Annotated in this window: 207 protein-coding genes, 3 tRNA genes, 9 pseudogenes and 1 riboswitch (1 of these 220 running past the window's edge); of the genes and pseudogenes, 109 read left to right on the top strand and 110 right to left on the bottom strand. The window is 65.0% G+C overall.

Annotation, left to right across the window (positions count from 1 at the left end):
- On the top strand, positions 1-76 hold the end of the coding sequence (locus tag ABIA42_RS33315; protein WP_370117213.1) for a hypothetical protein. Its footprint begins 542 nt before the window's first position; 76 of the gene's 618 nt are visible here — the last part of the coding sequence; its start codon lies off the left edge, out of view; it ends in the stop codon at positions 74-76.
- Positions 77-395: 319 nt separating this feature from the next.
- On the opposite strand, the gene ABIA42_RS33310 is transcribed toward ABIA42_RS33315, so the two are convergent.
- Together ABIA42_RS33310 and ABIA42_RS33305 are read right to left on the bottom strand one after the other, a co-directional pair.
- Positions 396-1,232, bottom strand: a complete 837-nt coding sequence (locus ABIA42_RS33310; protein WP_370117216.1) for an abortive infection family protein — start codon at positions 1,230-1,232, stop codon at positions 396-398.
- Positions 1,233-1,475: 243 nt separating this feature from the next.
- A complete protein-coding gene (locus tag ABIA42_RS33305) occupies positions 1,476-3,176 on the bottom strand; it encodes a recombinase family protein (protein ID WP_370117218.1) in 1,701 nt (566 codons plus the stop codon).
- Positions 3,177-3,229: 53 nt separating this feature from the next.
- Here ABIA42_RS33305 and ABIA42_RS33300 point away from each other — a divergent pair.
- From ABIA42_RS33300 to ABIA42_RS33275, 6 genes and pseudogenes are all read left to right on the top strand, one after another.
- A pseudogene (locus ABIA42_RS33300) lies at positions 3,230-4,129 on the top strand (YifB family Mg chelatase-like AAA ATPase); the annotation flags it as partial.
- 109 nt (positions 4,130-4,238) lie between these two features.
- Entirely contained in the window at positions 4,239-4,706 is a 468-nt protein-coding gene (locus ABIA42_RS33295) for a hypothetical protein (RefSeq protein ID WP_028180737.1), read from the top strand.
- A gap of 125 nt (positions 4,707-4,831) precedes the next feature.
- Positions 4,832-7,099 carry an ATP-binding protein gene (locus ABIA42_RS33290; protein WP_370123794.1) on the top strand — a complete coding sequence of 756 codons (2,268 nt, stop codon included), beginning with the start codon at positions 4,832-4,834 and terminating at the stop codon, positions 7,097-7,099.
- A gap of 58 nt (positions 7,100-7,157) precedes the next feature.
- Positions 7,158-7,787: a histidine phosphatase family protein gene (locus ABIA42_RS33285; RefSeq protein ID WP_370117221.1), complete on the top strand. Its 630-nt coding sequence runs from the start codon at positions 7,158-7,160 to the stop codon at positions 7,785-7,787.
- Positions 7,788-7,987: 200 nt separating this feature from the next.
- Positions 7,988-8,521, top strand: coding sequence for an AI-2E family transporter (locus tag ABIA42_RS33280; RefSeq protein ID WP_370157190.1), 534 nt, complete (start codon positions 7,988-7,990; stop codon positions 8,519-8,521).
- Positions 8,421-9,047, top strand: a complete 627-nt coding sequence (locus tag ABIA42_RS33275; protein WP_370157200.1) for an AI-2E family transporter — start codon at positions 8,421-8,423, stop codon at positions 9,045-9,047. The genes ABIA42_RS33280 and ABIA42_RS33275 overlap by 101 nt, the downstream gene beginning before the upstream one ends.
- A gap of 28 nt (positions 9,048-9,075) precedes the next feature.
- On the opposite strand, the gene ABIA42_RS33270 is transcribed toward ABIA42_RS33275, so the two are convergent.
- From ABIA42_RS33270 to hisB, 8 genes are all read right to left on the bottom strand, one after another.
- Positions 9,076-9,372 (bottom strand): hypothetical protein, encoded by a 297-nt coding sequence (locus ABIA42_RS33270; RefSeq protein WP_271528816.1) that lies wholly within the window; start codon positions 9,370-9,372, stop codon positions 9,076-9,078.
- 105 nt (positions 9,373-9,477) lie between these two features.
- Positions 9,478-10,434 (bottom strand): type I pantothenate kinase, encoded by a 957-nt coding sequence (gene coaA / locus ABIA42_RS33265; protein ID WP_028180741.1) that lies wholly within the window; start codon positions 10,432-10,434, stop codon positions 9,478-9,480.
- Positions 10,435-10,539: 105 nt separating this feature from the next.
- Positions 10,540-10,866, bottom strand: coding sequence for a phosphoribosyl-ATP diphosphatase (locus tag ABIA42_RS33260; RefSeq protein ID WP_028180742.1), 327 nt, complete (start codon positions 10,864-10,866; stop codon positions 10,540-10,542).
- Between the two features lie 77 nt (positions 10,867-10,943).
- A complete protein-coding gene (gene hisF, locus ABIA42_RS33255) occupies positions 10,944-11,717 on the bottom strand; it encodes an imidazole glycerol phosphate synthase subunit HisF (protein WP_131870592.1) in 774 nt (257 codons plus the stop codon).
- A 10-nt stretch (positions 11,718-11,727) separates the two neighbouring features.
- A complete protein-coding gene (gene hisA / locus ABIA42_RS33250; RefSeq protein WP_370123796.1) occupies positions 11,728-12,462 on the bottom strand; it encodes a 1-(5-phosphoribosyl)-5-[(5-phosphoribosylamino)methylideneamino]imidazole-4-carboxamide isomerase in 735 nt (244 codons plus the stop codon).
- Positions 12,459-13,109 (bottom strand): imidazole glycerol phosphate synthase subunit HisH, encoded by a 651-nt coding sequence (gene hisH, locus ABIA42_RS33245; protein WP_271528818.1) that lies wholly within the window; start codon positions 13,107-13,109, stop codon positions 12,459-12,461. The genes hisA and hisH overlap by 4 nt, the downstream gene beginning before the upstream one ends.
- On the bottom strand, positions 13,106-13,636 hold the full coding sequence (locus ABIA42_RS33240; RefSeq protein WP_370117230.1) for a DUF2628 domain-containing protein: 531 nt from the start codon (positions 13,634-13,636) through the stop codon (positions 13,106-13,108). Before ABIA42_RS33240 ends, hisH begins: the two co-directional genes overlap by 4 nt.
- A 66-nt stretch (positions 13,637-13,702) precedes the next feature.
- Positions 13,703-14,296, bottom strand: a complete 594-nt coding sequence (gene hisB, locus ABIA42_RS33235; protein ID WP_271528821.1) for an imidazoleglycerol-phosphate dehydratase HisB — start codon at positions 14,294-14,296, stop codon at positions 13,703-13,705.
- Positions 14,297-14,494: 198 nt separating this feature from the next.
- Here hisB and hslV point away from each other — a divergent pair, with 198 nt between their 5' ends.
- The 4 genes from hslV to ABIA42_RS33215 all read left to right on the top strand — a co-directional run bounded on the left by hslV (position 14,495) and on the right by ABIA42_RS33215 (position 18,568).
- Entirely contained in the window at positions 14,495-15,055 is a 561-nt protein-coding gene (gene hslV / locus ABIA42_RS33230) for an ATP-dependent protease subunit HslV (RefSeq protein ID WP_061023647.1), read from the top strand.
- Positions 15,056-15,273: 218 nt separating this feature from the next.
- Positions 15,274-15,897 (top strand): DUF2585 domain-containing protein, encoded by a 624-nt coding sequence (locus tag ABIA42_RS33225; RefSeq protein ID WP_271528823.1) that lies wholly within the window; start codon positions 15,274-15,276, stop codon positions 15,895-15,897.
- A gap of 49 nt (positions 15,898-15,946) precedes the next feature.
- A complete protein-coding gene (hslU, locus tag ABIA42_RS33220; RefSeq protein ID WP_271528824.1) occupies positions 15,947-17,251 on the top strand; it encodes an ATP-dependent protease ATPase subunit HslU in 1,305 nt (434 codons plus the stop codon).
- A gap of 192 nt (positions 17,252-17,443) precedes the next feature.
- Positions 17,444-18,568 (top strand): hypothetical protein, encoded by a 1,125-nt coding sequence (locus ABIA42_RS33215; protein WP_370117235.1) that lies wholly within the window; start codon positions 17,444-17,446, stop codon positions 18,566-18,568.
- Positions 18,569-18,731: 163 nt separating this feature from the next.
- Here the strand turns inward: ABIA42_RS33215 and ABIA42_RS33210 are convergent, their stop codons facing one another.
- The 3 genes from ABIA42_RS33210 to ABIA42_RS33200 are packed head-to-tail and all read right to left on the bottom strand — an operon-like array spanning position 18,732 to position 21,536.
- Positions 18,732-19,322 (bottom strand): Smr/MutS family protein, encoded by a 591-nt coding sequence (locus ABIA42_RS33210; RefSeq protein WP_370117238.1) that lies wholly within the window; start codon positions 19,320-19,322, stop codon positions 18,732-18,734.
- Entirely contained in the window at positions 19,319-20,851 is a 1,533-nt protein-coding gene (locus ABIA42_RS33205) for a murein transglycosylase A (RefSeq protein WP_370117241.1), read from the bottom strand. Before ABIA42_RS33205 ends, ABIA42_RS33210 begins: the two co-directional genes overlap by 4 nt.
- On the bottom strand, positions 20,829-21,536 hold the full coding sequence (locus ABIA42_RS33200) for a Tim44/TimA family putative adaptor protein (protein WP_370117244.1): 708 nt from the start codon (positions 21,534-21,536) through the stop codon (positions 20,829-20,831). Before ABIA42_RS33200 ends, ABIA42_RS33205 begins: the two co-directional genes overlap by 23 nt.
- A 397-nt stretch (positions 21,537-21,933) precedes the next feature.
- On the opposite strand from ABIA42_RS33200, the gene secB reads away from it, so the two are divergent.
- Positions 21,934-22,419, top strand: coding sequence for a protein-export chaperone SecB (gene secB, locus ABIA42_RS33195; RefSeq protein WP_271528829.1), 486 nt, complete (start codon positions 21,934-21,936; stop codon positions 22,417-22,419).
- Here secB and dnaQ read toward each other — a convergent pair.
- From dnaQ to ABIA42_RS33175, 4 genes are read right to left on the bottom strand one after another with little or no spacing between them, the layout of a single operon-like run.
- Positions 22,410-23,132 carry a DNA polymerase III subunit epsilon gene (gene dnaQ, locus ABIA42_RS33190; RefSeq protein WP_271528830.1) on the bottom strand — a complete coding sequence of 241 codons (723 nt, stop codon included), beginning with the start codon at positions 23,130-23,132 and terminating at the stop codon, positions 22,410-22,412. The two genes, secB and dnaQ, sit on opposite strands and share 10 nt — an antisense overlap.
- Positions 23,133-23,159: 27 nt before the next feature.
- Positions 23,160-23,759, bottom strand: coding sequence for a dephospho-CoA kinase (gene coaE, locus ABIA42_RS33185; RefSeq protein WP_370123799.1), 600 nt, complete (start codon positions 23,757-23,759; stop codon positions 23,160-23,162).
- A gap of 23 nt (positions 23,760-23,782) precedes the next feature.
- Positions 23,783-24,391 (bottom strand): Maf family nucleotide pyrophosphatase, encoded by a 609-nt coding sequence (locus ABIA42_RS33180; RefSeq protein ID WP_370117247.1) that lies wholly within the window; start codon positions 24,389-24,391, stop codon positions 23,783-23,785.
- An 8-nt stretch (positions 24,392-24,399) separates the two neighbouring features.
- Entirely contained in the window at positions 24,400-25,239 is an 840-nt protein-coding gene (locus ABIA42_RS33175; RefSeq protein WP_271528833.1) for a pyruvate, water dikinase regulatory protein, read from the bottom strand.
- Positions 25,240-25,639: 400 nt separating this feature from the next.
- On the opposite strand from ABIA42_RS33175, the gene hemJ reads away from it, so the two are divergent.
- The 7 genes from hemJ (at position 25,640) to ABIA42_RS33140 (ending at position 34,467) form a co-directional block, all read left to right on the top strand.
- Complete coding sequence (gene hemJ / locus ABIA42_RS33170; RefSeq protein WP_370123802.1) at positions 25,640-26,185, top strand: protoporphyrinogen oxidase HemJ; 546 nt, start codon at positions 25,640-25,642, stop codon at positions 26,183-26,185.
- 249 nt (positions 26,186-26,434) lie between these two features.
- Complete coding sequence (gene rho / locus ABIA42_RS33165; RefSeq protein WP_271528835.1) at positions 26,435-27,700, top strand: transcription termination factor Rho; 1,266 nt, start codon at positions 26,435-26,437, stop codon at positions 27,698-27,700.
- Positions 27,701-28,014: 314 nt separating this feature from the next.
- Positions 28,015-29,373: a tRNA uridine-5-carboxymethylaminomethyl(34) synthesis GTPase MnmE gene (gene mnmE / locus ABIA42_RS33160; RefSeq protein ID WP_370117251.1), complete on the top strand. Its 1,359-nt coding sequence runs from the start codon at positions 28,015-28,017 to the stop codon at positions 29,371-29,373.
- A 512-nt stretch (positions 29,374-29,885) separates the two neighbouring features.
- Positions 29,886-31,766, top strand: a complete 1,881-nt coding sequence (mnmG, locus tag ABIA42_RS33155; RefSeq protein ID WP_370117253.1) for a tRNA uridine-5-carboxymethylaminomethyl(34) synthesis enzyme MnmG — start codon at positions 29,886-29,888, stop codon at positions 31,764-31,766.
- 141 nt (positions 31,767-31,907) lie between these two features.
- Positions 31,908-32,549 carry a 16S rRNA (guanine(527)-N(7))-methyltransferase RsmG gene (gene rsmG / locus ABIA42_RS33150; RefSeq protein WP_370123805.1) on the top strand — a complete coding sequence of 214 codons (642 nt, stop codon included), beginning with the start codon at positions 31,908-31,910 and terminating at the stop codon, positions 32,547-32,549.
- Positions 32,550-32,577: 28 nt separating this feature from the next.
- A complete protein-coding gene (locus tag ABIA42_RS33145) occupies positions 32,578-33,444 on the top strand; it encodes a ParA family protein (protein WP_028181374.1) in 867 nt (288 codons plus the stop codon).
- 138 nt (positions 33,445-33,582) lie between these two features.
- Positions 33,583-34,467 (top strand): ParB/RepB/Spo0J family partition protein, encoded by an 885-nt coding sequence (locus tag ABIA42_RS33140; protein ID WP_271528839.1) that lies wholly within the window; start codon positions 33,583-33,585, stop codon positions 34,465-34,467.
- Between the two features lie 267 nt (positions 34,468-34,734).
- On the opposite strand, the gene holA is transcribed toward ABIA42_RS33140, so the two are convergent.
- From holA to leuS, 3 genes are all read right to left on the bottom strand, one after another.
- Positions 34,735-35,763: a DNA polymerase III subunit delta gene (holA, locus tag ABIA42_RS33135; RefSeq protein WP_370117255.1), complete on the bottom strand. Its 1,029-nt coding sequence runs from the start codon at positions 35,761-35,763 to the stop codon at positions 34,735-34,737.
- Between the two features lie 130 nt (positions 35,764-35,893).
- Positions 35,894-36,445 carry an LPS assembly lipoprotein LptE gene (lptE, locus tag ABIA42_RS33130; RefSeq protein WP_271528841.1) on the bottom strand — a complete coding sequence of 184 codons (552 nt, stop codon included), beginning with the start codon at positions 36,443-36,445 and terminating at the stop codon, positions 35,894-35,896.
- Complete coding sequence (gene leuS / locus ABIA42_RS33125) at positions 36,432-39,068, bottom strand: leucine--tRNA ligase (protein WP_370117258.1); 2,637 nt, start codon at positions 39,066-39,068, stop codon at positions 36,432-36,434. The genes lptE and leuS overlap by 14 nt, the downstream gene beginning before the upstream one ends.
- 190 nt (positions 39,069-39,258) lie before the next feature.
- Between leuS and ABIA42_RS33120 the strand changes: the two genes are divergently transcribed.
- Complete coding sequence (locus ABIA42_RS33120; protein ID WP_370123808.1) at positions 39,259-40,308, top strand: diguanylate cyclase; 1,050 nt, start codon at positions 39,259-39,261, stop codon at positions 40,306-40,308.
- A 117-nt stretch (positions 40,309-40,425) separates the two neighbouring features.
- Here ABIA42_RS33120 and ABIA42_RS33115 read toward each other — a convergent pair whose 3' ends face one another.
- Positions 40,426-42,129: a diguanylate cyclase domain-containing protein gene (locus ABIA42_RS33115; RefSeq protein WP_370117262.1), complete on the bottom strand. Its 1,704-nt coding sequence runs from the start codon at positions 42,127-42,129 to the stop codon at positions 40,426-40,428.
- A 109-nt stretch (positions 42,130-42,238) separates the two neighbouring features.
- Here ABIA42_RS33115 and ABIA42_RS33110 point away from each other — a divergent pair, with 109 nt between their 5' ends.
- Positions 42,239-42,928 (top strand): YggS family pyridoxal phosphate-dependent enzyme, encoded by a 690-nt coding sequence (locus ABIA42_RS33110; RefSeq protein ID WP_370117265.1) that lies wholly within the window; start codon positions 42,239-42,241, stop codon positions 42,926-42,928.
- A gap of 237 nt (positions 42,929-43,165) precedes the next feature.
- Here ABIA42_RS33110 and ABIA42_RS33105 read toward each other — a convergent pair whose 3' ends face one another.
- Complete coding sequence (locus ABIA42_RS33105; protein ID WP_370117267.1) at positions 43,166-43,951, bottom strand: 2-keto-4-pentenoate hydratase; 786 nt, start codon at positions 43,949-43,951, stop codon at positions 43,166-43,168.
- Between the two features lie 6 nt (positions 43,952-43,957).
- The gene (locus tag ABIA42_RS33100) at positions 43,958-44,527 is read right to left on the bottom strand and encodes a L,D-transpeptidase (protein WP_370117270.1); all 570 of its coding nucleotides are present in this window, start codon (positions 44,525-44,527) and stop codon (positions 43,958-43,960) included.
- A 201-nt stretch (positions 44,528-44,728) separates the two neighbouring features.
- Here ABIA42_RS33100 and ABIA42_RS33095 point away from each other — a divergent pair, with 201 nt between their 5' ends.
- The gene (locus ABIA42_RS33095) at positions 44,729-45,415 is read left to right on the top strand and encodes a response regulator transcription factor (RefSeq protein WP_008142830.1); all 687 of its coding nucleotides are present in this window, start codon (positions 44,729-44,731) and stop codon (positions 45,413-45,415) included.
- 60 nt (positions 45,416-45,475) lie between these two features.
- A complete protein-coding gene (locus ABIA42_RS33090; RefSeq protein ID WP_370117273.1) occupies positions 45,476-45,919 on the top strand; it encodes a Crp/Fnr family transcriptional regulator in 444 nt (147 codons plus the stop codon).
- 133 nt (positions 45,920-46,052) lie between these two features.
- On the opposite strand, the gene ABIA42_RS33085 is transcribed toward ABIA42_RS33090, so the two are convergent.
- From ABIA42_RS33085 to ABIA42_RS33050, 8 genes and pseudogenes are all read right to left on the bottom strand, one after another.
- Entirely contained in the window at positions 46,053-46,868 is an 816-nt protein-coding gene (locus tag ABIA42_RS33085) for an exodeoxyribonuclease III (protein ID WP_370117275.1), read from the bottom strand.
- 132 nt (positions 46,869-47,000) lie between these two features.
- Positions 47,001-47,756 (bottom strand): outer membrane lipoprotein carrier protein LolA, encoded by a 756-nt coding sequence (locus ABIA42_RS33080; RefSeq protein WP_271528982.1) that lies wholly within the window; start codon positions 47,754-47,756, stop codon positions 47,001-47,003.
- Between the two features lie 152 nt (positions 47,757-47,908).
- Positions 47,909-50,386, bottom strand: coding sequence for a DNA translocase FtsK (locus tag ABIA42_RS33075; RefSeq protein WP_370117278.1), 2,478 nt, complete (start codon positions 50,384-50,386; stop codon positions 47,909-47,911).
- Between the two features lie 9 nt (positions 50,387-50,395).
- Positions 50,396-51,610, bottom strand: a complete 1,215-nt coding sequence (locus tag ABIA42_RS33070; RefSeq protein ID WP_370117281.1) for an aminotransferase class I/II-fold pyridoxal phosphate-dependent enzyme — start codon at positions 51,608-51,610, stop codon at positions 50,396-50,398.
- Positions 51,611-51,920: 310 nt separating this feature from the next.
- Positions 51,921-53,370 (bottom strand): annotated as a pseudogene (locus ABIA42_RS33065) (ammonium transporter).
- 37 nt (positions 53,371-53,407) lie between these two features.
- Entirely contained in the window at positions 53,408-53,746 is a 339-nt protein-coding gene (locus ABIA42_RS33060; protein ID WP_008142813.1) for a P-II family nitrogen regulator, read from the bottom strand.
- 310 nt (positions 53,747-54,056) lie between these two features.
- Positions 54,057-55,358 carry an ammonium transporter gene (locus tag ABIA42_RS33055; RefSeq protein ID WP_370117284.1) on the bottom strand — a complete coding sequence of 434 codons (1,302 nt, stop codon included), beginning with the start codon at positions 55,356-55,358 and terminating at the stop codon, positions 54,057-54,059.
- A 130-nt stretch (positions 55,359-55,488) separates the two neighbouring features.
- Positions 55,489-55,827 carry a P-II family nitrogen regulator gene (locus ABIA42_RS33050; protein ID WP_028176997.1) on the bottom strand — a complete coding sequence of 113 codons (339 nt, stop codon included), beginning with the start codon at positions 55,825-55,827 and terminating at the stop codon, positions 55,489-55,491.
- Between the two features lie 235 nt (positions 55,828-56,062).
- Here ABIA42_RS33050 and ABIA42_RS33045 point away from each other — a divergent pair, with 235 nt between their 5' ends.
- Complete coding sequence (locus tag ABIA42_RS33045; RefSeq protein ID WP_370117288.1) at positions 56,063-56,950, top strand: DUF4339 domain-containing protein; 888 nt, start codon at positions 56,063-56,065, stop codon at positions 56,948-56,950.
- A 140-nt stretch (positions 56,951-57,090) separates the two neighbouring features.
- On the opposite strand, the gene tesB is transcribed toward ABIA42_RS33045, so the two are convergent.
- Positions 57,091-57,954: an acyl-CoA thioesterase II gene (tesB, locus tag ABIA42_RS33040; RefSeq protein WP_271528851.1), complete on the bottom strand. Its 864-nt coding sequence runs from the start codon at positions 57,952-57,954 to the stop codon at positions 57,091-57,093.
- A gap of 206 nt (positions 57,955-58,160) precedes the next feature.
- On the opposite strand from tesB, the gene ABIA42_RS33035 reads away from it, so the two are divergent.
- Positions 58,161-59,381, top strand: a complete 1,221-nt coding sequence (locus ABIA42_RS33035) for a ubiquinone biosynthesis hydroxylase (protein WP_271528852.1) — start codon at positions 58,161-58,163, stop codon at positions 59,379-59,381.
- Positions 59,382-59,597: 216 nt separating this feature from the next.
- On the opposite strand, the gene ABIA42_RS33030 is transcribed toward ABIA42_RS33035, so the two are convergent.
- Together ABIA42_RS33030 and ABIA42_RS33025 are read right to left on the bottom strand one after the other, a co-directional pair.
- Positions 59,598-59,795: a Trm112 family protein gene (locus tag ABIA42_RS33030; RefSeq protein ID WP_370117290.1), complete on the bottom strand. Its 198-nt coding sequence runs from the start codon at positions 59,793-59,795 to the stop codon at positions 59,598-59,600.
- A gap of 59 nt (positions 59,796-59,854) precedes the next feature.
- Positions 59,855-60,385, bottom strand: a complete 531-nt coding sequence (locus tag ABIA42_RS33025; RefSeq protein ID WP_370117293.1) for a TetR/AcrR family transcriptional regulator — start codon at positions 60,383-60,385, stop codon at positions 59,855-59,857.
- A 97-nt stretch (positions 60,386-60,482) separates the two neighbouring features.
- Here ABIA42_RS33025 and ABIA42_RS33020 point away from each other — a divergent pair, with 97 nt between their 5' ends.
- From ABIA42_RS33020 to ABIA42_RS33010, 3 genes are all read left to right on the top strand, one after another.
- Complete coding sequence (locus ABIA42_RS33020) at positions 60,483-60,833, top strand: hypothetical protein (RefSeq protein WP_028177003.1); 351 nt, start codon at positions 60,483-60,485, stop codon at positions 60,831-60,833.
- A 164-nt stretch (positions 60,834-60,997) separates the two neighbouring features.
- The gene (locus ABIA42_RS33015) at positions 60,998-61,276 is read left to right on the top strand and encodes a PepSY domain-containing protein (RefSeq protein ID WP_271528855.1); all 279 of its coding nucleotides are present in this window, start codon (positions 60,998-61,000) and stop codon (positions 61,274-61,276) included.
- Between the two features lie 35 nt (positions 61,277-61,311).
- Positions 61,312-61,899 (top strand): cytochrome b/b6 domain-containing protein, encoded by a 588-nt coding sequence (locus tag ABIA42_RS33010; RefSeq protein ID WP_271528856.1) that lies wholly within the window; start codon positions 61,312-61,314, stop codon positions 61,897-61,899.
- Between the two features lie 126 nt (positions 61,900-62,025).
- Here the strand turns inward: ABIA42_RS33010 and ABIA42_RS33005 are convergent, their stop codons facing one another.
- Together ABIA42_RS33005 and trxA are read right to left on the bottom strand one after the other, a co-directional pair.
- Positions 62,026-62,703 carry an LON peptidase substrate-binding domain-containing protein gene (locus ABIA42_RS33005; protein ID WP_271528857.1) on the bottom strand — a complete coding sequence of 226 codons (678 nt, stop codon included), beginning with the start codon at positions 62,701-62,703 and terminating at the stop codon, positions 62,026-62,028.
- Between the two features lie 33 nt (positions 62,704-62,736).
- On the bottom strand, positions 62,737-63,660 hold the full coding sequence (trxA, locus tag ABIA42_RS33000; protein ID WP_028177007.1) for a thioredoxin: 924 nt from the start codon (positions 63,658-63,660) through the stop codon (positions 62,737-62,739).
- Between the two features lie 272 nt (positions 63,661-63,932).
- Here trxA and ABIA42_RS32995 point away from each other — a divergent pair.
- The 4 genes from ABIA42_RS32995 (at position 63,933) to ABIA42_RS32980 (ending at position 67,523) form a co-directional block, all read left to right on the top strand.
- Positions 63,933-64,007: transfer RNA gene (locus ABIA42_RS32995), tRNA-Gly, on the top strand.
- 79 nt (positions 64,008-64,086) lie between these two features.
- Positions 64,087-65,073 (top strand): NAD-dependent epimerase/dehydratase family protein, encoded by a 987-nt coding sequence (locus tag ABIA42_RS32990; RefSeq protein ID WP_370117298.1) that lies wholly within the window; start codon positions 64,087-64,089, stop codon positions 65,071-65,073.
- 384 nt (positions 65,074-65,457) lie between these two features.
- Positions 65,458-66,738 carry a sorbosone dehydrogenase family protein gene (locus ABIA42_RS32985; RefSeq protein ID WP_370117301.1) on the top strand — a complete coding sequence of 427 codons (1,281 nt, stop codon included), beginning with the start codon at positions 65,458-65,460 and terminating at the stop codon, positions 66,736-66,738.
- 191 nt (positions 66,739-66,929) lie between these two features.
- Positions 66,930-67,523 carry a cytochrome c gene (locus tag ABIA42_RS32980; protein WP_370143711.1) on the top strand — a complete coding sequence of 198 codons (594 nt, stop codon included), beginning with the start codon at positions 66,930-66,932 and terminating at the stop codon, positions 67,521-67,523.
- 192 nt (positions 67,524-67,715) lie between these two features.
- On the opposite strand, the gene panE is transcribed toward ABIA42_RS32980, so the two are convergent.
- From panE to ABIA42_RS32960, 4 genes are all read right to left on the bottom strand, one after another.
- Positions 67,716-68,639 carry a 2-dehydropantoate 2-reductase gene (panE, locus tag ABIA42_RS32975; protein ID WP_370117304.1) on the bottom strand — a complete coding sequence of 308 codons (924 nt, stop codon included), beginning with the start codon at positions 68,637-68,639 and terminating at the stop codon, positions 67,716-67,718.
- 120 nt (positions 68,640-68,759) lie between these two features.
- Positions 68,760-69,374 carry a 2-hydroxychromene-2-carboxylate isomerase gene (locus tag ABIA42_RS32970; RefSeq protein ID WP_370117307.1) on the bottom strand — a complete coding sequence of 205 codons (615 nt, stop codon included), beginning with the start codon at positions 69,372-69,374 and terminating at the stop codon, positions 68,760-68,762.
- 92 nt (positions 69,375-69,466) lie between these two features.
- Complete coding sequence (locus ABIA42_RS32965; protein ID WP_370117309.1) at positions 69,467-70,816, bottom strand: MATE family efflux transporter; 1,350 nt, start codon at positions 70,814-70,816, stop codon at positions 69,467-69,469.
- Positions 70,817-70,903: 87 nt separating this feature from the next.
- Complete coding sequence (locus ABIA42_RS32960) at positions 70,904-71,485, bottom strand: DUF2239 family protein (protein WP_370117312.1); 582 nt, start codon at positions 71,483-71,485, stop codon at positions 70,904-70,906.
- Between the two features lie 164 nt (positions 71,486-71,649).
- Here ABIA42_RS32960 and ABIA42_RS32955 point away from each other — a divergent pair, with 164 nt between their 5' ends.
- A complete protein-coding gene (locus ABIA42_RS32955) occupies positions 71,650-72,315 on the top strand; it encodes a glutathione S-transferase family protein (protein WP_271528865.1) in 666 nt (221 codons plus the stop codon).
- A gap of 92 nt (positions 72,316-72,407) precedes the next feature.
- Here the strand turns inward: ABIA42_RS32955 and ABIA42_RS32950 are convergent, their stop codons facing one another.
- On the bottom strand, positions 72,408-73,703 hold the full coding sequence (locus ABIA42_RS32950; RefSeq protein WP_271528866.1) for an MFS transporter: 1,296 nt from the start codon (positions 73,701-73,703) through the stop codon (positions 72,408-72,410).
- Between the two features lie 98 nt (positions 73,704-73,801).
- Complete coding sequence (ggt, locus tag ABIA42_RS32945) at positions 73,802-75,553, bottom strand: gamma-glutamyltransferase (protein WP_370117315.1); 1,752 nt, start codon at positions 75,551-75,553, stop codon at positions 73,802-73,804.
- Between the two features lie 101 nt (positions 75,554-75,654).
- On the opposite strand from ggt, the gene ABIA42_RS32940 reads away from it, so the two are divergent.
- Entirely contained in the window at positions 75,655-77,040 is a 1,386-nt protein-coding gene (locus tag ABIA42_RS32940) for an MFS transporter (protein WP_370117318.1), read from the top strand.
- A gap of 99 nt (positions 77,041-77,139) precedes the next feature.
- Here ABIA42_RS32940 and purH read toward each other — a convergent pair whose 3' ends face one another.
- From purH to ABIA42_RS32925, 3 genes are all read right to left on the bottom strand, one after another.
- A complete protein-coding gene (gene purH, locus ABIA42_RS32935; protein ID WP_370117321.1) occupies positions 77,140-78,732 on the bottom strand; it encodes a bifunctional phosphoribosylaminoimidazolecarboxamide formyltransferase/IMP cyclohydrolase in 1,593 nt (530 codons plus the stop codon).
- A 25-nt stretch (positions 78,733-78,757) separates the two neighbouring features.
- A riboswitch (ZMP/ZTP riboswitch) is annotated at positions 78,758-78,839 on the bottom strand.
- A gap of 57 nt (positions 78,840-78,896) precedes the next feature.
- Entirely contained in the window at positions 78,897-80,615 is a 1,719-nt protein-coding gene (locus ABIA42_RS32930; protein ID WP_370117324.1) for a heparinase II/III family protein, read from the bottom strand.
- 156 nt (positions 80,616-80,771) lie between these two features.
- Entirely contained in the window at positions 80,772-82,118 is a 1,347-nt protein-coding gene (locus ABIA42_RS32925) for an RsmB/NOP family class I SAM-dependent RNA methyltransferase (RefSeq protein WP_370117327.1), read from the bottom strand.
- 189 nt (positions 82,119-82,307) lie between these two features.
- Here ABIA42_RS32925 and ABIA42_RS32920 point away from each other — a divergent pair, with 189 nt between their 5' ends.
- Together ABIA42_RS32920 and ABIA42_RS32915 are read left to right on the top strand one after the other, a co-directional pair.
- Positions 82,308-82,508, top strand: a complete 201-nt coding sequence (locus ABIA42_RS32920; RefSeq protein WP_239628737.1) for a DUF1674 domain-containing protein — start codon at positions 82,308-82,310, stop codon at positions 82,506-82,508.
- Between the two features lie 70 nt (positions 82,509-82,578).
- Entirely contained in the window at positions 82,579-83,169 is a 591-nt protein-coding gene (locus ABIA42_RS32915) for a thermonuclease family protein (RefSeq protein WP_370117331.1), read from the top strand.
- A 51-nt stretch (positions 83,170-83,220) separates the two neighbouring features.
- On the opposite strand, the gene ABIA42_RS32910 is transcribed toward ABIA42_RS32915, so the two are convergent.
- Both ABIA42_RS32910 and acs read right to left on the bottom strand, forming a co-directional pair.
- A complete protein-coding gene (locus ABIA42_RS32910) occupies positions 83,221-83,736 on the bottom strand; it encodes a L,D-transpeptidase (protein WP_271528875.1) in 516 nt (171 codons plus the stop codon).
- A 435-nt stretch (positions 83,737-84,171) separates the two neighbouring features.
- Positions 84,172-86,118 carry an acetate--CoA ligase gene (gene acs / locus ABIA42_RS32905; RefSeq protein WP_370117334.1) on the bottom strand — a complete coding sequence of 649 codons (1,947 nt, stop codon included), beginning with the start codon at positions 86,116-86,118 and terminating at the stop codon, positions 84,172-84,174.
- Between the two features lie 399 nt (positions 86,119-86,517).
- Between acs and ABIA42_RS32900 the strand changes: the two genes are divergently transcribed.
- Entirely contained in the window at positions 86,518-87,684 is a 1,167-nt protein-coding gene (locus ABIA42_RS32900) for a DNA topoisomerase IB (protein WP_370117337.1), read from the top strand.
- A 61-nt stretch (positions 87,685-87,745) separates the two neighbouring features.
- On the opposite strand, the gene ABIA42_RS32895 is transcribed toward ABIA42_RS32900, so the two are convergent.
- The 3 genes from ABIA42_RS32895 to tsaD form a co-directional block, all read right to left on the bottom strand.
- Positions 87,746-88,159: an EVE domain-containing protein gene (locus tag ABIA42_RS32895; protein WP_370117339.1), complete on the bottom strand. Its 414-nt coding sequence runs from the start codon at positions 88,157-88,159 to the stop codon at positions 87,746-87,748.
- Between the two features lie 118 nt (positions 88,160-88,277).
- A complete protein-coding gene (locus ABIA42_RS32890) occupies positions 88,278-89,258 on the bottom strand; it encodes an NAD(P)H-dependent glycerol-3-phosphate dehydrogenase (protein WP_271528881.1) in 981 nt (326 codons plus the stop codon).
- A 2-nt stretch (positions 89,259-89,260) separates the two neighbouring features.
- Positions 89,261-90,334 carry a tRNA (adenosine(37)-N6)-threonylcarbamoyltransferase complex transferase subunit TsaD gene (tsaD, locus tag ABIA42_RS32885; RefSeq protein ID WP_370123811.1) on the bottom strand — a complete coding sequence of 358 codons (1,074 nt, stop codon included), beginning with the start codon at positions 90,332-90,334 and terminating at the stop codon, positions 89,261-89,263.
- A 151-nt stretch (positions 90,335-90,485) separates the two neighbouring features.
- Here tsaD and ABIA42_RS32880 point away from each other — a divergent pair, with 151 nt between their 5' ends.
- The 5 genes from ABIA42_RS32880 (at position 90,486) to ABIA42_RS32860 (ending at position 95,064) form a co-directional block, all read left to right on the top strand.
- Positions 90,486-91,232 (top strand): uroporphyrinogen-III synthase, encoded by a 747-nt coding sequence (locus tag ABIA42_RS32880; RefSeq protein ID WP_370117341.1) that lies wholly within the window; start codon positions 90,486-90,488, stop codon positions 91,230-91,232.
- 64 nt (positions 91,233-91,296) lie between these two features.
- Positions 91,297-92,565, top strand: coding sequence for a COG4223 family protein (locus ABIA42_RS32875; protein WP_271528883.1), 1,269 nt, complete (start codon positions 91,297-91,299; stop codon positions 92,563-92,565).
- A 36-nt stretch (positions 92,566-92,601) separates the two neighbouring features.
- Positions 92,602-94,341, top strand: coding sequence for a heme biosynthesis HemY N-terminal domain-containing protein (locus tag ABIA42_RS32870; protein ID WP_370117344.1), 1,740 nt, complete (start codon positions 92,602-92,604; stop codon positions 94,339-94,341).
- A gap of 99 nt (positions 94,342-94,440) precedes the next feature.
- A tRNA-Thr gene (locus tag ABIA42_RS32865) sits at positions 94,441-94,516 on the top strand.
- Between the two features lie 152 nt (positions 94,517-94,668).
- Entirely contained in the window at positions 94,669-95,064 is a 396-nt protein-coding gene (locus ABIA42_RS32860) for a hypothetical protein (RefSeq protein ID WP_370117347.1), read from the top strand.
- 140 nt (positions 95,065-95,204) lie between these two features.
- Here the strand turns inward: ABIA42_RS32860 and ABIA42_RS32855 are convergent, their stop codons facing one another.
- The gene (locus ABIA42_RS32855; RefSeq protein WP_370117349.1) at positions 95,205-96,257 is read right to left on the bottom strand and encodes a polysaccharide deacetylase family protein; all 1,053 of its coding nucleotides are present in this window, start codon (positions 96,255-96,257) and stop codon (positions 95,205-95,207) included.
- Between the two features lie 253 nt (positions 96,258-96,510).
- On the opposite strand from ABIA42_RS32855, the gene ABIA42_RS32850 reads away from it, so the two are divergent.
- Complete coding sequence (locus ABIA42_RS32850; protein WP_370117352.1) at positions 96,511-96,819, top strand: hypothetical protein; 309 nt, start codon at positions 96,511-96,513, stop codon at positions 96,817-96,819.
- Positions 96,820-96,990: 171 nt separating this feature from the next.
- Positions 96,991-97,203 (top strand): cysteine rich repeat-containing protein, encoded by a 213-nt coding sequence (locus tag ABIA42_RS32845; protein ID WP_239628767.1) that lies wholly within the window; start codon positions 96,991-96,993, stop codon positions 97,201-97,203.
- 110 nt (positions 97,204-97,313) lie between these two features.
- Here the strand turns inward: ABIA42_RS32845 and ABIA42_RS32840 are convergent, their stop codons facing one another.
- Positions 97,314-99,002 (bottom strand): MFS transporter, encoded by a 1,689-nt coding sequence (locus ABIA42_RS32840; protein WP_370117355.1) that lies wholly within the window; start codon positions 99,000-99,002, stop codon positions 97,314-97,316.
- Positions 99,003-99,138: 136 nt separating this feature from the next.
- On the opposite strand from ABIA42_RS32840, the gene ABIA42_RS32835 reads away from it, so the two are divergent.
- From ABIA42_RS32835 to ABIA42_RS32805, 7 genes are all read left to right on the top strand, one after another.
- Positions 99,139-100,512: a hydrolase gene (locus tag ABIA42_RS32835; RefSeq protein WP_370117358.1), complete on the top strand. Its 1,374-nt coding sequence runs from the start codon at positions 99,139-99,141 to the stop codon at positions 100,510-100,512.
- A 34-nt stretch (positions 100,513-100,546) separates the two neighbouring features.
- Complete coding sequence (locus ABIA42_RS32830) at positions 100,547-101,917, top strand: cytochrome P450 (RefSeq protein WP_370117360.1); 1,371 nt, start codon at positions 100,547-100,549, stop codon at positions 101,915-101,917.
- A gap of 50 nt (positions 101,918-101,967) precedes the next feature.
- On the top strand, positions 101,968-103,377 hold the full coding sequence (locus tag ABIA42_RS32825) for an adenylate/guanylate cyclase domain-containing protein (RefSeq protein WP_370117362.1): 1,410 nt from the start codon (positions 101,968-101,970) through the stop codon (positions 103,375-103,377).
- Positions 103,378-103,701: 324 nt separating this feature from the next.
- Complete coding sequence (locus ABIA42_RS32820) at positions 103,702-104,187, top strand: TerB family tellurite resistance protein (RefSeq protein WP_194390730.1); 486 nt, start codon at positions 103,702-103,704, stop codon at positions 104,185-104,187.
- Positions 104,188-104,409: 222 nt separating this feature from the next.
- Positions 104,410-105,189, top strand: a complete 780-nt coding sequence (locus ABIA42_RS32815) for an SDR family oxidoreductase (RefSeq protein WP_271528929.1) — start codon at positions 104,410-104,412, stop codon at positions 105,187-105,189.
- A 117-nt stretch (positions 105,190-105,306) separates the two neighbouring features.
- On the top strand, positions 105,307-106,101 hold the full coding sequence (locus ABIA42_RS32810; protein ID WP_271528931.1) for a glutamine amidotransferase: 795 nt from the start codon (positions 105,307-105,309) through the stop codon (positions 106,099-106,101).
- Between the two features lie 98 nt (positions 106,102-106,199).
- On the top strand, positions 106,200-107,012 hold the full coding sequence (locus ABIA42_RS32805) for an enoyl-CoA hydratase (protein ID WP_370117367.1): 813 nt from the start codon (positions 106,200-106,202) through the stop codon (positions 107,010-107,012).
- 111 nt (positions 107,013-107,123) lie between these two features.
- On the opposite strand, the gene ABIA42_RS32800 is transcribed toward ABIA42_RS32805, so the two are convergent.
- Positions 107,124-107,199, bottom strand: a tRNA-Ala gene (locus tag ABIA42_RS32800).
- Positions 107,200-107,404: 205 nt separating this feature from the next.
- On the opposite strand from ABIA42_RS32800, the gene ABIA42_RS32795 reads away from it, so the two are divergent.
- The 3 genes from ABIA42_RS32795 to folD are packed head-to-tail and all read left to right on the top strand — an operon-like array spanning position 107,405 to position 108,951.
- On the top strand, positions 107,405-107,695 hold the full coding sequence (locus tag ABIA42_RS32795) for a YggT family protein (RefSeq protein ID WP_028177047.1): 291 nt from the start codon (positions 107,405-107,407) through the stop codon (positions 107,693-107,695).
- Positions 107,696-107,711: 16 nt separating this feature from the next.
- Complete coding sequence (locus tag ABIA42_RS32790; protein WP_271528933.1) at positions 107,712-108,056, top strand: DUF167 domain-containing protein; 345 nt, start codon at positions 107,712-107,714, stop codon at positions 108,054-108,056.
- 10 nt (positions 108,057-108,066) lie between these two features.
- Complete coding sequence (gene folD, locus ABIA42_RS32785; protein ID WP_271528934.1) at positions 108,067-108,951, top strand: bifunctional methylenetetrahydrofolate dehydrogenase/methenyltetrahydrofolate cyclohydrolase FolD; 885 nt, start codon at positions 108,067-108,069, stop codon at positions 108,949-108,951.
- A gap of 132 nt (positions 108,952-109,083) precedes the next feature.
- Here folD and ppa read toward each other — a convergent pair whose 3' ends face one another.
- Together ppa and ABIA42_RS32775 are read right to left on the bottom strand one after the other, a co-directional pair.
- A complete protein-coding gene (ppa, locus tag ABIA42_RS32780; RefSeq protein ID WP_028177050.1) occupies positions 109,084-109,620 on the bottom strand; it encodes an inorganic diphosphatase in 537 nt (178 codons plus the stop codon).
- Between the two features lie 179 nt (positions 109,621-109,799).
- Complete coding sequence (locus ABIA42_RS32775; RefSeq protein WP_008136728.1) at positions 109,800-110,309, bottom strand: GNAT family N-acetyltransferase; 510 nt, start codon at positions 110,307-110,309, stop codon at positions 109,800-109,802.
- A 267-nt stretch (positions 110,310-110,576) separates the two neighbouring features.
- Between ABIA42_RS32775 and ABIA42_RS32770 the strand changes: the two genes are divergently transcribed.
- The 4 genes from ABIA42_RS32770 to ABIA42_RS32755 are packed head-to-tail and all read left to right on the top strand — an operon-like array spanning position 110,577 to position 113,675.
- Positions 110,577-111,476 (top strand): alpha/beta hydrolase family protein, encoded by a 900-nt coding sequence (locus ABIA42_RS32770; protein ID WP_370117373.1) that lies wholly within the window; start codon positions 110,577-110,579, stop codon positions 111,474-111,476.
- A complete protein-coding gene (locus ABIA42_RS32765; RefSeq protein ID WP_271528939.1) occupies positions 111,473-111,940 on the top strand; it encodes a DUF2269 domain-containing protein in 468 nt (155 codons plus the stop codon). The genes ABIA42_RS32770 and ABIA42_RS32765 overlap by 4 nt, the downstream gene beginning before the upstream one ends.
- 8 nt (positions 111,941-111,948) lie before the next feature.
- Positions 111,949-113,268, top strand: a complete 1,320-nt coding sequence (locus tag ABIA42_RS32760) for an SDR family oxidoreductase (RefSeq protein ID WP_370117376.1) — start codon at positions 111,949-111,951, stop codon at positions 113,266-113,268.
- Positions 113,268-113,675, top strand: a complete 408-nt coding sequence (locus tag ABIA42_RS32755; protein WP_239628787.1) for a thiol-disulfide oxidoreductase DCC family protein — start codon at positions 113,268-113,270, stop codon at positions 113,673-113,675. Before ABIA42_RS32760 ends, ABIA42_RS32755 begins: the two co-directional genes overlap by 1 nt.
- A gap of 22 nt (positions 113,676-113,697) precedes the next feature.
- Here ABIA42_RS32755 and ABIA42_RS32750 read toward each other — a convergent pair whose 3' ends face one another.
- The 6 genes and pseudogenes from ABIA42_RS32750 to ABIA42_RS32725 form a co-directional block, all read right to left on the bottom strand.
- Positions 113,698-114,945 (bottom strand): flavin monoamine oxidase family protein, encoded by a 1,248-nt coding sequence (locus tag ABIA42_RS32750; RefSeq protein WP_370117380.1) that lies wholly within the window; start codon positions 114,943-114,945, stop codon positions 113,698-113,700.
- Positions 114,946-115,147: 202 nt separating this feature from the next.
- Positions 115,148-116,975, bottom strand: a pseudogene (typA, locus tag ABIA42_RS32745) (translational GTPase TypA).
- 234 nt (positions 116,976-117,209) lie between these two features.
- Positions 117,210-117,500 carry a hypothetical protein gene (locus tag ABIA42_RS32740; protein WP_370117386.1) on the bottom strand — a complete coding sequence of 97 codons (291 nt, stop codon included), beginning with the start codon at positions 117,498-117,500 and terminating at the stop codon, positions 117,210-117,212.
- The gene (locus ABIA42_RS32735) at positions 117,497-118,927 is read right to left on the bottom strand and encodes a radical SAM protein (RefSeq protein WP_370117389.1); all 1,431 of its coding nucleotides are present in this window, start codon (positions 118,925-118,927) and stop codon (positions 117,497-117,499) included. Before ABIA42_RS32735 ends, ABIA42_RS32740 begins: the two co-directional genes overlap by 4 nt.
- Positions 118,908-119,624, bottom strand: a complete 717-nt coding sequence (locus tag ABIA42_RS32730; protein ID WP_370117392.1) for a prolipoprotein diacylglyceryl transferase — start codon at positions 119,622-119,624, stop codon at positions 118,908-118,910. The genes ABIA42_RS32735 and ABIA42_RS32730 overlap by 20 nt, the downstream gene beginning before the upstream one ends.
- 96 nt (positions 119,625-119,720) lie before the next feature.
- On the bottom strand, positions 119,721-120,485 hold the full coding sequence (locus ABIA42_RS32725) for a Crp/Fnr family transcriptional regulator (protein WP_028180009.1): 765 nt from the start codon (positions 120,483-120,485) through the stop codon (positions 119,721-119,723).
- A gap of 179 nt (positions 120,486-120,664) precedes the next feature.
- Here ABIA42_RS32725 and ABIA42_RS32720 point away from each other — a divergent pair, with 179 nt between their 5' ends.
- On the top strand, positions 120,665-121,048 hold the full coding sequence (locus ABIA42_RS32720) for a response regulator (protein ID WP_370117396.1): 384 nt from the start codon (positions 120,665-120,667) through the stop codon (positions 121,046-121,048).
- Positions 121,049-121,155: 107 nt separating this feature from the next.
- Here ABIA42_RS32720 and ABIA42_RS32715 read toward each other — a convergent pair whose 3' ends face one another.
- Both ABIA42_RS32715 and ABIA42_RS32710 read right to left on the bottom strand, forming a co-directional pair.
- Positions 121,156-122,697, bottom strand: a complete 1,542-nt coding sequence (locus ABIA42_RS32715; protein ID WP_370117399.1) for an alkaline phosphatase — start codon at positions 122,695-122,697, stop codon at positions 121,156-121,158.
- A gap of 186 nt (positions 122,698-122,883) precedes the next feature.
- Positions 122,884-124,329, bottom strand: a complete 1,446-nt coding sequence (locus ABIA42_RS32710; protein ID WP_370117402.1) for a TAXI family TRAP transporter solute-binding subunit — start codon at positions 124,327-124,329, stop codon at positions 122,884-122,886.
- 150 nt (positions 124,330-124,479) lie between these two features.
- Here ABIA42_RS32710 and ABIA42_RS32705 point away from each other — a divergent pair.
- Together ABIA42_RS32705 and ABIA42_RS32700 are read left to right on the top strand one after the other, a co-directional pair.
- Positions 124,480-124,773: pseudogene (locus tag ABIA42_RS32705) on the top strand (4a-hydroxytetrahydrobiopterin dehydratase); the annotation flags it as partial.
- Between the two features lie 100 nt (positions 124,774-124,873).
- Positions 124,874-125,263 carry a YkvA family protein gene (locus ABIA42_RS32700; protein WP_271528956.1) on the top strand — a complete coding sequence of 130 codons (390 nt, stop codon included), beginning with the start codon at positions 124,874-124,876 and terminating at the stop codon, positions 125,261-125,263.
- A 238-nt stretch (positions 125,264-125,501) separates the two neighbouring features.
- On the opposite strand, the gene ABIA42_RS32695 is transcribed toward ABIA42_RS32700, so the two are convergent.
- Positions 125,502-126,476 carry an NADPH:quinone oxidoreductase family protein gene (locus ABIA42_RS32695; protein ID WP_028180003.1) on the bottom strand — a complete coding sequence of 325 codons (975 nt, stop codon included), beginning with the start codon at positions 126,474-126,476 and terminating at the stop codon, positions 125,502-125,504.
- A gap of 196 nt (positions 126,477-126,672) precedes the next feature.
- Between ABIA42_RS32695 and ABIA42_RS32690 the strand changes: the two genes are divergently transcribed.
- The 9 genes and pseudogenes from ABIA42_RS32690 to ABIA42_RS32650 all read left to right on the top strand — a co-directional run bounded on the left by ABIA42_RS32690 (position 126,673) and on the right by ABIA42_RS32650 (position 135,451).
- Positions 126,673-127,512: an SDR family oxidoreductase gene (locus tag ABIA42_RS32690; RefSeq protein ID WP_271528958.1), complete on the top strand. Its 840-nt coding sequence runs from the start codon at positions 126,673-126,675 to the stop codon at positions 127,510-127,512.
- 117 nt (positions 127,513-127,629) lie between these two features.
- Complete coding sequence (locus ABIA42_RS32685; RefSeq protein ID WP_370117405.1) at positions 127,630-128,322, top strand: invasion associated locus B family protein; 693 nt, start codon at positions 127,630-127,632, stop codon at positions 128,320-128,322.
- 188 nt (positions 128,323-128,510) lie between these two features.
- A complete protein-coding gene (gene rlmN / locus ABIA42_RS32680) occupies positions 128,511-129,713 on the top strand; it encodes a 23S rRNA (adenine(2503)-C(2))-methyltransferase RlmN (protein ID WP_370117408.1) in 1,203 nt (400 codons plus the stop codon).
- Between the two features lie 97 nt (positions 129,714-129,810).
- A complete protein-coding gene (locus ABIA42_RS32675; RefSeq protein ID WP_370117411.1) occupies positions 129,811-130,284 on the top strand; it encodes a hypothetical protein in 474 nt (157 codons plus the stop codon).
- Positions 130,285-130,359: 75 nt separating this feature from the next.
- Positions 130,360-131,137 (top strand): annotated as a pseudogene (locus tag ABIA42_RS32670) (phosphatase PAP2 family protein).
- A 93-nt stretch (positions 131,138-131,230) separates the two neighbouring features.
- On the top strand, positions 131,231-132,568 hold the full coding sequence (gene argG, locus ABIA42_RS32665) for an argininosuccinate synthase (protein WP_370117417.1): 1,338 nt from the start codon (positions 131,231-131,233) through the stop codon (positions 132,566-132,568).
- A gap of 162 nt (positions 132,569-132,730) precedes the next feature.
- Complete coding sequence (locus ABIA42_RS32660) at positions 132,731-133,273, top strand: hypothetical protein (RefSeq protein WP_370117420.1); 543 nt, start codon at positions 132,731-132,733, stop codon at positions 133,271-133,273.
- A gap of 75 nt (positions 133,274-133,348) precedes the next feature.
- Positions 133,349-133,569, top strand: a pseudogene (locus ABIA42_RS32655) (argininosuccinate synthase); the annotation flags it as partial.
- 120 nt (positions 133,570-133,689) lie between these two features.
- A pseudogene (locus tag ABIA42_RS32650) lies at positions 133,690-135,451 on the top strand (alkaline phosphatase).
- A 98-nt stretch (positions 135,452-135,549) separates the two neighbouring features.
- Here the strand turns inward: ABIA42_RS32650 and ABIA42_RS32645 are convergent.
- Complete coding sequence (locus ABIA42_RS32645) at positions 135,550-136,170, bottom strand: TetR/AcrR family transcriptional regulator (RefSeq protein ID WP_370117426.1); 621 nt, start codon at positions 136,168-136,170, stop codon at positions 135,550-135,552.
- A gap of 230 nt (positions 136,171-136,400) precedes the next feature.
- On the opposite strand from ABIA42_RS32645, the gene ABIA42_RS32640 reads away from it, so the two are divergent.
- On the top strand, positions 136,401-137,357 hold the full coding sequence (locus ABIA42_RS32640; RefSeq protein ID WP_370117429.1) for a homocysteine S-methyltransferase family protein: 957 nt from the start codon (positions 136,401-136,403) through the stop codon (positions 137,355-137,357).
- Between the two features lie 60 nt (positions 137,358-137,417).
- Here the strand turns inward: ABIA42_RS32640 and ABIA42_RS32635 are convergent, their stop codons facing one another.
- From ABIA42_RS32635 to ABIA42_RS32610, 6 genes and pseudogenes are all read right to left on the bottom strand, one after another.
- Positions 137,418-139,559 (bottom strand): OmpA family protein, encoded by a 2,142-nt coding sequence (locus ABIA42_RS32635; RefSeq protein ID WP_370117432.1) that lies wholly within the window; start codon positions 139,557-139,559, stop codon positions 137,418-137,420.
- Between the two features lie 186 nt (positions 139,560-139,745).
- Positions 139,746-139,985: a hypothetical protein gene (locus ABIA42_RS32630; RefSeq protein ID WP_035671606.1), complete on the bottom strand. Its 240-nt coding sequence runs from the start codon at positions 139,983-139,985 to the stop codon at positions 139,746-139,748.
- A gap of 82 nt (positions 139,986-140,067) precedes the next feature.
- Positions 140,068-140,454, bottom strand: coding sequence for a VOC family protein (locus ABIA42_RS32625; RefSeq protein ID WP_271527897.1), 387 nt, complete (start codon positions 140,452-140,454; stop codon positions 140,068-140,070).
- Positions 140,455-140,481: 27 nt separating this feature from the next.
- Positions 140,482-140,694: pseudogene (locus ABIA42_RS32620) on the bottom strand (methyltransferase); the annotation flags it as partial.
- A complete protein-coding gene (locus ABIA42_RS32615; RefSeq protein ID WP_370117435.1) occupies positions 140,695-142,848 on the bottom strand; it encodes an ATP-binding protein in 2,154 nt (717 codons plus the stop codon). It abuts the pseudogene before it with no gap.
- A 175-nt stretch (positions 142,849-143,023) separates the two neighbouring features.
- Positions 143,024-144,637: a GMC family oxidoreductase gene (locus ABIA42_RS32610; protein ID WP_370117438.1), complete on the bottom strand. Its 1,614-nt coding sequence runs from the start codon at positions 144,635-144,637 to the stop codon at positions 143,024-143,026.
- Positions 144,638-144,865: 228 nt separating this feature from the next.
- Between ABIA42_RS32610 and ABIA42_RS32605 the strand changes: the two genes are divergently transcribed.
- Positions 144,866-146,254 carry a GAF domain-containing protein gene (locus ABIA42_RS32605; RefSeq protein WP_370143710.1) on the top strand — a complete coding sequence of 463 codons (1,389 nt, stop codon included), beginning with the start codon at positions 144,866-144,868 and terminating at the stop codon, positions 146,252-146,254.
- Here ABIA42_RS32605 and ABIA42_RS32600 read toward each other — a convergent pair whose 3' ends face one another.
- From ABIA42_RS32600 to sdhC, 4 genes are all read right to left on the bottom strand, one after another.
- Positions 146,255-147,037 (bottom strand): succinate dehydrogenase iron-sulfur subunit, encoded by a 783-nt coding sequence (locus ABIA42_RS32600; RefSeq protein WP_028179640.1) that lies wholly within the window; start codon positions 147,035-147,037, stop codon positions 146,255-146,257.
- A 103-nt stretch (positions 147,038-147,140) separates the two neighbouring features.
- Complete coding sequence (gene sdhA, locus ABIA42_RS32595; RefSeq protein WP_271527892.1) at positions 147,141-148,976, bottom strand: succinate dehydrogenase flavoprotein subunit; 1,836 nt, start codon at positions 148,974-148,976, stop codon at positions 147,141-147,143.
- Between the two features lie 3 nt (positions 148,977-148,979).
- A complete protein-coding gene (gene sdhD, locus ABIA42_RS32590) occupies positions 148,980-149,396 on the bottom strand; it encodes a succinate dehydrogenase, hydrophobic membrane anchor protein (RefSeq protein WP_271527891.1) in 417 nt (138 codons plus the stop codon).
- Entirely contained in the window at positions 149,393-149,791 is a 399-nt protein-coding gene (sdhC, locus tag ABIA42_RS32585) for a succinate dehydrogenase, cytochrome b556 subunit (RefSeq protein ID WP_271527890.1), read from the bottom strand. The genes sdhD and sdhC overlap by 4 nt, the downstream gene beginning before the upstream one ends.
- 516 nt (positions 149,792-150,307) lie before the next feature.
- On the opposite strand from sdhC, the gene ABIA42_RS32580 reads away from it, so the two are divergent.
- Entirely contained in the window at positions 150,308-151,168 is an 861-nt protein-coding gene (locus ABIA42_RS32580) for a sulfite exporter TauE/SafE family protein (RefSeq protein ID WP_370117448.1), read from the top strand.
- 254 nt (positions 151,169-151,422) lie between these two features.
- Here the strand turns inward: ABIA42_RS32580 and ABIA42_RS32575 are convergent, their stop codons facing one another.
- Entirely contained in the window at positions 151,423-152,952 is a 1,530-nt protein-coding gene (locus ABIA42_RS32575) for a malonyl-CoA synthase (RefSeq protein ID WP_370117451.1), read from the bottom strand.
- Positions 152,953-153,038: 86 nt separating this feature from the next.
- On the opposite strand from ABIA42_RS32575, the gene ABIA42_RS32570 reads away from it, so the two are divergent.
- The 4 genes from ABIA42_RS32570 to ABIA42_RS32555 all read left to right on the top strand — a co-directional run bounded on the left by ABIA42_RS32570 (position 153,039) and on the right by ABIA42_RS32555 (position 156,268).
- The gene (locus tag ABIA42_RS32570) at positions 153,039-153,800 is read left to right on the top strand and encodes an SDR family oxidoreductase (RefSeq protein ID WP_370117454.1); all 762 of its coding nucleotides are present in this window, start codon (positions 153,039-153,041) and stop codon (positions 153,798-153,800) included.
- 305 nt (positions 153,801-154,105) lie between these two features.
- Complete coding sequence (locus tag ABIA42_RS32565; protein WP_271527887.1) at positions 154,106-154,660, top strand: fasciclin domain-containing protein; 555 nt, start codon at positions 154,106-154,108, stop codon at positions 154,658-154,660.
- Positions 154,661-154,841: 181 nt separating this feature from the next.
- Positions 154,842-155,471, top strand: coding sequence for a cytochrome b/b6 domain-containing protein (locus ABIA42_RS32560; RefSeq protein WP_370117457.1), 630 nt, complete (start codon positions 154,842-154,844; stop codon positions 155,469-155,471).
- A 14-nt stretch (positions 155,472-155,485) separates the two neighbouring features.
- A complete protein-coding gene (locus tag ABIA42_RS32555; protein ID WP_370117460.1) occupies positions 155,486-156,268 on the top strand; it encodes a molybdopterin-binding protein in 783 nt (260 codons plus the stop codon).
- Between the two features lie 99 nt (positions 156,269-156,367).
- On the opposite strand, the gene ABIA42_RS32550 is transcribed toward ABIA42_RS32555, so the two are convergent.
- Positions 156,368-157,558: a YbfB/YjiJ family MFS transporter gene (locus tag ABIA42_RS32550; RefSeq protein ID WP_370117463.1), complete on the bottom strand. Its 1,191-nt coding sequence runs from the start codon at positions 157,556-157,558 to the stop codon at positions 156,368-156,370.
- 227 nt (positions 157,559-157,785) lie between these two features.
- On the opposite strand from ABIA42_RS32550, the gene leuB reads away from it, so the two are divergent.
- Both leuB and ABIA42_RS32540 read left to right on the top strand, forming a co-directional pair.
- Entirely contained in the window at positions 157,786-158,898 is a 1,113-nt protein-coding gene (leuB, locus tag ABIA42_RS32545; RefSeq protein WP_370117466.1) for a 3-isopropylmalate dehydrogenase, read from the top strand.
- Between the two features lie 115 nt (positions 158,899-159,013).
- On the top strand, positions 159,014-159,661 hold the full coding sequence (locus ABIA42_RS32540) for a DapH/DapD/GlmU-related protein (protein ID WP_370117469.1): 648 nt from the start codon (positions 159,014-159,016) through the stop codon (positions 159,659-159,661).
- Between the two features lie 175 nt (positions 159,662-159,836).
- Here ABIA42_RS32540 and ABIA42_RS32535 read toward each other — a convergent pair whose 3' ends face one another.
- Complete coding sequence (locus tag ABIA42_RS32535; protein WP_028181592.1) at positions 159,837-160,223, bottom strand: hypothetical protein; 387 nt, start codon at positions 160,221-160,223, stop codon at positions 159,837-159,839.
- 156 nt (positions 160,224-160,379) lie between these two features.
- On the bottom strand, positions 160,380-161,168 hold the full coding sequence (locus ABIA42_RS32530) for a hypothetical protein (RefSeq protein ID WP_370117472.1): 789 nt from the start codon (positions 161,166-161,168) through the stop codon (positions 160,380-160,382).
- A 116-nt stretch (positions 161,169-161,284) separates the two neighbouring features.
- On the opposite strand from ABIA42_RS32530, the gene ABIA42_RS32525 reads away from it, so the two are divergent.
- On the top strand, positions 161,285-162,319 hold the full coding sequence (locus ABIA42_RS32525; RefSeq protein WP_370117475.1) for an aspartate-semialdehyde dehydrogenase: 1,035 nt from the start codon (positions 161,285-161,287) through the stop codon (positions 162,317-162,319).
- A 118-nt stretch (positions 162,320-162,437) separates the two neighbouring features.
- On the opposite strand, the gene ABIA42_RS32520 is transcribed toward ABIA42_RS32525, so the two are convergent.
- Positions 162,438-163,082: a carbonic anhydrase gene (locus tag ABIA42_RS32520; protein ID WP_370117478.1), complete on the bottom strand. Its 645-nt coding sequence runs from the start codon at positions 163,080-163,082 to the stop codon at positions 162,438-162,440.
- A gap of 103 nt (positions 163,083-163,185) precedes the next feature.
- Here ABIA42_RS32520 and ABIA42_RS32515 point away from each other — a divergent pair, with 103 nt between their 5' ends.
- On the top strand, positions 163,186-164,067 hold the full coding sequence (locus tag ABIA42_RS32515) for a CoA ester lyase (protein WP_028181588.1): 882 nt from the start codon (positions 163,186-163,188) through the stop codon (positions 164,065-164,067).
- Positions 164,068-164,254: 187 nt separating this feature from the next.
- Positions 164,255-165,736, top strand: coding sequence for a tetratricopeptide repeat protein (locus ABIA42_RS32510; protein WP_370117481.1), 1,482 nt, complete (start codon positions 164,255-164,257; stop codon positions 165,734-165,736).
- Positions 165,737-165,754: 18 nt separating this feature from the next.
- On the opposite strand, the gene ABIA42_RS32505 is transcribed toward ABIA42_RS32510, so the two are convergent.
- From ABIA42_RS32505 to ABIA42_RS32490, 4 genes are all read right to left on the bottom strand, one after another.
- On the bottom strand, positions 165,755-166,174 hold the full coding sequence (locus tag ABIA42_RS32505; RefSeq protein WP_271527874.1) for a DUF6455 family protein: 420 nt from the start codon (positions 166,172-166,174) through the stop codon (positions 165,755-165,757).
- Positions 166,175-166,416: 242 nt separating this feature from the next.
- Positions 166,417-167,202, bottom strand: coding sequence for a hypothetical protein (locus ABIA42_RS32500; protein ID WP_271527873.1), 786 nt, complete (start codon positions 167,200-167,202; stop codon positions 166,417-166,419).
- Positions 167,203-167,285: 83 nt separating this feature from the next.
- Positions 167,286-167,891, bottom strand: coding sequence for a 3-isopropylmalate dehydratase small subunit (gene leuD / locus ABIA42_RS32495; protein ID WP_028181050.1), 606 nt, complete (start codon positions 167,889-167,891; stop codon positions 167,286-167,288).
- 245 nt (positions 167,892-168,136) lie between these two features.
- Positions 168,137-168,535, bottom strand: a complete 399-nt coding sequence (locus ABIA42_RS32490) for a metallopeptidase family protein (protein WP_271527872.1) — start codon at positions 168,533-168,535, stop codon at positions 168,137-168,139.
- A gap of 251 nt (positions 168,536-168,786) precedes the next feature.
- On the opposite strand from ABIA42_RS32490, the gene ABIA42_RS32485 reads away from it, so the two are divergent.
- Positions 168,787-169,068 carry a hypothetical protein gene (locus tag ABIA42_RS32485; protein ID WP_271527902.1) on the top strand — a complete coding sequence of 94 codons (282 nt, stop codon included), beginning with the start codon at positions 168,787-168,789 and terminating at the stop codon, positions 169,066-169,068.
- Between the two features lie 317 nt (positions 169,069-169,385).
- On the opposite strand, the gene ABIA42_RS32480 is transcribed toward ABIA42_RS32485, so the two are convergent.
- On the bottom strand, positions 169,386-169,682 hold the full coding sequence (locus tag ABIA42_RS32480) for a DUF1330 domain-containing protein (protein ID WP_271527870.1): 297 nt from the start codon (positions 169,680-169,682) through the stop codon (positions 169,386-169,388).
- Positions 169,683-169,859: 177 nt separating this feature from the next.
- Here ABIA42_RS32480 and ABIA42_RS32475 point away from each other — a divergent pair, with 177 nt between their 5' ends.
- Positions 169,860-170,420 carry a hypothetical protein gene (locus ABIA42_RS32475; RefSeq protein ID WP_370117488.1) on the top strand — a complete coding sequence of 187 codons (561 nt, stop codon included), beginning with the start codon at positions 169,860-169,862 and terminating at the stop codon, positions 170,418-170,420.
- 123 nt (positions 170,421-170,543) lie between these two features.
- On the opposite strand, the gene ABIA42_RS32470 is transcribed toward ABIA42_RS32475, so the two are convergent.
- The 7 genes and pseudogenes from ABIA42_RS32470 to ffh all read right to left on the bottom strand — a co-directional run bounded on the left by ABIA42_RS32470 (position 170,544) and on the right by ffh (position 176,539).
- The gene (locus ABIA42_RS32470; RefSeq protein ID WP_370117491.1) at positions 170,544-170,753 is read right to left on the bottom strand and encodes a hypothetical protein; all 210 of its coding nucleotides are present in this window, start codon (positions 170,751-170,753) and stop codon (positions 170,544-170,546) included.
- A gap of 91 nt (positions 170,754-170,844) precedes the next feature.
- Positions 170,845-172,252, bottom strand: a pseudogene (gene leuC, locus ABIA42_RS32465) (3-isopropylmalate dehydratase large subunit).
- A gap of 470 nt (positions 172,253-172,722) precedes the next feature.
- Positions 172,723-173,103, bottom strand: coding sequence for a 50S ribosomal protein L19 (gene rplS, locus ABIA42_RS32460; RefSeq protein WP_011083318.1), 381 nt, complete (start codon positions 173,101-173,103; stop codon positions 172,723-172,725).
- Between the two features lie 110 nt (positions 173,104-173,213).
- A complete protein-coding gene (gene trmD / locus ABIA42_RS32455) occupies positions 173,214-173,969 on the bottom strand; it encodes a tRNA (guanosine(37)-N1)-methyltransferase TrmD (RefSeq protein WP_370117497.1) in 756 nt (251 codons plus the stop codon).
- Between the two features lie 34 nt (positions 173,970-174,003).
- Positions 174,004-174,564 (bottom strand): ribosome maturation factor RimM, encoded by a 561-nt coding sequence (gene rimM, locus ABIA42_RS32450; RefSeq protein WP_370117500.1) that lies wholly within the window; start codon positions 174,562-174,564, stop codon positions 174,004-174,006.
- A 9-nt stretch (positions 174,565-174,573) separates the two neighbouring features.
- On the bottom strand, positions 174,574-174,906 hold the full coding sequence (gene rpsP, locus ABIA42_RS32445) for a 30S ribosomal protein S16 (RefSeq protein ID WP_028181059.1): 333 nt from the start codon (positions 174,904-174,906) through the stop codon (positions 174,574-174,576).
- An 85-nt stretch (positions 174,907-174,991) separates the two neighbouring features.
- Entirely contained in the window at positions 174,992-176,539 is a 1,548-nt protein-coding gene (ffh, locus tag ABIA42_RS32440; protein ID WP_271527864.1) for a signal recognition particle protein, read from the bottom strand.
- A gap of 384 nt (positions 176,540-176,923) precedes the next feature.
- Between ffh and ABIA42_RS32435 the strand changes: the two genes are divergently transcribed.
- The gene (locus tag ABIA42_RS32435; protein WP_370117505.1) at positions 176,924-177,904 is read left to right on the top strand and encodes an MBL fold metallo-hydrolase; all 981 of its coding nucleotides are present in this window, start codon (positions 176,924-176,926) and stop codon (positions 177,902-177,904) included.
- A gap of 197 nt (positions 177,905-178,101) precedes the next feature.
- Here the strand turns inward: ABIA42_RS32435 and ABIA42_RS32430 are convergent, their stop codons facing one another.
- Together ABIA42_RS32430 and ABIA42_RS32425 are read right to left on the bottom strand one after the other, a co-directional pair.
- Positions 178,102-178,806 carry an SIMPL domain-containing protein gene (locus ABIA42_RS32430; RefSeq protein WP_271527862.1) on the bottom strand — a complete coding sequence of 235 codons (705 nt, stop codon included), beginning with the start codon at positions 178,804-178,806 and terminating at the stop codon, positions 178,102-178,104.
- 5 nt (positions 178,807-178,811) lie between these two features.
- On the bottom strand, positions 178,812-179,540 hold the full coding sequence (locus ABIA42_RS32425) for a GyrI-like domain-containing protein (RefSeq protein ID WP_370117509.1): 729 nt from the start codon (positions 179,538-179,540) through the stop codon (positions 178,812-178,814).
- Positions 179,541-179,776: 236 nt separating this feature from the next.
- Here ABIA42_RS32425 and dapF point away from each other — a divergent pair, with 236 nt between their 5' ends.
- Both dapF and mtaB read left to right on the top strand, forming a co-directional pair.
- Complete coding sequence (gene dapF, locus ABIA42_RS32420; protein WP_370117512.1) at positions 179,777-180,652, top strand: diaminopimelate epimerase; 876 nt, start codon at positions 179,777-179,779, stop codon at positions 180,650-180,652.
- On the top strand, positions 180,652-181,905 hold the full coding sequence (gene mtaB / locus ABIA42_RS32415) for a tRNA (N(6)-L-threonylcarbamoyladenosine(37)-C(2))-methylthiotransferase MtaB (protein WP_370117515.1): 1,254 nt from the start codon (positions 180,652-180,654) through the stop codon (positions 181,903-181,905). The genes dapF and mtaB overlap by 1 nt, the downstream gene beginning before the upstream one ends.
- A gap of 215 nt (positions 181,906-182,120) precedes the next feature.
- On the opposite strand, the gene ABIA42_RS32410 is transcribed toward mtaB, so the two are convergent.
- Both ABIA42_RS32410 and ABIA42_RS32405 read right to left on the bottom strand, forming a co-directional pair.
- Positions 182,121-183,230, bottom strand: coding sequence for a DUF2336 domain-containing protein (locus tag ABIA42_RS32410; protein ID WP_370117517.1), 1,110 nt, complete (start codon positions 183,228-183,230; stop codon positions 182,121-182,123).
- A 204-nt stretch (positions 183,231-183,434) separates the two neighbouring features.
- Positions 183,435-184,136: an RluA family pseudouridine synthase gene (locus tag ABIA42_RS32405; RefSeq protein WP_370123816.1), complete on the bottom strand. Its 702-nt coding sequence runs from the start codon at positions 184,134-184,136 to the stop codon at positions 183,435-183,437.
- 201 nt (positions 184,137-184,337) lie between these two features.
- Here ABIA42_RS32405 and ftsY point away from each other — a divergent pair, with 201 nt between their 5' ends.
- The gene (gene ftsY / locus ABIA42_RS32400; protein WP_370117520.1) at positions 184,338-185,282 is read left to right on the top strand and encodes a signal recognition particle-docking protein FtsY; all 945 of its coding nucleotides are present in this window, start codon (positions 184,338-184,340) and stop codon (positions 185,280-185,282) included.
- A gap of 3 nt (positions 185,283-185,285) precedes the next feature.
- Complete coding sequence (locus tag ABIA42_RS32395) at positions 185,286-185,888, top strand: septation protein A (RefSeq protein WP_319330747.1); 603 nt, start codon at positions 185,286-185,288, stop codon at positions 185,886-185,888.
- Positions 185,889-186,043: 155 nt separating this feature from the next.
- Here the strand turns inward: ABIA42_RS32395 and ABIA42_RS32390 are convergent, their stop codons facing one another.
- From ABIA42_RS32390 to ccmA, 5 genes are all read right to left on the bottom strand, one after another.
- Complete coding sequence (locus tag ABIA42_RS32390) at positions 186,044-186,640, bottom strand: DsbE family thiol:disulfide interchange protein (protein WP_271527855.1); 597 nt, start codon at positions 186,638-186,640, stop codon at positions 186,044-186,046.
- Positions 186,637-186,822, bottom strand: a complete 186-nt coding sequence (gene ccmD, locus ABIA42_RS32385) for a heme exporter protein CcmD (protein WP_370117524.1) — start codon at positions 186,820-186,822, stop codon at positions 186,637-186,639. The genes ABIA42_RS32390 and ccmD overlap by 4 nt, the downstream gene beginning before the upstream one ends.
- Positions 186,819-187,604, bottom strand: a complete 786-nt coding sequence (locus ABIA42_RS32380; protein WP_370117527.1) for a heme ABC transporter permease — start codon at positions 187,602-187,604, stop codon at positions 186,819-186,821. Before ABIA42_RS32380 ends, ccmD begins: the two co-directional genes overlap by 4 nt.
- A 91-nt stretch (positions 187,605-187,695) precedes the next feature.
- Positions 187,696-188,364, bottom strand: coding sequence for a heme exporter protein CcmB (gene ccmB / locus ABIA42_RS32375; protein ID WP_028133288.1), 669 nt, complete (start codon positions 188,362-188,364; stop codon positions 187,696-187,698).
- 274 nt (positions 188,365-188,638) lie between these two features.
- On the bottom strand, positions 188,639-189,241 hold the full coding sequence (gene ccmA, locus ABIA42_RS32370) for a heme ABC exporter ATP-binding protein CcmA (protein ID WP_370117531.1): 603 nt from the start codon (positions 189,239-189,241) through the stop codon (positions 188,639-188,641).
- Positions 189,242-189,482: 241 nt separating this feature from the next.
- Between ccmA and acnA the strand changes: the two genes are divergently transcribed.
- The 3 genes from acnA (at position 189,483) to ABIA42_RS32355 (ending at position 194,140) form a co-directional block, all read left to right on the top strand.
- Positions 189,483-192,203: an aconitate hydratase AcnA gene (gene acnA, locus ABIA42_RS32365; RefSeq protein WP_271527849.1), complete on the top strand. Its 2,721-nt coding sequence runs from the start codon at positions 189,483-189,485 to the stop codon at positions 192,201-192,203.
- 233 nt (positions 192,204-192,436) lie between these two features.
- Positions 192,437-193,213, top strand: a complete 777-nt coding sequence (locus tag ABIA42_RS32360; RefSeq protein WP_271527848.1) for a thioredoxin family protein — start codon at positions 192,437-192,439, stop codon at positions 193,211-193,213.
- 555 nt (positions 193,214-193,768) lie between these two features.
- On the top strand, positions 193,769-194,140 hold the full coding sequence (locus ABIA42_RS32355; protein ID WP_028177741.1) for a DUF2794 domain-containing protein: 372 nt from the start codon (positions 193,769-193,771) through the stop codon (positions 194,138-194,140).
- Positions 194,141-194,233: 93 nt separating this feature from the next.
- Here ABIA42_RS32355 and ABIA42_RS32350 read toward each other — a convergent pair whose 3' ends face one another.
- The 4 genes from ABIA42_RS32350 to ABIA42_RS32335 all read right to left on the bottom strand — a co-directional run bounded on the left by ABIA42_RS32350 (position 194,234) and on the right by ABIA42_RS32335 (position 199,251).
- Entirely contained in the window at positions 194,234-194,764 is a 531-nt protein-coding gene (locus ABIA42_RS32350) for an N-acetyltransferase family protein (RefSeq protein ID WP_370117536.1), read from the bottom strand.
- A gap of 135 nt (positions 194,765-194,899) precedes the next feature.
- The gene (locus ABIA42_RS32345; protein WP_028177739.1) at positions 194,900-195,691 is read right to left on the bottom strand and encodes a Bax inhibitor-1/YccA family protein; all 792 of its coding nucleotides are present in this window, start codon (positions 195,689-195,691) and stop codon (positions 194,900-194,902) included.
- 270 nt (positions 195,692-195,961) lie between these two features.
- Complete coding sequence (locus ABIA42_RS32340; protein ID WP_370117539.1) at positions 195,962-198,532, bottom strand: ABC transporter permease; 2,571 nt, start codon at positions 198,530-198,532, stop codon at positions 195,962-195,964.
- The gene (locus ABIA42_RS32335) at positions 198,529-199,251 is read right to left on the bottom strand and encodes an ABC transporter ATP-binding protein (protein ID WP_194390809.1); all 723 of its coding nucleotides are present in this window, start codon (positions 199,249-199,251) and stop codon (positions 198,529-198,531) included. The genes ABIA42_RS32340 and ABIA42_RS32335 overlap by 4 nt, the downstream gene beginning before the upstream one ends.
- Before the next feature lie 55 nt (positions 199,252-199,306).
- Here ABIA42_RS32335 and ABIA42_RS32330 point away from each other — a divergent pair, with 55 nt between their 5' ends.
- Both ABIA42_RS32330 and thpR read left to right on the top strand, forming a co-directional pair.
- Positions 199,307-199,942, top strand: coding sequence for an arylesterase (locus ABIA42_RS32330; protein ID WP_370123819.1), 636 nt, complete (start codon positions 199,307-199,309; stop codon positions 199,940-199,942).
- A gap of 174 nt (positions 199,943-200,116) precedes the next feature.
- The gene (gene thpR, locus ABIA42_RS32325) at positions 200,117-200,653 is read left to right on the top strand and encodes an RNA 2',3'-cyclic phosphodiesterase (protein ID WP_271527845.1); all 537 of its coding nucleotides are present in this window, start codon (positions 200,117-200,119) and stop codon (positions 200,651-200,653) included.
- Positions 200,654-200,671: 18 nt separating this feature from the next.
- On the opposite strand, the gene ABIA42_RS32320 is transcribed toward thpR, so the two are convergent.
- Both ABIA42_RS32320 and ABIA42_RS32315 read right to left on the bottom strand, forming a co-directional pair.
- The gene (locus ABIA42_RS32320) at positions 200,672-201,076 is read right to left on the bottom strand and encodes a type II toxin-antitoxin system VapC family toxin (protein ID WP_271527844.1); all 405 of its coding nucleotides are present in this window, start codon (positions 201,074-201,076) and stop codon (positions 200,672-200,674) included.
- Complete coding sequence (locus tag ABIA42_RS32315; RefSeq protein ID WP_271527843.1) at positions 201,076-201,330, bottom strand: type II toxin-antitoxin system VapB family antitoxin; 255 nt, start codon at positions 201,328-201,330, stop codon at positions 201,076-201,078. The genes ABIA42_RS32320 and ABIA42_RS32315 overlap by 1 nt, the downstream gene beginning before the upstream one ends.
- Before the next feature lie 185 nt (positions 201,331-201,515).
- Between ABIA42_RS32315 and zapE the strand changes: the two genes are divergently transcribed.
- The 10 genes from zapE to ABIA42_RS32265 all read left to right on the top strand — a co-directional run bounded on the left by zapE (position 201,516) and on the right by ABIA42_RS32265 (position 214,102).
- Positions 201,516-202,703 (top strand): cell division protein ZapE, encoded by a 1,188-nt coding sequence (gene zapE, locus ABIA42_RS32310; protein WP_370117544.1) that lies wholly within the window; start codon positions 201,516-201,518, stop codon positions 202,701-202,703.
- A gap of 252 nt (positions 202,704-202,955) precedes the next feature.
- Positions 202,956-203,924 carry a malate dehydrogenase gene (gene mdh / locus ABIA42_RS32305; RefSeq protein WP_028177733.1) on the top strand — a complete coding sequence of 323 codons (969 nt, stop codon included), beginning with the start codon at positions 202,956-202,958 and terminating at the stop codon, positions 203,922-203,924.
- Positions 203,925-204,143: 219 nt separating this feature from the next.
- On the top strand, positions 204,144-205,340 hold the full coding sequence (sucC, locus tag ABIA42_RS32300; RefSeq protein WP_370117547.1) for an ADP-forming succinate--CoA ligase subunit beta: 1,197 nt from the start codon (positions 204,144-204,146) through the stop codon (positions 205,338-205,340).
- 4 nt (positions 205,341-205,344) lie between these two features.
- Entirely contained in the window at positions 205,345-205,824 is a 480-nt protein-coding gene (locus ABIA42_RS32295; RefSeq protein WP_271527840.1) for a DUF1579 domain-containing protein, read from the top strand.
- A gap of 33 nt (positions 205,825-205,857) precedes the next feature.
- Positions 205,858-206,742 carry a succinate--CoA ligase subunit alpha gene (sucD, locus tag ABIA42_RS32290; protein ID WP_061029350.1) on the top strand — a complete coding sequence of 295 codons (885 nt, stop codon included), beginning with the start codon at positions 205,858-205,860 and terminating at the stop codon, positions 206,740-206,742.
- Between the two features lie 137 nt (positions 206,743-206,879).
- Entirely contained in the window at positions 206,880-209,837 is a 2,958-nt protein-coding gene (locus tag ABIA42_RS32285) for a 2-oxoglutarate dehydrogenase E1 component (protein WP_370117552.1), read from the top strand.
- A 180-nt stretch (positions 209,838-210,017) separates the two neighbouring features.
- Positions 210,018-211,262 (top strand): 2-oxoglutarate dehydrogenase complex dihydrolipoyllysine-residue succinyltransferase, encoded by a 1,245-nt coding sequence (gene odhB / locus ABIA42_RS32280; protein ID WP_370117555.1) that lies wholly within the window; start codon positions 210,018-210,020, stop codon positions 211,260-211,262.
- A 54-nt stretch (positions 211,263-211,316) separates the two neighbouring features.
- Positions 211,317-212,078: an SDR family oxidoreductase gene (locus ABIA42_RS32275; RefSeq protein WP_370117558.1), complete on the top strand. Its 762-nt coding sequence runs from the start codon at positions 211,317-211,319 to the stop codon at positions 212,076-212,078.
- A 58-nt stretch (positions 212,079-212,136) separates the two neighbouring features.
- A complete protein-coding gene (gene lpdA / locus ABIA42_RS32270) occupies positions 212,137-213,537 on the top strand; it encodes a dihydrolipoyl dehydrogenase (RefSeq protein ID WP_370117561.1) in 1,401 nt (466 codons plus the stop codon).
- 34 nt (positions 213,538-213,571) lie between these two features.
- Positions 213,572-214,102, top strand: coding sequence for a hypothetical protein (locus ABIA42_RS32265; RefSeq protein ID WP_370117563.1), 531 nt, complete (start codon positions 213,572-213,574; stop codon positions 214,100-214,102).
- 175 nt (positions 214,103-214,277) lie between these two features.
- Here ABIA42_RS32265 and ABIA42_RS32260 read toward each other — a convergent pair whose 3' ends face one another.
- Both ABIA42_RS32260 and ABIA42_RS32255 read right to left on the bottom strand, forming a co-directional pair.
- Complete coding sequence (locus tag ABIA42_RS32260; RefSeq protein WP_271527834.1) at positions 214,278-214,868, bottom strand: DUF4337 domain-containing protein; 591 nt, start codon at positions 214,866-214,868, stop codon at positions 214,278-214,280.
- An 84-nt stretch (positions 214,869-214,952) separates the two neighbouring features.
- Positions 214,953-215,918, bottom strand: a complete 966-nt coding sequence (locus ABIA42_RS32255; RefSeq protein WP_370117565.1) for a tyrosine recombinase XerC — start codon at positions 215,916-215,918, stop codon at positions 214,953-214,955.
- A 111-nt stretch (positions 215,919-216,029) separates the two neighbouring features.
- Here ABIA42_RS32255 and ABIA42_RS32250 point away from each other — a divergent pair, with 111 nt between their 5' ends.
- The gene (locus tag ABIA42_RS32250; RefSeq protein ID WP_370117568.1) at positions 216,030-218,237 is read left to right on the top strand and encodes a primosomal protein N'; all 2,208 of its coding nucleotides are present in this window, start codon (positions 216,030-216,032) and stop codon (positions 218,235-218,237) included.
- Between the two features lie 231 nt (positions 218,238-218,468).
- On the opposite strand, the gene ABIA42_RS32245 is transcribed toward ABIA42_RS32250, so the two are convergent.
- Complete coding sequence (locus ABIA42_RS32245) at positions 218,469-218,969, bottom strand: septal ring lytic transglycosylase RlpA family protein (RefSeq protein WP_370117571.1); 501 nt, start codon at positions 218,967-218,969, stop codon at positions 218,469-218,471.
- Positions 218,970-219,619: 650 nt separating this feature from the next.
- On the opposite strand from ABIA42_RS32245, the gene ABIA42_RS32240 reads away from it, so the two are divergent.
- The 4 genes from ABIA42_RS32240 to atpD all read left to right on the top strand — a co-directional run bounded on the left by ABIA42_RS32240 (position 219,620) and on the right by atpD (position 224,247).
- Positions 219,620-220,180 (top strand): F0F1 ATP synthase subunit delta, encoded by a 561-nt coding sequence (locus ABIA42_RS32240; RefSeq protein ID WP_131874110.1) that lies wholly within the window; start codon positions 219,620-219,622, stop codon positions 220,178-220,180.
- Entirely contained in the window at positions 220,180-221,709 is a 1,530-nt protein-coding gene (gene atpA, locus ABIA42_RS32235; protein ID WP_271527830.1) for a F0F1 ATP synthase subunit alpha, read from the top strand. Before ABIA42_RS32240 ends, atpA begins: the two co-directional genes overlap by 1 nt.
- A gap of 151 nt (positions 221,710-221,860) precedes the next feature.
- Positions 221,861-222,733, top strand: a complete 873-nt coding sequence (locus ABIA42_RS32230) for a F0F1 ATP synthase subunit gamma (RefSeq protein WP_271527829.1) — start codon at positions 221,861-221,863, stop codon at positions 222,731-222,733.
- Positions 222,734-222,813: 80 nt separating this feature from the next.
- Positions 222,814-224,247: a F0F1 ATP synthase subunit beta gene (gene atpD, locus ABIA42_RS32225; RefSeq protein ID WP_028177717.1), complete on the top strand. Its 1,434-nt coding sequence runs from the start codon at positions 222,814-222,816 to the stop codon at positions 224,245-224,247.
- The last annotated feature ends 80 nt before the right edge of the window (positions 224,248-224,327 follow it).

Below are 224,327 nucleotides of genomic sequence, written 5' to 3'. Positions count from 1 at the left end.
TTATTGGGCGAAGCGCCAAGCCCAGTTTTTTTGTGCGCACCTGAACACGGAGAACGACGATGAATCGACGCCCTAAAGCCCACCCGCTCCAGGACGAGCATACGACGAAGTAGCCTTCCGAAAACCGCCGGTCATCTTATTGACCGGCGGTTTTGCCTTATCGAGACGAGCAGCCCTGGGTGCCCGATAGGATGGACCGGTCGTGCCCCGCAATTGGGAAACTCTCAGGGCAAGGTTCGCTCTTGATCCAGCTTTGCGCTGTCACGCTTCGAGTACATGAAATCGGCGCTCTGGAAGCGCTTAGATCTCGTCCGCGAGTGCGGATGCCAGATCACACGCCGATGCTCGAACTTGTCGGCCTGCACATCAGGATGCTCATGGCGACTTTTCGTTTTTTAGTGCGACTTGAGCTGCCTTGCGGGATACTTCTTCTGCCACGTCTCCACCAGGAACAGCGAAACCGTGCTGGCGGAATGGATGGCGAGCCGCGCGATGCGCGGGTCGATCCGGCGGTAACCTCGTTCGCGACCGTGGGCGTCACCACCGTGGGTCCGGAGCGCGCCGACTCCGTTCACCACCGAGTTCAAGCCGCCGAGGATGGTACGCACGTCGTTCGCGATGTCATCGGAAACACCCACCTTGTCCGGCGTCAATCCGAGCGGCTCTCGGACCGCCTGGTACAGGCCCTGCACGTCCTTCTTGCCGGGTAGAGGCAGGCCAAGCTCGATCAGTACCGACCGGCAGACGCTCTCCACGACCGAGCACGCCGACGTCACCGCGTCCTCGGGGTCGTTCTCCGCGCTGGCGAGCGCCCTCTCGAGGTCTCGGTTCACCGTGTCGAAGTCGATGATGGCGGCGGCATTGACCAGCGCATCCACCACGCTCGATGACCTACCCGGCGTACCGAGCCGAACCCGCTGTCCGACACGCTGCAGCTCGAGCCCGTCGTATGCCAGGCGCGCGTTCAGATAGTCGACGACGGCCTGCAGCCTGTCGGGATCGGAAAGGAAATCGCGCGGGTCCGCGGCGCGCTCGATGATGTTTCTCAGGATTGTCTGATCGCCGCCGCGGTTCGCCCGCTCCAAAGCTTCGATCAGGGCCGGAATTCGAGATCCGTTGCCGACGCTCATCGCGACGTTGCAGCCGCGCATGAAGGATTCGAGCTTCGAAGCCGACCGGTAGATGCCGATAGGGGGCGCCGTATCGTGGCCGCCGCCGCCGGAGATCACCATTGCTAAGGCTTCGAGGGACTGAGGAGCTAGGTGTATGTGCACGGATAGACAATCGACCTGCGGCAAAGGACGAGAGTTCGGCCCAGACCTCGGCGGATTCAAGGCTTTCGGACGGGATGGTCTTCTCAAGGGCCCCTGGCGTCGGCAAAAGGGGCTTCGAGAGCGGTCTTTGCCGGCACGGTCGCCTGCCGATCATCTGGAGCTGCTGGACCGTTGTACGCGCGTCTTCACCCACGTTTCGCGTCACGAAAAGCGAGGAAAGACGACTCCCTTGCCGCCGCCCATGGCCTCCAGTTCCGCCGGGTCGTCCCGGAAGAAAACGTGCCTGTAGAAGTATCTCTCGCCCTTCTCGCCCTTCCTGATCTCGATCGGTTTCGGTAGGCCGAATGCCCCCTTCAGGCTTTTGGGCTTGTCGGGCATCTCGATCAGACCGATGATAGCGTGAGGCCGGAATACGATCTCGAAGAACACCGTCCGGAGCTGCTGCACGATGCCGGTCCGAAGAGGCACCTTCTCCTCGTCCGTCGAATTTTCGAGCTTTGCCGCGATCGCCGCGACCGTGCCGAGTGCGGTCTGCATGGTGGGCAAATGCGGCCTTGACCTCTCCGCTGCGACGGCATCGTCGCGGAGCTTACGCACGTGCGCGATCTCCTCGACGAGGGTTTCGGCGCGGCTCTCCCATTCGGCCGCCATCTTCTTGCCCGCGTTGCGGAGCGCGGTATCCATGGCCGAATTCTTCATCGCGGTCAGTTCGGCTATCCGGAGGTCGTATTCCCTGGGGGAAGGCCCGGCGCGCTTCGCCGAGGGCTCGAAGGCGGCGGCGATGCGCGCGGGATCGATCTGGTGGAGGAGGTAGCGTTCGACGTCCTTGGCGTTCCAGAGCCGCTTGTTCTCGCAACCGGCGTCGCGGGACGCGGCCGAACAGCGGTAGTAGCGCCCCCCTTTTGGGGGTTGTCCCTTGTTGATGAACATCATCCGCGTTCCGCAGGCGCACCGCGCCAAGCCGCGGATCAGGTTGGCGACGTCCGCCTGCGGACGACCGGCCGAATCCTTGCGACGGACGTCGACCGCCGCGTTCGCCCGGACCCACAAAGCCTCGTCGATCACGGCCGGATAGTATCCCTTGATGGGATCGCCGTCCGGAACGCGGCGGCCCTTCTCGTCGCGCCGATGTGGCTGGAATTCGCCGACGGTCGTACGCGAACGGATGATCTTGATTACGCTCGAAGGCTGCCAGCCGCTCTCGGAGAGAAACGAGAGCTTGTTGTCGCGGTTGAGGCCCTTGCAGATCGTCCGTCGGCCGAGTCCTTGAACCGTCTCGTCGAAGATGCGCCGCACGATGTCGGCCCGGTCCTTGTTCTCCGTGAAGATGCGCCGTCCGGCCGAGTTGCGTTTGGAATCGAGCCATCCGGGGATGCGGTCGCTGAGCGGCAGGGACTTCGCCCGGGCCGCTTCGCGCTTGCGCGACCAGGAGGCAGAGATGCGGACCGCCTTCAGCTTGGACTCCCCGTGCGCGCGGATCATCACCATCAGGCTGCCGAAGAGCGCCATGCCCGTGGGATCGGCGTCCACGGATTCGGCCGTGTACGTCTGCCTGTCGGTGAGCGTGACGATGCCGATCCCCAGGCCAATCACGCGGAGGAAGAGCTCAAGCGCCTTGCGCGGGGTTTCGCGCGACACCCGGTCCAGGTTCTCCACCAGCAGGACGGAGTCCTTTGGTAGTTCGCCGGCCTCAGCCGCCCGCAGGAATTCTCCGAAGCCGCCCGTCCGCGCGTTCTTGCCGCGATAGCCGGATACGCCCAGATCGCTCCAGCGCTTAATAATCTGGTAACCGTTGTTTTTCGCCCATTCAGCCGCCTTCTCGCTCTGGCGGCGGAATGAGTCCCCTTTGGCCTGTTCGGGGCTGCTGAACCTGATATAGGAGAATGCGGTTTTCGTACTCATGCAGTATAGATTGCCGTATGGAAGTTTTTCCCAAGTAAATGTAGCCCTTGAGGCTCATGATCGGCGCGCCCGGCGCCGGCAAATCGATGCTGGCGGCGCGCCTGCCCTCGATCCTGCCGCCACTGTCGCCGGGCGAGCTGCTCGAGGTCTCGATGATCGCGTCGGTGGCCGGCGAGATCGAGGGCGGCGCGCTGACGGCGCGGCGACCGTTCCGCGCGCCGCATCATTCCGCCAGCATGGCCGCGCTCACCGGCGGCGGCGTGCGCGCCAAGCCCGGCGAGATCTCGCTGGCGCATCAGGGCGTGCTGTTCCTCGACGAGCTGCCGGAGTTCGATCCGCGCGTGCTGGATTCGCTGCGCCAGCCGCTGGAGAACGGCGAGGTCGCGGTGTCGCGCGCCAATCACCGCGTCACCTACCCTGCCCGCTTCATGCTGGTCGCGGCGATGAATCCCTGCCGCTGCGGCAATGCGTTCGAGCCTGGCTATGCCTGCAAGCGCGGCCGCATCGACCGCTGCACCGGCGACTACCAGGCGCGCATCTCGGGTCCCCTCATGGACCGCATCGATCTGCGCATCGAGGTGCCGGCCGTGACCGCGGCGGACCTGATCCTGCCCCCGCCGGCGGAGGGATCGGCCGAGGTCGCCGCACGCGTGGCGGCGGCGCGCGACATCCAGTTCGCGCGCTATGCGGATGCTGGCCTGCCAAAGGTCCGCACCAATGCCGAGGCGCCCGCCTCGGTGCTGGAGGAGATCGCAAAACCGGATGCGCAAGGCGCCAAGCTGTTGCGGGATGCCGCCGAGACCATGCGGCTGTCGGCGCGCGGCTATCACCGCGTGCTGCGGGTGGCGCGCACGCTGGCCGACCTCGACAACGCGGACAAGATCGGCCGGCTGCACCTCGCCGAAGCGCTGTCCTACCGCGCACTCGCGGAGGATGTGCGGCAGATGGCGTGATCGCGTCGCGCATCAACCCGGCGGTAACGAGTTTCCTTTACGCTCTGCAAACCATACGGCCCGCGAGTTTCGGTTGTGAGTTCCAGAAGGGCCCGGCGAGTAGAGTGTCATGTTGCGTTTCAAGATCCTGGCCTCGGTTGTTCCCCTGCTGGCGGCTGCGGTGTTCGCCCGTGCCGAGATCGGATCGGTCTCGCACCCCTGCATCGCGCTCAGCGACACGACGGTCGAGCTCACATCCCTGTTCTGGACCGCCAACGTGCATGTCGCCTTCACCGACGATCCCGCGCAGGCCACGGTGCGGGTCCAGATCACCGATGACGCGGACGCCGCGGACTTCACGGTGGTGGACGACGGTCTCGGCTCCGAGCCGGACTCCTGCGAGCTCACCCCCTCGACACGGCTGATCTCGATTGCCGCACAGCCCGTCGACGGCGGGCCGGTGGTCTATCTCTCCAGCGAAGGACCGGCGGATTACCGCATCTATGTGCGCTCGAAGACGTTCTCGCAGCGCGAGGCTGCCGCGCTGATCGTCGGCGCCCGCGGCGGCCACCGCCAGCTCCAGGCCGCCTCGCTCTGAGCCGTTAACATCCCGTCAACCCTGTCGGAAGGCGGGGCCCAGGCCGCAAACTGTTCGCAAGGTCGGCGCGACATCGTGGCAGCCGGCGAACACAGGTTTCGAGCAAGAGAGTCGGGTCGGTGGCGATGGGTCGGACGTTCCGGATCAAGGTGCGCATGCGCCGCTTCAAGCGGCAGCACCCCCGCATTGCCTTCGCGATCCGCTCCTTCATGATCTTCTCGGCGACCTTCGGCGGCGCCTATGGTTTCGTGTCCGGCAGCCGCTCGGAGAATTCCGGCTACGATCCCCACGCCTTTGCGATCGGTGCGAGCTTCCTGTTCGCGCTCGCCTGCCTCGGCCTTGCGACGCTGAGCATGCGCCTGCGCCTCGTGGGCAAGCGCCTACGCACGCTCGCCGCTCACAACGAGGCGTTGATCGACCGCAATTGGGAGCTGAAGGAAGCGGAAGAACGCGCCCGCAGCCTGTTCGAACAGCAGGGCGACCTCATCGTGCTGCGCGACACGGAGGGCCGCATCACCTTTGCCAACGAGGCCTATTGCGCGCTCGCAGGACAGGCGCGCAGCGCACTTGTCGGCACGCGTTTCGATTTCGACGTGCTGGAGCAGGGCGACAGCGCCCGCGAGAGCAACGGCACGCGCATCCACGACCAGAAGATCGCAACCCCGCTCGGCACGCGCTGGATCGCCTGGCGCGAGGGCTATGTCCGGCTCGATGCCGGACAGCCCGCCGAACTGCAGAGCGTGGGACGCGACGTCACCGACCGCACCGAGACCGAACGCGCATTGTCCGACGCGCGCGACCAGGCCGATGCCGCCAACCGCGCCAAATCGCGCTTCCTCGCGATGGCCTCGCACGAGATCCGCACGCCGCTCAACGGCATCATCGGCATGGGCGGCCTCCTGCTCGACACCACGCTGACGCCGGAGCAGGCGACCTATGCCAGGGCGGTGAAAACCTCGGGCGAAGCCTTGATGGCGCTGATCGAGGAATTGCTGGACTATTCCAAGATCGAGGCCGGCAAGCTCGACCTCGATCAACGTCCCTTCGCGCTTTCGACCCTGGTCGAGGAGATCACCGAGCTGCTCGCGCCGCGCGCGCAGGCGAAGACGCTCGAGATCGCCGCCTATGTCGACGAGCGCCTGCCGCTCGAGGTGGTCGGCGACGCCGCGCGGCTGCGCCAGGTGCTGCTCAACCTCGCCGGCAACGCCATCAAGTTCACCGCGGGCGGCGGCGTCGCGCTGATCGTCGAGCCCGGCATCTGGCCAAACGAGATCAGCTTCCTGGTCCGCGATACCGGCGTCGGCATCGCCGCCGAAGCCCAGCAGCGCATCTTCCGCGAGTTCGAGCAGGCCGACGAGCGCGTTGCCCGCACCTATGGCGGCACCGGGCTCGGCCTTGCCATCAGCGAACGCATCGTCAAGCGCATGGGCGGCCGGATCACGCTCACGAGCGAGCCGGGCAGGGGCTCGACCTTCGAGGTCGCGGTGCCGCTGCCGCCGTCGCAGGCCGGCGCCGGGCAGACGGCATTTCCGAGCCCCGATCTCACCGGCAAGTCGATGCTCCTCGTCGCCGACGGCATCGAGGCCTCGTTGATCGCGCGGCGTCTCGCGCGCTGGGGCGGCCAGATCTGCCTCATTGCGGATGCGGCGGTCGCCGAAGCACTGTTGCCGGAGCGCTCGTGGCACGCGGTGCTGATCGATCGTGCGATCGGCCCTGCCATTGCCGACCACCTGGGTGACGCGGCCCGCGCACATGCCTTGCAGCGGCTCGTGCTGCTGACGTCGAGCTCGCGCCACGAGAAGGTGTCGCCGGCCTTCACCGGCTTTCTGATGAAGCCGCTGCGGGCGGCCTCGCTCGCCGCGCGCCTCGCCCTGACGCCGGAGGTCGCCTCGCCCGATCTCGCGCCGGAGCCGCCGGCGGCATCCACCAGCCCAGCGCCGGCGAAGGGCCTGTCGATCCTCGTCGCCGAGGACAACGAGATCAACGCATTGTTGATGCGCTCGCTGCTGACCAAGCTCGGCCACCGCGTCGTCATCGCCGTCCATGGCGAGGCCGCGCTGGAATCCTGGCTCGCCGCCTCATCCGCCGGAACGCCCTACGATCTCGTGCTGATGGACATCCAGATGCCGCAGCTCGACGGCATCGAGGCGACAAAGCGCATCCGCGCGCAAGAGGCCGCCACGGGCGGTCGGCACACGCCGATCCTGGCGCTCACCGCCAACACGCTGGCGGAGGATCGCCATGCCTGCTTCGAGGCGGGCATGAACGGATTTCTGGTCAAGCCGCTCGACCGGGAGAAGCTGGACGAGGCGCTGGCCGGGCTGGCCGCATCGCGGCATCCGGCAGTCCCGGATCTCACGGGAACCCGATCCCCTCCGGCAATCGCTAATTGAAATCGAGCGCGTTGCGCGTCACCATCCTCGGGGGCATTTGCAAAAGAGGATTTTGCGCATGAACGTGCTTTGCCGCCTCGCGCTTATTGCTCTCCTCGCTGGAATCTCCCGGCACGCCGCAGCCGATACGCCGGACCTCATCTCCTCGCTCAAGCAAGGCGGTTACGTCCTGATCTTCCGGCACACCGCGACCGACGACAGCCAGAAGGACGTCTACCCGTTCAAGTTCGACGACATGAGCGCCCAGCGTCAGCTCAGCGACAAGGGCAGGGACATGGCGCGCCAGATCGGGGCAGCGATCAGGGAGCAGGCGATCCCGATCGGCAACGTCTACACCAGCAGGCTGAACCGCGCGGTCGAGGCCGGCAAGCTGATCTCCGGCCGCGAGGTCAAGCCGGTCGATGCGCTCACGGACAGCAGCAACGCCAGCGCGTCGGGAATGGCAAACCCGACCGGTGCCAATGTAAAGGCCGGGCAGGCTGTGCGTCAGCTCGTCGATGCGCCGCCGAAGGCGGGCACCAACACGTTTCTGGTCACCCACAAGACGAATATCGCCGATGCCTTCGGCAAGGAGGCCGGCGACGTGCAGGAAGGCGAGGCCTTCGTCTACAAGGCCAACAGCTCCGGCCCCGCCACCTTCGCGGGGCGCATCAAACTTGCGGACTGGAACGCGAAAGCTGGCAGGTGAGGGCCCTGGCCTCCGGCCGGGACTGCCGGCGCGAGGGAAAGTCCAGTCTTTCTCAGCTCTGATCGCGTAACGACGTTCCGGCGAACTGTCAGAGCGCTGCCGCGACGTGGCGCAGCGATTGGCTCGGCACAACTTGCCGCTCCGCCACGATGTTGTGATACGGACGTCTTATGACGAGCGACTGAAAGGCTGGCAAATACGTGAGAACATCAGAAGACCGCTCATTCCTCATCTTGCTCGCCGCGATCTCCATTGCGTTCGCGTGGGTGCTTTGGCCATTCTTCGGCGCATTATTGTGGGCCATCCTGCTGGCCATCATCTTCGCACCCCTCTATCGGCGCGCCCTGGAAACCCTCCCGGGAAGGGACAACGTTGCCGCATTGTTCACTGTCGTCGTCGTGATCGTCATGGTCCTGATCCCCGTGGCGATCGTCATCGCTTCGCTCATAGATCAGGGTGGCGAGCTTTATCAGCGCGTCCAGAACGGAGAGATCAGTTTCGCGCATCCCCTGCAGCAGCTGAGGTCCGCGCTGCCCGACTGGGCTGGTTTCCATTTCGGATCGCCTGGCCAGTATCGATCTTTCGGCCCTGAAGGAGCGCCTGTCGGGACTGGTCGTTCCGGCCGGACAACAGATCGCCGGACATGCGCTCAACATCGGTCAGTTGACGCTGGAGTTCGTCGCGAGCTTGCTCGTGATGCTCTACCTGCTGTTTTTCCTGCTGCGCGACGGTGACGAGCTCAACGCACGCATCCGTGACGCGCTCCCGCTGCACCCGAGCTATACCGCCGAGATTTTGAATGCGTTCACGCTCGCCGTTCGCGGGACGATCAAGGGGATCGTGCTCGTCGCCCTGATTCAGGGGGCGCTTGGCGGGCTGATTTTCTGGCTGCTCGGCTTGACTGCGCCCCTGCTGGCGGGCGCCCTCATGGCGCTGCTTTCACTCCTGCCCGTGCTCGGCTCCGCGCTGGTCTGGGTTCCGATCGCACTCTATTTGCTTGTCGCAGGCTCAGTCACGAAGGGCATCATCCTGCTCGCCTTCGGGACATTCGTGATCGGCCTTGCGGACAACTTTCTCCGCCCGATCCTGGTCGGCCAGTCTATCCAAATGCCGAGCTATGTTGTGCTGATCGCCACCCTGGGCGGCCTTGCGGCCTTTGGAGCGAACGGCTTCGTCATCGGCCCACTCGTCGCCGCGATGTTTCTGACGGCGTGGCAGATTTACATCGGCTCGAAAGCGCAACGGGAAGCCCGGAAATGACCGTCATTCCGGCACCCGGACGGGTGAGTCACAAGCGGCGCGAGCGCCAGCCGGAATTCGAATCTGGCCGGCCCGGAAGAGTCTGATTACGCGGCACAGGCGACAAAGCGCGGCGCAGACAGCTTTCAGGCGGCGCCTGGCCTCCCCGGAAGATGGTGTCTACCTTGGCCGCACGCTTGCAATGCGGGCACACGAAGAGATGCGCGATGATCGGGGTCGGCTCGTCCGCGAGCAGCTCTGAGCGGAACCACTTCATCTCGACATGGCAATCGGGACAGATCGGCGCTTCGAGTTGCTCCGCAGCGCTTCTGAGACGATCGACCATGGTGCCTTTCCCGCCGTTTCCAAAGGAATAGCGGAATACCCATTGTTGGTCTGCAACAAAAGATACTTATTGCGCGAACCAGCCAGCGCCTCGTTCAGGGCGCCATCATAGCCGCCTGAGCGCCACGCTCTCCACCGTATGGTCGGCGCCCTTCTTCAGGATCAGCGTCGCCCGGGGGCGGGTCGGCAGGATGTTGTCCTCGAGATTGGCGAGGTTGGTGCGTTCCCAGATCGCGATCGCGGTGGCCGTGGCTTCCTCGTCCGACAGCAGCGCGTAGCGGTTGAAGTAGGATTTCGGGTTGGTGAATGCGGTGTCGCGCAGCGCCAGGAAGCGCTTGATATACCACTGCCGCAGCGCCGCTTCGTCGGCATCGATATAGACCGAGAAATCGAAGAAGTCGGAGACGACAGGCACCGCCTTGCCGTCACGCGGCAGCTTGCCGGTTTGCAGAACATTGACGCCCTCGACGATCAGGATGTCGGGCTGGTCGATCTCGGCCCACTGGTTCGGCACGATGTCGTAGGTCAGATGCGAATAGACCGGCGCACGCACGTGGCGGCGGCCGGCCTTGATGTCGGAGAGGAAGCTGAGCAGCAGCGGCAGATCGTAGCTCTCCGGAAAACCCTTCTTCTGCATCATGCCGTGCCGCTCGAGCACCGCGTTGGGATAGAGAAATCCGTCAGTGGTGATCAGCTCGACCTTCGGCCGCGGCGACCAGCGCGCCAGCAGTGCCTGAAGAACGCGTGCCGTGGTGGACTTCCCGACTGCAACCGAGCCGGCGACGCCGATGATGTAGGGGACCTTGCGATCGCGGATGTTGAGGAACTGGCGCTCTGCGTAATACAGGCGCTGCATGGCGTCGACATAGATCGACAAAAGGCGCGACAGCGGAAGATAAATGTCCTCGACTTCCTGGAGATCGAGGCGGTCGTGCAGCGAGCGCAGCCGGTCGAATTCACCCGGCTCCAGCGTCATCGGCGTATCGTCGCGGAGGCGCGCCCACTGCTCGCGCGTATAGACGCGATACGGATTATACTGCTGCTCGGGTGCGCGGATATCCATAACGCCGCCTTTCCGTTACCACCAGAACATGATCCGGACCCGAAGGGCCGCGTTAGCGAAAAATGTGAAGCGGTTTTCCGAAAAGATCATGCTCACATAAACCCTCTAGCTGCCGCTCTTGCGCGACGCCTTCTCTTCCAGCCCTGACATGTTCGTCCGCTTGTCCAGCGCGGCTTCGACCTCTTCCAGCTTTACGCCGCGTACCTTGAGCAGCACAAGGAAATGATAGAGCAGGTCGGCGCTTTCAGCGATCAGATGTGCGCGATCGTTTTCGACTGCAGCGATTACGGTTTCGACTGCTTCCTCGCCGAACTTCTTGGCGCAATGCTCGGCGCCCTTGTCGAGGAGCTTGCGGGTATAGGAGGCTTCGCCACCGGAGGCCGCGCGGGCGTCGATGGTCTCGGCCAGGTCGTGGATCGTGAAACGCGGCATCGGACTCACTCGGAAACGCACAGGACCATGGACGGCCATCCCGTCCGCCAATCTAGCATTGTTATGAACCGGAGTCGTCAGGCATCGAGGCGCATCGGCAGCCCGCGCCGCGCCATGTGCTCCTTGGCTTCGCGGATGGTGAATTCCCCGAAATGGAAGATCGAGGCGGCCAGCACGGCCGTGGCGTGCCCGTCGCGGATGCCGTCGACGAGATGGTCGAGATTGCCGACGCCTCCCGAGGCGATCACGGGAACGGGAATACTGTCGGCGATCGCACGGGTCAGCGGAATGTCGAAGCCCTGCCTGGTGCCGTCGCGATCCATCGAGGTGAGCAGGATTTCACCGGCACCGAGTGCGACCACTTCCTGGGCATATTCGATGGCATCGATGCCGGTGGAGTTGCGTCCGCCATGGGTGAAGATCTCCCAGCGGTCGCCGCCCGGGCGCTTGACGCGCTTGGCGTCGATCGCGACCACCACGCACTGCTCGCCGAATTTTTCGGCAGCTTCCTTGACGAACTCGCGCCGCGCCACCGCGGCGCTGTTGATCGAGACCTTGTCGGCACCGGCGCGCAGCAGCGTCTTGATGTCGTTGACCTCACGCACGCCGCCGCCGACGGTGACAGGCATGAAGCAGGCTTCCGCCGTCCGCCGGACCACATCCAGCATGATGCCGCGGTTCTCATGGGTCGCGGTGATGTCGAGGAAGGTGAGCTCGTCGGCGCCGGCGGCGTCATAGGCGATCGCGGCCTCGACGGGATCGCCGGCATCGCGCAGATCGACGAAGTTGACGCCCTTGACGACTCGGCCGTCCTTGACGTCGAGGCAGGGGATCACGCGCACTTTGAACATGGGCCAGCTCCTACGCGCGCGCGTTGCGGATCAAGGTGAGGCCGGCGGCGGGATCGAGCCGGCCGTCGTACAGCGCACGGCCGGCGATCGCGCCGGCGAGCTTTTTCGCCCGCGGCGCCAACATCGCCTTGACGTCCTCGATCGAGGCGAGGCCGCCGGAAGCGATCACGGGGATGGAAATGGCCTCGGCGAGCGCAATGGTCGCATCGAGGTTCAGGCCCTTGAGCAGGCCGTCGCGCGCGATGTCAGTGAAGATGATGGCGGCGACGCCAGCATCCTCGAAGCGCTTTGCGATCTCGAGCACCGTGACCTGCGAGGTCTCGGCCCAGCCTTCGACCGCGACCTTGCCGTCACGGGCGTCGAGCCCAACCGCGACGCGGCCGGGAAACTTCTTCGCGGCCGACTTCACCAGCTCGGGGTCGCGCACCGCGGCGGTGCCGATGATGACGCGGGTGATGCCCTTGTCGAGCCAGGCTTCGACCGTGGCGAGATCGCGAATGCCGCCGCCGAGCTGCACCGGGATCTTGATGGTCTTCAGCATCGCCTCGACGGCCTGCGCGTTGACAGGCTTGCCGGCGAAGGCGCCGTCGAGGTCGACGACGTGGAGATATTCGAAGCCCTGCTCGGCAAAGCTCTGCGCCTGCGCGGCCGGATTGAGGTTGAACACGGTCGCGCGCGCCATGTCGCCTTGCTCGAGGCGCACGCACTGGCCGTTCTTGAGGTCGATCGCGGGGAAGAGAATCACGGCTTCCATCGCAAAAAGTTCGAGATCAGGGCCAGCCCAAAACGCTGGCTCTTCTCGGGGTGGAATTGCGTTCCGATGGCGGTGTCCTTCGCCACGATCGCGGTGACGGGGCCGCCGTAATCGGCGCGCGCGAGCACGTCCGCCTCGCTGGTGGCATTGAGGTGGTAAGAGTGCACGAAATAAGCGTGCTGGCCCTTGGGGCCGAGCGGCAGCTTGTTCAGCACCGGATGTTCTTGCAGCACGTCGAGCGTATTCCAGCCCATGTGCGGGATCTTCAGGCTTTCATCGCGTGGCGTGATCTTCTCGACGTCACCGCCGATCCAGTTCAGGCCTTCGGTGATGACATGTTCCTTGCCGCGGCTCGCCATCAGCTGCATGCCGACGCAGATGCCGAAAAAGGGCCGCGCCTTGACCCGCACCGCCTCGGTGATCGCCTCGACCATGCCGTTGACGGCATCAAGGCCGCGCCTGCAATCGGCGAAGGCGCCGACGCCCGGCAGCACCAGACGATCGGCGCTGTAAGCCTGGTCCGGATCGCTGGTGACGAAGACCTTTTGCGGGCTCTCCAGGCTGCGCGCGGCGCGCTCGAACGCCTTGGCGGCGGAATGCAGATTGCCGGAACCGTAATCGATGATGGCGACGCTCATCTTGACCCTCCCGGTTCTGGAAACAATCCAATGATGCCGCCGGCCGGAATTGGCGGCGGGTTCGAAAACGCCTGACCCTGCGTGTTGCGGGTGGGCGGCGGACCGCCGCGATCGATGGCCCATTGATCGTTGACGATGCCGTGCTGCTTCTGGCTCCAGCGCTCGAAGAAGCGGCGCTCGGCGGTGTCGCCGTTGTCGGCGACCACCACGTCGAGCTGCCGCCATTTGCCGCGCGACAGCGTCCAGCGCCGCAGGCTCGAGGCTTCGAACCCCATCAGCAGCGCGACGACGAGATTGGCAAAGACGATCGAGCTGCGGCCGACACCGAGGCTGTTCAGCCCTGCGCTGAACGCGGCCGTGAAAAGCACCCAGCCAATCAACGCCAGCCACAGACGATTCCACAGCAGCCAGAACGGACCGAAGACCATCGCCCAGAAATGGAAGCCGTCGCGCACGAAGACGAACTTGTCGGTCGCGCGCAGATCGGCTCCGCCAGGGAAGGGAGCGTGAACTGTGTAGACAGGCATGACGATGCCCCGTTCTCTGAATCCAGTGATGCCGCTCGGCAGCGTTTTGCCACCGAGACGAAGATGTCAGCCGCCGAGCGAGCCCTTGGTGGACGGGATTTCGCCCGCCGCCTTCGGATCGATCGCGACGGCCGCCCGCAGCGCCCGCGCCAGACCCTTGAAGCAGGACTCGGCGATATGGTGGCTGTTATCGCCATATAGTGTCTCGACGTGGAGAGTCACGCCGGCGTTGATGGCGAAGGCCTGGAACCACTCGCGCACCAGCTCGGTGTCGAACTCGCCGATCTTGTCGCGGGGGAAATCGACCTTGAACACCAGGAACGGGCGGCCCGAGATGTCGATGACCACGCGCGAGAGCGTCTCGTCCATGGGCATGTGCACGCCGGCATAGCGGGTGATGCCCGCCATGTTGCCGAGCGCCTGCCTGACCGCCTGGCCGAGCGCGATGCCGGTGTCTTCGGTGGTATGGTGATGATCAATGTGCAGATCGCCCACCGCCTTGACCGTAAGGTCGATGCGGGAATGGCGGGCGAGGAGATCGAGCATATGGTCGAAAAAGCCGATGCCGGTCGCGATATTGGACACGCCGGTGCCATCGAGGTTCACGGAGACCTCGATATCGGTTTCCTTGGTCTTGCGCTTGATGGTCGCGGTGCGCATTGAAAGCTTTCGCTATGGTTTGCCCGAAAACGGCGGTCTTTTAACAGCCAAATGACGGCTTCGCTACTGCGGGAACGCTTCGGCAGGCCGGCACTTCCGCCTATGGTGAGCGAAATCTAGGGCCGGAACGGCCCGTTGTGCCCAGGTTGTGCCCTTTGCCCCGACCGCCTAAATCAGGCCGGACAACGAGGATCATCCATGCAGGCTTCCCAGAACAGCTCGCCGGTCTGGCACGGCACCACGATCTTGACGGTCCGCAAGGGCGGCAAGGTGGTGGTCGGCGGCGACGGCCAGGTCTCGATCGGCCAGACCGTGATCAAGTCCAATGCCAAGAAGGTCCGCAAGCTCGGCAAGGGCGACGTGATCGGGGGCTTTGCCGGCGCGACCGCCGACGCCTTCACGCTCTTCGAGCGGTTGGAAGCCAAACTCGAGCAATATCCGGGACAGCTGACCCGGGCCGCGGTCGAACTCGCCAAGGACTGGCGCACCGACCGCTATTTGCGGCGGCTGGAGGCCATGATGATCGTCGCCGACAAGGACGTCTCCCTGGTGCTGACAGGCACCGGCGACGTGCTCGAGCCCGAGGCCGGGGTAATGGCGATCGGCTCCGGCGGCAACTATGCCCTTGCGGCGGCACGGGCCCTGCTCGACACCGACAAGGACGCCGAGACCATCGTCCGCCGCTCCCTCGACATCGCCGCCGACATCTGCGTCTACACCAACCGGAATGTGACGATCGAAAGCCTGGCGACGGGCTAGGGCTTGCCTGTGGCTGAACAGCGGAGCTCCGGACTGGCTGTCACCTCTCCCGCAAGCGGGAGAGGTCGGCGCGTAGCGCCGGGTGAGGGCTCTTTCCTCTTGGGGGCTGTCCCATTGCGGAAGCACCCTCTCCCCAACCCTCTCCCGCAAGCGGGAGAGGGAGCGCAACATCGCTCTGGTTGCGCACCATCGCTTCTCACTGCGATGATGCGCGTCCCATGACTCTTGTCCACGAAGATACGCGAGATATCCGCAGGGCAATCCCCTCCGCCTATTGGATCGGCATCGCGCTGCTGCTGCTGGCGCTGCAGGCCTCGATCCTGCTCGCGATGGGGCGGGTGCCGATCTGCACCTGCGGCACCATCAAGCTCTGGCATGGGGTAGTGAACAGCTCGGAAAATTCCCAGCAGATCGTCGACTGGTACAGCTTTTCGCACGTGCTGCACGGCTTCCTGTTCTACGGCTTGACCTGGTTGCTGTTCGCACGGCTGCCGTTCCTGCCCTTGTCCTGGCCGGCCCGGCTGATCATCGCCATGCTGATCGAGGGAGCCTGGGAGATCGTCGAGAACTCACCGTTCATCATCGAGCGCTACCGCGCCGGCACGATCTCGCTGGATTATTACGGCGACAGCATCGTCAATTCGGTCTCGGATAATCTGGCCATGATCCTGGGGTTCCTGGCCGCACGCGTGCTGCCGGTCACAGCGACCGTCCTGCTCGGCATCGCCTTCGAGATCATGCTGGCGCTTCACATTCGCGACAATCTGACGCTCAACATCCTGATGCTGATCCATCCGATCGAGGCCGTGAAACAATGGCAATCGGGGCCGCCGATCATCTGACCTGAAATGCGGCTTGTCCCGGCGCGCATCTGACCCTAGCTAAGCACACATGACAGACTTCTCTCCCCGCGAAATCGTTTCCGAACTCGACCGTTTCATCGTCGGCCAGGGCGACGCCAAGCGCGCCGTCTCGATCGCGCTGCGCAACCGCTGGCGGCGGCAGCAGCTCTCCGGCTCCTTGCGGGAGGAGGTTCTGCCGAAGAACATCCTGATGATCGGCCCCACCGGCGTCGGCAAGACGGAAATCGCGCGACGGCTCGCCAAGCTCGCGAACGCGCCGTTCCTGAAGGTGGAAGCGACGAAATTCACCGAGGTCGGCTATGTCGGCCGCGACGTCGAGCAGATCGTGCGCGATCTCGTCGAGGTCGCGATCGCCCAGGTGCGCGAGAAGAAGCGCAAGGACGTGCAGGCCCGTGCCCAGCTCGCCGCCGAGGAGCGCGTGCTCGATGCCTTGGTCGGCGCCAATGCGAGCTCGGCGACGCGCGAATCCTTCCGCAAGAAGCTGCGCGCCGGCGAGCTCAACGACAAGGAGATCGAGATCGAGACGCAATCGTCCGGCGGCGGCATGCCGATGTTCGAAATCCCGGGCATGCCGGGCGCGCAGATGGGCGCGATCTCGCTCGGCGACATTTTCGGCAAGTTGGGGGGCCGCAGCAAGACGCGGCGGCTCACGGTGGAGAGCTCGCACGAGATCCTCGTCAACGAGGAATCCGACAAGCTGCTGGACACCGAGCAGCTGACGCTGGAGGCGATCAGCGCGGTCGAGAACAACGGCATCGTGTTCCTGGACGAGATCGACAAGATCTGCGCACGCGACGGCCGCGTCGGCGGCGACGTCTCGCGCGAGGGCGTGCAGCGCGATCTCTTGCCGCTGATCGAAGGCACTACGGTCTCGACCAAGCACGGCGCGGTCAAGACCGACCACATCCTGTTCATTGCCTCGGGCGCATTCCACGTCGCAAAGCCGTCCGACCTGCTGCCGGAATTGCAGGGCCGCCTGCCGATCCGCGTCGAATTGCAGGCGCTGACCCGCGACGACATGCGCCGCATCCTGACCGAGCCCGAGGCCTCGCTGATCAAGCAATATGTCGCGCTGATGCAGACCGAGGGCGTGACGCTCGACATCACCGACGGCGCGATCGACGCGCTCGCCGACGTCGCGGTGGCCGTCAACTCCACGGTCGAGAACATCGGCGCGCGGCGGCTCCAGACCGTGATGGAGCGGGTGCTGGACGACATCTCGTTCACCGCCCCCGACCGCAGCGGCGAGACGATCAAGGTGGATGCGGACTTCGTGCAGAAGCACGTCGGGGACCTCGCCAAGAACGCGGATCTGAGCCGGTTCATTTTGTAAATTTGGTTCAGTCCGCTATCTATCCGCGATCGTCCCTGCGAAAGCGGGGACACATAACCACCAGCGGTCCTTGTTGAAGCAGATGGCGGCTCCGATCCCGGCACAAACGACCGCCTGTGGTTATGGGTCCCGGGTCGCGCTTCGCTTGCCCGGGACGACAGCGGAGGTTGCTCTCACCAGTTCGGGTGGGGCGTGACCGTACGCATCCTGCAAAATCCCTGGCGGCTTCTGCTCGCGATCAACGCGGCGGTCATCGTTGGCGTCTTCATCCACAAGATCCAGCTGCCGCCTTACGTCCCCTATATTCATCTCCTCGTCGACTATCATTTCGGCTTCATCAAGCGCGCGCTGATCGGAGCGGTCGTCGCCCTCTTCACCGACAAGGTGCCGGTCTGGCTGGTGTTTGCGCTCGGCGGAGCGACGTGGCTGGTGACATCAGCGCTTTACGCAAAGCTATTCCAGAAGACCTTTGGTTTCAGTGCGAGGACACTGCCGCTGTTCGTCTTCATCGCGGGCTCGCCGTTCTTCCTGAAGAACTTCATGCACACGCTCGGCCATTTCGACATCTATGGCTGCGCGCTCGCGATCATCCTGCTGCTGATGCCCGCGGGCTCGCTGCTGTTCGTTGCCACGGCCGCGCTGTTCTCGATCGTGCTCGTGCTGATCCATCACATTCATCTCTTGATGTACGTGCCGACGATCATCACCATCGTCGTGATTAGGCACTATCTGACCCATGGCTGCAATCGCACCAACATTGCTTTCGGTAGCGTTGCCCTCGCCGTCGTCTCTGCGCTGTTCTTCGCCGCGCAGTTTCTGGGAACGATGCCGATCCCCGAAGCGGATTTCGTCGCCTATCTGAAGGGCCGGATGGCCGATCCCGCGCGGACCGACCTGCTGCAATTCGTCTATATCTGGTATCAGCCGCTGGCGAAGGAAGTTGCCGACACCTGGGGCCGCCTGCCGCACAACATTCTCGGCGTGCCTGTGTTTGCACTGCTGATCTGGCTGCACACGCCGTTGTGGCGTTATCTTGCGCGCCTGATCGGCGCACTTGCCAGCGAAACGCACCGCCGCCTCGTCGTCGCGGCGCTGGTCGGCATCAGCCTCGCCTATGTCGTGATGTTCGCGATGGTGTTCGACTATTCGCGCTGGATCTCGAACTGGGCGGTCTGCATGTTCCTGATCCTGCATGCGGTGAGGATGCTTCCGGCCGCTCGGGAGACAGAGCTGATCCCGGCGGAGGATCGCAAGACCAACATCTTCGGCTTGATACTCACGCTGATCCCACGCGTCGGAATTGTCCGGCCGTTTTAGTCTAAAGCTCTGCTTGGGCCGTATCGAAGGTGTGCTCCCTCCCCCGCCTGCGGGGGAGGGTTGGGGAGAGGGTGTTTCCGCAACGGGATTCCCCAAGAGGAGAAGAAGCCTCACCCGCGCCTTCGGCGCGACCTCTCCCGCAAGCGGGAGAGGTGTAGAGCCGCTAACCTCTCGCCCGCCTGATCCGTACATAAAGCGCGCCCTCGCCGCCGTGGCCGATATGCGCGGTCTCGAAGCCGACGACGAAGGCTCGGAATTCCGGCAGGCTGAGCCATTCCGGCACCTGACGGCGGAGCACGCCGCTTTCGCCGCCGCTGCGGCCCTTGCCGGTGATGACGAGCACGAAGGTCAGGCCATCCTGATGGGCGCGGTGCAGGAAACCGGCCAGCGCGCGATGGGCGCGCGTCTGGGTCATGCCGTGCAGATCGAGCCGCGCCTCGATCTCGCTGCGGCCACGCGAGAGCTTCGTCCGCTCGCGCTTGCCAAGCGGCGCCAGGGGCGGAATGGAGGGTTTCGTCACGCGCGGCGACGGCGCGGCGGCGATGGGCCGTGGCGATGACGCCGGTCGATTGGCCGGACCGGCGGGTGACGACTCCGGGCGCGCCGCGGCATGCACCTTTGGCACGCGGGGCTTCCTCAGCGGCTTGACCTGCCTCGAAACGAGGTCCCACAGCTCGCGCTCCTCATCGCTCAACGCACGGCGGCGCGGCGAGGGGCGAGGCTCCAGCACGGGCGGACGGGACGATCGTTTCATTGCTGCCGATGAGGGCGATTCTTCACCGGACGACGCGGCTCAGAGCCAGGGTCGATCGCGGGACGCGGCACCGGTAGCGGAACGGGACCGGCGATGGCAACCGTTTCGTTCTTGTCTTGCGACGCGGCGGCAGCAGGCGTTGCCGCCTTGGCCGGGACGGTCTGCGGAAACAGCTTTGCGATCTTCTCCGAAGGCCTGGGATCCGGTATCGGCAATTTCGCGGCGCGCGGGCCGGGATCGAGGCTCTTCGGCACCAGCATCACGAAACGCATGGGATGGCGCAGCCGCCCGGAGACACGGCCGGCCTCCTGGCCGGCGCCGAAAAACAGATCGGCGCGTGCGGGGCCGATGATGGCCGAACCGGTGTCCTGCGCGATCATCAGCCGGTGAAACGGCGTCTTGGCGCGTTCGGACTCGATCGGCAGCTCGCCCTCGATGAAGAACGGCGTGCCGTAGACATGCAGCGATTTGTCGACCGCGATCGAGCGGCCGGCGGTCAGCGGAATGCCTTGCGCGCCCACCGCCTCGTCCTTGTCGGAGAGGTTGACCTCGCGGAAGAAGATGTAGGCACGGTTCGCGCGGCGCAGCTCCTTGGCGCCGTCGGGATTCTGCGCCATCCACTCCCTGATCTTCTGCATCGACATCTCCTCTTTCGGGATGATGCCGCGCTCGATCAGGATGCGGCCGACGGCCGTGTAGGGATAGCCGTTATAGGCATCGTAGTTGAGCCGAACCGAGCTGCCGTCTTCGAACTTGATCCGTGCCGAGCCCTGGATCTGGGCGAACAGAAGATCGGTCGGATCCTTGAGCCAGGCAATCTCGAGTCCTCGGCCGGCGATCTTGCCGTCCTCGATCTCGCCGCGGTCGTAATAGGGCACCAGCTTGCGGCGGCCGATCTTGCGATAGACCGGGCCCTTGTTGGGCAGGCTGACCGAATCCTGCTTGTAGCCGCGCACGAACAGATTCGAGGGACGGCGATAGACCGGCACGTTGTAGACATCGGTTTGCGTGCGCGATCCCTCCAGCACCGGCTCGTAATAGCCGGTGACGAAACCGTCGGGCTCGCCGAGGCGTGAGATCCGCAGCGGCGTGAAGTTCTCCTCGAAGAAGGTCTTCGCCTTGGCGTCGTCGGCGAGATCGAGCGTCTTGGCAGCGCGGCAAGGCTCGCTCAGCGAGGCGCCCAAGGCCTTGGGTTCGGCCGCGCCGTTCTGCGCATTGATCGGCCGGCAGCTGGCGCGGAACGTCTTGTAGGCGGCGAGATGGTCATCGTCTTCCCAACCCTTCACGTCCGCCCAGGCCAGCGGCAGATATTGCGCGCCGGGAATTTCGAACGGCAGGGGGAGCTGCGGATAGGGCAAGGCCCGCGGCGGGGCGGCAGGCAATTGCCGGGCGTGATGATGATGATGGCTGCGATGGTGGCGCCGCGCTGCCTCGGCACCGAGCGAAAACGACGAGAGCACGACGGCACACGCGCAAAGCGCCGTCGCGCTGTTCTTCAGAAAGACCTTAGTTCGCGCTTCCGGTGCCAACCAGCTTCCAGTTCGGATCGCGAGAGGAGGTGTCGCGGGCGAAAGTCCAGATGTCGGTGATGTCGGCGACCGTGTCGGCGCTGCCGTCGACGATGTTGCCGGCCTTGTCGCGGGTGGTCGAGATCATCTGCGAAACGAAGCGCACGGTGAGCTGGGCAGTGCGGTCGCGCATCTCCGCGCCGACGAGCTCGGCCTTGTCGATCGAGACGAAGCGCGTCTCGGTCTTCTGCTCGTTCTTCTCGCGTTCCTTGATCACGGCATCGAAACTGTCATAGACATCCGACGACAACAGGTCGCGTAGCGCGCGGCGGTCGCCATTGGCGAAGGCCAGCACGATCATCTCGTAGGCGCCGCGGGCGCCCGAGATGAAATGGCGCGGGTCGAACGTGGAATCCTTCTCGACGATGGCATCGAGGCCCTGTGCCAGCGCAGTGCCGGGCTCGGCCAGCCCCTTCCAGCGATCGGAGGGCGGGGTCGGCTCGGCCGTCGGCGCCAGCGGGGCCTGGTCGATCACCTTGCCCGGCACGGTCACGACGTTGTTGTCCTGGGCACCTCCCAGCGCATTGCGGGCGGCGGTGCGATCGAACGGCGGCCGCTCGTTGCCCGTGCGCTGCCCCAGCACGCTACGCAGTCTCAAAAAGATGAAGACTGCCAGCGCCAGGAATATGATGGTGTAGATGTCCACGTCGTATTCGCTTTCTGGTCTTTTCAGGGGTCGTTGCCGGGAAAATCAATCCGGCCAGTAGACCGTTCCCCACGGAAACGGCAAGTCCACATCACCATTTTGGGTCCGCGTCAGGTCCGTGGGATGTAGGCACGAAATCTTGCCGGGCCAATGGCGCCTTTTGGCACAGTATCAAGTGTAGCGCGTTTTAGGCTTAAGGGGAAACCCGATCCTGCCGGGAAATCGCGCATCTTCAATCATTTAAGGCGCAATTTCGCGGAAAAGGCAGGATGACCCTCCAAACGGCGGGCGCGGCCCGATTCCGCGATCCGGGGCCGTTCGTCCTTGTGGAACGAGGCGGCCCTATGTTAGCCAACCGCCGCGAAATTCAGCCCCAATCGGGTAAGGAGAGACTTTCATGACCAACGGTAACGGCACCCCTCCCGAGGCGGCCCAGGCTCCCCAGCTCAACGTGCTGGCGCAATATACCAAGGACCTCTCGTTCGAAAATCCCAACGCGCCGACCTCGCTCCAGCAGCAGAGCCAGCCGCCGCAGATCAACATCCAGATCAACGTCAACGCCAACAATCTCAGCGAACAGGAGTTCGAGGTGACGTTGTCGGTCGAGGGCAAGGCCGAGACCGCAGGCAAGGTGATGTTCTCGTTCGAGCTCGCCTATGCCGGCGTGTTCCGGATCGTCAACGTGCCCAAGGAGAACCTGCATCCGCTAGTCATGATCGAGTGCCCGCGCCTGTTGTTCCCGTTTGCCCGCGAGATCATCGCGACCGCGGTGCGCGACGGCGGGTTCCCGCCCCTGATGCTGGATCCGGTCGACTTCGTCGGTCTCTATCGCCAGAACATGGAGCGGCAAATGGCCGCCCAAGGTCAAGCCGGTCAGGCCTGACCGACCGCCACGGGGGCTGGAGCGGGCAGGTACTCGTTCCAGATCGCCTTGTCGCCGAGCGTCGCGATGAAGGCCCGATGGGCCTCGCGCTCGGCCTCCGAAATCCGCGGCGCCAGCGGCACCAGGCGCTGCCGCCGCGGCGCATCGCCGGCCGCATTGACGCGGATTTCCTGGGTGTCAGAAGCCAGCAGCAGCTGCGACTGTCGCGCCCCGACCAGATCGACATAGACTTCGGCCAGCAGCTCGGCGTCCAGCAGCGCGCCGTGCTTGGTGCGGCGTGAATTGTCGATCGCATAGCGCGAGCAGAGATCGTCGAGCCGGTTGGACACGCCGGGATGCTTGCGGCGCGCCAGCAGCAGCGTGTCCACCAGCCGCTCGCGTGGGATTGCGGCGCGCTTGATGCGGTCAAGCTCGGCATTGATGAAGCCGATGTCGAACGAGGCGTTGTGGATCACCAGCGGGGCGTCGCCGATGAACTCCAGAAACTCGTCGGCGACCTCGTGGAACAATGGTTTCGTCGCCAGGAATTCGGACGACAATCCGTGCACCGCGAACGCTTCCGCCGGCATGTCCCGTTCAGGGTTGATGTAGACGTGAAAGGTCTGTCCCGTCGGCATGCGGTTGAGTATCTCCACGCAGCCGATTTCGACGAGTCGGTCGCCGCGGAGCGGATCGAGGCCGGTCGTTTCGGTGTCGAGGACGATTTCGCGCATGTCTTGGTCGCCGTGTGAGACGGCGAATCAGGCTCGCCGCTGCGGCATCTTAACGACCTCGGCCAGAATGTGCGCGATTTGCGCCCGCACCGGCTCAAGTCCGTGTGACGTATCCACCACGAAATCGGCGCGCCGCCGCTTTTCGGCATCCGGCGTCTGCTTGGCGATGATGGCATCGAGCTTGGCTTCGTCCATGGTGTCGCGCGCCAGCACGCGCTGGCGCTGGAGTTCGGGCGACGTCGAGACCACGACCACGGCGTCCACCCGCTTGTCGCCGCCGGTCTCGAACAGCAGCGGAATGTCCAGCACCACGACCGGTGCCTTGGCGGCCTCGGCGTCGGCGAAGAATTTCTGCCGAGAGGCGCCCAGCATCGGATGAACGATCTGCTCGAGCTGCTTGATCGCAGCAGGATCGTGCACGACGCGCGCCGACAGTTTTGTGCGGTCGACCTTGCCGTTGACGGTGGTGCCCGGAAAGGCAGCCTCGATCGCGGGAGCCGCTTCGCCCTCATAGAGCTGATGCACGGCGGCATCGGCATCGTAGACGGGGACACCGGCCTCCGCGAAAAGTTTCGCGGTGGTGGATTTGCCCATCCCGATCGAGCCGGTCAGTCCGAGGATCCGCATCAAGCCATAGCCATGTCTGTCAGTCACACTGCAACTAGCCGCTCGCGGCGCAGGAACGCAAGCAGCGGCAGCAGCGGCAGGCCGAGAATGGTGAAATGATCGCCCTCGATCCGCTCGAACAGATGGATGCCGAGGCCTTCGAGCTGATAGGCGCCGACGCTGGTCGTGACGGCATCGCCGGCGGCGTCGAGATAGGCCGAAAGCTCGACCTCGGTCATCTCTCGCATGGTCATGCGGGCGACTGACACGTCCTCGAAAACAATCATGCCGTCACGCGCCACGGCTACAGCCGAATTCAGCTCGTGGCTCTTGCCGGCGAGATCGCGCAGCTGCGCCAGCGCCTGTGCGCGGCCTGCGGGCTTGTTGAAGAGACGCATCCCGAGAGCCAATGTCTGATCGGCGCCGATCACGTAGCTTCCTGGATGACTCGTCGAAACCGCCTTGGCCTTTTCTCGCGCCAACAACAGGGCGATCTCGCGCGGGTTTGAGAGTCTCGATGCGGTCTGAATGCCGCGCTCGTCGATATCCGCCGTCACAGCCTCGAATTCGAGCCCGGCATTGGCCAGCAGCATTTTGCGCGCGCTGCTTTGTGAGGCCAGGATCAACGGAGATGTGCCGCGCCACAGAGCCATGGCAGAAACTATTCCGAGGGCCGGTTGCGCTGGCGATCAGTATAGAGCTTCATGATCGCCGCCGCGGTTTCCTCGATCGAGCGGCGCGTGACGTCCAGCAGCGGCCAGTCATGCTTGGCGCTGAGCTTGCGAGCAAACGCGACCTCCTCGGTGACCGACTGCTTGTCGGTGTAGGTGTCGCTGCCGGACTCGGCACCCATGGACAGCAGGCGGTTCTGGCGGATCTGAATCAGTCGTTCCGGTGTCGCGTGCAGGCTGACCACCAGCGGCCGCGTCAGCGTCTCCAGTTGCGAGGGCACGGGAATGCCTGGAACCAGCGGCACGTTGGCGGTGCGGATGCCGCGATTGGCGAGATAGATCGAGGTCGGCGTCTTCGACGTCCGGGACACGCCGACCAGGACCACATCGGCCTCGTCGAGACCTTCGACGTGCTGGCCATCGTCATGTATCATCGTGTAGTTCAAGGCGTCGATGCGCTTGAAATATTCCGCGTTGAGGACGTGCTGGGCGCCGACGCGTCCCGTGGTCGCAGCGCCGAGATAGGCTTCGAACAACTGCATCACCGGGCCGATAATCGACAGGCTGGGAACATTGATCTGCTTGCACTTGTCCTCGAGCCTAGCGACCAGATCCTTTTCGAGCAGCGTGAACAGCACGATTCCCGGCGCTTCCTCGATCTCATCGAGCACGCGGTCGAGCTGCTTTTGGCTGCGCACCAGCGGATAGACGTGCTCGACCGGCGTCACGTTGGCGTATTGGGCCGCGACCGCGCGCGCCACGGTGATGAGCGTTTCACCAGTGGAGTCGGAGACCAGATGCAGGTGGAAATAATTGTTCGAGGTCGGCACAGAAACTCTTTGTATGAGGGCGGGGCAGTTTGTGGATTTCTGTGGAGCTTAACCCCTTGGAAAGGGATGTGCGACACCAGGGGCGGGACAACGGCCAATTTTCTTCACACCACTGCCGGTCAGGACAAGTCCGGCGCCCTCCGATGAGGGGAGCGGGATTGCGCGGATAACCCGCTTGATAAGCTGCCGACGGTCAAGCGCAAGCTCTTGAGTCCGGGCCGCTTATTCGAACGGCTCGAGGTCGCGCAGGATATGTTGATGGATGTGAACAAGCGCGCGTGAAGTGGCGGACGGAATTGTGTGAGTCCAATCCACGGTCACTAAGACTCAAACCTTAAGATTCTAAAAGTTTTAGGTTTAGAAGAGCCGAGCACGCGGATATGTGTGTGCACCCAAATCTATGAATGAATTCTTACCGGGCTCGTTCCATCCACTGTCCGGTGAGACAGGGCGCGTTCGAACGACATCGATCCTGGTTCGCGTCTGGAAAACGCGCAAGGCAAGACACGGAAGGGCTGCCGGCATGTACGAGTGGATCAAGGCGCTGCACGTGATCGCGGTCATCTCCTGGATGGCCGGCATGCTCTATCTGCCGCGGCTGTTCGTTTATCATTGCGAAGCGGAGATCGGCTCGAAGCAGTCGGAAACGTTCAAGGTTATGGAACGCCGGCTGCTCAAGGCGATCATCAACCCGGCCATGATCGTGACCTGGCTGGCCGGTCTCTATCTCGCGTGGTCCGGTCATTGGTTTGCATCGCCCTGGTTGCACGTAAAACTGGCATTGGTCCTGGCGATGTCTGCGGTCCACGGCTTTTTTTCCCGTTGGCTGAAGGATTTCGCCGCCGACCGGCGCCCACGGAGCCAGAAATTCTATCGAATAATCAATGAGGTGCCGACTGTTCTGATGATCGTCATCGTCATCATGGTGATCGTGAAGCCGTTCTAGGCACGTCGCGCCGACGATTCGCTCAGCGCTTCGGCTTGCGGAGCAGGAAGCGATTTTCTATATTACCGACATCCCACCCAACGCAGGCGGATGTGGTTGTGTCCGAGCTTTCCAGAAGCCGGGTACCGCATCAGGTTTGAAGCCTCCCGGCGCTCACCTTGCCAGTCCTGCGGACCTTACCTTCTCACGTCCGCATTTCAGAGCCTCCTCGCACCCCCTCTTCTAAGGCTACCCCACAGGACCACCCCAATGCGGGAAATTAAACTCCAGGACCTCAAGTCGAAAACCCCGGCTGAGCTCGTCTCGTTCGCGGAAGAGAACGGGGTCGAGAACGCAAGCACCATGCGCAAGCAGGAGCTGCTGTTCGCTATCCTCAAGCAGCTCTCGATCGCCGAGACCGATATCGTCGGCGAAGGCGTCGTCGAAGTGCTCTCCGACGGCTTCGGCTTCCTCCGCTCGCCCGATGCGAATTATCTGCCGGGCCCCGACGACATCTACGTGTCGCCCTCGCAGATCCGCCGTTTTGGGTTGCGTACCGGCGACACCATCGAAGGCCATATCCGCAGCCCGAAAGAGGGCGAGCGATATTTCGCGCTGCTGAAGGTCAACACGCTCAATTTCGAGGACCCGGAAAAGGCCAAGCACAAGGTCAATTTCGACAACCTCACGCCGCTTTTCCCGAATCAGCGCTTCCGCATGGAAATCGACGATCCCACGCGAAAGGACCTGTCTGCACGCGTGATCGACATCGTCGCCCCGATCGGCAAGGGTCAGCGCGCATTGATCGTCGCGCCGCCGCGCACCGGTAAGACCGTGCTGATGCAGAACATCGCACATTCGATCACGCACAATCATCCCGAATGCTATCTGATCGTGCTTCTGATCGACGAGCGTCCGGAAGAAGTCACGGACATGCAGCGCTCGGTGAAGGGCGAGGTCGTGTCCTCCACCTTCGACGAGCCGGCGGTACGTCACGTCCAGGTCGCCGAGATGGTGATCGAGAAGGCCAAGCGTTTGGTCGAGCACGGTCGCGACGTCGTGATCCTGCTCGATTCGATCACCCGCCTTGGCCGCGCCTACAACACCGTGGTGCCGTCATCCGGCAAGGTACTGACCGGCGGTGTCGACGCCAACGCGCTCCAGCGCCCGAAGCGGTTCTTCGGCGCCGCCCGCAACATCGAGGAGGGCGGCTCGCTGACTATCATCGCGACCGCGCTGGTCGATACCGGCAGCCGCATGGACGAAGTCATCTTCGAAGAGTTCAAGGGCACCGGTAACTCGGAACTGATCCTGGACCGCAAGGTGTCGGACAAGCGCACCTTCCCGGCGATCGACATCTCGCGCTCCGGCACCCGCAAGGAGGAGCTCATCACCGATCCGCAGGTGCTCAAGAAGATGTACGTGCTCCGCCGTATCCTCAATCCGATGGGCACGATGGACGCGATCGACTTCCTGCTCGACAAGCTCCGCTCGACCAAGAGCAACTCGGAGTTCTTCGAGTCGATGAACACCTGAGTGCACTGCAACAGAGGATTGGAGGGCGCCTTCGGGCGCCCTTTTGTTGTGCGGCTTTGCTGCAGCGAATTTGCAGCATGAAGGGTTGGTTCCTATCCGGATCGCTGGCGTTTATTAATATGTTGATATCACGTGGGAAAAAGCTGGATCGGACTCGGCCTGAAATCTCTCGGGTAGGGTGTTTTGCAGCAAAATGCTGTAGTTATGTTGCGTTGCAACATAGGTATTGCTGCAAGGTTTAGCGCAGCAAATCCTCCAGCTGGCCGGCGGAAATCGGAAGTTTGCCTTTTCGCCAGGAGGCGGACAAATAGGCCATGCATCCGAGAGACCAGACCATCTTTGCGCTGTCATCTGGCCGGGCGCCCAGCGCGATCGCGGTGGTGCGTGTGTCGGGCTCGCAGGCCGGCCGGGTGCTGACAAGGCTCGCGGGCCAGCTGCCGGCACCGAGGCAGGCAAGCCGCCGGTTGCTTTGTGACGGCGCGGGCCAGCCAATCGACGATGCGGTGGTGCTCTGGTTTCCAGGACCGGCCAGCGCGACCGGCGAGGACGTCGCCGAGTTTCACGTCCATGGCGGACGCGCGGTGCTTGCGACGCTCCTTGCGGCAATTTCGAATCTTCCGAATACCCGCGCCGCTGAGCCTGGAGAGTTCACGCGGCGCGCGTTCGAGAACGGCAAGATCGACCTCACCGAGGCCGAGGGTCTCGACGACCTCATCCACGCTGACACCGATCGGCAACGGCGCCAGGCGCTGCGCCAGTTGCAAGGTCTTCTCGGCGATCACGCGCGCGACTGGCGCGAGCGCATCATCGAGGCGTCCGCGCTGATCGAGGCGGGCATCGATTTCTCCGACGAAGGCGACGTGCCGGCCGAATTGATGGCGCCGGCAGTCAGGGCAATCCAAGCCCTGTATGATGAAATCTCAAAAGCCCTTGCGGCGCAGGGACACGCTGAACGTCTGCGTGACGGCCTGGTGGTCGCGATCGCGGGCGAGCCGAACGTCGGCAAGTCGACCTTGATCAACCAGCTCGCGCGGCGCGAGGTCGCGATCGTCTCGCCTCACGCCGGCACCACGCGCGACGTGATCGAGGTGCAGCTCGATCTCGACGGTTACCCCGTCACTGTCATCGACACCGCGGGCATTCGCGAGACCGATGATCCGGTGGAGCAGGAGGGTGTGCGTCGGGCACGTGCGCGCGCCGGGGACGCCGACCTGGTCCTGTGGTTGGTGGAGGGCGGGCAAGCTGTCGATCCGGAAGCCATGCGCTCGCTTCGGAGTTCTGGTGGCGGTGCTGCCTCGTCGGGCGGCCCGGTCTGGATCGTCCGCAACAAGATCGATCTCGGCGGGCGCGCGGGCGCCGTGCGGCCGGGCGAGTTCCCGATCTCCGCGAGCCGGGGCGACGGCATTCCGGAACTGGTTGAGGCCCTCGTGACATTCGCCGCCAACTTCTTCGGAATGACGGAGGGCGCATTGGTGACCAGGGCGCGGCAGCGCGATTTGCTGCGCCAGGCGTCGGACAGCTTGCGCCGGAGTCTGGAGCTTGTAGAAGAGGGCGAAGAGCTGGCGGCCGAAGAGCTGCGTGCTGCCGCCTATGCCCTGGGCCGGCTGTTGGGGCGGGTGGACGTCGAGGACGTCCTCGGGGCGATCTTCCAGAAATTCTGTATTGGAAAGTAGGGCTAGTTCTTCATTGTAGCACTACGACTTGTTCCATTCCTTGGTTTCACGTGAAACAGCGGAGAGCTCCGGCCAGTGTGCGGCGGTTCATTGCTTGATCTGATGTCCCTTATAGGAGTGGCATTAGGGCCGCTGGCCGCGCCTCAATCTCGTCTTTGCGAGTTTGGACCGGCGTCGCGTCGCCGACCCGACGCTAACGAAAATGGATCGGCACATCTGGTCGAATTCAGCCCACTTTTCTGTGAGCCCTTGCGACGACGCTGCGTCCGCGGGAGGGATTCTCGATTTGCTTCGGTGCGCTGGCTGCCGCACGGTCTCGCTGTCGCTCGTTTCGGCTCCTTCGACTGATGTTGTTTCACGTGAAACAGTAATGCCTTCAACGCCCCTTCTACTGTGCATGGGGTTGTTTTCGCAAAAAGGCGTATCCCCAGCCTCCTCCTGTTTCACGTGAAACACCACCAGCCCTGAGTTTCCGCTTCCGGCTTTTTCGGCCCTGGGATAGAAGTCCGATCATGCGAACAGAGCGAGCAAGCTTCGACGTCATCGTGATCGGCGGCGGCCACGCCGGCTGTGAGGCCGCGGCTGCTGCTGCGCGGATGGGCGCAGTGACCGCTCTGGTGACGCACCATTTCTCGACTGTCGGCGCGATGTCCTGCAATCCGGCCATCGGTGGTCTGGGCAAGGGTCATCTGGTCCGCGAAGTCGATGCTCTCGATGGTCTGATGGGTTGCGTGGGCGACGCCGGTGGCATCCAATTTCGTGTTCTCAATCGGCGGAAGGGGCCCGCTGTCCGTGGTCCGCGAGCCCAGGCGGACCGGAAGCTTTATGCGGCCGCCATGCAGGCCGCGATCCGGGAGACCGAGGGCCTTTCGATCATCGAAGGCGAGGCTGACGAGCTGATCGTGGCCGAAGGGCGGGTCACGGGTCTTCGCCTGGGTGATGGTCGGGAGCTGCGGGCAGGGGCGGTTGTGGTTACCACCGGCACATTCCTCCGCGGTCTGATCCATCTCGGTGAGAAGAGTTGGCCCGCCGGCCGGGTCGGCGAAGCTCCTGCGATGGGCCTTTCAAGCTCCTTCGAGCGTGCCGGCTTCACCCTCGGACGTCTCAAGACCGGCACGCCGCCCCGTCTGGACGGCACCACGATCGACTGGGCCGCCGTCGAGATGCAGCCCGGGGACGAGCCGCCAGAGCCTTTCTCGGTGATGACCGAGCGGATCACGACCCCTCAGATCCAGTGCGGGATCACCCGGACCACGGCCGCGACCCATGAGGTGATCCGCGCCAATGTCCATCGCTCTCCGATGTACTCCGGCCAGATCAAGAGCTCCGGCCCGCGCTATTGCCCCTCGATCGAGGACAAGATCGTCCGTTTCGGCGACCGCGACGGCCATCAGATCTTCCTGGAGCCGGAAGGGCTCGACGATACGACGGTCTATCCCAACGGCATCTCGACCTCGCTGCCGGAGGAGGTCCAGCTTGCGATCCTCGCCAGCATTCCAGGCCTGGAGCGGGTTGCGATGGTGCGGCCGGGCTATGCCATCGAATACGACCACATCGATCCTCGCGAGCTCGATCCGACCCTGCAGACCAAGCGCCTGCGCGGGCTGTTCCTGGCCGGGCAGATCAACGGCACCACCGGATATGAAGAGGCCGCCGGGCAGGGCATCGTGGCTGGCTTGAATGCGGCATTGTCCGCCAGTGGGGCCGCGCTGACGGTATTCGATCGGGCGGACGGCTATCTCGGCGTCATGATCGATGACCTTGTCACCCGCGGAATCAGTGAGCCCTATCGGATGTTCACCTCCAGGGCTGAGTATCGTTTGACGCTGCGGGCCGACAATGCGGACCAGCGCCTGACCGAGAAAGGCATTGCCTTGGGCTGTGTCGGCAGTGCCCGAACCCGGCATCACCGTGCCAAGATGGACGCCCTGAACGCGGCACGAACACTGTCGAAGTCCCTGACCATCACCCCGAACGAGGCGATCAAGCACGGCCTGTCCCTGAACCGGGATGGCCAGCGCCGGTCGGCCTTCGAGCTGATGGCGTATCCGGAGATCGGCTGGAGCCAGGTCCGCGCGATCTGGCCGGAGTTGGCGGCAATCGATCCCGTCATCGCCACCCACCTCGAGATTGACGCGAAATACGATGTCTATCTGGAGCGCCAGAGCGCCGACGTTGAAGCGTTCAGGCGCGATGAAGGGATGGTGCTGTCGGACGTCGATTACCAGCAGGTCCCAGGTCTCTCCAACGAGGTCCGGGCCAAGCTGGAGAAGGCCCGCCCCTTCACCGTCGGCCAGGCTGGCCGGATCGATGGCATGACGCCGGCCGCGCTCGGCATCCTCGCGGCTTATCTGCGCCGTGAAGCTCGGAAAACTTCCAAGGCAATCGCATAGGCGTTTCACGTGAAACAGCGCGGACCGGGCGGGGACAGGCCGCTATCGCGACGACCCGGAGCGGGTGAGGGTGCTGGTCGGCGAGCCGAGCTGGCGCCGGCTGGACCGAAGAACGACAAGGCCAGGGCCAACGATCAGTCGCTGGACGCGATCATCGCAGCCGACAAGATCGCGGCGCTCAAGCTCGCTCCCGTTTCACGTGAAACCGAAGCCCGGCTCGATCGCTACATCGCCCTGCTGCGCGAGTGGCAGGCCAAGACAAATCTGGTCGCGCCTTCGACCTTGCCGCATCTCTGGACGCGGCACATTGCCGATTCGCTTCAGCTGGTCGATCTCGCGCCGACCGCCAAACGCTGGGCCGACCTCGGCAGCGGCGGCGGCTTTCCCGGCGTCGTCCTGGCCTGCGCCATGGCGGGGACGCCGGGCGCTAGCGTCCACCTCGTCGAGCGAATCGCCAAGAAGGCGGCTTTCCTGCGCGAAGCGATTCGCGTCACCACATCTCCGGGAGTCGTACATCTCGCTGAGATCGGGGATAATGTGGATAGAATCACCGGCCCCGTCGATTGCGTCACCGCGCGCGCACTGGCTCCGCTACATCAACTCATCGGCTTTGCGGAGCCGCTGATGCGCCAGGGCGCAAAGGCGTTGTTTCTGAAGGGTCAAGATGTAGAGGCTGAATTGACCGAAGCCGCTAAATATTGGAGTATTCAACCTCAGCTCCATCAAAGCCGCACGGGTGACGGCTGGATCGTGGAGCTGACGTCCGTCGAACGACGCGGGTGAGGCGTTCAGGGGTGAGTGGGGAATTGCGATGAGCGTGATTGACGAACCGCAGCAAGAACAGACGGCCCAGGAGACCAATGAGGTCCCGCATGGCCACCCGCGCATCCTGGCGCTGGCGAATCAGAAGGGCGGTGTGGGAAAGACAACCACAGCGATCAACCTCGGCACGGCGCTCGCGGCGATCGGCGAGCGCGTCCTGATCGTCGATCTCGATCCCCAGGGCAATGCCTCGACCGGCCTCGGCATCGATCGCCGCAACCGCTCCTGCTCGACCTACGACGTGCTGGTCGGCGAAGCCGCGTTGCGCGAGGCGGTGGTCTCGACCGCGGTGCCGCGGCTGCACATCGCGCCCTCGACCATGGATCTCTCCGGCCTCGAGCTCGAGCTCGGCACCACGCCCGGCCGCGCCTTCAAGCTGCGCGACGCCATCGGCGCGCTCAACAACAACGTCTCGCCGGATGCCGACTACACCTATGTGCTGATCGACTGCCCGCCCTCGCTCAACCTGCTCACGGTGAACGCGATGGCTGCCTCCGACGCGATCCTGGTGCCGCTGCAATGCGAGTTCTTCGCGCTCGAGGGTCTGTCGCAATTGCTGCAGACGGTGGAGCAGGTGCGTTCGACGCTCAATCCAAACCTGTCGATCCACGGCATCGTGCTGACCATGTTCGACTCGCGCAACAACCTCTCGAACCAGGTCGTCGCCGACGTCCGCCAGTTCATGGGCGAGAAGGTCTACAAGACCATGATCCCGCGCAACGTGCGCATCTCCGAAGCGCCGTCCTACGGCAAGCCGGTGCTGGTCTACGATCTCAAATGCGTCGGCAGCGAAGCCTACCTGCGGCTCGCCACCGAGGTGATCCAGCGCGAGCGCGAGCTGCGCACGACGCATTGACGCTGCCTTAGGGTGGGCAAAGGCGTCTTCGCCGTGCCCACCGTCTTCCGCACACAATCGGTGGGCGCGTATCGCTTTTGCCCACCCTACGATAATTCAGTTCTGGAGTGCTGCACCGTGAATCCAAGGGAGCTGGCGATGGCCGACGAAGCGCGTTCGCGACTGGGCCGAGGTCTTGCGAGTCTGATCGGTGACGTCGGCGGCGAGGCTCAGCATGTCGATCGTCCGCGCGCGCAGCGCAAGGTGCCGATCGAATTCATCAAGCCCAACCCGCGCAACCCGCGCCGCACCTTTTCGGAGACCGAGCTCAAGGAGCTCTCCGACTCCATCAAGCAGCACGGCGTGATCCAGCCGATCGTGGTGCGTCCGGTGAAGGGCGCGCAGGATCGCTACGAGATCATTGCGGGCGAGCGGCGCTGGCGCGCCTCGCAGCTCGCCGGCCTGCATGACGTGCCGATCGTTCCGGTCGACATCAGCGACAGCGACGCGCTGGAGTTCGCGATCATCGAGAACGTGCAGCGCGAAGACCTCAACCCGATGGAGGAGGCGCAGGGCTATCACGCGCTCGCCAACGAGTTCAAACGCAGCCAGGACGACATCGCAAAGGTCGTCGGCAAGAGCCGCAGCCACGTCGCCAACATGATGCGGCTGACGAAGCTGCCGGCAGAGGTGCAGGCCTACATCGCGACCGGCGAATTGACGGCGGGCCACGCCCGCGCGCTGATCGGCGTGCCGGATCCGCTCGCCGCCGCCAAGCGCATCGTCGAGGAGGGGCTCAACGTCCGCCAAGCCGAGGCTCTGGCGCACGAGGAAGGCGTGCCCGAGCGCAAGCCGCAGAAGGCGCGCGCCGGCGCGAAGGAAAAGGACCCCGATACGATCGACCTCGAAAAGCGTGTCAGCGACGCGCTGGGTCTCAAGGTCACCGTCAATCATCGCGATCCCGGCGGCTCCGTGCAGATCAACTACCGCAACCTCGATCAGCTCGACGAGGTGATGAAGCGGCTCGCCAAGGGCGCGCTGTAGGCCCGGCCTTCGCCGTCGTCCCCGTGTTCGCGGGAACGATGGCTGCGTGGGCGCGCGTCTGCATCCACAACATCATTGCGAGCATAGCGAAGCAATCCAGAATCTTTCCGCGGAGAGATTCTTGACTGCTTCGCTGCGCTCGCAATGACGTGGAAAGATCGAAGGACTAAAGCGCGATGCGATTAGGATGAATCGTCATTGCGCTTTAGGTTGTTGTTTAAGCATGATCTTTTCGGAAAACCGCTACGCACTTTTCCGGATCATGCTTTAAGCCCGCCGCTTCGCGTTTGCCGCAATCGCCATCAGCGCGCGCTGCGCTATGGCTGCAGCGAGGGTGGACTGCTTGCGGGTGTCGAGCGCCGCGGTTGCGAGCTGCTCGATGATGGCGGCGAGCCGCGCCGGGCTGAAATTGCGCAGCGCGGTTTCAACCGCGGGCTTTCGCGAAAAATGCAGGCGTGGAAAGCCGCCGTCGAGCACGGCGGAGGCCGGCGTGCCGTCGGCGATGGCGAGCGCGGATTTGTGCAGCCACGCAGCCTGCCGCAGCGCGGCGGAGATGATCACGCCGGGATAGGTGCCGGCGATCATGGCCTTGGCGAATTCGGTCTCGACGATGTCGGGCCGTCCGGAAAAGGCGCCGTCGACGATCGGATCGAGCTTCAGCTCGGACGCATCGGCGACCACGGCCATGACGTCATCCAGCGTGACCTCGCCCTTGCCGTGGGCGTAGAGCGTCAGCTTGCGCAGCTCGTTGCGCGAGGCCTGGCGGTCACCGCCGAGAAAGGACATCAGCGCCGCGCGGGCGTCCTGCGCGATACGCAAATTCGCGATGCGGAGCTCGTCCTCCATCAGCCTGGCAAGATCGCGCTCAGTGTCGGGATAGCAGCCGATCGCCACGGCCGTCTTGGCGCGCTCGCAAGTCTTGCGCAGCGGCGATTCCGGGCGAAGCTCGCCGGCCTCTATCACGATGCGGCAATCCTTCACGTTTATTTCGGCCAGCGTCTCGATGCCGCTGGCAAAGCTGCGCGAGCCGGCGCGAACGCGGATGGCGCGGCGGCCGCCGAACAGCGGCACCGTCATGGCCTCGTCGACGAGGCGCGAGGGCTCGGCGGAGAGCTCGTCGCCGTCGAGCTTGACCAGCGAGAACGGATCGTTGGGATCGTCGACGGCGGATGCGATCAGCGCATCGGCGCGCTCGCGCACGAGGCCGGCATCGGGACCGTAGAGCAGGATGATCGGGCGGCCCGCGTCAGGGCGGGCGAGGAAAGCGTCGATCTCTTTTCCGCGCAGCGCGACCATGGTCTAGATCGTCATTCCGGAGCGCGCAGAGCGCGAATTGCGGTGCGCAATCGCGCACCAGAGAATCCAGAGGCTGGAGATCGACATTCCGGGTTCACGCTTCGCGTGCCCCGGAATAACGGGAACTGAATCAGGTGCCTGCGGTGAAGAACGAGGCGAGCCGGGTGGAGATGTTCTCGGCGATCTCGTTGGCGGCGCGATCCTCGGCATCGCGCACGGCGCGGGTGCGCGAGAAGCGCTGATAGGACCCCGGCATGTCATAGGACACACGCGAGAATGTCGAGCCCGTCATGACCGACTTGCCGGTCGCGACATCGATCAGATTGTACTGGGCGTCGATGCCGAGATTTTCGCTGGTCGGCAGTCCCGTCGTGGCGCTGACGATCAGCGAGGAGCGGCTGGTGACGAAGCGGATATCCAGCCGGTGGGTCGGCGGCATGCCCGTTGCCGTGCCGTAAAGCTTGAAGGCCAGCGCGTTACGGATTTCGACGCCGACGCGGGCCTCGCGCGAAGCATTGGGCTTGTTGATCGGGGGTAGCTCGACGCCCATCAGCCGTTCGCGCAGACCGGGGGTGCCGTCGGTGCGCTCGGCATACATCGGCTGGAAGCAGCCTGCCGTCAGAGCCGCCAATGCAGCGACTGCCAGCAAGCGGGCTGCGATACGGATCCTAGCCGACAACATTCACGATCCTCTTGGGAACGATGATCACCTTGCGGACGGGCTTGCCGTCCAGGGCCAGCTTTACCGCATCGAGGGCCAAAACGGCAGCCTCGATTTCCGGATTCTGGGCCGCTGTTGCAACTGTGACCTCACCCCGCTTCTTGCCGTTGACCTGGACCACCAGGGTCACGCTGTCTTCGACCAGCAAATCGCGTTCGATTTGGGGCCAATTGGCCTCCGAAACCAGCCCCTTCTGGCCCAGAGCCCGCCAGCACTCCTCGGCCAAATGCGGCATCATCGGAGAGAACAGCTGGACCAGGATCTGGCTGGCCTCCCGGATCGCCCAGGCCAGATCTGGCGCCAGGTCGGCTGCGGGCTGGCCCGGGCGCTGGAGCACCTCCGAGAAAATATTGTTGAATTCGCGGATATGGGCGAGGCAGACGTTGAAGTGCAGCCGCTCGATGCCGGTGGTGACCTTGTCGAGCGCGCCATGGGCGGCCTTGCGCAAGGTGGTCGCGTCCGGGCCGAAGCTGGCCGGCCGGGCCGCCGGCGCACCGTTGCCGAGTTCGACGGAATCGTTCACCAGCCGCCACAGCCGCTGCACGAAGCGCGAGGCGCCCTGGACGCGCTCGTCGCTCCAGATCACGTCGCGGTCGGGCGGGGAGTCCGACAGCATGAACCAGCGGGCCACGTCGGCGCCGTAGGTCTCGATGATGTCGTCGGGGTCGACCGTGTTCTTCTTCGACTTGGACATCTTCTCGATCGGGCCGATCTGGATGTCCTCGCCGGTAGCGAGCAACGTTGCGCGGCGCCCGTTGCCGCCGACCTCGATCTTCACCTCGGCCGGCTGCACATAGGTGCCGTCGGCCTTCTGGTAGGTCTCGTGCACCACCATGCCTTGCGTGAACATGCCGGCGAATGGCTCGTCCAGCGCAATGTGCCCGGTCGCCTTCATCGCGCGGGTGAAGAAGCGGCTGTAGAGCAGATGCAGGATCGCGTGCTCGACGCCGCCGATGTACTGGTCGACCGGTAGCATCCGGTTGGCGACCGCAGGCGTCGTCGGCGCGTTCTCGTTCCAGGGATCGGTGAAGCGCGCAAAGTACCAGGACGAATCCACGAACGTGTCCATGGTGTCTGTTTCGCGCTGGGCCTTGCCCCCGCATTTGGGGCAGGTGACGTGCTTCCAGGTCGGATGATGATCGAGCGCGTTGCCCGGTCTGTCGAAGGTGGCGTCGTCCGGCAGCTTCACCGGCAGGTCCGCATCCGGCACCGGCACCACATCGCATTTCGGACAGTGAATGACGGGAATCGGGCAGCCCCAATAGCGCTGGCGCGAAATGCCCCAGTCGCGCAGACGGAAATTCACCTGGCGCTCGCCAACCGGTGCGTTGCCGCGCAGCTCCGTCTCGAGACGCTTCGCCACGTCTTCCTTCGCCTGCTCGATGGTCATGCCGTCGAGGAAGCGCGAATTGATCATGCGGCCGTCACCGTCATAGGCGGTGTCGGTGATCACGAAGGTCTTGGGATCCTGGCCTTCCGGGCACACGACGGGCGTGTTGCCGAGATTGTACTTGTTGACGAAGTCGAGGTCGCGCTGGTCGTGCGCCGGGCAGCCGAAGATGGCGCCGGTGCCATATTCCATCAGCACGAAGTTCGCGACATAGACCGGCAGCTTCCAGGATGGATCGAACGGATGCACCGCGCGGATGCCGGTGTCGAAGCCCTGCTTCTCCGCGGTGTCGATGATCTCCTGCGCGGTGCCGATCTTCTTGATCTCCGCGATGAACTCCGCAAGCCTAGGGTTCTTCGCCGCGGCGGCCTGCGCCAGCGGATGATCCGCCGAGATCGCCATGAATTTCGCGCCGAACAGCGTGTCCGGGCGCGTCGTGAAGATCTTCAGCTCGCTCTCGCCGGCCGGCGTCGTCGCTGGATCGAGCGCGAAGCGGACCAGCAGGCCCTCCGAGCGGCCGATCCAGTTGCGCTGCATCAGCCGCACCTTGTCGGGCCAGCGGTCCAGCCCGTCCAGTGCGCTCAAGAGCTCCTGCGAGTACTTCGTGATCTTGAAGACCCACTGGTTCATTTCCCGCTGTTCGACCACGGCACCCGAACGCCAGCCGCGGCCGTCGATCACCTGCTCGTTGGCGAGCACGGTCATGTCGACGGGGTCCCAGTTCACCTTGCGCTTCTCGCGCTCGGCGAGACCTTCGCGCAGGAAGTCCAGAAACATCTTCTGCTGGTGCTTGTAGTAGGAGGGATCGCAGGTTGCGATCTCGCGGCTCCAGTCCAGCGACAGCCCGATCGAGCGGAGCTGCTTCTTCATCGCGGCGATGTTGTCGTAGGTCCAGGCCTTCGGGGCGACCTTGCGCTCGATCGCGGCGTTCTCAGCCGGCAGGCCGAAGGCATCCCAGCCCATCGGATGCAGCACGTTGAAGCCCTTGGCGCGCATGAAGCGGGCCAGCACGTCGCCCAGCGTGTAATTGCGGACATGGCCGATATGGATGCGCCCGGAAGGATAGGGGAACATCTCGAGCACATAGTATTTCGGCCGCGGATCGTCGTTCCTGGAGACGAAGATCGCCTGCTCGTCCCAGAGGCGTTGCCAGCGCGGTTCGGCGTCGCGGGCGTTATAGCGTTCGGAGGTCATGGAATCGTTGGGTTTTCGTGGGTTCGGCCGTGTCAAGACGGCGGACTAGGCCATAGAAGACCTCAGGGGGTCAATGGGTTGCCGCGTTCTGGAACTTCGACCGCGCCTCCGCATAACTACGAGGGCCCGCGTTGGGGTGTGATTAAGGGGTCGATGCCAATTTGCGGCCCGACAAGGCCGCATGACCGCGATGGATTCCAGCTTCGACGATCCCGATTACGACTATGCCGCGTCCATCGCCGGACGGGCGATGCGGAGCATGGCCGAACAGCGTATCGCGCCGACTCCGGCCAATTTCGCGGTCTGGTTCCAGTATCTCTCAGGCAGCCATGACGATCTGCGCAACGCGATCGATCTGCTGATCGACCACAATCGTCCCTTCGATGCGCGAACCAATCAGGATCTGTTCGAGACCTACGTCGCGCCCCGGGTGAGTGCGGTCGTGGCCGACACCTCCGAGCGGCTGGAGGCGCTCATGGAGGCCGCGAAGGAGTTTCTGGCGACCGCGATCGCCGACAATCATTCGCAGATGCAGGTCATCAGCCAGGTAGCCGACCAGGGCAGGGCCGGCGTCGATCCAAAGCTGCTGGTCGCCCAGCTCATGAACGAGCTGGCGCGGGCCGCCACAAGGGCGACGCGGCTGGAGGCAGGCTTTGCGGAAAAGACCCGCGAGCTCGACGTGATCCGCGATTCGCTATCGAGGTCCGAGCAGCGCGCCCGGACCGACATGTTGACGGGGCTGGCGAACCGGCGGGCGCTCGACGAATTCCTGCGCAAGGCGCAGACGACTGCGGAATGGGGCGAGCCGCTCAGCGTGCTGTTGCTCGATATCGACTACTTCAAGGCCTTCAACGACAATTTCGGCCATGGCGTCGGCGACCAGGTGCTGCGCCTGATGGCGAAGGTGCTGCGCGAAAAGGTTCGCGAGCAGGATCTGCCGGCCCGCTATGGCGGCGAGGAGCTGATCGCGGTGCTGCCGGACGCCGATCTTGGCGCATGTGCCGAGCTCGCCGAGCGCATCAGGCGCGCGATTGCCGAATGCACGATCACGCGCCGCTCGACCGGCGAGATCCTGCCGAACATCAGCGTGTCGATCGGCGTGGCGCAGTACCGGACCGGCGAGGCGATCACCGATCTGATCGAACGTTGCGATCGCGCGCTCTATCTCGCCAAGAGCGGCGGCCGCAATCGCGTCGTGACGGAGGTCGAGCTCGGGCGGGCCGGGGCTGCGGCTACATGATCCGAAAAAATGTGCAGCGATTCTTCCTCGCGACAAACGCGGAACGCGTTAGCGCGGAGATCATGCTCAAACAACAACCCAGAGCGCGATGACGATTCATCTCAATCGCATCGCGCTCTAGGCGCTGACTACCATCATCATATCAGCCGCGCCGGTCTCGATCGCCTGCACGCCGTGCTCGACGACATTGTTGCGGCCGCGATGCTTGGCGGCATAGAGCGCGGCGTCGGCGGCTTCGATCAGGTCGCCGGGACGCAAGGACTCGTTCGGTTTCGTCGCGGCAACCCCGATCGAGACCGTGACGATCATGTGGTTCGAGGTGATGTGCGGCAGGCAGAGTTTCAGCACGGCCGCGCGCACCTGTTCGCCGATTTCGGCGGCGCGCATCACGTCGGTATTCGGCAGCAAGAGGCAGAATTCCTCGCCGCCATAACGTGCAGCAAAGCCCATCGTGTCGGCGGCGATGCCGGACAGCGACTCGCCGAGCCGGGTCAGGCAGGAATCGCCTTCGAGATGGCCGTAAGTGTCGTTGAACAGCTTGAAATGGTCGACGTCGATCATCAGGAGCGCGAGGTCGCTGCCGTATTGCTGCGCGCGCATCCATTCGAGATCGAGCCGGCTCTGGAAACCGCGGCGGTTGGCGAGCCCCGACAGCATGTCGATCGAGGCCATCACCGTCAACCGGTCGTTGCTCGCAATCAGCTCGCGCTCGCGCTGGCTCAACTGCGCAGCCATCGCATTGAAGGCGCGGGCCAGCGGAACGAACTCGGCCGGCAGCCGATTGCGTGCCGCGCGGGCCGACAGGTCGCCCTCGCCGAGACGCTTGGCCATGTCGGCGAGCATCTCGATCGGCTTGATGACGAGTTTCTCGGCGGCAATCAGCGCGCCGAGCAGGACGAACACGACGACGAATGCGAGCTGCAGATAGGCGGTGCGGATGTCGCGGCTGACCGCCGCTGATACCTTGTCTTCATCGATGCTGGCGATCAGGCGGGCATTGGTGCCGGCGATGCGGATGTAGCTGACCGCGCGGCGGGAGCCGTCGGCGGCGAGGAAGGACAGTGAACCCTCGTCCTGGTCGGACCGCAGCGCCTTGTCCGCGATCGCGGACATCAGCGGCATGTTGTCGAGGGGGCGGCCGACCGCGCTGTGCTGATCGGCGGGGGCCGCCAGCACGGTGCCCGCGCTGTCGACCAGCACCGCGGTGATGCCGGCGCGGCCGCCAAGATTGCTCATGACCTTCGACATCCAGTCGAGATTGACGGTCGCAAGCACGACGGCATCGGGCACCCCGCTGAAGGCCGAGACCGGATATACCGCCATCACGGTCGGCGAGAGCACCGGCCGCGACAGGATGAAATCGCTGAGAACGAAGCGGCCGGTTTGCTGTGCCTGCTGGAAGTAGGGCCGGTCACTGAGATCGAGGCCGACATACATGTTGTTGGTGGCGCATTGGATGCGCCCGTCCTGGCCGGCGATCAAAAGCGTGCGGATCCAGGGAAGGCTCGACGGCAGGCTTGCGCGCAGCACGTCGCAGCTCTTGCTGATGCCGCCGGCGGAGGCGCGGATGAAGGCTTCCGATTTCAGGATGGTCTCGACCGACGAGATCACCTCGCGTTGCGCATCGGCACTGTGCCTTGCCACCGTGGTGAACTCGGCCGCAGCCTGCGCGATCTGCCGCACACGCGTGTCTTCGAGCGAGCGGATGCGCTCGAGCATTAACGGCGCCACGAGAATGACCGCAAGCAACGCAAGCCGCGCCCGGATTCCCAGAACCTGCTTGAGTTTCGCGCGTTTGCGGTTGAGACTGACGCTTGCCATCTTCGTTACCCACCCCACGGGCCAAGGTAAAGCGAAGGGTTCAAAAACTGTTTCTTGAACTCGGTAAAATTGGACTTAACTCGGGCTACGATCCCGGCCAAGAGACGTCATGACAGAAGCCATCGCCGCGCCGGTAACCGGCCATTCACCAAACGCGCTCGCCGCGGTCGAAGCTGAAATTGACCGCGCCTGCAAGGACGCGCGGCGCGACCGCGCCTCCGTGACGCTGATAGCGGTGTCCAAGACTTTCGCCGCCGATGCAATTATCCCGGTCATCGCCGCCGGACAGCGGGTATTCGGCGAGAATCGGGTGCAGGAGGCCAAAAGCAAGTGGCCGGCCTTAACGTCTGTTTACCCCGATATCGCGCTGCATCTGATCGGGCCGCTGCAATCCAACAAGGCGAAAGAGGCGGTCGCGCTGTTCGACGCGATCCATTCGGTCGATCGCCCGAGCATTTGCCAGGCATTAGCCAAGGAAATCGAATCCCAGAACAAGCGCCCGCAGCTCTTCGTCCAGATCAACACGGGCGAGGAACCGCAGAAGGCCGGCGTCGCGCCCGGCGAGGCCGATGCCTTCCTCGCGAGCTGCCGCGACACCTATGGGCTCACGATCTCCGGACTGATGTGCATCCCGCCCGTCGACGAACCGCCGGCGGCGCATTTTGCCCTCACCGCCAAGATCGCCGCGCGCAATGGATTGAAGAATCTCTCGATGGGCATGAGCGCCGATTTCGCGACCGCGATCATGCTGGGCGCCACCCATGTGCGCGTGGGGAGTGCGATCTTCGGGCATCGGTAGAAGCCGTTTAGCCGCTATCGACGGCGCAAGGCGCACGACCGACGCTCATGCCCGTGTCCCGGACAAGCTGCAACGCTTGAAGCGTTGCAGCGCAGAGCCGGGACCCAGGGCGACACGGCACAATGCAGCGAGATGGGCCCCGGCTCTGCAGCGCACCGCTGAAGAAGCGCTGCGCTGCGTCCGGGGCACGAGCGCGAAACGTGGCGCTCGCAACGACGGCGGCGTTGCGAGTCGCGCCTACACGAACTCCACCGACACCTTGCCGAGCATGCCAAAGTCCGCCGCAAACCGATCGCCAGCCCGGATCGGCAGCGGCGGATGGCATGTGCCCGTCGTCACCACCTGCCCTGCCCGCAAGGTGATGCCAAGGCTGCTGAGTTCGTTCGCAAGCCAGGCGAGAGCTGCGCGCGGATCGCCCAGCACGTTCCTGCCGTGGCCGATATGGCGCTCGCCACGCAGCGTGATCTGAGGCCGTTCCTCGACGAGATCCATCGCCCGCCAATCCGCTGATGTCGCAGCACCCAGCACGAACAGATGGGCGCAGGCATTGTCGGCGATGAGCTGCGCCTCGCCCGCGCTGACGAAATCGGCAAAGCGCGAATCAGGAATCTCGATCGCGGGATGCAGTGTCTCGACGGCGTCGAGCACCTCGCGAGCGGTGTACGGCACCGCGCGCGGCGGCAGATCGCGCCCCATCCGAAAGGCGAATTCCGGCTCGCCGACGCGCATCTCGTTGCCCTTCATCGACGCAGTCCCGCCGTCAGCGATCACGGTGTCGCTCATGATACGTCCGGCCATGGGGCCTGCGACATTGATGTGCTTCTGTCCGGCCTCGCTGGTTGCCGCGATCTTCCAGCCGAACAATTTCGCGCTCGATTGTCGTTCGAGCGCGGCCTGGATGGCGTAGCCCTCGGCGCGACTCTGTGGCCGCAACCGAGCCTCCAGTGCGTCCAGCTTGGTGCCGTCGCGCCAGTGTTGAACCAGGACCTGCGAAGCGGCGGCGATCTGATCCTTGTCGAGCATGCACCCTCACCCGATGATGATTCTTGTTCGCGGGCCCAGGCGCCGCAGCAATTGCAGCATCGCAGACTTCGTCATGGAGACGCAGCCCGCGGTCGGGCCGAAATTGTCGCGGGCGAGGTGCAGGAACACCGCGCTGCCGCGGCCGGCGATGCGCGGTCTGGTGTTGTGGTCGATCTCGATGATGAAGTCATAGAGGTGGTCGGCCCGCTTGAGCCGGTCACCGCCCTGCCCCTCGCCCATCCGGATGCCCTGATTGTAATGGCGGTCCCGTGGATCCTCGCACCAGGCGTCTGCGCCGGTGATCTTCCGGGCCGGCAGGAACGTCTGGGGGCGGCTGTGCCGGTCGCCCCGCCACCACAGCCGCCTGGGACGGAAGCTGCCCCTGGGGGTGCCGCCATCGCCCTCGCGCTTGTTGGCGAGAATGCCGCCCCGCCCCAGCGCAACCGGGATGGTCAGCGTCCCGGCCGTCAGCCAGCCCCGGCGCGGATTGCCGGCCATAGCCTTAACGCGGATCGCAGACAGCGGCCCGGCGCGTCGATTCCTGGCATAACCAACTGAAGCTGCTTTATTTTTCATGTGAACGTGCAATGTCGAATTCATTACAGGACATTCATCAAATCGCCCTGCTATTCTGAGTTAGAGTGCTTCTGGCTTGTGAATCGGTAACAGCCCACTACTTCAACACGAACAACAATAACAACGGCGACCCTAAACTTCCCTCGCGGCTGGGTGCGGCATGGATGCGCGCCGAGCCGGACCCTAAAAGGATGACCCCCTATGGCCAATGCCCGCAAGATCCTGATCGTGGATGACGATACCGATCTGCGCGATACGTTGGTGGAGCAATTATCGCTGCACGAAGAATTCGAAGCCTCCGCGGTCGACACCGGCGCCAAGGGCGCGAGCGCCGCAAAGGCGAATTCTCCCGATCTCGTCCTGATGGATGTCGGCCTACCCGATACGGACGGCCGCGAAGTCGTCCGTTCCTTGCGCAAGGGCGGATTCAAGGCGCCGATCATCATGCTGACCGGCCACGACACCGATTCCGATACGATCCTGGGGCTGGAATCCGGCGCCAACGACTATGTCGCAAAGCCCTTCCGCTTCGCCGTCCTGCTGGCCCGCATCCGTGCCCAGCTCCGCCAGCACGAAGCCAGCGAGGACGCGGTGTTCTCGGTCGGCCCCTACTCCTTCCGTCCCGGCTCGAAGATGCTGACCGCGGCCAATGCGCGCAAGGTCCGCCTCACCGAGAAGGAAACGGCGATTCTCCGCTTCCTCTACCGGGCCGGCCAGATGCCGGTGTCGCGCGAGACCCTGCTCCAGGAGGTCTGGGGCTACAATTCCGGCGTCACCACCCACACGCTGGAAACCCACATCTATCGGCTTCGCCAGAAGATCGAGAAGGACGCCGCCAACCCCGAGATCCTGGTCACCGAAGCCGGTGGCTACAAGCTGGTGCCGTGATACGTTCCGGAAACGCGCGATTCGTCGTAAATTGGCGCGTTCCTCGAGCCACGGACCGGAATGTCAATCGACGACGACGTAGCGCTTCTCGAGCGTGTCCCGACACTGCGCCTGTTGGGAGACGCCTCGTTGCGCATGCTGGCGATCGGTTCCGAGCAGCGTGACTTCGTCCGCGGTGACCTCCTGTTCGATCTCGGTGACGCCGCCGATGCCGGCTTCGTGGTTCAGCGCGGCGCCTTCAGGGTCGAAGACGGCGCCGGCGCCGAAATGATCGCCGGCCCCGGCGCGCTGATCGGCGAGCTCGCACTGGTGGTGCCGATGAAGCGGCCATCGCGTGCGATCGCGCTGGAGCATTCCTCCGTCATCCGCGTGGCACGCAGCCTGTTCCAGCGTGTGCTGGAGAGCGACCCCGCCGCCGCCGTGCGCCTGCGCGACGAATTCGCGGTGCGCTCCAGCCAGATCGCCAGCGACATCCTGATGGCCGGCGCGAAGCTGACGTCTTGAGTCTCTCTGTTGTCATTCCGGGGCGCGACGAAGTCGCGAGCCCGGAATCCATTCCTCCACCAACTCTGCCGCTTGATGGATTCTCAGGTGCGCAATTGCGCACCATAGCGCGCCCCGGAATGACAGGTGACGCTCATAGATCGAGCGTCACCGTGACGGGCACGTGGTCCGATGGACGCTCCCAGCTCCGCGCGTCGCGCAGGATCTTGAAATCGCTGACCGCGTCCTTCAACGCACGCGAGACCCAGATGTGATCGAGCCTGCGGCCGCGGTCGCCGACAGTCCAGTCGGCGGAACGATAGCTCCACCACGTATAGACCTTCTCCGACATCGGGATGCGCTCGCGCGCGACGTCGATCCATTCGCCGGCGGCGAGCGCCGCCTTCAGCTTCTCGGTTTCGACGGGTGTGTGCGAGACGACTTTCAGAAGCTGCTTGTGTGACCACACGTCGTTCTCGTGCGGGGCGACGTTGAGGTCGCCGACCAGGATGTGGCGGTCCTCGCCGCGCGGATGCAGCGGCTCGCACGCCTTCATCTCGTCGAGGAAGCGAAGCTTGTGGTCGAACTTCTCGTTCAGCGCGGGATCGGGAATGTCGCCGCCGGCGGGCACGTAGAAATTATGCAGCACCAAAGGCTTTGCGATGCCCGCCTTCTCGCCGAACGACACCGAGATGTGGCGCGAATCCACCTTGTCGCAGAAGGTGCGGATGTCCTTGGACTCGAAGGGAATCTTCGAGACGATGGCGACACCGTGATAGCCCTTCTGCCCGTTCAGCGCGACGTGCTCATAGCCGAGCCGCTTGAAGCGCTTCAGCGGAAAGGCGTCGTCGATGCACTTGGTCTCCTGCAGGCACAGCACCTCCGGTCGCGCGCTCTTCAAGAATTTCGCGACCAGGTCGATGCGCAGCCGCACCGAATTGATGTTCCAGGTTGTCAGGGAAAGACGCATGGTGACGATCTAACAAACTCCATCCGTCATGGCCGGGCTTGACCCGGCCATCCACGTCTTTTTGTCGGATCCAAAAACGTGGATGCCCGGGACAAGCCCGGGCATGACGGTGATTGGAGCGGTCATGCTATCTCAGCCCGGCGACGGGCCGTAATTGGTGAAATCGATCTTGAACATGTTGGGGTCGAGCTTCTTGCTCGAATCCAGATTGTAGACCGCGATCGTGGTGTCGTAGCCCTGCGGGTCGGTGACGGTCCACTGCTTGAGCTGGCCGTCCTTGGCACCGAACATCAGGAGCAGCCGGCTGGTGCCGACCAGCGCCTGCTTCTCCTCGATGGTGACGCTGACGAAGACGTCGTCGGCCGAGACGCCAACGACATTGGTGTCCTTCATCAGGTCGATGCGGTCGGACAGCAGGAAGCGCAGCGGCGTCTGCGACAGCGGATAGATGTCCTGGGTCGCGAGCTTGCGGTCGCGCACCACCAGCGACGATCCGTCGGCGACGATGTCGATCGGACTCGGCGCGTCATATTCGAAGCGCACCTTGCCGGGCTTCTGGATGTAGAAATCGCCCTGTGTCTTGCTGCCGTCGGGGCCGACCTGGACGAAATTACCGACCAATGTCTGAAGCGACGACAGGTAGGCGCTGACCTTGGCCGCCTGCGCTTTCTGGTTGGCATCGAAGGTCTGGAAGATGCTGCTCGGCACGTTGCGTCGCGGATCCGGGATGACCGGATTCGGTGGCGTCTGCATCGCGCCGGTCACAGCGGGCCCACCGGCCGGCCCGCCATCGCCGCGGCCCTTCGGCGCAGGCTTCGGCACGGGGACGGTCTGCGCGAACGAGGACGCAGTCACCATCGCGGCGGTGACGAGAAGCACGCCGGCCACGCGCGCGCCTCGCGCGGCGATGGTGGCGGCGAATCGAATGTGCGGATGTCTGATCAACGCGTCGTCCTGTATGGCTGGGCGCCTTTTTAGCGTGATTTCGGGCAAAAGCAGATAACGATTTCGCGTGAAATGATGTTCAGGGGCCGCTTGCCTCACATATGGCTGTCTTCTTCCTCGACCAGAATCTCGCGCTTGCCGGCGTGGTTGGCGGGGCCGACGATGCCTTCGAGTTCCATGCGCTCCATCAGCGATGCGGCCCGGTTGTAGCCGATCTGCAGGCGGCGCTGGATGTAGCTGGTCGAGGCCTTGCGATCGCGTTTGACGATGGCAACCGCCTGCTGGAACAGATCGCCGCCGCCATCCCCGCCCATGCCGGTCGCGTCGAACACGGCGCCGTCCTCGTCCTCGGTCGGCTCCTCGGCGGTGACGGCTTCGAGGTATTCCGGCTGTCCCTGCGTCTTGAGATGACGCACCACCTTCTCGACTTCCTCGTCGGAGGCGAACGGTCCGTGCACGCGGCTGATGCGGCCGCCGCCGGCCATGTAGAGCATGTCGCCCTGGCCGAGCAGCTGCTCGGCGCCCATCTCGCCCAGAATGGTGCGGCTGTCGATCTTGGAGGTGACCTGGAAGGCGATGCGCGTCGGGAAGTTCGCCTTGATGGTGCCGGTGATGACGTCGACCGACGGACGCTGCGTGGCCAGGATCACGTGCAGGCCGGCGGCGCGCGCCATCTGCGCGAGACGCTGCACCGCGCCTTCGATGTCCTTGCCGGCGACCATCATCAGGTCGGCCATTTCGTCGACGATGATGACGATGTAGGGCAGCGGGTCGAGCGAGAGCTTCTCTTCCTCGTAGATCGCCTTGCCGGTTTCCTTGTCGAAGCCGGTATGCACCGTGCGCGTCGGCTCCTCGCCCTTGGCCTTCAATTCGAGCAGGCGCGTGTTGTAGCCGTCGATGTTGCGCACGCCGAGCTTGGCCATGTTCTTGTAGCGCTCTTCCATCTCGCGCACGGCCCATTTCAGCGCGACCACCGCCTTCTTCGGATCGGTCACGACGGGCGTGAGCAGATGGGGAATGCCGTCATAGACGGAGAGCTCGAGCATCTTCGGGTCGACCATGATCAGCCGGCACTGGTCCGGGCGCAGCCGGTAGACCAGGCTGAGAATCATGGTGTTGATCGCGACCGACTTACCCGAGCCGGTGGTACCGGCGATCAGCATGTGCGGCGTGCGGGCGAGATCGATGATGACGGGATCGCCGCCGATGGTCTTGCCGAGGCACAACGGCAGCTTTGCCACCGTGTCGGTCGCCTCCTTCGCCACCAGCAATTCGCGCAAGTAGACCTTCTCGCGATGCGCGTTCGGCAGCTCGATGCCGATCGCGTTGCGGCCGGGCACGACCGCGACGCGCGCCGACAGCGCGCTCATCGAGCGGGCGATGTCGTCGGCAAGCCCGATCACGCGCGAGGACTTGATGCCAGGCGCCGGCTCCAGTTCGTAGAGCGTAACGACAGGACCCGGATTGGCCTTCACGATCTCGCCGCGCACGCCGAAATCCTGCAGCACGCCTTCGAGCGAACGGGAATTGGTCTCCAGCTCGGCCTTGCTGAGCGGCTGGCGATCGCCGGCTTTCGGGGCGGCCAGCATGGAGACGGAGGGAAGGTCGAACTTGTCGGAGGACTTCCTGGCCGCGGCCTTCGGTGCAGCCTTCTTGCGCGGGGCGCGCGCGGCGGGCTGCTCCTCTTCCTCCTCCTCGTCTTCCTCTTCTTCGTGCTCGTCCTCATGGTCCTCGTCTTCGGACTGCGGCGAGATCGAGGGCGCGGCGCGACCGCCGCCCAGATTCGGCTCCTGGCGGCTGAATGCAGCGGCCTTGGTCTTCGGTCCACTCGAGACCAGCGAGCGGTACGCGGCGCCAAGCAGCCAGATCAGCCGCGCCTTGGTGCTCATCAGCGCGTGGAACAGCCAGCCCAGCGATACCGAGCCGCGATCGCTCTCCTCGTCCTCGTCGAGCGGCTTGTCGTCATCCTCGATCTCCGCGAGCTCGTCGTCCTGCTCGCGGGCGCCAAGGCCGCAGGCGATCAGGAAGGTCACGGTCATCGCGGCGAACAGGATCGTGCCAAGCACGACGCGATAGATGGTGCCGGCCGGTCCGAAGATCACTGCCGGCGCACGCACCAGCGCGTCGCCGACCACGCCGCCGAGGCCGGTCGGCAGTGGCCATGCACCGCCATGCGGCCAGCAGCTGACGAAGCCCGCCGCGATCACCGTGCAGAGAATCCAGCAGCCGAGCCGCAGCGCTTCGCGGTCGAACGGGCGATGGGTCATCATGCGCCAGCCCCAGACCGCAACCGTCAGGACCAGCATGATCGCGCCGAGCCCGAGGATCTGCATCGCGAGGTCTGCACCGATCGCGCCGGCATAGCCGAGGATGTTGCGGATCGGCCGCGAGGTGGCGTGGCTGAGGCTGGGATCCTGCACCGACCACGTCATCAGCGCGGCCGAGGCGACGCCCGCCAGCGCGATCAGGCCGAGGCCGGTGAGCTCGCGCATGCGCCGCGCCAGACCCTCGCGGATCGATGGCGGCAGATGGCCGACCAGCGGAATGACGCGTTCGATTGCCGACATGCTCATGGGCCCCGCCTAACCCAGAGTCTCGACCAGGCGGTGCAGCGCCTGCGCCGTGGTCTCTCCATCCTGCACCAGTGCGAGGCGAATGTAGCCTGCGCCGGGATTGAAGCCGTCGGGCTGGGGCCGGGCCAGATAGCTGCCGGGCACCACGCGCACGCCTGCTTCCTTGAAAAGTCTCAGCGTCACCGACACGTCGTCGCCGAGGGCAGACGTGTTGAGCCAGACGCAGAAGCCGGCATCGGGCCGGCGATAGCCGTAACGATTGCCGATGATCTGGTCGGCGAGATCGAACTTGATCCGGTAGAACCTGCGGTTCTCCTCGACATGCGCTTCGTCGCCATAGGCAACGGTCGCGACATGCTGGAGCGGCACCGGCACCTGGGGCGCCGCAACGTTGCGCAGCTCCAGGAACATGCCGATGAACCTCTTGTCGCCGGCGGCGAAGCCGACACGCATGCCCGGCAGGTTGGAGCGCTTCGACAGCGACTGGAACGCAACCACGCGGGTGAAGTCGGGGCCGGCGCATTCCAGCGCGCTGCCCGGAGCCTGGCGGGTGTAGATCTCGGAATAGCACTCGTCGCTGAGGATCACGAAGCCGTAGCGGTCGGCGAGTTGCTTCAATCGTTTGAAATAGTCGGGCGAGGCGACCGAGCCCTGCGGGTTGGCCGGCGAAGCCAGATAGAACGCCACCGTGCGCGCCAGAATCGCCTCGTCGATGGCATCGAGATCGGGCAGGAAGCCGTTCTCGACCGTGGTCGGCAGATAGACCGGCTCGCAGGCCGCGGCGCGGGTGCCGGCGCCATAGACCGGATAGAACGGGTTCGGCATCAGGATCACAGGCTTGCCGGGACGCGGCCCGACATAGCGCGCCGCGGTGATCGCCGCGAAGAACAGCCCTTCGCGGCTGCCATTGAGGACGAGAATCTCGCTCTCGGGATCGAGCGGCCGCGGCAGCTTGAACCGCGACGACAGCCAGGCGCCGGCGGCTTTGCGGAACGGCTCGATGCCCTTGCCGAGCGGGTAGCGGCCGAAATCGGCGATGTGCCTCGCCAGCACCGGGCCGACGAAGTCGGGCACGGGATGCTGGGGCTCGCCGACGGCAAGCGTGATCAAGGGCTTACCCGGCTGATGCGGCGCCAGCAGCTCGTTCAGCCGGATGAAGGGCGAGCGGTCGGTGTCGGGGCTTCCACCGGCCAGCGGCGCACGGGATGAAGCGGTCATAGCCATTCTGGGCGCCAGCACTCTTGGAACAGCCGGTCGCGCGAAGGCACCGGCGGGAAGCGGTTCAGTTCACCATAGATAGGGCGAGGTTAAGACGCGATTAACCATCGGCCGCCGCCTGCGTCCAGAGCGGGAATATCGAGGCCGGATCACAATATATTCGGGACGCTTCTGCCCTGACTTGCAAGCGGAACCGACCAAAAGAAAGGGGCTCCAGCTTGCGCTGGAGCCCCTCAACGGTCAGGGCATTGCCGGGTATGTGCCCGAACCGGAGTTGTGGACGCGGCCTCGATGAGACCGCGTCCCGGGAGGAGACTTACATGTTGTAGGCGCGCTCGGTGTGCTCGGTGATGTCGAGGCCTTCACGCTCGCTCTCGACATTGGCGCGGAGGCCAACGATCACGTCGACGACCTTGTAGAGGATCGCCGAACCGACGCCCGACCACACCAGCGTGGTGCAGACGGCCTTGATCTGGGCGAGAATCTGCGTGGCGAAGTCGTAATCGGCAACCTTCGGCGGGATGGCCGTGTAGTCGACGATGCCGGCGCCGCCGAGAGCGGGGTTGACCAGGATGCCGGTGCCGATGGCGCCGACGATGCCGCCGATGCAGTGCACGCCGAACACGTCGAGCGAGTCATCGTAGCCGAGCGCGTTCTTCACGACGGTGCAGAAGAACAGGCAGACCACGCCGACCACGAGGCCGAGGACGATCGCGCCCATCACGCCGGAGAAAGCCGGCTGCAGGCGTGACGGCCACGAGACCCGCGACAGCGCCGGAGATGACGCCGAGCACGGAGGGATGACCCTTGATGATCCACTCCGCGAACATCCACGACAGCGCGGCGGCCGCGGTGGCGACGAAGGAGTTGGTCATGGCGAGGGCTGCGCCGCCGCTGGCTTCGAGGTTGGAGCCGGCGTTGAAACCGAACCAGCCGACCCAGAGCAGCGAGGCGCCGATCATCGACATGGTCAGCGAGTGCGGGGCCATCAGGTCCTTGCCGTAGCCGACGCGCTTGCCGATCAGGAGAGCGCCGACGAGACCTGCGATGCCGGCGTTGATGTGCACCACGGTGCCGCCCGCGAAGTCGATCGCGCCCATCTTGAAGATCCAGCCGGCGTCGGCGTTGATCTCGTCGAGCTTGGCCTGCGCCGCGGTTTTCGCCGCCGCATCACCCGCCGCAGCCAGAGCCTTGGCCGCATCCTGGATCAGGTCCGGGCCAGGCCAGTACCAGACCATGTGCGCGATCGGGAAGTAGATCAGCGTCACCCAGAGCGGGACGAACAGGGCGAGCGCCGAGAACTTCATGCGCTCGGCGAAGGCGCCGACGATGAGGGCGGGCGTGATCGCCGCGAAGGTCATCTGGAAGCACATATAGATGAGCTCCGAGATGTTGGCGTCGACCGAGAAGGTCGCGGCCTTCGAGTCGGTGGTGACGCCCATCATGAAGGCCTTGGAGAAGCCGCCGATGAAGTCCGAGCCGCCGGTGAAGGTGAGGCTGTAGCCGTACACGGCATAGATCACGGTGACGACGCAGACGGTGTAGAACACCTGCATCAGGACGGAGAGCATGTTCTTGGAACGGACGAGACCGCCGTAGAACAGCGCGAGGCCGGGGATCGTCATCAACAGCACCAGCACTGTCGATGTCATCATCCAGGCGTTGTCTCCCTTGTTGACCGTTGGCTCGGCGTAGGCTGCGGTCGCAGCGAACAGGCCGACTGCGAGAGCCGCCAATCCCGCGCCATAGGGACGCTTGAACGTCATATTATTCACTCCTGATTGGATAAGGTTGAGCGCGAAATCAGAGGGCCGCGGCATCGGCCTCGCCGGTGCGGATGCGCACCGCATGGTCGAGGTTGATGACGAAGATCTTGCCGTCGCCGATCTGTCCGGTTTTCGCCGCGGACGTGATGGCGTCGATGGTCTTGTCGACCTGGTCGGAGGCGACAGCGACCTCGATCTTGATCTTGGGCAGGAAGCTCACGGCATATTCGGCGCCGCGATAGATTTCCGTATGACCCTTCTGGCGGCCATACCCCTTGACTTCCGTCACCGTGAGACCGTGAACGCCGATGGCGGTCAGGGCGTCACGGACTTCTTCCAGCTTGAATGGCTTGATAATCGCCATAACAATTTTCATGGGTCCTATCCCCGCTTGGGCCCGGTCCGGACGTGGCCGGGCGTTTCTCGACTGGTTCGCCACGAGGGAGAAGATTCACTACGCGGGCACAGCCGGACCCCTAGAATCAAATGCCGTGCCAGATCGGACGTGTTGCCTAACAGACTATGAAAACGGGTGTTTTCGCGTTCGACGGGTATTGTGGTGCAGTGCGCTATTACGTCGCGCTTAAATCGTGGTCATGCCTGCTCAAATCCAGGGCAGGACAGACTGCCGACACAATGTTGCTCACGCGTCGGGCAGCAAGAAGGTAATTTCGTAGTGCAATCGCCTATTGCAGGGCTTCACCGTGCTGCGAAATATCCAGTCCCTCGAGTTCCTGCTCACGCGATACGCGCAAGGGCACGAACAGGCCGACCAGCTTGAGCAGGATGAAGCTCACGCCTCCCGACCAGACGAAGGTGACGGCGACCCCGTAGAACTGAATCAGGATCTGCTGGGGATGGCCCTCCAGCAGGCCGGCGGTGCCGCCGATGGCGCTGGTCGCGAACACGCCGCCGAGCAGGGTGCCGGTCAGCCCGCCGATACCATGGACGCCGAACACGTCCAGCGAATCGTCATAGTCGAAACGGTGCTTCAGCCAGGTACAGGCCCAGTAGCAGACCGCGCCGGCGACGATACCGATGACGATGCCGTGCCAGGGCGCGACGAAGCCCGAGGCCGGCGTGATGGTGCCGAGGCCGGCCACCGCGCCGGAGATCATGCCGAGCACGGAGGGCTTGCGCCGCGTCGACCATTCGATCGCAGCCCATGTCAGCGCGCCGGCGCAGGCGGCAAGATGGGTCGCGATGATCGCCATCACCGCGCGTGAATTCGCCGAAAGCGCCGAGCCGCCATTGAAGCCGAACCAGCCGACCCACAGCAGGCCGGTGCCCACCACCGCGAGCGACAGATCGAACGGCGAGAGATTCTCGGTGCCGTAGCCGTGACGCCGCCCCATCACCTTGGCCGCAACGAGGCCGCCGGTGCCGGCCGACAGGTGCACCACGAGGCCGCCGGCGAAATCCAGCACGCCCATGCTGGCGAGGAAGCCGCCGCCCCACACCCAATGCGCCAGCGGAATGTAGACGAAGATGAACCAGGCGACGGAGAACAGGAGATAGGCGGAGAACCGCATGCGGTCGGCGACCGAGCCCGCGACCAGGGCGACCGTGATGATCGCAAACGTCATCTGGTACAGCATGAACAGCGATTCCGGGATGGTCTTCGCCGCAGGGTTGACGCTCTCCATGGTCATGCCGGCGAGAAACCAGCGGTCGAGCGTGCCGATCCACGGGCCGTCGCCGACGAAACAGAGCGAATAGCCGAACGCCACCCAGAGAATGGAAATCAGCGTCACCGCGGCCAGGCTCTGCGCCATGGTGGCGAGCACGTTTTTCTTGCGCACCATGCCGGAATAGAACAGCGCGAGCCCCGGGATCGTCATCATCAGCACCAGCGCGGTGGCGACGATCATCCAGGCCGTGTCGGCGGTGTTGATCTCGGAGCCGGCGGCGTGCGCCGGCAAGGCCACCACGGACACAAGCCCGATCGGCGCAGCCATGCACGCTGCGCGGCGCAACAATCCCGCCATGTCGTTTCCCCCAGCATTAATTGGCGTCGCACGCTGTGGCCTCGTTGCCCGGTGCGATCGAAGATTTATCAGAGCGTTGTCGAGCGAAGTGGATACCGGTTCGCGTCGAGAAAACGTTTCAAACCGAAACCTAGAGCGCGTCGCTGTCGGTCTCGCCGGTGCGGATGCGCAGCGCATGGTCGATCGGCGTGACGAAGATCTTGCCGTCGCCGATCTGCCCGGTGCGCGCGGTCGCGGTGATCACGCTGACCGCCTTGTCGGCAACGTCGGAGGCGACCGCGATCTCGATGCGCAGCTTGGGCAGGAAGTTCACGACATATTCGGCGCCGCGATAGATCTCGGTGTGGCCCTTCTGCCGGCCGTAACCCTTCACCTCGGTCACGGTCATGCCGTGGACGCCGATCGCGGTCAGGGCCTGCCGGACCTCATCGAGCTTGAAGGGTTTGATGATCGCGACGACGAGTTTCATGGTCAGGCCTATTCCCCGGGATGCGCCGCGCCGTATGTCCCCGGCGCAGCGTCAATCTGGCATCTTTCCGGGCAAATGGCATAAAAAAGTTGCAGACTGAAGCGCAAAAACGCCTGCCCATGTGAACGGGCGCCTCTGTACAGGGCAACCGTTCATCATTCACAATGCATTTTTGGCATGGATGCGGTGAACCCGCGGCGGTCGGGCGGTACAAAAGGGTTTTGGGGGACGCTTCATGGCGAGTTGGTTCTACGCATCCGAGGGCAAGCAGCAGGGGCCGTTTCCGGAGGGACAATTCCGCGATCTGATCGCCCAGGGCGTCGTCCGCCCGGATACGCTGGTATGGACCGAGGGCATGGCGGGCTGGCAGAAGGCCGCCGAAATCCCCGGCCTGATCGGAGGAGGCGCCCCGCCGATGATGCCGGCCGGCGGCCCGCCGATGATGGGGTCCGGCGGCTATGCAGGCGCGGGCAGCGGCAGCTCCCTGGCGGTCGATTTCGACATCCTGGAATTCACCTGGCGCAGCATCGTCCTGCTGATCGGACTGATCTTCGTCATCCCGGCGCCGTGGGTGTTCGTCTGGTACACGAAATGGATCGTGTCCTGCGTGAAGGTCCCGGGCCGGCCCAATCTCAGCTTCACCGGCGACGCGATGACGCTGGTGCCCTGGTATTTCGGCTTCATCGTTCTGGCGATCGCCCTCGGCTTCATCGGCAGCGATATCTTGAGCAACCTGCTGTTCATCGCGCAGATCGTTCTCTACTGGCTCCTGATCAAATGGATGGTCGCGAACCTCGCCTCCAACGGGCAGCCGCTGGGCCTGAGCTTCACCGGCTCGATCTGGGCCTATATCGGCTGGAATCTGCTGTTTGCGATCTCCATCATCACCATCATCGGCTGGGCCTGGGTCGCCGCGGCCCAGATGCGCTGGTTCTGCCGCAGCGTCGAGGGCACGCGGCGCGAGGTCGTGTTCAAGGGGAGCGGTCTCGACATCCTCTGGCGCGGCATCGTCGCTGCGATCCTGTGCAGCCTGATCATCCCGATTCCGTGGGTCTATCGCTGGATCATGAACTGGTTCGCCTCGCAGACCGAGCTCGTTCCGCGCGGTTCGTTCGGAGCATGACCCAGAAAGCCACCGGCGCGATCCATCGCGCCTGTGGCGCTAAAGCGCGTTGCGATTAGGATGAATCGTCATCGCGCTTTAGGTTGTTGTTTAAGCATGATCTTTTCGGAAAACCGCTGCGCACTTTTCCGGATCATGCTTTATGCCTTCCGCTCGCGCACGGAGCCTTCCTGCGCGACGGAGGCGACCAGCGTGCCGTCGGGCTTGAAGATCGAGCCGCGGGTCAGGCCGCGGCCGCCTCGTGCGCTCGGCGAGTCCTGCGCGTAGAGCAGCCATTCGTCGGCTCGGAAGGGGCGGTGAAACCACATCGCGTGGTCGAGGCTCGCCGGCATCATGCGCTTGTCGAACAGCGTGCGGCCGTAGCGCGCCATGATCGCATCGAGCAGCGAGAAATCCGAGGCATAGGCGAGCGCGCACATATGCAGCGCCGGATCGTCGGCCAGCTTCGCCGCGGTCTTGATCCAAACGTGAATGCGGCCGTCGTCGATCTTCTGGCCGAAATAGCGGCCGAGCTCGACCGGGCGCAGCTCGATCGGGCGGTCGGATTCATAGTAGCGGCGGATGAACTCCGGCATCTCCTTGAACATCGGCTGCTTCGCGACCTCCTCCGCCGTGAGCTTCTCCGGCGGCGGCACGTCGGGCATCTTGTCCTGATGGTCGAACGCGCTCTCCTCCTCGGCGTGGAACGACACCATGATCGAGAAGATCGCGTTGCCGTGCTGGATCGCAGTGACGCGGCGGGTCGAATAGCTCTTGCCGTCGCGCAGGCGCTCGACCTGGTAGATGATCGGGATCTGCGGATCGCCCGGCAGGATGAAATAGCAATGCAGCGAATGCGGCAGCCGGCCCTCGACGGTGCGGCACGCGGCAACCATCGCCTGCCCGATCACCTGGCCGCCGAACACCCGCTGCCAGCTCGTCTTCGGGCTGTTGCCACGGAACAGGTTCACCTCGAGCTGCTCGATGTCGAGGATCGAAATGAGGTCGATCAGGCTTTTGGACATGATGGTGCTTTCGAAGATCTCGTCATTCCGGGGCATCGCGATAGCGATGAACCCGGAATCCCGAGCTGACAACCTCTGGATTTCCGGGTTCGCGCTCGACGCGCGCCCCGGAATGACACATCGGGCCATTCGGCCCTTGTTTCACCGCACTGTTTCGCCCAGCTCAAGTCTGCTAGCAAGACCGGGAATTGACCGGGAAACTTGGTATGTCGGTACAGGGTAGCATTGTCATCGGTGGCGGCGCGTTTGCAGGGCTTGCACTGGCCCTGGCGCTGCGCCAGGGGCTCGGGCCCGAGATTCCCGTCATCGTCGCCGATCCCGCGCTCGGTACGCGGCCGAGCCGCGACCCCCGCGCCACCGCGATCGTGGCCGCCTGCCGCCGCTTGTTCGAGACGATCGGCGCCTGGGACGCCGTCAGGAGCGAGGCGCAGCCGATCCTCGACATGGTCGTCACGGATTCGAAGCTGGAGGATGCCACGCGTCCGGTGTTCCTCAACTTTGCCGGCGATGTCGCGCCGGGTGAGCCCTTCGCGCATATGGTCGAGAACCGCCGCCTGATCGATGCGCTGGTGGTGCGGGCGGAGGCCGAGGGCATCGATCTGCGTGCGACCACCGTGGCGTCCTACGACGCGCGTTCCGACGGCATCGACGTGACGCTCGGCGACGGCAGCGTGATCGCGGCGAGCCTACTGGTCGCCGCCGATGGCGCGAGGTCGAAGCTGCGCGAGCGCGCCGGCATCGCCACCCATGGCTGGGAGTACGACCAATCCGGCATCGTCGTCACCGTCGGCCACGAGCGCGATCACGAGGGTCGTGCCGAAGAGCACTTTCTGCCGGCGGGCCCGTTCGCGATCCTGCCGCTGTCGGGCAAACGCTCGTCGCTGGTGTGGACCGAGCGCCGAGCTGAGGCCGCGCGCATCATCGCGCTCAGTGACGAGGAATTTCACAGCGAGCTCGAGCAGCGCTTCGGCCTGCATCTCGGCGAGGTGAAGGCACTCGACAAGCCGCGCGCGTTTCCGTTGTCTTATTTCGTTGCGCGTTCCTTCATCGCCGAGCGCCTGGCGCTGGTCGGCGATGCCGCTCACGTCATCCACCCGATCGCGGGCCAGGGCCTCAACATGGGCCTGAAGGATGTTGCCGCGCTGGCGGAAGTGGTCGTCGATGCCGCGCGGCTCGGTATGGATATCGGCGGCGCCGACGTGCTCGAACGCTACCAGCGCTGGCGCCGCTTCGACACCATGGCGATGGGCGTTGCCACCAACTCGCTGAATTTCCTGTTCTCCAACCAGTCGACGCTGCTGCGCACGGTGCGCGACATCGGCCTTGGCCTCGTCGACCGCGCCCCGCCGCTGAAGAACCTCTTCATCCGCCAGGCCGCCGGGCTCACCGGCGAGGTGCCGCGGCTGTTGAAGGGCGAGGCGTTGTAGCGCGTGATCTTACCGCACGCTCAGCTGTCGTCCCGGACAAGCGCGCCATAGGCGCGCGCAGATCCGGGACCCATACGCCGCAGCAATAGTTTTGCGAAGACCCGGAGTTGCCAGCCTCGTGCCACAACCACTCCCTGTGGCTATGGATCCCCGCTTTCGCGGGGATGACAGCGAGAATGTGGCGCGGCCATAGCGCCCCATTCAAGCGACGTGAGCTCAATCGATCTTGCGCGCCTCTTCCGGAAGCATGATCGGGATGCCGTCGCGGATCGGATAGGCAAGCTTGGCGCTGCGCGAGATCAGTTCCTGCCTTGCGGCGTCGAACTCCAGCGGGCCCTTGGTCAGCGGACAGACCAGAATCTCCAGCAATTTGGGATCGACGCTGGCTTCGGCACGTTCGGTGGGCGCGTTCATGGGATTCTCCGGCAGTCGGTAGACTTTAGCACAGAAATTCGCGCCCGCCCATCGCGGGCCTAAGCCGAGACCATCGCCAGGAGCTCGTCGAGCAGGGCCTGAAGCCGCGCGGCCGGCAGCGGCGGGCCGGACAGGGCGAAGCCGAGAAATGTCCAGTACAGGATCTGCGCGCGGGCCTGCGCCGTCGCCGGGGTGAGCCCACGCTTGTCCAGCAACTGTTCGATGTAGTCGAGCCTGCGGCGGTCGATTGCGCGCACCGCCCCCTGCGCCGCCGCATCGAACGCCGCCCAGTTGCGTACCGCGCGCTCGAGCTCGAGCCGCGCGCCAAACGATCTCCGCAGCAGCATCTTGAGCGGCTCGTCGCTGGCGGCTTCGACATCGGCGATGATCTGCTCGGCCGCGATCTCGCGCCAGCGCTTCAGCACGGCGGCGTGAAACGCGGCCAGGTCGGCGAAATGCCAATAGAAGCTGCCGCGCGAGACGCCCATGGCCTTGGCCAGCGGATCGGCTTTCAGCGCCGTGAAGCCGCTCTTGGCGAGCACCTTCAGGCCCTCTTTGGTCCAGTCGTCGCCGGAAAGCTGTTCGGTCATGCCGGGCTCCAGATGGCGACCATACACTAATGTATTGACAGCTTCCGGCAAGCAGGTGCATATATCCATACAGTGCTGTACGGATGGAGCATGCCCCATGCGCGACCTTCTCCTGCAATGTTCCGGCCTCGCCGCGATCGTGCTGGCGCTCATCCACGGCGTGCTCGGCGAGACCAAGGTCTTCGCCCGCGCCAGCATCGAGCCGGCGCGCCTGCGCACGCTGATCCGACTGGTATGGCAGGCCGGCACGGTGGCATGGGTCGGCGGCGGCGTGCTGCTGCTGGTTGCGCCCCGGCTGGAGTCGAGCCTCGCCCGGCACTGGATCGTCGCCACGCTCGCCATCGTGTTCGGCTTTGCGGCCCTCGCCAACGCCTTCGCCATGCGCGGCCGCCATTTCGGCTGGGTCGGCATGGGTGCAGTGGTCGCGCTCGCGGTCGCCGGCTACTAGCGCTGCGCATCCGGCCCGTTAGGCGTAAGGCCGCCCCTGTGAGCCACGTTAGAACTTATCTAAAGCGAACCAGGCCCGTACCCGATTGACTTCATCACCTCCTTTGCTTCCTTCGGTGCGCTCCGCGGCCCTGCGGTGCGCCCACGACAGAGGAGGAGATGTTCGTGAAGGTCATTCGTGTTGTTGCCATTGCACTGACCATCGGGATTGGCATGGGATCGGCGGCCATGGCCGACGGCTTCAAGGACTGCACCAAGCTCGATAAGGCGTCGTGGAAGCCGGCCAGCGAAGCCGAAGCCAAGGCCAAGGCGGCGGGCTACGAGGTGCGCCGCTCCAAGATCGAGGGCTCGTGCTACGAGGTCTACGGCGTCAAGGAAGGCAAGCTCTACGAGCTGTTCTACAGCCCCGAAGATCTCAGCCTCAAGCACACGATCGCCAAGTAGATCGCGCGCGTGAGCCCCGAAGCGAAGTGGGCTTGATGAAAGAAGTGCCGGAGGAGCGCGGGGTGTCCGACAGGGCACCCGCGAATCGACTCGTCTCGCGGACGGTCGCGGTCTGGGACCTCCCGCTGCGCCTCTGGCACTGGATTCTCGCGATCTCGGTTCTGATCGCGTGGTTCACGCCGACCGTGTATGACGGCGTTCACCGCATCGTCGGCTATGCGGTCATCGGCCTGCTCGCCTTCCGCCTGCTCTGGGGTTTCATGGGGAGCCGCTATTCGCGCTTCCGGATGCTCGGTGTCAGGCTGCGCGTCGCGCCGAACTATCTCTGGAATCTGCGGCGCGGCATGACCGGCCGCTATATCGGGCTCAATCCCGCCGGCAGCTTGATGCTGGTCGCGCTGCTGGCCTCGCTCGCCGTCTCGACGATCACGGGAGCGATGTCGGTGACCGTCACTTTCTTCGGCGTGTGGTGGGTCGAAGACATCCACCATTATTCATCGGACGCGGTCATCGTTCTGGTCGTGCTGCACGTGTTGGGTGTGCTGGTGATGGGGATTCTCCAGCGCGAGAACCTGATCCGCGCGATGTTCACCGGGCGCAAGCGCATCCGGCATCATTCGTGAAAATTTTGAAGGCCGCATTCCGTCCTCGTCATGGCCGGGCTTGTCCCATCCACGTTCTTCTGTGTGGCAAAGACGTGGATGCCCGGGTCAAGCCCGGGCATGACGGAGCTTGTGGTGCCTACAGTCTCACTGCAGCGGCGGATCACCGCTGGTGCGCTTCTTGGCGAGGTCCATCTCGGTGACTGCGATCAGGATCTCGGCGCGGGTCTTCAGGTCGGGCGCTTCCAGCATCGCCTGCTTCTCCGCCGGGCCATAGGGCGACATCATCGCCAGCGCGTTGACGAGCGCCTCGTTGGGCGCGCTCTCCACGCCTTCCCAGTCGACCTTGAGATTGTTGGCCTTCAGGAAGTCGGCCAGCACGGCCAGCAGCGCGTCGCGATCGACCTCCTCCTCGCCCATGCGCGCGGTGAAGTCGTCGACGAAGGCGAAGAAGTCCACCTTGCACTGCCGGTAGGCGGTCAGCACTTCGAGCTCCTCGACAACCTTGAAGCGCGCGACGCCGGTGAGCTCGAGGATGTAGCGGCCGTCGCCGGATTCAGCGAGCTGGGTGATACGGCCGACGCAGCCGACGCGGAACAGCGCCGGCTTGTCGGAATTCTTCGGTGAATGCGCCGCGTCGGGCTGGATCATGCCGATCAGGCGATGCCCGTCGCGAAGGGAATCGTCGACCATCGCCAGGTAGCGCGGCTCGAAGATGTTGAGCGGCATCTGACCGCGGGGCAGCAGCAGCGCGCCCGGCAGCGGAAACACCGGAATGATCTCCGGGAGGTCGGCGGGCCCGCGATATTCGATGTTGATCGGCATCTGCCCGGTCCCCCTGGCGTCGCCAGCGCGCCCTTACGAAAACAGGATCGTCGACAAACGTTTCCGTCCTTCGACGGTTGCATCATCCGTGCCGCCCCAAGCCTCGAAGAACTGCACCAGCTGCTTGCGGGCGCCGTCGTCGTTCCACTTGCGGTCGCGCTTGATGATCTCGAGCAGCTGCTCGGTCGCCGCCGCGCGATTGCCTTGTGCGTTGAGCGCGGTGGCGAGGTCGAACCGGGCCTGATGATCGAGCGGATTTGCGGCGACTTTCTGTTCCAGCTCGGCGACCGGTCCAAGTGATTTGGCCTGCTCGGCGAGATCGATCGCGGTCTGCACCGCCTTCACGGCCGGGTCGTTGCGCTTGGACTCGGGCACCATGGCCAGCGTCTGCTTGGCCTGCTCCATCGCGCCGGAGACGGCGTAGCACTTCGCGAGGCCGGCAAGTGCCGCGATATTGGTCGAATCGTGCTGGAGCGCCTCGGCATAGATCTGCGCTGCCGCCGCCGTGTCGCCCTCGGCGAGCACCGCTTCGGCTTCCTGCACGATCTCGGCGACGTTGACCTCGCCCGGCGCGGTGACGCCCTTGGTCAGCCGCTCGATGAAGGCATTGATCTGGCTCTCGGGCACCGCGCCCATGAAGCCGTCGGCCGGCTGGCCGTTGACGAAGGCGATCACGGCCGGGATCGACTGGATGCCCATCTGGCCCGGGATCGCCGGATGCTGGTCGATGTTCATCTTGACCAGCTTGACCTTGCCCTTGGCCGCCTTCACAGCCTTTTCCAGCACGGGAGTGAGCTGCTTGCAGGGGCCGCACCACTCCGCCCAGAAATCGATCAGCACCGGCTGGCGCTTCGATTCCTCGATGACGTCCTTCACGAAGGTTTGGGTGGTGGTGTCCTTGATCAGGTCGGCCGCAGCCGGGCCCGCCGCTCCGTTACCCTGGTCGATGATCGTCACGGGATTCCCTCGTCATGTCTGGAATGACGGCTCTTTAGCACGCCGCCACATCATATGCTTGTGGTCGGCTCCTAAATTGGGCCGGGACGGCCGAATTTCAATCCAGGTGCCTCGATTCGCCGGTTCCGGGGTCGTTTTCGGGCGGTTTGGTCGCATTCAGGGTCCAAATGGGGCCTCCGATTGCGAATGATGCCGCGGGTAGCTGTTGCATTCCCCTCCCGCTTTTGGCATACGACAGCCGTTGCCGGCGCGTCACGCGACCGACACAGGATGCGGGTGTAGCTCAGTGGTAGAGCACGACCTTGCCAAGGTCGGGGTCGAGGGTTCGAGCCCCTTCGCCCGCTCCAATTTTTCCCAGAGCATCCAGCCGAACCGGGTCGGGCCGTGGTTTTCCGCGCCGCTGACGGCTGTATTGTTGAGTTTCGCATGACAATCCTGATCACCGGCAGTGCCGGCCATCTAGGTGAAGCCATTCTCCGGACGCTCCGTGGGCGCGGGTTGCCCGTGCGCGGGATCGATCTGAAGCCATCGCCCTTCACCGATGCCGTCGGCTCGATCGTCGATCCCGCATTCGTGCGGGAGCAGATGGATGGCGTCACCGCCGTCATCCACACCGCGACGCTGCACAAGCCGCATGTGGCGACGCACTCCAAGCAGGACTTCGTCGACACCAACGTCACCGGAACGCTCAATCTGCTCGAGGCGGCCGCTGCGGCCGGCGTGAGGAGCTTCGTCTTCACCAGCACCACCAGTGCGTTCGGCTCGCAGCTCCGCCCCGAGGCGGGACAGGCCGCGGTGTGGGTCACCGAGGATCTGCCGCCGGTGCCGAAGAACATCTACGGCACCACCAAGCTGATGGCCGAGAGCCTCTGCGAGCTGTTCTTTCGCGAGCGCGGTCTGCCCGTCGTGGTCTTGCGGACCTCGCGCTTCTTCCCCGAGGACGACGACGATCCTTTGATGCGGTCGGCCTACGCGCTCGAGAACGCGCAGGCCAACGAGCTGCTCTATCGCCGGCTGGATATCGCGGACGCCGTGAGCGCGCATCTGCTCGCCGCCGAACGCACGCCGAGGATCGGCTTCGCCCGCTACATCGTGTCGGCCACCAGCCCGTTCGAGCAGCGTCATCTCGCCGCGCTCGCGCGCGATGCGGCGGGCATCGTGCGCGAGCTCTATCCGGAGTGCGCGCAGCTCTATGCGGCGCGCGGCTGGCGGCTCTTCCCGGCGATCGACCGCGTCTATGTCAACGACCGCGCGCGGCGCGAGCTGGGCTGGGGGCCCGAATTCGACTTCGCGCATGTGCTGCGCAGCCTGCAAGGTGACCGCGATTTTCGCAGCATGCTGGCACGCGAGATCGGCTCGAAGGGCTATCATGACACGGTGTTCGACGATGGGCCCTACCCCGTCGCCTCGTAAGCGCCGCAATCGCCATTTTGCTCGACGCTTCAGATGTCTGCCCGGCGTCACCGGGAGCGGGCCAGCCTGAGCCGTTCTACTGTGCATGGGGTTGTTTTCGTGTTTTTACATGAGCCGCCCCTCGTGCCGTCTGCAAACGATCCGCGCGCCACTTTGATTCCGCGCTGCAGCGAGAGCGTTGTCGTCGCTGCGATCGCCCCCTCATTGACATTCCGTCTCAATTTTTTCGGAGCGCGAACGCGGTGCAGGCGGCGCGCTTCTCACCGCTCGCGGATGTGCTAACCTTTTTGGGTCTGTCGTGTTGACGGACCCAAGACTTCGCCTCTCGACTGGCAAAAGCAAAATAAAGCGCAGCCCTGACGGCTGCCTTAGGGGAGTGACGCGATGCAATTCCATAGATCCGTCTTTCAATCCGTTCTGGCGCTTGCAGCGGTTGCCCTTCTCGCGGGGACCAGCGCTAGCCATGCGCAACAGCAGGACAAGAACAAGCCACTGAAGAAATACGAATCCGGCACCAAGGAGTTCTGGACCCATCCACCTGACGATTGGTTCCTCGGTGACGAGACCGAGGCGCAGAAGGGCCTCGCGCCGCCCTCGGGCCCGCCGACCGGGGCCTCCGACGCCGAGCTCGCCAACATCGTCAAGAAGATCAAGCTGCCGCCGGGCTTCAAGATCGAGGTCTACGCCTCGGGCGTGCTGGCCGCGCGGCAGATGGCCTGGGGTGACAAGGGCACGCTGTTCGTCGGCTCGTTCGGCCTCGGCAACGTCTATGCCATCAAGGACAACAACGGAAAGAAGGAGGTCAAGACCGTCCTCAAGGGCCTGAACATGCCCACCGGTCTCGCCTTCAGGGACGGCGCGCTCTACGTCATCGCCGTCGACAAGCTGATCCGCTACGACAACGCCGAAGCCAATCTCGACAAGCTCGGCGACGGCAAGGTCGTCTATGACGACATGCCGTCCTATGCCGCGCATGGCTGGAAGTACATCGCGGTCGACAAGGAAGGCTGGTTCTTCCTGCCGTTCGGACCGCCCTTCAACATCGGCATCCCGCCGACCAGCGTCTCGCAGATCCGCCGCGTCGATCCCAAGACCGGCAACGCCGAAATCTGGGCGCTCGGCGTTCGCAACTCGGTCGGCGGCGACGTCGATCCGCGCACCGGCAAGCTCTGGTTCACCGAGAATGCCCGCGACTGGATCAGCGATGATCTGCCCAGTGACAAGCTGAACATGATCAACCGGATCGGCGAGCATTTCGGCTATCCCTATTGCCACCAGGGCAATCTGCCCGACGACAAGTTCGCGATGGGCCACAAATGCTCCGAGTTCACACCGCCGGTGCTGAATCTCGGGGCCCATGTCGCGCCGCTCGGCATGAAGTTCTATACCGGCGATCAATTCCCCGCCGAGTACAAGAACAACATCCTGATCGCCGAGCACGGCTCCTGGAATCGCCACAAGTACCAGGGCGCGCGCATCGTGCGCGTGATCGTCGGGCCCGACGGCAAGAATCCCAAGCAGGAGATCTTCGCTTCCGGCTGGCTCGAGGGCGACCAGGGCTATCTCGGCCGACCCAACGACATCATTCTCGCCAAGGACGGGTCGATCCTCGTCGCCGATGATTGGGCCGGCGCGATCTACCGCATCAGCTACAGCAAGAAGTAGCGCGCGCACGACACGAGGCTGCGGCGGCCGGAAGGCGCCGCAGCCACTTTTGTTTGATTCACCGTCGTTCCGGATTGCGCGACTTGCGCGCAAGTCCGGAACCCATAACCCCGATCCGTGGTTATGGATTCCGGGCTCGCGCCCAGTGGCGCGCCCCGGAATGACGACCTCGACAGATCGGAATTCCCATCATGCGCCGGCAGTTCATCTCGTCCGCAATCAGCACGGTTGCGCTCTTCGCGCTTGCCTTCCTCCCCGCAAGCGCCGCCGACGTTGCCGCCGGCAAGGCCAGGGCGCAGGTCTGTTCCGGATGTCACGGCGAGAACGGCATCTCGAAGACCGAGAACATCCCATCGCTCGCCGGCCAGCCGGATCAATTCCTGCAATGGCAGCTGGTGTTCTTCCGCGCCGGCTCGCGCAAGAACGAGCAGATGCAGCCGATCGTCGAGGAGATCACCAACGAGGACATCCGCAATCTCGGCGCCTATTTTTCTTCGCTGATGCCTCCGAAGGGAGCCGAGGACGCGGATCCGGACCTGTCGAAGAAGGGCGCGCAGGTTGCCGCTGGACGCCGCTGCGCTTCATGCCACACCGACAGCTATGCCGGCACCAAGGGAGTCGCGCGTCTCGCAGGGCAACGCGAGGAATATCTCGTCAAGGCGCTGCACGACTACAAGGCCGGCCAGCGCGTCGGCGGCGGCGTCGCCGCGATGGCGGACGTCGCCTATCACATGAGCGACGAGGAGATCACCGCCGTCTCGCACTATCTCGCGAATTTCAAATAACGCGGGGTTGTTGCGGCAAGCACAGCTCGTCATCCCGGGGCGCGCGCAGCGCGGGCCCGGGATCCATAACCACAGGGAGTGGTTTGGCGAGGGCTAGTGGTGATCAGCTCGCGAGACGACTCAAGCCTGTGGCTGGGTCCCCGGTTCGCGCTGCGCGCGCCCCGGGACGACAGCGGATTGTGTGGTTACGACCTACCCCGCCCGCTGCTTCTCATACGCCTTCAGGTGCGTGTACGCGATGCGCAGCTTCGGCACCGGCACCTTGGCGGCGTCGGCGCGCGCGATGAGGTCGCCGATGACGTGATCGGCCTCGACCGGCAAGCCGGCCTTGATGTCGCGGAACATCGAAGCGGTCATCGGCGAGCCTTCGGCGGTGAGGTTGCCTTTCACCCGCTCGAAGAACGGCCCGCCCGGCGGATAGCCGGAGGCGGCGGCGATCGCGCTGGTCTCGTCCAGCATGCCGAGCAGGAAATCCCGGCCGCCCGGAGCCGCTAGGATGTCACCGACTGAGGCGCGCATCAGGCTGGTGGATGCCGCGAGCGAGGAGAGGAAAACCCACTTCTCCCACATGTCCTGCATGATGTTCTGGCTCGCGGTGGCGCCAGTGATGCCGCTCTTGAAGGCTTCGTCGATCGCCTTCACCCGGTCCGACATCTTGCCGTCGCGCTCGCCGTAATTGATCGACTGCATCGGCTGGAGCTGCACCACCTCGCGCTTCTCGTTCAAGGTCGCCGCGATGGCGCAGAGGCCGCCGAGTACCCGCTCCTTGCTGAACCTGGCATCCAGCGTGTCGAGATGCTTCATGCCGTTGAGCATCGGAATGATCGCGGTGTTCGGCCCGACCGCCGCGGCAAACGACTTGATGGCGTCGTCGAGGTCGAACGCCTTGCAGCTCAAGAGCACGACGTCGAACTTCTCCTTGAGCGCGTCCGCCTGCACGGTCGCCGGATTCTTCAAGGTCACGTCGCCGTTCGGGCTCTTGATGACGAGGCCGGCGCTCGCCAGCTCGCTGGCGCGCCGGGGCCGGACCAGGAAGGTGACGTCGCGGCCGGCCTGCAACAGCCTGCCACCAAAATAGCCGCCGATGGCGCCGGCGCCGACCACGAGGATACGCATGGGACAAACTCCGTTATTGTTGTTCTTCGGACGAAAGCGAATGGCGAATAGGGGTTAGCGAACAGGATAGCAGATAACGAAACGCGAGTAACGCTTTCACTACTCGCCATTCGCCATTCGCTACTCGCCCTTTCCCAGCACCATCTCCTCGACCTCGCGCAGCTGCTCCTTGCCGAAGAACATCTCGTTGCCGACGAAGAAGGTCGGCGAGCCGAACGCGCCGCGAGCGACCGCCTCCTCGGTGTTCTTGATCAGCTTGCCCTTCACCTCGGGTTCCCCAGCGCGAGCGAACAACTTTTGCGCGTCCAGGCCGGAGGACGCCAGCGCCTTCGCGGCGATTTCAGGATCGTCCATCTTCTTGGGCTCGCGCCACATATGGTGGAAGGCGGCCTCGACGTATTTTTCGAAGACGCCCTCGAGCTGCGCCGCGATTGCCGCGCGCATCAGGTTCAGCGTGTTGACCGGGAAATGCGGATTCCAGACATAGGGCTGGACATGGAAGCGCTTGATGAAGCGCTCGGTCTCGACCGCCTGGAATTCGCGCTTGTTCTTGATGCCGGCCAGGGTTTCGGCCGGCGACTTGTTGTTGGTCGACTTGAAGATGCCGCCGAGCAGGATCGGCACATAGTCGAACTTGACGCCGATCCGCTGCTCGATCGCCGGAATCGCCAGATGGCTGAGATAGGCATTGGGGCTGCCGAAGTCGAACAGGAATTGCGGGGCAGTGCGGGTCAAACTCATTCTCCCTGACGTCGCTTTTCGTCATTGTGACGCAGGCCGCGCCTGAGGTCCACGGTTTAATGACGGTCATAATACTTAAGGTCCCGTCAGATCAGACGCTTGATCGCCCGCTTGCGCCACACCAGGACGTAATAGCCCATCTGCAAAATGAACATGGCGCAGAACACGATCGGATAGGCGGCCCAGACGCCTGCGAGGCCGACCGTGCGGCTCAGGATCACCGCGGCCGGCAGCTCGATCGCGACAATCGCGAAGATCGACAGCAGCATCGGTGTGAACGCGACACCGGCCGCACGCATCGCGCCTGAAAACACCGTGGCGAGGCCGAACGGCACCGAGCTCCACAAGGCAATGTACAGCAGCCCTTTCGCCAGATCGAGGACGGCGCCATCGGTGATGAAGATGCCGAGCACCGCGCGCGGCACGAGATAGATCAGCGCCACCAGCCCGCCGGTCAGGACGATGTTGAACATGAGGCCGGTGCGGACGATGCTGTCGAGCCGCGTCCTGTCGCCGCCGCCGACAGCCTGGGCGCCGAGAATCGAGACCGCGATCGAAATCGACATCGCCGTGAACTGCGTGTAGCCCATCACCTGGTTGACCGCGCCGTACGCGGCCGTGGCCTCGGACCCATAGCCGTTGACGAGGCCGAGCAGCACCAGCTCGGCGATCGCCATCGCCACCATGCCAACGGCGCTCGGCAGTCCGATGCCGAGGACCTTTCCGAGCACGGCGCCGTTCAGCCGCAGATGACGCAGCAACGCAGCGTCGGGCGCGAGCGCGTGCTTCTTCCGCAGCAGATAGGCCGCCAGCACGATCAGCGTCGTCGCATTGGCGATCGCAGATGCCCATGCCGGACTGGTGATGCCCGCCGCCGGCAATCCGGACGCGCCGCGGATCAGCAATGGCGTCAGGATCAGGCCGGTCGCAGTCGACAACGCCAGCGCCAGCAGCGGTGTCAGCGCGTCGCCGACGCCGCGGATCATTGCAGTCATCAGCAGGAAGACGAAGCCGAGCGGCACGGTCAGCAGCATGATCCGCGCATAGGCGCTGGCCTCATCGAGAATATCCGCGGGCGTGGCGAGCGCCATCATCAATTGACGGCTGAAGAGCCCGCCAATCAGTGCAACCGAAATCGACAGCAGCAGGCCGACTGCGAGTGTCGTACCCGCGATGATCTTGATCCGGCCGTGCTCGCCTGCGCCAAAGGCCTGGCCGATCAACACGGTGGCGCCAGTGCTCAGCCCCATGACGAAGGCGAACAGGAAGAACATCACCGGGAAGAACACCGAGACCGCGGCGAGCGCGTCGACGCCGATCATCTGGCCGAGATAGACATTGCTGACGGTGCCGAACAGCGATTGCAGCGCGTTACTCAGCATCAAGGGTGCGAGGAAGCGGAGAAATGTGGTCCAGAGCGGTTTTGGAGCGGACATTGGATCGGCCTTTCATCAGGGCGTGCGAAGCCGTTGCCGCGCGATGCGCGGCTCGGCCGTCGATGGGGTTGTGAAGAGCGCTGCGCTTTAAGCGCGGTCGCTGTAGGCGAGCTTGACGATGTGGTCGCGGATATCAGTCGGCCAATCGGCGATCAGCCCGGTGAAGCGCCGCCGGTCATCCGCGAACAGCGCGCGCGAGGCCTCCTCGAACTGCGGCAGATCGCCGGCCATGGTCGACATGAAGTGATACGCCGCATCACGCGCCTGGCGCTCGCGGTCCTTGGCGCCGCTGGCGCGCCTGGCCTCGTCGACGAGCTTGCGCAGCGCGACCGAGGCGCCGCCGGCCTGGGCGTTAAGCCACTCCCAGTGCCGCGGCAGCAACGTCACTTCGCGCGCGACCACGCCAAGCTTGGGCCGGCCGCGGCCGCGCGGCTCTGCGGGTGTCTCGGCCGCCTCGGCCGGCGGCGGTGCCAGCTTCTCCAGCCGCGCCAGCACCTCGCGATCGTCGCCGCGCAGGTCGAAGTCGATCGATCGGCCCGTCCCGTCGTCGAAGATGATGACCGGCTGGTCCAGCGGCTGCGTTGCCCGCTTGACGGCGAGCGCGACCTCGCCGGCTGTGCCGGAGGCCAGCCGGCGCTGGCCGACGAACGCTGTGTAGGTCCCTTGCATTGGAATCATTACCATATTGATCGTGTTGGCAGCTTAATACCCGGGTAAATTACCGGCGTCAATATACCCGGGTGAAAATATCCGCGCCGATGCCTCGACAATGTGTTCCCGGGCTGGCACGAACGCTCGGCCGATCGACCACGCCTAGCCTTAAGGACCCCGCGATGCTGACCGTTCACCACCTCAACAATTCCCGCTCGCAGCGCGTGCTGTGGCTGCTCGAGGAGTTGGGCGTGCCCTACGAGATCGTGCGCTATCAGCGCCAGCCGGACATGCGCGCGCCGAAGGAGCTGCGCGCTATCCATCCACTCGGAAAGTCGCCGGTCATCACCGACAACGGCAACACCATCGCCGAGTCGGGCGCGATCATCGAATATCTCATCGCGACCTACGGCAACGGCCGGCTGATCCCGCCGCCCAACACGCCGGAGCGGCTGCGGTACACCTATTGGCTGCACTATGCGGAAGGATCCGCGATGCAGCCGCTGCTGCTCAAGCTGCTGTTCACGCTGATGCCGAAGCGCGCCCCGGCACTGCTGCGCCCGCTGGTGCGCAAGGTGTGCAACCAGGCGCTGACCGCGCTGGTCAATCCGCAGCTCAAGCAGCACATGGACTATTGGGAAGGCGAGCTTGCCAAGAGCGAGTGGTTCGCCGGCAGCGAGTTCACCGCGGCCGACATCCAGATGAGCTTTCCGCTGGAAGCTGCCCAGGCGCGCGGCGGGCTGGAGCAGGGCCATCCCAGGGCGATGGCGTTCCTGGAGCGCATCCACGCGCGGCCGGCCTATGCGCGCGCGCTGGAAAAGGGCGGGCCGTATCAGGTCGGGCGGTAGGTCTCTCTCCCGTCATTCCGGGGCGGTGCGTAGCACCGAACCCGGAATCTCGAGATCCCGGGTTCACGCTTCGCGTGCCCCGGGATGACAGGTCAGTCCGCGTACAGCACGCGCCCGCGTGTCTCCGGCAGCGCGAAGGCGGCGATGAAGAACACCGCGTAAGCCACCACCGCGAAGATCGCGATCGCATTGGCGAGCGACGTCGTCGCCGACAGTGCGCCGACGAGGAATGGAAACAGCGCGCCGATGCCGCGGCCGAAATTGTAGCAGAAGCCCTGGCCCGAGCCGCGCAGCCGCGTCGGATAGAGTTCGGTCAGGAACGCGCCGATGCCGGAGAAATAGCCCGAGGCGAAGAAGCCGAGCGGGAAACCGAGTATCCAGAGGATCTCGTTGGTCAGCGGCAGCTGTGTGTAGAGAAGCACCACCGCCATGGCTCCGATCGAGAAGATCAGGAACAGATTACGCCGCCCGATCCGGTCGGCGAGCCACGCGCCCACCAGATAGCCGATGAAGGAGCCGATGATCAGCGTCGCGAGATAGCCGGTCGATCCGACGATCGACAGGTGCCGCTCCTTGGTCAGGAATTGCGGCACCCAAAAGGTGACGGCGTAGTAGCCGCCCTGGCAGCCCGTCGCCATCAGCGACGCAAGCACCGTGGTCTTCACGATCGGAAAGGTGAAGATCTCCCAGAGCCTCGGATGACTGCCCGTTTCCGCCCGCCTGGCGCGGGCCTCGGCTGCGATCTCCGGCTCGGTGACAGAGCGGCGGATGTAGAACACCAGAAGTGCCGGCAGCGCACCGATCACGAACATCCAGCGCCAGGCCGTCTCCGCCGGCAGAAGCGAGAACAGGATCGCCTGCGACAGCACGGCCAGGCCCCAGCCGACCGCCCAGCCCGACTGGACCGAGCCGACCGCGCGCCCGCGATATTGGGGCCGGATCGCCTCACCCATCAGCACGGCGCCCGCCGCCCATTCGCCGCCGAAGCCGAGGCCGAGCACGGCGCGTGCGATCAGGAGCTGCTCGAAATTCTGCACGACGGCGCAGACCAGAGAGAAGAACGAGAACCAGATGATGGTGATCTGGAGCGTCCTGACACGCCCGATATGGTCGGAGAGATAGCCGCCGAGCCAGCCGCCGATGGCGGAGGCGAGCAGCGTCACCGTGCCGGCAAGGCCGGCCGAGGCCGCATCGACCTTCCACAGGGCGATGATGGTGCCGATCACCAGCGGGTAGATCATGAAGTCCATGCCGTCGAGCGCCCAGCCCGCAGCGCAGGCCCAGAACGTCCGCCGCTCGGGCGTGTTCATGTCGCGATAGAAGGCGAGCAGGCTGGTGTCCTCGATCTCCGCGCGTTCGATGCGCAGGTTCGGATCGGCGGTGGTCATGTGCGTTTCCCCGGCAATTGCTTTGGCCGGCCGGTGGTAGCATGCACGCCGGCCTGTGCAAGCCGGTGCGCGCTGCCGTGCCATGCAGAGAGAGCGGGCTACTGCGCCGCCGCTTCCGCGCCGCGCGTTCGCGGATCGGCCGCGCCGAGCAATCCGCTCGGCGTCACGAGAATCGAATTCGCCGATGTCTGCCCCATCGGCTCGACGATGAGGTGGCCCATGGCCTTCAGCGCGAGCAGCACGTCGTCGGGAAAGCCGCGCTCGACGCGCACCTCATCCGGTAGCCATTGGTGATGTAGCCGCGGCGTTGCGACGGCGGCCGCAACATCCATCCTGTAGTCGAGAACGTTCACGATCACCTGGAGCACGGTCGAGATGATGCGGCTGCCGCCGGGTGAGCCCGTCACCAGCACCGGCTTGCCGTCCCTCAGCACGATGGTCGGCGACATCGACGAGAGCGGCCGTTTGCCGGGGCCAGGCAGGTTTGCCTCGAAGCCGACGAGGCCATAGGCATTGGAAGCGCCGACCGCCGCCGTGAAATCGTCGAGCTCGTTGTTGAGGAGCACGCCGGTGCCGTCGGCGACGAGGCCGACGCCATAGCTGAAGTTCAGCGTATAAGTGTTGCTGACCGCGTTGCCGCGACCGTCGACGACGGAAAAATGCGTCGTGTTGCTGCCCTCACGGGGCGCGGCAGAAGCGGACACGAGCTCCTTCGACGGCGTGGCGCGTTCGGCAGAAATGCCCGCGCGCAGCCTGGCGGCGTAGTCCTTCGCGATCAGCGTCTCGATCGGGGCGTTGACGAAGGCGGGATCGCCGAGATAGCGCGCGCGGTCGGCATAGGCGCGCTTCATGGCCTCGATCAGCAGATGCAGCGATTCCGGCGATCCCTGCTTCAGATCGGCAAGCTGAAAGCCTTCGAGGATGTTGAGCGTCTCCAGCAGTACCACGCCGCCGGACGAAGGTAGCGGCATCGAGACGATGTCATAGCCGCGATAGGTGCCGCGCACCGGCGCGCGGATGACCGGTCGATAGGCCTCGAGGTCGGCGGGCGTCATGATCCCGCCGGCATCGGTCACGGCCTTGGCGAGTTTCTGGGCGACCTCCCCCTCGTAGAAGCCGCGCGGTCCCAGTGCGGCGACGGCCGACAGCGTTTCGGCGAGATCGCCCTGCATCAGCCGGTCGCCTTCGCCCAGCGGCGTGCCGTCAGGCCGCGAGAAGATCTTGGCCGAGGAAGGCCAGCGTGCCAGCCGCCGGTGCCAGCTCGGCAGCGTATCGGCGATGTCGTCGCTGACGATGAAGCCATCGCGTGCGAGCGCGATGGCGGGCGCGAGTAGCTGCGCCAGCGTGAACTGGCCGGAGCCGTATTTGTCCAATGCCAGCGCGAGGCCCGCGACCGTGCCGGGAACGCCGACGCCGAGCGCGGAATCCCGTGACTTCGTCGCGTCAGGCTTGCCGTCTGCGCCGAGGAAGATCTGTGGCGTCGTCGCAGCCGGCGCGGTCTCGCGATAGTCGATCGTGATGTCCTCGTTGCGATCGGCGGAATGGATCACCATGAAGCCGCCGCCGCCGATATTGCCGGCGCGTGGATAGGTGACGGCCATCGCAAAGCCGGTCGCGACCGCAGCGTCGACCGCATTGCCGCCGCGCCGCAGGATGTCGGCGCCGACCTGCGCAGACAAACTCTCCTGCGCCACCACCATGCCGTGCTCGGCGGCGACGGCGCGCACCGTGTCGCGCGCGGGCGGCACATAGCCACGCCGCGCATCCTGAGCGGTCGCAGGAGCGAGACTGAACGCCAGAGTGGCTATGAAGGCGAAGAATGTCCGTCGTGTCGAATATGATGACATCATCAAAACGTCCGCCGCGGCCTCGGGCCAGTTCACACACCTCGCTGCAATGCTATACGGTTTGCTCCAAGAGGGACAAAACTGTTCGTGATGAGGACCGCGGGATGACGACGATTGCCCCCGATGTGCGTATGGCCGGCGCGCAGCGGACCTATCCGCCGCGCGCTGCCGTCGTCAGCTGGATCTTCTTTGATTGGGCCGCGCAGCCCTATTTCACGCTGGTCACGACCTTCGTGTTCGCCCCCTATTTCGCGACCAGCGTTGCGCCAAATCCCGCGACCGGTCAGTCGCTGTGGGGTTTTGCGATGGCCGCCGCAGGCCTTGCGATCGCGCTGCTGTCGCCGGTGCTGGGGGCCATCGCGGATGCATCGGGCCGCAGGAAGCCATGGATCGCAGGTTTCGGCGTGGTGCTGGTGCTGGCATCCTGCACGCTGTGGATCGGCAAGCCCGGCGACTACGCCATCATACCCTTGCTGCTCACCGCGGTTGCGCTCGCCAGCGTCGGTGCGGAGTTCGCCACCCTCTTCAACAATGCGATGATGCCGACCCTGGTGCCGCCGGAGCGCATCGGCCGGCTCTCCGGCACCGGCTGGGCTACCGGCTACGTCGGCGGCATCGTCAGCCTGATCATCGTGCTCGGCTTTCTCGCCGCGAATCCCGAGACCGGTCGCACGTTGCTCGGCTTCACGCCGTTGTTCGGGCTCGATCCCGTGACTCATCAGGGCGACCGCGCTGCCGGGCCGTTGACCGGGCTATGGTTCATCATCTTCGTGACGCCGATGTTCCTGTTCACGCCGGACTATCCGGCGAAGCGCCCGTTGCGCGAGGCGCTGCGCGAAGGTCTGTCCGAGCTGAAGCGATCGATCAACGGCCTGCCCAGGCAGAAGTCGCTTGCGGCATTCCTGCTCGCCAACATGATCTACACCGATGGTCTGGTGTCGCTGTTCGCGTTTGGCGGCATCTATGCCGCCGGTACGTTCGGCTGGCATACGATCCAGATCGGCACCTTCGGCATCATGCTCGCGATCGCCGGCGCGTTCGGCGCGTGGCTCGGCGGCAAGCTCGACGATCGTCTCGGGCCGAAGCGCGTCATCGCCGGGAGTCTGCTGGTCCTGCTGCTGTCGGTGGCCGCGATCCTTCTGGTCGACAAGGACAGTGTCCTGTTCGTTAAGGTCGCTCCGCCGCAGGCAGGCGCTCCCCTGTTCTGGAGCGCGGCGGAGCGCGCCTATCTCGTGTTGGGCTGCTTGATCGGTGCAGCCGGCGGCCCGCTCCAGGCCGCCTCCCGCACACTGCTGATCCGCCTCGCACCGAAGGATCGCATCGCGCAGTATTTCGGCCTGTTCGCATTGACCGGGAAGGTGACATCCTTCATCGGCCCGCTCTTGATCGGCGTGATCACCGCCGTGACCGCAAGCCAGAAGGCCGGCATGGCCGTGCTGGTGGTGTTTTTCGTTGCAGGACTGGGGTTGTTGATGCGGGTGCGGCAATAGCTGCACCACCGTCATTCCGGGGCATCGCGGAGCGATGAACTATGGTGCGCAATTGCGCACCATAGTTCGCGCTGCATGCACCCCGAAATGAAAGTGGCTTCAATGCCTGAAGTGCCGTGTTCCCGTGAACACCATGGCGATGCCGTGCTCGTCGGCGGCCTTGATCACCTCGTCGTCGCGCATCGAGCCGCCGGGCTGCACCACGGCGGTGGCGCCGGCCTCGATGCAGGCGAGCATGCCGTCGGCGAACGGGAAGAACGCGTCCGATGCCACCACCGAGCCCTTGGTGAGCGGCTCGGCGAGCTTCAGCTCAGCTGCGGCATCCTGCGCCTTGCGCGCAGCAATGCGGGCTGAATCCACCCGGCTCATCTGGCCCGCGCCGATGCCGACGGTGGCGAGATCCTTGGCGTAAATGATGGTGTTGGACTTGACGTGCTTGGCCACACGGAACGCGAACTTCAGATCGCGCATCTCGGCATCGGTTGGCGCCCGCTTGGTCACGACCTTGAAGGTCATGTCGTCGACCACGGCGTTGTCGCGGCTCTGCACGAGGAGGCCGCCGGCCACCGTCTTGGCGGTCAGGCCCGGCGCGCGCGGATCGGGCAGGCTGCCGGCGAGCAACAGGCGAAGGTTCTTCTTGCCGCCGATGATGGCGATCGCCTCCTCGCTGGCGTCGGGCGCGATGATGACCTCGGTGAAGATCTTGGTGATTTCGCGGGCGGTGTCGGCATCGAGCGGACGGTTCATGGCAATGATGCCGCCGAACGCCGAGGTGGAATCGCAGGCCAGCGCCTTGCGATAAGCGTCGACGAGGCTGGAGCCTTCCGCGACGCCACAGGGATTGGCGTGCTTGACGATGACGCAGGCCGCGGTGCGCCTGGCGTCGAACTCGCCGATGCATTCATAGGCCGCGTCGGTGTCGTTGATGTTGTTGTAGGAGAGCTCCTTGCCCTGGAGCTGCCGTGCGGTGGAGACGCCCGGGCGCTTGTCGGGCGTCGCGTAGAACGCCGCGGTCTGATGCGGGTTCTCGCCATAGCGCAGCGACTGGATCAGCCGGCCGCCGAAAGCGCGGAAGTCGGGCGCGTCGATCTCGAGCTGACGGTTGAACCAGTTCGAGATCGCGGCATCATACGCCGCGGTGCGGGCATAGGCCTTCGCGGCAAGGCGCCGGCGCAGCTTCAGCGTGGTCGCGCCCTTGTTGGCGGCCAACTCGTCGAGCACGGCCTGATAGTCCTGCGCCTCGACCACGACGGCGACGTCGTCATGGTTCTTGGCCGCGGCGCGGATCATCGCGGGGCCGCCGATGTCGATGTTCTCGATGCAGTCTTCGAAGCCCGCGCCTTTGTCGACGGTCGCCTCGAACGGATAGAGATTGACGACGAGGAGATCGATCGGCGCGATGCCATGCGTCTTCATCGCGTCGGCATGGTCCTTGTTGTCGCGGATCGCGAGCAGGCCGCCATGCACCTTCGGATGCAGCGTCTTGACGCGGCCGTCCATCATCTCGGGGAAGCCGGTCAGCTCGGACACGTCCTTCACATCGAGGCCGGCGGCGGCGATGGCCTTGGCGGTGCCGCCGGTCGAGACCAGCTCGACATCGTGCGCGGTAAGCGCCTTTGCGAATTCGATCAGGCCGGTCTTGTCGGAGACGGAAAGGAGGGCGCGGGTGACGCGGCGGGGATGGTCAGTCATGAGCAAGATCCTCTGTCTTAAGGAGTGTCTATGCCCAGGCGCGCGGCGGATGTGTCCCGCGCTTCCCGATGGTGCTCCATCCAAGGTCGCCAGTCGCGCGAGCGCGTGTTCGTTAGCAGCTTTCGCCGGTTTCCACAACGACGAGATGCCTCGAATTCGCGCGTCTACAGCGGAAGTTCCGGCTCGCGGCGAGCGTTGCGGCGGGCATTGGTGACGGCCGGCGATGCGGTGGAGCGGACAAAGCTCCAGCGGATCGAGGGCGCCTGCCGCGCGTCCTGACGGATCACGATCTGGGCGGTGCGGCGCGGGCCGTCATTGCCGGCCAGGAACACGCTGTCCTCGAGGTCGACCTTGTCGTCGAGCGCCTCGAAGGTCCAGACGTCGCGGTTCGGCAGCACCAGCATCACGCCGCGGGCATCCGAGAGCCGGCTCGCCTTCACCGCCGGATGCAGATGGAAGCGCAGCGCGAAATCGGCATCCGCGCCCTTGAAGCGTCGACCCTGCGGCGGCGAGAGCGTGTCCTCGCCGTCGACGCGTGCGCCGTCGTTGGCGACCATCAGCACGCGACGGTGGATTGCCCCGAACTTGGCGAGGTAGCCGTCGTGCGATGTCGTGAGCAGCGTGCCGTTCTGCACGATCTCGCGATAGCTTTCGACCTCGACGGGACCGCTGGTGATGGGCGCGCCGTGCAGGAGCCGTTTCATCGCCGACATCTCGACGAACTGGCATGACGAGGTCTCGTGATAGGTCAGCGTCGAATGCGCCGCCGTGCTGCGTGCGAACGGCCGCCAATTGTCGCGGCCCGTGGTCGGCATGCCGCAATTGGTGACGATGCGGCTGATGCCGGACGACAGTTCGAACGACAGGCAGCCGGCATGGGCGTCGTGGCTGACGCCGGCCGGCGGTGGCGGTCCGGTGTCGATGATCACAGTGGTCTGGCCGGCATCGAGGCGCTGGAAGCCGGTATGCGGCATGTTCGCCATCGGCACGCCGTGGGTGTCGTCATAGGCGAGCAGCGTGGCGAGCAGGTCCGAAGAGGTCGCGCTCATGCCGTTGAACAGGGCGAAATTGCCGTCGCCGTGCCGGAAGAAGCGCAGCATCGGCATCATGCGATCGATCGCGTTGAGCAGCGCCGGCGGCGGCGCGATGTTGCGCGCGGCAAAGGTCTGCCGCAGTGGCAGCAGGTCGATCAGCAGCTCGATCAGCGCGCCCGGGTTGCGTGAGATGTGTCCACCGTCGGGCAGGATCTGCCGCTGCAATTCGTCCGACAGCTTCTTCGAGGCGCTGCGGATGTGACGCGCCTGGTTGGCGAGACACAGGGCCGCATAGCACAGTGCGATCAGCACCTGGAGCTTCGGCACCCCGTCTGGAATGTCGACCATGGTGTAGCGCAGGAAGCGGATCTCGCGGGCCAAGGCGCGCAGATAACGGCGATAGAACTTGTTGTCGGTCTCGCCCAGCACCAGCGGCGCTTGCGACAGCAGCGAGATCACGCGCCTGGCCAGCACGTCGGCGCGGCGCGCGACGGGGCGGCGCTTGTTGGCGGGGTTGGCGATCCAGTCCTCGATGAGCGCGCGCGCATTCGCTCGCGTCAGCGCAGTGTCGGCGGCGCGCAAGTGACGCAACCAGCCGAAGCCGAGCAGCGCAACTTCCCAATCCTCCGACGGCGGCTCGAGATCGAAGATCGAGCGGCCGTGGCAATTGACGATCTTGCCGGCGAAGACGAAGCGGCCGGCATAGATTTCGGCGGCGCGGGTCGCGTCCGCAGTGCGCAGGTCGTGCGGTGCGATGATCAGCCGGTCGGTACGGCCGGGCCAGACCCGCGACAGCGTAACGGAACCGCCGCTCGCGCGCGCGAGCATGTTCCGCGCGAAGCGGTTCATGACCAGCGTCGAGATATGTCTGCGTTGAGCGACCGACACGCCTTGCCTTGAAGGGGAGAGGATTAACGACGAATCCTTATTAATCCCAAAATCGGACGGCTGACACCACCTTGAACGGCGCGAATCAGCGTCGTGATGGCAAAATCCAGTGCAAAATCAGGATTTAACGAGCCGGGCCGCGAAAAATCCGTCGAGGCCGCCGAGCTTGGGATCGGCGTTCGGCAGATGGCAGGGCAAGGTGCGAAGGTCGCCGTCGGCAGTGAGGATTTCGTCGAGCCCCGCTACCTCCGACGCCTCGATCGGAACGCGGCGAAGCGCAGGCTCGGCGGCGAGCAGCGCCGCCACGGCCTGCTCGCCTTCCTCGGGTTCCAGCGAACAGGTGCAATAGACGAGCGTCCCGCCGGGCTTGAGCAGCGACACCGATTTTCGCAGCAGCCGCTGCTGCAGCGCCGCCAGCGCGGCGATGTCGGATTCCTGCCGCAGCCATGCCACGTCGGGATGGCGGCGGATCGTGCCGGTCGAGGTACAGGGCGCATCGATCAGAATACCGTCAAAGGCCTCGGCCGGGCCGGCCCATTCCACGGCGTCAGCAACGACAGTCTCCGCCTGGAGCGACAGTCGCGCCAGGTTTTCGCGCAATCGCGCCACTCGCGCGGGCGAGCGGTCGATGGCCGTGACACGCGCGCCGGCATGCGCCAGCTGCGCGGTCTTGCCACCGGGGGCGGCGCAGAGATCGGCAATGGACTTGCCGTTGACGTCGCCGAACAGCCGGGCAGGCAAGGCGGCAGCGGCGTCCTGCACCCACCATTGTCCTTCGGCGAAGCCGGGCAGCATGGTCACCGAACCGTGCAGCAGCATCCGCACCGTTCCCGTCGGCAGTGTCTCGCCATGCAGGCGGCTCGCCCATTGTGCGGGATCGGACTTCACCGTCAGATCGAGCGAGGGCTCGTGGCCGAGCGCCAGCGCCATGTCGCGTGCGGTGGCCTCGCCATAATGCGCGCTCCAGCGCGCAAACAGCCATGGCGGCAGGTCCAGCGATTGTGTCGCGACCTCCTCGATCAGCCCCTTGCCCTCGCGCGCGCAGCGGCGCAGCACGGCGTTGACGAGGCCGGCATAGCGCGCGGCGCGGCGGTCGGATTGCACGAGGCGAACGGAGAGGTCGACCGCGGCGTGATCCGGCACGTCCATCCAGAGGATCTGCGCCGCGCCGATCAGGAGCGCGCTCTGCGCGCGGGGCGCATCGGAGGGAATGCCCTTGTCGAGCAGGCGGGACAGCACATGGCCGAGCGTGCCGAGCCGGCGCAGCACCGTGGCGACGAGGCGGCGCATCAGCGCGCGGTCGCGGTCGGCCAGCGTCTTCAGTCCGGGATGGGCGCCGCTGCCGTCGAGCTGGTCGTCGAGCGTGCGGTGCTTGTGCAGCACGCCGTCGACGATGTCGGCGGCAATCCGCCGTGCCGCAAGACCGGGCACTTCGGATGGAGGGACGAAACGTTGAGATGGCATGCGGAAGCAAGGTTCTGAGCGAGCGGCAGTTCCGCCGCAATGGCGCATGCCTCGAGAGACTCGATCTCTGGCACGCGAATATGCCAAATGTAAGAATGGCCCCTCGCGATTGCAGCCCGCAATGACCATTTCAGCAATGCGTTATTGGACCTCGCACTTCCCGTGATCCTGCGTTAGGAACCCGCCGAGATGAGTGACCAGCCCTCCCTTCCCGATCGCAAGCCGCTGTCGCCGGCCGCCCAGCGGGCGTTGGCCGAAGCCGAGGCGCGCCGGCAGGCTGCGGCGGCCGCGCATGATGAAGCTGCGCCGAAGGAGTTGCAGGGGCCAAAGGGTCCGGAGCCAACCCGCTACGGCGATTGGGAGCGCAACGGCATCGCTTCGGACTTTTGAGACGCCGCTTTACGCGCGCTCCTCATAAGCCACCTTGCCGGTTTAGCCGACTCAGCCCTAGCGTGCGCGGATGTCGCGCTTCGATCCCAGCCGCCCGTACCGGACTTCATACAGCCGCTCGCCGTTCGGCCGTCGCTTCTCCGGACTGTTGCCGTGGATGTTCGTGGTCGGCGTTGTGACGGCCGTCGTGCTCGGCTTCCGCCAGGGAACGATCTGGCCCATTCCGCATGTGGATGACGAACGGTCGCGCGATGCCGACATCATCCTGCAGCAGTCCGGCGCGGCGGGCGCTCGTCAACCGGTCGAGGTCATTCGCACCGTCGACGGCGACACGTTTCTGGCGCGCGTGCACCAGCACAACGGCGGCGATCTCGTCGCACGTGTCCGGCTGCGCGGCATCGATGCGCCCGAACTGAAGGCGTCCTGCCAGGAGGAGTTGGACAAGGCCGAAGCTGCTGCCCGCGCGTTGCGCGATCTGCTCAGTCAGGGGGGCGTGACGATCACCAATCTCGGCCCCGACAAATACGGTCGCGTTCTCGCCGACGTCGCCACCCGGAAGACCGCGAGCGTTGCGGCGGCAATGCTCGCCGGCGGCTTTGTGCGCAGTTACAATGGCGGCCATCGCGACGGCTGGTGCGCGCGGGGCTGGCGCTTGTGGTAACAAGAAAGCCGCGTGGCAACATGCGGCTTCTATCTCGACTGTTTCAGGCGATCAGCGCGTCACGACCACCGTCGTGCCAACCGAGACGCGGCCGTAGAGATCGGTGATGTCCTCGTTGAGCATGCGGATGCAGCCATAGGAGACGAAGCCGCCGATCGAGCCCGGCACGTTGGTGCCGTGGATGGCGTATTCGCCGCCGGCCAGCGTCATCGCCGCGACGCCCATCGGGTTGCGCGGCGAGCCGCCGGGAATGACATCGGGGATATTCGGCTTGTCGCGCTTCACCTCGGCGGGCGGCGCCCAGGCCGGATTGAGATACTTGCCCTCGATCTTCGTCGTGCCGGCCCATTGCTTGCCGGCCTTGCCGACGCCGACCGGATACCGCACGGCGTGGCCGTTATCGAGGATGAGATAGAGCCGCCGCTCGCTGGTCCTGACCACGATGGTGCCCGGCGAATAGTCGGCGAGGTGCGTGCCCACCAACTCCGGCCGCGCCTCTGCCGCGGTCGACATCAAGGCCCCAACCCCGATGGTGGCCGCCAGCGCCGCCGCAATTCTCATCGACATCGATGCTTCCCCTTGCCTCAAATGGATTGTCCAAAAATTACGCAGAACCCGGCAATCGCCGCCGCGCCAGGCCCTCGTTAGCGCTTCATTCTGAACCGCGCCTGTTAACCGGATGGTTTCCACGCGCGGCCGCCGAGGGCCGGCCGGCAGCGGGAACAAAGGAAATGTTCGAAATAAAGTAAATGATCTGAAAACAACACTTTCCGGGAAAGATGCCGGTCGCGCCCCGACAAGAGCGTGAGGATGTTGAACGACTGTTGTTTTGGAAGATCGCGCGAGCTGTCAGTTGCTCTCGTGTCCCGGACGCGCAGCAACTCCTGAGCGCTGCTGCGCAGAGCCGAGCCCCAGGAGGCCACACGTTCCGCCGCTGCATGGGCCCCGGCTCAGCAGCGCACCGCTGAAGTGCGCGCTGCGCTGCGTCCGGGGCGCAAGATCTTACGCCGACTTCCGGTTCTGCCGGTTCTTGACGAGGTCGTCGACCACCGCCGGATCTGCCAGGGTCGAGGTGTCGCCCAGGCTGCCGGGCTCGTCCTCGGCGATCTTGCGCAGGATGCGGCGCATGATCTTGCCGGAGCGGGTCTTGGGCAGGCCCGGCGCGAACTGGATCTGGTCGGGCGAAGCGATCGGGCCGATCTCCTTGCGCACCCAGGTGACGAGCTCCTTGCGCAGATCTTCGGTCGGCTGGACGCCGGCCATCAGGGTGACATAGGCGTAGATGCCCTGGCCCTTGATGTCGTGCGGGAAGCCGACCACCGCCGCCTCCGAAACCTTCTCGTGCGCGACCAGTGCGCTCTCGACTTCTGCGGTGCCCATGCGATGGCCGGAGACGTTGATGACGTCGTCGACGCGGCCGGTGATCCAGTAATAGCCGTCGGCGTCACGCCGGCAGCCGTCGCCGGTGAAGTACTTGCCCTTGTAAGTCGAGAAATAGGTCTGCTCGAAGCGGGCGTGATCGCCATAGACCGTGCGCATCTGGCCGGGCCAGGACCGCGTCAGGCAGAGATTGCCGGTGGTCTCGCCTTCCAGCACCTTGCCATCGGCATCGACGATCTCGGGCACCACGCCGAAGAACGGCTGCGTCGCCGAGCCAGGCTTGAGCTTGGTCGCGCCCGGCAGCGGCGTGATCAGGATGCCGCCGGTCTCGGTCTGCCACCAGGTGTCGACGATCGGGCAGCGGTCTTCGCCGACGACGCGGTGATACCACTCCCAGGCTTCCGGATTGATGGGCTCGCCAACGGAGCCGAGCAGGCGCAGGCTCGCACGCGAGGTCTTCTTCACGGGCTCGTCGCCGCCCTGCATCAGCGCGCGGATCGCGGTCGGCGCGGTATAGAAGATGTTGACCTTGTGCTTGTCGATGACGTTCCAGAAGCGGGAATTGTCCGGGTAATTCGGCACGCCTTCGAACATCAGCGTGGTCGCCCCGTTCGCCAGCGGCCCGTAGAGGATGTAGCTGTGGCCGGTGACCCAGCCGACGTCGGCGGTGCACCAGTAGATGTCGCCGTCGTGATAGTCGAAGACGTATTGATGCGTCATCGAGGCGAACACGAGATAGCCGCCCGTGGTGTGCAGCACGCCCTTGGGCTGGCCGGTCGAGCCTGAGGTGTAGAGGATGAACAACGGGTCCTCGGCATGCATGTGCTCGACCGGGCATTCCGTCGTCACCATTGCCGCCGCCTCGTGGTACCAGAGGTCGCGCGTCGGGTTCATGTCGACCTTGCCGCCGGTGCGCTTGACCACGACGACCCAGTCGACGCCGTCGGCCTTGGCGAGCGCCGCGTCGACATTGGCCTTCAGCGGCACCTTCTTGCCGCCGCGCAGGCCTTCGTCCGCGGTGATGATCACCTTGGATTGGCAGTCGTTGATGCGCTGGGCGAGGCTGTCCGGCGAGAAGCCCGCGAACACGACCGAGTGGATCGCGCCGATGCGTGCGCAGGCGAGCATCGCATAGGCGGCTTCGGGAATCATCGGCAGGTAGATGGTGACGCGGTCGCCCTTCTTGACGTTGCGGGTGCGCAGGATGTTGGCCATCCGGCAGACCTCGTCGTGCAGCTCCTGATAGGTGATGTGCTTTGACTGCGAGGGATCGTCGCCTTCCCAGATGATCGCGGTCTGGCTGGCGCGCTTGGCGAGATGCCGGTCGATGCAGTTGTGAGCAACGTTGAGGACTCCGTCCTCGAACCATTTGATCGAGACGTTGCCGGGCGCGAACGAGACGTTCTCGATTTTCGTCGGCGCCTTCATCCAGTCGATGCGCTTGGCCTGCTCTGCCCAGAAGCCGTTCGGGTCCGAGATCGAGCGGGCGTACATCTCCTTGTACTTGGCCTGGTCGACCCAGGCGCGCTTCGCCCACTCCGCGGGGACGTCGTAGATCTTCTCGGACATGCTTCCCTCCACATGCGGCAGGCCGAACGCCAGCGACCGGCGAGCCGACTTGATCATTGACTGATTATGCGTCGGGCTAACCGGACCCGACAAGGAGCACAAGCTGGACCTTCGGCGGGCCACCGGCCATGCGGAGGATCAAGGTGACCTGCCGCGACTGTCGCAGATCTGAAACAGGCGCCGCGAGCGGCCTTTGGGCCTTCACCCGGATGTGCGGACCAGGCCGGTGCAGAGCTCTCACCCCATGGAGGTATCTAGAGACCTCCTCTCACTGATTCGGGACTCGCAATACGGTTCGGAACACCCTAAATGGCCAACCCGGGTCCAAAGAGACCCCTCGGAACAAAAATCAGAACAACGGCATTGATCGATAACAGGCAGGGCTAAAGGCGTAAGACCATGATGGATCAGCAGAATCTCGGGACGATGCGGCCCGCTTCAGCCGATCCTGCGGCCATTGCCCTGGCCAAAGCCCTCGGACAATGGCCCAAACCGGCCCCTTTCCGGCGCCCCAGCCCGAAAAAGACCTTCGATACGGCGCCGGCGACGGTCGAGGCGCTCGCCAGGGAGCATGGCCTGCGGCTCGGCGACCAGAACGAGCTGACCATCCGGCGCGTTAAGCGCGGCAAGGGCTACTCCTTCGTCCGTCCCAACGGCGCGCATATCCGTGATGCCCGCACCATCCGCCGACTGCACGCGATGGCGGTGCCGCCGGCCTATCGCGAGGTGCGTTACTCCGCCGATCCCAACTCGCACCTCCAGGCGGTGGGCCGCGATGCCGCGGGCCGGCTGCAATATCGCTATCACGCCGATTGGGAGAAGGTCCGCGAGCACCGCAAGGCGCATCGCCTGGAGAAGCTCGTCGGCGCGCTGCCAAAAATCCGGCGCAAGGTCTCTGCGTTCCTGTCGGGCGACGAGCCGACGCGCGAGTTCGCGCTCTCGGCCGTGATCGAGCTGATCGCGCGTACCGCGATCCGCCCCGGCAATGAGTCCTATGCCCGCCTCAACGGCACCCGCGGCGCCACCACGCTGCTGAAGTCCAACGTCATGCTCGAAGACGACTGCTTCGTGCTGACCTTCAAGGCAAAGGGCGGCAAGGCGGTGCGTAAGGAGTGCGACGCCGCCAAGCTGGTGCGCGCCATCCGCATTTTGCAGGGCGTCCCCGGCAAGCGCATGTTCCAGTATCGCGATGCCTACGGCATCGTGCGCGCGGTCAACACCACGCAGGTGAACGCGTTTCTGCGCGAGATCGCCGGCATCAAGATCTCGCTGAAGGATTTTCGCACGCTGATGGCGTCCGCCGTCGTCGTGGAATCGCTGTCACGGATCACGCCGGCGACGAGCCAGCGCGGCCGCAAGAAGCAGGTGCTGGACGCAATCCGCGCCGCCGCGGACAAGCTCTCCAACACGCCGGCGATCTGCCGCAAGAGCTACGTCCACGATACCATCGTCACTGCGTTCGAAGAGGGCATCCTCGAGCGCTTCGCCGCGACCATGAAGGGCCAGCGCTCCCAGGCAAGACGCGAGCAGCTGCTGGCGCAGGTGGTGGCGACCGCCGCGGTGTAACCGCCAGCAAGCCTGTCGCCCGGATTGCGCTTCGCTCCATCCGGGCTTCGGCAGCGGTGATTTACATCCCGCCCATCTTGCAGACGAGCTTCCATTCCTCCGCCGTCACCGGCTGCACCGAGAGGCGCGAATATTTCACCAGCGCCATGTCGGCGAGCTTCTTCTCGGCCTTGACTGCGGCCATCGTCACCGGTGTCTTCAAGGGCTTGTCGGCCTTGATGTCGACGCAGACGAATTTGCCGGTCTTGTCGGTCGGGTCGGGATAGGCCTCCTTGATGATCTCGGCGATGCCGACGATCTCCTTGCCCTCGTTGGAATGATAGAAGAACGCCTTGTCGCCCTTCTTCATGTTCACGAGGTTCTGGCGCGCGGTGAAATTGCGCACGCCGGTCCAGGCCTCGCCCTTGGCGCCCTTCGCGACCTGCTGGTCCCAGGACCACACCGACGGTTCGGATTTCACGAGCCAGTAATTCATGACAACGCGCCCTGTCCATTCGTCATGGCCGGGCTTGTCCCGGCCATCCACGTCCTTGTCACCAGTTCAATATCAAGACGTGGATGGCCGCGACAAGCGCGGGCATGACGAGAAGACGTCATTCCTCTGCCTTGAAGGGGCGCGTCATCAGCGCCGAGATCGCGGAATCGATCGTGCTTCGGCCGCTCAGGATCGCCGCGACCGCTTCCGATACCGGCAACTCGATGTTTTGCGAAGCTGCGAGTTCGATCAGCACAGGTGCCGTGAACTCTCCCTCGGCGAGCTTGCCGGCGGGAGGCTGCTCGCCGCGCCCGAGCGCAAGTCCGAGCGCGAAGTTGCGCGATTGCGGGCCCGAGCAGGTCAGGATCAAGTCGCCGAGGCCGGATAGGCCGGTGAGCGTCTCGCTGCGCGCGCCGAGCGCGCGGCCAAGGCGCGTCAGCTCGGCAAAGCCGCGGGTCGTGAGCGCAGCCTGTGCGGAGGCGCCGAGCTTGCGCCCGACCGCGATGCCGACTGCGATCGCCAGCACGTTCTTGGCCGCACCGCCGATCTCGACGCCCCGGACGTCCGTGGAGTGATAGGGCCGGAACGTCGGCGAGCCCAGCGCCTGCACGAGCGCGCGCGCCAGCGCCTCATCGCTTGCCGCCAAGGTCACTGCCGTCGGCAGGCCGCGTGCGACGTCGTCGGCAAAGCTCGGGCCCGACAGGATCGCCGGCTGCGCGTGCGGCGCGGCCTCGGCGATCACGTCGGTCATGAATTTGTGGGTGCCGTGCTCGATGCCCTTGGCGCAGGCGACGATCGGCACCGGCCTTGCGAGGTGAGAGGCCAGCATGTTGACCGCGCCGCGCAAATGTTGCGCCGGTGTTGCAATCAGCAACATCTCCGCACGCGCGGCGAGCGCCAGATCGCTCGTCACGACAATGTCCGGCGCAAGCTGAACGCCCGGCAGCCGCGGATTATCGCGCGACGACGCGATCCGCGCGGCATGCTCGGTATTGCGCGCCCAGAGCGTGACGCTCCGGCCGGCGCGCGCTGCCACCGTCGCCAGCGCCGTACCCCAGGCGCCCGCGCCGATCACTGCGACGGATTGCAGCGCGGCCATCGCTAAAATCCCGCCCGGGTGTTGCCGTAACCCGCGGGTGCCGTCGCGTTGGCGTCGAGCAGCCACCGTGCGCGCGGCTGCGCCTCCATCGTGTCGGTCAGGCCGAGCGCGAGGCGTTCGGCGCCGGCCCAGGCGATCATCGCGCCGTTGTCGGTGCAGAGCGCGGGCGGCGGCATGATCAGTTGCGTCCCGGCCTGCCTTGCAACGTCATGCAGAGCGCCGCGGATCGCTTGATTGGCGGCGACACCGCCGGCGGCCACGAGCGCGCGCGGCGCGCCGAACTGCTCGCGGAAAAGTTTCAAGCCGACGCTCAGCCGGTCGGTCGTCGATTCGAGCACGGCGGCCTGAAAACTCGCGCAGAGATCGCTGATGTCCTGCGGCGTGAGCTCAGCCAGCCGGCTCGCTTCGGTGCGCACCGCCGTCTTCAATCCCGACAGCGAGAAATTGGCATCGGGACGTCCCTGCATCGGCCGCGGAAACGCAAAGCGGCTGGCATCGCCGCTCGCCGCCGCGCGCTCGACCTGCGGTCCGCCCGGATAGGGCAGTCCCAGCATCTTCGCGACCTTGTCGAAGGCCTCACCGATCGCGTCGTCGACCGTGGTGCCGAGCCGTACATATTGGCCGACGCCGGTGACTGCGACGATCTGGGTGTGGCCGCCGGAGGCGAGGAACAGGCAATAGGGAAATTCGATTCCGTCGGTGAGGCGCGGCGTCAGCGCATGCGCTTCGAGATGGTTCACCGCGACCAGCGGCGTGTCGTGTACCATCGCGATCGCCTTCGCGGTGGTAAGCCCGACGATGACGCCGCCGATCAGGCCCGGCCCCGCGGCGGCCGCGACGCCGTTGAGCTGGGCAAAGCCGATGCCGGCCTCGCGCATGGCGCGGTCGATGATGCCGTCGAGCAGATCGACATGCGCGCGCGCGGCGATCTCCGGCACCACGCCGCCGAAGCGGGCGTGTTCCTCGATCTGCGACCGCACGATGTTGGACAGGATCCGGCCACTGCCGTCAGGCGCGCGCTCGATCACGGCCGCGGCGGTCTCGTCGCAGGTGGTTTCTATGCCCAGCACCAGCATTGGCGAATTGTTATCCAATTTGCGCCCTTGCGCTCATCCATAAAGCAGCGTTCTGGTACGTCCGGTAGCATTCCGGGGTCGGCTTGCGCAATCGTCACGCGCGGCCATCCTGGTCAATGCGCCACCGCCACGTGGTTCGGGAACAGCAGCGATGTCCATTCTTGTCACACGGCCGCATCCCGACAATGAGGCGACGGCGGAAAGTCTGCGCGCGCGGGGGCATGCGGTGCTGCTCGCGCCGGTGCTCAAGTTCGAGCCGGTCGCCGTCCATGACGAGAGTGAAGGTCCCTACGGCGCCGTTCTCGTCACATCGGCCAACGCGATCCGCGCCGTCGCTCCGCAATTGCCGGAGCTCGGCCTCCTGAAGCTGCCTTTGTTCGCGGTCGGCGAGCATACGGCTGCCGCGGCGCGCGAGGCCGGTTTCGCCGAGGTGATCGTCGCCGGCGGCGATGCAGCTTCCTTGCGCGACAGCTTGATGCAAAGCGCGCGCGATAAGGTGCTGAAGAAAAAGAGCGCGCTGCTATATCTCGCCGGCGCGGAGCTGTCGCGCGACCTCGGCGGCGAACTCGGTGCGGAGGGCTTCCGCGTCGTCACGCGGACCACCTATCGCATGGCGCCGGTCAAGCATCTGCCGCGCGAGGTTTGCGAGGGCTTCGCCGCGCACGGGGTCGAGGCGGTGCTGCACTACTCCCGGCGCAGCGCACGCGCGTTCCTGGATGCGGCGCGGGACGAAGGCGTCGAAATCTCGGCGCTGGCCATCCCGCATTGCTGCCTGTCCGAGACGGTTGCGAGCGTGCTGCGCGACGCCGGCGCGTCACGGGTTCTGGTGGCCGCAACGCCGGACGAAAGTGCCCTATTCGACACCTTGGAGCGTGCGTTGCGCACCCGTTTGGCGTAAGAGGTCAGGCCGAATCCGACGCGATCTAGTTCACCCGGGTATGGAAGTGTGAGGAACCGTCACGATGGCCGACGACAAGCCTGAAGACGCTGGATTGGCGCCCGAGACGGGTCGTACCAAGCGCACCCCGCCCACCATCGATCTTGAGGCGACGGAAGTTTCGACCCAGCCGCAGCAGGTCGCGGGCGAGCCCGAGGCGTCCGAGCATGCCGCGCAGGAGCAGGCCAGGTTCGAAGAGCCCGGATCCGAGGAGGTCAAGACCGAGCCTCAGTCCGAGCCTGCAGAGGAGCAGGTTTCCGTCGCGGCCGCACCCGTGTCGGCGCCGATTTCCCCCTGGATCATTGCACCGTTTTCCGGCGCTGTCGCGGCCGCGGTCGTGATCGCGGTCGGCTGGATGCTGGGCTGGCCCGCGGTGCAGGCGCCGCCGGCCGCGCCTGAGGTCACCCGTGCGACAGTCGATGCGCTGAGCGCACGCGTTGCCGCGGTTGAAGCCAGGGCCGGCAGGCCCGCAGCCGATCCGGCCATGGCGGCGCGGATCGACGCGTTGGAGAAATCCGCGAGCAGCCTGCGCAGCGACATGGCCAATCTGCGTGCGCAGTCCGACAAGACTGCGAGCGCCCTGAACGACGTGAAGGTTGCATCGCCTGCTGCAGCGCCGGATCTTGCCGCCGTCATCGACCGCATCGCCCAGCTCGAGCGCGCCGGCAAGACGGAGCGCGCCGAGCTCGCGCGGCAGGGCGAGAAGATCGCCGAGGCCAGGACGATGGACGACAAGCCGCTCCGCCATGTGGTGGCGGCATCCCTGCTCGACGTCGCCGTCCGCCACGGCGATCCCTATCAATCGCAATTGGCCGCGGCGCGGTCGCTTGCGGCCAAGCCCGACATGCTGAAGCCGCTCGACGCGTTTGCATCGTCCGGCATCCCGACGCCAGCCGCGCTGAGCCGCGAGCTCCTCAACATCGTGCCGAAGCTGTCGCCGCCGGCGGAAGCTCCGCCGAGCGATGCCGGCATCGTCGAGCGTCTCCAGGCCGGCGCGTCAAAGCTCGTTCGCATTGAACGTACCGACGGGGTCGGCAACGATCGCGGCGCCATCGTTGCGCGCGTGACCGCGGCGGCGCTTCGCAATGATTTCGTGGAAGCGAGGCGCGAGCTGAAGACTCTGCCGGAGGCCGATCGTGCCCCGGCGCGGGCCTGGCTCGACAAGACCGATGCCCGCGAAGCCGCGCTCGCCGCGTCCCGCAAATTCGCCGACGATGCCATGGCGGATCTCGCCAAGTCCGATCCTGTCAAGTCCGATCCTGTCAAGTCCGATCCGACCAAGCCTCTTCAGTAAAAGTTCACGCAACAATCGGCGCGTATAGGGATCGCCATGCTTCGCATCGTCCTCTTTCTCGTCCTGATCGCGCTGGCGGCGGCCGGCGCGGCCTGGGTTGCCGATCAGCCCGGCGACCTCGTGCTGACCGCGGGTGGTTTCCGCATCTCGACGACGCTTCCCAGGTTCGTTCTCCTGCTTGGCCTGTTTGCCGTGGCCGTCGTGCTGGTCTGGAGCATCCTGACCACGATCTGGCGCACGCCGGGGCGTCTGCGCCGCCGTCGCCACGAAAAGCGCCAGGCCCGCGGCCGCCACGCCATCACCCACGGCCTGCTCGCGATCGGTCATGGCGATTCCGCGCTCGCCCGCCGTCACGCCGACGCGGCGCGGCGGCATGCGCCGAATGATCCGCTCGCTCTGCTGCTGCATGCGCAGTCGGCCCAGCTCGAAGGCAATCGCGACGAGGCGCAGCGCGTCTTCCGAGTGATGGCCGAGCGCGAGGACACGCGGCTGCTCGGCCTGCGCGGCCTGTTCATCGAGGCGCAGCGCGCGGACGATGCGGTCGGCGCGGTGATGATCGCGGAGGAAGCGATCAAGCTGTCGCCGTCCTCGACCTGGGCATCGCATGCGGTGCTCGGCTTCCGTTGCGCGCGCAGCGACTGGAGCGGGGCACTCGCGATCCTCGACTCGAATCTGCGTGCGGGGCAGATCGACAAGCGGACCTATCGCCGGCAGCGTGGCGTCCTGCTCACCGCGCGCGCGCTGGAACTGGAAACGATGGACCGCGACGTCGCGCGCGAGAGCGCAATGGAGGCGGTCAAGCTCGCACCGACCCTGGTGCCGGCGGCGGTGCTCGCGGCGAAATTCGAGAGCGAGGCGCATCAGGTGCGCCGCGCCATGAAGCTGGTGGAAGCCGCCTGGCTCGCCAATCCGCATCCCGATCTCGCGGACGCCTATGCGCATGTGAAGCTCGGCGATACCGCATGGCACCGCTTGCAGCGGGTCGAGACCCTCGCCGCGAAGACGCCAGCCGACAGGCCCGGTCATTTCGAAGGTCAGCTCGCGATTGCCCGCGCTGCGATCGATGCTTCGGAGTTCGCCCGCGCGCGCGAGGTGCTCGCGCCTTATCTCAAGGATCCGACTCAGCGCGTCGCGCTGCTGATGGCCGAGATCGAGCGCACCGAGCACGGTGACGGCGGCCGCGCCCGCGCCTGGACCTTGCGCGCGGTGCGCGCCCGCCTCGATCCCGCCTGGACGGCGGACGGCTATGTCAGCGACCGCTGGCGTCCGGTCTCCCCGGTCACCGGCCGCCTCGATGCGTTCCAGTGGCAGACACCGGTCGCGAGCCTGCCCTCGGACAAGGGCCCCACGCTCGAATCCTCGGCCTTCGAGGAAGCCATGCTGGCCGCCCCGCCGCCGAAGCGGGTGGCCGCCGCTCCCAGCGAAGCTCCGATGGAACCGCCGGTGACGGTCCCGGTGTCAGCGCCGGCCGCCCAGGACAATTCACCCCCTCCGGCCCAAGAGGTTGCCAGGGAATCCACGAAGGAGGAGCCGGTGAATCCGGCTCCGGCGCCCGCCGAATCATCGCAGCCGGCGGAAACGCCGGTCTTCCGAACCCGAGCTGACCTCGGCAAGCCGGCTTCGGCGCCGATTCAGGCCGTCATCCCGATCGTCCGTGCGCCGGATGATCCCGGAATCGACGACGACGGCCCCACCGATGAATTCACGGAACAAATCGGCACGCCGAAGGCCCAGGCCGGCGGCTGGCGCGGATTCTGGTCCCGCTGGGGCGCGTGAAGCGCATTTCGCGTCCCGCTTGTCCTTGCCAATTCGGGCCATGCCCGATATCAGGAGCGCGCGTATCGGGGCCGGCATCGCCCGGGTCCCGGCAGGGTCGCCGCAATAGCTCAGTCGGTAGAGCACGTCATTCGTAATGACGGGGTCGGGGGTTCGAATCCCTCTTGCGGCACCAGCGCTCAAGATTTCATCCGATCACCCGCAAACGGGCGTTTGACCAGCGCGTCAGCCTTCATGAAGGTTCGTTCAGCTGGGGTGATCGCGATCACATAATCTCAGACATGACTTCCCTAACGTCCCCGGCACGCAAACACGGGGAGACTTCACATGCGCAAGATCATTCTGATTGCCGCCATGCTCCTGGCTTCTGGGTCTGCCCAGGCAGGCGGGTCTCGCAGTTTGTCCTTGGCCGCGGCAGGTGAGCAGAGCTCCGCTCCGCAAACCACGACGACGTCGGCGACCACTGTCACGACGCAGCTGAGCGAAGCCGCACCAGCCACCGAGGCTCAGAAATATTACGATCGTCCGCCGGCGGTATCGCTCGCGGCGCCGGCTCCAGTGACCGCTCCGGCGGTGACCACACCCGCGACGACCTCCGCGCCGGTCACGACGACAAAGCCCGCCGCCAGCACCACGGCAAGGGCAGACAAGCCGAAGCACAAGCGCAGCTGGACCGAGCGCCGCATCATCAGCGAGCTGCATCGCCACGGCATCTACTGGTAAGCCGCAGACCTGTACCTCAATCTCGCCGTCATGCCCGGGCTTGACCCGGGCATCCACGTCTTCGCCCCTGATCCAAAAACGTGGATGGCCGGGACAAGCCCGGCCATGACGCAAGAGTTTTGGATTGGACCAATCGCGCGTTACTGCGAAACCGTCTGCACCACGCTCGAGATCGGACGTGCGTTCGTGCCTGCGGTCGGCACCTTCATGTCCTTCATCAGCGCCTCGTCATATTCCGGCAGCGTCTGGAGCGTCGCCTTGGCTTTCATCTGCACGACCTTGTAGCCGCCGGCCTTGAGCCGCGCGAGCAGCGCCGGCATGGCTTCGCCGGTGTGCTTCTGGAAATCGTGCATCAGGATGATGCCCTTGCCGAGCTTGTCGAGCCGGGTCATCACCGTCTCGACGATCTTCTCCGGCGTGGCACCTTTTCTGAAGTCGAAGGAATCGATGTCGGTCGAGAACATCGCGACGTTGCGGGTGCCGAAATAGCTCACCATCGCGGGATTGTGCTGGAGCTGCGGAAACCGGAAAAACGGCGCCGGGTTGGTGCCGAGCGCGAATCTCACCGCGCTGAAGCCCTTCTCGACCTCGTCCTTGACTTGCTGCTCGGTCATCTTCTTGCTGTTGAGGTTGACGTGCGACCAGGTGTGCGTGCCGACCGTGTGGCCCTGGGCCAGCACCTGTTTCAGGATTTCCGGATGATAGGTCGCGTGCTTGCCGACCGAGAAGAACAGGCCCTTGGTGCATTCGTCGGCGAGCGCCTTCAGCACCGCGGGCGTGTTGATCGGCCACGGACCGTCGTCGAAGGTCAGCACGACCTCCTTGTCGGTGAGGAAGTCGAACTGCTTGAAGTGCTCGAAGCCGAAGCCGGGACCGCCCGTGGTATCGATCTCGACGACGCGGGACACACCCAACGCGTTCGGATTGGCGCAGGCCTGCTTCGGCTGCATCGGCATGATCGGGGCGGGCGCAGGTGCCGGAGCGGCTGCCGTGGGCTTGGCCGCGATGGCCGCGGTGGTCTCGACGTCATCCCTGGCGAGCTTCGCCTGTGCCGGCAGTTGATCGGCGGCACGAGCGGCAACTGTCTTGGGAGCGCCCTGGTCGGCGCGCGCGGAATAATAGAACCAACCGCCGGCGGCGATCACGACCGCCGCAACTACACTGGCCAGCATCAGGCCCAACGCATTACGCATCGCTACTCTTTCCAATTACGCAACCAAACCAGCGGAATCTTCCGCGCGACCAGCCATTAATGCGAAGTAAGAGTTAACGCGACACCAACACGACAGCGGCTGCGGAGGAATTTCAACGGGGTGCGCCAAAGTGACCGGGATCACAGAGGATGGGTCTCCCGTGAGCGTCATCACAGTGGAAACGGTTTTGCCGGAGCATCGTGGCTCCCATCGACAACCGGCCCGCTTTGCGCGGAGCCAATGGGAGCTTCAAATGACCAGGTCTCTGAATACCAAGCCGTTTACCAGCAAGATCCGCGACACCAGCCTGGCTCTGGGCTTTGCCGCCATCGTCTCGATCGCTTCGACGAGTTCGAGCTTCGCCTTCTCGGCCGAGGCGCAGCAGATGTGCACCGGCGATGCCTTCCGCCTGTGCTCGGCGGAGATCCCCAACATCCCGAAGATCACGGCGTGCATGATCAAGCATCGTTCGGATCTGAGCGCCGGCTGCCGCGCGGTGATGGACAAGAACCTCGCCAAGGGCGCCTCGCGCAAGGTCGCTGACGTCCAGGACAAGCAGTAAGAGCGCGCAACCGAGATCGTTGCGTCGGTCAGCTCCCCTCGCGATGTGCCCCGGCGTCAAGCCGGGGCCCTCGCGGCGGCGCTCGCCCCGCCCGGCCACAAAGCCGTTGCAGCCCCGGGATCGTCGCACTAGCTTCGCCCGCAGATCTTTCCGGGTAAGAGGCATTACGCGATGACCAGATTTCTTTTCATCATCCCTTTGCTCATGTTCGCATCGGGCGCGTCGGCGCAGCAGCTGGGTCAAGACGCTTGCGCGCGTGACGTCACGCGCTTCTGCCGCGCCGTCATGAACAATGGCGATGGCGCCGTGCTCGCTTGCCTGAAGCAGCACCGCACCCGCCTCAGCAAGGCCTGCGATAAGGTGCTGACGGATCACGGGCAATGATCGTCATTCCGGGGAGCGCCGTTAGGCGCGAGCCCGGAATCCATTTCTCCAAATATATGCCGCTCGATGGATTCCGGGCTCGCGTTTCGCACGCCCCGGAATGACAGCACCTACGTGCTGCTGCCCGCAGCGGTCGCAACCACCGGCAGCACCTCGCCATCGGCGCGGTCCGGCGTCTCGTCCTTCCAGCGCACCGAACCGAACGGGCGCTCGAGCATGCGGCGGATCCGCACCGGCTCGGGGCCGATGTGAAAATCGATCGCCTGCTGATGCAATGCGCGTTCGGACTGGGTCGAGCGGTTGCGCTGGCGCAGGTAGTCGAACCAGGTCGGACAGTGATAGCGCTCGGTCCACAATTCGGGATCGGCAATGTCGCGCGCGATCGACCAGCCATAGGCGCCGTTGCGCTGTCGCGAGAGCTGCACGTCCTGCATCACGTTGTGGAACGCGCGCGCATTTTCCTGCGCGACGCGATATTCGATCTCGACCACAAGGGGCCCGCTGCGCCCCGTCAGCGACAGCTTCACCTCGGGATCGGCCAGCATGTCCGCATCCTCGTTGCGGGCGCCGACGCGCGGCATCGTGAGCCAGATGCCGAGCACCGGCGAGATCAGCATCAGGCCGGCCGCCGTCAGCAATGCGATCTCGACGCCGGCATAGTCGGTGAGACGGCCCCAGCCCCAGGCGCCGATCGCGATGCCGCCGGCGATCGCGGCCTGGAACGCCGCAAGCGAGCGGCCCGCGACCCAGCGCGGTGCCGACAGCTGCACGCCGATGTTGAACAGCGCGATCGCAGCCATCCAGACCGCGCCGGCCAAGACCAGCGCCGTTGCCGTCAACACCGGCTCGCTGCTCACCGCGAGGGCGGCCATCGCGAAGGCCATCGAGATGGTGCAGGCGCGGATCGCGGCCTCGCCGCTCATGCGCTTGCGCAATTCGTGGATGTTGAGTGCGCCGATCACCGCGCCCATGCCGAAGGCGCCGAGCATGATGCCGTAGGTCTGCGCGCCGCCGTGCAGGAGGTCGCGCGCGACCAGCGGCATCAAGGCCATCACGGCGCCGCCGATCAGGCCCATCACCAGCGTGCGCAACAGCACGATCTTGATCGGCGGCGAATTGGTGATGTAGCGCACGCCCGAGACCATGGCACGGTTGAGCTTTTCCCGCGGCAGGCGCGAGGGCTCAGTGCTGCGGCGCCAGAGCAGCAGCACGACCAGCAGCGGCAGATAGAGGATCGCATTGCAGGCGAACGCGGCCACGGCGCCGAGTGTAGCGACGATGACGCCGCCGACCGCAGGACCGAAGCTGCGCGCGATGTTGTAGCTGATGCCGTTGAGCGCCACCGCGGACGCCAATGCCTCGGGCGGCACCTGTTCGCTGACCGAGGACTGCCAGGCCGGGCCGAACAGCGCATTGCCGCTGCCGACGACGAAGCAGAAGACGAGCAGCAATTCGGGGGTGATCAGGTTGAGGCCGGCCAGCACGGTGAGCGCGCTCGCGCCGGTCAGCGCGATCGACAGTGAGACCAGGGTGACGATGCGGCGGTCATACATGTCGGCGATGGCGCCGGCGGGCATCGAGATCAACATGATCGGCAGCATCAGTGCGGTCTGCACCAGTGCCACCTTGTCGGCCGAGGCGGCCATCTGCGTCATCGCCCAGGCCGCGCCTACGCCTTGGATCAGGAGGCCGAGATTGGAGAGCAGGCTGGCGAGCCAGATGCGCCGGAACAATGTGTACCGCAGGGGGGCGGTGATGCCGTCGCCGGCAAATGTCTGGCGGTTCGTCTGCTCGGTCATATCCCCTTCCAAATCGGGTGTCAGAACTGGCTTCAGCGATTCCGATTGGATCAGTGATGCCTGCGAAAGTCCTTCGCTGTCCAGTGGTTAGACAGGTATAAGCGGTGCAAAGTCATGGTTTTGCCGGGAGGAACAGATGAGGCTGTCGCGACGGACGATCCTGCTCGGAGCCGGCAGCTTGCCTTTCGCGGTTGCGAGCATGCGGGCCGGCGCGATCGCCCAAACGGCACCTGGCGTCCCGCCGAGCACCGAGGTGCCGCCGATCCTGCTCGTTCACGGCAATGGCGATTACGATGCGCTCTGGATGACGACCTTGTGGCGGATGGAATCGAACGGCATCGCCCGCGAGCGCATGATGGCGATCAATTTCACCGATCCCCTGGCGCGCAGCGATGACAAGGTCGAGCAGGCGAACCGCTCCTCGACCGAGGACCAGCGCCGCGAGCTCGCCGCTGCCATCACGGAATTGAAGCGCCGGACCGATGCGGCGCGCGTGGCGCTGGTCGGCAGCTCGCGCGGCGGCTATGCCATTCGCAATGTCATCAAAAACGGCGGTGCCGGCGATGTCAGCCACGCCGTCCTGTGCGGCACGCCCAATCACGGCGTGTTCGCGACCGATGACCAGCCGAACAACGAATTCAACGGCCGCGGCGTATTCCTGCGCGGCTTGAACGAGGGCGAGAGCGAGGTGACGCCGGGTGTTGCTTTCCTCACCCTGCGCAGCGACGGCATGGACAAATATGCGCAAGCCGACGGCCGCTTCATCGGCAAGCCTGGCACGCCGACCGGTGTGACCGCCGAGGGGCCTGAGCTGAAGGGCGCCACCAACCTCGTGCTCGGCGCGCTCGATCATCGCGAGGTGGCGTTTCATCCTCGCGCATTTCGGGAGATCTACAAGTTCATCGCCGGCCGCGAGCCCGCCCGCATCGCGATCGTGCCGGAGACCAGCGTGAAGCTGAGCGGGCTTGTCACGGGAACGCCAGGCGGTGTGCCGACCAATCGTCCGGTCGCGGGCGCAACCGTCGATGTCTTCCGTGTCGATCCTGATACCGGGGAGCGCAAGGGTGGTGCGCTGCACAGCGCAAAGACCGCTGCCGACGGCCGCTGGGGACCGGCGCAGGTCGATCCGGCCTGGTCGCTCGAATTCGTCCTGGCCTCGCCGGGCGCGCCGACCACGCACATCTATCGCTCGCCGTTCCCGCGTTCGTCCGACGTCGTGCATCTGCGGCCTGCGCGCCCGCTCGGGCCGGCGGACAAGGACGCGGGGGCGGTCGTGATCATGTCGCGGCCGCGCGGCTATTTCGGCCTGCCGCGGGACGTGGTGCTGTTTGATGGCAAGGAGCCGGCCGACGTCAAGCCGGGCGTGCCCACGGATGCGGCAGCAACCCTGCGGCTTCCGGCCAGCGAGATCGGGCGTAACATCGTGGCCCAATTTGGCGAAGAACGGATCGTGGCGCGCGCCTGGCCTGCCGCCGAGAACAGGATTGCGATCGCCGAGCTGACTTATTAGCTGTTTAGCTGCGACACATCTGCGGGAGAGAGCCATGAATATCGCCAGCGTGCGTCGGCCCATAATCCCTCCGGCTCCTCCGCGTGCGCCCGACGACATGTCGTTCTTCGGCCGTCTCGCGGTGATCCGGCAAAACATGATCGCGACCTGGGGGCAGCGTGCCTATGAGGAAGAGGTCGTCCCGGGCCGCTTCTTTTTCCGCAACAGTTTCATCCTGAACCAGCCGGACGCGATCCGGCACGTTCTGCTCAGCAATTACGAGAACTATACGCGCACGCCGGCCGGCATCCGCATGCTGCGGCCGGTGCTCGGCGACGGCCTTCTGATCGCGGAAGGTCATTCCTGGACATTTCAGCGCCGCACTCTCGCGCCGGCCTTCACGCCGCGCGCCACCGCAAATCTCGTCCCCCACATGACGGCGGTGCTCGACGAGACCATCGCGAAGCTCGATGCGCAAACAGGCAATCCGGTCGATCTGCGCGAGATCATGCAGCGCATGACGCTCGAGATCGCCGGGCGCACGATGTTCTCGTTCGGCATGGACCGGCATGGCGCGACCTTGCGCAACTTCATCATGGAATATGCCGCGCGGTTGGGGCGCCCGTATCTCCTCGACATGGTGATGCCAGTGTCCTGGCCGAGCCCGATGGATTTCGCCCGCGCGCGCTTCCGCAGGCGCTGGACCGAATTCGTCGCGATGCTGATCGCTGAACGACGTGCGGCCGGCAAGAAGGACGGCGCGCCGCCGCGCGACCTGTTCGATCTCATGGACGAGGCGCGCGATCCCGAAACCGGCAAGGGCTTCTCGGACGAGCAGCTCGTGGACGAGGTCGCGACCATGATCCTCGCCGGCCACGAGACCACGGCGACGGCGCTGTTCTGGGCGCTCTATCTGCTGGCGCTCGATCCTGACACGCAGGAAGAGGTGGCGTCCGAGACCCGCGGCGAGCACCTCGACAGCATGGCCGACATCGATCGGCAGAAATTGACCCGCGCCGTGATCGACGAGACCATGCGGCTCTATCCGCCGGCCTTCCTGGTCGCGCGGGCCGCGCGCGAGAAGGACAATGCGGCCGGTGTCGAGATCGGCAAGGGCGACATCATCATGATCGCGCCCTGGCTGCTGCACCGGCACGAGAAGCTATGGGATCAGCCGAACGCGTTCGTTCCAAAGCGATTTATGTCGAAAGAGGTGCCGGACCGTTTTGCTTACCTGCCGTTCGGCGCAGGTCCGCGCGTCTGCATCGGCGCGCCGTTTGCCCAGGCCGAATCCGTGCTGGCCCTGGCCCGGCTGATCGGCGCATTCCGTGTCGAGCTTGCCGACCCGGCGACTCCCGTGATCCCGCTCGGCGTCGTCACGACCCAGCCAGACCACTCACCCATGTTCCGCATCACGCGTCGGTGACAGGCGCTCGTCTGGCCGATGGCGTGATCCACCCTAGATAGAGCCCCGCCATGAGCGACATCCAGGCCCAGTTCTCCGTTCTGAAGCAGACCGCCGACGCGAAGGTGGTCGATGCGATCACCCGTCTCATCGAGGATGGCGAGGATCACGAGCTTAACCGCGTCAATGTGCTCGATTTTTCCGGGCAGCACGGTCTCGACGAGGAGCGCGTGATCTCGGCGTTCCTGCATTCGGCGCGGCTCGGACTGTTCGACCTCGGCTGGAACGTGCTGTGCCCGGGTTGCGGCGGCGTGCTGGGCGCGCACTCGACGCTGAAGGCGCTCAAGCCGGACGATTATCACTGTGCGCTCTGTGCCTGCGGCTACAAGGCCTCGGTCGACGACCAGGTCGAGGTCTCCTTCACGGTGAACCCGCGCGTCCGGCGCATAGCCGCGCACGATCCAGATACGCTGCCGGTCTGGGATTATTTCAAGCAGGTGTTCTGGAGCTCCGGGGTCGACTTCAACAAGGAATCCTTTGCGGCACTCGCGAACGAGGTGACGCTCGACACAATGGAGCTGCCGGCGGGCGAGAAAGCGACCATGTCGCTGCAACTGCCGAACGACTTCGTCATCATCTTCGAGCCGGTGACGCACGCCGCACATTTCATCGACGTCCAGGGCGAGCCGACCAAGGACCGCCAGCAACTCGCCATCATGTACAACAAGGTCCAGGCGCCGACGGGCACGACGACCATGCGGCCGGGCCCGCTGCGTCTGTCGCTGGAGAACCAGGCCGGCGTGCGCGTGCTGCCGTCGGTGTTCATCGCAGCCGAGGCGCTTCACCACCTCATCGGCAAGCGCAAGCCGTTCCTCACCGCCAAGCGGATGCTGTCGAACCAGACCTTTCGCGATGTCTTCAAGGCGGACAATCTCAGTCTCGACCAGCGCCTCCAGATCACCTCGCTGACCTTCCTGTTCACCGATCTCAAAGGCTCGACCGCGCTCTACGAGCGCGTCGGCGATCTCGCCGCCTTCGATCTCGTGCGCGCGCATTTTCATGCCCTGCTCGAGATCATCTCCTCCGAGAAGGGCGCGGTGGTGAAGACCATCGGCGATGCCGTGATGGCGACCTTCGTCCGCCCCGAGCACGCGATCGTCGCCGGCCTGCGCATGCGCGCGGCGATGGACGAGCTCAACAAGAAGCGCGGCACCGACGATCTCATCGTCAAGATCGGCATCCATGAAGGGCCGTGCCTCGCGGTCATGCTCAACGAGCGGCAGGATTATTTCGGCCAGACCGTCAACATCGCCGCGCGCGTGCAGAGCCTGTCGACCGCGCAGGAGATCCACATCACGGGTCCAGTGCTGGACGCTCCCGCGGTCGCCGAAGTGCTCGAGCGGCGCGCGATCAAGCCGATCCAGAAGCAGGCTGCGCTCCGCGGCATCGCCGACAGGATGGTAGTGTATGAGATACCGTAAGGGGTGGGAGGTGGTTGCTACGCACTCCGTCTTTGCGAGCGCAGCGAGGCTTCGCTGCGCTCGCAACGGCGTTGTGGAAGCGGACGTTCGCCACACTCTCTGTCGTCATGTCCGGGCTTGACCCGGGCATCCACGTCTTTCTTCGTGGTGACGCGTGGATGGCCGGGACAAGCCCGGCCATGACGGTGAATGAGACAGCCCAGATTGCCGAAACGTAATGCAGCGCGCGGAACTGACACACGTTGCGCCCGTTGAGTTTCCCTCTCATATAATGCTGGTAACAGCCGCGCTCCTTGCGGCTGTCATCGATCTCGGTAGGACCTTATGCTCGACGGCTTACGTCAATTCATCGCCGACATTGTCGGTCCTCAAGCCTCGGACCGCGCATTCGGCGACAGCGATTATCGGCTGGCGGCCACTGCACTGCTGGTCCACGTGGTCTCGCTGGACGGCCAGCCGAGCGCGGCCGAGCAGCGCAAGCTGCACAGCCTGATCGAAAGCCATTTCGGGCTCGATCGCGGCACTGCGGATCGTCTGATCGCGGACGCCACCCAGGTCGAGGGCGAGGCGGTGGACCTTTATCACTTCACCAGCGTCATCATGCGCTCGCTTGACGAAGAGGGCCGCAAACGCATCGTCCGGATGATGTGGGAGCTGGTCTATGCCGACGGCCAGGTCAGCGAGTTCGAGGACAATGTCGTCTGGCGTGCTTCCGACCTGCTCGGGATTTCCCAGCGCGACCGGATCGAGCTGAAGCACGCGGTCGCGGAGCGTGCCGGTGGTCAGCTCAAGGATAGTGCCGTCGGCTGACGGCGCTGGACCCGGGGTATCGCGGCTCGTGTGGGCACATGACGAAAGTTTAATATATTCGTCGCCTGCGCCGAATACGCCTGCAAATCAACGGTTTTCCTGCATTGCCGCTCGTTCTGCTCAAGCGGCCATGCTGCCAGTGCCGCTTGCCTGTTGCGCACGGCCTATGCTCTCGTTCCGCCGTTGCGGGGCTAAAATAGTTGAATTCAAGAGACTTCGATCGTGGCTGAGCGGGTGACGCTGATTACTGGTGCTTCGGCGGGCATCGGGATGGAGCTGGCGCGTGTGTTTGCCGCCAATGGACACCGCCTCGCATTGACCGCGAGACGGGCGGATCGGCTCGAAGCGCTCGCGAACGAGCTCGCTGTCAAGGGCGGCAAGAAGCCGATCGTGATCGCCTGCGATCTCGAGAAAGCGGATGCCGGCGAGACGATCGCGGCAGCCCTTGCAGCCGAGGGCGTCGAGCTCGACCATCTCGTCAACAATGCTGGCTTCGGCGTGTTCGGCGATGCCATCGAGCGCGATCGCATCGAGCAGATCGGTATCGTCGATGTCAATGTCCGGGCCCTGACGGATCTGTCGCTGCGCTTTGCCGATCAGCTGATCAGGAACAAGGGCGGTCTTCTCAATGTCGGCTCCGTCGCCGGCTTTCTGCCCGGTCCCGGCATGGCCGTCTACTACGCGTCGAAGGCTTATGTGATTTCCTTCACCGAAGCGTTGCGGGCGGAGCTTGCACCGCGCGGCGTCCGCGTCACCGTGCTTTGCCCAGGTCCGGTGCCGACCGAATTCCAGGCCCGCGCCGGTGTTGGATCGCAACATGATACGGCCGTTCTCAACGTCTCCGCGACCGAAGTTGCGCGTGAGGCGTATCGTGGCCTGATGGCCAACAAACGGGCAGTGCTGCCTGGCCTCGGTATCAAGATCGTGCCGTTCGCGCTGCGTTTCTTCCCGCGCGGCTTCATCCTTGCGGCGACCAGCCGGTTTCAAAGGCACAGGCACTAGAGGCCCCGTAGTGGCCCGGAGTTTGCTTCAGTATCGCACGTATGTGCGCGAACTCACACGATGTTAACCATCGCTTAGCTATGCTGGCGGTCTGAACCGATAGCACTCGCAGAGGCCATGTCGTTCCGGACGGACAGGTTTGGTGGCGCAGAGGTGGTGGCCTTCCCACGGAGGGCGCCGAGCGTCGCCGCCTCTGAAACCCGGTTGCCGGTTCTGATCGTCCTGCACCAGGAATGCTCGACACCGGGCCGCGTTGGCAATGCGCTGCGCGCGCTTGGTCATCGCCTCGATATCCGCCGTCCCCGCTTCGGCGATCCCCTGCCCGAGACGCTCGATCGGCATGCCGGCGCCGTGATCTTCGGCGGCCCGATGAGTGCCAACGATCCCGATGATTACATCCGCCGCGAGATCGACTGGATCGAAATTCCGCTCCGCGAGCAGCGGCCGTTCCTCGGCATCTGCTTAGGGGCGCAGATGCTGGCGATGCAGCTCGGGGCCCGAGTCGCCCCCCATGCGGAGGCGCTGACCCAGATCGGGTATTACCCGATCAGGCCGACCGCTGCGGGCCGTGCGCTCTGCCCGCACTGGCCGGCGCAGGTCTATCACTGGCATCGCGAGGGATTTGAGCTGCCGGTTGGCACTGAGCTGCTCGCCGAAGGCGATGATTTTCCGGTGCAGGCGTTCCGTGCCGGCAATGCTTTCGGCGTGCAGTTCCACCCCGATGTGACCTACGCGATGATGCATCGCTGGACCACGCGCGGCTATGACGGCTTCAGCGCGCCCGGTGCGCGGCAGCGGCACCATCACTTCGCGGATCGCGCCGTCTACGATGTCGCGGAGCGCGCCTGGCTCGATCACTTCATCAATGGCTGGCTCGCACGCCGGCCGGTGCTGGCGCAAGCCGCCGAGTGATCGCGCCTTCGCGCAAGTCCTTGTCTCTTCCCTGGATATGCTAGGTTCGCTGCCAACGAGCGCGCGCGAAATCGCACCGGCAAACAGGGGAGAGCGTCATGGCCTACGAACACATTCTCTACGAGGTGAGCGACAAGATCGCGACCATAACGCTGAACCGCCCCGACCGCATGAACGCGTGGACGCCGATCATGGAGCGCGACGTGCGTCACGCGATGGAAGCGTCGAATGTCGACGACAATGTCCGCGTGATCGTGCTCACCGGAGCGGGCCGCGCCTTCTGTGCCGGTGCCGACATGGATGCGCTGAAGGGGCTTGAGCCCGATGACGTCAGGCGTGCCTCGAACCTGCCGCCGTTCGACATGAATCGCCGGCCGGATTGGCAGACGCGCTACGGCTATTACCCTTCGATCAAGAAGCCTGTGATCGCCATGCTCAATGGCGCCACGGCCGGCATAGGACTCGTGCACGCACTCTATTGCGACTTGCGCTTTGCTGCCGACAACACCGTGTTCACGACCGCCTTCGCGCGGCGTGGCCTGATCGCCGAGCATGGCATCAGCTGGATGCTGCCGCGTATCGTCGGCCACGCCAATGCGTTGGATCTGTTGCTCTCGGCGCGGCGCGTTTCGAGCGAGGAGGCGTTGCGGATCGGGCTGGTCAACCGGCTCTGTGCGCCGGAGAAGCTGCGCGAGGAGACCTACGCCTATGCGCGCGATCTCGCCGATTTCGTCTCGCCGAGCGCCATGGCCGTCATCAAGCGTCAGCTCTACGAGGTCCCGTTCCAGACGCTTGCCGAGGCGACGATCGAGGCCAACCGGGAGATGATGGTGGCGTTGAACGGGAGTGATTTCAGGGAAGGCGTGGCGAGCTTCATGGAGAAACGGCCGCCAAGGTTCACGGGGAGGTAGGGGGATCTATCAGCTACAGTCCGTCTTCGCCCTTCGGGCTTCGCCGGACACCACGCTTCGCGCTTCGGGCTCCGTCGTGGCTGCGCCACGCGTAGCCCGAAGGGCGAAGCGTGGTGGAGCCAGGCGGGATCGAACCGCCGACCTCGTCATTGCGAACGACGCGCTCTCCCAGCTGAGCTATGGCCCCTTTGCTGGCCGCTCTGGTGAATGCGGCCGACAACCGGGCGCCATTTAAGTCCCCGCCAAGGTCAAGTCAAGGACGGGCGTAACCCGGTTTTAGCCATTCCGGTGCCCGAACTTCCCTTGTTTGGGCCGGGGGGAACCGATATCTAGCAAAAGGCGTCAATCCCGACCGCAGCCAGAGTTTTCAAAAGCCAGAGTTTTCAAAAGCCATGCGTGCCGTTCTCGACATCGTCATCATCGTGCTCGACCTCTACGTCTGGCTGCTGATCGCCTCCGCGATCCTGTCCTGGCTGATTGCCTTCAACGTGGTGAACACCCGCAACCAGTTCGTGTCGGCGGTGGCGGAGTTCCTGTACCGGATCACCGAGCCTCTGCTGGCGCCGATTCGCAATTTCCTGCCCAGCCTCGGCGGTCTCGACATCTCGCCGATCATCCTGATCCTGATCATCATGTTCGTCGAGCGGGTGATCCTGTACTACATCTACCCGAACGTGATCTGAGACGGCTGGAGCGCCTTTGGTTGCCAAGGAAGCTCATAAAGAACCCTGGCGCTACTCGGCCACAGGAATCAGCATCGCTCTGAGGGTGACGCCGCGCGGCGGCCGCGACGACATCGACGGGATCGAGCAACTCTCGGATGGGCGTACGGTGCTCAAGATGAGGGTGCGCGCCATTGCCGATGGCGGCGAGGCCAACAAGGCCGTTTTGGCGCTACTGGCGAAATCGCTCGGCGTTCCCAAGGCCAGTGTAAAGCTGCTATCCGGAGCCACCTCGCGGCTGAAGCAGATCGCGATCGACGGCGATCCGGCGCGGCTCGGAGAAACCCTGCGCCAGCTTGTGTCGGCCAAATCGAAAGACTGAGGGAACTGACATGACGGCCAAGATCATCGATGGAAAAGTCATTGCCGCGGAGCTGCGCGCCCGGGTCGCTGAGGAGGTCGCCAGGGTCAGGCGCGAGCACAATCTGATCCCCGGCCTTGCGGTGGTCCTGGTCGGCAACGACCCCGCCAGTGAGGTCTATGTTCGTTCCAAGCATACCCAGACCCAAGCGGCCGGCATGGCCTCGTTCGAGCACAAGCTGCCGGCCGACGTCTCGCAGGGAGACCTGCTGGCGCTGGTCGCAAAGCTCAACCGCGATCCGGCCGTGCACGGCATTCTCGTGCAGCTGCCCCTGCCGAAGGGGCTGAATACCGAAGCCGTCATCAACGCCATCGATCCCGCCAAGGATGTCGATGGCTTGCATCCGAACAATGCCGGCCGGCTCGCCGGTGGTTTCGAGGCGCTGTCGCCCTGCACGCCGCTCGGCTGCATCATCCTGACGAAGAGCGTGCACGCTTCGCTCGAAGGCATGAACGCGATCGTCATTGGCCGCTCCAACCTGGTCGGCCGCCCGCTGGTGCAGCTGCTGTTGAATGAAAATGCCACGGTCACGATCGCGCATTCGCGTTCACGCGATCTGCCGGGTCTCGTGAAGAAGGCGGACCTCGTCTATGCTGCGGTGGGCAAGCCCGAGATGGTGCGCGGCGACTGGCTGAAGTCGGGTGCAACCGTGATCGATGTCGGCATCAACCGCATCCCGAAAGATGACGGCAAGACGCGCCTCGTCGGCGACGTCGCCTATCAGGAAGCGCTTGGCGTTGCCGGTGCAATCACGCCGGTGCCGGGTGGCGTCGGTCAGATGACGGTGGCGTGCCTGCTGGTGAACACGCTGCGCGCAGCCTGTGCGATCGCAGGGCTGCCGAAACCGGCGGTGTAGGCAACTCTTGTGCCCCGGACGCAGCGCAGCGCTTCTTCAGCGGTGCGCTGCTGAGCGGGGGTCCAGTGGCGGCATGGGTCCCGGCTCGGCGTCGCGTCATTTCATGCCGCGCCGCGTCCGGGACACAGAAGCTCAGCCCTTCTTTTTCTTCTCGCGCTCGATGCCTTCGAGGATCAGCTTGTGCGCTTCCTCTGCGTCGCCCCAGCGCAGGATCTTCACCCATTTGCCCTTCTCGAGATCCTTGTAGTGCTCGAAGAAGTGCTGGATCTGCTGCAGCGTGATGTCCGGCAAGTCGGAATAGCTCTTCACCTTGTCATAGCGCTGCGTGAGCTTGGACGACGGCACCGCCAGGATCTTCTCGTCGCCGCCGGCTTCGTCTTCCATGAACAGCACGCCGACCGGACGCACGCTCATGACGGCGCCGGGAATGATGGCGCGGGTGTTGATGATCAGGACGTCGCAGGGATCGCCGTCATCCGACAGCGTGTGCGGGATGAAGCCGTAGTTACCGGGGTAACGCATCGGCGTGTAGAGGAAGCGGTCGACCACCAGAGTGCCGGCCTCCTTGTCCATCTCGTACTTGATCGGCTCGCCGCCCACGGGGACCTCGATGATGACATTGACGTCGTGTGGTACGTTTTTCCCGATCGAGACCGCATCGATACGCATTCAAGGCTCCGTTGTTGCCGAGGTGAAATCGCGCCCCGGCAGCGATTTTGGCGCTGTCATACGCGGGCTTGGCCCGCTGATCCATCGCGTTTTTGTGAAATAATGAATCCAGCGATCACCGGCTCGAAAGGCGGGCGGTATCGACGGACGGGAACGCTGCCGGGTAGGGTTTCAGCAGCTCAATTGGTCCAAGCGAAGGCAACCTTGTCGAGCGACTTCGGCCCGAATCGCTCGGAAGAGCGCGCCACCATGCGGCCGCCTAGGGCACGGTAGAATTCCGTGGCCGGATCGTTGTCCGAGAGCGCCCACACCACCATGCTCTTCAGCCCGCTCTGCATGAGGTCGCGGCGGGCGGCAGCGAACAGGCGGCGGCCGAAGCCGAGACCCTGGAATTCCGGTCGCAGGTAAAGCTCGTAGATCTCGCCGTCGAAATGCAGGCTGCGGGCGCGGTTGCGGCCGTAATTGGCATAGCCCGCGATCTTGTCCCCGAACACGAGCACGCTGACGCGGCTGCCCTTGCGGATCGCACTGTCCCACCACTGCGGACCGCGGCGGTTGATCAACTTTTCCAGCTCGGCGCCGGGAATGATGCCCTGATAGGCCGAGCGCCAGGCTTCGTCATGAGTGGACGCCACCGCAGTTGCATCTGCAGCTTTGGCCGGCCGGACCTCGATCAGGGTTGTGCTCATGGATACGATCAAACCAAGTCACCGCGCCGGCGGCAAGACCTATCGTTAATTATCGGTTAACCTGTGGACTTTCTGCATCAGTATTTCGACCATGTTGTACCGAAAGAGGACAAGCCGCTGCCTCGAACCGCAACCGCGTGCCGCGCGTCGGTGCAAAACTACGTCTCGGCGGCGAGGGGACGGCAATGGCAACGCAGAAAGTCGGCCGAAATTGATTCGTTCCGACTAATCTGGCTGTCGCTGTTCGCGTTCGCCCTCGGCCAATTCATGCGGCTCCTCAACACCATCGCGCTCCTGCCTCTGCTGGCTTTGCTGACTGCATCCCCTCTGTGCGCCCAGGTCACGTTTGGCCCCTCGGGAGGGGAGGGCGCACCGTTTCGCCGGCAAGCGTGGCGGTTGCCCGCGCGGGATACCGACCTTGCCGCGCATGCTCTCCTGTTTCGTCCCCCGGGCCCGGGTCCGTTCCGACTCGCGGTGATCGCGCATGCCTCGACGCAGAACGCGCTGCGTCGTGCGCAAATGCCGCAGCCGGAATACCGCCCGCTTGCCGCCTATCTCGTCGCGCGTGGTTTTGCCGTGCTGGTGCCGGAGCGGCTCGGCCATGGTGCGACGGGCGGCCGCTATGTCGAGGACCAGGGCGGATGTGACGAGGCCGACTACGCCCGTTCCGGCCGCGCGACGGCCGACGCAATTTCGCTCGCACTGGGCTACTTGCGAAAGCAGGATTTCATCCGCAAGGACGCCGCGATCGTGATCGGCCATTCTGCCGGCGGATGGGGCGCGCTGGCGCTCGCCAATGCTGATCCGAAGGTGATCTCCGCGATCACATTGTTTGCGCCGGGGCGCGGCGGTCATGCCAATGGTGAGCCGAACCGGGTCTGCGCGCCGCATACGCTGCTTGCCGCGGCAGCGGAGTTCGGCAAGGCGGCGCGCATTCCCGTGACATGGCTCGTTGCAAGCAATGACAGCTATTTCGCGCCCGCATTTTCGCAGAAGCTCGCCGATGCGTTTCGCGGAAGCGGCGGCAAGGCCGACCTGCGCTTCCTGCCGGCCGTCGGTAGCGAGGGCCACTGGATGATCGAGACCGAAGCCGGCGTCAAAGCCGCAGGCAGTGCGCTCGAACGCGCGCTGAACCCGGCCAAGCCTGTGGCGACCAAGAAGCCATGACGCTGTATTTCCTGGTCAAGTTTCTCCATGTGCTCGGCGCCATCGTCATCCTCGGCACAGGAACCGGCATCGCCTTCTTCATGCTGATGGCGCATCGCGCGCACGATGTGGAGTTCATCGCGCGTACCGCTTCTGTGGTGGTGATTGCGGATGCGATCTTCACGCTGTCGGCGGTGATCCTCCAGCCGCTCAGCGGCGGGCTGTTGATGATGTTGTCCGCCACATCGATCACGGAAGGCTGGCTGCTCGCTTCGCTGGCGCTCTACGCCATCGCCGGTCTGTTCTGGATTCCCGTCGTGTTCATGCAGATCGAGATGCGCGACCTCGCGCGCAAGGCCGCCGCCCAGCGCAGTGCGCTGCCACAGCGCTACGACGCCCTGTTCCGCCGCTGGTTCGCATTCGGCTTCCCCGGCTTCGGCGCGACGATGGCGATCCTGTGGTTGATGATAGCCAAACCATTCTGAGTGCAGCGATGAATCAGCGAACCATCCTGGTGCTCGGCGCCTCCGGCCTGATCGGCCGCTTCGTCACCGACGATCTGCGCACGCGGGGCTTTCGCGTCATCGGCGTGGCGCGCAGCCTGTCGCCGGCCCAGACAATGAGCGCGCTGGACATCGAGCTGCCGATCCTCTCGCTCGAAGCGGCCGCGCTGACGCATCTCCTCAGCGAGCATGCCGTCGATGTCGTCGTGAACTGCCTCGGCGTGCTCCAGGATGGTCCCGGCAGCAACACGAGCGCGGTGCATCGCGATCTCGTCGCGCGCCTGCTTCAGGCGATCGGCGGCAGCGGTCGCGCGATCCGGCTGGTGCATATCTCGATCCCCGGCGCCGCCGAGACGGATCGCACCGCCTTCGCCAAGACCAAGCGCGAGGCCGAGCGCCTGATCGCGGCCTCCGGCATTCCCCATGCCATCCTGCGGCCCGGTTTCGTGGTCGCTCCGGCAGCCTATGGCGGCAGCGCCATGCTCCGCGCGCTTGCTGCCTTCCCGATCGATTTGCCGGCAAAGGAATTGGCAACTCCATTCCAACCCGTCGCGGTCGAGGACATTTCGGCGACCATCGCCTGGCTCGCCGCACGCGACGTCGACGATGCCGCCGTGAAGGCGGTGAGCTGGGACCTGATGCAGGCGGAACCCGTCACGATGGCTGGAGTCATCGAGCCGTTTCGCGTCGCGTTCGGCACGGCCGGCTGGCCGCGTTTCGCGATGCCGCGCTTCATGCTCGATCTCGGCGCGAAAATCGGTGATCTCGCCAATCACCTCGGCTGGATGCCGCCGATGCGTTCCACGGCCATCGCCGAGTTGCGCCGCGGCGTGCGAGGTGATCCCACGGCGTGGATCGCCGCGACGGGCATCGCGCCGAAGAGGCTGGCGGATGCGGTCGGACGCCATCCCGCCACCATCCAGGACAAATGGTTCGCACGGCTGTTTCTGGTCAAGGCGCTGGTCTTCGCGAGCCTGGTCGCATTCTGGATCGTCTCGGGCTTCATCGCCCTGTTCGTGTCCTACCGCCCCGCCGCCGGCATTCTGAGCGCGCATAACTTCCCGCCCGCGCTCGTCGACCCCATCACCATCGGCACCAGCCTGATGGACATGGGCATCGGCGTATTGATCGCCTTCCGCTGGACCGCGGCGACCGGGTTGGTCGCGGGCATGGTCGCCTCGCTCGGCTACATGGTTGGCGCGGCGATCCTCACGCCCGATCTCTGGATCGAGCCACTCGGCGCGCTGGTGAAGACGGGACCGGCAATCGTGCTTATGCTCGTTGCGCTGCTCATGCTGGATAACCGCTGATGAGCAAGTGGCCCGACGATGACGTGATCCTGTTCGACGGCGTCTGCATCTTCTGCTCGCGCTGGGTCCGCTTCGTCGCCAGGCGCGACACGGCGAAACGGTTCCGGTTCACGCCGATTCAGTCGGATTATGGGGCGCGATTGGCGCGCACGTTCGGCATTGATCCCGATGATCCCGACACGAACGCGGTCGTCCACGGCGGCGAGATCTTTATGAAGTCAGATGCCGCGCTGACGGTGCTATCGCAACTGCCGGGATGGAGCTGGGTGCGCGTATTGTTTGCCGTGCCAAAACCGGTGCGGGACCCGATCTACAGCCTGGTCGCGCGCAACCGCTATCGCATCTTCGGCAAGTACGATGCCTGCTTCGTGCCTGATGCCGATTTGCGGGCGCGGGTGATCGAGTAGCTCGCAATGACGGCGTGTGCGGTTACGGACCGCCCAAAGCCGCCAGCACTTCCTTCGCCGCCCGCTCGCCGCTGTCCCGCGCGCCATGCGCCGTCGTGAAGAAAGTCGGCGATGTCGCTTCTCCCGCGAAGAACAGCCGGGCATCCACCGGTGCGGCCAGCACTGCGCGATCCCCCGCGTGACCCGGTAGCGCATGCGAATAGGAGCCTCTCGCAAGCGGATCATGCGCCCAGCGCGACTCGTAGAGTGGCCTCAGCTTGCGCCTGATCTCGTTGCCGAGGAAGCCGGCGATCTCGTCGATGCTCTGCGCGGCAATGGCGCCGTCGCCGGCCTCTTCCAGCTCGCGCGCAAAGCTGCCGCCGAAGAAGCCTTCGATGCAGGGCTGGCCGAAGGGGCGGATGTGGTAGGTGCCCATGTCGGTCCGCATGGTGGCGCCACGCAGATTGGCCTCCTTCGGAAAGGCTTCGGCGTCATCGAGCGCCAGCGTCACCTTGTCGTCGACGCCCAGCGGCAGGCCGGCTGCGGCCTCGACCTTGGCGGGGAGCGGCGGCGAGAGGCGGATCGCCTCCTCGGCGATCAGATTGGTCGGTACGGTGACGATCGCCTTGGCCGCGGTCAGCGTGCCCTGCGACGTCTCTAGGCGTAGGCGCTTGTCGGAGTGGTCGATCAGCGTAACGTTGCAGTTCAGCGCCACCGGGCAGGGTGCCCCATACGCTGCAACCAGCGCGCCATAGCCGCGGCGGACGCGCCAGTTGAGGCCAGTATCCTCATAGGCGTCCCAGTCCAGCGTGGACATATCCTTGAGTTCGCAGCCGTTGATGTAGGTCGAGATCGCGTCGATCATGGGATTCCAGCGATTGCCGGCCTCGAGGCTCAGGCTCGCGGGTTCGTCCTTGCCCTTTTGCGCGGCTTCCCACAGGCGCTCGTAGAACGCGTCCATCGCGCACATGAAGTCGTCGCGCTCGGCTTGCGGAAAAGCATTGCCGAAGGCGCGCTCACGCCAGGGCGGCAGGTCCTTGTTGACCTCGAAATCGAGTTGTCGCGCGATTGGCACGAAGGAGTTCTTGTCCGCGGAGTGAAGCCAGCCGCAGCCGACGTCGAACGTCACCTCGGGCGAGGCCTGCACGGTCCAGGCCCGGCCGCCGAGCCGGTCACGGGCCTCCAGCACGATCACGGAGAGGCCGGAGCCCGCCAGCGCATGCGCCGCGCCAAGGCCGGCGGCACCGGCACCGATGATCGCGACGTCGACGGAGGAGGGGAGGGAGGTCATGGGCGGGCTCTAGCACGTTCGCGAAGAGTGCTGAAGCCAGTCAAGTATGCAGCTCTCGTGTCCCGGACGCGCTGCAGCGCGCAGCGGTGCGGCGCAGAGCCGGGACCCAGGTGATGCGTGGTGCTGAGAGTATCTGGGCCCCGGCTCGGCAGCGCACCACTATCGTGTTGCGCTGCGTCGGGGGCACGAGAGAACGATGGCCTTACGCCACCGCTTCCTTGGCCTTTTCCGCGCGCTTGCGCTCGTTCGGGTCGAGGTGCTTCTTGCGCAGGCGGATCGACTTCGGGGTCACCTCGACGAGCTCGTCGTCTTCGATATAGGCGAGGGCCTTTTCCAGAGTCATGCGGATCGGCGGGGTCAGGCGCACCGCTTCGTCCTTCGAGGTCGTGCGGGATGTTGGTGAGCTGCTTGCCCTTGAGCACGTTGATCTCGAGATCGTTGTCGCGGGTGTGCTCGCCGACGATCATGCCTTTGTAGACCTTCCAGCCCGGCTCGATCATCATCGGGCCGCGGTCTTCCAGCTTGAACATGGCGTAGGCCACCGCCTCGCCCTGGTCGTTCGAGATCAGGACGCCGTTGCGGCGGCCCTGGATCTCGCCCTTGTAGGGGGCGTAGCCGTGGAACAGGCGGTTCATGATCGCGGTCCCGCGGGTGTCGGTGAGCAGCTCGCCCTGGTAGCCGATCAGGCCGCGGGTCGGCGCGTAGAACACCAGACGCAGGCGGTTGCCGCCGGACGGCTTCATCTCGATCAGCTCGGCCTTGCGCTCGCTCATCTTCTGCACGACGACGCCGGAATGCTCCTCGTCGACGTCGATCACGACCTCCTCGATCGGCTCCATGGTGGCGCCGGTGGCCTCGTCCTTCTGGAACACCACGCGCGGGCGCGACACCGAGAGCTCGAACCCTTCGCGGCGCATGGTCTCGATCAGGATCGCGAGCTGCAATTCGCCGCGGCCCGAGACTTCCATCGCGTCCTTGTCGGCAGCTTCGACCACACGCAGCGCGACGTTGCCCTCGGCTTCGCGCAACAGACGGTCGCGGATCATGCGGCTCGTCACCTTGTCACCTTCGGTGCCGGCGAGCGGGGAGTTGTTGACGATGAACGACATCGACACGGTCGGCGGATCGATCGGCTGCGCCGGCAACGGCATGTCGACGGTCGGGTCGCAGAAGGTGTCGGCGACGGTGCCCTTGGTCAGGCCCGCAATGGCGACGATGTCGCCGGCTTCGGCTTCATCGAGCGGCGTGCGCTCGAGGCCACGAAACGCCAGGATCTTGGTGATGCGTCCGGACTCCACCAGCTTGCCGTCGGCGTTCAGCACCTTGACCTGCTGGTTCGGCTTCAGCGTGCCGGAAGAGATGCGGCCGGTGATGATGCGGCCGAGATAGGGGTTGGCTTCGAGGATGGTGCCGATCATCCGGAACGGACCTTCCTCGACCTTCGGCGCCGCGACGTGGCGCAGGATCAGGTCGAACAGCGGCTCCATGCCCTTGTCCTTCGGACCCTCCGGGCTCTCGGCCATCCAGCCCTGCTTGGCCGACCCGTACAGGATCGGGAAGTCGAGCTGCTCCTCGCTGGCGTCGAGCGCCGCGAACAGGTCGAACACCTCGTTGATGACTTCGGTCGGGCGCGCGTCGGGGCGGTCGACCTTGTTGATGACGACGATCGGCTTCAGGCCGACCTTCAGCGCCTTGGAGACCACGAATTTGGTCTGCGGCAGCGGGCCTTCGGCGGCGTCGACCAGCACCAGGGCGCCATCCACCATGTTGAGGATGCGCTCGACCTCGCCGCCGAAATCGGCGTGGCCGGGGGTGTCGACGATGTTGACGCGGGTGTCCTTCCACTGCACCGAGGCCGCCTTGGCCAGGATGGTGATGCCGCGCTCGCGCTCCAGGTCGTTGGAGTCCATGGCGCGCTCGGTCACCTTCTGGTTCTCGCGGAACGTGCCGGATTGCTGGAGGAGACGGTCGACCAGGGTCGTCTTGCCGTGGTCGACGTGGGCGATGATGGCGACGTTACGAAGGTTCATGAGTGAGCTTCTTTGCGGTCGAACAATGGGTTAAGCGCGATCTCGCCGGTCGGACCGGGACCTCTTCTCGAAACAACGCTGAAAGACTGGAGACAGGGCGCTTTGCGCCCAAAAAGGAAGCCCGGTCATACCGGGCGCCCTGCGCGTTGCGGCGCAATATATGCAAAAACGGCCAAAAAACAATGTGTTCTTTGGCCCTTGGTTGACTGAATTTTGTCCGGGAATCTCCGGGGCTTAGGCGCCTGGACGGGCTTGACCGCGCCGCCCCTTGATGGCTGCCCAGATCAGGGCAACGCCGCCGATGCCGATGACGACCCCCAGAAAAACCAGCGGCGCGATGTCGGGCGCGATCCGGCCGTCCTCGAACACCGACATTCCGCCGAAGAGCAGCGCACAGACACCCGGCAGCAGCAGGATGATCCCGAAGATCGCCATGAGCGCGGTCAGGCAGCCGCTGCGCTTTTGCGTCGGCGGAGGCGGCGGCGGAACGGGAGGCGCGGGCGGCGGTGTGTCGCTGATGCTCATGCCTGCAAGGCTCCTTCGGTCGCCTGAGCGGCCAACCCGGCGCGGATGCCGTCGATCTGTCCGTTCCGATAGAACAAATTGTAGGTGTCGAACGGAATGATCGCGCCCTGCTCCGTCACGAAATGGATGCAGCTGCGCTTGACGTTGCCGACGCAGAAATTGAAGCGGTCGAGGAATTGCACGATGGTGACGCGGAAGACGTTTTCGTAAGTGAGGCCCTGTGGCACCTCGAAGCTCGGCAGGCAGCACAAGAGTTCGCAGACGCGCTTGGAAGTGTTGAGCGGGCCCGACGACAGCGAGAACAGATCGACGAATTTCTCCCGCAGCATCGGATATTTTTCCGGGCTGATGGTGTTGGGCATCACCGCAACCAGCTGCTCCTGCGGGATCAGTGAGGTCAGCGGCAGCACCTTCTCGCCGTTGCGCAGGCCGTAGCCGATCGAGATGCTTTCAGGGTTGCAGGGCAGCGGGATCATGTCCTTGTCGCCGAACACGCCGGTCTCGATCACGCGCCTGCGAATCTCCGACAGCATGATGCGGTCGGTGGCCTTGTCGAAATTCTCGTTGCGCCCGGCATCCTGCACCGGCTGCAGCGTGACGCCGCGCACGCACTTCCAAGTCAGCGCGTGGCGCACGATGTCGCCGATCTCGGCGTCGTTGACGCCGCGCTTGATGGTCGCGACCAGCGTGGTCGACACGCCATAATGCTCGAGATTTTCCAGCGCCTGCTGGCGGATTTTTCGCAAATCCGCGCCGCGCAGATCGATCAGCGCATCGCGCTGAAGCGAATCGAACTGGAGATAGACCTCCAGCCCGCGCTTGTTCTCTGCGAGCCGCGCCACAAAGTCCTTCTCGCGGGCGATGCGCAGGCCGTTGGTGTTGATCATGACATGGCGGATCGGGCGGGCGCGTACCGCGTCCAGGATCTCGAAAAAATCAGGATGCAATGTCGGCTCGCCACCGGAAATCTGCACGAGATCCGGCTCGCCTTCGCTCGCGACCAGCGCGTCGAGCATCTTCTCCACCGTCGGGAGCGGGGTGAATTTCGTCCGTGCCGGCGAGGATTCGGCGAAGCAGACAGGGCAGGTGAGGTTGCAGTGCTCGGTGATCTCGATCAGCGCCAGGCAGGAATGCTGCTCGTGGTCGGGACAGAGGCCGCAGTCATAGGGGCAGCCGAACTCGGTCCGGTGCTGGATTTGCAGCGGCCGGTCGCCCGGCTTGATGAAATCCTTGCACAGTCGCCAATAGGCCGCGTCCGTCGACACCAGCGTCGACTGAACGCCATGCTCCGTGCAGCGCTTTTCGTACCAGACTTCGTTGCCAAAAATCTGGATCTTGGTCGGCACCAGCTTCAGGCAGGTCTCGCAAAGGGATTGGGTCTGGCCCCAGAAGATGTAGGGACGCGACTTACGCAACGGCGCGTTCATGCAGGGATCTCGCTTTGGCCGCCGTCGCCAGCATGAATGCGGCGTAGAGCAGGATGGACAGCGACAGCAGGTGAAACAGCGTGAAAGGACCGACCAGCGTGCCGTAGGGCTTGAGGAATTCCCACAGGAAGCGCTGCGCTCCATAATAGGCGAGAACGAGGTAGAAACCATTGGTGATCGCAAAGGCGTTTCGGTTCAAGGCCGCCACGACATAGAGGATCGCGAAGACCGCCATGGCTGCGCTCTCGTAGAGCTGCACGGGATGGCGAAGGACGCCGTCGCCGAAATCATGGCCGAAAGGCAGCGCCGTCGGCGTGCCGTAGGTGAAGTCTTCGAGGCCCGCGAAGTAGCATCCGAGGCGGCCGATCGCGATGCCGAGCGCCAGCGGCAGCGCAAACCGGGCTCCAGTTCGTATCGCGATCCCTGCGGACCATTTGTAGAGCTCGATCGCCACGATGCCGCCGGCCAGCGCGCCCTCGACCGAGCGCGCAATGCCGCTCTGACCCGAAAGCCACAGATTGGCAGAGCCGAACAGATAGGCGCCAATGCCGGCGCCGAACACCAGCGCAGCGATATAGGGCAGCTCGAAGGATTGCGCCGGAAACTGCAAGCCCTGTCGCGCCAGCCAGTAGACGGCCGCTGCGGCCGCCAGCCACGCCGCGATGTCGAAGAGAGTGTGAAGGAAAGCCCCGCTCATGCGGGGAAGAGTATAGCACGATCACGCTCCAAACAGCGCGCCGCGCATTTTCGTGCTCTCTCCTTTGCGGGGGGGAGAAGGAAAGAGACCCGGTCGCTATCCGGCCTCCCGCTCCTCGGTTGGATAGACGCCGCGCAGCACCTCCTCGAAATGCATCTTCACGGCATCATTGCACAGGCAGGCGCGCAGCTTCAGGCCATCGCGGCTGAGAACCAGGATCGAACCGCGCCTTGTGTCGAGTATCCGCTCCGCCTTGAATGACTGAAGCACGCGGCTGGCATAGCTGCGCCCGACCCCGAGCAGCGTCGCGAGCTGTTCGTGGGTCAGCGGCACACTGGTCTCGTCACCGGTCCGCTCCATCGCCGCCAAAATCCATTTGGCGGTACGCTGTTCAATCGAATGGATCGCGTTGCAGGCGGTCGACTGGAAGATCTGGGCCAGCATGCAATCGGCATAGCGGGCAAAGATGTTGCGCAGCGACGCCGAGCGCAGCTTGGCCGCTTCCAGCTTGGCAACGTGAACGCGCGCAAACGGTCCGCCGAATTTCACGCAGATCCGGGTATAGGCCGGCAGGAATCCCTCGCTGACGATGCCGCCCACCGCGCCTTCGCGGCCGACCAGAATGGTTTCGACGTCGCGGCCGTCCTCGTTGGGGACGAGGAAGGTCGCGAGCGACGGCCCGCAGGGGAAGTGGACGACCTGCACGTCATCGCCGGGATTGTAGAGCAATTGGCCCGCTGCGGAGTCTTCGACAGTCACGTGCGGCGCAAGCAGCCCGTAGTCGGCCTGGCTCAAGCGCCGCAGCAGATTGTTGGCCGGCCGGCTCTCGACCTCGGTGACCTTGCCGATACGCGCATCCATCGTGAAACTCCCGTCCGTCCTCCCACCTTAGCGAGTTCCGTGCATCCCCTGTGTGCACAAGTGGACAGACTGAACAACGATGATGTGGTGAGTTTCGTTCCGGGAACCCTCCGATGCGCTACGCGCAGGCATCGTGTCGCGGCAGTCCTGATCCCAAAACCCCAACGCAAGATGCGATCATGGCACCCGCACTTTCCAACGGCTCAGGCTGGCCGGCCGATGTTCTGATCGTCGAGGACGATCCGATCATCGCAATCGATTTCGAGGACCGTCTGCTCGGATTTGGCGTGACCGGCGTGCGGACCGTCGGTTCGGTGACGCTGGCGCTGGACGCCATTGCGAAGCGCACGCCCGACTTCGCGCTGCTCGATGTCGAGCTGATCCGCGAGACCAGCTTTGCGATCGCCGAGCGGCTGACCGCGCTGAAGGTTCCGTTCGTTTTCGTCACCGGCTATGGCGCCGAGGCGCGCATTCCGCCCGCATTGGCGGGCCGGCCGCGGCTGCAGAAACCGTGTTCGAGCGATGCGCTGGAAGCGGCGCTCAAGCTACGCGTCGTTGGCTAAAGCGCGATGAAGCAAGTTTCGACGGGCCTGTCCGTCGTCCCTTTGGGAGAGGTGAACCGGGCCCTGGAGCGCGCATTGATTCAACCAAATCCATCCTGATTTAGCCATCAGCTTTGCTTCGGGTCGAGCGTGGTCGACCACAGCGCCACGTCGGCGCGGTCGCGCAGGGTCACCGTCATTTGACCCGAGGCGCCGTCGATCTTGACGTGACCGAAGAACTGCATGCCCGCTGACGGCGGCAGGTTCTGGCTCTCCTTGCCCGGTGCCTTGACGAAGCGAACCTCGGGGCCAAAGGTGTTGTCGAGCGCGTTCGGACCGAACGTACCGGCGTGCAGCGGACCCGACACGAATTCCCAGAACGGCTCGAACTCCTGGAATTGCGCCTTGTTCGGATCGTAATAATGCGCGGCGGCGTAATGCACGTCCGCGGTCAGCCATACCGTGTTGGTGATCGGCGCCATCTTGATGAAGCGGAGGATGTCGGCGATCTCGAACTCGCGACCACGCACCGGACCGTCGCCCTGTGCAATGGCTTCCGAGCCACCCTTCGGCGTGTCCGAGACGATCAGGCTGATCGGCATGTCCGACGCGATCACCTTCCATGTCGCGCGCGAATTCAAGAGACCGCGCTTGAGCCAGGCGATCTGGTCCGGCCCGAGGAAGTAGCTGGCGGGGCCGTAAGCGGTCTCGAGATTGGGCCCGTTCGGGCCACGATAGCTGCGCTCGTCGAGCACGAACACGTCGAGATGCGGGCCGTAGGCGATCTGGCGATAGACCCGGCCGGGCTCCACGATGCTTTCCCGCATCGGATACATCTCGTGGAAGGCGCGCCCCGCGCGGGCCGCGAGCAGCGAGATGTCCCTCACCTTGTAGGCGGCCGGCAACTCCTTCGACAGCGACCAGTTGTTGGTCACCTCGTGGTCGTCCCACTGCACGAAGATCGGCACTTCGGCATTGAAGGCTCGGAGGTTCTCGTCGGTGAGATTGTATTTGTGCGCGGCGCGGTACTCGTCCAGCGTCTCCGCGACCTTGGCCTTCTCCGGGATCGTGACGTTCTTCCAGACCTTGCCATCGGGGAGCTTCACCTCGGACTGGATGGGACCGTCGGCATAGATCGTGTCGCCGGAGTGCAGGAAGAAATCCGGCCGGTGCTTGCGCATCGCCGAAAAGGTGAACATGCCGCCGTCATCGGGATTGATGCCCCAGCCCTGGCCGGCGACGTCGCCACCCCAGACGAAGCTGACGTCGCGGCGGTCGGCCGGCGCGGTGCGGAAGCGGCCGACCACCGGCTCGCCCCCGACCGCGCTGTGGGAGAGATCGCGGAAGCGGACGCGGTAAAAGATGTCCTGGCCGCCCGGCAAATTCTCCAGCAGCATTTTTGCCGTGAAGTCGCTCTCGGGCAGCGCCGCGATCGGCGGCAGCGCACGGGCATCCCTGAACGTATCAGTCGTCGCCACCTCGACCAGCATCTGTGCCGGCCGGTCGGTACGCGCCCACACCACACCGCCATCGACCGTGACGTCGCCAGACTGCACGCCATGAGTGACCGCCGGACGATCGGCCGCGCGCGAGAGATACGGCATTGCCATCGTGCCGAGCGCACCGGCGCTGGTGGCGAGGAAGCGGCGGCGGGAGAATTTGATGTTCATGAAGATGGCTCGCTGTGTTGCGCGCATCTCGCGCTGTCATTCCGGAGCGCGCGAAGCGCGAATCCGGAATCTCGAGATTCCCCGGTGCGCAATTGCGCACCTGTGGTCTGGTCCTTCGGACCATCCCGGAATGACAGTGGGAGCTATATCGAGACAATGTGACGCAGCCATTACGCAGGCAAGCGCCTACGCGTTGCCGGCGGCCCTGAACTGCGCGCCGGCGCGCTGCAGGTTCTGCGGCAAGCTCATCAGCAACGCCTTGCGGTCGGCGACCGCAGAGTGGAACTGGTCGAGTGCGATGTTGAAGGCGGTGAGCGCGCCTTCCTCGATCGCGCCGTGATCGTAGCAGCGCAGCGTATCGCGCAGGATGTCGTCAGCCTCGGTCTGCATCTGGTCGAGCTCTTCGGCCGTCTCGCATTTGCGCGCAGCGGCGATCATGTCGAGCAGGCGCTCGCGCTGATGATTGTTGCTGTCGCGCTCGTCCTTCTTCAGGTACCCGGCGAACCAGGCGCCGATCGAGCCCATGGCGGAAAGCGCCATCAGGCTCCACCAGATGTAATCGCTGTATTTGTCGAGGAAGGTCTTTTCCTCGCCGTCGACGAAGGCGGCCGCACCCGGATGCACCGGGATCACCGCATCCTTGTCGGTATCAGGCGTTTCGATCTTCGCCGCGAGCGGGAATTCCGTGACCAGTTGCTGGCGCACGGCGAAGAGCTGGCGCGTGAACGCCGCAATGGTGGTTTCGGCCACGCCTTTCCGCGCCACGATGTGGTGCGAAAAGCTGATGGTCTTCACCTCGTCCTCCGGGCGAGCAGGCGAGCCACCATAGGTGCCGGCGGGGATCTCGGACGCTTCGTAGACCGGATGGTTTTGCGCGATCGCATCCGCCGAATCGATCGCGAGGAAGGTGGGCGCGCCGAAATCCTTGGTGGAGGCGGCGATCGCATCCGACGTGATCTTGCTGTTGACGGGGCCGGCCGCGAGATAGACGTCGGCCTTCTGCGACTTGATCGCCTCGGCGGCTTCGTTCGCCGGGAATTGCACGATCTCGACCTTGGCGGGATCGATGCCGTACTGCTGGAGGATCACCTTGAGCAGATTGACGTTGGCCTGCGTGCGGCCGACGACGCCGACGCGATGGCCGGCGAGCTGTGCGATCTTGGTGATCTTCGGGCCCCGCTTCTTGCCTTTGGCCGGCACGGACCACAGCACCACGACGTTCTTGCGCAGGGTCGCGACCGCTTGCGCGTTCTTGGGCACGTCGACGTCGCCGCGCACGATGGCGAGATCGACCTTGCCTTCCGCGAGCGCGTCGGCGCTGGCCGTGGCGCCGTCGGTCTGGAACGGCCGCAGCCGTACCTGACCCTTGGTCTGGGTGAAGGCCTGCGTCAGCGCCTGCACGACCTTGATGTCATCGCTGTTGGCAGGGCCGACCGCGATCTTGAGCGTCACCGGACGCATCGCGAAGTAATAGCCGCCGGCGAGCGCGCCGACGATCGCAAGCACGAGTGCCAGAGACACGAGCGCCGTCTTCCGCGCCGCGGATCGCGGCGAAGGCGGAGGGGGCGCTTCGGCCAGGTCCAATCCCCCGGTCATCGATCTCCCAAACAGGCGCTTCAGGCTCAGTTTCATCTTGGCCGGCGATTTACCGCCGGTATTGTAGCAAATTTCTTGTCCGGCGGGGTTACATCTCCGTCATGGTTAGCGGATGCAGGAAATCCCGTATGAACCCGGGGCGCCGGCGCGGTGTTAGAGTAAAGTTCCCCCAAAAAGACGGAGACGACCATGGCAGAACGGCTCTCGGCGGACGAGCGCAGGCAGGCGCTGGGCGGACTCCCGGGCTGGAGTGAGGTCCAAGGCCGCGACGCCATCGGGAAGATCTTTGTCTTCAGGGATTTCAACGAGGCGTTCGGCTTCATGACCCGCGCCGCGCTGGTCGCCGAGAAGATGGATCACCACCCCGAATGGCGCAACGTCTACAAGACGGTGGAGGTGGTGCTGTCGACCCACGACGCCGGCGGCGTCACCACGCGCGACATCGCGCTGGCCAAGGCGATGAATACCATCGCAGGCTGACATCGAGCTGACGTCTTGCAGGGATCGGCCGCATCCCCATCTTGTGATCAGCCGGGACGGGACGACCCTCCGCCTCCGGCAGAACGGGGAGTTTTTGAGCATGGCTGCCGAGCATAGCGTCGGCTTCGAGCCGGCCGATCGGCTCGCGGAAGATCGCGAAAGCGTGCGCCGTCGCTTCTGGCGCAAGCTGAAGCGTGTCGCCGCGCACCTGCCGTTCGCGGAAGACCTGCTTGCCGCCTATTACTGCGCGTTCGACCGGCAGACGCCGCGCCACGTCCAGGCCTCGTTGCTCGGGGCGATCGCCTACTTCATCCTGCCGCTCGACTTCGTCGCGGACGTGATGCCGATCCTCGGCTTCGCCGATGACGCCGCTGTGCTCGCCACTGCCATCCGCATGGTCGCCAGCCACATCACGAACGAGCATCGCGAGGCCGCCCGTGCCGCGCTGAAGCGCGGGGTGGAGGAGGCGGAAGAAGAAGCGGAAGCTTAGGCGCGCTCACCGCGAGCGCGCAGTCATTCCCCGCGACCCGGCTACGCCAAGGCTTCGCCGGGGTTGAGGTCCAGGGGCGCCGAAGCTTTAGCGAAGGCGGCAAGCGGGAATCCAGCACGCCGCGGCATCTCGGTTCAGTCACTGACGTCACGGAGTACTGGATCGCCCGCCTTCGCGGGCGATGACAGTGAGTGTGTGGCGTGCAGGTCGCGACAAACGCGCTTCCGCCACAACATCCTCACGGATGCAGGATCACCTTGCCCATCGCCTGACGTCCCGCGAGCACCTTCAGCGCGTCCGCGGTCTGGGCCAGCGGGAAGATGCGATCGACATGCGATGAGATCTTGCCCTCCGCCGTCCACTTCACGAGCTTTTCCAGATTGGCGCGGTTCTTGGCCGGGTTGAGTCGGGTCCAGGCGCCCCAGAACACGCCGCGGATGTCGCAGCCTTTCAGCAGCGCGAGGTTCAGCGGCATCTTGGGGATGTCGCCGGCGGCAAAGCCGATGACGAGGAAGCGGCCTTCCCATGCGATCGAGCGCAGCGCCTGCTCGGCGTAAGCACCACCAACCGGATCGAAGATGATGTCGACGCCCTTGCCGCCGGTGAGCTTGCGCAGGCCTTCCTTCAGATCTTCCTTGGCGTAGTTCAGCGTCAGCTCGGCACCATGCGCTTTCGCGAATTCCAGCTTCTCGTCCGACGAGGCGCAGGCGATCACCTTCAGGCCCATCAGCTTGCCGAGCTCGCAGGCGGCGAGGCCGGTGCCGCCGGCCGCGCCGAGCACCGCGAGCGTCTCGCCGGGCTTCGGGCTCGCGCGATCTTCCAGCGCATGCAGCGCGGTGCCGTAGATGATGATGATGCCGGCCGCGCGGTCGTAGTCGAGATTGTCGGGGATCTTCACGATCGATGCCGCAGGCAGCGCGATCTTCTCGCGCGCGCCGTTGTGGCCGCAGGAGGCGACGACGCGGTCGCCGACTTTCAGATCGGTCACGCCCGGGCCGATGCTCTCGATCACGCCGGCGACTTCCGCAGCCGGCGAGAACGGGAACGGCGGCTTGATCTGGTACTTGCCCTGAATCATCAGGATGTCGAAGAAGTTCAGCGCCGCCGCCTTGATCGCGATCACGGCTTCGCCGGGACCCGCCACCGGATCCGGCACCTCGGCCAGAACGAGATCGTCGGGCTGGCAATATTGCGAGCAGAGGATGGCTTTCATGGCAGCACCTGAGGCATTTCGAGTGGAATTATAGTTGGCCCGTTTCTGCCGGATTTAGTGCGGCCCGACAATCCGGATTCTTTGCTGGACGCAATGTTCGGCCTATCCTCGCCATTGCGAGCCACCGGGGCCGCGCTGCGCGCGGACCCGGTGGCTCGCAATGACTGAGTGTGTGGCAACAGCGAGGATTCAAACGATGTTTGAAACGGGCCTGCTCAAGAACAAGCGCATCCTCGTCACCGGCGGTGGCTCGGGTCTTGGCGCGGCGATGGGCCGTCGCTTCCTCGCGCTCGGTGCAGAGATCGTGATTTGCGGCCGCAAGCTCGACCGGCTGGAAGCAACGGCGCGCGAGATGCGCGAGCAGACGGGTGGCAAGGTCACGACGATCACCTGCGATATTCGCGACGGCGCGGCCGTCGACAGCATGATGGATCAGATCTGGCGCGAGGCGCCGCTCGACATCCTCGTCAACAATGCCGCCGCGACCTTCATCGCACAGAGCGAGCATCTCTCCTTCCGCGCCGCGGATGCGATCCTGGCGCCGACGCTGCATGGCGCGATGTATTGCACGCTCGCCGCCGGCAGGCGCTGGATCGCCGGCAAGCATGGCGGCGTCGTGCTGTCGATCCTCTCGACCTCCACCATCACCGGCCGCGCCTTCACGGTTCCGTCGGCGATGGCGAAGTCCGCCCTGCTGGCGATGACCAAGAGCCTTGCGGTGGAGTGGGGCCCGAAGGGCATCCGCACCGTCGCGATCGCGCCCGGTCCGTTTCCGACCGCCGGGGCGTCCGGGCAGCTCCGCCCCGAGGGCCGCGACGAAGGCTGGACCGCGCGCAACCCGCTGGGGCGGACCGGCGAGCATAGCGAGCTTGCCGATCTCGCCAGCTTCCTGGTCTCCGACCGTGCCGGCTACATCAATGGCGAGATGGTGGCGATCGACGGCGGCGCGCATTTGCGCAGTTCCGGCGCCGAGGATTTGCTTGGCTGGACCGAGGCGCAATGGGCCGAGCAACGCGCCGCGCGATCAAGGGCCTAGCCGCAGCCGATACAGCTAACTGCCTTCCCAAATTGGACTTTCCCGGCTATCCCTGCCCGGGGACAAAGCGCAGTCGGGCCATCTTCCAGTCACAATATTGAGGGAACCACTCCGAGCATGTGGCGGGTGCTGATTTTAGCTTTGATGACTGGCGTCATGGCCGGGGGAATCGCCGATTCCGCGCGGGCGCAGACGGCGCAACCTGCGCCCAAGTCTGCTCCAAAAGAGTCTGCTCCAAAAGAGTCTGCTCCAAAAGAGGCGACCCCGAAGCCGGCGGCGTTGCCGGCCCATACGACCGCAAAGGGGGCTTCGAAGCCCGAGAGCAAACCGGCGGCCTCGCCCGCGGGAGTTGCGGGTGGCGCTGAGCCGACCTTGATCGGGCAGTTCGGCACCTGGGGGGCATATGCGGCCACGCCCAATGGCAAGAAGGTCTGCTTCGCGCTGGCCAAGCCTTCGTCGTCGAAGACCAATCCGCCGAACCGGCCGCGTGATCCCGCCTATGCGTTCGTCTCGACCCGGCCGGCGGAGAAGGTCAACAACGAAGTCTCGGTCATGATCGGCTACGCGCTGAAGCCGGGCTCGGAATCGACCGTCGAGGTCGGCGGCGCCTCCTTCGCGATGTACACGCAGGGAGACGGCCTCTGGATCAAGAACGCGGCCGAGGAGGAGCGGATGGTCGAAGCCATGCGCAAATCCGCCGACCTCGTGGTCAAGGGCGTCTCGGCCAAGGGCACGGAGACGACCGACACCTTCTCGCTGAAGGGCCTCGCCCAGGCGCTCGACAAGATCGCCCAGGACTGCAAGCGGTAAGGCTAGGCAACGGCCACGGTCGCAATCGGCAGTTCCGGTTGCTATATAGAGGCGGTTCCACAATTTCGGTCGTCATGGCCGGGCTTGACCCGGCCATCCACGCGCAACCGCGATTGACGAAAGACGTGGATGCCCGGGTCAAGCCCGGGCATGACGAATTCAAACAGCAGTAATCCCAGGTCCTTTCGATGCAACCGACGACCGAGCCGCACAACGCAACCCTGGTGGAGAAGACTCCGCTCGAAACCTATGTACCGCCGGCAAAACCGTCGCTGATCGGCTTGTCGCGCACCGAGCTTGCCGATCGCCTCGGCGAGATCGGCGTCGCTCCGGCCCAGCGCAAGATGCGCGTGCAGCAGCTGTGGCACTGGATCTATTTCCGCGGCGCCCAGAGCTTCGAGGAGATGACCTCGATCTCCAAGGGCATTCGCGCCGATCTCGCACAGCATTTCACGGTCGACCGGCCCGAGGTCGTGGCCGAGCAAATCTCCAACGATGGCACCCGCAAATGGCTGCTGCGGCTGCCGAGCGGCGACAATGTCCAGAAGGCGCATGAAGTCGAATGCGTCTACATCCCCGAGACCGACCGCGGCACGCTGTGCGTCTCCTCGCAGGTCGGCTGCACGCTGAACTGTTCCTTCTGCCACACCGGCACGCAGCGCCTGGTGCGCAATCTCACCGCCGGCGAGATCGTCGGACAGGTGATGGTCGCGCGCGATCGCCTGAACGACTGGGCCGATCGCGAGGACGGCACGCGCCGCGTCACCAACATCGTGATGATGGGCATGGGCGAGCCGCTCTACAATTTTGACGCGGTGCGCGATGCGCTGCTCATCGTCGGCGACAATGAAGGCATCGGCATCTCCCGCCGCCGCATCACCCTGTCCACCTCCGGCGTGGTGCCGAACATCGTGCGCGCCGGCGAGGAGATCGGCGTCATGCTCGCGATCTCGCTGCATGCGGTGCGCGACGAGCTGCGCAACGAGCTGGTGCCGCTCAACCGGAAATATCCGATCAAGGAGCTGCTGCAGGCCTGCCGCGACTATCCCGGCGCCTCGAACGCGCGCCGCATTACCTTCGAATATGTGATGCTCAAGGGCGTCAACGATTCGCTCGAGGATGCGAAACTGCTGGTGAAGATGCTCAAGGGCATTCCCGCCAAGATCAACCTGATTCCGTTCAATCCCTGGCCCGGCACCGCCTATGAATGCTCAGACTGGGACCAGATCGAGAAGTTCTCCGAATACATTTTCAACGCCGGCTATTCCTCGCCGGTGCGCACCCCGCGGGGCCGCGACATCCTCGCCGCCTGCGGCCAGCTCAAGTCGGAGACCGAAAAGCTCAGCGCACGCGAGCGCCAGGCGCTCCGCGCCATGGCGATGACGGATTGAGAATGGCGACTGTCTCCACGCGCGTCGTGGCCGGGTCAAGCCCGGGCATGACGACCAGGGGCCTGGTGCCGCTGCCGGTCACCAATTCGTTTGCGTCATGTCCCTGATCGGCCGCCTCGTCGTCATCTTCATCGGCTTCCTCGCCGCCTGCTTCGTCGGCGGCATGATCGTCGTCGTTGCGCTGTTGTTTCCGGAATTCTCCGATCTCGGCGCCGGCCCCGTCGATCAGGGCACGATCGACATCCTGCTCGGCTTCGGTTTTATCTTCGTCTCCGGTTTCGCCCTTGTGCCGGCGGCGGTGATCGTCGCGATCACCGAGGCGCTCTACATCCGCAGCGCGCTCGCCTACGCCGTCGGCGGCGGCGTCGTGGGGCTCGCCTGCTATCTCGGTCTCGTTCCCTTCCACGCTGACACCTTCCAGTTCGAGGGCATCGTGCGCCGTCACCTGGAGATCATGACCGGCGCCGGCATCGTTGCCGGCGTGGTCTACTGGCTGATCGCCGGCCGCAACGCCGGCGCCTGGCGCAATCCGCCGCCCGCGCGTCGACCGCCTCCGCCGTTGCCGTCATAGTCGCGACCGGACGCGCGATGAGTCACGCCGATTCCAGGGTTTTCATCTCCGCACCACTCCGCTAAACCGCGCGCCATGAACCGGACTGGACTTTTCATCGCCCTGGCGCTGTGGCTCGTGATCGGCGTCGTCTTCGGCCTCTATCCCGAGCTCGATCTCAAGCTCGCTGCGCTGTTCTTCGATCCCGCCACGAAGACATTCCCGCTCAAGCTGAACGGCTGGGCCGGCTTCGCGCGTGACGCGGCGATGTGGATCGCCTGGGCGTTCGCGCTGCCGTCGATCGTCACGCTCGTGGTCAAGATGGTCCGGCCCGACCGGCCGCTGATGGTGCCGGGGCGCACCGTCATCTTTCTGCTGGTGACGCTGACCATGTCGGCCGGCATTCTGACCAACCTGACGTTCAAGACCTATTGGGGCCGTCCGCGTCCGGTAGTGGTGACCGAGTTTGCCGGCGATCAGCAGTTCGTGCCGTGGTGGGATCCGCGGGGCGGCTGCGGGCGCAACTGCTCGTTCTTCTCCGGCGAAGGGGCGACGGCCTTCTGGACGCTGGCGGCCGGCCGCGCTGGCCCCGCCCGCGTGGCGGCCGCTCGCCTATGCCGCCGCCGTGGTGTTCGGCGCCTTGACCAGCGGGCTGCGCATGGCCTTCGGCGGCCACTTCTTCACCGACGTTTCCATCGCCGGCCTCGTCACCTTCGTCGTGATCTGGTTCGCTTACGCGCTGATCTACCGCTGGCCGCGGACGCGGTTTTCGGATGAGGCGGTCGATGCCGCCCTGACCCGGCTGAGCATGCCCGGCTACCGGCTCCGCCAGCGCCTGTTCGGCCGCAAGACCGGTCCCGAGCCGTCGGTTTAAGCGATTATAATGGGTGCCGAGCCCTGCGAAATTTGATATTCGCGCGGTCAAGTTCGCACCTTCACCAGCCCTTGAGACCCGATTGGAAGCCCCATGACCACGATCCTGAAAAGCCTGCCCAAGGGCGAGAAAGTCGGCATCGCGTTTTCGGGCGGCCTCGACACTAGCGCGGCGCTGCTCTGGATGAAGCAGAAGGGCGCGCGCTGCTACGCCTACACCGCCAATCTCGGCCAGCCTGACGAGGCCGACTACAACGAGATCCCGCGCAAGGCGATGGAGTTCGGTGCCGAGAAGGCGCGCCTGGTCGATTGCCGCACGCAGCTGGTCCATGAGGGCATCGCCGCGATCCAGTCCGGCGCCTTCCACATCTCCACCGGCGGCATCACCTATTTCAACACCACGCCTCTGGGGCGCGCGGTGACCGGCACCATGCTGGTTGCGGCGATGAAGGAAGACGGCGTCAACATCTGGGGCGACGGCTCGACCTTCAAGGGCAACGACATCGAGCGCTTCTACCGCTACGGCCTGCTGACCAATCCCGGCCTGAAGATCTACAAGCCCTGGCTCGACCAGCAGTTCATCGACGAGCTCGGCGGCCGCGCCGAGATGTCGGCGTTCATGACCGCGCAGGGCTTTGCCTACAAGATGAGCGCCGAGAAGGCGTACTCGACCGACAGCAACCTGCTCGGCGCCACGCACGAGGCCAAGGATCTCGAGAGCCTCGACAGCGGCATCAAGATCGTCAACCCCATCATGGGCGTGCCGTTCTGGCGCGACGACTGCAACGTCAAGGCCGAGAAGGTCGTGGTGCGTTTCGAGGAAGGCCAGCCCACGGCGCTGAACGGCCAGACCTTCTCCGATCCCGTCGCGCTGTTCCTCGAAGCCAACGTGATCGGCGGCCGCCACGGCCTCGGCATGAGCGACCAGATCGAGAACCGCATCATCGAGGCCAAGAGCCGCGGCATCTACGAGGCGCCCGGCATGGCGCTCCTCCACATCGCCTATGAGCGCCTCGTCACCGGCATCCACAACGAGGACACTATCGAGCAGTACCGCATCAGCGGCATACGTCTCGGCCGGCTGCTCTATCAGGGCCGCTGGTTCGACTCGCAGGCCCTGATGCTGCGCGAGACCGCGCAGCGCTGGGTCGCGCGCGCCGTCACCGGCGAAGTCACGCTCGAGCTGCGCCGCGGCAACGACTATTCGATTCTCAACACCGAGAGCCCCAACCTCACCTATGCGCCGGAGCGGCTCAGCATGGAGAAGGTGGAGGACGCCGCCTTCACGCCGGCCGACCGCATCGGGCAGCTCACCATGCGCAACCTCGACATCGCCGACACCCGCACCAAGCTGAAGCTCTACAGCGACACCGGCCTGCTCTCGGGCAGCGAAGGCTCGCAGATCTTCCGCCTGGAGAGCGACAAGGGGTGAGGCACGCTGTGCGTGCTGTGCAGCACTGAGCGAGCTGTCTTCGCGGTGCAAGCGCCCTCCCCCTTGGGGACGAAGCGCTCATTCGCTGCGACTAAGGTTGTGGTGGAAAATATCTCTCGTGTATGTTGTGCTTTAGCGTATATTGATCGCGAGCTACTTCACATGCCGGATATTGGACGACTGATTTGCGGTGAGCCTCTTGCTGAGGGTCGCGCGAAGGTCGCGCTTCAGCAGCTAACTCAATCGGTTGAAGCGTTCGCTTCCAGAGCGATAAGAATTCTTACCGAGGAAGATTCCGATGAAGCGACGGCACTAGGCCCTTTCTTTGCCCGGGTTTTGCTAGAGAATTCATGCGCCGCACTAGTCGGCCGTCTCGACCCGTTTCGAATATTGTATCTTAGTGAATTTCAAGGCCAGCCCGAATACGAGCACGGTAGGCGAGCCAGATCTGCATTCTCGTGGTTTGGTGATGTGATACCTGCCGAAGAAAAAAATTCGGAGCTGTGGAATCTTGACCATGAGGCGTCAAAGATTGGGCGTGCACTTTTTTCGAAGCACATCGATCATGTTTGTTGGCAGCCGGCCGTTGAAAGCATGTTGGACTTCGTGTCTGCTCATGGATCAGATCCTCTTCTCAGAGATATCCTCTCGCTAGGATCAGAAACTTACGTCAAGCAAACTAAAGGGCAGAGTCAGCAGTTGTAACTTCCATTGCCATTGAAGATGTACGCGGTGCGGCCGCGCCGGCGTGCAGTGACGCAGGCCCGCGCCGTCACCGGCGACACCGAGAGCCCCAACCTCACCTATGCGCCGGAGCGGCTCAGCATGGAGAAGGTGGAGGACGCCGCCTTCACGCCGGCCGACCGCATCGGGCAGCTCACCATGCGCGCAACCTCGACATCGCCGACACCCGCACCAAGCTGAAGCTCTACAGCGACACCGGCCTGCTCTCGGGCAGCGAAGGCTCGCAGATCTTCCGCCTGGAGAGCGACAAGGGCTGAGCCTTCCGCGAGCCCGGATTGCGCTTCGCTCGATCCGGGTCCAGCGAATTTAATGACGGTGTCATTCTCGAACGCTACGCTTCCCGTTCCTGTCGGAAACCGGATTGCGGAGCATCGAGCATGGTCAGGGGATCGGCACTCGCCTCTTTCATCGTCCTCTGTTGGGCATCATCCCTGTCGGCGCAGACGATCTATCCGATCGATCGTGCCGAGATCCTGGCCGGAGCCAAATTCGACTTCAAGGTCGAGCTCCCCGGGCCGGTCGATCGATCCCGCCAGGTTGAAGGTGACGGTGAACGGGGCGGATTATGCGACCGCGTTCGGCCGTGCCGGAACCTTCATCGAGCGCGAGGACGGCAAGGATCAGTCGGCCCTGATCCTGCGCGACGTCACGCTGACCAGGCCAGGCAACGTCGTCGTCGACGTGAGCGACGGCGTGGGCCAGCACAGCGTCACATGGACGGTCTACGACACAGGGCCGCGCAAGGCGAAGAACGTCATCCTCTTCATCGGCGACGGCATGTCGCCGGCGCACCGTGTCGCAGCCCGAATCCTGTCCAAGGGCATTTCGGAGGGCAAGAGCCGCGGCAAGCTCGCCATCGACGACATGCCTCACATGGCGCTGGTGGCAACCGCCGGCTCGGATTCGATCGTCACCGATTCCGCGAACGCGGCCAGTGCCTATGCGACCGGGCACAAGAGCGCCGTCAACGCCCTTGGCGTCTATGCGGACCGCACCGCAAGCCCGTTCGACGATCCCCGGGTCGAGACCATCACGAGCCTCGCCAAGAGGCGGCACGGCATGGCGATCGGTGTCGTCACCAACACCGAGATCGAAGACGCGACGCCGGCGGCGATGGTTGCGCACACGCGCCGCCGTGCCGCCTACGACGAGATCGTCGAGCAGTTCTTTGCGGCGAAGCCGGATGTCCTGATGGGCGGCGGCAGCGCGAATTTTCTGCCGAAGTCGGCCTCCGGCTCGAAACGCAAGGACGAGACCGACTACATCGCCAGGTTCCGCGATGCAGGCTATCAGGTGGCGACCACCGCGAGCGAGCTCGGCGCTCTCTCGGCAAAGCCCGAGACGGCCAGGCTGCTCGGCCTGTTCGCCACCGGCAACATGGACGGTGTGCTCGACCGCAAATTCCTGAAGGGTGGCGGCGTCAAGAAATTTCCTGAGCAGCCCGACCTGACCGAGCAGGTGCAGGCAGCGCTGCAACTGCTGTCGCGGAATGAGGCCGGCTTCTTCCTGATGGTCGAATCCGGAATGATCGACAAATATGCACATCTGCTCGACATGGAGCGGGCCGTCTACGACACGATCATGCTCGACAATGCGGTGCGTCAGACGCGAGAATGGGCGCGGGCGCGCGGCGACGACACCCTCATCCTGGTGCTGGCGGACCACAATCATCCCAACAGCCTCGTCGGCACGGTGAATGACGACATGGCCACCGTGCCCAACGTTCCCTTGCGCGAGCGCGTCGGCGTCTACGATCGGGCTGGATTTCCCAACTATCCGGCTCCTGACGCGGAAGGTTATCCGGCGCGCATCGACGTGAGCCGCCGGCTGGCCATTTTCTCCGCCAGTCTGCCGGATCACTACGAGACGTTCCGTCCGAAGCTGGACAATCCCAACGAGCCGACCGTCAAGGCCGACGCCGACGGGACCTTCAAGGCCAACGACAAATACAAGGACGTTCCGGGCGCGGTGCTGCGCCCCGGTAATCTTTCGGCGATGATCGGCGCCAGCGTGCATTCGGGCGAGGACGTCATCCTGACCGCGACCGGACCGGGCAGCGAGCGCGTGCACGGCTCGATGGACAATACCGACGTGTTTCGTGTCATGGCCGACGCGTTGGGATTGGCTGCGGGGCAATGATACAGCGGTTCGATTGCGAACCGCGGCCCGGTTGCACTTCTCCCGCAAACGGGCGCAGCAAGTCGGTCCGGCCCTGGCTCGCTCACATCACATGCATTTCACGATGAGGGGGGCGGCGCGAAGACCAGTTTCACACAGCTGCGGAAGAGCAGGATCTGCCGCTCAAGCCGCTTCGGATCGTTGAGTGTCTTCGACATGATGATCGCGCCGTCGACCACGCACGAGATCATCTCTGCGAGATCGTCGAGGTCCACCGGCTCGCGAGGCGGATAGACTGCGGCGATGCCGTCGAAAATCTCGCGGAAGTGCGCATTCCAGCTCCGGACCGATTGCGCGGTCAGATCACGGACCTCGCGGTCGAACAGGCGCTCCTGATAGCAGATGCTGGCGATCAGGCACCCGGGATGGCCGTTGGGCAGATCGGCCATGACCTCGGCCAGCAGCTTCAGCGAGATCAGGAATGATTGCAGCGGATCGTCCGAGAGCTCACGCCCTCGCTGGAAGATCTCCTCGAACAGGCGATCGTTCGTCTCCACATAGCGGCGCAGCATCTCCCGCGCGAGCGCGTTCTTGTCCCTGAAGTGATAGAAGAATCCGCTCTTGGTCAGTCCGGCCTCGGCGATGACCTCTTCGATCGAGGTCGCGCCGAAGCCCTTTGCGAGCACCGCCGCTTCCGCGATCTCGAGAATGCGTTCGCGCGTCGCTTCGCCCTTTCCCATCGATCCCTCCAAAACCGTACCAACGGTGTGGAATCCGCCGCGTGCGAAATCCGCGCCGCTCCCGGCGCTCCGCGTAAGTCTCTGATTTTGTATCTGTTTGGAGGTGGAGGTTCAGCCGCACCATCAGACTTCTAGAGCGGCGCGACATTATGCGGCACCACTTGCGCGAGACCGAAGGCGCCGCGCCGCGACCGAAGTGGAGCGCCTGGCGCCAAGCGAAGGAGCGATCAATGGCCAAATACAGGCACGATCTGCCGCAGCACCGCGGCGGCATCTTCTTGACCGATGGCGGCATGGAAACCACCCTGATCTTCCACCAAGGGCTGGAGCTGCCGCACTTCGCGGCATTCGTGCTGCTGGACAGCGCGGATGGTCGCGCGCATCTGAAGCGGTACTACGAAGCCTATCTTCGCATCGCGCGGCAGCATGGACTCGGCTTCGTGCTCGACAGTCCGACCTGGCGCGCCAACCCTGATTGGGGCGTCAAGCTCGGCTACGATGCGGCCGGGCTCAAGGCCGTCAACATGGGCGCCATTCGTTTTCTCGATGAATTGCGCAGCACATGGGAATCGCCTCGCACCCCATGCGTGATCAACGGTGCGATCGGTCCGCGTGGCGACGGCTACAAGGCCGGCAACATGGGCGCGGCGGAGGCGGAGGTCTACCACTCGGCCCAGATCGCAGCCTTCGCCGAGGCGGGCGCCGACATGGTAACTGCATTCACGCTGAACAGCATCAACGAAGCCGTCGGCGTGGTGCGTGCAGCCAGGACGCAGGACATTCCGGTCGCGATCTCCTTCACGGTCGAGACCGATGGCCGCCTCGTCAGGGGCGAGTCGTTGCGCGAGGCGATCGAAGCGGTCGACGACGCAACGGACCGTGCTTGCGAATATTTCCTGATCAACTGCGCGCATCCGGCCCATTTTGACAGCGCGCTCGCGGCCGGCGAATCGTGGGTCCAGCGCATCCACGGCATCAGGGCCAACGCGTCGATCAAGAGCCATGCCGAGCTCGACGAATCGGAGACGCTCGACAGCGGCGATCCCGTCGATCTCGGCCGCCGTTACCTCTCGCTCAGGCGCGCGTTTCCGCAAATGCGGCTTCTCGGCGGCTGTTGCGGCACCGATCACCGGCACGTCGCGGCCGTCTGCGAGGCCTGCCTGCCGCCAGAAGCGATGAGTGCGTGATACATTGCAAAATGAAATGGCCGGGATCGCTCCCGGCCATTTGCGTTTGTGGCTTGTGCCTCAGCGCGGCGGCGCAGTGCCGGGCGGGGGCGGCGGCAGCGAGGCCTGGCCGCCGTTGAGCAGCGGCGTGATGCGGCGGACCGTGACGCGCCGGTTGATCACGCTCGGTCCTTGCGTCTGCTCCTTCAGATACTGCTCGCCGTAGCCTTGCGACGTCAGGTTCTCCGCCGGGACACCGAACTGCTGCGTCAGCAATTCAGCCGCGGACTGCGCACGACGGTCCGACAATGACAGATTGTCGACCTCGTTGCCGACCGCGTCGGTGTGCCCCTCGATCAGGAACACCTCGCGCGGGTTGCGCTGGATCGCACGGTTGAGGCCGTCGGCGATCGCCTGCAGCCGGGCCGCCTGGTCCGGCGGGATGGTCCACGATCCCGTCTCGAAGTTGATCGTGTTGACGTCGATGCTCGGCATCTGCATGCGAACATTGGGGCTGTAGCGGATTTCGTCGAGCGAGTAGCGCCGATCGATCCGCTGCACCGGCGGTGCCTCCATGGTCTCGTAGATCAGGTCCGGCGAGGCATCCTCGGCATCGACGATGTAGCGATCATAGGGCATGTTGACGACCGGCGGCGGCAGGTCGACATAGAAGCCACCGACCGACCGCGGATCGCGATAGGTGTTGTCGATGATGATGACCTCGCGCCCAGCGGGGTCTCTTCGGATGCGCCGCATCAGCCGGCCGTCGGTGCCTACCACGGTGATGATCTCGCTGCCGTCGGGACGGATCACGACGGTGCGGGTTTCGCCGCCGACGGTGTCGGTGCGGATGTCGCGGGCCCCATAGCGGAAGCGATAGAGATCGTTGCCGCGGACATAGGCCTGTCCGCCCGGATCGCGGACGATGATGCGGTCCGGCTCGGTGTAGACGGTGCGGCCGCCTTCGACGGTCTCGCGGCGCTGGTTATGGAGATCGGCGATGGTGGCACCGATCACGGCGCCGGCCACCACGCCCGCACCAACTGCGAGCGGCGTCAGGTCACGCTGCGGCGGACGCGGCGGAGGCGGCAGCGGTGCTGCAACCGTGGGAGCGGCCCGGAAGGCCGGCGTCACCGTGGGCGGGGCGTATTGCGCCCGGTTCGGCGGCGGCGCTGCGGCCGGCGTGCCGGGAACGACCGTTGGCGCCGCAGCGCCGGCCGGAGGCGCCGGTGGGCGGGCCGGAGCGCCAGCCTGCGGTGACGCGGGCGGAGTGCCGGCAGCGGGTGCGCCCGCAGGCGGCGTACCACCTTGAGGACCGGGCGTCGGCGTCGTGGCTGGGGTCGCGCCGGGTGCAGGCGTCGGTGCTGTCCCGGGACGTCCGGGCGGTGTCGTCGGAGTGACGCCGCCTGGTGCCGGCGTGGCCGCCGGAGCGGGTGTGGCACCGGGAGCAGGCGATTCTGCAGCCGGGGGCGTGCCGGGACGCACGCCGGGCGACGTCGTGCCGGGGGTCGGGGTCGCAGTCGGTGCGGGTGTGGTCGCCGGGGCAGGTGCGCCCGGGCGAGCCGTGGGCGCTGCTGTCGGAGCAGGGGGTGTTGCCGTGGGCGCCGGCGCGGGCCGTCCCGAAGGAGCCGCTGGAGGAGGTGGCGTCGGAGTCGGGCGAGCCGCAGGCGGCGGCGGTGTGGGCGCGTGTTGCTGCGGAGCCGCGGCGGGAGGCGGCGAAGGCTGCTTCGGCGCGGCAGGCGGCGGTGCTGGCGGCGTGGGCGCCGGGCGCGCGGCAGGCGGTGTCGGAGCATGCTGCTGCGGAGCCGCAGCCGGAGGCGGCGCAGGCTGCTTCGGAGCGGCCGGCGGCGGCGGGGGCGGCGGAGGTGCCGGACGGGCCGCAGGCGGAGGCGGAGGTGGGGGCGCCGGACGGGCCGCAGGTGGAGGCGGTGGCGGTGGCGGCGCTGCCGGACGCGGCGGTGCGGCTGCCGGCGGGGGCGCGGCGGGCGGATGGGGCGGCGCAGCCGCGGGCGGTGGTGCCGCCGGGCGCGCGGGTGCTGCAGGCGGAGCCGCCGCCGGCGGTCCCTTCGGCGGCTGCTTCGGTTTTCCGTCAGGGCCCGTCTCTTGAGGCTGGGCCTGCGCGACAACGAGCGGCGAAGCGTCCTGCGCATGCGATGCGGTGTTTGCCAATTGCATCGCGGTCAGAGCCGTCGTCGCAAGCAGCACGAAACGAAGGTTGGTCATGGTGTTGAACTTCCCCGGAAGGTTCTTTGACGAAGTGTCGGGATGAACAGCTACGCGTTAGGCCGCATTGTGGCAGGCGATGCAGCCGCAGCCCGATTTATTTCTGCACGCAAATCATCTCACTATGGCGACGTTCATTGCGCATTCAGATGCTGGTTGCAATCGCCTTACATGTGATTGGAGAGTTCATGCGTGATCCCGCGGCATTGCATCTGTCGCAGGATTCGGAGTGAGCGGCCCATTCGGACCGCGCGATGGAATCTCTTCGGGCACGTGGCCCGGCAATTCGTCGGGGCGCGGTGATTCGCCTGGCTCGCGGACCGGTGGTGTGATCTCAGGCTGCGGATTGCCAGGGGGGATTCCGGGCGGCGGCTCAGTTGGCGTGCCTGGTGTCGACGGCGGAATCTCGGGCGGTTCGATCGGCATCGGCATCATCGAGATCGTTGTCCAGAGAACGACAACGACGATGCGGCTCTGATGTTCCTCGTCACGTCGCCTCGAAGTGGTCCTATTCCGGCGCGTGGCAGACGGCCTCGATATTGTGGCCGTCAGGGTCGAGCACGAACGCGCCGTAATAGTTCGGATGGTAATGGGGGCGGATGCCGGGCGAACCGTTGTCGCGGCCGCCGGCCGCGATTGCGGCCTTGTAGAAGGCGTCGACCGTGGCACGGTCCTTGGCGCGAATGGCGACATGCACCGGCTTGTTCATGGCGCCTTCGCCGCCGATCCAGAAATCGGGCTTGCCCTCGGCGCCGAAGCCTGCGGCGGAAGCGTGGCCGGTCTGCTCTGCCGTGACCTCCATGACAAGGCTGTAGTCGAGCGGCGCCAGCGCCGTCGTGTAGAACGCTTTCGCTCGTTCATAGTCGGAGACCGAGATACCCAGATGGTCGATCATTGCAACCTCCCTTGTTCGTCCCTGTCGGCGCGACAGGAACGTATTGCTTCGGCGCCTGCGTGTCATCGCGAAACCGCGCGCGATCATGCCGGAAATACAATCCTGCTGCCATTCGCGTTGTGACAGACGTTCGATGACGACGGCGCGCGGCTATAGCGAGCGCATCGCATCGCGGAAGAAGCCGATCAGCACGCGGTCCTCAAAACCCTCGACGTCGATCTTGAGCGAATCGACCTGCGTTCACTCGGCGGCGCCGTCGCGGACGTGCCGCAGCCGCGCGGCCCGGTGCAGAACGCGCGACAATTCCTCGACCGAATAGGGCTTTTGCACGAGATCGCAGCCGGCCGCGCCCTCTTGTGACAGAGCCTGGCTGTAGCCCGTGGTCAACACGACCGGCACGGCGATGCCGCGCTCGCGGATCGCCCGTACCAGATCGAGCCCGGTCATCCCGGGCATCACCACGTCCGAGAGCACGACGTCGAAACGATCCGCATCCACGACGAGCTCGGCAAGCGCATCGGCGGCATTGTCGACCAGCGTGATGCTGTAGCCGAGCTCGGTGAGGCCATCCGCGGCGAAATTGGCAAGCTCGATATTGTCCTCGACCACCAGCACCGACATGCCGGTACCGGCCATTGCCGGCGCAGTGTTGGGCGCCTGGCGCTGCGGCAGCAGCTCCGGCGACACGCGCGGCAGATAGAGCGAGAAGGTGCTGCCGTGTCCCACCTCGCTCGTGACGGTCACCTCACCGCCGGATTGCCGGGCGAAGCCGAACACCTGGGACAGGCCGAGACCGGTGCCGTGGCCGATCTGCTTGGTGGTGAAGAACGGCTCGAAGATGCGCCCAAGCCGTGCGGCGGGAATGCCGACACCGGTGTCGCTGACGTTGACGCGGACGAAGCCATGGTTTGCCAAGGTCTGGCCGGCCGAAAGCTTCGCCAGCGTGTCCGGAACGGTCGTCGTGGCCTCGACGTTCAAAACGATCCTGCCTTTGCCCCGCATGGCATCGCGCGCGTTGGTGGCCATGTTGATCAGCGCCGTCTCGAACTGGCTGGCATCGGCATTGACGAGGTACGGCTCCGCCGGCAGCTGCATGACGATCTCGATCGCGGGCCCCAGCAGCGTGGCGAGCATGTCGTGCAGCGATTGCATCCGCGCACCGACGTCGAACACCTCCGGCTTCAGGGTCTGGCGCCGCGCAAAGGCAAGCAGCTGCGAGGTCAGCTTGGCCGCGCGCGCCACCGAATCCGCAATGGCCGTGATGTAGCGCTGTCGGCGCTCCTCCGTCAGTTGCGGCCGGTTCAGGAGGTCGACCGACGCGCGGATCACGGTCAGGAGGTTGTTGAAGTCGTGCGCGACTCCGCCGGTGAGCTGACCGAGCGCCTCCAGGCGCTGGCCGTGTTTGAGCGCCTCCTCGGCCTCGCGCCGTCTCGCAGCTTCGGCCTGAAGGTGCTGGGTGCGCCGCAACGCGAGCGCCAGCAACAGAAACAGAAGCGCGGTCGCGGGAATGCCGAACACCAGATGCTGGCCCATGGTGGCGAACCAGCGCGCGCGGATCGCCGAGGTCTCGAGCCCGGCGCTGACATAGATCGGATATTCGGCGACACGCCGGTAGGCGATGCGCCGCTCGATGCCGTCCGAGGGCCAGGCGACGGTGATGAGGCCGTGCTCGGGTTGAGCCGCGATCTTCTGGCCCACCTCTCCGGCCGGATCGAGCCGAAACTCGCGGTCAAGCCGGGGAAAATGCGTGAGCATCGCGCCGTCGGTGCGTCCCATCGCGAAGAAGCTGCCGGGATCCGATCCAATTCTGGCGTAAAAGCTCTCGAAATATTCCGGCAGGACCGAGGCCTGGATCACGCCGATGAAGCTGCCGTCGTCGGAGTCACGGCGGCGGCTGACCCCGAAGAAGCGGGCGCCCCGATAGGGTGGCCGTGGCGTCAGGGTCGTGCCGATGAAAGTGCCGATGCCATGGTCGATATGGGCGTAGAAGTAATCGCGATCCGCAAAGCCGAGGTCCGGCGGCGGCGAGGCAAGGCTGTTGACCAGCGCTTTTCCGTTCGCATCGAAGATCCACGCCGATTTGAGCTGCGGCAGCGCATCGGTCAGGCGCTTCAGGCGGCGATGCAGCGCCGGTTCGCGCGCGCGGATGATGTCGTCCGGCAAGCCGCGCACGACCTCGTTGAGCTCGGCGATGCTGCGGTCGATGGTCTCGAACACCTTGAGCGCGTGCTCATGAGCGACATCGACCGTGCGCTCGATCTCCCGGTCGGCGATATCCCTGGTGGAGGTGTAGGAGATCGTGGCGGCAACGGCGAAGAGCGCAATCGGCAGCGCCAGGGATGCCGCCATCATCCACTGCAAAAGCCTTAGCGAATTGCGATGCGCGCCCTGCACGGCTCCGGTCCCTGATTGCAAGCTTAACCGAATTTCGCGCCAGGAAGGAAGCAGCTTGTGGGTCCAACCACGGGTTGAAGTCTTGCGAAGCCGCGCGCCTCGCGGGCTGAGAAAGATTCTACTCAAATTGCGCCCGACGGACAGGGCTCTTTCCCAGACCAGCCTGGCTGCGCGGTCAGATATCGTGCTCGTCGCGCAGCGCGCGGGCCGCCTTCTCCCCGATGATGACGCACGGCGCCATCGTGTTCCCGGTGGTGATCCGCGGCATCACCGAACCGTCGGCGATGCGAAGCCGGTCGATGCCGTAGACCTTGAGCTTGCCATCGACCACGGACATCGCATCGCGTCCCATCTTCGCGGAGCATGTCTGGTGCCAGTAGGTCACCGCCGAGTCGCGCACGAAGCGTTCCATCTCGGCGGCGCCGAGAGGACCAGGCATGCTCTCGCGCGCCACCAGCGGCTCGAAGGCGCGGGTATTGCCGAGCGCGCGGCAAACTTCGACGCAGGCGATCGCGGTCTTCACATCGTCAGGATGCGACAGCATGTTGGCTTCGATCCGCGGCGTTGCCAGCGGCTCCGCGTTTCGGAGACTGACCCTGCCTCGGCTCTTCGGCAAAGCGAGGCCGGCAAACATCGTCCAGCCGTGGGCAGGCGCCCGGCCTGCCGTCTCGGGGCTCGGCACCGGGAATTCGACCTGGCAGAACAGCAGGTCGGGAGTCTTGAGCTCGCGATCGGATTTCCAGTAGAGCGTCGCCGCGTTGCCGGTGTTGCGCGGTGCGATCGGCTCGCGATATTCCCAAATGCATCCGAACGACACGTGATCCTGGAGGTTCTGACCGACACCGGGCAGGTGCTGGACCACGGGAATGCCAAGCGGTCGAAGTTCCGACTCATCGCCGATGCCGGAACGCATCAGCACAGACGGCGTCTGGATCGCTCCGAGCGCGAGCACGACCTCCCGGGTCGCGTGGATCCGCAGGAGCCGGCCGTGACGTACAGCCTCGACGCCGACAGCCCTCCCGCGCTCGAGCAGGATGCGGGAGACCTGCGTACCGGTCAGCAGAGTGAGATTGGGCCGGTCGAGAAATGGATAAGTATAGGCGCGGAAAATGGAGTTGCGCCTGCCATTGCGGACGAGAATGTCTGTGACGGCGCAGCCGCCTTCGCTCTCCATCATTTCACCGTTGGGGCTTTCAAAGGTCGGAATGCCGATCTCCTCCGCGGCGCCGAGCATAGCCAATGCGGCTGGGCCGGGATCGGGTGACGGCTGCACGAAGACGGGGCCGCCGGTGCCGCGATGACGCGGATCAGGCGGGCCTTGCCAGTCCTCAACCTCCCGGAAGATCTTCGAGACTGCGTCATAACCCCAAGATTGATCGCCCGCTTCTTCGGCGAAAAAATCCCAGTCGCTGCGATGACCTCGCGCCCACAGCATCACGTTGATGCTTGACCCGCCGCCGAGAACTTTACCCATCGACATCGGAAGCGCGCGCCCGTTCAAGTGCGGGTTGGGTTCCGCGACAAAACCCCAGTCGGTCGCACTGCCGAGGTTTCCCGGCCATGCCGACGGCTCCATGACGGTCGGCACCTCGTCGCTCCCTCCTGCTTCGATCAGCAGGACTGTCACGGACGGATTTTCAGCAAGGCGTCGAGCGACGACGGAGCCGGAACTGCCGGCGCCGCAAACGATGAAATCGTAGCTGGCGCGAGGATTGTCGCTGAGCCGGCGCTGATTGGCCGCAACGCGTTCAGCAAACTCCGGAAGATCAGAGGGCAGAAGGTCACTCATGGATGCTCCAGGCAAGTGGGCGGTGGGTGAAAGCAAGGTTCCAGATGGACGCCGGTGAGGAGAGTGAAGCGCCGACGGGAACGCCGGGATCGGCAAGCGACCTCACGGACTGCGCCGTTCTCGCTCTTTGGGTTTCGTGGGACGCTTGGCCGAGGCCGGGCTCTTCCCGAGCATCGACGACTCCAAGGCTTGGCTGGGAGGGCTCGGACCCGGGCGCGGTCGGAACGGTTGGCCTCTGGCAGTTCGCATCAGCCAAGCAGTGCGAAGCCAACCTATCAGATTTATCAAATCTATCATAATCATCATATTTATCAAAATAGGACCTTCCGCCCCTTGTCAACAGAAGGGAGAGCACGACATTGTGAGGCTTGGGATGAGCCGGCCGGCGCGCGGTCGGGGGCAAAGATGGATGGTATGGCCAAGGAAATTCTGACGACGGCGGAGGCTGCCAGGATACTGGGCGTCTCGGTCCGCACGGCTCAGCTTCTGATCGAAGGCGGATCGATCCCTTCCTGGAAAACCCCGGGAGGCCATCGCCGCGTCTACCGCCGCGACGTTCTCGCCGTGATATCTGGCCCCAGCGAGCCGCCGATGTTTGCTTCCGCGCGGGTGATCGTCATTGCGCGCCCGGAACGCATCGCCGACTACGAAGCGGCTCTGGCGAAGGTCAATTACTGTATCGTCGAGAGTCACACCGACATCTACGCGGCACTGCTTGCGATCGGCGCTCGGCTGCCGGCGGCGATAGTGATCGAAAGTGAGCCATCGGACGTCAGCAGATTGGCCGTGCTGGAAAGCCTGCGCTCCGATCCAGCGCTCGGACGCACCCAGATCCTGGTCGTCGGCCGCTCGGCCGCAGGACGGCAGATCGGCACGGTCGGGCTCGATACCGCGACGACACGCTTCATCGACGAATTGCCCGAATTACCCCAAGCGATAGAAATCGCGATTCGGGGCACCGTCGAGTCTCCCTTCCCGTTCGAGACGCCGCCTTCGTTTCCCTTCCCGGACAATGAGGGCCAGCGGCTTCTCGCGCTCGAACGCTCCGGCCTCGTTGACACGCCACCGGAGGATGCTTTTGATCGCTTGACCTGGCTGGCGGCGCGCAGCCTCGACGCTCCCGTCGCACTGCTGACGCTGCTCACCCCGACCCGGCAATGGTTCAAGTCGCGCTACGGGCTCGAGCTGGTCGACACGCCGCGCAGCTGGGCGTTCTGCAACTACACCATTCTGCAGAGGGATATCATGGTCGCCGAGAATCTCGCGACCGACCCGCGCTTCGCGGAAAATCCGGCTGTGACGGGGGAACTGGGGTTTCGGTTCTATGCCGGTTGCCCGGTGATCGACCCCGACGGCTTCACGCTGGGTTCACTCTGCGTGATCGACACCCGGCCGCGCACGTTGGACGAAACCCAAAAGCAGATCCTTGCCAATCTCGCCGCGCTCGCCTCGGACGAGATCAAGCTGCGCGCCACGGACCGCCAATTGCGCTGGACGATCGAGCACGGATCGGCAAAAAAAGGCAAGGCAGCAGCGTCAACCCAGCCTGCCATCGAGCGCGTCGCGGAGCATCAGCAGAGCACCGCGAGATCGAAAGTGGGTATCACCCAGCGTTAATCAGATCTGGCGCTCGACCATCTTGAGCTTGAGCTCGGCGATGGCTTCCGCCGGGTTCAGCCCCTTCGGGCACGCCTTGGCGCAGTTCATGATGGTGTGGCAGCGGTAGAGGCGGAACGGGTCCTCGAGATTGTCGAGCCGCTCGCCGGTTGCCTCGTCGCGGGAATCGGAGACCCAGCGGTTGGCCTGGAGCAGCGCGGCGGGTCCGAGATAGCGCTCGCTGTTCCACCAATAGCTCGGGCACGAGGTCGAGCAGCAGGCGCACAGGATGCACTCATAGAGGCCGTCGAGCTTCTCGCGGTCCTCGTGGCTCTGGCGCCATTCCTTCTGCGGCGTCGGCGAGGTCGTCTTCAGCCACGGCTCGATCGACGCATACTGGGCGTAGAAGTTGGTGAGGTCGGGGACGAGGTCCTTCACCACCGGCTGGTGCGGCAGCGGATTGATCTTCACCGCGCCGTCCTTGACGTCGTGCATCGAGCGGGTGCAGGCCAGCGTGTTCTGGCCGTCGATGTTCATGGCGCAGGAGCCGCAGACGCCTTCGCGGCAGGAGCGGCGGAAGGTCAGCGACGGGTCGATGTGGTTCTTGATCCAGATCAGGCCGTCCAGCACCATCGGACCGCAATCATTGGTGTCGACGTAATAGGTGTCGACGCTGGGATTTTTGCCGTCGTCCGGATTCCAGCGATAGACCTTGAACTCGCGGAGCTCGGTCGCGCCCGCGGGCTTCGGCCAGGTCTTGCCGCCCGATATCTTGGAGTTCTTCGGAAGTGCGAATTCAACCATTGCTCTAACCTTTCGTCATTCCGGGCTGGTCGGACCAGGCCCGGAATCTCGAGATTCCGGGCCTGATGCTTCGCATCGCCCCGGAATGACGGCTACTGTTCGATCAATACACGCGCGCCTTCGGCGGGATGTACTGCACGTCGTTGGTCATGGTGTAGTCGTGAACCGGGCGGTACTCGATCCTGACCTTGCCGGTGTCGTCCAGCCAGGCCAGCGTGTGCTTCATCCAGTTCTTGTCGTCGCGCTCGGAGAAGTCCTCGCGCGCATGGGCGCCGCGGCTCTCGGTGCGGTTGGCGGCCGAGTTCATCGTCACCACCGCCTGCGAGATCAGATTGTCGAACTCCAGCGTCTCGACGAGGTCCGAATTCCACACCAGCGAGCGGTCGGATACGGCGATGTCGCTGATGCCGCTGTGGACCTTCTGGATCAGGTTCTGGCCTTCGCTCAGCACCTCGCCGGTGCGGAACACCGCGCAATTGTTCTGCATCACGTGCTGCATGCCCTCGCGAAGCTTCGCGGTGGGTGTGCCGCCTGAGGCGTAACGGAAATGGTCGAGGCGGCCGAGCGCCATCTCGGCCGAGTTCGCCGGCAGCTCGGGCTGCTTGCCGTTGGGCGTGAGCTTCTCGGCGAGACGGAGCGCGGCGGCGCGGCCGAACACGACGAGGTCGATCAGCGAGTTGGAGCCGAGGCGGTTGGCGCCGTGCACGGAGACGCAGGCGGCTTCGCCGATCGCCATCAGGCCGGGGATCACCGCGTTGTCGTCGCCGTCCTTCTTGGTCAGGACTTCGCCGTGATAGTTCGTGGGAATGCCGCCCATGTTGTAGTGCACCGTCGGCACGATCGGGATCGGCTCGCGCGTCACGTCGACATTGGCGAAGATCTTTGCCGATTCGGAGATGCCCGGCAGGCGCTCGGCCAGCACGGCGGGATCGAGATGGTCGAGATGCAGGAAGATGTGATCCTTCTTCTTGCCGACGCCGCGTCCCTCGCGGATCTCGATCGTCATCGCGCGCGAGACCACGTCGCGCGAGGCAAGGTCCTTCGCCGACGGCGCATAGCGCTCCATGAAGCGCTCGCCCTCGGAGTTGACGAGATAGCCGCCTTCGCCGCGCGCGCCTTCGGTGACGAGGCAGCCCGAGCCGTAGATGCCGGTCGGGTGGAACTGCACGAACTCCATGTCCTGCAGCGGCAGGCCGGCGCGCAGAACCATGCCGCCGCCGTCGCCGGTGCAGGTGTGCGCCGAGGTGCAGGAGGCGTAGGCGCGGCCATAGCCGCCGGTCGCGAGGATCACGGTCTGGGCGCGGAAGCGGTGCAGCGTGCCGTCGTCGAGCTTGATCGCGATGACGCCGCGGCAGGTGCCCTGGTCGTCCATGATCAGGTCGATGGCGAAGAATTCGATGAAGAACTCGGCCGCGTGGCGCAGCGACTGGCCGTACATGGTGTGCAGCATCGCGTGGCCGGTGCGGTCGGCGGCGGCGCAGGTGCGCTGCGCCTGGCCTTTGCCGTAGTCCAGGGTCATGCCGCCGAACGGGCGCTGGTAGATCTTGCCGTCCTCGGTGCGCGAGAACGGCACACCCCAATGCTCGAGCTCGTAGACCGCCTCGGGCGCGTTGCGCACCATGTATTCGATCGCGTCCTGGTCGCCCAGCCAGTCCGACCCCTTCACGGTGTCGTACATGTGCCAGCGCCAGTCGTCCTTGTGCATGTTGCCGAGCGAGGCGGAGATGCCGCCCTGTGCCGCGACCGTATGCGAGCGGGTCGGAAACACTTTTGTGATGCAGGCGGTGCGAAGTCCGGCCTCGCTGCAGCCGACCACCGCGCGCAGGCCGGCGCCGCCGGCGCCGACCACGACGACGTCGTAGGTGTGGTCTTCGATCGGATAGGCTTTGCCGTTGGTGGCGGGAGCGCCGTTGCCCGTGCCATTCGTTGTGGCGGCCATGGGTTACACTCCGGAAGAAAGTTTCAGGATCGCATAGGTCGAGGCGAGCGCGACGGCGATCGAGAAGAAGTTGTTGAGCATGATCGCGGTGAGCTTCAGCTTCTCGTTATGGACGTAGTCCTCGATCACCACCTGCATCCCGATCTTCATGTGCCAGGCGCTGGCGAGGATGAAGAGGAGCAGGATCACCGCGACAGGAATGGAGCTCAGAGTCTGTGCAGCGTAGACCTGGTTGCGGCCGAGCAGCATGATGATGATCACCAGCGCCGGGATCATCAGCAGCGTCATGGCGACGCCGGTGATGCGCTGGCGCCAGAAATCGGACGTGCCGGAGTGCGCGGCGCCGAGATTGCGGACGCGGCCGAGCGGGGTTCGCATCGAGGGACGCTTCGGAGAGCCGTGGGATTCGTCAAAGCTCATCGGCCGCCTCCGTTCGCATAGGCGATGATCCAGATCAGCACCGTCAGCGCGATGCCGCCGATCAGGGCGCCCCAGGTCAGCGCTTCGCGCTCATTGGCCTTGAAGCCGTAGCCGAGATCCCAGACGAAATGCCGGATGCCGCTGAGCATATGGTGCATCAAGGCCCAGGTGTAGCCGAACACGATCAGCCGCCCGATGATGCTGCCGGCGAAGGCTTGGACGTGCGCGTAAGCGGCCGGGCCGGAGGCGGCAGCAACCAGCCACCAGACCAGCAGCAGGGTTCCGACATAGAGGGCGATACCGGTGGCGCGATGGATGATGGACAGGGCCATCGTCAGCGTCCAGCGGTACACTTGCACGTGTGGAGAAAGCGGTCGTTCGATCCGTGCGGACATGGGCTTTTGATGTTGTATGGCGGCCCAGCAGGGGGCGCGCGGGGATCGGAAAGGTTGGCTCTATTTACGGAGTCGATTTCGCCGGCGCAATCACCAAATCGCCATAAATCGAATTTGGGTTCAGCTCTATGGCCTTGATGAAACAAGGCCAATCACGGTCTTGGTATACCAGGAAGTCGGTCCGTGAACGAAGCTAAGAATATATATTCATCTCTTGAGTAGCCGCGCGAGGCGCATTGAAATCACTATTGGAACGCCTCTAAGCCGCCGCCTTGCCATCGGCGGCTTATGCTGGTCAGCCCATCGGCGCAGCTGCCGCTCATTCCCTAGGACGGGATCACGGGCGCAGCTCAACGGCGCCATGCGCGCGAACGGCCGATATGCGCGGCCCGCATTCCACCCCAGCCGGGCTGCGCCGGCGTCGACCAGATCAGGCTGATCGCCTACAGCTTTTGCTCGCAGCCAGATCCGAGCCGATGCTTCGGAGGAGCTGCGCCAGTCGGCGGGCAGGTCGGGGTGATTGCGGGTCTTGATATCAGGGAAATCGTCGAGCTCGCGCTGCTGCTGATCGCAACCGGTGCGCTCTCGGGATTTCTGGCCGGCGTGTTCGGCATCGGCGGCGGCGCGATCCTCGTGCCGGTGTTCTATGAGTGCTTCCGCATCGCCGGCGTGCCGCTCGAGGTCCGGATGCCGCTGTGCGTCGGCACCTCGCTCGCCGTGATCATCCCGACCTCGATCCGCTCGTTCCAGGCACATTACAGGCGCGGGGCGGTCGACATGACGATCCTGCGCGTCTGGTGGCTGCCGATCGTGATCGGCGTCCTCGCCGGCAGCGTGATCGCGCGCTACGCGCCGGAGCGGCTGTTCAAGATCGTGTTCGTGGCCGTCGCCTGGTCGGCCGCGGTCCGGCTGATCTTCGCGCGTGAGACCTGGACGCTCGGTGACGATCTGCCGAAGGGCCCATTGATGCGCGTCTACGGTTTCTGCGTCGGCATCTTGTCGACCTTGATGGGCATCGGAGGCGGCCTGTTCTCGAACCTGCTGATGACCTTCTATAGCCGTCCGATCCATCAGGCCGTCGCGACCTCGTCGGCGCTCGCGGTGCTGATCTCGATTCCCGGCGCGCTCGGCTACATCTATGCCGGCTGGCCGGCGGCGGCGAAATATCCGGCCGTCGCGGCCCTGCAGGCTCCCTTCGCGCTCGGCTACGTCTCGCTGATCGGTGCCGTGCTGGTGATGCCGATGAGTCTTGTGACAGCACCGCTCGGCGTGAGAGCCGCGCATGCGATGTCGAAGCGGACGCTGGAGGCCGCGTTCGGGTGCTATTTGTTTATCGTCGGCAGCCGGTTCGTGATGAGTTTGTTGGGCGGGCAGTGAGTGCTTAAGGCCGAGCGCTCGCCTCATGTTCCGCTGTCATCGCCCGACTTGATCGGGCGATCCAGTATTCCAGAGACAGCATTGATTGGACCGAGAGGCCGCGGCGTACTGGATGCCCCGGTCCCGGCTCCGCCAAGGCTACGCCGAGGCCCACGGAGTTGCTCGGCGCGCCGAAGCGTCAGCGAAGGCGGCAAGCCGGGGCATGACAGCGCGCTATGTGGATGCTCTCCGCTGCAACGACTGCGACGAGCACTTCACTTCTTCGCGTAGATATCCTTGTACGTATCGCGCAGCACGTTCTTCTGCACCTTGCCCATGGTGTTGCGCGGCAGCTCGTCGACGACGAAGACGCGCTTGGGCATCTTGAACTTGGCGAGCCGGCCGTCGAGCGCCTTGAGAACCGAGGCTTCGCTGACATCGGCGCCCTTGTTGCAGACCAGCACCGCCGTGACACCCTCGCCGAAATCGGCATGCGGCACCCCGATCACGGCGGACTCGACCACACCAGGCATGGCGTCGATCTCGCTCTCGATCTCCTTCGGGTACACATTGAAGCCGCCGGAGATCACGAGATCCTTGCCGCGGCCGAGGATGTGGACGTAGCCCTTGGCGTCGATCTTGCCGAGGTCGCCGGTGATGAAGAATCCGTCGGGCCGGAATTCGGCCTTGGTCTTCTCCGGCATGCGCCAGTAACCCCTGAACACGTTCGGGCCCTTCACCTCGATCATGCCGATCTCCTCGCGCGGCAATTCCTTGCCGGTCTCGGGATCGGTGACGCGCACCGAAACGCCGGGAAGGGGAAAACCGACCGCGCCGGGCACACGCTCGCCGTCATAGGGGTTCGACGTGTTCATGTTGGTTTCGGTCATGCCGTAGCGCTCGAGGACCGCATGTCCGGTGCGTGCCGACCATTCGCGGTGGGTGTCGGCGAGCAGCGGCGCCGAGCCCGAGATGAACAGCCGCATGTGCTTTGTGGTGTCGCGGGAGAGCGCGGGATTTTGCAGGAGCCGCGTGTAGAAGGTCGGCACGCCCATCAGCACCGTCGCGCGCGCCATCAGCTTGATGATCAGATCCGGATCGAGCTTCGGCAGGAAGATCATCGAGGCGCGTGCGAACAGCGTCACGTTGGTCGCCACGAACAGGCCGTGCGTATGATAGATCGGCAGCGCGTGGATCAGCACGTCCTTGTCGGTGAAGCGCCAGTAGTCGACGAGGCTCAGCGAGTTCGATGCGAGATTGTCGTGCGTCAGCATCGCTCCCTTGGAGCGGCCCGTCGTGCCCGAGGTGTAGAGGATCGCGGCGAGATCGTCGTTTTCGCGCGGCACCGTGGCGAACTCGCTGCTCGCCTTGTCGGCGGCGTCCGTCAGCGAGCCCTTGCCGTCGGGCCCGAGCGTCTCGACCTTGGCCTTCACCTTGGCGGCAATGGGGGCGAGCCCTTCCGCCTTTGAGGGATCGCAGACCACGAGCGACGGCTCGGCATCGCCGATGAAGTAGTCGAGCTCGTTCAGCGTATAGGCGGTGTTGAGCGGCAGATAGACCGCGCCGGCCCGCACCGTGCCGAGGTAGAGCACGATGTTGGCGACCGACTTCTCAACCTGCACCGCGACGCGGTCGCCCGGCTTCACGCCGCGGGCGACCAGCACGTTCGCCATCTGCCCCGCGCGCGCGATCAGATCGCCATAGCTGATATGGGCGCCGTCATGCGTCTCGATCGCGAGCCGCTTGGGATCGTCCAGGCCATCGAACAGGCGGGAAAACAGGTTGGCGTCGGCAGCTTGGTTCATGCAACATTCCTCGCCGGCAGTGGCCGGTCAAAACCGAGGGCTGGATTAGCAAAAACCGCCCCGCAGAAGCAACGGAGACAGTTTGCATGTCAAAAAACGGGAAACGCGTGGCCTGGGTCACGGGCGGCGGCAGCGGGATCGGGGAAGCCGGCGCCGAGGCGTTGGCGGCCGACGGCTGGACGGTGGTGGTCTCGGGCCGCCGCAAGGATGCCCTGGATACCGTGGTTGCCAGGATCAGCGGGGCGGGCGGAGCGGCCGAGGCCATTGCGCTCGACGTCTCCAACGCGGCCGAGGCTCAGAAGGCGGCCGATCAGATCGTCGCAAAGCACGGCCGCATCGACCTTCTCGTCAACAACGCCGGCATCAATGTCCCCAAGCGGAGCTGGAAGGACATGGAACTGGAGGGCTGGGACAAGCTGGTCCAGGTCAATCTCAACGGCGTGCTCTATTGCATGCGCGCGGTGCTGCCGACGATGCGCAAGCAGCAGGACGGCTCGATCATCAACGTCTCGTCCTGGGCCGGCCGCCATGTCTCGAAGATGCCGGGTCCGGCCTACACCACGACCAAGCACGCGGTGCTGGCGCTGACTCATTCCTTCAACATGGACGAATGCGTCAACGGCCTGCGCGCCTGCTGTCTGATGCCGGGCGAGGTGGCGACCCCCATCCTGAAGCTGCGCCCGGTGGTGCCGAGCGAGGAGGAGCAGGCGAAGATGCTGCAACCCGAGGATCTCGGCCGCACCATCGCCTTCATCGCCAGCATGCCGCCGCGTGTCTGCATCAACGAGCTCCTGATCAGCCCGACGCACAATCGCGGCTTCATCCAGACGCCGAACAACAGGGATTAGCCCGGGCGTAGCCGCGAGCTCGTCATTGCGAGCGAAGCGAAGCAATCCAGAAATGTATCCGCGGAAACAGACTGGATTGCTTCGTCGCTTCGCTCCTCGCAATGACGGCGCTCGCTCACACACGAGCATCCCCCCGCTTAGTTTCACGCATCACAAAGAATTTTTCCCCGAAACCACTTCGCAAACTCTCCCGTAGTTCGGACCAACGACGCGTGACTGCTTCACGTCAAACTGTCGCAGGCGCCGTTGTTGCCCCAACGCAAACGCCGGCCATCGCCGGTCACAATTCAATCGGGAGACTTTCCATGTCGAAGCGCATTGCCTATCTCGCTGCTGCCGCCTTCAGCGCCCTCGCCATCACCGCGACCGTCGTCGCGCCCGTCCGCGCCGAGGAGAAGACCGTCATGGTCGGCGGCGCCGCGATGTTCCCGTCGAAGAACATCGTCCAGAATGCGGTCAACTCCAAGGACCACACCACGCTGGTGGCGGCGGTGAAGGCGGCGGGCCTGGTGCCGACGCTCGAAAGCAAGGGTCCGTTCACGGTGTTCGCGCCGACCAACGCCGCCTTCGGCAAGCTGCCGGCCGGCACCGTCGACAATCTGGTCAAGCCCGAGAACAAGGCGACGCTGACCAAGATTCTCACCTATCACGTCGTGCCGGGCAAGCTCGCGGCCTCCGATCTCACGGACGGCAAGAAGCTGAAGACCGCGGAAGGCGAGGAGCTCACTGTGAAGAAGCAGGATGGAAAAGTCTGGATCGTCGATGCCAAGGGCGGCACCTCGATGGTGACGATCTCCAACGTCAACCAGTCGAACGGCGTGATCCATGTGGTCGATACCGTGCTGATGCCGGCGACGTAACACCGCGCGATCCTGTTTCATCCCCGACAGGATGCTTTGAGACGGCGAGCCGGGGGTGCCCGGCTCGCTTTTTTGTGACCACGATAAGCTCGCGGCATCGATTCGATGCCGGACAGGGCGTAACGAAAGCGGAAACTTCGGCGTATAATTGCCGTCAGACGATCTTCAGGACGGAACCAGCATGGCGAGCCTCACAGTCACCGACGAGCAGGTCGGGGCCACCCCGGCCAAAGTGATCCAGCCGGCCTGGGTGCGGATCATGCATTGGGTCAACGCGCTTGCCATGATCCTGATGATCCTGTCGGGCTGGCAGATCTACAACGCCTCGCCGCTATTCGGCTTCAGCTTCCCGCGCGAGTATACGCTCGGCGGCTGGCTCGGCGGCGGCCTGCTCTGGCACTTTGCGGCGATGTGGCTGTTGATGATCAACGGTCTCGCCTATCTCGTCACCGGCTTCGTCACCGGCCGCTTCCGCAGGAAGCTGCTGCCGATCACGGCGTCCGGCGTGCTGCACGACGTCAGGGCGGCGCTGACCTTCAAGCTCGGCCATGACGATCTCACCGTCTACAACTACGTGCAGCGCCTGCTCTATGCCGGCATCATCGTGGTCGGCGTGCTGATCGTGTTGTCGGGACTTGCGATATGGAAGCCGGTACAGCTCTATTACCTCGTGATGCTGTTCGGCGATTATCCGGCCGCGCGCTACGTGCACTTCTTCTGCATGGCCGCGATCTGCGCATTCCTCGTCATCCATGTCCTGCTCGCGCTGCTCGTGCCGAAGAGCCTGCGCGCCATGATCATCGGCCGTTGATTAGGAGTATTGTCATGGCCAAGCGTCCGTTTCTCATCCCCGGCGTCGACAAGCGGCTCCTGATCAGGGACTCGCTCAAGACGATGCCCGATGTCACCCGCCGTCGCTTCATCGCGGGCGGTGCCAGTCTCGGGGCGCTGACGCTGCTCACCGGATGCGACGTGATCGACTCGTCCTCGGCCGAAACCATGCTCGCCAAGGTCTCGAAGTTCAACGACGCCGTGCAGGCCTGGATGTTCAATCCGGATGCGCTGGCGCCGACCTTTCCCGAGAGCGCGATCACGAAGCCGTTTCCGTTCAACGCCTATTACGATCTCGATGACGCGCCCGATATCGACGGCGCCGACTGGAAGCTCGAGGTGCGCGGTCTCGTCGACAACAAGAAGTCATGGACGCTGGACGAGCTCTACAAGCTGCCGCAGGTCACGCAGATCACGCGTCACATCTGCGTCGAGGGCTGGAGCGCGATCGGCAGCTGGACCGGTACGCCCATGCGCGACTTCCTCAAGCTGATCGGCGCCGACACGCGCGCCAAATATGTCTGGTTCCAGTGCGCCGACAAGGACGGCTACAATTCACCGCTCGACATGCGCTCCGCGCTGCACCCGCAGACGCAGATGACGTTCAAATACGCGAACGAGATTTTGCCGCGTGCCTACGGTTTCCCGATGAAGATCCGCGTGCCGACGAAGCTCGGCTTCAAGAATCCGAAATACGTGGTCTCGATGGAAGTCACCAACGACTACAAGGGCGGCTATTGGGAAGACCAGGGATACAATTCGTTCAGTGGGAGCTGATTGGGGCAGTCATTCCGGGGCTCGCGAAGCGAGAACCCGGAATCTCGCGCCGCGATCTCTGGATTCCGGGTTCGCGCTACGCGCGCCCCGGAATGACGGCTAAGACTTAAGCCCCACCTTCCGCTGGCACAGCGCCGCGACCGCGCCCAGCGCCAGCAGCGCCGCCGACACGTTCAGCGCGTAGCTCAGGCTCCCCAGCGCATCCGTGATCGCGCCGACCACGATCGGCCCGAGCGTCTGGCCGACGCCGAACGAGATCGTCATCGCGGCGATCGCGGTCGGCCACACCTCGGGTGGATAGTTGAAGCGCACGAAGGCGGTGGTCGAGCCGACCACGGCGAAGAAGGCGACGCCAAACACGACCGCCGACACCGCGAGCCAGGCCGGCGAATGCCCGAGCATCGGCAAGGCCGCGCCTAACGCGTTGGTGCCGAGGATGATCGCGGTGGCGAGCCCGCCGCGGTCCAGCGCCAGCACGCCACGCCAGGCCCAGGGCGTGACGAAGGCGCTCAGCCCGATCAGGCTCCAGAACGCCGCCTGCGCCGCGGCCCCGCCGCCGCCGTCGCGCACATAGGCGATCATGAAGGTCATGTAGGCGATGTAACCGGCGCCGAACAGGAAGTAGCCGGCGAGGTAGATCAGCACGGGAAGGATCGCGAAGGCGGCGTGGCTGCCTTCCGAGAAGCGGACGCCGCTCTCGATGCGGATCAGGAACAGCGGGATCGTCATCGCGACCGACAGCAGCGTCAGCGCCCACCACACGATCCACCACGAGCCCGGCCCGAAATATTGCAGCGTGAACGGAGCGATCAGCCCCGAGGCGAGAATGCCGATGCCGGGCCCGGCGTAGAACAGGCTCAGCAGGAAGTTGGCCCGCTCCGGGCGCGACTGGGCAATGGTCGCGGCCAGCGCGCCGCCGGCGACGAAGCCGACCGCCGCGCCCAGGCCCAGCACGAGACGGGCGAGGCTCAGCGCAACGAAATTGCCCGATAGCGCGCAGGTCGCGAGCGCGGCGACGCAGGCCAGGGTCCCGCCGCGGATCGCCGCGGACCAGCCGATGCGCTGGATCAGCCGGGACGCCACCAGCGCGCCCACGAGATAGCCGACGGCGTTGATCGTGTTCATGAAACCGGCGGCCGAGTAGGACCAGCCGAGGTCCTCCCGCATGTCGGGCAGCACCAGCGCATAGGCAAAGCGGCCGATGCCGAGCCCGACCGTCGCAGCCAGCGACAGGGTCAGGATCAGCCGCGCAAGATGCGGGTTGGGCGAGGGGCTGTCAGGGGCGTGCAAGGGGTACTCCGGCGCCCGCACTGTGGCAGGCCCTGCCTGTCTTGCACAGCGGCGAGGCGGCAATGGTGTCTTGCCAAGCGCGCAACGCCGCTCTAGCACTCCGGCCGAAATTCACGAGATGCCGTCATGCCCGGCCTTGTGCCGGGCATCCACGTTCTTCGCGCCGCAAGCCAGGACGTGGATGGCCGGGACAAGCCCGGCCATGACGAAACGGAGGAAGAACGACCATGGCGACCCACAAACTGCTGCTGCTCCCCGGCGACGGTATCGGCCCCGAGGTGATGGGCGAGGTGAAGCGGCTGATCGACTGGCTCAATGCGGCCGGGATCGCCAGGTTCGAGACCGACACCGGCCTCGTCGGCGGCTCCGCCTATGACGCCCACAAGGTCTCGATCTCCGAGGGCGACATGGCCAAGGCGAAAGAGGCCGACGCCGTGATCTTCGGCGCGGTCGGCGGCCCGAAATGGGATGCGGTTCCGTACGAGGTGCGCCCCGAAGCCGGCCTGCTCCGCCTGCGCAAGGATCTCGCTCTGTTCGCCAACCTGCGTCCCGCCGTGTGCTACCCGGCGCTCGCCGATGCCTCCAGCCTGAAGCGCGAGGCGGTCGAGGGGCTCGACATCATGATCGTGCGCGAGCTCACCGGCGGCGTCTATTTCGGCGAGCCCAAGACCATCACCGATCTCGGCAACGGGCAGAAGCGCGCCATCGATACCCAGGTCTACGACACCTATGAGATCGAGCGCATCGGCCGCGTCGCCTTCGAGCTTGCCAGGAAGCGCAAGAACAAGGTGACGTCGATGGAGAAGCGCAACGTCATGAAGTCGGGCGTGCTCTGGAACGAGGTCATGACCCAGGTTCACAAGCGCGAATATCCCGACGTCACGCTCGAGCATCAGCTCGCCGATTCCGGCGGCATGATGCTGGTGAAATGGCCGAAGCAGTTCGACGTCATCGTCACCGACAATCTGTTCGGCGACATGCTGTCCGACATCGCGGCGATGCTGACGGGATCGCTCGGCATGCTGCCCTCGGCCTCGCTCGGCGAGGTGGATGTGAAGAGCAAGAAGCGCAAGGCGCTGTACGAGCCGGTGCACGGCTCGGCCCCTGACATCGCGGGCAAGGGCCTCGCCAATCCCATTGCGATGATCTCGTCCTTCGGGATGGCGCTGCGCTATTCCTTCGACATGGGCGATCTCGCCGACAAGGTCGATGCCGCGATCGCCGCGGTGCTCGCCAGCGGCCTGCGCACCGCCGACATCAAGTCGGAAGGCACCACGTCCGCCTCGACCACGCAGATGGGCGAAGCGATCCTGAAGGAATTGCAGAAGCTGCACGCGTAGCCACAAGCGCCGCAATCGTAGCCCGGATGAGCGAAGCGACATCCGGGACCTTGCCTGCAGTGTTCCCCGGGTGTCGCTACGCTCACCCGGGCTACGACTTCATCGGAGCTCCCTCATGGATTCACCCCGCCCCAAGATCGCGGAAACCATCGTCCATGAAACGGTGCGCCTGCGCGAGGCGCAGATCGGGCGCCGTTGCGAGGTGCTCGCCAACACGCGCATCGAATATGCCTCGCTCGGCGACTACTCCTATCTGGGCGAGAATTGCGACGTCGCCGACGCGGTGATCGGCAAGTTCACGGCCATCGCCAACTCGGTGCGGATCGGCGCGCCCAATCATCCGATGGGCCGCCCATCCCAGCATCGCTTCACCTATTGCCCGGAATATTACGATGCGAGCGCGACGCGTGACCGCGACTTCTTCGCGGAACGCCGCGGCGACCGCGTCGTCGTCGGCAATGACGTCTGGATCGGGCACGCCGCCATCCTGCTGCCGGGCGTGAGCGTCGGCGACGGCGCGGTGATTGCTGCAGGCGCCGTCGTCAGCCGCGATGTCGAGCCCTACACCATCGTCGGCGGCGTTCCCGCGCGTGCCATCCGCAGACGCTTTGCCGCGTCCGTCGCGGCAAGCCTGCGCCGGATCGCCTGGTGGGATTGGCCGGATGCGCTCATCTTCGAGCGCCTCGGCGATTTCCGCTCCGAGGCGATCGAAGAATTCTGCGGGCGTTACGATCCGGCATTTGCTTCAGCCGCGGAATCCTAAAGCATGATCCGGAAAAGTGCGCAGCGGTTTTCCGAAAAGATCATGCTTAAACAACAACCTAAAGCGCGATGACGATTCATCCTAATCGCATCGCGCTTTAGGGCGGCATCGCGAACCAAACAAAAATGGCCGGGCTTGAGCCCGGCCATCTTGATTCGGGTCGCCTTGCGTCCGCTCAGTACAGCGGGAAGTTCTGCGGATAGCCGCCGACATCCTGCGGCGGCGAGAGCGGCTGCCGGTCGATCGGGCGATTCAGGTTCTCGCGGGCGAAGGACGGATAGCCAACGGCCGGCGGGAAGGCGTAATCGGTGAACTTGCGGTCGCCCGGATTGACCTCGGTGCCGCCGTCCAGCCAGGAGCGCTTGCTCACATAGATGCGGGTGCGGCCCTGCTGATAGACCGCGTTGGGGCCGCTCGGGCCGTAATAGGGGCGGCCGCGCTCGTCATAGTTGCGCTTGGTCTTGGTGTCGGCCGAGGCCGGAGTCGCGAACGCGATGGCAATTGCGGCGCCCGCCGCAAGCAATGTCGCCAGTTTGTTCGCGGCAGAAAATTTCGAGCTCATCACGTCCCCTTCGGGCGGCACGCCGCCAGTCGATTTCATCGCATACTAGCCCGGCGGGGGTGACCGCAACTAGGTCAATTGGGTCACACCAGCGGGGAATAATCGTGCGCACCGGCAAAAGTTGCATGCAAACCAGCCACTTGAGCTTGATGCCGATCAAAGCGCTCCGCGCAATTGCGCGTTCGCGGCGCCGAGCAGCCAGTCCGCCGAGCCCGCGGGGTCGCAGCCGCGGCGCTTCAGCTCCGCATGGGCGAACAATTCCGCCAGCCTGGGCTCGTTGCCCGAGGCCAACAGCGTCAGCCGGTTCAGCGTGCAGGCGATCGCCGCGCGCCGGGCGGGCAGGCTGTCGCCCTGACAGGAGAAGCCGGAGATCTGGAGCGCCGGCTCCTCACTGCGCTTGAGGTAACCGAGGCAAGCGCCCTCCATTGTGCCGGTTGGCCGGAACAGGGCGACGGGGCCGAATTTGCTGTCGATCAGGCCGGCCTGCTCGAGCGCGATGGCCGTGCCCAAGCCCATCTGGGCGGCGAGATCCGCGGTCGCCGGACGTGTCACGTCGAATTCGGTGCCTTCGCGGTAGATTTCGAGCTCCGCCACGGGCCTGCCCGCGTCATCGGTCCAGCGCAGCACGTCCCTGCGGCCGCCTTCGGGGTGCCTCAGGATGGTATAAGACGCTGTTTTGTCGGAGGAATCGCGTCGGCTGATCGCGAAGGCCGGGTGCGAACGGTCCGCCACGCTCCAGCCGGGTCTCCCGGCCGGCTCGTTGTCGCGCAGATCGGGCAGCTGGCCCAGCGCCGCGAGGGCGAGGATGGCAAACAGGGCGAGCGTCCCCACATAGGCGATCAGGCGCGCCAGCGTGCCGACGACCTCGTCGGCGAAGGCCAGCAGCGCCAGCTGGATGGCGGTCCGGGTAGGGCTAACGGCCGTACTGGCCTCAGGCGACTGCATCCACGGCCTTCAGGCATGGTCCCACGTTGTCTTGAGGCCGGTTCTCGCATAGAAGCGCTGCTCTTCCTGTTTAAGCGTCAGCTTCAGGAACGGGCTTTTTCATCGGAGAGTGAACGATGGGTTACAAAGTCGCAGTCGTCGGCGCGACCGGCAATGTCGGACGGGAAATGCTCAACATCCTGGATGAGCGCAAATTCCCCGCGGACGAGGTCGTGGCCCTGGCCTCGCGCCGCAGCGTCGGCGTCGAGGTCTCCTATGGCGACCGTACCCTGAAGGTCAAGGCGCTCGAGCATTACGACTTCTCCGACGTCGACATCTGCCTGATGTCGGCGGGCGGCGCGGTGTCGAAGGAATGGTCGCCGAAGATCGGCGCCGCCGGCACGGTCGTGATCGACAATTCCTCGGCCTGGCGCATGGATCCGGATGTGCCGCTGATCGTGCCGGAAGTGAACGCGGCTGCGACGGAAGGCTTCAAGAAGAAGAACATCATCGCCAACCCGAACTGCTCGACCGCGCAGCTCGTGGTCGCGCTCAAGCCGCTGCACGACAAGGCCACGATCAAGCGCGTCGTGGTCTCGACCTATCAATCGGTGTCGGGCGCCGGCAAGGACGCGATGGACGAGCTGTTCTCGCAGACCAAGGCCGTCTACACCAACAGCGAGATCGTCAATAAGAAGTTTCCCGCGCGCATCGCCTTCAACGTCATCCCCCAGATCGACGTCTTCATGGAGGACGGCTACACCAAGGAAGAGTGGAAGATGATGGCGGAGACCAAGAAGATTCTTGATCCCAAGATCAAGCTCTCGGCCACCTGCGTGCGCGTGCCGGTGTTCGTCGGCCACTCCGAGGCCGTCAACATCGAGTTCGAGAACCCGATCAGCGCGGACGAAGCGCGCGAAATCCTGCGCAAGGCGCCGGGCTGCCTCGTCATCGACAAGCAGGAGCCCGGCGGCTACGCCACGCCCTATGAGGCGGCCGGCGAGGACGCCACTTACATCAGCCGCATCCGCGAGGACGCGACCGTGGAGAACGGCCTCGTGCTCTGGTGCGTGTCCGATAACTTACGCAAGGGCGCAGCGCTCAACGCGATCCAGATCGCCGAGGTGCTGATCAACCGCAAGCTGATCAGCGCGAAGAAGAAGGCGGCGTAATTTCGAGATGCCGTAGGGTGGGCAAAGGCGCGCTCTTCGCGCGCCGTGCCCACCATTCTTTCCGATTGCGACAGGTGGTGGGCACGCTTCGCTTTGCCCACCCTACGAGAGCGGTCGCCTACGCCACGCTCCGCGCGTTCTTGAATTCCTTCGTCGCCTTGTCCAGCACGAACAGCGAGCCCTCCGAGACGCCGAAATAGGCGCCATGTGTCTGCATCTGGCCGCTCTCCACGGCCTTGCGTACGAACGGGAACGTCATCAGGTTTTCCAGGCTGCGGAACACGGCGGCCTTCTCGATGCGCTCGACGAACTGCGCCATGCTCTCATGCTCGCGCTGCTCGACCACTTCGCCCGGCTTGATGAACATCTGCATCCATTTGCCGATGAAGTCGCCGGGCGTAAGCGGCTCGATCTTGTCGACGAAGGCGCGGATGCCGCCGCATTGCGCGTGGCCAAGCACCACGATGTGCTTCACCTTCAGCACCGTCACGGCATATTCCAGCGCCGCCGAGACGCCGTGGGCGGTGCCGTCGGGCTGATACACCGGCACGAGGTTGGCGATGTTGCGGACGACGAACAATTCGCCGGGGCCGACGTCGAAGATCACCTCCGGCGAGACGCGGCTGTCGCAGCAGCCGATCACCATCACTTCCGGCGACTGCCCCTTCACCGACAGATCGCGATAGCGGGTCTGCTCGGTCGGCAGCCGCTGGGTGGCGAAGGCCTTGTAGCCTTCCAGCAAATGCTTCGGGAATGTCATCATACCTATGCCTAATCATAGACCGCTGGGGTGAACAAGCCTTTCGAATGGGCAGGCCAAGTGATATCGGCTGATGTCGGACGACAGACGAGGAAGGAACGCTTGCATGACCCGCCCGCGCCGCAGCCATCTGTTCATGCCCGGCTCCAATCCCCGCGCGCTGGAAAAGGCGCGTAATCTCGCCGCCGACGGCCTGATCCTCGATCTGGAAGATTCGGTCGCTCCCGAGGCCAAGGCGGCGGCGCGTGACGGCATCGCCGCCGCGATCGCGGCCAAGGGTTTTGGCAAGCGCGAGATTTTGATCCGGACCAACGGCCTCGACAGCCCCTGGTGGGCGGATGACGTCGCGATGGCCGCCAAGGCATCGCCGGACGGCATCCTGGTTCCAAAAGTTTCAAGCGTCGAGGATCTCGACGCCATCGGCCGACGCCTCGCCGAGCTCGGTGCCGCGCCGACCGTGAAGGTCTGGGCCATGATCGAGACCGCGCGCGCGGTGCTGCACGCCGAGGAGCTGGCCGCCGCCGGACGCGATCCATCGAGCCGCCTCTCCGGCTTCGTGTTCGGCCCGAACGATATCTCGCGCGAGACCCGCATCAGGATGCTGCCGGGCCGCGCCGCGATGATCCCGATGATCACCCACTGCATCCTGGCGACGCGCGCCCACGGCCTCGAGATCCTCGACGGCCCCTATAGCGACATCGCCAATTCCGACGGCTTCGCCACCGAATGCGCGCAAGCCCGCGATCTCGGCTTCGACGGCAAGACGCTGATCCACCCCTCGCAGATCGACGCCTGCAACGCGATCTTCACGCCTCCCGAAGAGGAAGTCGCGCGCGCCCGAAAGATCATCGCCGCGTTCGAGTTGCCCGAGAACGCCTCGCGCGGCGCGATTCGTCTCGACGGCGCCATGGTGGAGCGCCTGCACGCCGACATGGCCCGGCGCACGATCGAGATCGCGGACGCGATCGCGGCGATGGGGAAGGGCTGAGGAGGCTTCTCCCGCCGGATATCCGCCTGGCGCGGATTTCCCCTCAGTGTCGATAGGTCGCAAATGCCGCTGGCCTGGTGCGCCAGCATTTCCTGTAATTTAGATCACACAGTCCAGCTCGTTGCTCCGATAGATTTGCGTCGTTTGAATACTGCTTCCCGTCCCAATATCGCGAGTGGGCGTCCTCATGCTTCGCAAATTATTCTATTGCTTTGCACTTCTTGTCTTCGCTAGCCCAGCAACCGCCAACGATCGCGTCAGAGGCGAGTCGAGCGCTGCCATTGCCGCCGCCTCCGAGGCCATACGGCGAGATCCCAAGGACGCGAATGCGTACTACAACCGGGGCAACGCTTACAGCATCAACGGCGACAATGACCGCGCCGTGGCCGACTACAGCGCGGCCATACGGCTCGATCCGGCGCATGCGAACGCCTACTACAACCGGGGCAACGCCTATAGCAACAAAGGCGACACCGACCGTGCGATAGCGGATTACACGGCGACGATCCGGATCGATCCCGCCTATGCGAACGCGTACTACAACCGAGGCAATGCCTACAGCAACAAGGGCAACATCGATCGGGCCATTGCCGATTATGCCGAAGCGATCCGCCTGCAGCCGACGAATGCAAACGCGTATTTCAACCGCGGCAACGCCTACGGCAACAAGGGTGACACCGATCGTGCCATCGCGGACTACACTGACGCGATACGCGTGGATCCCACCTATGCGAACGCCTATGTCAATCGCGGGCTGGCCTACGAGAAGCGCGGAGACTTCGCCAGGGCAAGAGCCGACTTCAACGCGACGCTCGGACTGACCCGGAGCGCCACAAGATGGGCTCTGGACAAGGCGCGTGAGCGGCTCTCCGCCCTGCCGCCGCCGCGGCCAGCAACGATCTTGGTCGAGAAAGCGGGCGTCCCTCCGGCTGTCATGGCGCCCGGAGTTGCGAACGGTGATCGCCGTATCGCCCTCGTCATAGGCAATTCTGCCTATGAAAACGTCGCCGCCCTGCCGAACCCCGTCCGCGACGCAAGCCTCGTCGCTGACGTCCTGAGACTCACCGGGTTCGAAGCCGTGACTCTGCTGACCGATCTCCGCAAGGATGCGTTGGTGAATGCCTTGCGCGAGTTCGCGGCACGTGCGGAGACGGCGGATTGGGCCGTCGTATACTATGCCGGACACGGCATGGAGGTCGGCGGCGTCAATTATCTCATTCCGACGGACGCGAGGATCGCCGCGGACCGCGAAATCGGGTTTGAAGCGGTGCCGGTCGATCAGGTTCTCAATGCGGCGGAGCGCGCCAGGAAGCTGCGTCTCGTCATCCTCGATGCGTGCCGTGACAATCCATTCGCCGCCCAGATGAAACGCACGATGACGGTGGCGTCGCGTTCGGTGTCGCGAGGTCTCGCCCCGGTCGAGCCGGAGGCGGGCACGCTGGTGGTCTATGCCGCCAAGGACGGCGAGACCGCGCTCGACGGTGACGGGATCAACAGTCCGTTCGCGACCGCCTTCGTCAAGAATCTTCCGACGCCGGGCCTCGAAGTCCGCAGGCTGTTCGATTTCGTTCGCGACGACGTCATGGAGGCGACCGGCCGGAGGCAAAAGCCGTTCAGCTACGGCTCGATCTCCGGACGGCAGGATTTCTATTTCGTGGCTGGCAAGTGACTTCCGACGAGGTGCAACTCAGCGCGGCGCGAGGTCGGCGCGATCGAGCGACTCCAGCGTCGAGGCGTTGGCGCAATAGCCGTGATAGTTCTCCGCGGCGGTGCCGTCGGCGAGATCGCGGTCGCACTGTCCCTTGTGACCGCAGAGCGAGCAGGTCCGCTCCATGTCGCGCAGCAGCAGGGGCTGCGCCCGCCCGAGCCGCTCCGCGCTGATGCCGAGCTGCTCCAGCATCTTCGGGAGTTCGTCGGCGGCGTGCCGGCCGTGACGGACCAGCTCTTCGAGATCATCAGGCGCGATCCGGAGATCATTCGCGATCCGGTCGAAATCGGCGCGATCGAGCTGCCGCATCTCGTTCATCTCGCGGCGATGCTTCAGCCAGTTCGCAAAGGACTCGATGAGGTCCTGAACGATGGGATAGGGCTTGCTTGCGGTGCTCATGGAAAGCTCCATTCGGACGTCGGAATTGGAGCGAACTAAGCACAATGGTGCAGGGGCGCGTTGCGCTGGATCAAACTGGAAAGGAGCCACGGCTTCCGCTGCACCTCTCCCGCCTGCGGGAGAGGTCGACGCGAAGCGTCGGGTGAGGGCTTTCTCCTCCTGGGGATTGTCCCATTGCGGAAACACCCTCTCCCCGCCCCTCTCCCGCAAGCGGGAGAGGGAGCGCACGTCCTCCACGGCAACTAGCCAAACCGCTCCGCTGCCCAGGCATACAGGCTGCCCGGAATCGGCTTTTCGCCGCCGCGGCCCTTGGGTGAGATGTGCAGGCCGATGATCTCGGGGCTGGTGACGAGGCCGAGATAGCTCGAGGGGTCGAAGAAAAGTTTCGGCTCGGCATGCACGGCATAGAACGACTGCTTCGGGAGTGCGTTCTGCAATTCACCGGTGCGGCGCGCGAGCGCGGTCAGCGCGGCAGGGCCGTAGATCGCGACGCGAATATCCGAGAGGCGGCTCGAGGCGCCGCGCAGGCGGCGCATGATGAATGTGATGCGGTGGCGCAGCGACAGCCAGTTCGGCGTCAGCTCCTCCTGCTCCATCAGCTCCTCGAACGCGCGCACGATGCCGTGCCCGGGTGGAAGATAGATCACGGAATTGCCGAGCTGGCGCCGCCGCTCCCAGGCGAAGTAGGGCTTTGCCGGATCGATCTCGATGGGCTTCAGGAGCAGCACGTCGGCATCGAGCCAGAGGCCGAGATTCTTCGCCATCAGCTTCATGCGGAAGAAGTCGCTGAACTGCAGCGTGGTCCAGTCGCGCCAGCTGCCGTCCGGCTGCGGCGGCCGCAGCCGTTCCGAGAAGGCGTGCGGCAGGATCGCCTCGGCCTCGGCATTCTCGACGCCAGCCGGAAGGCCGGGAATGGGATCAAAGCTGTAGACCGTGATCTTGTGGCCGGCAGCGAGCTGCGAGCGCAGACAGGTCTGGCGCAGCGCATCCATCGGGCCATGCCAGAAGGTGACGATCTCGGGGAGCATGAGGAAAAGCTATACGGGATAACCGGAGCAAAGAAAAAGCCCCGGCGCGGATGGCGCACCGGGGCTCGAACGAGAATCTGAAGTCAGGCCCAGGCGCGTTCGCGCTTGAGCTTCTCCTCGTAGCTGTCGATCGAGGCCTTCTTCTCCATGGTGAGACCGATGTCGTCGAGACCGTTGATCAGGCAGTGCTTGCGGAACGGGTCGATCTCGAACTTGACCTTGCCGCCGTCGGGGCCGCGGATCTCCTGGTTCGGCAGGTCGATCGTCAGCGTCGCGTTGGCGCCGCGCTCGGCATCGTCGAACAGCTTGTCGAGATCTTCCTGGCTGACGCGGATCGGCAGAATGCCGTTCTTGAAGCAGTTGTTGTAGAAGATGTCGCCGAACGAGGTCGAGATCACGCAGCGGATTCCGAAATCGAGCAGCGCCCAGGGCGCGTGCTCGCGGCTCGAGCCGCAGCCGAAATTGTCGCCGGCGACCAGAATCTTGGCGTTGCGATAGGCGGGCTGGTTGAGAACGAAGTCCGGGTTCTCGCTGCCGTCGTCCTTGTAGCGCTGCTCGGAGAAGAGCCCCTTGCCAAGGCCGGTGCGCTTGATGGTCTTGAGGTACTGCTTCGGAATGATCATGTCGGTGTCGACATTGATGATCTTCAGCGGCGCCGCGACGCCTTCCAGCGAGGTGAACTTGTCCATGGTTGCGCTTTCCCGGATGGGTCTAGAGGAACGGGTATTTATCGCGATCGGGGCGGGAATCCTAGGCCGAATTCGGCGGGTCTAGTCTGCTTGGCGGGATCAAGCCACGGAGGAGGTGCGCTCCCTCTCCCGCTTGCGGGAGAGGGCTGGGGTGAGGGTTCTCTCCTCTGGGGGATTGTCCCGTTGCGGAAACACCCTCTCCCCAACCCTCCCCCGCAAGCGGGGGAGGGGGCCACCGCCGCTTCCTACTCCGCCCGTGCCTCGATCGCCGCCATATCGTCGTCGGAGAGGCCGAAATGGTGGCCGATCTCGTGGATCAGGACGTGGCGGACGATATGGCCGAGGCTTTCGTCGTGCTCGGCCCAGTAGTCCAGGATCGGCCGGCGGTAGAGCCAGACCATGTTGGGCAGCCGCGCCACGTCGCCAAGACTCTGCTGGGGCAGGCCGACGCCCTGGAACAGGCCGAGCAGGTCGAACTCGCTCTCGCACCCCATCTCGTCCAGGACCTCCTCGGTCGGGAAGTCGTCGACGCGGACGATCACGCCCTCGCAGAGCTTGCGAAACGACGCCGGCAGGCGCTCGAATACCTCGTGAGCCATCGCTTCCATCTCGGCCAGCGAGGGCGCTTTCAATTCCGTCCACATGGGCTTCTTCTAGTGCGTTTTCGAGCGAAGTGGATACCGGTTTCGCGTGAAGAGGACGCGTCAAAATGGAATCCAGAGCCCTTTCCGATTTCCATCGGAACGGCTCCGGCGCGGGTTCCGCGGCGATGCATCTGGCTTTATAAGCGCGGCGAGGTTGACGGGCGCCGCCAAAACGGGGAGCGTGGGGCCGTCATGGGACGTTTCAGGTGGGCGGAAAAATGCGAGCGAAAACAGCGCTGACTCTACTGTGCATGGGGTTGTTTTCGCAGTTTTGCGTCGGCGCGGAAGCCCAGACCGCCAGCCCCGGGATCCGCCTCGCCCAGGCGGTTCCGCCTGACGACATTCCCCCGCCGCGCAAGCGGCCCCCGGCGCGCTTGCGCGTCACGCCCTATTACAGCCCGGACGGTGTCTATCCCCGCTACAATCCGGGTCCCGACGCAGTCCGCGTGTGCAACGCCACCTATGTGCAGGAGTACCGGCCGAGCGGCACCGTGATCGTGCCGCGTGTGAGCTGCTACTGGCGCCGGGGCTGACCGGTTCAATGCCCGCGCCAGCGAACAGCGCGGTGGCCTCGTGGGGTCCGTGATGCCGAGATGGATCGCATTGGCCGTTGCCGTCGCGCTTGCCGCCGGCCTGCCTCGCGCGTCCGCTGCGCAAAGGGTGACCATACCGGAGGCCTCGGCGGGGATCGCGGTTTTCGATGTGCGACGACACGCGCGAACCCGTGACATGGTGCGGCCTGCGGCGCGCCGTGATCCACGCTATTACGCGCGGCCCGTCCACTACCGTCCTTATCCTTACGGCGTGCCCGCACCTTTCGTGTTCAGCTACGGGCCCTTCTGGTGATCCGCTAGCCGGGCGCAAATCCCCTGACCAGCAGCACGGTCGCCTGCGCGCCGGCTTTGCGATCACGCGAGATGTCCTCGTACTCGGGCGAGTTCGAGAAGGCGAGGAACGCGGCCTCGTCGGGAAACGACATCATGACAAGCTTGTCATGCGGCCATGTGCCTTCGAGCACGCGCGGATGTTCGTCGGCGGCGAGCAGCCGTCCGTTGTACTTCTTGAACACGTCGAAGAATCGCGCCTGATAGCGGTCATAGGCCGCGCGGTCCGTCATCTTCAATTGTGCAATGGCGTAGACAGTCATCTGCAAAATTCCTCCCGTCGCGGCACTGCGTCGCATCGCGGGACCCAGCGTCGTTCATTCATGGCGCGTTCACATCGCTCTCCTCAGTTTACCCGAGGGAGCGACCGTTATTGAACAGCAATGGTGCGGCCGAGACGTCGCGACGCAGCCCTGCTGTCCGGATTCAGGGAGGATTCCATGCTGAGAATGTTCGGCCTCGGGACGAGCCCGATGCGCTTGCTCGGGCTTGCGGCCGCCGCGACGCTGATGCTGTCGGCCGGCACCGCGCGTCGCGCTGAAGCTCTCACCTTGATCAATCCGGCGACGTCACCCGCAGCGAAGGCTGCGGCCGACGATCTCGTCACGCAGGTTCGCCACGGCGGCGGGCATGGTGGACATGGCTTTCACGGCGGAGGTTTCCGCGGAGGCGGCTTCCATGGCGGCGGGCGACATATCGGCGGTTTCCACGGCGGCGGTTTCCGCGGCGGCCATATCGGCGGCTTCCGTGCCGCGCCGGCATTTCGTCACGGCCATGTCGGCGGCTACCGCTATGGCGGCTTTCGGCATGGCGGCTACCACCGTCACTGGGGCCATCATCGCCCGCACTACGGTTATCGTCACTTCCACCGGCGCTATTATGTGGGCGGATACTATCCCTACTACCACTACCCGCGCCGCTGCCGGATCGTCTGGACCTATTACGGCCCGCGCCGCGTCTGCCACTGGCCGCGCTGGCACTATCCGTACCGCTATTGGTGACGTGGTGAATTGCTGGCTCTGCATTCGTCATGGCCGGGCTTGTCCCGGCCATCCACGTTCTTGGGGCTTGCGCAGAGAGTTCGTGGATGCCCGGGACGAGCCCGGGCATGACGGAGAGGCTGGTTAGAGCCAATCCTTCAGCTTCCAGGATGCAGACTTCCAGCGGATCAGGTTCTCGAGCTTCCACTGCCTGAACATCGCCGGCGGCCAGCGGCTGAGCTTCGACGTCTCCTCGACCTCGGGCTTGGCGACGATGCGCAGCGGCGTTGCGCGCCGGCGGTGCTGGCGCGTCGCGTCACTGATCAGATCGACATATTCCGGCTTGTTGGCCATGAGGCGTGTCCTCGCGAACGTTCGCGAGGACACTGTCGGCGCCGGCGATTAACGGCGGTTTGCCGCGATCGCTACAATTGCAGGAACTGGCTTACCGCCAGTCCCTGACATCGACGAAGTGCCCTGCGATCGCCGCAGCCGCCGCCATCGCCGGCGAGACCAGATGCGTGCGGCCCTTGAAGCCCTGGCGGCCCTCGAAGTTGCGGTTCGAGGTCGAGGCGCAGCGCTCTTCCGGCTTCAGCTTGTCCGGATTCATGGCAAGGCACATCGAGCAGCCCGGCTCGCGCCATTCGAAGCCGGCCTTGATGAAGATCTTGTCCAGACCCTCGGCTTCCGCCTGCTCCTTCACGATGCCGGAGCCCGGCACGACCAGGGCGTTGACGTTCGCTGAAACGGTCTTGCCTTCAGCAATCTTCGCTGCCGCACGCAGATCCTCGATGCGGCCGTTGGTGCAGGAGCCGATGAAGACGCGATCAAGCTTGATGTCGGTGATCTTGGTCCCCGCGGTCAGGCCCATGTATTTCAGCGCGCGATGCTTGGAGATGCGCTTGGCCTCGTCCGCGATCTTGTCGGGATCGGGCACGATGCGCGGTCACGGAGATGACGTCTTCAGGCGAGGTGCCCCAGGTCACGATCGGCGGCAGCTTTGCCGCATCGAGGCGCAGCTCGTGGTCGAAATGCGCGCCTTCGTCGGAGCGCAGTGTCTCCCAATAGCGCATCGCCGCATCCCAGGCCGCGCCCTTCGGCGCCTTCGGCCGGTCGCGGAGGAAGTCGTAGGCCTTCTGGTCGGGCGCCACCAGGCCGGCGCGCGCGCCGCCTTCGATCGACATGTTGCAGACCGTCATGCGGCCTTCCATCGAGAGCGCACGGATCGCCTCGCCGGCATATTCCAGCACGTAGCCGGTGCCGCCCGCGGTGCCGATCTCGCCGATGATGGCGAGGATGATGTCCTTGCCCGTCACGCCGTCAGGCAATTTTCCGTCGACGGTGACGCGCATGTTCTTCGCCTTCTTCTGGATCAGCGTCTGCGTCGCCAGCACGTGCTCGACCTCGCTCGTGCCGATGCCGTGCGCGAGCGCGCCGAACGCGCCATGCGTCGAGGTGTGGCTGTCACCGCAGACGATGGTGGTGCCGGGCAGCGTAAATCCCTGCTCGGGGCCGATGACGTGGACGATGCCCTGGCGCCTGTCGAACTCGTTGTAATATTCGACGCCGAATTCCTTGGCGTTCTCGGCCAGCGCCTTGATCTGCTCGATGCTCTCAGGGTCGGGATTCGGCTTGGTGCGGTCGGTGGTCGGAACGTTGTGGTCGACGACGGCGAGCGTCTTCTCGGGCGCATGCACCTTGCGTCCCGTTGCGCGCAGGCCTTCGAACGCCTGCGGCGAGGTCACCTCGTGCACCAGGTGGCGGTCGATGTAGAGCAGGCAGGTGCCGTCCTCGGCTTCGTGCACCAGATGGTCGTTCCAGATCTTGTCGTACAATGTGGTCGGCTTGGACATGAGCTTGAGCTCCGAAGAATGTGTGTCAGCGATGAGCGCGGATGGCGCGCGGGCAACAAAATCGTCAGCGCAGCTTTTAGGCTGCGCGCGTAAGCTCTGACGTTGCCGAGGTCGCGAAGCGTCCGAAGAACCGGCCAGGCAGCCGCGAGCGATCGTCGATGACGATGCGCTTGACGGACGAGTGTCTGGTCAGACCTGGAAACATTCTAGAGATATATAGCAGTCCGAATTGGAAGCGCGAGTGGTTTCAAATGCCGGCCAACGCGCGCCATGCATGCCCCTCATCCTGAGGAGCGCGCTTCTAAAGCGCGTCTCGAAGGATGAAGGCCCGGCCGGTGGCCTCGCCCTTCGAGACGCGCGTTCCGCGCTCCTCAGGGTGAGGAACGGGCACCGCGCGCGCCGCACCGAGGCAACAAAAAAGCGCGGAGCCGGGCCCCGCGCTTTTGAAAACTTGCCTGGTGGGGCGAAGCTTACTCGCCGACGGCGGCCTGGCGGTCCTGCTTCTCGACGATGCGGGCCGACTTGCCGCGGAGATTGCGGAGGTAATAGAGCTTGGCGCGACGCACCTTGCCGCGGCGCACCACCTTGATCGAGTCGATCATCGGCGACATCACCGGGAACACGCGCTCGACGCCCTCGCCATAGGAGATCTTGCGGACGGTGAAGCTCTCGTTGAGGCCACCGCCGGAACGGCCGATGCAGACGCCCTCATAGGCCTGCACGCGGGTGCGGTCGCCTTCGACGACCTTCACGTTGACGATCACGGTGTCGCCGGGGCCGAATTCCGGAATGTCCTTGCCGGCGGACAGCTTGTCGAATTGCTCTTGCTCGAGCTGCTTGATCAGGTTCATGGGTAAATCTCCATCGGCGCGCCCAGCCTTTTCAAACGGGGGCTGCGCGAAATTCGTCTATCCAGCCATTGCGGATGTGGCCGCTCCTATAAGGCAAGCCGGAGCGTTTGTCACCCGTCTGTCTTGCTTTTTGGCGTTTTTTGGCGCCCGGCCCGATTCGGGGCGGGGGTCGGCACTTGCGCCCATAAATCCGGCCGCCGGGCCGCCGTCAGGGCCTCCGATTGCGCCCGCCGCCAGCTTGCAACCTTGGCATGGTCGCCCGAGGTCAGGATTTCCGGGATCGGGACCCCCTCGAACAGCTGCGGGCGGGTGTATTGGGGGTATTCGAGCAGCCCGTCCGAAAAGCTCTCTTCGGTTCCCGAGGCCTCCTTGCCCATCACCCCGGGCAGGAGCCGCACACAGGCGTCGATCAGGGCCAGGGCCGCGATCTCACCCCCGGACAGGACGTAGTCGCCGATCGAGACCTCCTCGAGGCCCCGTCCGTCGATCACCCGCTGGTCCACTCCCTCGAATCGCCCGCAGACGATCAGGGGGCCGGGGCCCCTGGCCAACTCCGTGACCCGGGCCTGGGTCAATGGCCGGCCGCGCGGGCTCATCAAGAGGCGCGGCCGCTCCGGGCCGATCTCCGCTGCATCGATGGCGGCGGCCAGAACATCCGCGCGCAGCACCATGCCCGGGCCGCCGCCGGCCGGGGTGTCATCGACGCTGCGGTGGCGGTCGGTGGCTGAGGCGCGGATGTCCCGCGCCTCGAGCTGCCAGAGCCCGCCTGCCAGCGCTCGGCCGGCCAGGCTCACGCCCAGCGGTCCCGGAAACATCTCCGGAAACAGCGTCAGCACCGTCGCGCGCCAGGGTGAGGGGTTGGTCATTGCAGTCAGCTTAGCCAAAAACCACAGCCTGTGGTTATGGGTCCCCACTTTCGCGGGGACGGCCTGGCGAGAGAGCCTCGTCGTCGCGCTCCTCGCCCTCGATTTCCTGCGGCAGCGCGATCACCACGCGCCCGCCGGCGAGATCGACTTCCGGCACCACCGCGTTGGAGAATGGCAGCAGCAGCGTCGGGCCCTTGGGCGGGGCGATCTCGATGATGTCGCCGGCGCCGAAATTCTGGATCGCGACGACGCGGCCGAGCGGCTCGCCGTCCGTGGTGACGGCAGCGAGCCCGATCAGATCGGTGTGGTAATATTCGTCCGCGTCGGTCGCGGGCAGCTTGTCGCGCGGAACGTAGAGCTCGATGCCGTTGAGGCGCTCGGCTTCATCACGGGTCGTGACGCCCTTGAACGTCGCGACCAGATGATCTTTCGCCTCGCGTGCCGTTGCGACCTCGAACTGGCGCTTGCCGTCCTTGGACAGCAGCGGGCCGTAGTGCCTGATGGCGAAGGGATCTTCGGTGAAGGTCCACAATTTGACCGCACCGCGCACACCATGCGCGGCGCCGATCCGCGCGACGCAGACCAGCGCCGACATGATCTGGCCTTAGCCCTTCGCGGCGGCTTCGGCCTGCGCCTTGCGCTCCTTGCGCGGCACGGCCTTTTCGGGGTTGTTGCGCGCTTCGCGCTTCTTGACGCCGGCAGCGTCGAGGAAACGCGCCACGCGGTCCGACGGCTGCGCACCCTTGGCGACCCAGGCCTTCACCTTCTCCAGGTCGAGCTTGAGGCGCGCCTCGTTGTCCTTCGGCAGCAGCGGATTGAAATAGCCGAGACGCTCGATGAAGCGGCCGTCGCGCGGAAAGCGCGAGTCGGCAACGACGACGTGATAGACGGGACGCTTCTTGGTACCTGCGCGGGCGAGGCGGATAACGACGGACATTCAGTTCTCCTTCAAAGTACAGTTTGTTCGGTTGATTGGTATTCCGCGTTGCGCGGGACCGGTGCGGTCCCCCGCGACGAATTCCTCATTTCTTCTTGCCCGGAAAACCGCCGAGACCCGGCAGCGTGGGCTTGCCGCTCAGCCCGGTCAGTCCAGGAAGGTTGGGCAGACCTTGGCGAAGCCCAGCCGGCAAATCCTTCGGCAGGTTCGGCAGGCCCTGCCCGCCGCCGCCCTGCATCTTCTCCTGCAGCGCCTTCATCTCTTCCGGAGAGGGAGGCTTCATGCCGCCGCCAAAGCCCATGGCCTGCGCGATGCCGGCGAGTGGGCCGCGCTTGCCCGAGCCCATGGCCTTCATCACGTCGGCCATGTTCCGGTGCATCTTCAGGAGCTTATTCACCTGCTCGACGCTCTGGCCGCTGCCTGCGGCGATGCGCTTCTTGCGGCTCGCTTTCAAGAGGTCCGGATGACGGCGCTCGTCGCGCGTCATGGAATCGATGATCGCGACCTGGCGCTTCAGGATCTTGTCGTCGATGCCGGCCGCCGCGATCTGGTTCTTCATCTTGGAGATGCCGGGCATCATGCCCATCAGCCCGCTGATGCCGCCCATGTTCGTCATCTGCAGCAGCTGCTCGCGCATGTCGTTGAGGTCGAACTGGCCCTTGCGCATGCGCTCGGCCGTGCGCGCGGCCTTTTCGGCGTCGATGTTGGCGGCGGCGCGTTCGACCAGCGACACCACGTCGCCCATGCCGAGGATGCGGCCGGCGATACGATCAGGGTGGAAATCCTCCAGCGCGTCGGTCTTTTCACCGGTGCCGAGCAGCTTGATCGGCTTGCCGGTGACCGCGCGCATCGACAGCGCGGCGCCGCCGCGGCCGTCGCCGTCGACGCGGGTCAGCACGATGCCGGTGAGGCCGACGCGTTGGTCGAAGGCACGGGCGAGGTTCACGGCGTCCTGACCGGTGAGCGAGTCCGCCACCAGCAGCACTTCATGCGGGTTCGCCGCGGCTTTGATCGCGGCCGCCTCGGCCATCATCTCTTCGTCGAGCGTGGTGCGGCCGGCGGTGTCGAGCAGCACGACGTCGTAGCCGCCGAGCTTGCCGGCTTCCAGCGCGCGCTTCGCGATCTGCTGCGGCTGCTGGCCTGCGACGATCGGCAGGGTCGGAATGTCGAGATCGCGGCCGAGCACGGCGAGCTGCTCCATCGCCGCCGGGCGATAGACGTCGAGCGAGGCCATCAGCACCTTGCGCTTGTCGCGCTGGACCAGGCGGCGGGCGAGCTTTGCGGTGGTGGTGGTCTTACCGGAGCCTTGCAGACCGACCATCATGATCGGCACCGGCGGCACGGAATTGACGTCGATGGTCTGACCTTCGGCGCCGAGCGTGTTGATCAGCTCGTCATGGACGATCTTGACCACCATCTGGCCGGGTGTGACCGACTTGACCACGGTGGCGCCGATTGCCTGCTCGCGGACGCGCTCGGTGAAGCTGCGCACCACCTCGAGCGCGACGTCGGCTTCCAGCAGCGCGCGGCGCACCTCGCGCATCGCGGCGTCGACGTCTTTTTCGGTCAGCGCGCCGCGCCCCGTCAGACGATCGAGAATGCCGCCAAGCCGTTCCGACAGATTGTCGAACAATGCCGTTGTCCCTTGTCCTGCTCGCCGAAAAAGCGATCTTCCAAACACCTTTGCGCCCGAGGGCGCACAGCGCTGTCGGGCGTTGACCTCTGGCCTCCAGGGCCAGTCGGCGGGTCGAAAAGAAAGCCTTTCCGAGAAAGTGGCGGGGTTAAACGCCGCTCCCGCCCAAAAGTCAAGGAAAGTTAGGGTGCCGGGGCGCCCTTTATAAGGCAAGGTACTGAAAATGTGACCTTTTTGGCCACGGGTTCCTTTTCTGCCAGCCCGGCCCATATAGCCGGTGATGTCTTACCGCCCGACTATCCTTACGAGCCCGCCGGTTACCCGACTTTTGGGGCTGCTCGCGGGCACCGGTGCTCTGGTCGGCGTCCTCGCCCTGGATCTCACATGAAAACCCATGACGGCCCCGTCTCCGACCATTTCAACGGCCTGCACTTCTTCGATCCGGACGGGGCGCCGCCGAAATCGCTTCGCGAGGTGCTGCGCTGGCAATTTGGCGGCGGACGGCAGCGCGCGAAATGGCCCGTGTGGGCGCCGAGCCCGCATGCCGACATCCCGCCGGAGCGCGTCGAGGGCGGCAAGGCGCGGCTCTCCTTCGTCGGCCACGCCAGCTGGCTGATCCAGGCCGGCGGCCTCAACATCCTGGTCGATCCGGTCTGGTCGATGCGGGTCGCGCCCGTCGCTTGGGCCGGGCCGAAGCGGCACAACGATCCCGGCATCGCCTTCGAGAAGCTGCCGAAGATCGATGTCGTGCTGGTCTCGCACGGGCACTACGATCATCTGGATATCGCGACGCTGTCGCGGCTCACCAAGAATTTCGCCCCGCGCGTCGTCACCCCGCTCGGCAATGACGTCACGATGCGCGGCGCCGATCCCACCATCAAGGTCGAGGCCTTCGACTGGCACGATCGCGTCGAACTCGGCAGCGGCATCGCCGTGCATCTGGTGCCGACCCGGCACTGGACCGCGCGCAGCCTGTTCGATCGCAACAAGGCGCTGTGGGCGAGCTTCGTGCTGGAGACGCCGGCCGGCAGGATCTACGTCGTCTGCGATTCCGGTTATGGTGACGGCAGGCACTTCCGCCGCGTCGCCGATAGGCACGGGGCACTGCGCCTCGCGATCCTCCCGATCGGCGCCTACGAGCCGCGCTGGTTCATGCGCGACCAGCACATGAACCCGGAAGATGCGGTGAAGGCGCTGCTCGACTGCGGCGCCGAGCAAGCGCTTGGACACCATCACGGCACGTTCCAACTGACGGATGAAGCGATCGACGCGCCGGCGAAAGCCTTGGTGGAAGCGCTCGATGCCGCGAAGATTCCGCAGGAAAGATTCGTGGCGATGAAGCCTGGGCAGGTGGTGGAGATTTAGGCTCGCTGCCTCCACGCATACAGCTCGTCGTCCCGGGGCGCGACGAAGTCGTGAGCCCGGGACCCATAGCCACGGGCAGATGTTTGGCGAAGGCTCGGAGTTACCTGTGTCGCGTCATAACCACTCCTCGTGGTTATGGGTCCCCGCTTTCGCGAGGACGACACTGTTGTTGAAGCGGCAGTGTGCCCTCTTGCGGCTCACTGCCCCGGCTTGATCGCCCAGCTCACATTCACCGTCACCGACAGCGTTTCCTCGCCCGGCGCCACCGCGGCCTGCGGTGCTGCGGCCATTGGCGCTGCCATGCGGCCCTTGAAAAGCGGCACCGGGCCGCCGCCCTCGGTGACGCTGAGCGGCGCGCCCAGCGTCACGCCGGTGGCCTTGGCATAGACCTCCGCCTTGCGTCGCGCATCGGCGATCGCCTGCTCGCGCGCATCGTCGAGCAGCTTCGATGCCTGGGTTACCTCGAAGGAGATGTTGCCGATGTCGTTGGCGCCGGCGCTGACCAGTGTGTCGATGACGCCGGCGACCTTGGTCACGTCGCGAATCTTCACGGTGACGCGGTTGCTCGCGCGGAAGCCGACCACGGGCGAGGCGCCGGTGGATTTGTTCTGGCCGTATTGCGGCTGCAGCGACAGGCGCGATGTCTGGTAGTCCTTCTCGGCGATCCCCGCGCCCTTCAGCGCCAGCAGCACCTTGCCCATCGCGGCATTGTTGGCGTCGGAAGCTTCCTTCGCCGTCTTGGCGTCGTTGGCGACGCCGGCATCGATCTGCGCGAGATCTGGGGCCGCGGAAATCGTGGCTTCGCCGCTCACCGAAATGGCGGACGGAAAATCGTCGGCGCGTGCGGGCGCCGTCAGCAGTGCGGTGGCGAATATGGCGGCGAGCAGGGCAGGTTTTTTCATGGGTCTCACTTCAGCGGCACGAAAACGTTGATCACGAGCTTGTCCTCGGCCGTCTTCAGGGGATCGGTGAGGTACTCCTCGATGAAGGTGTCCTTGGCTTCCAGCTTCTTGTCGTCGAGGTGATTGGTGATCGCCTCATAGGTGTTGTCCATGTTGTCGTAGGAGCCGCGATGGACGAATTTCAGGGCCCTGCCCTCCGGCGATTTGCCGATGCTCATGTCCTTGGACAAGTTCTTCGGATCCTGGTCGACCGGGATCTCGGCAAGGAAGGTGAAGCCGGTGTCGTCGGTCGAGGTGTAGACGATCATCGGATTGCCGGCTTGCTTGATGCCCTGCTTGTCCAGCAGCGTGTTCAGTGCCTTGAAGGCGTCGATCAGCGTGTCGAAGGCCGAGTCCCAATTGGCAGTGCCCTTGACCATCACGACCTTCCTGGCTTCGAGCGTGGTCTCGAGGCCGAAGGGATCGGCGGTCTGCACCGGGGCGGGCGTCGCGGCGGCCGCTGGGGGTGGGGCCGTCGGGGCGGGCGACGGTGAGGCGCTGGCCGCCGGCGACGGGCTTGCCGCCGGGGCTGGCGAAGCGCTTGCGGCTGGGGCGGGTGCCGCCGACGGTGCAGGCGAGGGGCTTGCCGACGCGGGTGGTGCCGGGCTGGGTGTCTGTGCCGGAGCCCCGGACAGGCCAATCGACATGGCCGCCGGGATCAGCGCGGCCAGAGCGAGACGACGAAAACTGGTCATTCTATTCTCCCCAAGGCCCTGGATTCACCAAGGCCCAAATTCATCAAGGCCTTACCCACCAAGGCCTCAACCTGGCCGCGCGTCCCGGTTCGCGCGAACCGCGCCGTTCTAACACGCGAGCGCCGAATTCGTCCCATGACAGATGCGTCATGGCCGATGTCCTGGCTCGCGGCCGCAAATCGCTGGCCAAGCCGGCAAGGATCGCCATATAAGGCAGGCGAAATTCGGGAATTTTCATGAGCGCGCTGGCCAACCACGCATTTGCCAAGATGAACGGCATCGGCAACGAGATCGTCGTTGTCGACATGCGCGATTCCGCGGCCAAGGTGACGCCGGACGATGCGCGGGCGGTGGCGTCTGCGCAAGGCGGCATCGCCTATGACCAGCTCATGGTGCTGCAGAAGCCGCGGCTGGACGGCACCGAAGCCTTCATCCGCATCTACAATCATGACGGCTCCGAGGCCGGGGCCTGCGGCAACGGCATGCGCTGCGTCGTGCGCCGCATCTTCGAGAAGACCGGGCAGACCACCGCGACCTTCGAGACGGCCGCCGGCCTGCTCAATGCCTGGCAGGGTCCAGCGGCCGATCTCTACACCGTGGACATGGGCGTACCGAAGTTCGGCTGGCAGGACATTCCGCTGGCGGAAGAGTTTCGCGACACCCGCTACATCGAATTGCAGATCGGACCAATCGACAATCCGATCCTGCATTCGCCCTCCGTGGTGAGCATGGGCAATCCGCATGCGGTGTTCTGGGTCGAGGACGTCAACGCCTATGATCTCGGCCGCTTCGGTCCGCTGCTGGAAAACCATCCGATCTTCCCCGAGCGCGCCAACATTACGCTCGCCCATGTCGTCGATCCCCAGCACATCACGATCCGCACCTGGGAACGCGGTGCGGGCCTGACCAAGGCCTGCGGATCGGCGGCCTGTGCGACGGCGGTCGCGGCGGCGCGGCTGAAGCGCGCGGAGCGCAAGGTCGAGATCACGCTGCCCGGCGGCAAGCTCGGCATCGAATGGCGCGAGCGCGACGACCACGTGCTGATGACGGGCACCGCGACCTTCGAATATGAGGGCACCTTCGATCCGGCGCTGTTCGCGCCGGCCACGTGATGGGCGTCGAGGTCGTCACCTTCGGCTGCCGCCTCAATGCGTTCGAGGCCGAGGTGATCCGCAGCAAGGCGGAAGACGCAGGCCTTTCAGACACCATCGTCATCAACAGCTGCGCCGTCACCAACGAGGCGGTGGCGCAGGCGCGCCAGTCGATCCGCAAATTGAAGCGCGAGCGGCCCGGTGCGCGCATCGTCGTCACCGGCTGTGCCGCGCAGACGCAAGCTGCGATGTTCGCCGACATGGCCGAGGTCGATCGTGTCGTCGGCAATGACGACAAGCTGCACGGCGATGCGTGGCGCGAGACGCAGGCGGCGTTCGACGTCGGCGCCAGCGAGAAGATCGCCGTCAGCGACATCATGGCTATCAGGGAGATGGCGCCACATCTCGTCGATGGCTATGCGAGCGGCCTGCCGCGTGTGTTCGTGCAGGTGCAGAACGGCTGCGACCATCGCTGCACCTTCTGCATCATCCCGTTCGGCCGCGGCAATTCGCGCTCGGTGCCGATGGGTGCCGTGGTGGAGCAGGTGCGGACACTGGTCGAGCGGGGTCATGCCGAGATCGTGCTGACTGGCGTCGACCTCACCAGCTACGGCACCGATCTGCCGGGCGCGCCGAAGCTCGGCATGCTGACCAGGCAGATCTTGCGGCACGTGCCGGAGCTGAAGCGCCTGCGCATCTCCTCGATCGATTCGATCGAGGCCGACGACGATCTGCTCGATGCCATCGCCGACGATGCGCGGCTGATGCCGCATCTGCATCTGTCGCTGCAGTCAGGCGACGACATGATCCTGAAGCGCATGAAGCGGCGGCATTCGCGGCAGGATGCGATCGCGTTCTGCGACCAGGTCCGCCGTCTGCGCCCGGACATCGCCTTCGGCGCCGACATCATTGCGGGCTTTCCGACCGAGACGGAGGAGATGTTCTCGCATTCGCTCGACCTCGTCGAGGAATGCGGTCTCACCTTCCTCCACGTCTTTCCCTATTCGCCGCGGCCCGGCACGCCGGCCGCGCGGATGCCGCAGGTTGCGGGGGCGGTCATCAAGCAGCGTGCGAAGCGGTTGCGTGCGGCCGGTGAAGCCGCGCTGCGCAAGCGGCTGCATGCCGAGGTCGGCGCGACACGCGACGTGCTGATCGAGAGCGCGGGGCAGGGCCGCACGGAGCACTATCTGCCGGTGGCGATTGCAGACGAGCGTGTCGGCAGCGTGGTGCCGCTGACGATTGCCGGCAGCGATGGCGAGCGGCTGACCACATAGTCGGGCTGCGGTAAGTTGCGCCGCGCTCTATCCTCAACGTCGTCCCTGCGCACGCAGGGACCCATACCGCGTGATTTATCGGTTGCAAACGGTGCTCGTCCCAGCGAAGCAGGCAGCTGACAGCCGTCGCCAAACTTCTCCCTGTGGCTATGGGTCCCTGCGTGCGCAGGGACGACACCGAGGGTGTGGATACGCCTTGACTAGAACGCGCGCTCCTACGACGCCCGCACCTGCCAGAACCGCAGCGTGCGCCGCGCGTCCTCCGTCGTCATTCTCGCAAAATGATCCTGCGCCCTGGCGAGATCGGCCGGCTTCATCGCGCCCGTCGCGAAGCGGCTTTCGAGCACGGCGGCCGTCGTCTCCCAGCTGAGCTGCGCCGCCTTGCACGGCACCAGCAGACCGTCCTCGCGCAAGCTCTGCATCAGCGGGCGAATCACGTCGACCGTCGACCCGGACAACGCCGCAAGGCTCGCCACGGTCTCCTCATAGCGCCGCTGTCTGGCGAAGCCGGACAACGCCGCCTCATCAAGCTGGCCGGTCGCCTTGAGGCCTGCGATGGCGCGCTTGGCGCCTTCGAAATCGCGGACACCGGACATCTCGCGCTCGACGCCGATGGTGACGGCTGCGATCGCGCTCTGGATTTCCTCGAACAGATGCGGCGGCGCGCGCGACAACAGGCGGGCGCGCACGGCATCCGTCGCCGAGCGCAGCAATTGGAGGCGCAGATCCGATGGCAAATCGATGCGAACGCCGACGCTGACGGCGAGCTCCGGATCGCTCTCGGCCTGTCCGACGATGATGGCAAATCCGTCTCCGGAGACGCGCGCGCCGGGATTGGCGGCGAGCCGCCGGCTGACGCTGGGATAGCGGCGCGCCAGCAGCGCGTCGGTGACGATCTCCTTCAGCCACCAGCGCCCGGCCATCGCGAGCAGATGCGGCTCGCCCTTGCTGGAGGCGATCTTCACCAGTTCGCCGTCGTCGAGGCGCGCGGATTCCTGCAGCACGGGACCGGCGATGCGGATCTCGTCATTGTTGGCGAGGCGGCGGATCACGGACGGCGGTGCCTGCGCGACCGGCGCGAGCTGGGCGCTGATCTCGGCGAGCGCGATGCGTGCGCCCATGTCGGCGATGGCGCGCAGCTCGATGGTGCCGATCAGGCGCTCGAGCACGTCGTCGAACAGTGCGATCTGCTCGTCGTCAAAGCTGCCGGCGGAAGACAGGAACAGGTCGGTGACGCGGCGGGCGGTCTCGAGCCCCTTTTCCGGCGAGCCTGCCCGAATCGCGGATTCGACCTCGTCGATGATCGATTGCTGGGCCTTGGACATCACGTGCTGCTCGTCCCGAGCGGTTAACGGAAGCTTTTTCTAAGCAACCGTTATCATTAGAGAGGAGCGCTGAAGGTTTGGTAAACCATGCACCGGCGAGAATAGGGCGATCGCTGCCACGGAACGGATGCGTTCCCTCTCCCGCAAGCGGGAGAGGTGAGAGAGCTCGTGGCGCGATTTGTGTAACCAAAAGCCGGCTGGCGCCTATTCCCCGTTCCACCCGCAAGCCCTGAGCTTCTCGTGCATGTGCGGCGGGGCCGGCGCCACGACGCGGACCGGCTCCTTGTTCCGGGAGATCGGCACCACGATCTCGCGGGAATGCAGGTGCAGGCGCGGCTCGCCGAAGCGCGGGCCGTTGCCGTAAATGTTATCGCCGAAGATCGGCCAGCCGGTCGCGGCTGAATGCACCCGCAATTGATGGGTCCGGCCGGTGACGGGTTCCATGGCAAGCCAGGTCAGACCCTCGCCCCGGCCCATCACCTTCCAATTGGTGATGGCCTTCTGCCCCTCCGGGTCCGGCTTCTGCCACCAGCCGCGCTCGGCGTTGAGCCGGCCGAGCGGCATATCGATCGTGCCTTCGTCTTCGGTGGGCCCGCCCTCGACCACGGCCCAGTAGGTTTTGCCGATCTTGCCGTGCTTGAAGAGGAGGCCGAGCGATGCGGTCGCCTTGCGATGGCGGCCGAGCACGAGGCAGCCGGAAGTGTCCTTGTCGAGCCGGTGAGCCAGCACCGGCGGCCGCGGCAGGCCGAAGCGCAGCGCGTCGAAGGAATCCTCCAGATTGGCGCCGCCCTTGGGACCGCGATGCACGGGAAGGCCGGCCGGCTTGTTGATGACCAGCATCAAGCCGTCGCGATGGAGCACGCGCGACAAAATCTCCTCGGCGGTCAATTCGGGAACATCGAGCAATTGCAAGACTTTCGTTTAGGAGCCGGAACGGCTAACACACCAGTGCGGCGGATTTGGCATTCGCTCAGTGGTCGCCGCAACCGCCAAGCGAATGCCAAATCCAAAAGCTGCAAATTTCTCCCGTGCCGCTCTTCGATTTGAAGTTCCTAACCGAACTTGCGGCAAGAGAGTAGGAACTTCAAATCGGCGGCACGAGCACCCATGAACGATACCTCCGAGACCCCCAAGCTGAGCTGGTGGCGCCGCCTGTCCAACGGGCTGAAGCGCACGTCGTCCTCGCTCGGAACAGCGGTCGCCGACCTCGTCACCAAGCGCAAGCTCGACCGCGCCATGCTCGACGACATCGAGGACGTGCTCTTGCGCGCCGACCTCGGCACTTCGGTCGCGGTGCGGATCGCCGACGCCGTCGGCACGGGGCGCTACGACAAGGCGATCTCGGCGGACGAGGTCAAGGACGTCGTCGCGACCGAGGTCGAGAAGGTGCTGGCACCGGTGGCCAAGCCGCTCGAGATCGATGCGGGCAAGAAACCGTTCGTCATTCTCGTGGTCGGCGTCAACGGCTCCGGCAAGACAACGACGATCGGAAAGCTCTCGCAAAAATTCGCCTCCGAAGGCCGCAAGGTGATGCTGGCCGCCGGCGACACGTTTCGCGCGGCGGCCATCGAGCAGCTCAAGGTCTGGGGTGAACGCACCAGGACGCCCGTTATCGCGGGCGCACAGGGCTCGGATTCGGCCAGCCTCGCCTTCAATGCGCTGACGGCGGCGAAGGACCAGAGCATCGACGTGCTTCTGATCGACACCGCCGGCCGCCTGCAGAACAAGGCCGAGCTGATGAACGAGCTCGAAAAGGTCGTGCGCGTCATCCGCAAGGTGGATGCCAGCGCGCCGCACGCGGTGCTGCTGGTGCTGGATGCCACCGTCGGCCAGAACGCGCTGTCGCAGGTCGAGGCCTTCCATCGCACCGCGGGGGTCACCGGCCTCGTGATGACCAAGCTCGACGGCACCGCGCGCGGCGGCATCCTGGTGGCGCTTGCGGAGAAATTCAAGCTGCCGGTGCATTTCATCGGCGTCGGCGAAGGCGTCGACGATCTCGCGCCGTTCACCGCGCGTGACTTCGCCCGCGCCATCGCCGGAATCGAGAGCTGAAGAATGGACAAGACCCAGCCGCATCCGCTGTTCAAGCTCGCGACCGAGCTTGGTCCGCTGCTCGTGTTCTTCTTCGTGAATGCGAAGTTCAATCTGTTCGCCGCAACCGGTGCCTTCATGGTGGCGATCGTGGTGGCGATGGTCGCCTCCTATGTGGTGACGCGCCACATCCCGATCATGGCGATCGTGACGGGCGTGGTCGTATTGGTGTTCGGCACGCTGACCCTGGTGCTGCACGACGAGACCTTCATCAAGGTCAAGCCGACCATCATCTACGGCCTGTTCGCCGCGATCCTCGGCGGCGGCCTGCTGTTCGGCCGCTCCTTCATCGCCGTGATGTTCGACCAGATGTTCAACCTGACCCCGCAGGGCTGGCGCATCCTCACGCTGCGCTGGGCGTTGTTCTTCGCCGGCATGGCCGTGCTGAACGAGATCGTCTGGCGCACCCAGAGCACCGACTTCTGGGTGAACTTCAAGGTGTTCGGCGTGACGCCCATCACGATGATCTTCGCCATCGCCCAGATGCCGCTGACCAAGCGCTACCACCTCGAGCCGGTATCGCTGGAGACCAGCGAGGCGGAGGCGGGGGATGTGAGCAAGGGGTAGGGCGAAACGTCGACCCACATACCGCTGTCATTCCCCGCGAAAGCGGGGAATCCAGTACGCCGCGGCTTCTCCGTATACGTCTGACGTCTCTGGAATACTGGATCGCCCGATCAAGTCGGGCGATGACAGTTGAGTGTGTCGCACGAGCGCGGCGATCAGCTCCCCGCCGCCTTCAGCGCCTTCTCCATCTGCGGCATCAGCACCGTCCGCAGATTGTCCGGCGTGATCGGCCCCACCAGCTTGTAGACGATGGTGCCCTCGCGCCCGACGACGAAGGTCTCCGGCACGCCATAGACGCCCCATTCGATCGAGGCGCGGCCGTTCGCGTCCACGCCGACGCGGCCGAACGGGTTGCCGTAGCGGCCGAGGAAGCGGCGCGCGTTGTCGGAGGCGTCCTTGTAATTGATGCCGATCAGCTGGAAGCGCTTGTCCTTGGCGAGCTCGGTCAGGAGCGGCGCCTCGTCATGGCACGGCACGCACCAGGACGCCCAGACGTTGACCAGGCTGACCTTGCCCTTGAACGCGGCGGGATCGAGCCCCGGCACCTGGGCGCCATCGTCCTGCAATCCCTCCAGCGGCGGCAGCGCCGTCTGCGGCGCCGGCCGACCGATCAGCGCGGAGGGAATCCGCGAGGGATCGCCGCTGCCGAGCCGGAACCAGAACAGCAGCGCAAGTCCGATGAAGGCGATCAGCGGCAGCACCATCAGGAAGGTGCGGCGCTGCGGCGGGGCGGAGGTCGACTGATCGCTCATCGCAGCTCCGTCGCGCTGCGGCCTGAACGACGGGTGATGCCGCGCTCCTCCAGTTCGCGCAGGCGCTGCGTCTGGCTGCGATAATCAAGCATGACCCAGCCGATCAGGATCGCGACCACGACGGCCGCCGCGGCATAGGACGTCACGATGAAAGAGGCGTAGGGACCGAGCGACATGATCAAGCGGCCCCGACTTCGTTTGAAGCGTTTTCTCCACGCGAACCGTTTTCGCTCGAAAACGCGATGCGGCTCGCCTGCATCATCTGCAGCGAGCGGACGCGGCGGCGCAGGATCTCGTTGCGCATCGCAGCCAGGTGCAGCGTGACAAACAGCAGCGTGAACGCGATCGCCATCACCAGCAGCGGAATCAGGAACGACTTGTCGAGGGCAGAGCCGCCCATGCGCATCACCGAGGCCGGCTGGTGCAGCGTGTTCCACCAGTCGACCGAGAACTTGATGATGGGCAGGTTGATGGCGCCGACCAGGGTCAGCACCGCCGCGGCGCGCGCCGCGCGCGACGGATCGTCCACCGCGCGCCACAGCGCCATCAGGCCGAGATACATCAGGAACAGAATCAGCACCGAGGTCAGCCGCGCATCCCATTCCCAGTAGGTGCCCCACATCGGCCGGCCCCACAGCGAGCCCGTGAGCAGCGCGAGGAAGGTGAAGGCGGCGCCGATGGGAGCGGCAGCTTTGGCGGCGACGTCGGCAAGCGGATGCCGCCACACCAGCGTGCCCAGCGAGGCGATGCTCATCACGCCCCAGACGAACATCGACAGCCAGGCATTGGGCACGTGGATGAACATGATCTTCACGGTCGCGCCCTGCTGGTAGTCGTCGGGCGCGTAGGCAGACTGGTAGAGGCCGATCGCGAGCAGGATGACGGTCGCGGCCGCGAGCCACGGCAACACCCGCGCCGTGAGCGCGAGGAACCGTGTCGGATTGGCGAGGTCGATCAGCGTCATGGTATCCTGATAATCACCGGGGGCCGCTCAGGCAATCAGCACGAAAGGCCGCAGCGAAAATTGATCGGAGTCAAGGTCAGTCGAGCTCATCTCAATCGAGACCATGGCGCAGGCTCGCCGCCGCCGCGAACGGGCCGATGACGAGGCTGACCAGGGACAGCGCGCAGAGGATCGAGAACGGCGCCCCGAACGTCATGGGACCGACGATCACGGCCTGCGAGGCCGCAACGCCGAAGATCAGCACGGGAATCGACAGCGGCAGCACGAGAACGGCCATCAGCAGACCGCCGCGGTGCAGCGTCACTGCCAGTGCCGCGCCGATCATGCCGGTGAAGGTCAGGGCCGGCGTGCCCGCCAGCAGCGTCAGCGCCACCGCACCGGTTGCGACCATGTCGAGGTTGAGCAACAGGCCGAGCACGGGGGTTGCGACGATCAGCGGCAGGCCGGCGGCCAGCCAATGCGCCAGCGCCTTGGCGGCGCAGGCGAGTTCCAGCGGCGTCCGGCTCATCGTGATCAGGTCGAGCGAGCCGTCCTCATGGTCGGCCATGAACAGCCGGTCCAGGGTGAGCAGGCTCGCCAGCAGTGCGCCGAGCCACAGGATCGCCGGCCCGAGCCGCGACAGCAGCGCCAGATCCGGCCCGACCGCGAACGGCATCAGCACCACCACGGTCAGGAAGAACAGCACGCCAATCAGCGCCCCGCCGCCAACGCGCAGCGCGATCCGGATGTCCCGGCGAATGAGAGCGGCAAGGGCGGTCATGGGGTGACCTCGCCGAGTGATACGGCTGCGTCGGAGCCTGGCCGCGAGCACCCTGCGCTCCCTCCCCCCTTGTGGGGGAGGGTAGGGGAGGGGGGTAGCCCCGGGAGGGATGGTTGTCGGGGGCGGGCGGCCAGCAACAGAGCGCCTGCTTCCCCAACACATGAAGCGAGAGGTCCTGCCGTGTGGCACCCCCCTCCCTGACCCTCCCCCACAAGGGGGGAGGGAACGGAGAGAGCGCCGGCCGGCCACTTGGAAAACTGAGGGTCGATGAATTTCACGCCGCACCTCCGATCCGCAGCTCCCGCGAATCGATCCCCAGCGGCGCGTGGGTGGCGGCGACGATCAGGCCCCCGCGCGACAGGTGCTCATGCATCAGGCCGCCGAACATGTCCTGGCCGGCCACGTCCAGCGCCGTGGTCGGCTCGTCCAGGAGCCAGACCGGGCGCCGCACGGCCAGCAGCCGCGCCAGCGAGAGCCGGCGGCGCTGGCCGGCGGAGAGGAAGGCGGCCGGCAGATGGGTCGCGTGGTCGAGACCGACCTTGGCGAGGCTCTCGGTCGCGTCGCAACGCTCGCCGCCGAGAAAATCGGCCCAAAAGACCAGATTTTCCGCCACGCTGAGGGCCGGCTTCAGGGCGTCGCGATGGCCGAGATAGTGGCACTGCTCCGGCACCGTCAGCTCGGCGTCGCCCCCGTCCAGCGCGATCGTGCCGCCGGCCGGAACGAGCAGGCCCGCGATCAGCCGCAGCAGCGAGGTCTTGCCCGATCCGTTGCGACCCGTCACCGCCACGGCTTCGCCCGAGCCGGCCGCGAATTCGAGGCCGGCGAACACCTCGCGTCCGCCTCGTACGCATCTGAGCCCGTGACCTGAAAGCCGCATCTCGCCTCGTTTCAACCCACTCAAAGCCAGGCCTCAGGAAATCTTGGGGTAGCGCATGGGAATTTTTGGCTCGCGGATTGCTGCGGCACGATTGTGGCTGTGGCGGCGCCGTTAGAAAGCTTCTATAAGCCCGGAACTACTTGATGCAGCAACTCAACCTGCCCCTGCAAGCGGCCCAGCCTGATACGCTAACGGTGTTAAAATACCCTGCCGGGTATAACTAACAATTGGGATCTCCTACATGACCTCGCTCGACAGCTTCAAATGCAAAAAGACCCTCAAGGTCGGCGCCAAGACCTATGTGTATTACAGCCTGCCCACGGCCGAGAAGAATGGTCTGAAGGGAATTTCGAAACTTCCCTATTCGATGAAGGTCCTGCTCGAGAACCTGCTGCGCAACGAGGACGGCCGCTCGGTCAAGAAGGAAGACATCGTCGCGGTGTCGAAATGGCTGCGCAAGAAGTCGCTGGAGCATGAGATCGCCTTCCGTCCCGCGCGCGTCCTGATGCAGGACTTCACCGGCGTGCCCGCGGTGGTCGACCTCGCCGCGATGCGCAACGCGATGCAGAAGCTCGGCGGCGATGCAGAGAAGATCAATCCCCTGGTTCCCGTCGATCTCGTCATCGACCACTCCGTGATCGTGAACTTCTTCGGCGACAACAAGGCCTTCGGCAAGAACGTCACCGAGGAATACAAGCAGAACCAGGAGCGCTACGAGTTCCTGAAGTGGGGCCAGAAGGCGTTCTCGAACTTCGCCGTCGTGCCGCCCGGCACCGGCATCTGCCACCAGGTCAACCTCGAATATCTGGCCCAGACGGTCTGGACCAAGAAGGAGAAGATGACGGTCGGCAAGAAGACCGGCACCTTCGAGGTCGCTTATCCCGACTCGCTCGTCGGCACTGATTCGCACACCACCATGGTCAACGGTCTCGCCGTGCTCGGCTGGGGCGTCGGCGGCATCGAGGCGGAAGCCTGCATGCTCGGTCAGCCGCTGTCGATGCTGCTGCCCAACGTCGTCGGCTTCAAGCTGAAGGGCGCGCTGAAGGAAGGCGTCACTGCGACCGACCTCGTGCTGACCGTGACGCAGATGCTGCGCAAGCTCGGCGTGGTCGGCAAGTTCGTCGAGTTCTTCGGCCCGGGCCTCGACCATCTCTCGGTCGCGGACAAGGCGACCATTGCCAACATGGCGCCCGAATATGGCGCGACCTGCGGCTTCTTCCCGGTCGATGCCGCCGCGCTCGATTATCTCAAGACCTCGGGCCGCGCCTCGGCGCGGGTCGCGCTGGTGCAGGCCTATGCCAAGGCACAAGGCCTGTTCCGCACCGCCAAGTCGCCCGACCCGGTGTTCACGGAGACGCTGACGCTCGATCTCGGCGACGTCGTGCCGTCATTGGCCGGCCCGAAGCGGCCCGAAGGCCGCATTGCGCTGCCCGCGGTCGCGGAAGGCTTTTCGCTCGCACTCGCCAGCGAGTACAAGAAGGCCGCGGAGCCGGCGAAGCGCTTCCCGGTCGAAGGCAAGAACTACGATCTCGGTCATGGCGATGTCGTGATCGCCGCCATCACCTCCTGCACCAACACCTCCAACCCGAGCGTGTTGATCGGCGCCGGCCTGCTCGCCCGCAATGCGGTGAAGAAGGGCCTGAAGGCCAAGCCCTGGGTGAAGACCTCGCTCGCGCCGGGCAGCCAGGTGGTCGCGGAATATCTCGCGAATTCCGGCCTTCAGGCTGATCTCGACAAGGTCGGCTTCAATCTGGTCGGCTTCGGCTGCACCACCTGCATTGGCAATTCCGGTCCGCTGCCGGAGGAGATCTCGAAGTCGATCAACGACAACGGCATCGTCGCGGCCGCCGTGCTCTCCGGCAACCGCAACTTCGAAGGCCGCGTCTCGCCGGACGTGCAGGCGAACTACCTGGCCTCGCCGCCGCTGGTCGTCGCCTATGCGCTCGCCGGCAGCGTCACCAAGAACCTTGCCGCCGAGCCGCTCGGCGAGGGCAAGGACGGCAAGCCGGTGTACCTGAAGGACATCTGGCCGACGACGAAAGAGATCAACGCCCTCATGAAGAAGTTCGTGACCGCGTCGATCTTCAAGAAGAAGTATGCCGACGTGTTCAAGGGCGACACCAACTGGCGCAAGATCAAGACGGTCGAGAGCGAGACCTATCGCTGGAACATGTCTTCGACCTATGTGCAGAACCCGCCTTATTTCGACGGTATGAAGAAGGAGCCGGAGCCGGTCACCGACATCGTCGAGGCGCGCATCCTCGCCATGTTCGGCGACAAGATCACCACCGACCACATCTCGCCGGCCGGTTCGATCAAGCTGACCTCGCCCGCTGGCAAGTATCTCAGCGAGCACCAGGTGCGTCCGGCCGACTTCAACCAGTACGGCACGCGCCGCGGCAACCATGAAGTGATGATGCGCGGCACCTTCGCCAACATCCGCATCAAGAACTTCATGCTGAAGGGCGCCGACGGCAACATCCCGGAAGGCGGCCTCACCAAGCACTGGCCCGACGGCGAGCAGATGTCGATCTACGACGCCGCGATGAAGTACCAGCAGGAGCAGGTGCCGCTGGTGGTGTTCGCCGGCGCCGAGTACGGCAACGGCTCCTCGCGCGACTGGGCGGCGAAGGGCACGCGTCTGCTCGGCGTTCGCGCCGTGATCTGCCAGAGCTTCGAGCGCATCCACCGCTCCAACCTGGTCGGCATGGGCGTGCTGCCGCTGACCTTCGAGGAAGGCACCTCATGGTCGTCGCTGGGTCTGAAGGGTGACGAGAAGGTTACGCTGCGCGGCCTCGTCGGCGACCTCAAGCCGCGCCAGAAGCTGACTGCGGAGATCGTCTCCGGCGACGGTTCGCTGCAGCGCGTTTCGCTGCTCTGCCGCATCGATACGCTGGACGAGCTCGACTACTACCGCAACGGCGGCATCCTGCACTACGTGCTGCGCAAGCTCGCGGCGTAAGCGCGGATTTGTGAACGATGGCTCACTGCGAAGTGAGTAGAAGCCAAAACGAAGGCGGCCTATCAAAGGCCGCCTTCGCGCGTTTGCGGTACGTTTCAGATGGGCCCGCCCGGCGAAAAACCGTCCCTTGGACGGTTGCCTGGACGGACGAATGTACCGCGCCCCGTAAGACTACGGTGACCATCCGGCGATAAGATTCCCCTTTCCACGAGCAATGGTGTGCGGCGTTCGACATGACGACAATGACGGCTTCTCATCCGATTTCGCGCTGGTCCAATGCCCTCTGGACGGGAGCTCTCGGCATCTGCGCGATCATCGCTGTCATCCGTCCCGCTCAGGCTGATCCCCGCGCCGTTGTTGAATTGTTTACCTCGCAGGGCTGCTCCTCCTGCCCGCCCGCCGACCAGATCATCGGCGATCTCTCGAAAGACCCGTCGATCATCGCGTTGAGCATGCCGATCGACTATTGGGACTATCTCGGCTGGAAAGACACGCTGGCGGACTCGCGCTTCTCTGCACGGCAGCGTGCCTATTCGCGGATGCGCGGCGACCGCGAGGTCTACACGCCGCAGGCCGTCGTCAACGGCTCAACGCATGTCATCGGCAGCGATCGCGCCGGCATCGAGAATGCGATCGGCAAGACCGACAAGGGCACCGGCGTGATGAGCGTGCCGGTGACGATGTCACTGTCGGGCAAGCACATCAACGTCTCGGTGGCCGCAAGCAAGGAGCCCGCGGTCTCGCACGGCGAGGTCTGGATCTGCTCGATCGCCAAGTCGGTGCCGATCGCGATCACCCGCGGCGAGAATCGCGGACAGCAGGTCACCTATCACAACGTGGTACGCAACCTGCTCAAGGTCGGCGACTGGACCGGCCGTCCGGAAAGCTGGACGGTGCCGATCGAGAACCTCACGCGCGACGGCGTCGACGGCGCGGTGGTCTATGTCCAGGACGGCAGCCGGGAGAAGCCCGGCCCGATGCTCGGCGCGGCGTACACGTCGCTGCATTGAAGCGCAGAGGTACTCAAGACAATCAGGCTCTCGTCATTCCGGGGCGCCCCAGTTGGCGCGAGCCCGGGATCCATTGATCCATCATCTGAGCTGAGAAATGGATTCTCAGGTGCGCAATTGCGCACCGTAGCTCGCGCTTCGCGCGCCCCGGAATGACAGCGGCCGGCAACATCCCGACACAAACAAAAAAGGACCAACTTGCGTTGGCCCTCCTTGCCGTGCGTACAGACCCGATCCTGTTCGACCCCGGGGGGCTGGGGGCTGAGGAATCCGGAACCGAAAGGACCGGGTCAACGCACGGAAGCCCTTATCGCAATGCAGGGCGGCAGGCGGTGGGCGGAAAAACGGCGAGACTATGATTCCTGCTAACGATCCCGTGACGGTTTGCCGCGACAAAGTTCCACCCCTGCGTGTGCCCTGACCCGGGGCCGATTCGGTGGGTTGAGCCCCTTGCGGCGCGGAACGGTTGGCGCGATCATGCAATTGTCATGAGCCGCGGTTCCGGGGACGGTCTTCGCGGACGCGGTCATGGCGTGCGATGAGGAGGCGCTTCCCATGAGCCTGATGTCGGAGGATGCCGATCCGAGCGAGCAGCGCGCGGCGGCGCGCCCCGCCGCTGCGAATGCGCAGCCGAACCGGGTGACGTTCAACCGGCTCGAGCTGCACCGGATTCTCAATCTCTACGGCCGCATGGTCGCCGACGGCGAGTGGCGCGACTACGCCATCGACTTTCTGAAGGACCGCGCCGTGTTCTCGGTCTATCGCCGCGCCTCGGAAGTGCCGATCTATCGCATCGAGAAGGACCCGCGGCTCGCGCGCAAGCAGGGCATGTACAGCGTGATCTCGGCGACCGGGCTGATCCTGCGCCGCGGCCATGAGCTTGAGCGGGTGTTGCTGGTGATCGATCGGAAGCTGGCGGTGGTGTGACGGGACTTTCGCAGCCCGGATGAGCGCAGCGACATCCGGGTCTTGTCTCGCAGCGTTCCCCGGGTATCGCTGCGCTCACCCGGGCTACAGAACCTACCTCTCCGGCACCGTGCTTGCGCCCTCGCCGAGGTCGCGCTGCATCATCACCGTGTCCAGCCAGCGGCCGAATTTCAGCCCGACATTGGGATGCGTGCCGATCATCTTGAAGCCGGCTTTGGTGTGCACGCCGATCGATCCGGCATTGGCGGAATCGCCGATCACGGCGATCATCTGGCGAAAGCCGCGCGCCTCGCATTCGGTGATCAGCCGTTCCAGCAGCAACGAGCCGACACCGCGGCGGTGGAAGGCGGGGTCGAGATAGATCGAGTTCTCCACCGTGAAGCGGTAGGCCGGCCGCGGCCGGTAGGCGCCGGCATAGGCATAGCCGGCAATGCTGCCATCGAGCATGGCGACGAAATAGGGATAGCCGCCGTCGATCAGCGTGCGGTAGCGACGCGTCATCTCGGCGAGGTCGGGCGGCTCCAGCTCGAATGTCGCCGTGCCCTCGCGGACGGCCTGCTGGTAGATGGCGGTGATGGCGGGAAGGTCGGCCTCGGTGGTGGGCCTGATTTCGGGTGCGGACATGGCGGCAAGATAGCAGCGGTATTGCAACGAGCAACGCTGTTTCCGCATGCGTCATGGTCGGGCATGACGGAGTGTTACGCATACAAAAACCCCGGCCTCTCGGCCGGGGTTCATGTCGTTCACTCAGGTCGTCGCTTACTCGCGCTGGCCGAGCAGCTGCAGCAGCAGCGTGAACAGGTTGATGAAGTTCAGGTACAGTGACAGCGCGCCGGTGATGGCCGCACGCTCTGCGATGTCACCGCCGGCCGAGGCGTAGCCGTAGATGTAGTCGTTCTTCAGCCGCTGGGTGTCCCAGGCGGTGAGGCCCGAGAACACCAGCACGCCGACCACCGACACGATGAACTGCAGCATCGAGCTGGCCAGGAACAGGTTCACCAGGCTGGCGAGGACGATGCCGATCAGGCCCATGAACAGGAACGAGCCCATTCCGGTCAGGTCACGCTTGGTGGTGTAGCCGTAGAGGCTGAGGGCACCGAAGGTCGCCGCGGTGATGAAGAACACCCGCACGATCGAGGTGTGCGTGAACACCAGGAAGATCGACGACAGCGAGATGCCCATCAGCGCCGAGAACACCCAGAACAGGATCTGGGCGGTCGAGGGGGCGAGACGGTTGATGCCTGCCGAGATCACGAACACCATCGCGAGCGGCGCGAGCATGAACAGCCACTTCAGGGGGCTGACGAACATGGCGTAGCCGAACGGCGTCAGGAACAGCTTGCCGACGCGGACCGCTTCCGGGGTCGCAACGTCGGTCACGGCGGCCATGTAGACGCCGAGGGCGGCAAGGCCAGTGATGGCCAGGCCAATGGTCATGTAGTTGTAGATGCGCAGCATGTAGGCGCGCAGGCCGGCATCGACCGTCGCGGCGTCAACACGCCCGGCGGCCCTGCCGAAAGGAGAAGCGTAGTTACGGTCTAGGTCCGACATGGTCGAATTCCCGTTGGTTGGTCCGGTCCGGCACGAGGGTCGCCATGCCGCCGGTTCGTCAAATTCTATCTCGGATACCGATGCCAGCCGACTAAATTCTGGCTAACAATCGGGGCTCCGAACCCATCCGATATGTGGGAAACTAACACATTCGCTGCAACCGTCCACGCGCGGCTGAATGTCGCCCTCACCCACAATCCGGACGAGTAGTCGTGGTTAATCGCAGGAATCGTGCGATTCCGCTCCCGCGCGGCGACCCGCTACATTTTGTCACAAATTCCGCAACACCGTCGCGGGCTTTTTGTTCAAGGCCAGCAGCGTGCCGGCGAGTCCCAGCCCGACGGTGACCACGAGGGCGGCCGCGACCACGCCGGCCGCGCTGCCGGCCTGCCAGACGAAGCTCAGCGTCATCAGCCGCGTCACGATCATCCAGGCTGCGATGCTGCCGGCGATCACGCCGAACACCGCGGTGGCGAGGCCGATCAGGAGGTATTCGAGCGCATAGGCGCCCAGCAGCCGCAGCCGCGTCGCGCCCAGGGTCTTGAGGATCACTGCATCGTAGACGCGGTGGCGGTGGCCGGCTGCGAGCGCCCCGCCCAGCACCAGGATCGCCGAGATCAGGGTGACGGCACTGGCGCCGCGGATCGCCAGCGCCAGGTTGGTCACCACCGAGCCGACCGTCTCCATCACCTCGCGCACGCGCACGCTCGTCACCATCGGATAGGCGTCGGCCACCTGCTTGATGATCTTGCCGTCGCCCGCGGCGTGGCCGCCGGCCTCGGTCAGCGTTGCGATATGGGTATGCGGGGCGCCCTTGAAGGCGTTCGGCGAGAAGACGAGGACGAAATTTATGCCGAGCCCCTGCCAGTCGATGGTGCGCAGATTGCCGATTTTCGCCGGGATGTCGCGCCCGAGCACGTTGACCACGATCTCGTCGCCGAGCTTGAGGCCGAGTCCGTCGGCGATCTTCTTCTCCATCGAGACCAGCGGCGGCCCGGAATAATCGGCGCTCCACCACTCGCCCTCGACCACCTTGGAACCTTTCGGCAGGTCGCCGGTGTAGGTCAGGCCGCGGTCGCTCTGCAGCACCCATTCGGAATCGGTCGTCGGCTTGAGTTCTTCGGCGCGCACGCCGCGCGCCGCGACGATGCGCCCGCGCAGCATCGGCACATCCTCGACCTTCGCGCCGGGAGCGATCTGGCGCAGATAGCCGTCGAACTGCTCGGCTTGCGCGCTCGGGATGTCGATGAAGAAAAAGGATGGCGCCTGATCGGGCAGAGCTGCGAGGAACTGCCGGCGCAGATTGCCGTCGATCTGGGTGATGGTGACGAGCACGGCGAGCCCGAGCCCCAGCGACAGAACGACCGAGGGCGTCAGCGCACCCGGCCGGTGGATGTTGGCGATCGCCAGCCGCAGCATCGGCAGCCGCGTCCGCGGCAGCCGCCGTGCGCCTGCCATCAGCAGGGCGGCGATGCCGCGCAGCAAAGCGAACACGACGACCGAGGAGGCGACGAACACCGCCGCGATGCGCTTGTCGAAGGAGAGGCCGATCACGACGGCCATGAGCAGGGCGATCACGAGCCCCATGAACAGGAGATAGCCCAAGCGCGGCCGGTGCCATTCCGAGCTGATGGTGTCGCGGAACAGCGCGGCGACCGGCACGTCGTGCACGCGGCCGAGCGGCCACAGGCCGAAGGCCAGCGCGGTCAAGAGGCCGTAGACGAAGGACAGCGCGAGCTCGTCGGCATGCACGGCCGGCACCACCGGCAGCGGGAGCAGCTTGCCGAACAGCCCGACGATCGCGAAGGGCATGGCGGCGCCGAGCACGAGGCCGATCACCGAGCCGATGCCCGCGAGCAGCATGACCTGCGCAAGATAGATGCCGAAGACGTCGCGCCCGGTGGCGCCGACGGCCTTGAGGGCCGCGATCACCTCGAGCCGGCGGTCGATATGGCTCTTCACGGCATTGGCGACGCCGACGCCGCCGACGAGAAGGGCGGCGAGGCCGACCAGGGTCAGGAACTGCGTGAAGCGGCTGATGTTGCGCTCGAGCTGCGGCGAGGCATTGGAGCGGCTGCGGATCTCCCAGCCGGCCTGCGGCGCGGCGTTGCGGGCGTCCGCGATGAAGGCTTCGGTGGCGCGCTCGTTGTTCGCGGCATCGGGCAGCTTGACCCGGTAGACCCAGCGCACCAGGCTGCCGGGCTGAATCAGGCCGGTGGCGCGCAAGGCTCTCTCGCTGATCAGGAAGCGTGGCCCGAAGCCGATGCCGCCGGCGAGCTTGTCGGGCTCGGATTCGACCGTCGAGCGGATCTGGAAGGTCGCCGAGCCGATGGTGACGCGGTCGCCGGTCCTCAGCGAGAGCCGCGCCAGCAGCGTCGGATCGGCGGCGGCGCCGAATACGCCGTCACGCTCCGCGAGCAGGTCGGACATCGGCAGGGGCGGTGCCAGCGTCAGCTGTCCCAGCAACGGATAGGTGTCGTCGACCGCCTTCATCTCGACCAGCGCCAGCTTGCCGTCGGTCGTGCGCGCCATGCCGCGCAAGGTCGCCGCCGTCGACAGCGTACCGCGCGAGCGCAGGAAGGCGACCTCTTCGGGCTTGGCCTCGCGCTGGAACAATACGAAGGAGACGTCGCCGCCGAGCAGCGTGCGGCCTTCGCGCGCGAGACCATCGGAGAGGCTCGCGGACACCGAGCCGACGCCGGCGATCGCCATCACGCCGAGCGCGATGCAGGCGATGAAGACATAGAAGCCGCGCAGGCCCCCGCGCAATTCGCGCAGCGCGTAGCGCAGCGACAGCGCGACGCCGCCCGGCCTCGCGAATGGTTCGACTGCCGCGCTCATGCCGGCGCAGACTGCGTGTCGATGCGCCCCGAGCGCAGGCGGATGACGCGATCGCAGCGATGCGCGAGCGAGGAATCGTGCGTGACCAGCACCAGGGTCATGCCGCGCTCGGCGTGCTTGCTGAACAGGAGATCGACGATCTGTTTTCCGGTTGTCTCGTCGAGATTGCCGGTCGGCTCGTCGGCGACGAGGATCGCGGGATCGGGCGCCAGCGCGCGCGCGAGCGCAACGCGCTGCTGCTCGCCGCCGGAGAGCTGCGTCGGATAGTGATGCAGGCGGTCGCCGAGCCCGACCGATTGCAGCTCCTGCGCCGCGCGCCGCGCAGCATCGGGATTGCCGGCAAGCTCGAGCGGCACGGCGACGTTCTCCAGCGCCGTCATGGTCGGAATCAGGTGGAAGGACTGGAAGACGATGCCGACCTGGCGGCCGCGGAAGCGGGCCAGTGCGTCCTCGTCGAGGGCATTGAAAGGCGTGCCTGATACCACCACCTCTCCGCTATCAGGACGTTCCAGCCCCGCCATCACCATCAGCAGCGTGGATTTGCCCGAGCCTGACGGGCCGATCAGGCCGATCGTCTCGCCCGAGGCGACCCGCAGGCTGATATCCTTGAGGATGTGAACGCGTGCCGCGCCCGTGCCCAATGAGAGATTGACGTTGGAGATGGCGATGGTGTCCGCGGCGGTAGCGGCGAGCGAAGAGGGGTCGATGCGAGTGTCCATGGTCCGGTCATATGGCAACTCCGACAGCGCGGTCGAGAGGCGTTACGGATTGTTCATGCACATAGCCGTGTTGATGCTCGCTTTGATGACGATCGCGCCCCCCGCTTGGGCGGAAGCGACAAAGCCGATCAGGCTCGTCGTTCTCGGCGATTCCCTCAGCGCCGGTCTCGGCCTCCCGGCCCAGGAGGCGTTTCCCCAGAAACTCAAAAAAGCGTTGCAAGACAAAGGCATAGAGGTCGAAATGATCAATGCCGGCGTGTCCGGCGACACCTCCTCCGGCGGCCGCGACCGGCTCGACTGGTCGGTGCCCGATGGAACTGATGGCGTCATCGTCGAGCTCGGCGCCAACGACGCCTTGCGCGGCATCGATCCTGACCTGACGCGCGCCGCGCTGACCGACATCATCCAGCGGCTTAAGGCGCGCAAGATCGCGGTGATGCTCTGCGGCATGCTGGCGCCGCCGAATTACGGCACTGACTATGCCGCGCGCTTCAATTCGATTTATCCGGATCTGGCGAAAAAATTCGATGTGCCGCTCTACCCGTTCTTCCTCGAGGGCGTTGCGGCCGACGCCAAGCTCAACCAGGCCGACGGCATTCATCCGACTGCGGCCGGCGTCGACATCATCGTCGCCAACATCCTGCCCACAGTGGAGGCATTCCTTGGCACGATAGCTGAGCAACAGCGTTGAAATGCGGGCAGCGCTAACCCTAATTCCCAGGGTTTTCCCGGGATGGCCCGCGCGGTGCTTCGCAGAGTCACACAACTGCGATAGGAATCAGGGTACCGGTGATTCGTCACCGGCTCTAAAATTTGGATATGGTCTTTCCCAAGGATCATGCCCAAGCATCGGGAGTGCGAAACGATGCCGCGTTTGTTCACGGGTCTGGAAATTCCGGCCGAGATCGGCCACTCGCTTTCCAACTTGAGGGGCGGCCTTCCCGGCGCCCGCTGGATTGATCCCGAAAATTATCACGTCACCTTGCGCTTCATCGGCGACATCGACGGCGCGTCCGCCAACGAGATCGCCTCGCTGCTGTTTCGCGTCGACCGCAAGCCTTTCGAGGTGAAGGTGCAGGGGCTCACGAGCTTTGGCGGCCGCAAGCCGAGGGCAGTCGTCGCGACGATCGCGCCGAGCAAGCCGCTGATGGAATTGCAGGCCGAGCTCGAACGCATGATGCAACGGATCGGCCTCGATCCTGAAGGACGCAAGTTCATCCCGCACGTCACGCTGGCCCGGCTGTACGACGCCTCCGACCGCGACGTCGCCGACTATCTCTCGCTGCGCGGCTACTTCCCGAGCAAGGCGTTCATGGCGGAGCGCTTCGTGCTGTTCTCATCGCGAGCCTCCACCGGCGGCGGGCCGTATGTCGTCGAGGACGCCTACGAGCTGTGCGCGTGAGCTCTTCACTCCTGCGCGCTATCGAAGCGGCGCAATGCCTGATAGGCCGATGTCGGTCTTCGCGAAGTCCTCGCCTTTGAACAGCAGAGGTTCGCTGCGGGTGACGGCCAGCGCGTAGGAAAAACAATCACCGTAATTGAGTGATGCGGCGTGACGTCCCTTGCCGTAGCGCCGCCAGGCGCGCCGTGCAGCATCGACTTGTTGGGCGTCGACCGGCACGATCTCGGCGCCGATCTTGACGAGCCAGAGATCGAACTCGCGCCCGCCCGCATCACCTAGCCGCGTCTCGATCACCATCGTTGCTTCAAGCACCGTTGCTGCCGAGATCAGGCGGATCGGATCGTCTACGATCAATCGCTCGATATCCGCCGCATCGTCTTCGTCGAGTGCGATTGCCACGATTGCCGATGTATCGATCACCATCAGCGCGGCAGTCCATGCTCGTCGTATCCGAGAATTTCCTCAGGCGTGCGATCATCCAGGACGCGCATCTCGCTCCAGCGCCGCCTGATCTCCGCCATCTCTTCCAGCAGCGCGTCTTTACGAGTTTGACCGCCGAGCCGGCGCAGTCGCTCCTCGATGGCGCGCTTGGTGGCGGTCGTGATGGTCTCGCCGGTCAGTTGCGCGAGGCTCCGCGCCAACTGCTCCGTCTCGGGGTCCTTGATGCTGAGCGCCATGTTGAGGTTCCTTGGTTCCTTATCAGGTATATTCTACCTCGTTGGAACGCAAGATTTGATTCTTAGGAGGGGGCCGGCGTAGCGGGTTTGAGCTTGCAACCGTCCCCTCCCGGGGGAAGAAGCGCATAAGCCGTTGCGCCAATACGCAGTTGCAATTTCCGCCCATCTCTGGCGGTAAAGGGCGCATGCTCACCACCCCCGGTTCCTCTTTCCGCCAGGCATACCAGGCCCAGATCGCTTCCGGCGCGATCGAGCCCGATGCCGCGCAGGCCGAGGTCGCCGAGGCCTATGCGGCGCTCGACCAGCGGCTCGCCACGTACAAGCCGCAGCGCAAGCAGGGTCTGCTCGCCCGCCTGTTCAGCAGCAATGACAAGGACGAGGCGCCGCGCGGGCTCTACATCCATGGCGAGGTCGGCCGCGGCAAGACCATGCTGATGGATCTGTTCTTTCAGCACTCTGCCGTCGAGCATAAGCGCCGCGCGCATTTTCACGAATTCATGGCGGATGTGCACGAGCGCATCTACGACTATCGCCAGAGCATCGCGCGCGGCGACATCGCCGACGGCGACGTCATCGCGCTGACCGCGAACGCGATCTTCGAGGAGAGCTGGCTGCTCTGTTTCGACGAATTCCACGTCACCGACATTGCGGACGCGATGATCCTGGGGCGCCTGTTCGCCAAGCTGTTCGAGCTCGGCACCGTGGTGGTCGCGACCTCCAACGTCGCGCCGGACGATCTCTACAAGGGCGGCCTGAATCGCTCGCTGTTCCTGCCCTTCATCAAGCAGATCACCGACCACATGGACGTCGCGCGGCTCGACGCGCGCACCGACTTCCGGCTGGAGAAGCTTCAGGGCGTGCCGATGTGGCTGACGCCGGCGGATGCCGATGCGGAAGCCGCGCTGGACCGCGCCTGGAAGCGGATGTCAGGCGGCGCCAAATGCAGGTCGCGCGACATTTCGATCAAGGGACGCATCCTGCACGTGCCGTGCTCGGCCCATGGCGTGGCGCGGTTCTCGTTTGCCGACCTCTGCGAGAAGCCGCTCGGCGCATCCGACTACCTCAGGCTGGCGCACGATTATCACACCATCCTGGTCGACCATATTCCAGTGATGGACCTCTCCCAGCGCAACGCAGCCAAGCGATTCATCACCCTGATCGACGCCCTCTATGACAACGCCGTGAAGCTGATGGCTTCGGCCGACGCGAACCCGATCTCGCTTTATCTCGCCCATGAGGGCGTTGAGGCCATGGAGTTCAAGCGGACCGCCTCGCGCCTGATCGAGATGAGCTCGGAATCCTATCTGGCGCTGGCTCACGGCCGCAAGGATTCCACCGCCAGCGGCTCGACCAAGGGCCTGGTCGAGACTTAAGTCCTATTTGCCAGCGCCATCATTCCGGGGCGTCGCGAAGCGGCGAGCCCGGAATCCATCGCGCCAAAAACTCTGCCGCCCGATGGATTCCGGGCCTGCGCCTGTCGGCGCATCCCGGAATGACGGACCCAGTATGGCTGCCATCGCGCCAAGCCCGACAATTGGGCATTCGGCGACTTGAACGGGGGAGACGAAAGGGATAACCACCCGTCTCAGTTTTCCCCTCCTTACGTGTCTAAAGGACAGGTTCACATGGCGCGCGACAAGATTGCTTTGATTGGCTCCGGTCAGATCGGCGGAACGCTGGCTCATCTCATCGGCCTGAAGGAGCTGGGCGACGTGGTGATGTTCGACATCGCCGAGGGCGTGCCGCAGGGCAAGGCGCTCGACATCGCGCAGTCCTCGCCGGTCGACGGCTTCGACGCGCACTACAGCGGCGCGAACTCCTACGAGGCGCTCGACAACGCCAAGGTCTGCATCGTCACCGCCGGCGTGCCGCGCAAGCCCGGCATGAGCCGCGACGACCTCCTCTCGATCAACCTCAAGGTCATGGAGCAGGTCGGCGCCGGCATCAAAAAGTACGCGCCCGACGCTTTCGTCATCTGCATCACCAACCCGCTCGACGCCATGGTCTGGGCGCTGCAGAAGGCGAGCGGCCTGCCGCACAAGAAGGTCGTCGGCATGGCCGGCGTGCTGGATTCGGCACGCTTCCGCTACTTCCTGGCCGACGAGTTCAACGTCTCGGTCGAGGACGTCACCGCCTTCGTGCTCGGCGGCCATGGCGACACCATGGTGCCGCTCGTGAAGTACTCCACCGTCGCCGGCATCCCGCTGCCCGACCTCGTCAAGATGGGCTGGACCTCGCAGGCGCGCCTCGACGAGATCGTCGACCGCACCCGCAACGGCGGCGCCGAGATCGTCAACCTGCTCAAGACCGGCTCGGCCTTCTATGCCCCGGCCGCGTCCGCGATCGCGATGGCCGAGAGCTATCTGAAGGACAAGAAGCGTGTGCTGCCCTGCGCCGCCTATCTCAACGGCGAGTACAGCGTGAAGGACATGTATGTCGGCGTGCCCGTCGTGATCGGCTCCAAGGGTGTCGAGCGCGTGGTCGAGATCGAACTCGCCGGCAAGGACCGGGAGGCCTTCGACAAGTCGGTCGGCGCGGTGCAGGGCCTGGTCGATGCCTGCAAGAAGATCGCCCCCGATCTTCTCGGCCGCTAAGCCGCAAGCAATACCCCGCCGAAGATCGAAACCCGGTCTTCGGCGGTTTCACTTCCGGAGCCCGGCTCACTGACTTGTCCAAGGCCGGGCGGGTTCCGGCTCAGTCCAGATCTCGAAGTCAAAGAATCCAGGTTGCAGTTCCTGTGGTATATGGTATGCCAGCCACAAGACTGAGGTGGGCCCATGGGGTCACCGCCCGCGGGTTCAGGGAGCGACCATATGAATATCCATGAATATCAGGCCAAAGCGCTGCTGGGCGAGTTCGGCGTGCCGATCTCCAAGGGCGTCCCGGTCCTCAAAGCCGCCGACGCTGAAGCTGCGGCCAAGGCGCTGCCTGGTCCGGTCTGGGTGGTGAAGAGCCAGATCCACGCCGGCGGCCGCGGCAAGGGCAAGTTCAAGGAGGCCTCTGCCGGCGACAAGGGCGGTGTCCGCATCGCCAAGTCGGCTGCCGAGGTCGCCGAATTCGCCAAGCAGATGCTGGGCGCGACGCTCGTGACCGTGCAGACCGGCCCGGCCGGCAAGCAGGTCAACCGCCTCTACGTCGAGGACGGCTCCGACATCGACAAGGAGTTCTATCTCTCCATCCTGGTCGACCGCGAGACCTCGCGCGTCTCCTTCGTGGTCTCGACCGAAGGCGGCGTCAACATCGAGGACGTCGCGCACAACACGCCCGAGAAGATCGTGACGTTCTCGGTCGATCCCGCCACCGGCATCATGGGCCATCACGGCCGCACCGTCGCCAACGCGCTGAAACTCTCCGGCGATCTCGCCAAGCAGGCCGAGAAGCTCACCGCGCAGCTCTACGCCGCCTTCGTCGCCAAGGACATGTCGATGCTGGAGATCAACCCGCTGGTGGTGACCAAGCAGGGCCAGCTCCGCGTGCTCGACGCCAAGGTGTCGTTCGACGACAACGCGCTGTTCCGTCACCCCGAGGTGCTCGCGCTGCGCGACGAGACCGAGGAAGACGCCAAGGAAATCGAAGCGTCCAAGTACGACCTCAACTACGTCACGCTCGACGGCAACATCGGCTGCATGGTCAACGGCGCGGGTCTTGCCATGGCGACGATGGACATCATCAAGCTCTACGGCATGGCGCCGGCCAACTTCCTCGACGTCGGCGGCAGCGCCAGCAAGGAGAAGGTCGCGGCCGCCTTCAAGATCATCACCGCGGATCCCAACGTGAAGGGCATCCTGGTCAACATCTTCGGCGGCATCATGAAGTGCGACGTGATCGCCGAGGGCGTCACGGCGGCGGTTCGTGAAGTCGGCCTCAACGTGCCGCTGGTGGTTCGCCTCGAAGGCACCAATGTCGAGCTCGGCAAGAAGATCATCGAGGAATCCGGACTGAACGTCGTTGCGGGCGACAATCTCGACGATTCCGCGCAGAAGATCGTGAAGGCCGTCAAGGGAGGCTAAGGCCATGGCCCAGGACCATCTCGCCGCATCATCCCCGCTTCCCGAGCACGCGCGTCTCGCCGCGTTCGCCGGCGAATGGAATGGCGAAGAGGTGGTCTTCCCGTCGCGCTGGACGGAAGGCGGGCCGGCGACCTCTCGCGTCGTCGCCCGCATGGACCTCAACGGGTTCTACCTGATCCAGGATTCGGCTCAGATGCGCGACGGCAAGCAGGTCTTCGCCACTCACGGCATCTTCACCTACGATCGTGACGACCGGACCTACAAATTGTTCTGGTACGACTCGCTCGGCTACACGCCGCCCTCGCCCGCTTCGGGCGGGTGGGTCGGCAAGACCCTGACGCTGGTGCGCGGCTCGCTCCGCGGCAATGCGCGCCACGTCTACGAGATCATCGACGACGATTCCTATTCGTTGAAGATCCAGTTCTCGCCGGACGCGGAAGGCTGGGCCGACGTGCTCACCGGCGTCTACCGCCGCATCCACTGACCTCTCACTCGTTAGTTCGCGAAAGCAGACCTCATGTCCATCCTGATCGACAAGAACACCAAGGTCATCTGCCAGGGCTTCACCGGCAAGAACGGCACCTTCCATTCCGAGGCCGCGATCGCCTATGGCACCAAGATGGTCGGCGGCACGTCGCCCGGCAAAGGCGGCTCGACGCACCTGGGCCTGCCGGTCTTCGACACCGTGCGCGAGGCGCGTGAGAAGACCGGTGCCGATGCGTCGGTGATCTACGTGCCGCCGCCGGGCGCGGCGGACGCGATCTGCGAAGCCATCGACGCCGAGATCCCGCTGATCGTCTGCATCACCGAGGGCATTCCTGTTCTCGACATGGTGCGGGTAAAGCGCTCGCTGATCGGTTCCAAGTCCCGCCTGATCGGGCCGAACTGCCCTGGCGTCATGACCGCCGGCGAGTGCAAGATCGGCATCATGCCGGCCAATATCTTCAAGACCGGCTCGGTGGGCATCGTCTCCCGCTCCGGCACGCTCACTTACGAAGCGGTGTTCCAGACCTCCCAGGAAGGCCTCGGCCAGACCACGGCGGTCGGCATCGGCGGCGACCCGGTCAAGGGCACCGAGTTCATCGACGTGCTGGAGATGCTGCTCGCCGACCCCAAGACCGAATCGATCATCATGATCGGCGAGATCGGCGGCTCCGCCGAGGAGGATGCAGCCCAGTTCCTCAAGGACGAGGCCAAGCGCGGTCGCAAGAAGCCGATGGTCGGTTTCATCGCCGGTGTCACTGCCCCTCCCGGCCGCCGCATGGGCCATGCTGGCGCGATCATCTCGGGCGGCAAGGGCGATGCCGGTTCCAAGACCGAAGCGATGAAATCGGCTGGAATTACCGTGTCTCCGTCGCCTGCACGCCTCGGTCATACGCTTGCCGAAAAGTTGAAGGGCTAGTTCACTTCTTCGTGCTTTTCCGGGCGAAGTTTCGCAGCAAATAGGGTAAAGGGTGCCTGTCGCGCCGAGCCTCTGCCGGGGAGCTCGGCGCCAGCGCCGTTTGTTATGCGCGAACCGAAATCGCCAGGAACTCCAGTATGTCTCGCCAGGACGCGAACGCAGCCTTTGCCTTGTCTTCCTTTTTGCAGGGCACCAACGCCACCTACATCGACGAAATCTACGCCCGCTATGAAAAGGACCCGTCCTCGGTCGACGCCGAGTGGCAGGAGTTCTTCAAGAGCCTGAAGGACCAGCCGGACGACGTCCGCAAGAATGCTCAAGGCCCGTCCTGGGAGCGTGCAAACTGGCCGCTGACGCCCCAGGACGATCTGACCTCGGCGCTCGACGGCAACTGGGCCGAAGTCGAGAAGACGGTCGGCGGCAAGATCGCCGCCAAGGCGCAGGCCAAGGGCGCCGACATCTCCTCCGCCGATCTGCTCCAGGCCACGCGCGACTCCGTCCGCGCCCTGATGCTGATCCGCTCCTACCGCATGCGCGGCCACTTCCACGCCAAGCTCGACCCACTCGGCATCGAAGCCCCGCGCAACCGCGAGGAACTCGACCCGCGCACCTACGGCTTCAGCGAGGCCGATTTCGACCGCAAGATCTTCCTCGATCACGTGCTCGGTCTCGAATACGGCACGCTGCGCGAGATCACCGCGATCTGCGAGCGCACCTACTGCCAGACGCTCGGCGTCGAGTTCATGCATATCAGCAATGCCGCGCAGAAGGCCTGGATCCAGGAGCGCATCGAGGGACCCGACAAGGAGATCTCGTTCACCCGCGAGGGCCGCCGCGCCATCCTGATGAAGCTGGTCGAAGCCGAGGGCTTCGAGAAATTCTGCGACACCAAGTTCACCGGCACCAAGCGCTTCGGTCTGGACGGCGGCGAATCCCTGATTCCCGCGCTCGAGCAGATCATCAAGCGCGGCGGCAATCTCGGCGTGAAGGAGATCGTGCTGGGCATGCCGCATCGCGGCCGCCTCAACGTGCTGACCCAGGTGATGGGCAAGGCACACCGCGCGCTGTTCCACGAATTCAAGGGCGGCTCGGCCAACCCCGACGCGGTCGAAGGCTCCGGCGACGTCAAATACCACCTCGGTGCCTCCTCGGACCGCGAGTTCGACGGCAACCGGATCCATCTGTCGCTGACCGCCAACCCCTCGCATCTCGAGATCGTCGATCCCGTCGTGCTCGGCAAGGTGCGTGCGAAGCAGGACCAGCACGGCGATCCGCCGGACATGCGCATCTCCGTCATGCCGCTCCTGATGCATGGCGATGCCGCTTTCGCCGGCCAGGGCGTGGTGGCGGAATGCTTCGGCCTGTCCGACCTGAAGGGCTACCGCACCGGCGGCTCCGTGCACTTCATCGTCAACAACCAGATCGGCTTCACGACCTATCCGCGCTACTCGCGCTCCTCGCCCTATCCGTCCGATGTGGCGAAGATGATCGACGCGCCGATCTTCCACGTCAATGGCGACGACCCGGAAGCCGTGGTGTTCGCGGCCAAGGTCGCGACCGAGTTCCGGCAGAAATTCCACAAGCCCGTCGTCATCGACATGTTCTGCTACCGCAGGCATGGCCATAACGAGGGCGACGAGCCGGCCTTCACCCAGCCGGTGATGTACAAGCGGATCGCGGCGCATCCCTCGACGCTGGAGCTCTACTCGCGGCGCCTGATCAGCGAGGGCGTGATCACCGAGGGCGAGGTCGAGAAGGCCAAGGCCGACTGGCGCGCCCGGCTCGATGCCGAGTTCGAGGCCGGCACCTCCTACAAGCCGAACAAGGCCGACTGGCTCGACGGCAAATGGGCGGGCTTCAAGATCGCCGACCAGGAAGAGGACGCCCGCCGCGGCGTCACCGGCGTCGATTTGCCCGTCCTGAAAGACATCGGCCGCAAGATCACCAAGGTACCGGACGGCTTCCGCGTCCACCGCACCATCCAGCGCTTCCTGGAAAACCGCGCCAAGGCGATCGACAACGGCGTCGGCATCGACTGGGCGACCGGTGAGGCGCTGGCGTTCTGCACGCTGCTGCAGGAAAACCACCATGTCCGCCTGTCCGGACAGGATTCGGAGCGCGGCACCTTCTCGCAGCGCCACTCGGTCCTGATCGACCAGGAAGACGAGAGCCGCTACACGCCGTTCAACCATCTCGGCAGCCAGCAGGGCCATTACGAGGTCATCAACTCGCTGCTGTCGGAAGAGGCCGTGCTCGGCTTCGAATACGGCTATTCGCTCGCCGAGCCGAACACGCTGACGCTCTGGGAAGCCCAGTTCGGCGACTTCGCCAACGGCGCGCAGGTCGTGTTCGACCAGTTCATCTCCTCGGGCGAGCGCAAATGGTTGCGCATGTCCGGTCTCGTCTGCCTCCTGCCGCACGGCTATGAGGGCCAGGGGCCGGAGCACTCCTCGGCGCGCCTCGAGCGCTTCCTGCAGATGTGCGCGGAAGACAACATGCAGGTGGTCTACCCGACCACGCCGGCGAACTACTTCCATGCGCTGCGCCGTCAGCTGCATCGCGAGATCCGCAAGCCGCTGATCATGATGACGCCGAAATCGCTGCTGCGTCACAAGCGGGCGGTGTCGCGTCTCGAGGAGCTGGCGAAGGGCACGACCTTCCATCGCATCCTCTACGATGACGCCCAGATGCTGCCGAACGAGGCGATCAAGCTCGTTCCGGACGAGAAGATCCGCCGCATCGTGCTCTGCTCCGGCAAGGTCTATTACGACCTCTACGAGGAGCGCGAGAAGCGCGGCATCGACGACATCTATCTGATGCGCATCGAGCAGCTCTATCCTGTGCCGCTAAAGGCGCTGGTGGCCGAGCTGTCGCGCTTCAAGAAGGCCGAAGTGGTGTGGTGCCAGGAAGAGCCCCGCAACATGGGTGCATGGCACTTCATCGAGCCCTATCTGGAATGGGTGCTGAACCAGGTGAACGGCGTGAGCCGGCGTCCGCGTTATGTCGGCCGCGCCGCTTCCGCCGCGACCGCCACGGGTCTGATGTCCAAGCATCAGGCGCAGTTGAAGGCGTTCCTGGACGAAGCACTGAGCTGAATTTTCTCGAACTGCGTCATGCCCCGCCTCGTGCGTAACCGCGCACTGGAGCGGGGCATCCAGTACGCCGTGGCGTCCGTGCAGAGTACGAACGTCCGGTTTGCTGGATGGCTTGCTTTTCGCAGGCGATGACACACCCGCACTTATGACCGCATTGGCGATCTCCTTAAGGAAAAGACCATGACTGAAATTCGTGTGCCGACGCTCGGCGAATCCGTCACCGAGGCCACCATCGGCCGCTGGTTCAAGAAGGCCGGCGATCCGGTCGCCGTCGACGAGCCCTTGGTTGAGCTCGAGACCGACAAGGTCACCATCGAAGTTCCGGCGCCCTCCGCGGGCACGCTGAGCGAGATCATCGCCGCCGACGGCGCGACCGTCGCCGTCGGTGCGCTGCTCGGCCAGATCACCGAGGGGGCCGGTGCCGCCAAGCCCGCCGCCGCTCCCGCCAAGCCTGCCGCTGCTCCGGCTCCGGCCGCTGCGGCTCCGGCTGCTGCCGCCGCTGCGCCGAAGGCGCCGCCCGCCGATGCGCCGCTCGCCCCGTCCGTGCGCAAGCTGTCGGCCGAGACCGGCATCGACGCCTCGACCGTTCCTGGCTCCGGCAAGGACGGCCGCGTCACCAAGGGCGACATGTTAGCTGCGATCGAGCGCGCCGCCTCCGCGCCGACCCCGGTCAACCAGCCCGCCGCCGCCGTGCAGGTTCGCGCGCCGTCGCCGGCCGATGACGCCGCCCGCGAAGAGCGCGTCAAGATGACCCGCCTGCGCCAGACCATCGCGCGCCGCCTCAAGGACGTGCAGAACACCGCGGCCATGCTCACGACCTTCAACGAGGTCGACATGACCAACGTCATGGCGCTGCGTGCGCACTACAAGGACGCGTTCGAGAAGAAGCACGGCGCCAAGCTCGGCTTCATGGGCTTCTTCACCAAGGCCGTCGTGCAGGCGCTGAAGGACATCCCGGCCGTCAATGCCGAGATCGACGGCACCGACCTGATCTACAAGAACTACTACCACATCGGCGTCGCCGTCGGCACCGACAAGGGCCTCGTCGTGCCCGTGGTGCGCGACTGCGACCACAAGTCGATCTCCGACATCGAGAAGAGCATCGCCGATTTCGGCCGCCGCGCCCGTGACGGCCAGCTCAAGATCGACGAGATGCAGGGCGGCACCTTCACCATCACCAACGGCGGCATCTACGGCTCGCTGATGTCGACCCCGATCCTGAACGCGCCGCAGTCCGGCATTCTCGGCATGCACAAGATCCAGGAGCGGCCGATGGTCGTCGGCGGCAAGATCGAGGTTCGCCCGATGATGTATCTGGCCTTGTCCTACGATCACCGCGTCATCGACGGCAAGGAAGCCGTCACCTTCCTGGTCCGCGTCAAGGAGAGCCTGGAAGATCCGGCGCGCCTGGTGCTCGATCTCTGATCCCTGCTGCTCTGCGAGCGCCGTCGCGATCAACGCGGCGGCGCGTGTCGAACCATGGAGGTGCGCGTGACCGATAAAGTCGTTGTCATCACCGGCGGTAGCCGCGGCATCGGGCGGGCGACCGCGATCGCGGCTGCCGCGCGCGGCTTTCGTGTCGTGGTCGGCTATGCCAGCAACAAGAAGGCGGCCGACGAGGTGGTCGCGCAGATCGAGGCCGCCAACGGCAAGGCCATCGCGGTGAAATGCGATGTCGCCGAGGAAAGCGACATCCTCGCTCTGTTCAAGGAAGCCGACAAGTTCGGCACGCTTGGCGCGCTCGTCAACAATGGCGGCATCGTCGGCAAGAGCGGCGTGCGCGTCGACGAGATGTCGGCCGGGCGCATCCAGCGCGTGATGGCGGTGAACGTGACCGGCTCCATCCTCTGCGCGCGCGAGGCGGTGAAGCGGATGTCGACCAAGCACGGCGGCAAGGGCGGCGTGATCGTCAACCTCTCGTCCGTCGCTGCCAGGCTCGGTGCACCCAACACCTATGTCGACTATGCGGCCTCCAAGGGCGCGGTCGATTCCTTCACCATCGGTCTCGGCTATGAGGTCGCGGGCGAAGGCATCCGCGTCGCCGCCATCCGCCCCGGCCTGATCGACACCGAGATCCACGCCGCCGGCGGCGAGCCGGACCGCGCGCATCGTCTGGCCCATATGGTGCCGATGAAGCGCGTCGGCACCGCCGAGGAAATCGCCAACGCCATCGTCTGGCTGATGTCGGACGAGGCCTCCTACGTCACCTCAGCCATTCTCGATGTGTCCGGCGGACGCTGACGCGCCGCGCGGACGCTGACACATCCTCATCACGCCAAACCTCACGGGACTTTCTCTCATGGCTACCTACGATCTCGTCGTCATCGGCACCGGACCGGGCGGATATGTCTGCGCGGTACGCGCTAGCCAGCTCGGCATGAAAGTCGCCGTGGTCGAAAAGAACGCCACGCTCGGTGGCACCTGCCTCAATGTCGGCTGCATGCCGTCGAAGGCGCTGCTGCACGCCTCCGAGATGTTCGAGGAAGCCGGCCATTCCTTCGCGAAGATGGGCGTGTCGGTCTCGTCGCCGAAGCTCGATCTGCCGGCGATGATGAACTTCAAGCAGCAGGGCATCGACGGCAACGTCAAGGGCGTCGAGTTCCTGATGAAGAAGAACAAGATCGACGTGCTCAAGGGCACCGGCAAGATCCTGGGCACCGGCAAGGTCGAGGTCTCCGCCGACGGCAAGTCGCAGACGATCGAGACCAGGAACATTGTGATCGCCACAGGCTCCGACATCGCGCGCCTCAAGGGCATCGAGATCGACGAGAAGCGCATCGTGTCGTCCACCGGCGCGCTGTCGCTCGACAAGGTCCCCGGCAAGCTCCTGATCGTCGGCGCCGGCGTGATCGGCCTCGAGCTCGGCTCGGTCTGGCATCGTCTTGGCGCCGAAGTCGTGGTCGTCGAATTCCTCGACCGCATCCTGCCCGGCATGGACGGCGAGATCGCCAAGCAATTCCAGCGCATCCTCGAGAAGCAGGGCTTTGCGTTCAAGCTGGGGGCCAAGGTCACCGCGGTCGACACCTCGGGCAAGACGCTGAAGGCGACGATCGAGCCCGCTGCCGGCGGTTCGGCCGAGACGCTGGAAGCCGACGTCGTGCTCGTCAGCATCGGCCGCGTGCCCTACACCGACGGTCTCGGCCTGAAGGAAGCCGGCGTCGCGCTCGACGCGCGCGGCCGCGTGCAGATCGATCCGCATTTCGCCACCAGCCTCAAGGGCGTCTACGCCATCGGCGACGTCGTCGCGGGCCCGATGCTCGCGCACAAGGCCGAGGATGAGGGCGTTGCGGTCGCGGAGATCATCGCCGGACAGGCCGGCCACGTGAACTACGACGTCATTCCGGGCGTCGTGTATACCACTCCGGAAGTGTCCTCCGTCGGCAAGACCGAGGAGGAGCTGAAGCAGGCGGGCATCGGTTACACCGTCGGAAAGTTTCCGTTCACCGCCAACGGCCGCTCCAAGGTTAACCAGACCACTGACGGTTTCGTGAAGATTCTCGCAGATGCGAAGACCGATCGCGTGCTCGGCGTTCACATCATCGGCCGCGAAGCCGGCGAAATGATCCATGAAGCCTGCGTTCTCATGGAATTCGGCGGCAGTGCGGAGGATCTCGCGCGCACCTGCCACGCCCATCCGACCCGCTCGGAGGCCGTCAAGGAAGCCGCGCTTGCGGTCGGCAAGCGGGCCATCCATATGTAGGCACGCGCCCAGCACCGAATCGGGCGGGAAACACATGCTGCGCCGCCTCCTTCAACCGGTCTGGGTCCTGCTTGCGATCATCTTCCTGATCGAAGCCTGGCTGTGGGACCATCTCGAACCGATCGTTGCCAAGGTCGTCGCAGCCATCCCGCTGGCGCGGTTCAAGCATTGGCTGACGGAGCGCGTCAATGCGCTGTCGCCCGCCATGACGCTGATCGTGTTCGCGGTCCCCATCGTCCCGCTGTTTCCGCTCAAGCTGGTCGGCCTCTGGCTGCTCGCGCACGAATACTGGACCAGCGCAGTCTTCACGATCGTGTTCGCGAAGCTGGTCGGCGTCGGCGTCACCGCCTTCGTGTTCGACGTGACGCGCCACAAGCTCCTGGAGATGCACTGGTTCGAGCGGATCTATGATCTGGTGCTGAAGGTGCGCGCCAAGGCCGCCGAACTGGTCGATCCGATCAAGCGCCGCATCCGCGAGCTGATCGCCGGCGACGGCGAGGGGTGGTCCTCCCGCACGCTCCGCCTGATCCAGCGCTTCCGCAAGAGCGTGCATCAGGCGCGGTGAGCGCCGCGGCGTGTTCGGTGTTCGCCACACACGCTGTCATCGCCCGGCTTGACCGGGCGATCCAGTATTCCAGAGACGTTAATCGAATGCGGAGAAGCCGCGGCGTACTGGATGCCCCGGTCAAGCCGGGGCATGACACTGTTTTTGTGGCGTTCAAGCCACATGGCTCAATCCCTCAATGCAAATGCAGGAAATGCGGCCACCACAGGCCGAGCGCGGTCATGAAGAGACCGGCGAGCGTCAGCACGCCGCTGACATAGGCGAGCGCGAGCATGCCGGTGATGATGGTGGCAGAGGCCAGCACGATGCCGATCTGGAAGGCGGCCGACGCCAGCTCGAAGTGATGGTATTTCGCGGTCGCCTCGTCGCGGTCATGCTGGGCGTGCTTGGCCTTCTCGGCGAGCTGCTCGGTGCCTTCGCCGGTCTCGGGCTCGGAGCGGTAGCGCTGTGCGGTCTTGGTCCAGTCGTCGACCTGCTTCTGCACCGTCGCCTTCACGGCATCATCGGTCGTGCCGGCCAGCGTCAGCTTGCCCTGCTCGGCCGCAGTAATCACCACGGTGCGGCGGATGCTTTTGGCCTGGAAGAACGCCCAGAGATTGGCGGCCTCGACGTTCTTGCTGATCGATTCGGTCTGGGCGCCCTTGCCGAGCGTCTCCGAGATCGCCAGGAACAGCGCCAGCACCGCGATCAGGAGCGCGATCTTCTTGTTCGAGCCGGACGCGTGTTCGGCGTGCTCGGCATGCTCCATGCTTTCGTGGGCGCCCATCATGTCTCTCCTGTCTCGGTTCCCCACGATTTGACCGAACCGTGGGCGCCGCGCAAGTGGCACGCGAGCTATGACGAGAGTGTGTCAGCGCCGTGGATGCGCGCTGGCATAGACTTCGAGCAGCCGCTCGGAATCGATGCCGGTATAGATTTGCGTGGTCGAGAGCGAGGAATGGCCGAGCAATTCCTGGATGGCGCGTAAGTCGCCGCCGCGCGAGAGCAGATGCGTGGCGAAGGAGTGCCGGAGCGCGTGCGGCGTGGCGCTGTCGGGAAGGCCCAGTGCGCCGCGCAGCCGCTCCATCGCGAGCTGGATGATGCGCGGGCTCAAGGGCCCACCGCGCGCGCCGACGAAGATCGGTCCCTCCGCGGGTAGCGGATACGGGCACATCGAAACGTATTCCTGCACGAGCGCGAGCACGTTCTGCAGCACCGGCACCATCCGGGTCTTGTTGCCTTTGCCTGTCACGACCAGCACGTCGCCTTCGCCGGGACGCGGCACCTCGCGGCGCTTTAGGCCGAGCGCTTCGGAGATGCGCAGGCCCGAGCCATACAGCAGCGCCATCACCGCGGCATCGCGCGCCAGGATCCAGGTCTCGCGGTCCTCGCCGGCGCGCTCGTCGGCATCGGCCAGGCGTTTTGCGGAGGCCATCGGCAGCGGCTTCGGCAGGCTCTTCGCAACCTTTGGCGCGCGGATCGCGGAGAGTGCGCCGACCTTGCCCTTGCCCTGGCGTTCGAGGAAGCGCCCGAACGAGCGCAGGCCCGCCAGCGCGCGCATCAGGCTGCGACCGGCAATGTCGTCGGCCCGGCGCATCGCCATGAAGGCGCGAACGTCGGTGGCCTCCAGCGATGCAAACCGTTCGAGCGTCACCCGCTCGCCCCAATGCGCACAGAGAAAATCTAGGCACTGCCGCAGGTCGCGGCCATAGGCCTCGAGCGTCTTCGGCGACAGCCGCCGCTCGGCACCGAGATGCGACAGCCAGCGTGCCATCTCCTGCGCGATCGAGGGGTCGGCGCTGGCGAGCTCGATTCTTGGGGCTGCGGCTTTGCTCATGCGCTCTGGACGTGGTGATTCCGCACAGTATATCGCATCACACTCGTTTATCGTTCGCTAAGGCCGGCCCGCGGCGCTAGCCTGAAGTCCCCGAGTTCCGATTCTCCACCCATGGATCACACACCGCGCAGCCCCGCCTCCGCCCACGCGACCGGCATGGTCGACGTGCTGGTGCCGGTCGCGCTCGACCAGACCTATTCCTACAAGGTGCCGCGCGGGATGGAGCTGAAGGCGGGCGATCTTGTCGGTGTGCCGCTCGGGGCCCGCGAGGTGCTGGCGGTGGTCTGGGGCGAGAACGCCAATCCCGATCCGCGCCTGCACAATCGCCTCAAGGAGGTCAGCGAGAAGCTCGACATCCCGCCGCTGAAGCCCGAGCTGCGTTCGGTGGTCGACTGGGTCGCCAATTACACGCTGAGTCCGCGCGGCATGGTGCTGCGTATGTGCCTGCGCATGGGCGAGAATCTCGGCCCGGAGCGGGTGCGCGCCGGCGTTCGCCTGGTCGGCGATCCCCCGAAGCGGCTGACGCCGGCACGGCAGCGGGTGATCGCGGTGCTGTCCGACCGGCTGCTGCACAGCAAGTCCGAGGCGGCCAAGGAAGCGGGCGTCTCCTCAGGCGTGATCGACGGCCTCGTTGACGAGGGCACGCTCACGGTCGAGCCGATGCCGCCGCCCCCGCCGCCGCCCGCGCCAGATCCTGATTTCGGCCGGCCGGATTTCTCGCCGCTGCAGCGTGCCGGAGTGGATGCGATGCGCGCGCTCGCGGCCAACGGCACCTTTCACGTCGCGCTGCTCGACGGTGTCACCGGCTCGGGCAAGACCGAGGTCTATTTCGAAGCCGTGGCCGAGGTGATCCGTCGCGGAAAACAGTCGCTGATCCTGATGCCGGAGATCGCGCTCACCGGCCAGTTCCTCGATCGCTTCGCGCAGCGTTTCGGCGTGCGGCCGATCGAGTGGCATTCCGAACTCACCCCGCGCACCCGCGCGCGCAATTGGGCGGCGATCTCCGAAGGCAGTGCGCCGGTCGTGGTCGGCGCGCGCTCGGCACTGTTTCTGCCCTACGCCGATCTCGGCCTCATCGTCGTCGATGAAGAGCACGACCAGGCCTACAAGCAGGACGAGGGCGTGCATTACCACGCCCGCGACATGGCGGTGGTGCGTGCGCATATCGCCAGGATCCCGGTCGTGCTGGCCTCCGCGACGCCGTCGGTCGAATCCGAAGTCAACGCGCGCAAGAACCGCTATCAGCGCATCGCGCTGCCCTCGCGCTTCGGCGGCCAGCACATGCCGCATATCGAGGCGATCGATCTGCGCCGCGAGCCGCCCGCGCGCGGCCGCTTCATCTCGCCGCGGCTTGCCGGCGAGATCAGAATCGCGATCGAGCGGCGCGAGCAGGCGCTGCTGTTCCTCAACCGCCGCGGCTATGCACCGCTGACCTTGTGCCGTGCCTGCGGCCATCGCTTCGCCTGCACCATCTGCGATGCCTGGCTGGTCGATCATCGCTTCCGCCAGCGCCTCGTCTGTCATCATTGCGGCTTCTCGATGCCGCGCCCGCACATCTGCCCGAACTGTTCGGCCGAGGAATCGCTGGTCGCGGTCGGGCCCGGCGTCGAGCGCCTGCAGGAGGAGGCGGCGGCGCTGTTCCCGGAAGCGCGCACCATGGTGCTGTCCAGCGATCTCATCACCTCGATCGAGACGATGCGCTCGGAACTCGCCGAGATCGCGGAGGGCCGCGTCGACATCATCATCGGCACGCAGCTCGTCGCAAAAGGCCACAATTTCCCGCGGCTCAATCTGGTCGGCGTGGTCGATGCGGATCTTGGCCTCAGCAACGGCGATCCGCGCGCGGCGGAGCGCACCTGGCAATTGCTCAACCAGGTGATCGGCCGCGCCGGACGCGAGCAGGGCCGTGGCGTCGGCTATCTCCAGACCCACCAGCCCGATCATCCCGTGATGAAGGCGCTGATCGCCTGCGACCGCGAGGCCTTCTACGACAGCGAGATCGAGTTGCGCGAGAAGACGCTCTATCCGCCGTTCGGCCGGCTCGCGAGCCTGATCATCTCGGCAGGCGACCGCCCGAGCGCGGAAGGTTTCGGCCGCAAGCTCGTCGCGCTGGCGCCGCGCGACGAACGCGTCGTGGTGCTCGGGCCGGCGGAAGCGCCGCTCGCCGTCATCAAGGGCCGCTATCGCTTCCGCATCCTGGTGAAATCGGCGCGCGGCTTCGATCTGTCGGACTATTTGCGCAGCTGGCTCGCGGTGTGCCCGAAGCCATCAGGCAATCTGAAGCTCGAAGTGGATGTCGATCCGCAGAGCTTTTTGTAAGCGCCACTGTCACCAAATGCTTGGTCGTGATTCCGCGGCGCGACGAAGTCGCGAGCCCGGAGTCCATTCCTCCACCAACTCTGCCGCGCGATGGATTCCGGGCTCGGGCTGCGCGCGCCCCGGAATGACGACAAAAAAAGCCCGCGGTCCCCCAAGACCACGGGCTTGTCTCACGCGCGCAGCAAACTGATGGAAACTGCGCGTGTGAGGAGAGGCGCTTGAAGCGCCCCTTTAGGAGACGACTTCCGCGGTGACGCGGCCGACGCCGGCACCGGTAAGGCCGATGGCGCGGGCAGCGCCGGTGGAGAGGTCGAGGACACGGCCGCGAATGAACGGACCGCGGTCATTGATGGTGACGACCACGCTCTGGCCGCGATGGGTGACACGCAGCTTGGTGCCGAACGGCAGCGAACGGTGGGCCGCGGTCATGGCGTTCTGGTTGAAGCGCTGGCCCGACGCCGTCCGGCTGCCCGACTCGTTGCCGTAAAAGGAAGCCATGCCGGAGAAGCTGTGGCCCGTGCCGGAGGTCGGCGTCATCGACGCATTGGCGTTGCGCCAATCGGAGGTCGCGTTGGTGTCGGTCTGGGCGTGGTGGCGGTGGTGGTGATGCCGGTGATGCCGGGATTTTGCGGAAGCTTCGGTGGCAGTTCCACCGATGAGGAGGGTTGCGGCGACGAAAGCGATCGCCGTGCGCGGCCGGGTCACAAAGCCCAGCGTCTTCAAAGACAGCATTTACTGGTCCCTAAGCTAGTATTGCCACATATGTGGCTAGTGGAGCCCCCATCAGTTTGCGAGCGGGTTGGCGTTTCGATTCCCAATGAGGCGTGAATTGGGCAGTAAATTGAGTATGTTTCGTCATGAAACATCTTGTTACCGTTGTACGATAATCAGCGGATGTTTCGTAATCTTCGGCTTTAACGATTCATTAACCTCATGATTACTTCGTAATACGGTAAAACGAAGTGATCGCTTCGATTGTTCAGAATTCGGTAAGTATTCGGCCAGTGGAACCAGCCACTCCAGAATCACGCCTCTGCGATCCGTGTTCATGGCCGCTATGCGCTAGGGGCAGGAACCAACCGCGGGGAGGCTCCCGGCAATTTCCACGACGCGGGAGACCATCGGTCCGAACGCGTCAGCGCCGCCCTCTCGGCGTCGCCCGCTGCGACGAACTGGCGGGAGAACCGCGTGCCTTTAATTTGGCGTCATGTTGCACCTGCGCGCCTGCTATGTTAGCAAAGCCGCGATTTTAACGAGCCCGGCACCTCCCGTGCTGGTCGAAAATCGAAGTCCCGCTTGAATTCCAAGGGCTTGGATCGCTAGGCGCCGCTTCGTGGCGACGGTTTTTCCCTTGCGAGTTTGACAGCAAAAAGAGCGCGTCTGTGGCTGCAGAAGATACGTCCGTTTCAGGTGTGTCCGGCCGTTATGCAACGGCCTTGTTTGAACTGGCCCGCGACCAGAAAGTGGTCGACGAGGTCAAAGCCGATCTCGACAAATTCGATGCCTTGCTGAACGAAAGCGCGGATCTCAAGCGCCTCGTCCGCAGCCCGGTGTTCGCGGCCGACGCCCAGTCTCGGGCCCTCTCGGCCGTGCTGGCCAAGGCCGGCATCGCCGGCATCTCCGCCAACTTCCTCAAGGTGCTGACCGCCAACCGCCGCCTGTTCGTGGTGGCGGACGTCATTCGCGGCTACCGCGCCCTCGTCGCCAAGTTCAAGGGTGAGACGACGGCCGACGTCACCGTGGCGGAAGCGCTCTCGGACAAGAATCTCGATGCCCTCAAGGTTGCCCTGAAGTCGGTGACCGGCAAGGACGTCGCGCTGAACGTGAAAGTCGATCCCTCGATCATCGGTGGCCTCGTCGTCAAGCTGGGCAGCCGCATGGTGGATGGTTCGCTTCGCACCAAACTCAATTCGATCAAGCACGCGATGAAAGAGGCAGGCTGATGGACATCCGCGCCGCGGAAATTTCCGCGATCCTCAAGGACCAGATCAAGAATTTCGGCCAGGAAGCTGAAGTCTCCGAAGTCGGACAGGTGCTGTCCGTCGGCGACGGTATCGCCCGCGTCTACGGTCTGGACAACGTCCAGGCCGGTGAAATGGTCGAGTTCGAGAACGGCACCCGCGGCATGGCGCTGAACCTCGAAACCGACAACGTCGGCGTGGTTATTTTCGGTGCCGACCGCGAGATCAAGGAAGGCCAGACCGTCAAGCGCACCCGCGCCATCGTGGACGCGCCGGTCGGCAAGGGCCTGCTCGGCCGCGTGGTCGACGCGCTCGGCAACCCGATCGACGGCAAGGGTCCGATCCAGGCCGAGAAGCGCATGCGCGTCGACGTCAAGGCGCCCGGCATCATTCCGCGCAAGTCGGTGAGCGAGCCGATGGCGACCGGCCTCAAGGCGATCGACGCCCTGATCCCGATCGGCCGCGGCCAGCGCGAGCTGATCATCGGCGACCGCCAGACCGGCAAGACCGCGATCGCGCTCGACACCATCCTGAACCAGAAGCCGCTCAATGCGCAGCCCGACGAGAACATCAAGCTGTACTGCGTCTACGTCGCGGTCGGCCAGAAGCGTTCGACCGTCGCCCAGTTCGTGAAGGTGCTGGAGGAGCAGGGCGCGCTCGAATATTCGATCGTCGTCGCCGCCACCGCCTCGGATCCGGCGCCGATGCAGTACATCGCGCCCTTCACCGGCTGCACCATGGGCGAGTACTTCCGCGACAACGGCATGCACGCGGTCATCATCTATGACGACCTCTCCAAGCAGGCCGTCGCCTACCGCCAGATGTCGCTGCTGCTGCGCCGTCCGCCGGGCCGCGAAGCCTATCCCGGCGACGTGTTCTATCTGCACTCCCGCCTGCTCGAGCGCGCGGCGAAGCTGAACAAGGACCAGGGCTCGGGCTCGCTGACGGCGCTGCCGGTCATCGAAACCCAGGCCAACGACGTGTCGGCCTACATCCCGACCAACGTCATCTCGATCACGGACGGCCAGATCTTCCTTGAAACCGACCTGTTCTTCCAGGGCATTCGTCCTGCCGTGAACGTCGGTCTGTCGGTGTCGCGCGTCGGCTCGTCGGCGCAGACCAAGGCCACCAAGAAGGTCGCCGGCAAGATCAAGGGCGAGCTCGCGCAGTACCGCGAAATGGCGGCGTTCGCGCAGTTCGGCTCCGACCTCGACGCCTCGACCCAGCGCCTGCTCAACCGCGGCTCGCGCCTGACCGAGCTGCTGAAGCAGCCGCAGTTCTCGCCGCTGAAGATGGAAGAGCAGGTCTGCGTGATCTGGGCCGGCACCAACGGCTATCTCGATCCGCTCCCGCTCAACAAGGTGCGCGCCTTCGAGGACGGCCTGCTCTCGCTGCTGCGCGGCAAGCACGTCGACATCCTCAACGCGATCCGCGACAGCCGCGATCTCGCCGACGACACTGCTGCGAAGCTGAAGTCGGTGGTCGAAGGTTTTGCGAAGACCTTCGCGTAATCGAGAGCGTCATGGCCGGGCTTGTCCCGGCCATCCACGTGCTGACGCGTGGAGACGAAGACGTGGATGCCCGGGACGAGCCCGGGCACGACGACACTGGGATAGGCTAGTGGCTTGGCCCTAAGGGTCGAACCGCCGGGGTGAACGAAGAATGGCGTCACTGAAAGACATGCGCGTCCGCATCGCCTCCACCAAGGCGACGCAAAAGATCACCAAGGCCATGCAGATGGTCGCAGCCTCGAAGCTGCGCCGTGCGCAGACCGCCGCGGAAGCGGCGCGTCCCTATGCCGACAAGATGAGCGCGGTGATCTCCAACATCGCCAGCGCCGCCGCGGCCTCGCCCGGCGCGCCGGTTCTGCTGGCCGGCACCGGCAGGGATCAGGTGCATCTGCTGCTGGTCTGCACCGGCGAGCGCGGCCTGTCCGGCGCCTTCAATTCCTCGATCGTGCGCCTCGCCCGCGAGCGCGCCCTGGCGCTGATGGCGCAGGGCAAGGACGTGAAATTCTTCTGCGTCGGCCGCAAGGGCTACGAGCAGCTGCGCCGCCAGTTCGACAAGCAGATCGTCGAGCATCTCGATCTGCGCAGCGTCCGCCAGCTCGGCTTCGTCAATGCCGAGGATATCGCCAAGAAGGTGCTGGCCCGTTTCGACGCCGGCGAGTTCGACGTCTGCACGCTGTTCTATTCGCGCTTCAAGTCGGTGATCTCGCAGATCCCGACCGCCCAGCAGGTCATCCCGCTGGTCGTCGAGGAGAGCGCTGCCGCGAGCACCACCTCCTACGAATACGAGCCGGAAGAGGACGAGATCCTCACCCGTCTTCTGCCGCGCAACCTCGCGGTCCAGATCTTCCGTGCGCTGCTCGAGAACAACGCCTCGTTCTACGGCGCGCAGATGAGCGCGATGGACAACGCGACGCGTAACGCCGGTGAAATGATCCGCAAGCAGACGCTGGTCTACAACCGCACGCGTCAGGCGCAGATCACCAAGGAACTGATCGAAATCATCTCGGGCGCCGAGGCCGTCTGATCAAGGCGCATCGGTACCCATCAACGCAACATCCCGGTCGCTGACCGTGGTCTAGAAGTTCGGATCGAAGGAGACATTCAATGGCAGCCCAGGTCGGTCGCGTCACCCAGGTCATCGGCGCCGTCGTCGACGTGCAGTTCGAAGGCCACCTCCCGGCCATTCTCAACTCGCTCGAAACCAAGAACGGCGGCAACCGCCTGGTGCTCGAAGTCGCCCAGCATCTCGGTGAATCCACGGTGCGCACGATCGCGATGGACACCACCGAAGGTCTGGTCCGCGGCCAGGAAGTGAGCGACACCGGCGCGCCGATCCGCGTTCCCGTCGGTGAAGGTACGCTCGGCCGCATCATCAACGTCATCGGCGAGCCGATCGACGAAGCCGGCCCGGTCAAGTCGGAAGGCCTGCGCGCCATCCACCAGGAGGCGCCGAGCTACACCGACCAGTCGACCGAAGCCGAAATTCTCGTCACCGGCATCAAGGTCGTCGACCTGCTCGCTCCCTACGCCAAGGGCGGCAAGATCGGCCTGTTCGGCGGCGCCGGCGTCGGCAAGACCGTGCTGATTCAGGAACTGATCAACAACGTCGCGAAGGCGCACGGCGGTTACTCCGTGTTCGCCGGTGTCGGCGAGCGTACCCGCGAGGGCAACGACCTCTATCACGAGTTCATCGAGTCCAAGGTCAACGCCGATCCGAAGAATCCGGATCCGAGTGTGAAGTCGAAGTGCGCGCTGGTGTTCGGCCAGATGAACGAGCCGCCGGGCGCCCGCGCCCGCGTCGCGCTCACCGGTCTGACCATCGCGGAAGACTTCCGCGACAAGGGCCAGGACGTGCTGTTCTTCGTCGACAACATCTTCCGCTTCACCCAGGCTGGCTCGGAAGTGTCGGCGCTGCTCGGCCGTATTCCGAGCGCCGTGGGTTATCAGCCGACGCTCGCCACCGACATGGGCGCGCTGCAGGAGCGCATCACCACCACGCAGAAGGGCTCGATCACCTCGGTGCAGGCCATCTACGTTCCGGCCGACGACTTGACCGACCCGGCGCCCGCGACCTCGTTCGCGCATCTTGACGCGACCACCACGCTGTCGCGCTCGATCGCCGAAAAGGGCATCTACCCGGCGGTGGACCCGCTCGACTCGACCTCGCGCATGCTCTCCCCGCTGGTCGTCGGCGAGGAGCACTACGCCGTCGCCCGTCAGGTCCAGCAGGTGCTGCAGCGCTACAAGGCGCTCCAGGACATCATCGCCATTCTCGGCATGGACGAGCTCTCGGAAGAGGACAAGCTGACGGTGGCCCGCGCCCGCAAGGTCGAGCGCTTCATGTCGCAGCCGTTCCACGTCGCCGAAATCTTCACGGGATCGCCGGGCAAGTTCGTCGAGCTCGCCGACACCATCAAGGGCTTCAAGGGCCTGGTCGAAGGCAAGTACGATCACCTGCCCGAAGCCGCCTTCTACATGGTCGGGACCATTGAAGAAGCCGTCGAGAAGGGCAAGAAGCTGGCCGCTGAAGCAGCTTAAGAGGCGAATGGCGAATAGGGAGTAGCGAATAGTACGCTGCTCCTGCTCGCCACTCGCTATTCGCCACTCGCTATTCGCAG

Origin of the sequence: Bradyrhizobium sp. USDA 327 (genome assembly GCF_041262065.1) — a bacterium.
Classification (GTDB): domain Bacteria; phylum Pseudomonadota; class Alphaproteobacteria; order Rhizobiales; family Xanthobacteraceae; genus Bradyrhizobium; species Bradyrhizobium liaoningense.
The sequence above is the reverse complement of the archived record's forward strand: the minus strand, read 5'-3'. Positions and strand labels throughout refer to the sequence as shown.

Excerpts from the sequence above, each read along its gene's own strand:
- ABIA42_RS33310 (WP_370117216.1), bottom strand. The coding sequence starts at position 1,232 with ATGGTGATCTCCGGCGGCGGCGGCCACGATACGGCGCCCCCTATCGGC.
- ABIA42_RS33305 (WP_370117218.1), bottom strand. The coding sequence starts at position 3,176 with ATGAGTACGAAAACCGCATTCTCCTATATCAGGTTCAGCAGCCCCGAA.
- ABIA42_RS33295 (WP_028180737.1), top strand. The coding sequence starts at position 4,239 with ATGTTGCGTTTCAAGATCCTGGCCTCGGTTGTTCCCCTGCTGGCGGCT.
- ABIA42_RS33290 (WP_370123794.1), top strand. The coding sequence starts at position 4,832 with ATGGGTCGGACGTTCCGGATCAAGGTGCGCATGCGCCGCTTCAAGCGG.
- ABIA42_RS33285 (WP_370117221.1), top strand. The coding sequence starts at position 7,158 with ATGAACGTGCTTTGCCGCCTCGCGCTTATTGCTCTCCTCGCTGGAATC.
- ABIA42_RS33270 (WP_271528816.1), bottom strand. The coding sequence starts at position 9,372 with ATGGTCGATCGTCTCAGAAGCGCTGCGGAGCAACTCGAAGCGCCGATC.
- coaA (WP_028180741.1), bottom strand. The coding sequence starts at position 10,434 with ATGGATATCCGCGCACCCGAGCAGCAGTATAATCCGTATCGCGTCTAT.
- ABIA42_RS33260 (WP_028180742.1), bottom strand. The coding sequence starts at position 10,866 with ATGCCGCGTTTCACGATCCACGACCTGGCCGAGACCATCGACGCCCGC.
- hisF (WP_131870592.1), bottom strand. The coding sequence starts at position 11,717 with ATGTTCAAAGTGCGCGTGATCCCCTGCCTCGACGTCAAGGACGGCCGA.
- hisH (WP_271528818.1), bottom strand. The coding sequence starts at position 13,109 with ATGAGCGTCGCCATCATCGATTACGGTTCCGGCAATCTGCATTCCGCC.
- ABIA42_RS33240 (WP_370117230.1), bottom strand. The coding sequence starts at position 13,636 with ATGCCTGTCTACACAGTTCACGCTCCCTTCCCTGGCGGAGCCGATCTG.
- hisB (WP_271528821.1), bottom strand. The coding sequence starts at position 14,296 with ATGCGCACCGCGACCATCAAGCGCAAGACCAAGGAAACCGATATCGAG.
- hslV (WP_061023647.1), top strand. The coding sequence starts at position 14,495 with ATGCAGGCTTCCCAGAACAGCTCGCCGGTCTGGCACGGCACCACGATC.
- ABIA42_RS33225 (WP_271528823.1), top strand. The coding sequence starts at position 15,274 with ATGACTCTTGTCCACGAAGATACGCGAGATATCCGCAGGGCAATCCCC.
- hslU (WP_271528824.1), top strand. The coding sequence starts at position 15,947 with ATGACAGACTTCTCTCCCCGCGAAATCGTTTCCGAACTCGACCGTTTC.
- ABIA42_RS33210 (WP_370117238.1), bottom strand. The coding sequence starts at position 19,322 with ATGAAACGATCGTCCCGTCCGCCCGTGCTGGAGCCTCGCCCCTCGCCG.
- secB (WP_271528829.1), top strand. The coding sequence starts at position 21,934 with ATGACCAACGGTAACGGCACCCCTCCCGAGGCGGCCCAGGCTCCCCAG.
- dnaQ (WP_271528830.1), bottom strand. The coding sequence starts at position 23,132 with ATGCGCGAAATCGTCCTCGACACCGAAACGACCGGCCTCGATCCGCTC.
- coaE (WP_370123799.1), bottom strand. The coding sequence starts at position 23,759 with ATGCGGATCCTCGGACTGACCGGCTCGATCGGGATGGGCAAATCCACC.
- ABIA42_RS33180 (WP_370117247.1), bottom strand. The coding sequence starts at position 24,391 with ATGGCTCTGTGGCGCGGCACATCTCCGTTGATCCTGGCCTCACAAAGC.
- hemJ (WP_370123802.1), top strand. The coding sequence starts at position 25,640 with ATGAATGAATTCTTACCGGGCTCGTTCCATCCACTGTCCGGTGAGACA.
- rho (WP_271528835.1), top strand. The coding sequence starts at position 26,435 with ATGCGGGAAATTAAACTCCAGGACCTCAAGTCGAAAACCCCGGCTGAG.
- mnmE (WP_370117251.1), top strand. The coding sequence starts at position 28,015 with ATGCATCCGAGAGACCAGACCATCTTTGCGCTGTCATCTGGCCGGGCG.
- mnmG (WP_370117253.1), top strand. The coding sequence starts at position 29,886 with ATGCGAACAGAGCGAGCAAGCTTCGACGTCATCGTGATCGGCGGCGGC.
- ABIA42_RS33145 (WP_028181374.1), top strand. The coding sequence starts at position 32,578 with ATGAGCGTGATTGACGAACCGCAGCAAGAACAGACGGCCCAGGAGACC.
- ABIA42_RS33140 (WP_271528839.1), top strand. The coding sequence starts at position 33,583 with ATGGCCGACGAAGCGCGTTCGCGACTGGGCCGAGGTCTTGCGAGTCTG.
- holA (WP_370117255.1), bottom strand. The coding sequence starts at position 35,763 with ATGGTCGCGCTGCGCGGAAAAGAGATCGACGCTTTCCTCGCCCGCCCT.
- lptE (WP_271528841.1), bottom strand. The coding sequence starts at position 36,445 with ATGTTGTCGGCTAGGATCCGTATCGCAGCCCGCTTGCTGGCAGTCGCT.
- leuS (WP_370117258.1), bottom strand. The coding sequence starts at position 39,068 with ATGACCTCCGAACGCTATAACGCCCGCGACGCCGAACCGCGCTGGCAA.
- ABIA42_RS33120 (WP_370123808.1), top strand. The coding sequence starts at position 39,259 with ATGGATTCCAGCTTCGACGATCCCGATTACGACTATGCCGCGTCCATC.
- ABIA42_RS33115 (WP_370117262.1), bottom strand. The coding sequence starts at position 42,129 with ATGGCAAGCGTCAGTCTCAACCGCAAACGCGCGAAACTCAAGCAGGTT.
- ABIA42_RS33110 (WP_370117265.1), top strand. The coding sequence starts at position 42,239 with ATGACAGAAGCCATCGCCGCGCCGGTAACCGGCCATTCACCAAACGCG.
- ABIA42_RS33105 (WP_370117267.1), bottom strand. The coding sequence starts at position 43,951 with ATGCTCGACAAGGATCAGATCGCCGCCGCTTCGCAGGTCCTGGTTCAA.
- ABIA42_RS33100 (WP_370117270.1), bottom strand. The coding sequence starts at position 44,527 with ATGAAAAATAAAGCAGCTTCAGTTGGTTATGCCAGGAATCGACGCGCC.
- ABIA42_RS33095 (WP_008142830.1), top strand. The coding sequence starts at position 44,729 with ATGGCCAATGCCCGCAAGATCCTGATCGTGGATGACGATACCGATCTG.
- ABIA42_RS33090 (WP_370117273.1), top strand. The coding sequence starts at position 45,476 with ATGTCAATCGACGACGACGTAGCGCTTCTCGAGCGTGTCCCGACACTG.
- ABIA42_RS33085 (WP_370117275.1), bottom strand. The coding sequence starts at position 46,868 with ATGCGTCTTTCCCTGACAACCTGGAACATCAATTCGGTGCGGCTGCGC.
- ABIA42_RS33075 (WP_370117278.1), bottom strand. The coding sequence starts at position 50,386 with ATGAGCATGTCGGCAATCGAACGCGTCATTCCGCTGGTCGGCCATCTG.
- ABIA42_RS33070 (WP_370117281.1), bottom strand. The coding sequence starts at position 51,610 with ATGGCTATGACCGCTTCATCCCGTGCGCCGCTGGCCGGTGGAAGCCCC.
- ABIA42_RS33060 (WP_008142813.1), bottom strand. The coding sequence starts at position 53,746 with ATGAAAATTGTTATGGCGATTATCAAGCCATTCAAGCTGGAAGAAGTC.
- ABIA42_RS33055 (WP_370117284.1), bottom strand. The coding sequence starts at position 55,358 with ATGGCGGGATTGTTGCGCCGCGCAGCGTGCATGGCTGCGCCGATCGGG.
- ABIA42_RS33050 (WP_028176997.1), bottom strand. The coding sequence starts at position 55,827 with ATGAAACTCGTCGTCGCGATCATCAAACCCTTCAAGCTCGATGAGGTC.
- ABIA42_RS33045 (WP_370117288.1), top strand. The coding sequence starts at position 56,063 with ATGGCGAGTTGGTTCTACGCATCCGAGGGCAAGCAGCAGGGGCCGTTT.
- tesB (WP_271528851.1), bottom strand. The coding sequence starts at position 57,954 with ATGTCCAAAAGCCTGATCGACCTCATTTCGATCCTCGACATCGAGCAG.
- ABIA42_RS33035 (WP_271528852.1), top strand. The coding sequence starts at position 58,161 with ATGTCGGTACAGGGTAGCATTGTCATCGGTGGCGGCGCGTTTGCAGGG.
- ABIA42_RS33030 (WP_370117290.1), bottom strand. The coding sequence starts at position 59,795 with ATGAACGCGCCCACCGAACGTGCCGAAGCCAGCGTCGATCCCAAATTG.
- ABIA42_RS33025 (WP_370117293.1), bottom strand. The coding sequence starts at position 60,385 with ATGACCGAACAGCTTTCCGGCGACGACTGGACCAAAGAGGGCCTGAAG.
- ABIA42_RS33020 (WP_028177003.1), top strand. The coding sequence starts at position 60,483 with ATGCGCGACCTTCTCCTGCAATGTTCCGGCCTCGCCGCGATCGTGCTG.
- ABIA42_RS33010 (WP_271528856.1), top strand. The coding sequence starts at position 61,312 with ATGAAAGAAGTGCCGGAGGAGCGCGGGGTGTCCGACAGGGCACCCGCG.
- ABIA42_RS33005 (WP_271528857.1), bottom strand. The coding sequence starts at position 62,703 with ATGCCGATCAACATCGAATATCGCGGGCCCGCCGACCTCCCGGAGATC.
- ABIA42_RS32990 (WP_370117298.1), top strand. The coding sequence starts at position 64,087 with ATGACAATCCTGATCACCGGCAGTGCCGGCCATCTAGGTGAAGCCATT.
- ABIA42_RS32985 (WP_370117301.1), top strand. The coding sequence starts at position 65,458 with ATGCAATTCCATAGATCCGTCTTTCAATCCGTTCTGGCGCTTGCAGCG.
- ABIA42_RS32980 (WP_370143711.1), top strand. The coding sequence starts at position 66,930 with ATGCGCCGGCAGTTCATCTCGTCCGCAATCAGCACGGTTGCGCTCTTC.
- panE (WP_370117304.1), bottom strand. The coding sequence starts at position 68,639 with ATGCGTATCCTCGTGGTCGGCGCCGGCGCCATCGGCGGCTATTTTGGT.
- ABIA42_RS32965 (WP_370117309.1), bottom strand. The coding sequence starts at position 70,816 with ATGTCCGCTCCAAAACCGCTCTGGACCACATTTCTCCGCTTCCTCGCA.
- ABIA42_RS32960 (WP_370117312.1), bottom strand. The coding sequence starts at position 71,485 with ATGCAAGGGACCTACACAGCGTTCGTCGGCCAGCGCCGGCTGGCCTCC.
- ABIA42_RS32955 (WP_271528865.1), top strand. The coding sequence starts at position 71,650 with ATGCTGACCGTTCACCACCTCAACAATTCCCGCTCGCAGCGCGTGCTG.
- ABIA42_RS32950 (WP_271528866.1), bottom strand. The coding sequence starts at position 73,703 with ATGACCACCGCCGATCCGAACCTGCGCATCGAACGCGCGGAGATCGAG.
- ggt (WP_370117315.1), bottom strand. The coding sequence starts at position 75,553 with ATGATGTCATCATATTCGACACGACGGACATTCTTCGCCTTCATAGCC.
- ABIA42_RS32940 (WP_370117318.1), top strand. The coding sequence starts at position 75,655 with ATGACGACGATTGCCCCCGATGTGCGTATGGCCGGCGCGCAGCGGACC.
- purH (WP_370117321.1), bottom strand. The coding sequence starts at position 78,732 with ATGACTGACCATCCCCGCCGCGTCACCCGCGCCCTCCTTTCCGTCTCC.
- ABIA42_RS32930 (WP_370117324.1), bottom strand. The coding sequence starts at position 80,615 with ATGAACCGCTTCGCGCGGAACATGCTCGCGCGCGCGAGCGGCGGTTCC.
- ABIA42_RS32925 (WP_370117327.1), bottom strand. The coding sequence starts at position 82,118 with ATGCCATCTCAACGTTTCGTCCCTCCATCCGAAGTGCCCGGTCTTGCG.
- ABIA42_RS32920 (WP_239628737.1), top strand. The coding sequence starts at position 82,308 with ATGAGTGACCAGCCCTCCCTTCCCGATCGCAAGCCGCTGTCGCCGGCC.
- ABIA42_RS32915 (WP_370117331.1), top strand. The coding sequence starts at position 82,579 with ATGTCGCGCTTCGATCCCAGCCGCCCGTACCGGACTTCATACAGCCGC.
- ABIA42_RS32910 (WP_271528875.1), bottom strand. The coding sequence starts at position 83,736 with ATGTCGATGAGAATTGCGGCGGCGCTGGCGGCCACCATCGGGGTTGGG.
- acs (WP_370117334.1), bottom strand. The coding sequence starts at position 86,118 with ATGTCCGAGAAGATCTACGACGTCCCCGCGGAGTGGGCGAAGCGCGCC.
- ABIA42_RS32900 (WP_370117337.1), top strand. The coding sequence starts at position 86,518 with ATGATGGATCAGCAGAATCTCGGGACGATGCGGCCCGCTTCAGCCGAT.
- ABIA42_RS32895 (WP_370117339.1), bottom strand. The coding sequence starts at position 88,159 with ATGAATTACTGGCTCGTGAAATCCGAACCGTCGGTGTGGTCCTGGGAC.
- ABIA42_RS32890 (WP_271528881.1), bottom strand. The coding sequence starts at position 89,258 with ATGGCCGCGCTGCAATCCGTCGCAGTGATCGGCGCGGGCGCCTGGGGT.
- tsaD (WP_370123811.1), bottom strand. The coding sequence starts at position 90,334 with ATGCTGGTGCTGGGCATAGAAACCACCTGCGACGAGACCGCCGCGGCC.
- ABIA42_RS32880 (WP_370117341.1), top strand. The coding sequence starts at position 90,486 with ATGTCCATTCTTGTCACACGGCCGCATCCCGACAATGAGGCGACGGCG.
- ABIA42_RS32875 (WP_271528883.1), top strand. The coding sequence starts at position 91,297 with ATGGCCGACGACAAGCCTGAAGACGCTGGATTGGCGCCCGAGACGGGT.
- ABIA42_RS32870 (WP_370117344.1), top strand. The coding sequence starts at position 92,602 with ATGCTTCGCATCGTCCTCTTTCTCGTCCTGATCGCGCTGGCGGCGGCC.
- ABIA42_RS32860 (WP_370117347.1), top strand. The coding sequence starts at position 94,669 with ATGCGCAAGATCATTCTGATTGCCGCCATGCTCCTGGCTTCTGGGTCT.
- ABIA42_RS32855 (WP_370117349.1), bottom strand. The coding sequence starts at position 96,257 with ATGCGTAATGCGTTGGGCCTGATGCTGGCCAGTGTAGTTGCGGCGGTC.
- ABIA42_RS32850 (WP_370117352.1), top strand. The coding sequence starts at position 96,511 with ATGACCAGGTCTCTGAATACCAAGCCGTTTACCAGCAAGATCCGCGAC.
- ABIA42_RS32845 (WP_239628767.1), top strand. The coding sequence starts at position 96,991 with ATGACCAGATTTCTTTTCATCATCCCTTTGCTCATGTTCGCATCGGGC.
- ABIA42_RS32840 (WP_370117355.1), bottom strand. The coding sequence starts at position 99,002 with ATGACCGAGCAGACGAACCGCCAGACATTTGCCGGCGACGGCATCACC.
- ABIA42_RS32835 (WP_370117358.1), top strand. The coding sequence starts at position 99,139 with ATGAGGCTGTCGCGACGGACGATCCTGCTCGGAGCCGGCAGCTTGCCT.
- ABIA42_RS32830 (WP_370117360.1), top strand. The coding sequence starts at position 100,547 with ATGAATATCGCCAGCGTGCGTCGGCCCATAATCCCTCCGGCTCCTCCG.
- ABIA42_RS32825 (WP_370117362.1), top strand. The coding sequence starts at position 101,968 with ATGAGCGACATCCAGGCCCAGTTCTCCGTTCTGAAGCAGACCGCCGAC.
- ABIA42_RS32820 (WP_194390730.1), top strand. The coding sequence starts at position 103,702 with ATGCTCGACGGCTTACGTCAATTCATCGCCGACATTGTCGGTCCTCAA.
- ABIA42_RS32810 (WP_271528931.1), top strand. The coding sequence starts at position 105,307 with ATGTCGTTCCGGACGGACAGGTTTGGTGGCGCAGAGGTGGTGGCCTTC.
- ABIA42_RS32805 (WP_370117367.1), top strand. The coding sequence starts at position 106,200 with ATGGCCTACGAACACATTCTCTACGAGGTGAGCGACAAGATCGCGACC.
- ABIA42_RS32795 (WP_028177047.1), top strand. The coding sequence starts at position 107,405 with ATGCGTGCCGTTCTCGACATCGTCATCATCGTGCTCGACCTCTACGTC.
- folD (WP_271528934.1), top strand. The coding sequence starts at position 108,067 with ATGACGGCCAAGATCATCGATGGAAAAGTCATTGCCGCGGAGCTGCGC.
- ppa (WP_028177050.1), bottom strand. The coding sequence starts at position 109,620 with ATGCGTATCGATGCGGTCTCGATCGGGAAAAACGTACCACACGACGTC.
- ABIA42_RS32775 (WP_008136728.1), bottom strand. The coding sequence starts at position 110,309 with ATGAGCACAACCCTGATCGAGGTCCGGCCGGCCAAAGCTGCAGATGCA.
- ABIA42_RS32770 (WP_370117373.1), top strand. The coding sequence starts at position 110,577 with ATGCGGCTCCTCAACACCATCGCGCTCCTGCCTCTGCTGGCTTTGCTG.
- ABIA42_RS32765 (WP_271528939.1), top strand. The coding sequence starts at position 111,473 with ATGACGCTGTATTTCCTGGTCAAGTTTCTCCATGTGCTCGGCGCCATC.
- ABIA42_RS32760 (WP_370117376.1), top strand. The coding sequence starts at position 111,949 with ATGAATCAGCGAACCATCCTGGTGCTCGGCGCCTCCGGCCTGATCGGC.
- ABIA42_RS32755 (WP_239628787.1), top strand. The coding sequence starts at position 113,268 with ATGAGCAAGTGGCCCGACGATGACGTGATCCTGTTCGACGGCGTCTGC.
- ABIA42_RS32750 (WP_370117380.1), bottom strand. The coding sequence starts at position 114,945 with ATGACCTCCCTCCCCTCCTCCGTCGACGTCGCGATCATCGGTGCCGGT.
- ABIA42_RS32740 (WP_370117386.1), bottom strand. The coding sequence starts at position 117,500 with ATGAGCATCAGCGACACACCGCCGCCCGCGCCTCCCGTTCCGCCGCCG.
- ABIA42_RS32735 (WP_370117389.1), bottom strand. The coding sequence starts at position 118,927 with ATGAACGCGCCGTTGCGTAAGTCGCGTCCCTACATCTTCTGGGGCCAG.
- ABIA42_RS32730 (WP_370117392.1), bottom strand. The coding sequence starts at position 119,624 with ATGAGCGGGGCTTTCCTTCACACTCTCTTCGACATCGCGGCGTGGCTG.
- ABIA42_RS32725 (WP_028180009.1), bottom strand. The coding sequence starts at position 120,485 with ATGGATGCGCGTATCGGCAAGGTCACCGAGGTCGAGAGCCGGCCGGCC.
- ABIA42_RS32720 (WP_370117396.1), top strand. The coding sequence starts at position 120,665 with ATGGCACCCGCACTTTCCAACGGCTCAGGCTGGCCGGCCGATGTTCTG.
- ABIA42_RS32715 (WP_370117399.1), bottom strand. The coding sequence starts at position 122,697 with ATGAACATCAAATTCTCCCGCCGCCGCTTCCTCGCCACCAGCGCCGGT.
- ABIA42_RS32710 (WP_370117402.1), bottom strand. The coding sequence starts at position 124,329 with ATGAAACTGAGCCTGAAGCGCCTGTTTGGGAGATCGATGACCGGGGGA.
- ABIA42_RS32700 (WP_271528956.1), top strand. The coding sequence starts at position 124,874 with ATGGCTGCCGAGCATAGCGTCGGCTTCGAGCCGGCCGATCGGCTCGCG.
- ABIA42_RS32695 (WP_028180003.1), bottom strand. The coding sequence starts at position 126,476 with ATGAAAGCCATCCTCTGCTCGCAATATTGCCAGCCCGACGATCTCGTT.
- ABIA42_RS32690 (WP_271528958.1), top strand. The coding sequence starts at position 126,673 with ATGTTTGAAACGGGCCTGCTCAAGAACAAGCGCATCCTCGTCACCGGC.
- ABIA42_RS32685 (WP_370117405.1), top strand. The coding sequence starts at position 127,630 with ATGTGGCGGGTGCTGATTTTAGCTTTGATGACTGGCGTCATGGCCGGG.
- rlmN (WP_370117408.1), top strand. The coding sequence starts at position 128,511 with ATGCAACCGACGACCGAGCCGCACAACGCAACCCTGGTGGAGAAGACT.
- ABIA42_RS32675 (WP_370117411.1), top strand. The coding sequence starts at position 129,811 with ATGTCCCTGATCGGCCGCCTCGTCGTCATCTTCATCGGCTTCCTCGCC.
- argG (WP_370117417.1), top strand. The coding sequence starts at position 131,231 with ATGACCACGATCCTGAAAAGCCTGCCCAAGGGCGAGAAAGTCGGCATC.
- ABIA42_RS32660 (WP_370117420.1), top strand. The coding sequence starts at position 132,731 with ATGCCGGATATTGGACGACTGATTTGCGGTGAGCCTCTTGCTGAGGGT.
- ABIA42_RS32645 (WP_370117426.1), bottom strand. The coding sequence starts at position 136,170 with ATGGGAAAGGGCGAAGCGACGCGCGAACGCATTCTCGAGATCGCGGAA.
- ABIA42_RS32640 (WP_370117429.1), top strand. The coding sequence starts at position 136,401 with ATGGCCAAATACAGGCACGATCTGCCGCAGCACCGCGGCGGCATCTTC.
- ABIA42_RS32635 (WP_370117432.1), bottom strand. The coding sequence starts at position 139,559 with ATGACCAACCTTCGTTTCGTGCTGCTTGCGACGACGGCTCTGACCGCG.
- ABIA42_RS32630 (WP_035671606.1), bottom strand. The coding sequence starts at position 139,985 with ATGCCGATCGAACCGCCCGAGATTCCGCCGTCGACACCAGGCACGCCA.
- ABIA42_RS32625 (WP_271527897.1), bottom strand. The coding sequence starts at position 140,454 with ATGATCGACCATCTGGGTATCTCGGTCTCCGACTATGAACGAGCGAAA.
- ABIA42_RS32610 (WP_370117438.1), bottom strand. The coding sequence starts at position 144,637 with ATGAGTGACCTTCTGCCCTCTGATCTTCCGGAGTTTGCTGAACGCGTT.
- ABIA42_RS32600 (WP_028179640.1), bottom strand. The coding sequence starts at position 147,037 with ATGGTTGAATTCGCACTTCCGAAGAACTCCAAGATATCGGGCGGCAAG.
- sdhA (WP_271527892.1), bottom strand. The coding sequence starts at position 148,976 with ATGGCCGCCACAACGAATGGCACGGGCAACGGCGCTCCCGCCACCAAC.
- sdhD (WP_271527891.1), bottom strand. The coding sequence starts at position 149,396 with ATGAGCTTTGACGAATCCCACGGCTCTCCGAAGCGTCCCTCGATGCGA.
- sdhC (WP_271527890.1), bottom strand. The coding sequence starts at position 149,791 with ATGTCCGCACGGATCGAACGACCGCTTTCTCCACACGTGCAAGTGTAC.
- ABIA42_RS32575 (WP_370117451.1), bottom strand. The coding sequence starts at position 152,952 with ATGAACCAAGCTGCCGACGCCAACCTGTTTTCCCGCCTGTTCGATGGC.
- ABIA42_RS32570 (WP_370117454.1), top strand. The coding sequence starts at position 153,039 with ATGTCAAAAAACGGGAAACGCGTGGCCTGGGTCACGGGCGGCGGCAGC.
- ABIA42_RS32565 (WP_271527887.1), top strand. The coding sequence starts at position 154,106 with ATGTCGAAGCGCATTGCCTATCTCGCTGCTGCCGCCTTCAGCGCCCTC.
- ABIA42_RS32560 (WP_370117457.1), top strand. The coding sequence starts at position 154,842 with ATGGCGAGCCTCACAGTCACCGACGAGCAGGTCGGGGCCACCCCGGCC.
- ABIA42_RS32555 (WP_370117460.1), top strand. The coding sequence starts at position 155,486 with ATGGCCAAGCGTCCGTTTCTCATCCCCGGCGTCGACAAGCGGCTCCTG.
- leuB (WP_370117466.1), top strand. The coding sequence starts at position 157,786 with ATGGCGACCCACAAACTGCTGCTGCTCCCCGGCGACGGTATCGGCCCC.
- ABIA42_RS32540 (WP_370117469.1), top strand. The coding sequence starts at position 159,014 with ATGGATTCACCCCGCCCCAAGATCGCGGAAACCATCGTCCATGAAACG.
- ABIA42_RS32535 (WP_028181592.1), bottom strand. The coding sequence starts at position 160,223 with ATGAGCTCGAAATTTTCTGCCGCGAACAAACTGGCGACATTGCTTGCG.
- ABIA42_RS32530 (WP_370117472.1), bottom strand. The coding sequence starts at position 161,168 with ATGCAGTCGCCTGAGGCCAGTACGGCCGTTAGCCCTACCCGGACCGCC.
- ABIA42_RS32525 (WP_370117475.1), top strand. The coding sequence starts at position 161,285 with ATGGGTTACAAAGTCGCAGTCGTCGGCGCGACCGGCAATGTCGGACGG.
- ABIA42_RS32520 (WP_370117478.1), bottom strand. The coding sequence starts at position 163,082 with ATGATGACATTCCCGAAGCATTTGCTGGAAGGCTACAAGGCCTTCGCC.
- ABIA42_RS32515 (WP_028181588.1), top strand. The coding sequence starts at position 163,186 with ATGACCCGCCCGCGCCGCAGCCATCTGTTCATGCCCGGCTCCAATCCC.
- ABIA42_RS32510 (WP_370117481.1), top strand. The coding sequence starts at position 164,255 with ATGCTTCGCAAATTATTCTATTGCTTTGCACTTCTTGTCTTCGCTAGC.
- ABIA42_RS32505 (WP_271527874.1), bottom strand. The coding sequence starts at position 166,174 with ATGAGCACCGCAAGCAAGCCCTATCCCATCGTTCAGGACCTCATCGAG.
- ABIA42_RS32500 (WP_271527873.1), bottom strand. The coding sequence starts at position 167,202 with ATGCTCCCCGAGATCGTCACCTTCTGGCATGGCCCGATGGATGCGCTG.
- leuD (WP_028181050.1), bottom strand. The coding sequence starts at position 167,891 with ATGGACAAGTTCACCTCGCTGGAAGGCGTCGCGGCGCCGCTGAAGATC.
- ABIA42_RS32490 (WP_271527872.1), bottom strand. The coding sequence starts at position 168,535 with ATGTGGACGGAATTGAAAGCGCCCTCGCTGGCCGAGATGGAAGCGATG.
- ABIA42_RS32485 (WP_271527902.1), top strand. The coding sequence starts at position 168,787 with ATGGGGTTGTTTTCGCAGTTTTGCGTCGGCGCGGAAGCCCAGACCGCC.
- ABIA42_RS32480 (WP_271527870.1), bottom strand. The coding sequence starts at position 169,682 with ATGACTGTCTACGCCATTGCACAATTGAAGATGACGGACCGCGCGGCC.
- ABIA42_RS32475 (WP_370117488.1), top strand. The coding sequence starts at position 169,860 with ATGCTGAGAATGTTCGGCCTCGGGACGAGCCCGATGCGCTTGCTCGGG.
- ABIA42_RS32470 (WP_370117491.1), bottom strand. The coding sequence starts at position 170,753 with ATGGCCAACAAGCCGGAATATGTCGATCTGATCAGTGACGCGACGCGC.
- rplS (WP_011083318.1), bottom strand. The coding sequence starts at position 173,103 with ATGAACCTGATCAAGCAGCTCGAGCAAGAGCAATTCGACAAGCTGTCC.
- trmD (WP_370117497.1), bottom strand. The coding sequence starts at position 173,969 with ATGACCAACCCCTCACCCTGGCGCGCGACGGTGCTGACGCTGTTTCCG.
- rimM (WP_370117500.1), bottom strand. The coding sequence starts at position 174,564 with ATGTCGGCGCTGGTCTGCGTCGCGCGGATCGGCGCCGCGCATGGTGTG.
- rpsP (WP_028181059.1), bottom strand. The coding sequence starts at position 174,906 with ATGTCCGTCGTTATCCGCCTCGCCCGCGCAGGTACCAAGAAGCGTCCC.
- ABIA42_RS32435 (WP_370117505.1), top strand. The coding sequence starts at position 176,924 with ATGAAAACCCATGACGGCCCCGTCTCCGACCATTTCAACGGCCTGCAC.
- ABIA42_RS32430 (WP_271527862.1), bottom strand. The coding sequence starts at position 178,806 with ATGAAAAAACCTGCCCTGCTCGCCGCCATATTCGCCACCGCACTGCTG.
- ABIA42_RS32425 (WP_370117509.1), bottom strand. The coding sequence starts at position 179,540 with ATGACCAGTTTTCGTCGTCTCGCTCTGGCCGCGCTGATCCCGGCGGCC.
- dapF (WP_370117512.1), top strand. The coding sequence starts at position 179,777 with ATGAGCGCGCTGGCCAACCACGCATTTGCCAAGATGAACGGCATCGGC.
- mtaB (WP_370117515.1), top strand. The coding sequence starts at position 180,652 with ATGGGCGTCGAGGTCGTCACCTTCGGCTGCCGCCTCAATGCGTTCGAG.
- ABIA42_RS32410 (WP_370117517.1), bottom strand. The coding sequence starts at position 183,230 with ATGTCCAAGGCCCAGCAATCGATCATCGACGAGGTCGAATCCGCGATT.
- ftsY (WP_370117520.1), top strand. The coding sequence starts at position 184,338 with ATGAACGATACCTCCGAGACCCCCAAGCTGAGCTGGTGGCGCCGCCTG.
- ABIA42_RS32395 (WP_319330747.1), top strand. The coding sequence starts at position 185,286 with ATGGACAAGACCCAGCCGCATCCGCTGTTCAAGCTCGCGACCGAGCTT.
- ABIA42_RS32390 (WP_271527855.1), bottom strand. The coding sequence starts at position 186,640 with ATGAGCGATCAGTCGACCTCCGCCCCGCCGCAGCGCCGCACCTTCCTG.
- ABIA42_RS32380 (WP_370117527.1), bottom strand. The coding sequence starts at position 187,604 with ATGACGCTGATCGACCTCGCCAATCCGACACGGTTCCTCGCGCTCACG.
- ccmB (WP_028133288.1), bottom strand. The coding sequence starts at position 188,364 with ATGACCGCCCTTGCCGCTCTCATTCGCCGGGACATCCGGATCGCGCTG.
- ccmA (WP_370117531.1), bottom strand. The coding sequence starts at position 189,241 with ATGCGGCTTTCAGGTCACGGGCTCAGATGCGTACGAGGCGGACGCGAG.
- acnA (WP_271527849.1), top strand. The coding sequence starts at position 189,483 with ATGACCTCGCTCGACAGCTTCAAATGCAAAAAGACCCTCAAGGTCGGC.
- ABIA42_RS32360 (WP_271527848.1), top strand. The coding sequence starts at position 192,437 with ATGACGACAATGACGGCTTCTCATCCGATTTCGCGCTGGTCCAATGCC.
- ABIA42_RS32355 (WP_028177741.1), top strand. The coding sequence starts at position 193,769 with ATGAGCCTGATGTCGGAGGATGCCGATCCGAGCGAGCAGCGCGCGGCG.
- ABIA42_RS32350 (WP_370117536.1), bottom strand. The coding sequence starts at position 194,764 with ATGTCCGCACCCGAAATCAGGCCCACCACCGAGGCCGACCTTCCCGCC.
- ABIA42_RS32345 (WP_028177739.1), bottom strand. The coding sequence starts at position 195,691 with ATGTCGGACCTAGACCGTAACTACGCTTCTCCTTTCGGCAGGGCCGCC.
- ABIA42_RS32340 (WP_370117539.1), bottom strand. The coding sequence starts at position 198,532 with ATGAGCGCGGCAGTCGAACCATTCGCGAGGCCGGGCGGCGTCGCGCTG.
- ABIA42_RS32335 (WP_194390809.1), bottom strand. The coding sequence starts at position 199,251 with ATGGACACTCGCATCGACCCCTCTTCGCTCGCCGCTACCGCCGCGGAC.
- ABIA42_RS32330 (WP_370123819.1), top strand. The coding sequence starts at position 199,307 with ATGCACATAGCCGTGTTGATGCTCGCTTTGATGACGATCGCGCCCCCC.
- thpR (WP_271527845.1), top strand. The coding sequence starts at position 200,117 with ATGCCGCGTTTGTTCACGGGTCTGGAAATTCCGGCCGAGATCGGCCAC.
- ABIA42_RS32320 (WP_271527844.1), bottom strand. The coding sequence starts at position 201,076 with ATGGTGATCGATACATCGGCAATCGTGGCAATCGCACTCGACGAAGAC.
- ABIA42_RS32315 (WP_271527843.1), bottom strand. The coding sequence starts at position 201,330 with ATGGCGCTCAGCATCAAGGACCCCGAGACGGAGCAGTTGGCGCGGAGC.
- zapE (WP_370117544.1), top strand. The coding sequence starts at position 201,516 with ATGCTCACCACCCCCGGTTCCTCTTTCCGCCAGGCATACCAGGCCCAG.
- mdh (WP_028177733.1), top strand. The coding sequence starts at position 202,956 with ATGGCGCGCGACAAGATTGCTTTGATTGGCTCCGGTCAGATCGGCGGA.
- sucC (WP_370117547.1), top strand. The coding sequence starts at position 204,144 with ATGAATATCCATGAATATCAGGCCAAAGCGCTGCTGGGCGAGTTCGGC.
- ABIA42_RS32295 (WP_271527840.1), top strand. The coding sequence starts at position 205,345 with ATGGCCCAGGACCATCTCGCCGCATCATCCCCGCTTCCCGAGCACGCG.
- sucD (WP_061029350.1), top strand. The coding sequence starts at position 205,858 with ATGTCCATCCTGATCGACAAGAACACCAAGGTCATCTGCCAGGGCTTC.
- ABIA42_RS32285 (WP_370117552.1), top strand. The coding sequence starts at position 206,880 with ATGTCTCGCCAGGACGCGAACGCAGCCTTTGCCTTGTCTTCCTTTTTG.
- odhB (WP_370117555.1), top strand. The coding sequence starts at position 210,018 with ATGACTGAAATTCGTGTGCCGACGCTCGGCGAATCCGTCACCGAGGCC.
- ABIA42_RS32275 (WP_370117558.1), top strand. The coding sequence starts at position 211,317 with ATGGAGGTGCGCGTGACCGATAAAGTCGTTGTCATCACCGGCGGTAGC.
- lpdA (WP_370117561.1), top strand. The coding sequence starts at position 212,137 with ATGGCTACCTACGATCTCGTCGTCATCGGCACCGGACCGGGCGGATAT.
- ABIA42_RS32265 (WP_370117563.1), top strand. The coding sequence starts at position 213,572 with ATGCTGCGCCGCCTCCTTCAACCGGTCTGGGTCCTGCTTGCGATCATC.
- ABIA42_RS32260 (WP_271527834.1), bottom strand. The coding sequence starts at position 214,868 with ATGGGCGCCCACGAAAGCATGGAGCATGCCGAGCACGCCGAACACGCG.
- ABIA42_RS32255 (WP_370117565.1), bottom strand. The coding sequence starts at position 215,918 with ATGAGCAAAGCCGCAGCCCCAAGAATCGAGCTCGCCAGCGCCGACCCC.
- ABIA42_RS32250 (WP_370117568.1), top strand. The coding sequence starts at position 216,030 with ATGGATCACACACCGCGCAGCCCCGCCTCCGCCCACGCGACCGGCATG.
- ABIA42_RS32245 (WP_370117571.1), bottom strand. The coding sequence starts at position 218,969 with ATGCTGTCTTTGAAGACGCTGGGCTTTGTGACCCGGCCGCGCACGGCG.
- atpA (WP_271527830.1), top strand. The coding sequence starts at position 220,180 with ATGGACATCCGCGCCGCGGAAATTTCCGCGATCCTCAAGGACCAGATC.
- ABIA42_RS32230 (WP_271527829.1), top strand. The coding sequence starts at position 221,861 with ATGGCGTCACTGAAAGACATGCGCGTCCGCATCGCCTCCACCAAGGCG.
- atpD (WP_028177717.1), top strand. The coding sequence starts at position 222,814 with ATGGCAGCCCAGGTCGGTCGCGTCACCCAGGTCATCGGCGCCGTCGTC.